Annotated in this window: 232 protein-coding genes and 1 tRNA gene (2 of these 233 only partly in view); 165 read left to right on the forward strand and 68 right to left on the reverse strand. The window is 34.9% G+C overall.

The features are described from left to right. From CVO_RS00595 to CVO_RS00655, 13 genes are all read left to right on the forward strand, one after another. Positions 1 to 329 carry the 3' portion of a FixH family protein gene (locus CVO_RS00595; RefSeq protein ID WP_159569401.1) on the forward strand. Its footprint begins 178 nt before the window's first position, so the window shows 329 of its 507 coding nt (coding positions 179-507); its start codon lies beyond the left edge, outside the window; the stop codon is at positions 327 to 329. Positions 330 to 365: 36 nt separating this feature from the next. Continuing rightward, complete coding sequence (locus tag CVO_RS00600) at positions 366 to 2,711, forward strand: PD-(D/E)XK nuclease family protein (RefSeq protein WP_159569403.1); 2,346 nt, start codon at positions 366 to 368, stop codon at positions 2,709 to 2,711. Beyond that, positions 2,711 to 5,458, forward strand: coding sequence for a RecB-like helicase (locus tag CVO_RS00605; protein ID WP_159569405.1), 2,748 nt, complete (start codon positions 2,711 to 2,713; stop codon positions 5,456 to 5,458). Before CVO_RS00600 ends, CVO_RS00605 begins: the two co-directional genes overlap by 1 nt. A 114-nt stretch (positions 5,459 to 5,572) precedes the next feature. Further along, the gene (rplM, locus tag CVO_RS00610; RefSeq protein WP_159569407.1) at positions 5,573 to 5,995 is read left to right on the forward strand and encodes a 50S ribosomal protein L13; all 423 of its coding nucleotides are present in this window, start codon (positions 5,573 to 5,575) and stop codon (positions 5,993 to 5,995) included. Positions 5,996 to 6,005: 10 nt separating this feature from the next. After that, positions 6,006 to 6,395 carry a 30S ribosomal protein S9 gene (gene rpsI / locus CVO_RS00615; RefSeq protein WP_152300094.1) on the forward strand — a complete coding sequence of 130 codons (390 nt, stop codon included), beginning with the start codon at positions 6,006 to 6,008 and terminating at the stop codon, positions 6,393 to 6,395. 118 nt (positions 6,396 to 6,513) lie between these two features. Continuing rightward, positions 6,514 to 8,010 carry a peptide-binding protein gene (locus CVO_RS00620; protein ID WP_159569409.1) on the forward strand — a complete coding sequence of 499 codons (1,497 nt, stop codon included), beginning with the start codon at positions 6,514 to 6,516 and terminating at the stop codon, positions 8,008 to 8,010. Between the two features lies 1 nt (position 8,011). Further along, on the forward strand, positions 8,012 to 8,650 hold the full coding sequence (locus tag CVO_RS00625) for an HAD family hydrolase (protein ID WP_152300092.1): 639 nt from the start codon (positions 8,012 to 8,014) through the stop codon (positions 8,648 to 8,650). A gap of 118 nt (positions 8,651 to 8,768) precedes the next feature. Continuing rightward, entirely contained in the window at positions 8,769 to 9,326 is a 558-nt protein-coding gene (locus CVO_RS00630; protein WP_152300091.1) for a pyruvate flavodoxin oxidoreductase subunit gamma, read from the forward strand. Positions 9,327 to 9,336: 10 nt separating this feature from the next. Continuing rightward, positions 9,337 to 9,732 (forward strand): 4Fe-4S dicluster-binding protein, encoded by a 396-nt coding sequence (locus CVO_RS00635; protein ID WP_152300090.1) that lies wholly within the window; start codon positions 9,337 to 9,339, stop codon positions 9,730 to 9,732. Then, entirely contained in the window at positions 9,732 to 10,955 is a 1,224-nt protein-coding gene (locus CVO_RS00640) for a 2-oxoacid:ferredoxin oxidoreductase subunit alpha (RefSeq protein WP_152300089.1), read from the forward strand. The genes CVO_RS00635 and CVO_RS00640 overlap by 1 nt, the downstream gene beginning before the upstream one ends. Before the next feature lie 10 nt (positions 10,956 to 10,965). Beyond that, positions 10,966 to 11,922: a thiamine pyrophosphate-dependent enzyme gene (locus tag CVO_RS00645; protein WP_159569411.1), complete on the forward strand. Its 957-nt coding sequence runs from the start codon at positions 10,966 to 10,968 to the stop codon at positions 11,920 to 11,922. Positions 11,923 to 12,083: 161 nt separating this feature from the next. Then, positions 12,084 to 12,587, forward strand: a complete 504-nt coding sequence (gene luxS, locus CVO_RS00650) for an S-ribosylhomocysteine lyase (protein ID WP_159569412.1) — start codon at positions 12,084 to 12,086, stop codon at positions 12,585 to 12,587. A gap of 3 nt (positions 12,588 to 12,590) precedes the next feature. Then, complete coding sequence (locus CVO_RS00655) at positions 12,591 to 12,893, forward strand: hypothetical protein (RefSeq protein ID WP_152300086.1); 303 nt, start codon at positions 12,591 to 12,593, stop codon at positions 12,891 to 12,893. A 104-nt stretch (positions 12,894 to 12,997) separates the two neighbouring features. Here CVO_RS00655 and CVO_RS00660 read toward each other — a convergent pair whose 3' ends face one another. Next, the gene (locus CVO_RS00660) at positions 12,998 to 13,255 is read right to left on the reverse strand and encodes a hypothetical protein (RefSeq protein WP_152300085.1); all 258 of its coding nucleotides are present in this window, start codon (positions 13,253 to 13,255) and stop codon (positions 12,998 to 13,000) included. Between the two features lie 110 nt (positions 13,256 to 13,365). Here CVO_RS00660 and CVO_RS00665 point away from each other — a divergent pair, with 110 nt between their 5' ends. After that, positions 13,366 to 14,121: a tRNA (5-methylaminomethyl-2-thiouridine)(34)-methyltransferase MnmD gene (locus tag CVO_RS00665; protein WP_159569414.1), complete on the forward strand. Its 756-nt coding sequence runs from the start codon at positions 13,366 to 13,368 to the stop codon at positions 14,119 to 14,121. Here CVO_RS00665 and recQ read toward each other — a convergent pair. Genes recQ through CVO_RS00680 form a run of 3 tightly spaced genes read right to left on the reverse strand, consistent with a single transcriptional unit; the run spans position 14,118 to position 17,220 of the window. Continuing rightward, positions 14,118 to 15,893: a DNA helicase RecQ gene (gene recQ / locus CVO_RS00670; RefSeq protein ID WP_159569416.1), complete on the reverse strand. Its 1,776-nt coding sequence runs from the start codon at positions 15,891 to 15,893 to the stop codon at positions 14,118 to 14,120. The two genes, CVO_RS00665 and recQ, sit on opposite strands and share 4 nt — an antisense overlap. Further along, on the reverse strand, positions 15,894 to 16,505 hold the full coding sequence (ribE, locus tag CVO_RS00675; protein ID WP_152300082.1) for a riboflavin synthase: 612 nt from the start codon (positions 16,503 to 16,505) through the stop codon (positions 15,894 to 15,896). A 28-nt stretch (positions 16,506 to 16,533) separates the two neighbouring features. Then, entirely contained in the window at positions 16,534 to 17,220 is a 687-nt protein-coding gene (locus CVO_RS00680; RefSeq protein ID WP_159569419.1) for a tetratricopeptide repeat protein, read from the reverse strand. Positions 17,221 to 17,316: 96 nt separating this feature from the next. Between CVO_RS00680 and mnmG the strand changes: the two genes are divergently transcribed. The 5 genes from mnmG (at position 17,317) to CVO_RS00705 (ending at position 22,848) form a co-directional block, all read left to right on the forward strand. Further along, positions 17,317 to 19,209: a tRNA uridine-5-carboxymethylaminomethyl(34) synthesis enzyme MnmG gene (gene mnmG, locus CVO_RS00685; protein ID WP_159569421.1), complete on the forward strand. Its 1,893-nt coding sequence runs from the start codon at positions 17,317 to 17,319 to the stop codon at positions 19,207 to 19,209. Next, positions 19,206 to 20,072: a hypothetical protein gene (locus CVO_RS00690; RefSeq protein WP_152300079.1), complete on the forward strand. Its 867-nt coding sequence runs from the start codon at positions 19,206 to 19,208 to the stop codon at positions 20,070 to 20,072. The genes mnmG and CVO_RS00690 overlap by 4 nt, the downstream gene beginning before the upstream one ends. Positions 20,073 to 20,134: 62 nt before the next feature. Beyond that, positions 20,135 to 20,659 carry a ubiquinol-cytochrome c reductase iron-sulfur subunit gene (petA, locus tag CVO_RS00695; protein ID WP_241690978.1) on the forward strand — a complete coding sequence of 175 codons (525 nt, stop codon included), beginning with the start codon at positions 20,135 to 20,137 and terminating at the stop codon, positions 20,657 to 20,659. Between the two features lie 16 nt (positions 20,660 to 20,675). Further along, on the forward strand, positions 20,676 to 21,890 hold the full coding sequence (locus CVO_RS00700; protein ID WP_152300078.1) for a cytochrome b: 1,215 nt from the start codon (positions 20,676 to 20,678) through the stop codon (positions 21,888 to 21,890). A gap of 10 nt (positions 21,891 to 21,900) precedes the next feature. Further along, entirely contained in the window at positions 21,901 to 22,848 is a 948-nt protein-coding gene (locus tag CVO_RS00705) for a c-type cytochrome (protein ID WP_152300077.1), read from the forward strand. A gap of 338 nt (positions 22,849 to 23,186) precedes the next feature. Here the strand turns inward: CVO_RS00705 and CVO_RS00710 are convergent, their stop codons facing one another. Continuing rightward, the gene (locus tag CVO_RS00710) at positions 23,187 to 23,651 is read right to left on the reverse strand and encodes an RDD family protein (RefSeq protein ID WP_159569423.1); all 465 of its coding nucleotides are present in this window, start codon (positions 23,649 to 23,651) and stop codon (positions 23,187 to 23,189) included. 260 nt (positions 23,652 to 23,911) lie between these two features. Between CVO_RS00710 and CVO_RS00715 the strand changes: the two genes are divergently transcribed. The 5 genes from CVO_RS00715 to CVO_RS00735 all read left to right on the forward strand — a co-directional run bounded on the left by CVO_RS00715 (position 23,912) and on the right by CVO_RS00735 (position 28,420). Then, complete coding sequence (locus CVO_RS00715; RefSeq protein WP_159569425.1) at positions 23,912 to 25,186, forward strand: hypothetical protein; 1,275 nt, start codon at positions 23,912 to 23,914, stop codon at positions 25,184 to 25,186. 137 nt (positions 25,187 to 25,323) lie between these two features. Next, positions 25,324 to 25,956, forward strand: a complete 633-nt coding sequence (locus CVO_RS00720) for a hypothetical protein (RefSeq protein WP_159569427.1) — start codon at positions 25,324 to 25,326, stop codon at positions 25,954 to 25,956. Positions 25,957 to 26,102: 146 nt separating this feature from the next. Then, positions 26,103 to 27,068: a GTP 3',8-cyclase MoaA gene (moaA, locus tag CVO_RS00725; RefSeq protein WP_152300073.1), complete on the forward strand. Its 966-nt coding sequence runs from the start codon at positions 26,103 to 26,105 to the stop codon at positions 27,066 to 27,068. Then, the gene (locus tag CVO_RS00730) at positions 27,068 to 27,826 is read left to right on the forward strand and encodes a 7-carboxy-7-deazaguanine synthase QueE (protein WP_152300072.1); all 759 of its coding nucleotides are present in this window, start codon (positions 27,068 to 27,070) and stop codon (positions 27,824 to 27,826) included. Before moaA ends, CVO_RS00730 begins: the two co-directional genes overlap by 1 nt. Positions 27,827 to 27,838: 12 nt before the next feature. After that, complete coding sequence (locus CVO_RS00735) at positions 27,839 to 28,420, forward strand: 6-pyruvoyl trahydropterin synthase family protein (RefSeq protein ID WP_152300071.1); 582 nt, start codon at positions 27,839 to 27,841, stop codon at positions 28,418 to 28,420. A 43-nt stretch (positions 28,421 to 28,463) separates the two neighbouring features. Here the strand turns inward: CVO_RS00735 and CVO_RS00740 are convergent, their stop codons facing one another. Next, positions 28,464 to 29,690: a molybdopterin molybdotransferase MoeA gene (locus CVO_RS00740; protein WP_159569429.1), complete on the reverse strand. Its 1,227-nt coding sequence runs from the start codon at positions 29,688 to 29,690 to the stop codon at positions 28,464 to 28,466. Positions 29,691 to 29,727: 37 nt separating this feature from the next. Between CVO_RS00740 and CVO_RS00745 the strand changes: the two genes are divergently transcribed. The 11 genes from CVO_RS00745 (at position 29,728) to CVO_RS00795 (ending at position 39,402) form a co-directional block, all read left to right on the forward strand. After that, positions 29,728 to 30,135: a hypothetical protein gene (locus CVO_RS00745; protein ID WP_159569431.1), complete on the forward strand. Its 408-nt coding sequence runs from the start codon at positions 29,728 to 29,730 to the stop codon at positions 30,133 to 30,135. Continuing rightward, positions 30,126 to 30,803 (forward strand): 16S rRNA (uracil(1498)-N(3))-methyltransferase, encoded by a 678-nt coding sequence (locus tag CVO_RS00750; RefSeq protein ID WP_241690979.1) that lies wholly within the window; start codon positions 30,126 to 30,128, stop codon positions 30,801 to 30,803. Before CVO_RS00745 ends, CVO_RS00750 begins: the two co-directional genes overlap by 10 nt. Before the next feature lie 100 nt (positions 30,804 to 30,903). Continuing rightward, positions 30,904 to 31,104, forward strand: a complete 201-nt coding sequence (rpmE, locus tag CVO_RS00755) for a 50S ribosomal protein L31 (protein WP_152300067.1) — start codon at positions 30,904 to 30,906, stop codon at positions 31,102 to 31,104. Between the two features lie 12 nt (positions 31,105 to 31,116). Beyond that, positions 31,117 to 31,932, forward strand: coding sequence for a 16S rRNA (cytidine(1402)-2'-O)-methyltransferase (gene rsmI / locus CVO_RS00760; RefSeq protein WP_159569434.1), 816 nt, complete (start codon positions 31,117 to 31,119; stop codon positions 31,930 to 31,932). Positions 31,933 to 31,990: 58 nt separating this feature from the next. Continuing rightward, complete coding sequence (gene rlmB / locus CVO_RS00765; RefSeq protein WP_159569435.1) at positions 31,991 to 32,671, forward strand: 23S rRNA (guanosine(2251)-2'-O)-methyltransferase RlmB; 681 nt, start codon at positions 31,991 to 31,993, stop codon at positions 32,669 to 32,671. Beyond that, on the forward strand, positions 32,668 to 33,561 hold the full coding sequence (locus tag CVO_RS00770) for a hypothetical protein (protein WP_159569436.1): 894 nt from the start codon (positions 32,668 to 32,670) through the stop codon (positions 33,559 to 33,561). The genes rlmB and CVO_RS00770 overlap by 4 nt, the downstream gene beginning before the upstream one ends. Beyond that, a complete protein-coding gene (locus tag CVO_RS00775; protein ID WP_159569437.1) occupies positions 33,555 to 34,418 on the forward strand; it encodes a hypothetical protein in 864 nt (287 codons plus the stop codon). Before CVO_RS00770 ends, CVO_RS00775 begins: the two co-directional genes overlap by 7 nt. Positions 34,419 to 34,474: 56 nt before the next feature. Beyond that, positions 34,475 to 35,695, forward strand: a complete 1,221-nt coding sequence (locus CVO_RS00780) for an LL-diaminopimelate aminotransferase (protein ID WP_159569438.1) — start codon at positions 34,475 to 34,477, stop codon at positions 35,693 to 35,695. Between the two features lies 1 nt (position 35,696). Beyond that, on the forward strand, positions 35,697 to 36,956 hold the full coding sequence (locus tag CVO_RS00785; protein ID WP_159569441.1) for a homoserine dehydrogenase: 1,260 nt from the start codon (positions 35,697 to 35,699) through the stop codon (positions 36,954 to 36,956). Positions 36,957 to 37,008: 52 nt separating this feature from the next. Next, positions 37,009 to 39,072, forward strand: coding sequence for a molybdopterin oxidoreductase family protein (locus tag CVO_RS00790; protein WP_159569443.1), 2,064 nt, complete (start codon positions 37,009 to 37,011; stop codon positions 39,070 to 39,072). Further along, complete coding sequence (locus CVO_RS00795; RefSeq protein WP_159569445.1) at positions 39,073 to 39,402, forward strand: YraN family protein; 330 nt, start codon at positions 39,073 to 39,075, stop codon at positions 39,400 to 39,402. Here CVO_RS00795 and CVO_RS00800 read toward each other — a convergent pair. After that, positions 39,399 to 39,806, reverse strand: coding sequence for a thioredoxin family protein (locus CVO_RS00800; RefSeq protein WP_159569447.1), 408 nt, complete (start codon positions 39,804 to 39,806; stop codon positions 39,399 to 39,401). The genes CVO_RS00795 and CVO_RS00800 overlap by 4 nt on opposite strands. A 76-nt stretch (positions 39,807 to 39,882) precedes the next feature. Between CVO_RS00800 and CVO_RS00805 the strand changes: the two genes are divergently transcribed. From CVO_RS00805 to CVO_RS00840, 8 genes are all read left to right on the forward strand, one after another. Further along, positions 39,883 to 41,298 carry an aldehyde dehydrogenase family protein gene (locus CVO_RS00805; protein ID WP_159569449.1) on the forward strand — a complete coding sequence of 472 codons (1,416 nt, stop codon included), beginning with the start codon at positions 39,883 to 39,885 and terminating at the stop codon, positions 41,296 to 41,298. After that, the gene (locus tag CVO_RS00810; protein WP_152300056.1) at positions 41,292 to 41,726 is read left to right on the forward strand and encodes a 2-thiouracil desulfurase family protein; all 435 of its coding nucleotides are present in this window, start codon (positions 41,292 to 41,294) and stop codon (positions 41,724 to 41,726) included. The genes CVO_RS00805 and CVO_RS00810 overlap by 7 nt, the downstream gene beginning before the upstream one ends. Positions 41,727 to 41,792: 66 nt before the next feature. Beyond that, positions 41,793 to 44,342: an alanine--tRNA ligase gene (alaS, locus tag CVO_RS00815; protein WP_159569451.1), complete on the forward strand. Its 2,550-nt coding sequence runs from the start codon at positions 41,793 to 41,795 to the stop codon at positions 44,340 to 44,342. Then, the gene (locus CVO_RS00820) at positions 44,342 to 44,824 is read left to right on the forward strand and encodes a hypothetical protein (protein ID WP_152300054.1); all 483 of its coding nucleotides are present in this window, start codon (positions 44,342 to 44,344) and stop codon (positions 44,822 to 44,824) included. The genes alaS and CVO_RS00820 overlap by 1 nt, the downstream gene beginning before the upstream one ends. Next, positions 44,824 to 45,372, forward strand: a complete 549-nt coding sequence (gene maf / locus CVO_RS00825) for a septum formation inhibitor Maf (RefSeq protein WP_152300053.1) — start codon at positions 44,824 to 44,826, stop codon at positions 45,370 to 45,372. The genes CVO_RS00820 and maf overlap by 1 nt, the downstream gene beginning before the upstream one ends. A gap of 2 nt (positions 45,373 to 45,374) precedes the next feature. Then, positions 45,375 to 46,466: an aminotransferase class I/II-fold pyridoxal phosphate-dependent enzyme gene (locus tag CVO_RS00830; RefSeq protein ID WP_159569453.1), complete on the forward strand. Its 1,092-nt coding sequence runs from the start codon at positions 45,375 to 45,377 to the stop codon at positions 46,464 to 46,466. Further along, entirely contained in the window at positions 46,466 to 47,155 is a 690-nt protein-coding gene (locus tag CVO_RS00835; protein ID WP_159569455.1) for an ATP-binding cassette domain-containing protein, read from the forward strand. The genes CVO_RS00830 and CVO_RS00835 overlap by 1 nt, the downstream gene beginning before the upstream one ends. Beyond that, positions 47,152 to 49,116, forward strand: coding sequence for a penicillin-binding protein 1A (locus CVO_RS00840; protein WP_152300050.1), 1,965 nt, complete (start codon positions 47,152 to 47,154; stop codon positions 49,114 to 49,116). Before CVO_RS00835 ends, CVO_RS00840 begins: the two co-directional genes overlap by 4 nt. A 90-nt stretch (positions 49,117 to 49,206) precedes the next feature. Here CVO_RS00840 and CVO_RS00845 read toward each other — a convergent pair whose 3' ends face one another. From CVO_RS00845 to pstC, 7 genes are all read right to left on the reverse strand, one after another. Next, entirely contained in the window at positions 49,207 to 50,184 is a 978-nt protein-coding gene (locus CVO_RS00845; protein ID WP_152300049.1) for a calcium/sodium antiporter, read from the reverse strand. A gap of 119 nt (positions 50,185 to 50,303) precedes the next feature. Continuing rightward, entirely contained in the window at positions 50,304 to 51,962 is a 1,659-nt protein-coding gene (gene leuA / locus CVO_RS00850) for a 2-isopropylmalate synthase (protein ID WP_159569457.1), read from the reverse strand. 142 nt (positions 51,963 to 52,104) lie between these two features. After that, on the reverse strand, positions 52,105 to 53,535 hold the full coding sequence (gene glnA / locus CVO_RS00855) for a type I glutamate--ammonia ligase (protein ID WP_159569459.1): 1,431 nt from the start codon (positions 53,533 to 53,535) through the stop codon (positions 52,105 to 52,107). Between the two features lie 108 nt (positions 53,536 to 53,643). Further along, entirely contained in the window at positions 53,644 to 54,315 is a 672-nt protein-coding gene (locus CVO_RS00860) for a phosphate signaling complex PhoU family protein (protein WP_152300046.1), read from the reverse strand. 16 nt (positions 54,316 to 54,331) lie between these two features. After that, positions 54,332 to 55,117, reverse strand: coding sequence for a phosphate ABC transporter ATP-binding protein PstB (gene pstB / locus CVO_RS00865; protein WP_159569461.1), 786 nt, complete (start codon positions 55,115 to 55,117; stop codon positions 54,332 to 54,334). Beyond that, entirely contained in the window at positions 55,117 to 55,959 is an 843-nt protein-coding gene (pstA, locus tag CVO_RS00870) for a phosphate ABC transporter permease PstA (RefSeq protein ID WP_152300044.1), read from the reverse strand. The genes pstB and pstA overlap by 1 nt, the downstream gene beginning before the upstream one ends. Further along, positions 55,956 to 56,816 carry a phosphate ABC transporter permease subunit PstC gene (gene pstC / locus CVO_RS00875; RefSeq protein ID WP_159569463.1) on the reverse strand — a complete coding sequence of 287 codons (861 nt, stop codon included), beginning with the start codon at positions 56,814 to 56,816 and terminating at the stop codon, positions 55,956 to 55,958. Before pstC ends, pstA begins: the two co-directional genes overlap by 4 nt. Before the next feature lie 106 nt (positions 56,817 to 56,922). Here pstC and ppk2 point away from each other — a divergent pair, with 106 nt between their 5' ends. From ppk2 to hisIE, 6 genes are all read left to right on the forward strand, one after another. Beyond that, complete coding sequence (gene ppk2 / locus CVO_RS00880; RefSeq protein ID WP_152300042.1) at positions 56,923 to 57,795, forward strand: polyphosphate kinase 2; 873 nt, start codon at positions 56,923 to 56,925, stop codon at positions 57,793 to 57,795. A 72-nt stretch (positions 57,796 to 57,867) separates the two neighbouring features. Continuing rightward, positions 57,868 to 58,872 carry a phosphate ABC transporter substrate-binding protein PstS gene (pstS, locus tag CVO_RS00885; RefSeq protein WP_159569465.1) on the forward strand — a complete coding sequence of 335 codons (1,005 nt, stop codon included), beginning with the start codon at positions 57,868 to 57,870 and terminating at the stop codon, positions 58,870 to 58,872. 173 nt (positions 58,873 to 59,045) lie between these two features. Then, on the forward strand, positions 59,046 to 60,227 hold the full coding sequence (locus tag CVO_RS00890; RefSeq protein ID WP_159569467.1) for a hypothetical protein: 1,182 nt from the start codon (positions 59,046 to 59,048) through the stop codon (positions 60,225 to 60,227). Between the two features lie 243 nt (positions 60,228 to 60,470). Further along, complete coding sequence (locus tag CVO_RS00895) at positions 60,471 to 61,388, forward strand: branched-chain amino acid transaminase (protein ID WP_159569469.1); 918 nt, start codon at positions 60,471 to 60,473, stop codon at positions 61,386 to 61,388. A gap of 148 nt (positions 61,389 to 61,536) precedes the next feature. Further along, positions 61,537 to 62,628 (forward strand): prohibitin family protein, encoded by a 1,092-nt coding sequence (locus tag CVO_RS00900; RefSeq protein WP_152300311.1) that lies wholly within the window; start codon positions 61,537 to 61,539, stop codon positions 62,626 to 62,628. A gap of 1 nt (position 62,629) precedes the next feature. Further along, positions 62,630 to 63,307 carry a bifunctional phosphoribosyl-AMP cyclohydrolase/phosphoribosyl-ATP diphosphatase HisIE gene (gene hisIE / locus CVO_RS00905; RefSeq protein ID WP_159569471.1) on the forward strand — a complete coding sequence of 226 codons (678 nt, stop codon included), beginning with the start codon at positions 62,630 to 62,632 and terminating at the stop codon, positions 63,305 to 63,307. On the opposite strand, the gene mnmL is transcribed toward hisIE, so the two are convergent. The 6 genes from mnmL to CVO_RS00935 all read right to left on the reverse strand — a co-directional run bounded on the left by mnmL (position 63,304) and on the right by CVO_RS00935 (position 68,850). Beyond that, a complete protein-coding gene (mnmL, locus tag CVO_RS00910) occupies positions 63,304 to 64,263 on the reverse strand; it encodes a tRNA modification radical SAM protein MnmL/YtqA (protein ID WP_159569473.1) in 960 nt (319 codons plus the stop codon). The genes hisIE and mnmL overlap by 4 nt on opposite strands. Then, a complete protein-coding gene (gene purF, locus CVO_RS00915; RefSeq protein ID WP_159569475.1) occupies positions 64,263 to 65,621 on the reverse strand; it encodes an amidophosphoribosyltransferase in 1,359 nt (452 codons plus the stop codon). Before purF ends, mnmL begins: the two co-directional genes overlap by 1 nt. 97 nt (positions 65,622 to 65,718) lie before the next feature. Beyond that, on the reverse strand, positions 65,719 to 66,486 hold the full coding sequence (dapB, locus tag CVO_RS00920) for a 4-hydroxy-tetrahydrodipicolinate reductase (protein ID WP_152300035.1): 768 nt from the start codon (positions 66,484 to 66,486) through the stop codon (positions 65,719 to 65,721). Between the two features lie 11 nt (positions 66,487 to 66,497). After that, positions 66,498 to 67,442, reverse strand: a complete 945-nt coding sequence (gene trxB / locus CVO_RS00925) for a thioredoxin-disulfide reductase (protein WP_152300034.1) — start codon at positions 67,440 to 67,442, stop codon at positions 66,498 to 66,500. A 231-nt stretch (positions 67,443 to 67,673) separates the two neighbouring features. Beyond that, positions 67,674 to 67,994: a thioredoxin gene (gene trxA, locus CVO_RS00930; protein ID WP_152300033.1), complete on the reverse strand. Its 321-nt coding sequence runs from the start codon at positions 67,992 to 67,994 to the stop codon at positions 67,674 to 67,676. A 76-nt stretch (positions 67,995 to 68,070) separates the two neighbouring features. Beyond that, complete coding sequence (locus tag CVO_RS00935; RefSeq protein ID WP_159572065.1) at positions 68,071 to 68,850, reverse strand: histidinol-phosphatase; 780 nt, start codon at positions 68,848 to 68,850, stop codon at positions 68,071 to 68,073. 104 nt (positions 68,851 to 68,954) lie between these two features. Between CVO_RS00935 and CVO_RS00940 the strand changes: the two genes are divergently transcribed. From CVO_RS00940 to CVO_RS00950, 3 genes are all read left to right on the forward strand, one after another. Beyond that, complete coding sequence (locus tag CVO_RS00940; RefSeq protein WP_152300031.1) at positions 68,955 to 70,247, forward strand: peptidase U32 family protein; 1,293 nt, start codon at positions 68,955 to 68,957, stop codon at positions 70,245 to 70,247. A gap of 88 nt (positions 70,248 to 70,335) precedes the next feature. After that, on the forward strand, positions 70,336 to 70,833 hold the full coding sequence (gene purE / locus CVO_RS00945) for a 5-(carboxyamino)imidazole ribonucleotide mutase (protein ID WP_152300030.1): 498 nt from the start codon (positions 70,336 to 70,338) through the stop codon (positions 70,831 to 70,833). Between the two features lie 57 nt (positions 70,834 to 70,890). After that, positions 70,891 to 71,748 carry a damage-control phosphatase ARMT1 family protein gene (locus CVO_RS00950; protein ID WP_159569477.1) on the forward strand — a complete coding sequence of 286 codons (858 nt, stop codon included), beginning with the start codon at positions 70,891 to 70,893 and terminating at the stop codon, positions 71,746 to 71,748. A 6-nt stretch (positions 71,749 to 71,754) separates the two neighbouring features. On the opposite strand, the gene CVO_RS00955 is transcribed toward CVO_RS00950, so the two are convergent. Beyond that, positions 71,755 to 72,285 carry a carboxymuconolactone decarboxylase family protein gene (locus tag CVO_RS00955; RefSeq protein ID WP_159569479.1) on the reverse strand — a complete coding sequence of 177 codons (531 nt, stop codon included), beginning with the start codon at positions 72,283 to 72,285 and terminating at the stop codon, positions 71,755 to 71,757. 99 nt (positions 72,286 to 72,384) lie between these two features. Between CVO_RS00955 and CVO_RS00960 the strand changes: the two genes are divergently transcribed. The 7 genes from CVO_RS00960 (at position 72,385) to CVO_RS00990 (ending at position 77,516) form a co-directional block, all read left to right on the forward strand. Continuing rightward, the gene (locus CVO_RS00960) at positions 72,385 to 73,065 is read left to right on the forward strand and encodes a MerR family transcriptional regulator (RefSeq protein ID WP_159569481.1); all 681 of its coding nucleotides are present in this window, start codon (positions 72,385 to 72,387) and stop codon (positions 73,063 to 73,065) included. Positions 73,066 to 73,141: 76 nt separating this feature from the next. Then, positions 73,142 to 74,023 (forward strand): glycine--tRNA ligase subunit alpha, encoded by an 882-nt coding sequence (glyQ, locus tag CVO_RS00965; protein ID WP_159569483.1) that lies wholly within the window; start codon positions 73,142 to 73,144, stop codon positions 74,021 to 74,023. An 81-nt stretch (positions 74,024 to 74,104) separates the two neighbouring features. After that, positions 74,105 to 74,980, forward strand: coding sequence for a DNA adenine methylase (locus CVO_RS00970; RefSeq protein WP_159569485.1), 876 nt, complete (start codon positions 74,105 to 74,107; stop codon positions 74,978 to 74,980). Further along, complete coding sequence (locus CVO_RS00975; protein WP_159569486.1) at positions 74,970 to 75,530, forward strand: hypothetical protein; 561 nt, start codon at positions 74,970 to 74,972, stop codon at positions 75,528 to 75,530. The genes CVO_RS00970 and CVO_RS00975 overlap by 11 nt, the downstream gene beginning before the upstream one ends. Further along, positions 75,523 to 76,404 (forward strand): type II restriction endonuclease, encoded by an 882-nt coding sequence (locus tag CVO_RS00980; RefSeq protein ID WP_159569488.1) that lies wholly within the window; start codon positions 75,523 to 75,525, stop codon positions 76,402 to 76,404. Before CVO_RS00975 ends, CVO_RS00980 begins: the two co-directional genes overlap by 8 nt. 85 nt (positions 76,405 to 76,489) lie before the next feature. Continuing rightward, a complete protein-coding gene (locus CVO_RS00985; RefSeq protein ID WP_159569490.1) occupies positions 76,490 to 76,780 on the forward strand; it encodes a hypothetical protein in 291 nt (96 codons plus the stop codon). After that, a complete protein-coding gene (locus CVO_RS00990) occupies positions 76,767 to 77,516 on the forward strand; it encodes a TRM11 family SAM-dependent methyltransferase (RefSeq protein ID WP_159569492.1) in 750 nt (249 codons plus the stop codon). Before CVO_RS00985 ends, CVO_RS00990 begins: the two co-directional genes overlap by 14 nt. Before the next feature lie 31 nt (positions 77,517 to 77,547). Here the strand turns inward: CVO_RS00990 and CVO_RS00995 are convergent, their stop codons facing one another. Continuing rightward, the gene (locus tag CVO_RS00995; protein ID WP_159569494.1) at positions 77,548 to 78,255 is read right to left on the reverse strand and encodes an SDR family NAD(P)-dependent oxidoreductase; all 708 of its coding nucleotides are present in this window, start codon (positions 78,253 to 78,255) and stop codon (positions 77,548 to 77,550) included. A 199-nt stretch (positions 78,256 to 78,454) separates the two neighbouring features. Here CVO_RS00995 and CVO_RS01000 point away from each other — a divergent pair, with 199 nt between their 5' ends. From CVO_RS01000 to CVO_RS01025, 6 genes are read left to right on the forward strand one after another with little or no spacing between them, the layout of a single operon-like run. Then, positions 78,455 to 80,692 carry an AAA family ATPase gene (locus CVO_RS01000; protein WP_159569496.1) on the forward strand — a complete coding sequence of 746 codons (2,238 nt, stop codon included), beginning with the start codon at positions 78,455 to 78,457 and terminating at the stop codon, positions 80,690 to 80,692. A gap of 59 nt (positions 80,693 to 80,751) precedes the next feature. Continuing rightward, positions 80,752 to 81,621 carry a TIGR01777 family oxidoreductase gene (locus tag CVO_RS01005; RefSeq protein ID WP_159569498.1) on the forward strand — a complete coding sequence of 290 codons (870 nt, stop codon included), beginning with the start codon at positions 80,752 to 80,754 and terminating at the stop codon, positions 81,619 to 81,621. Positions 81,622 to 81,627: 6 nt separating this feature from the next. Beyond that, positions 81,628 to 82,836 carry a cation:proton antiporter gene (locus CVO_RS01010; RefSeq protein WP_159569500.1) on the forward strand — a complete coding sequence of 403 codons (1,209 nt, stop codon included), beginning with the start codon at positions 81,628 to 81,630 and terminating at the stop codon, positions 82,834 to 82,836. Between the two features lie 55 nt (positions 82,837 to 82,891). Next, positions 82,892 to 83,464 (forward strand): AmmeMemoRadiSam system protein A, encoded by a 573-nt coding sequence (gene amrA / locus CVO_RS01015; RefSeq protein ID WP_159569502.1) that lies wholly within the window; start codon positions 82,892 to 82,894, stop codon positions 83,462 to 83,464. A 24-nt stretch (positions 83,465 to 83,488) separates the two neighbouring features. Continuing rightward, positions 83,489 to 84,280 carry an AmmeMemoRadiSam system protein B gene (gene amrB / locus CVO_RS01020; protein WP_159569504.1) on the forward strand — a complete coding sequence of 264 codons (792 nt, stop codon included), beginning with the start codon at positions 83,489 to 83,491 and terminating at the stop codon, positions 84,278 to 84,280. Continuing rightward, complete coding sequence (locus CVO_RS01025; RefSeq protein WP_152300017.1) at positions 84,273 to 84,587, forward strand: cupin domain-containing protein; 315 nt, start codon at positions 84,273 to 84,275, stop codon at positions 84,585 to 84,587. The genes amrB and CVO_RS01025 overlap by 8 nt, the downstream gene beginning before the upstream one ends. Positions 84,588 to 84,593: 6 nt before the next feature. Here CVO_RS01025 and CVO_RS01030 read toward each other — a convergent pair whose 3' ends face one another. The 3 genes from CVO_RS01030 to CVO_RS01040 are packed head-to-tail and all read right to left on the reverse strand — an operon-like array spanning position 84,594 to position 86,537. Beyond that, complete coding sequence (locus CVO_RS01030) at positions 84,594 to 85,451, reverse strand: ABC transporter ATP-binding protein (protein WP_152300016.1); 858 nt, start codon at positions 85,449 to 85,451, stop codon at positions 84,594 to 84,596. Next, positions 85,448 to 86,143 (reverse strand): molybdate ABC transporter permease subunit, encoded by a 696-nt coding sequence (modB, locus tag CVO_RS01035; protein ID WP_159569506.1) that lies wholly within the window; start codon positions 86,141 to 86,143, stop codon positions 85,448 to 85,450. The genes CVO_RS01030 and modB overlap by 4 nt, the downstream gene beginning before the upstream one ends. Continuing rightward, complete coding sequence (locus tag CVO_RS01040) at positions 86,136 to 86,537, reverse strand: TOBE domain-containing protein (RefSeq protein WP_152300014.1); 402 nt, start codon at positions 86,535 to 86,537, stop codon at positions 86,136 to 86,138. The genes modB and CVO_RS01040 overlap by 8 nt, the downstream gene beginning before the upstream one ends. Positions 86,538 to 86,746: 209 nt before the next feature. On the opposite strand from CVO_RS01040, the gene CVO_RS01045 reads away from it, so the two are divergent. From CVO_RS01045 to CVO_RS01055, 3 genes are read left to right on the forward strand one after another with little or no spacing between them, the layout of a single operon-like run. Beyond that, a complete protein-coding gene (locus CVO_RS01045) occupies positions 86,747 to 87,823 on the forward strand; it encodes a CNNM domain-containing protein (protein ID WP_152300013.1) in 1,077 nt (358 codons plus the stop codon). 11 nt (positions 87,824 to 87,834) lie between these two features. Then, positions 87,835 to 88,680, forward strand: a complete 846-nt coding sequence (aguB, locus tag CVO_RS01050) for an N-carbamoylputrescine amidase (protein ID WP_159569508.1) — start codon at positions 87,835 to 87,837, stop codon at positions 88,678 to 88,680. Positions 88,681 to 88,721: 41 nt separating this feature from the next. Beyond that, positions 88,722 to 89,195, forward strand: coding sequence for a DUF2780 domain-containing protein (locus CVO_RS01055; protein WP_159569510.1), 474 nt, complete (start codon positions 88,722 to 88,724; stop codon positions 89,193 to 89,195). A 55-nt stretch (positions 89,196 to 89,250) separates the two neighbouring features. On the opposite strand, the gene CVO_RS01060 is transcribed toward CVO_RS01055, so the two are convergent. The 3 genes from CVO_RS01060 to CVO_RS01070 form a co-directional block, all read right to left on the reverse strand. After that, on the reverse strand, positions 89,251 to 90,189 hold the full coding sequence (locus CVO_RS01060) for a DUF234 domain-containing protein (RefSeq protein WP_159569512.1): 939 nt from the start codon (positions 90,187 to 90,189) through the stop codon (positions 89,251 to 89,253). A gap of 12 nt (positions 90,190 to 90,201) precedes the next feature. After that, the gene (locus tag CVO_RS01065; RefSeq protein WP_159569514.1) at positions 90,202 to 91,473 is read right to left on the reverse strand and encodes a Y-family DNA polymerase; all 1,272 of its coding nucleotides are present in this window, start codon (positions 91,471 to 91,473) and stop codon (positions 90,202 to 90,204) included. 115 nt (positions 91,474 to 91,588) lie between these two features. Continuing rightward, positions 91,589 to 92,407: a restriction endonuclease gene (locus tag CVO_RS01070; RefSeq protein WP_159569516.1), complete on the reverse strand. Its 819-nt coding sequence runs from the start codon at positions 92,405 to 92,407 to the stop codon at positions 91,589 to 91,591. Positions 92,408 to 92,489: 82 nt separating this feature from the next. Between CVO_RS01070 and CVO_RS01075 the strand changes: the two genes are divergently transcribed. The 3 genes from CVO_RS01075 (at position 92,490) to CVO_RS01085 (ending at position 93,971) form a co-directional block, all read left to right on the forward strand. Next, complete coding sequence (locus CVO_RS01075; RefSeq protein WP_159569518.1) at positions 92,490 to 93,122, forward strand: transglutaminase-like domain-containing protein; 633 nt, start codon at positions 92,490 to 92,492, stop codon at positions 93,120 to 93,122. A 152-nt stretch (positions 93,123 to 93,274) separates the two neighbouring features. Next, positions 93,275 to 93,601 carry a type II toxin-antitoxin system HigB family toxin gene (locus CVO_RS01080; RefSeq protein WP_241690980.1) on the forward strand — a complete coding sequence of 109 codons (327 nt, stop codon included), beginning with the start codon at positions 93,275 to 93,277 and terminating at the stop codon, positions 93,599 to 93,601. A 1-nt stretch (position 93,602) separates the two neighbouring features. Next, positions 93,603 to 93,971, forward strand: a complete 369-nt coding sequence (locus CVO_RS01085) for a helix-turn-helix domain-containing protein (protein WP_159569520.1) — start codon at positions 93,603 to 93,605, stop codon at positions 93,969 to 93,971. A 49-nt stretch (positions 93,972 to 94,020) separates the two neighbouring features. On the opposite strand, the gene CVO_RS01090 is transcribed toward CVO_RS01085, so the two are convergent. Continuing rightward, positions 94,021 to 94,824: an ion transporter gene (locus CVO_RS01090; protein ID WP_159569522.1), complete on the reverse strand. Its 804-nt coding sequence runs from the start codon at positions 94,822 to 94,824 to the stop codon at positions 94,021 to 94,023. Positions 94,825 to 94,962: 138 nt separating this feature from the next. Between CVO_RS01090 and CVO_RS01095 the strand changes: the two genes are divergently transcribed. The 7 genes from CVO_RS01095 to CVO_RS01125 all read left to right on the forward strand — a co-directional run bounded on the left by CVO_RS01095 (position 94,963) and on the right by CVO_RS01125 (position 101,196). Continuing rightward, positions 94,963 to 95,436 carry a hypothetical protein gene (locus CVO_RS01095; RefSeq protein ID WP_159569524.1) on the forward strand — a complete coding sequence of 158 codons (474 nt, stop codon included), beginning with the start codon at positions 94,963 to 94,965 and terminating at the stop codon, positions 95,434 to 95,436. Continuing rightward, positions 95,426 to 96,274, forward strand: a complete 849-nt coding sequence (gene nfo, locus CVO_RS01100; protein WP_152300005.1) for a deoxyribonuclease IV — start codon at positions 95,426 to 95,428, stop codon at positions 96,272 to 96,274. The genes CVO_RS01095 and nfo overlap by 11 nt, the downstream gene beginning before the upstream one ends. Before the next feature lie 67 nt (positions 96,275 to 96,341). Then, on the forward strand, positions 96,342 to 98,078 hold the full coding sequence (locus CVO_RS01105; protein WP_152300004.1) for an ATP-binding protein: 1,737 nt from the start codon (positions 96,342 to 96,344) through the stop codon (positions 98,076 to 98,078). A 78-nt stretch (positions 98,079 to 98,156) separates the two neighbouring features. Next, on the forward strand, positions 98,157 to 98,510 hold the full coding sequence (locus CVO_RS01110; RefSeq protein ID WP_152300003.1) for a sirohydrochlorin chelatase: 354 nt from the start codon (positions 98,157 to 98,159) through the stop codon (positions 98,508 to 98,510). Between the two features lies 1 nt (position 98,511). Further along, a complete protein-coding gene (locus tag CVO_RS01115) occupies positions 98,512 to 98,955 on the forward strand; it encodes a nucleoside deaminase (protein WP_152300002.1) in 444 nt (147 codons plus the stop codon). A 124-nt stretch (positions 98,956 to 99,079) separates the two neighbouring features. Further along, a complete protein-coding gene (locus tag CVO_RS01120) occupies positions 99,080 to 100,342 on the forward strand; it encodes a serine hydroxymethyltransferase (protein ID WP_159569526.1) in 1,263 nt (420 codons plus the stop codon). 26 nt (positions 100,343 to 100,368) lie between these two features. Further along, on the forward strand, positions 100,369 to 101,196 hold the full coding sequence (locus CVO_RS01125; RefSeq protein ID WP_159569528.1) for a bifunctional helix-turn-helix domain-containing protein/methylated-DNA--[protein]-cysteine S-methyltransferase: 828 nt from the start codon (positions 100,369 to 100,371) through the stop codon (positions 101,194 to 101,196). Positions 101,197 to 101,225: 29 nt separating this feature from the next. On the opposite strand, the gene CVO_RS01130 is transcribed toward CVO_RS01125, so the two are convergent. Together CVO_RS01130 and CVO_RS01135 are read right to left on the reverse strand one after the other, a co-directional pair. Further along, the gene (locus CVO_RS01130) at positions 101,226 to 101,699 is read right to left on the reverse strand and encodes a pyridoxamine 5'-phosphate oxidase family protein (RefSeq protein WP_159569530.1); all 474 of its coding nucleotides are present in this window, start codon (positions 101,697 to 101,699) and stop codon (positions 101,226 to 101,228) included. Between the two features lie 183 nt (positions 101,700 to 101,882). After that, complete coding sequence (locus tag CVO_RS01135; protein WP_159569532.1) at positions 101,883 to 102,530, reverse strand: SIMPL domain-containing protein; 648 nt, start codon at positions 102,528 to 102,530, stop codon at positions 101,883 to 101,885. Between the two features lie 143 nt (positions 102,531 to 102,673). Here CVO_RS01135 and CVO_RS01140 point away from each other — a divergent pair, with 143 nt between their 5' ends. The 17 genes from CVO_RS01140 (at position 102,674) to nuoN (ending at position 122,275) form a co-directional block, all read left to right on the forward strand. Next, positions 102,674 to 102,853: a hypothetical protein gene (locus CVO_RS01140; protein ID WP_152299997.1), complete on the forward strand. Its 180-nt coding sequence runs from the start codon at positions 102,674 to 102,676 to the stop codon at positions 102,851 to 102,853. 2 nt (positions 102,854 to 102,855) lie between these two features. Beyond that, a complete protein-coding gene (olsF, locus tag CVO_RS01145) occupies positions 102,856 to 104,571 on the forward strand; it encodes a bifunctional ornithine lipid synthase OlsF (protein ID WP_152299996.1) in 1,716 nt (571 codons plus the stop codon). A 254-nt stretch (positions 104,572 to 104,825) separates the two neighbouring features. Beyond that, a complete protein-coding gene (locus CVO_RS01150) occupies positions 104,826 to 105,215 on the forward strand; it encodes an NAD(P)H-quinone oxidoreductase subunit 3 (RefSeq protein WP_152299995.1) in 390 nt (129 codons plus the stop codon). Further along, a complete protein-coding gene (locus CVO_RS01155; protein WP_152299994.1) occupies positions 105,197 to 105,706 on the forward strand; it encodes a NuoB/complex I 20 kDa subunit family protein in 510 nt (169 codons plus the stop codon). Before CVO_RS01150 ends, CVO_RS01155 begins: the two co-directional genes overlap by 19 nt. Then, entirely contained in the window at positions 105,706 to 106,512 is an 807-nt protein-coding gene (locus CVO_RS01160; RefSeq protein WP_152299993.1) for an NADH-quinone oxidoreductase subunit C, read from the forward strand. The genes CVO_RS01155 and CVO_RS01160 overlap by 1 nt, the downstream gene beginning before the upstream one ends. 8 nt (positions 106,513 to 106,520) lie before the next feature. After that, complete coding sequence (gene nuoD / locus CVO_RS01165; protein WP_152299992.1) at positions 106,521 to 107,759, forward strand: NADH dehydrogenase (quinone) subunit D; 1,239 nt, start codon at positions 106,521 to 106,523, stop codon at positions 107,757 to 107,759. Then, entirely contained in the window at positions 107,759 to 107,980 is a 222-nt protein-coding gene (locus tag CVO_RS01170; RefSeq protein WP_152299991.1) for an NADH-ubiquinone oxidoreductase subunit E family protein, read from the forward strand. Before nuoD ends, CVO_RS01170 begins: the two co-directional genes overlap by 1 nt. Positions 107,981 to 107,994: 14 nt before the next feature. Next, complete coding sequence (locus CVO_RS01175; RefSeq protein WP_159569534.1) at positions 107,995 to 110,028, forward strand: FAD-dependent oxidoreductase; 2,034 nt, start codon at positions 107,995 to 107,997, stop codon at positions 110,026 to 110,028. A gap of 12 nt (positions 110,029 to 110,040) precedes the next feature. Further along, positions 110,041 to 112,290, forward strand: coding sequence for a 2Fe-2S iron-sulfur cluster-binding protein (locus tag CVO_RS01180; RefSeq protein ID WP_159569536.1), 2,250 nt, complete (start codon positions 110,041 to 110,043; stop codon positions 112,288 to 112,290). Further along, complete coding sequence (locus CVO_RS01185) at positions 112,283 to 114,769, forward strand: NADH-quinone oxidoreductase subunit G (RefSeq protein ID WP_159569538.1); 2,487 nt, start codon at positions 112,283 to 112,285, stop codon at positions 114,767 to 114,769. Before CVO_RS01180 ends, CVO_RS01185 begins: the two co-directional genes overlap by 8 nt. Positions 114,770 to 114,772: 3 nt before the next feature. After that, complete coding sequence (gene nuoH / locus CVO_RS01190; protein WP_152299987.1) at positions 114,773 to 115,759, forward strand: NADH-quinone oxidoreductase subunit NuoH; 987 nt, start codon at positions 114,773 to 114,775, stop codon at positions 115,757 to 115,759. Positions 115,760 to 115,768: 9 nt separating this feature from the next. Beyond that, complete coding sequence (gene nuoI / locus CVO_RS01195) at positions 115,769 to 116,395, forward strand: NADH-quinone oxidoreductase subunit NuoI (RefSeq protein WP_159569540.1); 627 nt, start codon at positions 115,769 to 115,771, stop codon at positions 116,393 to 116,395. 11 nt (positions 116,396 to 116,406) lie between these two features. Continuing rightward, positions 116,407 to 116,985: an NADH-quinone oxidoreductase subunit J gene (locus CVO_RS01200; RefSeq protein WP_152299985.1), complete on the forward strand. Its 579-nt coding sequence runs from the start codon at positions 116,407 to 116,409 to the stop codon at positions 116,983 to 116,985. Next, positions 116,982 to 117,290 carry an NADH-quinone oxidoreductase subunit NuoK gene (nuoK, locus tag CVO_RS01205; protein ID WP_011373432.1) on the forward strand — a complete coding sequence of 103 codons (309 nt, stop codon included), beginning with the start codon at positions 116,982 to 116,984 and terminating at the stop codon, positions 117,288 to 117,290. The genes CVO_RS01200 and nuoK overlap by 4 nt, the downstream gene beginning before the upstream one ends. A gap of 3 nt (positions 117,291 to 117,293) precedes the next feature. Further along, positions 117,294 to 119,216, forward strand: coding sequence for an NADH-quinone oxidoreductase subunit L (gene nuoL / locus CVO_RS01210; RefSeq protein ID WP_159569542.1), 1,923 nt, complete (start codon positions 117,294 to 117,296; stop codon positions 119,214 to 119,216). Positions 119,217 to 119,219: 3 nt separating this feature from the next. Continuing rightward, a complete protein-coding gene (locus CVO_RS01215) occupies positions 119,220 to 120,767 on the forward strand; it encodes an NADH-quinone oxidoreductase subunit M (protein WP_152299983.1) in 1,548 nt (515 codons plus the stop codon). Further along, entirely contained in the window at positions 120,767 to 122,275 is a 1,509-nt protein-coding gene (gene nuoN, locus CVO_RS01220; protein ID WP_159569544.1) for an NADH-quinone oxidoreductase subunit NuoN, read from the forward strand. The genes CVO_RS01215 and nuoN overlap by 1 nt, the downstream gene beginning before the upstream one ends. A gap of 149 nt (positions 122,276 to 122,424) precedes the next feature. Here the strand turns inward: nuoN and CVO_RS01225 are convergent, their stop codons facing one another. Then, on the reverse strand, positions 122,425 to 122,691 hold the full coding sequence (locus CVO_RS01225; protein WP_152299981.1) for a helix-turn-helix domain-containing protein: 267 nt from the start codon (positions 122,689 to 122,691) through the stop codon (positions 122,425 to 122,427). Positions 122,692 to 122,821: 130 nt separating this feature from the next. On the opposite strand from CVO_RS01225, the gene CVO_RS01230 reads away from it, so the two are divergent. Continuing rightward, positions 122,822 to 123,754, forward strand: a complete 933-nt coding sequence (locus CVO_RS01230; RefSeq protein WP_159569546.1) for a diguanylate cyclase — start codon at positions 122,822 to 122,824, stop codon at positions 123,752 to 123,754. On the opposite strand, the gene miaA is transcribed toward CVO_RS01230, so the two are convergent. Beyond that, positions 123,751 to 124,641: a tRNA (adenosine(37)-N6)-dimethylallyltransferase MiaA gene (gene miaA, locus CVO_RS01235; RefSeq protein WP_159569548.1), complete on the reverse strand. Its 891-nt coding sequence runs from the start codon at positions 124,639 to 124,641 to the stop codon at positions 123,751 to 123,753. The genes CVO_RS01230 and miaA overlap by 4 nt on opposite strands. Before the next feature lie 124 nt (positions 124,642 to 124,765). On the opposite strand from miaA, the gene CVO_RS01240 reads away from it, so the two are divergent. From CVO_RS01240 to argS, 25 genes are all read left to right on the forward strand, one after another. After that, entirely contained in the window at positions 124,766 to 125,230 is a 465-nt protein-coding gene (locus tag CVO_RS01240; protein ID WP_152299978.1) for a Spy/CpxP family protein refolding chaperone, read from the forward strand. 34 nt (positions 125,231 to 125,264) lie between these two features. Further along, on the forward strand, positions 125,265 to 125,945 hold the full coding sequence (locus tag CVO_RS01245) for a response regulator transcription factor (protein WP_159569550.1): 681 nt from the start codon (positions 125,265 to 125,267) through the stop codon (positions 125,943 to 125,945). Then, positions 125,942 to 127,174 carry an ArsS family sensor histidine kinase gene (locus CVO_RS01250; protein ID WP_159569552.1) on the forward strand — a complete coding sequence of 411 codons (1,233 nt, stop codon included), beginning with the start codon at positions 125,942 to 125,944 and terminating at the stop codon, positions 127,172 to 127,174. The genes CVO_RS01245 and CVO_RS01250 overlap by 4 nt, the downstream gene beginning before the upstream one ends. Before the next feature lie 70 nt (positions 127,175 to 127,244). After that, complete coding sequence (mqnP, locus tag CVO_RS01255; protein WP_159569554.1) at positions 127,245 to 128,102, forward strand: menaquinone biosynthesis prenyltransferase MqnP; 858 nt, start codon at positions 127,245 to 127,247, stop codon at positions 128,100 to 128,102. 36 nt (positions 128,103 to 128,138) lie between these two features. After that, complete coding sequence (locus tag CVO_RS01260; protein WP_159569556.1) at positions 128,139 to 129,302, forward strand: FtsW/RodA/SpoVE family cell cycle protein; 1,164 nt, start codon at positions 128,139 to 128,141, stop codon at positions 129,300 to 129,302. 21 nt (positions 129,303 to 129,323) lie between these two features. Continuing rightward, entirely contained in the window at positions 129,324 to 130,346 is a 1,023-nt protein-coding gene (gene murG / locus CVO_RS01265; protein WP_159569558.1) for an undecaprenyldiphospho-muramoylpentapeptide beta-N-acetylglucosaminyltransferase, read from the forward strand. Next, positions 130,339 to 130,947 (forward strand): DedA family protein, encoded by a 609-nt coding sequence (locus CVO_RS01270; protein WP_159569560.1) that lies wholly within the window; start codon positions 130,339 to 130,341, stop codon positions 130,945 to 130,947. Before murG ends, CVO_RS01270 begins: the two co-directional genes overlap by 8 nt. Further along, the gene (locus tag CVO_RS01275; RefSeq protein ID WP_152299971.1) at positions 130,944 to 131,411 is read left to right on the forward strand and encodes a DUF420 domain-containing protein; all 468 of its coding nucleotides are present in this window, start codon (positions 130,944 to 130,946) and stop codon (positions 131,409 to 131,411) included. Before CVO_RS01270 ends, CVO_RS01275 begins: the two co-directional genes overlap by 4 nt. Before the next feature lie 17 nt (positions 131,412 to 131,428). Then, complete coding sequence (locus CVO_RS01280; protein ID WP_159569562.1) at positions 131,429 to 132,010, forward strand: cytochrome b/b6 domain-containing protein; 582 nt, start codon at positions 131,429 to 131,431, stop codon at positions 132,008 to 132,010. Between the two features lie 110 nt (positions 132,011 to 132,120). Beyond that, the gene (gene bcp / locus CVO_RS01285) at positions 132,121 to 132,594 is read left to right on the forward strand and encodes a thioredoxin-dependent thiol peroxidase (protein ID WP_159569564.1); all 474 of its coding nucleotides are present in this window, start codon (positions 132,121 to 132,123) and stop codon (positions 132,592 to 132,594) included. Between the two features lie 411 nt (positions 132,595 to 133,005). Further along, a complete protein-coding gene (locus CVO_RS01290; RefSeq protein ID WP_159569566.1) occupies positions 133,006 to 135,006 on the forward strand; it encodes a TonB-dependent receptor plug domain-containing protein in 2,001 nt (666 codons plus the stop codon). Between the two features lies 1 nt (position 135,007). Further along, complete coding sequence (locus CVO_RS01295; protein ID WP_159569568.1) at positions 135,008 to 135,946, forward strand: hypothetical protein; 939 nt, start codon at positions 135,008 to 135,010, stop codon at positions 135,944 to 135,946. Continuing rightward, a complete protein-coding gene (locus CVO_RS01300; RefSeq protein ID WP_159569570.1) occupies positions 135,936 to 136,952 on the forward strand; it encodes a 4Fe-4S binding protein in 1,017 nt (338 codons plus the stop codon). Before CVO_RS01295 ends, CVO_RS01300 begins: the two co-directional genes overlap by 11 nt. Next, entirely contained in the window at positions 136,942 to 138,228 is a 1,287-nt protein-coding gene (locus CVO_RS01305) for a 2-hydroxyacyl-CoA dehydratase subunit D (protein ID WP_159569572.1), read from the forward strand. The genes CVO_RS01300 and CVO_RS01305 overlap by 11 nt, the downstream gene beginning before the upstream one ends. Continuing rightward, positions 138,225 to 139,028, forward strand: a complete 804-nt coding sequence (locus tag CVO_RS01310) for an acyl-CoA dehydratase activase (protein ID WP_159569574.1) — start codon at positions 138,225 to 138,227, stop codon at positions 139,026 to 139,028. The genes CVO_RS01305 and CVO_RS01310 overlap by 4 nt, the downstream gene beginning before the upstream one ends. A 5-nt stretch (positions 139,029 to 139,033) precedes the next feature. Beyond that, a complete protein-coding gene (locus CVO_RS01315; protein WP_159569576.1) occupies positions 139,034 to 142,129 on the forward strand; it encodes an efflux RND transporter permease subunit in 3,096 nt (1,031 codons plus the stop codon). Beyond that, complete coding sequence (locus CVO_RS01320; RefSeq protein ID WP_159569578.1) at positions 142,126 to 142,764, forward strand: sulfite exporter TauE/SafE family protein; 639 nt, start codon at positions 142,126 to 142,128, stop codon at positions 142,762 to 142,764. The genes CVO_RS01315 and CVO_RS01320 overlap by 4 nt, the downstream gene beginning before the upstream one ends. A gap of 557 nt (positions 142,765 to 143,321) precedes the next feature. Beyond that, positions 143,322 to 144,098 carry a 30S ribosomal protein S2 gene (rpsB, locus tag CVO_RS01325; RefSeq protein ID WP_159569580.1) on the forward strand — a complete coding sequence of 259 codons (777 nt, stop codon included), beginning with the start codon at positions 143,322 to 143,324 and terminating at the stop codon, positions 144,096 to 144,098. A 2-nt stretch (positions 144,099 to 144,100) separates the two neighbouring features. Next, the gene (gene tsf, locus CVO_RS01330; RefSeq protein ID WP_188093944.1) at positions 144,101 to 145,153 is read left to right on the forward strand and encodes a translation elongation factor Ts; all 1,053 of its coding nucleotides are present in this window, start codon (positions 144,101 to 144,103) and stop codon (positions 145,151 to 145,153) included. 115 nt (positions 145,154 to 145,268) lie between these two features. Beyond that, entirely contained in the window at positions 145,269 to 146,465 is a 1,197-nt protein-coding gene (locus CVO_RS01335; protein ID WP_152299961.1) for an NAD(P)/FAD-dependent oxidoreductase, read from the forward strand. Between the two features lie 18 nt (positions 146,466 to 146,483). After that, positions 146,484 to 147,128 (forward strand): ABC transporter ATP-binding protein, encoded by a 645-nt coding sequence (locus tag CVO_RS01340; protein ID WP_152299960.1) that lies wholly within the window; start codon positions 146,484 to 146,486, stop codon positions 147,126 to 147,128. Positions 147,129 to 147,233: 105 nt separating this feature from the next. Next, complete coding sequence (locus CVO_RS01345) at positions 147,234 to 148,112, forward strand: hypothetical protein (protein ID WP_159569582.1); 879 nt, start codon at positions 147,234 to 147,236, stop codon at positions 148,110 to 148,112. After that, complete coding sequence (gene gmk, locus CVO_RS01350; RefSeq protein WP_152299958.1) at positions 148,109 to 148,729, forward strand: guanylate kinase; 621 nt, start codon at positions 148,109 to 148,111, stop codon at positions 148,727 to 148,729. Before CVO_RS01345 ends, gmk begins: the two co-directional genes overlap by 4 nt. Before the next feature lie 86 nt (positions 148,730 to 148,815). Beyond that, positions 148,816 to 149,058, forward strand: coding sequence for a Sec-independent protein translocase subunit TatA/TatB (locus CVO_RS01355; RefSeq protein WP_159569584.1), 243 nt, complete (start codon positions 148,816 to 148,818; stop codon positions 149,056 to 149,058). Between the two features lie 3 nt (positions 149,059 to 149,061). After that, positions 149,062 to 150,657 (forward strand): arginine--tRNA ligase, encoded by a 1,596-nt coding sequence (argS, locus tag CVO_RS01360; protein ID WP_159569586.1) that lies wholly within the window; start codon positions 149,062 to 149,064, stop codon positions 150,655 to 150,657. On the opposite strand, the gene CVO_RS01365 is transcribed toward argS, so the two are convergent. Beyond that, positions 150,654 to 151,298 carry a L,D-transpeptidase family protein gene (locus CVO_RS01365; protein ID WP_241690981.1) on the reverse strand — a complete coding sequence of 215 codons (645 nt, stop codon included), beginning with the start codon at positions 151,296 to 151,298 and terminating at the stop codon, positions 150,654 to 150,656. The genes argS and CVO_RS01365 overlap by 4 nt on opposite strands. A gap of 98 nt (positions 151,299 to 151,396) precedes the next feature. On the opposite strand from CVO_RS01365, the gene CVO_RS01370 reads away from it, so the two are divergent. Further along, complete coding sequence (locus tag CVO_RS01370; protein WP_152299954.1) at positions 151,397 to 152,020, forward strand: GNAT family N-acetyltransferase; 624 nt, start codon at positions 151,397 to 151,399, stop codon at positions 152,018 to 152,020. After that, positions 152,010 to 153,401 carry a Na+/H+ antiporter NhaC family protein gene (locus tag CVO_RS01375; RefSeq protein ID WP_241690982.1) on the forward strand — a complete coding sequence of 464 codons (1,392 nt, stop codon included), beginning with the start codon at positions 152,010 to 152,012 and terminating at the stop codon, positions 153,399 to 153,401. Before CVO_RS01370 ends, CVO_RS01375 begins: the two co-directional genes overlap by 11 nt. Here the strand turns inward: CVO_RS01375 and CVO_RS01380 are convergent. Then, positions 153,398 to 154,141 (reverse strand): exonuclease domain-containing protein, encoded by a 744-nt coding sequence (locus CVO_RS01380; RefSeq protein WP_152299953.1) that lies wholly within the window; start codon positions 154,139 to 154,141, stop codon positions 153,398 to 153,400. The two genes, CVO_RS01375 and CVO_RS01380, sit on opposite strands and share 4 nt — an antisense overlap. Positions 154,142 to 154,292: 151 nt before the next feature. Here CVO_RS01380 and CVO_RS01385 point away from each other — a divergent pair, with 151 nt between their 5' ends. The 3 genes from CVO_RS01385 to CVO_RS01395 are packed head-to-tail and all read left to right on the forward strand — an operon-like array spanning position 154,293 to position 157,109. Then, a complete protein-coding gene (locus CVO_RS01385) occupies positions 154,293 to 154,952 on the forward strand; it encodes an N-acetylmuramoyl-L-alanine amidase (protein ID WP_159569588.1) in 660 nt (219 codons plus the stop codon). Further along, the gene (locus CVO_RS01390; RefSeq protein WP_159569590.1) at positions 154,945 to 156,078 is read left to right on the forward strand and encodes a DUF819 family protein; all 1,134 of its coding nucleotides are present in this window, start codon (positions 154,945 to 154,947) and stop codon (positions 156,076 to 156,078) included. Before CVO_RS01385 ends, CVO_RS01390 begins: the two co-directional genes overlap by 8 nt. Then, on the forward strand, positions 156,075 to 157,109 hold the full coding sequence (locus CVO_RS01395) for a dipeptide epimerase (RefSeq protein WP_159569592.1): 1,035 nt from the start codon (positions 156,075 to 156,077) through the stop codon (positions 157,107 to 157,109). The genes CVO_RS01390 and CVO_RS01395 overlap by 4 nt, the downstream gene beginning before the upstream one ends. A gap of 14 nt (positions 157,110 to 157,123) precedes the next feature. On the opposite strand, the gene CVO_RS01400 is transcribed toward CVO_RS01395, so the two are convergent. Both CVO_RS01400 and nhaA read right to left on the reverse strand, forming a co-directional pair. Beyond that, positions 157,124 to 158,266 (reverse strand): multiheme c-type cytochrome, encoded by a 1,143-nt coding sequence (locus CVO_RS01400; protein WP_241690983.1) that lies wholly within the window; start codon positions 158,264 to 158,266, stop codon positions 157,124 to 157,126. A gap of 13 nt (positions 158,267 to 158,279) precedes the next feature. Next, the gene (gene nhaA / locus CVO_RS01405; RefSeq protein WP_152299949.1) at positions 158,280 to 159,629 is read right to left on the reverse strand and encodes a Na+/H+ antiporter NhaA; all 1,350 of its coding nucleotides are present in this window, start codon (positions 159,627 to 159,629) and stop codon (positions 158,280 to 158,282) included. A gap of 64 nt (positions 159,630 to 159,693) precedes the next feature. Here nhaA and CVO_RS01410 point away from each other — a divergent pair, with 64 nt between their 5' ends. The 6 genes from CVO_RS01410 (at position 159,694) to CVO_RS01435 (ending at position 167,628) form a co-directional block, all read left to right on the forward strand. Then, on the forward strand, positions 159,694 to 160,866 hold the full coding sequence (locus tag CVO_RS01410; RefSeq protein ID WP_159569594.1) for a hypothetical protein: 1,173 nt from the start codon (positions 159,694 to 159,696) through the stop codon (positions 160,864 to 160,866). Next, a complete protein-coding gene (locus CVO_RS01415; protein WP_159569596.1) occupies positions 160,863 to 161,858 on the forward strand; it encodes an AAA family ATPase in 996 nt (331 codons plus the stop codon). Before CVO_RS01410 ends, CVO_RS01415 begins: the two co-directional genes overlap by 4 nt. A 73-nt stretch (positions 161,859 to 161,931) precedes the next feature. After that, on the forward strand, positions 161,932 to 162,450 hold the full coding sequence (locus CVO_RS01420) for a ferritin-like domain-containing protein (protein WP_152299947.1): 519 nt from the start codon (positions 161,932 to 161,934) through the stop codon (positions 162,448 to 162,450). A 60-nt stretch (positions 162,451 to 162,510) separates the two neighbouring features. Beyond that, the gene (locus CVO_RS01425) at positions 162,511 to 163,620 is read left to right on the forward strand and encodes a vWA domain-containing protein (RefSeq protein ID WP_159569598.1); all 1,110 of its coding nucleotides are present in this window, start codon (positions 162,511 to 162,513) and stop codon (positions 163,618 to 163,620) included. A gap of 23 nt (positions 163,621 to 163,643) precedes the next feature. Further along, entirely contained in the window at positions 163,644 to 166,340 is a 2,697-nt protein-coding gene (locus CVO_RS01430; RefSeq protein ID WP_159569600.1) for a cation-translocating P-type ATPase, read from the forward strand. 28 nt (positions 166,341 to 166,368) lie between these two features. Next, positions 166,369 to 167,628 carry an ATP-dependent DNA helicase gene (locus tag CVO_RS01435; RefSeq protein WP_159569602.1) on the forward strand — a complete coding sequence of 420 codons (1,260 nt, stop codon included), beginning with the start codon at positions 166,369 to 166,371 and terminating at the stop codon, positions 167,626 to 167,628. Here CVO_RS01435 and CVO_RS01440 read toward each other — a convergent pair. Both CVO_RS01440 and CVO_RS01445 read right to left on the reverse strand, forming a co-directional pair. Next, positions 167,621 to 169,534 carry an HD domain-containing phosphohydrolase gene (locus CVO_RS01440; protein ID WP_159569604.1) on the reverse strand — a complete coding sequence of 638 codons (1,914 nt, stop codon included), beginning with the start codon at positions 169,532 to 169,534 and terminating at the stop codon, positions 167,621 to 167,623. The genes CVO_RS01435 and CVO_RS01440 overlap by 8 nt on opposite strands. A gap of 60 nt (positions 169,535 to 169,594) precedes the next feature. Beyond that, positions 169,595 to 170,191, reverse strand: a complete 597-nt coding sequence (locus CVO_RS01445) for a peroxiredoxin (protein ID WP_152299943.1) — start codon at positions 170,189 to 170,191, stop codon at positions 169,595 to 169,597. 162 nt (positions 170,192 to 170,353) lie between these two features. On the opposite strand from CVO_RS01445, the gene metK reads away from it, so the two are divergent. The 7 genes from metK (at position 170,354) to CVO_RS01480 (ending at position 175,229) form a co-directional block, all read left to right on the forward strand. Beyond that, positions 170,354 to 171,529, forward strand: coding sequence for a methionine adenosyltransferase (metK, locus tag CVO_RS01450; RefSeq protein WP_152299942.1), 1,176 nt, complete (start codon positions 170,354 to 170,356; stop codon positions 171,527 to 171,529). A gap of 153 nt (positions 171,530 to 171,682) precedes the next feature. Then, positions 171,683 to 171,967: a 4Fe-4S dicluster domain-containing protein gene (locus CVO_RS01455; RefSeq protein WP_152299941.1), complete on the forward strand. Its 285-nt coding sequence runs from the start codon at positions 171,683 to 171,685 to the stop codon at positions 171,965 to 171,967. A gap of 151 nt (positions 171,968 to 172,118) precedes the next feature. After that, complete coding sequence (ndk, locus tag CVO_RS01460; protein WP_152299940.1) at positions 172,119 to 172,532, forward strand: nucleoside-diphosphate kinase; 414 nt, start codon at positions 172,119 to 172,121, stop codon at positions 172,530 to 172,532. Between the two features lie 42 nt (positions 172,533 to 172,574). After that, positions 172,575 to 172,955, forward strand: coding sequence for a hypothetical protein (locus CVO_RS01465; RefSeq protein ID WP_159569606.1), 381 nt, complete (start codon positions 172,575 to 172,577; stop codon positions 172,953 to 172,955). Positions 172,956 to 173,073: 118 nt separating this feature from the next. Continuing rightward, positions 173,074 to 173,223, forward strand: a complete 150-nt coding sequence (rpmF, locus tag CVO_RS01470; protein WP_152299938.1) for a 50S ribosomal protein L32 — start codon at positions 173,074 to 173,076, stop codon at positions 173,221 to 173,223. 3 nt (positions 173,224 to 173,226) lie between these two features. Beyond that, positions 173,227 to 174,228, forward strand: coding sequence for a phosphate acyltransferase PlsX (gene plsX / locus CVO_RS01475; RefSeq protein ID WP_152299937.1), 1,002 nt, complete (start codon positions 173,227 to 173,229; stop codon positions 174,226 to 174,228). Next, positions 174,228 to 175,229 carry a beta-ketoacyl-ACP synthase III gene (locus CVO_RS01480; RefSeq protein WP_159569608.1) on the forward strand — a complete coding sequence of 334 codons (1,002 nt, stop codon included), beginning with the start codon at positions 174,228 to 174,230 and terminating at the stop codon, positions 175,227 to 175,229. The genes plsX and CVO_RS01480 overlap by 1 nt, the downstream gene beginning before the upstream one ends. Before the next feature lie 59 nt (positions 175,230 to 175,288). Here the strand turns inward: CVO_RS01480 and CVO_RS01485 are convergent, their stop codons facing one another. From CVO_RS01485 to CVO_RS01495, 3 genes are all read right to left on the reverse strand, one after another. After that, positions 175,289 to 175,798, reverse strand: coding sequence for a hypothetical protein (locus CVO_RS01485; RefSeq protein WP_152299935.1), 510 nt, complete (start codon positions 175,796 to 175,798; stop codon positions 175,289 to 175,291). A 30-nt stretch (positions 175,799 to 175,828) separates the two neighbouring features. After that, positions 175,829 to 176,212: an HIT family protein gene (locus CVO_RS01490; protein ID WP_152299934.1), complete on the reverse strand. Its 384-nt coding sequence runs from the start codon at positions 176,210 to 176,212 to the stop codon at positions 175,829 to 175,831. Between the two features lie 104 nt (positions 176,213 to 176,316). Next, positions 176,317 to 177,885 (reverse strand): DEAD/DEAH box helicase, encoded by a 1,569-nt coding sequence (locus CVO_RS01495; RefSeq protein ID WP_159569610.1) that lies wholly within the window; start codon positions 177,883 to 177,885, stop codon positions 176,317 to 176,319. A 275-nt stretch (positions 177,886 to 178,160) separates the two neighbouring features. Between CVO_RS01495 and CVO_RS01500 the strand changes: the two genes are divergently transcribed. After that, positions 178,161 to 178,352: a hypothetical protein gene (locus CVO_RS01500; protein ID WP_152299932.1), complete on the forward strand. Its 192-nt coding sequence runs from the start codon at positions 178,161 to 178,163 to the stop codon at positions 178,350 to 178,352. Further along, positions 178,349 to 178,732: a DoxX family protein gene (locus tag CVO_RS01505; protein WP_159569612.1), complete on the forward strand. Its 384-nt coding sequence runs from the start codon at positions 178,349 to 178,351 to the stop codon at positions 178,730 to 178,732. The genes CVO_RS01500 and CVO_RS01505 overlap by 4 nt, the downstream gene beginning before the upstream one ends. 3 nt (positions 178,733 to 178,735) lie before the next feature. On the opposite strand, the gene CVO_RS01510 is transcribed toward CVO_RS01505, so the two are convergent. Beyond that, entirely contained in the window at positions 178,736 to 179,293 is a 558-nt protein-coding gene (locus tag CVO_RS01510) for a CDP-alcohol phosphatidyltransferase family protein (RefSeq protein WP_159569614.1), read from the reverse strand. A gap of 150 nt (positions 179,294 to 179,443) precedes the next feature. Between CVO_RS01510 and CVO_RS01515 the strand changes: the two genes are divergently transcribed. The 8 genes from CVO_RS01515 (at position 179,444) to CVO_RS01550 (ending at position 187,973) form a co-directional block, all read left to right on the forward strand. Beyond that, positions 179,444 to 180,649: a hypothetical protein gene (locus tag CVO_RS01515; RefSeq protein WP_159569616.1), complete on the forward strand. Its 1,206-nt coding sequence runs from the start codon at positions 179,444 to 179,446 to the stop codon at positions 180,647 to 180,649. Positions 180,650 to 180,706: 57 nt separating this feature from the next. Then, positions 180,707 to 180,949 carry a FeoA family protein gene (locus CVO_RS01520; RefSeq protein ID WP_159569618.1) on the forward strand — a complete coding sequence of 81 codons (243 nt, stop codon included), beginning with the start codon at positions 180,707 to 180,709 and terminating at the stop codon, positions 180,947 to 180,949. Then, a complete protein-coding gene (gene feoB / locus CVO_RS01525) occupies positions 180,942 to 183,080 on the forward strand; it encodes a ferrous iron transport protein B (protein WP_159569620.1) in 2,139 nt (712 codons plus the stop codon). The genes CVO_RS01520 and feoB overlap by 8 nt, the downstream gene beginning before the upstream one ends. A 64-nt stretch (positions 183,081 to 183,144) precedes the next feature. After that, positions 183,145 to 183,807 carry a response regulator transcription factor gene (locus CVO_RS01530; protein WP_152299926.1) on the forward strand — a complete coding sequence of 221 codons (663 nt, stop codon included), beginning with the start codon at positions 183,145 to 183,147 and terminating at the stop codon, positions 183,805 to 183,807. An 18-nt stretch (positions 183,808 to 183,825) separates the two neighbouring features. Further along, positions 183,826 to 185,103, forward strand: a complete 1,278-nt coding sequence (locus CVO_RS01535) for an ArsS family sensor histidine kinase (RefSeq protein ID WP_152299925.1) — start codon at positions 183,826 to 183,828, stop codon at positions 185,101 to 185,103. Between the two features lie 215 nt (positions 185,104 to 185,318). Beyond that, positions 185,319 to 185,600 (forward strand): HvfA family oxazolone/thioamide-modified RiPP metallophore, encoded by a 282-nt coding sequence (locus CVO_RS01540; RefSeq protein ID WP_159569622.1) that lies wholly within the window; start codon positions 185,319 to 185,321, stop codon positions 185,598 to 185,600. A gap of 226 nt (positions 185,601 to 185,826) precedes the next feature. Next, positions 185,827 to 186,318 (forward strand): gluconate 2-dehydrogenase subunit 3 family protein, encoded by a 492-nt coding sequence (locus tag CVO_RS01545; RefSeq protein WP_159569624.1) that lies wholly within the window; start codon positions 185,827 to 185,829, stop codon positions 186,316 to 186,318. Continuing rightward, positions 186,315 to 187,973, forward strand: coding sequence for a GMC family oxidoreductase (locus CVO_RS01550; RefSeq protein WP_159569626.1), 1,659 nt, complete (start codon positions 186,315 to 186,317; stop codon positions 187,971 to 187,973). Before CVO_RS01545 ends, CVO_RS01550 begins: the two co-directional genes overlap by 4 nt. Before the next feature lie 31 nt (positions 187,974 to 188,004). Here the strand turns inward: CVO_RS01550 and rsfS are convergent, their stop codons facing one another. Both rsfS and nadD read right to left on the reverse strand, forming a co-directional pair. Further along, positions 188,005 to 188,340: a ribosome silencing factor gene (gene rsfS / locus CVO_RS01555; protein ID WP_152299921.1), complete on the reverse strand. Its 336-nt coding sequence runs from the start codon at positions 188,338 to 188,340 to the stop codon at positions 188,005 to 188,007. Continuing rightward, positions 188,325 to 188,873, reverse strand: a complete 549-nt coding sequence (gene nadD, locus CVO_RS01560; protein WP_159569628.1) for a nicotinate (nicotinamide) nucleotide adenylyltransferase — start codon at positions 188,871 to 188,873, stop codon at positions 188,325 to 188,327. Before nadD ends, rsfS begins: the two co-directional genes overlap by 16 nt. Before the next feature lie 66 nt (positions 188,874 to 188,939). On the opposite strand from nadD, the gene gap reads away from it, so the two are divergent. The 6 genes from gap (at position 188,940) to CVO_RS01590 (ending at position 194,501) form a co-directional block, all read left to right on the forward strand. Next, entirely contained in the window at positions 188,940 to 189,941 is a 1,002-nt protein-coding gene (gene gap, locus CVO_RS01565; protein ID WP_152299919.1) for a type I glyceraldehyde-3-phosphate dehydrogenase, read from the forward strand. Between the two features lie 8 nt (positions 189,942 to 189,949). After that, positions 189,950 to 191,149 carry a phosphoglycerate kinase gene (locus tag CVO_RS01570; RefSeq protein ID WP_152299918.1) on the forward strand — a complete coding sequence of 400 codons (1,200 nt, stop codon included), beginning with the start codon at positions 189,950 to 189,952 and terminating at the stop codon, positions 191,147 to 191,149. A gap of 3 nt (positions 191,150 to 191,152) precedes the next feature. Next, a complete protein-coding gene (locus tag CVO_RS01575) occupies positions 191,153 to 191,860 on the forward strand; it encodes a triose-phosphate isomerase (RefSeq protein WP_152299917.1) in 708 nt (235 codons plus the stop codon). Between the two features lie 25 nt (positions 191,861 to 191,885). Then, positions 191,886 to 192,707, forward strand: a complete 822-nt coding sequence (gene fabI, locus CVO_RS01580) for an enoyl-ACP reductase FabI (protein ID WP_152299916.1) — start codon at positions 191,886 to 191,888, stop codon at positions 192,705 to 192,707. 87 nt (positions 192,708 to 192,794) lie between these two features. Continuing rightward, the gene (locus CVO_RS01585; RefSeq protein WP_152299915.1) at positions 192,795 to 193,457 is read left to right on the forward strand and encodes a TorF family putative porin; all 663 of its coding nucleotides are present in this window, start codon (positions 192,795 to 192,797) and stop codon (positions 193,455 to 193,457) included. Between the two features lie 84 nt (positions 193,458 to 193,541). Next, positions 193,542 to 194,501 (forward strand): ABC transporter permease, encoded by a 960-nt coding sequence (locus tag CVO_RS01590; protein ID WP_152299914.1) that lies wholly within the window; start codon positions 193,542 to 193,544, stop codon positions 194,499 to 194,501. Between the two features lie 277 nt (positions 194,502 to 194,778). On the opposite strand, the gene nusA is transcribed toward CVO_RS01590, so the two are convergent. Further along, complete coding sequence (nusA, locus tag CVO_RS01595; protein ID WP_152299913.1) at positions 194,779 to 195,912, reverse strand: transcription termination factor NusA; 1,134 nt, start codon at positions 195,910 to 195,912, stop codon at positions 194,779 to 194,781. A gap of 176 nt (positions 195,913 to 196,088) precedes the next feature. Between nusA and CVO_RS01600 the strand changes: the two genes are divergently transcribed. The 7 genes from CVO_RS01600 to CVO_RS01630 are packed head-to-tail and all read left to right on the forward strand — an operon-like array spanning position 196,089 to position 201,105. Then, complete coding sequence (locus CVO_RS01600; RefSeq protein WP_152300306.1) at positions 196,089 to 196,334, forward strand: HP0268 family nuclease; 246 nt, start codon at positions 196,089 to 196,091, stop codon at positions 196,332 to 196,334. A gap of 6 nt (positions 196,335 to 196,340) precedes the next feature. Then, on the forward strand, positions 196,341 to 197,645 hold the full coding sequence (miaB, locus tag CVO_RS01605) for a tRNA (N6-isopentenyl adenosine(37)-C2)-methylthiotransferase MiaB (RefSeq protein ID WP_241691021.1): 1,305 nt from the start codon (positions 196,341 to 196,343) through the stop codon (positions 197,643 to 197,645). Next, positions 197,638 to 198,261 (forward strand): lysophospholipid acyltransferase family protein, encoded by a 624-nt coding sequence (locus CVO_RS01610; RefSeq protein WP_241690984.1) that lies wholly within the window; start codon positions 197,638 to 197,640, stop codon positions 198,259 to 198,261. Before miaB ends, CVO_RS01610 begins: the two co-directional genes overlap by 8 nt. 5 nt (positions 198,262 to 198,266) lie before the next feature. Continuing rightward, on the forward strand, positions 198,267 to 199,106 hold the full coding sequence (locus tag CVO_RS01615) for a tyrosine-type recombinase/integrase (protein ID WP_159569630.1): 840 nt from the start codon (positions 198,267 to 198,269) through the stop codon (positions 199,104 to 199,106). Next, entirely contained in the window at positions 199,103 to 200,065 is a 963-nt protein-coding gene (locus tag CVO_RS01620) for a DUF8569 domain-containing protein (protein WP_152299910.1), read from the forward strand. Before CVO_RS01615 ends, CVO_RS01620 begins: the two co-directional genes overlap by 4 nt. Then, positions 200,055 to 200,579 carry a hypothetical protein gene (locus tag CVO_RS01625; RefSeq protein WP_152299909.1) on the forward strand — a complete coding sequence of 175 codons (525 nt, stop codon included), beginning with the start codon at positions 200,055 to 200,057 and terminating at the stop codon, positions 200,577 to 200,579. Before CVO_RS01620 ends, CVO_RS01625 begins: the two co-directional genes overlap by 11 nt. After that, positions 200,569 to 201,105 carry a hypothetical protein gene (locus tag CVO_RS01630; RefSeq protein ID WP_152299908.1) on the forward strand — a complete coding sequence of 179 codons (537 nt, stop codon included), beginning with the start codon at positions 200,569 to 200,571 and terminating at the stop codon, positions 201,103 to 201,105. The genes CVO_RS01625 and CVO_RS01630 overlap by 11 nt, the downstream gene beginning before the upstream one ends. Before the next feature lie 8 nt (positions 201,106 to 201,113). Here the strand turns inward: CVO_RS01630 and CVO_RS01635 are convergent, their stop codons facing one another. From CVO_RS01635 to rimO, 12 genes are all read right to left on the reverse strand, one after another. Next, the gene (locus tag CVO_RS01635; RefSeq protein ID WP_159569631.1) at positions 201,114 to 201,887 is read right to left on the reverse strand and encodes an energy transducer TonB; all 774 of its coding nucleotides are present in this window, start codon (positions 201,885 to 201,887) and stop codon (positions 201,114 to 201,116) included. Further along, a complete protein-coding gene (locus CVO_RS01640; protein ID WP_159569632.1) occupies positions 201,880 to 204,966 on the reverse strand; it encodes an efflux RND transporter permease subunit in 3,087 nt (1,028 codons plus the stop codon). The genes CVO_RS01635 and CVO_RS01640 overlap by 8 nt, the downstream gene beginning before the upstream one ends. Before the next feature lie 33 nt (positions 204,967 to 204,999). After that, positions 205,000 to 205,803, reverse strand: coding sequence for an acyl-CoA dehydratase activase (locus tag CVO_RS01645; protein ID WP_159569634.1), 804 nt, complete (start codon positions 205,801 to 205,803; stop codon positions 205,000 to 205,002). Further along, entirely contained in the window at positions 205,803 to 207,068 is a 1,266-nt protein-coding gene (locus tag CVO_RS01650; protein ID WP_152299904.1) for a 2-hydroxyacyl-CoA dehydratase family protein, read from the reverse strand. Before CVO_RS01650 ends, CVO_RS01645 begins: the two co-directional genes overlap by 1 nt. Further along, positions 207,061 to 208,041 (reverse strand): 4Fe-4S binding protein, encoded by a 981-nt coding sequence (locus CVO_RS01655; protein ID WP_152299903.1) that lies wholly within the window; start codon positions 208,039 to 208,041, stop codon positions 207,061 to 207,063. Before CVO_RS01655 ends, CVO_RS01650 begins: the two co-directional genes overlap by 8 nt. Continuing rightward, entirely contained in the window at positions 208,028 to 210,394 is a 2,367-nt protein-coding gene (locus tag CVO_RS01660; protein WP_159569635.1) for a 4Fe-4S binding protein, read from the reverse strand. Before CVO_RS01660 ends, CVO_RS01655 begins: the two co-directional genes overlap by 14 nt. A gap of 16 nt (positions 210,395 to 210,410) precedes the next feature. Then, positions 210,411 to 211,070 carry a sulfite exporter TauE/SafE family protein gene (locus tag CVO_RS01665; protein ID WP_159569637.1) on the reverse strand — a complete coding sequence of 220 codons (660 nt, stop codon included), beginning with the start codon at positions 211,068 to 211,070 and terminating at the stop codon, positions 210,411 to 210,413. 18 nt (positions 211,071 to 211,088) lie between these two features. Then, complete coding sequence (locus CVO_RS01670) at positions 211,089 to 211,469, reverse strand: ExbD/TolR family protein (RefSeq protein ID WP_159569639.1); 381 nt, start codon at positions 211,467 to 211,469, stop codon at positions 211,089 to 211,091. Beyond that, entirely contained in the window at positions 211,459 to 211,902 is a 444-nt protein-coding gene (gene exbB / locus CVO_RS01675) for a TonB-system energizer ExbB (protein ID WP_159569641.1), read from the reverse strand. Before exbB ends, CVO_RS01670 begins: the two co-directional genes overlap by 11 nt. Before the next feature lie 21 nt (positions 211,903 to 211,923). Next, positions 211,924 to 214,107, reverse strand: coding sequence for a TonB-dependent receptor (locus CVO_RS01680; RefSeq protein ID WP_159569642.1), 2,184 nt, complete (start codon positions 214,105 to 214,107; stop codon positions 211,924 to 211,926). A gap of 95 nt (positions 214,108 to 214,202) precedes the next feature. Further along, positions 214,203 to 215,207 (reverse strand): tRNA lysidine(34) synthetase TilS, encoded by a 1,005-nt coding sequence (tilS, locus tag CVO_RS01685; RefSeq protein ID WP_159569644.1) that lies wholly within the window; start codon positions 215,205 to 215,207, stop codon positions 214,203 to 214,205. Next, positions 215,200 to 216,513: a 30S ribosomal protein S12 methylthiotransferase RimO gene (gene rimO, locus CVO_RS01690; RefSeq protein WP_159569646.1), complete on the reverse strand. Its 1,314-nt coding sequence runs from the start codon at positions 216,511 to 216,513 to the stop codon at positions 215,200 to 215,202. The genes tilS and rimO overlap by 8 nt, the downstream gene beginning before the upstream one ends. 72 nt (positions 216,514 to 216,585) lie before the next feature. Here rimO and CVO_RS01695 point away from each other — a divergent pair, with 72 nt between their 5' ends. Continuing rightward, a complete protein-coding gene (locus tag CVO_RS01695) occupies positions 216,586 to 217,734 on the forward strand; it encodes a BaiN/RdsA family NAD(P)/FAD-dependent oxidoreductase (RefSeq protein WP_159569648.1) in 1,149 nt (382 codons plus the stop codon). 127 nt (positions 217,735 to 217,861) lie between these two features. Then, positions 217,862 to 218,293, forward strand: coding sequence for a DsrE family protein (locus CVO_RS01700; RefSeq protein WP_152299894.1), 432 nt, complete (start codon positions 217,862 to 217,864; stop codon positions 218,291 to 218,293). 152 nt (positions 218,294 to 218,445) lie between these two features. Here CVO_RS01700 and CVO_RS01705 read toward each other — a convergent pair. After that, positions 218,446 to 218,521 (reverse strand) — tRNA-Val (locus tag CVO_RS01705). Positions 218,522 to 218,681: 160 nt separating this feature from the next. Between CVO_RS01705 and pckA the strand changes: the two genes are divergently transcribed. Beyond that, positions 218,682 to 220,268: a phosphoenolpyruvate carboxykinase (ATP) gene (pckA, locus tag CVO_RS01710; protein ID WP_152299893.1), complete on the forward strand. Its 1,587-nt coding sequence runs from the start codon at positions 218,682 to 218,684 to the stop codon at positions 220,266 to 220,268. Between the two features lie 142 nt (positions 220,269 to 220,410). Here the strand turns inward: pckA and CVO_RS01715 are convergent, their stop codons facing one another. The 9 genes from CVO_RS01715 to rimK form a co-directional block, all read right to left on the reverse strand. Next, complete coding sequence (locus tag CVO_RS01715; protein ID WP_159569650.1) at positions 220,411 to 220,974, reverse strand: DedA family protein; 564 nt, start codon at positions 220,972 to 220,974, stop codon at positions 220,411 to 220,413. 16 nt (positions 220,975 to 220,990) lie between these two features. Further along, entirely contained in the window at positions 220,991 to 222,964 is a 1,974-nt protein-coding gene (gene uvrB, locus CVO_RS01720; protein ID WP_159569652.1) for an excinuclease ABC subunit UvrB, read from the reverse strand. A gap of 231 nt (positions 222,965 to 223,195) precedes the next feature. After that, complete coding sequence (locus tag CVO_RS01725) at positions 223,196 to 223,981, reverse strand: CorA family divalent cation transporter (protein ID WP_152299890.1); 786 nt, start codon at positions 223,979 to 223,981, stop codon at positions 223,196 to 223,198. A gap of 384 nt (positions 223,982 to 224,365) precedes the next feature. Continuing rightward, positions 224,366 to 225,502, reverse strand: a complete 1,137-nt coding sequence (gene cydB, locus CVO_RS01730) for a cytochrome d ubiquinol oxidase subunit II (protein ID WP_159569654.1) — start codon at positions 225,500 to 225,502, stop codon at positions 224,366 to 224,368. 1 nt (position 225,503) lies between these two features. Then, on the reverse strand, positions 225,504 to 227,030 hold the full coding sequence (locus tag CVO_RS01735) for a cytochrome ubiquinol oxidase subunit I (protein WP_152299888.1): 1,527 nt from the start codon (positions 227,028 to 227,030) through the stop codon (positions 225,504 to 225,506). A 9-nt stretch (positions 227,031 to 227,039) separates the two neighbouring features. Then, positions 227,040 to 227,246: a DUF4492 domain-containing protein gene (locus CVO_RS01740; RefSeq protein WP_152299887.1), complete on the reverse strand. Its 207-nt coding sequence runs from the start codon at positions 227,244 to 227,246 to the stop codon at positions 227,040 to 227,042. A 453-nt stretch (positions 227,247 to 227,699) separates the two neighbouring features. Beyond that, complete coding sequence (locus tag CVO_RS01745) at positions 227,700 to 228,731, reverse strand: zinc-binding metallopeptidase family protein (protein ID WP_152299886.1); 1,032 nt, start codon at positions 228,729 to 228,731, stop codon at positions 227,700 to 227,702. A 2-nt stretch (positions 228,732 to 228,733) separates the two neighbouring features. After that, a complete protein-coding gene (locus CVO_RS01750) occupies positions 228,734 to 229,783 on the reverse strand; it encodes a succinylglutamate desuccinylase/aspartoacylase family protein (protein WP_159569656.1) in 1,050 nt (349 codons plus the stop codon). Between the two features lie 3 nt (positions 229,784 to 229,786). Then, a protein-coding gene (gene rimK, locus CVO_RS01755; RefSeq protein WP_159569658.1) for a 30S ribosomal protein S6--L-glutamate ligase crosses the window boundary here: on the reverse strand, positions 229,787 to 230,686 show its 3' portion. Its footprint extends 33 nt past the window's final position; only the last 900 of its 933 coding nucleotides appear in the window; its start codon lies beyond the right edge, outside the window; the stop codon is at positions 229,787 to 229,789.

Genomic DNA, 230,686 nt, shown 5'->3' on the forward strand with positions numbered 1-230,686 from the left:
CAATAGAGTTTAATAAAAGGTATAAAATAGAGTATATCTCTGATGAGTTAAGCTCGAAAAATTGTATTGTAAAATACAGAGTTATGGATAGTGCTTCCAATCCTGTCAATAATGCAGATATTAAAATCGTTATCACAAGACCAAATAACCACAAGTATGACCAAGAGTTAAGTAATCCTGTTATAGAAAATGGAATCTATACCTTTCGTGCAACAAAACTTCCTCAAGAGGGAAGATGGGATATTATGGCAAAAGTAAAAGTGGAAGATATCCAAAGATTTTATAATATTAAAGCAGATACAAGATCAAAAGAGGTTATAGAGTATTAAGCGCTTTTAGAGGTAGCCATTGGTTATAATAAAATTATGAATAAATCTATTATAGTCTTACCATCTGCTCGCGCAATTAGACAGAAGCAGTTAGCTGTGGAGGGTTCAACTCTTTTTTTGCCAAATTACATCACTATGAGTGATTTTATAGCAAATCTATGTATAGTAAAAGATTTTAAAACTCTTGATGCGGATAGCAGAGTTTTGCTTCTTTTAGAAGCAGCTGATTTTAAAAGTTTTTCAAATCTACAAATTAAAAGAAATTTTTTTACCTTCACAAAAAATGCATCCTATATATTTAAATTTTTTCAAGAGTTAAGTGCCGAGAAGTATGATATAGCTAATCTTGGTATCTCTGATATCTATGGCGAGTATGAGGAGCATATTGCCATACTTCAGGAACTTTATAGAAGATATGATACTTTATGTAGTCAAAGAAAAGTTCTCGATAAGATATTTCTTCCAAAACTTTATATTTTTAATGAGAGTTATATAAAAAATTATAAAAGTGTAGAGCTGTATGTAGATGGGCATCTGACAAACTTTGAGCTCGAACTTTTAGAGAAGTGCTGTGTGTTTAGCAGTGTTAGTATTATCTTTAGCGCTACAAGATTCAATACAAAAATGCAGAGCAAATTTTTAGATATGGGTATAGAGCTGGAGCAAGGGTATAGATATACACTATCTCTTAATAAAAAAAAGATATGCTCAAAAGAGAAAATAGAGTTTAATAAAAAGATAACATCTCAATCTTTCAGTGAGCCGGTTTTGCAAGTTGCTTATGTGAAAACAAAGATATATGAGTTTGTAAAAAAAGGGTATAAACCTGAAAATATCGCAGTTATTTTACCTGATGAGAATTTTGCGCAGACACTTAAGGTTTTTGATAAAAGTGCTAATTTTAATTTTGCTATGGGTGAGCCTTTTGCCAAAACAAAGATCTATGAGAAACTAAATGCTACATGCAAGTATATAGAACAGGATTCTAAAGAGAATGAAGCAAGGCTTGAGCGCGTAGGTGATGAGTTTTATTTAAATTTATACTCGATTTATAATAAAAAGAGCTCAGATGTGGATATTTTAGCTTTTTTAAAGAGCTACAAAGAGAGTTTTACAAACAAAAAAGAGATTAAAATTTTTGAAGAGGAGCTTTATAGCTTTAAAAATATTTTACCTTTTATGAAAGAGATGCATATTAAATCTGTAATCAATCTATTTTTGCAAAGATTGGCAAATAGAACGATTGATGATGTGCGAGGCGGAAAAATAACGGTTATGGGGGTTTTAGAGACTCGCTCTGTGGAGTTTGATGCGGTTGTTATAGTTGATTTTAGCGACAAACATGTTCCAAAAAAAAGTGATAAGGATATGTTTTTAAATACAAATATCAGAGAGATGGCAAACCTTCCGACTATGAGAGACAGAGAAAATCTGCAAAAACATTATTATGAGATGTTGATAAACAGAAGTAAAGAGGCAGCAATCTCTTTTGTAAAATCAGATGAGAGTAGCGGTTCTAGATTTTTAAAACAGCTCGGTATTGAAGAGAAAAACAGCTATTTAGAGCTTGATTATGCAGGCGTGCTTTTTCAAAGAGCAACTTTTGACATAAAAAAAGATGAAGATATTGTTTTGGAGTACAGTTTTAAAGATAAAAAACTCTCTGCTACAAAGCTGAAAACTTTTCTTACTTGCAGAAGAAAGTATTACTATAAATATATAAAACAGATAGCAAATCATGAGATTCCAAAAGATATGCCACAGGAGTATGAGATTGGTCAGGATGTCCATGAAGCACTTAAAAATCTTTACGAAAAAAAGAGTTTTTATACAGATAAGCATGCGCTTCAAAAAGACCTTTATAAAGAGCTTGACAATGCATGCGGAGATAGTGAGTTTGAGAAGTATCTTATTGCACTGCAAAAAAGAAGAATGGAGAGCTTTTGCGAGAATGAGGTAGTAAGATTTAAGCAGGGTTGGAGAGTCGAAGCGTGTGAAGAGAGCCTTCAGTGTGAGTTTGCAGGTATAACACTTGTCGGACAAATAGACAGAGTTGATAAAAAAGGAAGCGATATTTATGTTATTGACTATAAAACAGGTTCTTATCCTCTTTATACAGAAAAAAATCTGCATGAAGCAACCGATTTTCAGCTGGAATTTTACTATCTGCTCGCGCAAAAATTTGGTAATGTTACTGGGTGCGGATACTATGATCTCAAAGAGTCAAAAATTGTAAATGAGCCATTTTTGAAAGAGAAACTTGCAGTTTTGGAATCAAATATAAAAGATCTTTTAAATATTCAAGAGCTTAATTTCAGCAGATGCGAAGATCTTAAAAGTTGTCTCTACTGCGAATATAAAATCATGTGTGGTAGAGAATAATGTTTATAAATAACCTAGCTTATGAAGCAAGTGCCGGAAGCGGAAAGACTTTTATGCTGGTCGTGCGTTATTTGAGTCTGCTTTTTAAGGGCGCCGAACCATCAAAGATACTTGCTCTTACCTTTACAAATAAAGCTGCAAATGAGATGCAAGAGAGGATAGTTCAAACTTTAGAGGAGCTTGAACACAGAGGCGAGCTTGATGAGATTGTAAAAGTTACCGAACTCTCTCGTGATTATTTGCTTCAAAACCGCCAAAGAGTTTTGAATGAGTTTTTAAACTCGCATACAAAAATTATGACTATAGATAGTTTTTTTACACAGATTTTGCGTAAATTTTCTCTTTATGCCTCATTAATGCCTGATTTTTCAACCTCTTCCTCGCAGCATGAGCTTAAGCTTCTCTCTCGCTTTTTAAAAGAGGTAAGCGTAGCTGGAAAAAAAGAGACACTTATTTTGCTCTCGCTTGCTTTTAACAAAAGATTTACAGATATATTTTCTCTCTTAGATGAGTTTTACATAAAATTTAAAGAGATAAAGCATATAAAGTTTAAAAAACATAACTACAGAGTATTTGAAGAAGAAGCTCTCTCTTCTATGGCAGAACTAAAAAAAATTATCTCTTCATGTAAAGCTGCATCTAAAACAGCGCTTAAATCAGTTGAAGTCCAAAATTATGAAGAGCTTTGTGCAAAAGCATGGATAGGAAGAGAAACACTTAATTATAATACATTTTCGAAATGTTTTACTTCTGAAATAGATCATCTGCTTACTAAAATACAAGAGGCGATAAGAGAGCATAGTCGTGCAAAAGAGCAGAACTTCTTTTATGCCATCAAAGAACTTGTGGACATATATATAAAATCAAAAAAAGCACTTTATATGGATGACAGCGAACTTAGTTTTAGCGATGTAACTTATCTTGTTTATGAGATTTTAAATCTTATTGAGGATAGTCACTTTTTATATTTCAGACTTGATGCGCAGATAGAGCATATGCTCCTTGATGAGTTTCAAGATACCAGTATATTGCAGTATGAGGTACTAAAACCGCTTATAAATGAGATAACTTCGGGCAAAGGTATTTTTGATAATGGAAGTTTCTTTTTTGTTGGAGATGTAAAGCAGTCCATTTATAGATTTCGCGGTGGAGTGAGTGCACTTTTTGATGCTGTTAGAAGAGAAAACGATACGCATGTGGAGAAACTTTTAACAAATTACCGTTCACAAAAAGAGGTGGTTGCATTTGTAAATGAGTTGTTTGAAAAAAGAATAAAAAACTATACTCCTCAATTGGTAAGAGAGGGTGCAGAGGGAGGATATGTTGAGGTTGTGCAAAATGATGACCCGCTTGAAGAGGTTGTCATCAGAGTGCAAAAACTTTTATCTATTGGAGCCAATAGCAGCGAGATAGCCGTTCTTTGTGCTACAAATAGCGATGGACAGACTCTCAAAGAAGCTTTGCTCGCTAAAAACATAGAGGTTATTACAGAGACTACAACAAAATTGATAAATCAAAAGAGCATAAAAGCCGTTTTAGAGTATTTGAAGTATCTATATTTTGACGAAGATATCTATTTACATAACTTTTTTGCTCTTGTCTCACAAAAAGTCCGCCCTCTTAAAAAGGTTGATTTTAACGAAGTGAAACTCTTAGATGTTGTTAAAAATATTATAGATGAGTTTAAACTATTTGGTGATGATTTTAATTATGTTAGATTTTTGGATGCGCTCTCAAAATATAGTGATATTGAATCACTTCTTTTTGAGTATGAGAGACTTGATTTAAGTGCGGCGGCAAGTCAGTTAAGCGGTGTAAGAGTTCTTACGGTTCATAAATCGAAGGGACTCGAATTTACACATGTTATAGTGATGGACAGGCTTAAAAAAGCACCGCCTGCAAGAGATGCTATCATTTATGAGTATGAGGGCATCTCTTTAAAAAATATCTATCTTCGCATAAAAGGACGGGAGAGTATTGATAAAAACTATGAAAATGCTTTAAAAAAAGAGAAGCTTTTGGTACATGAAGATAGCCTCAATGCGCTTTATGTCGCTTTTACAAGAGCAAGAGAAAATCTTTTTATAGTTACTAAATCAAAAGATTCAATGTTTGCCATACTGGACTTGAAAATTGGATGCAGCGGCAGTTTGGATATACAAAAAAGCCATATAAGAGAGCATGATTTTGCAAAGTTGCAAGCAGAAACAGGGGCTCTTGAGTATAAAGAGCTGTACTATGGAACGCAAAATGATATTTTAGCACTCGAGAAGGCTCAAGATGAGGATATAAAATCTATAAATTTTGGAATCGCAATGCATTACATGTTGGAGATGCTTGGTTCTTTTGATGCACAGAGTATCTCTCTTGCAAAAGAGATGATGCTTAATAAATATGGCGCTTTTTTAGAAGATGAAGAGATAGAGGATATAGAAAATAGAGTAAGCATGCTTTTAAAAAATAAGACATTTCTCTCTTTGGTAAAAGGAGAATGTTATAAAGAAAAAGCCATTAGATATAAAAACAATCTTCGATATATAGATCTTTTGGTAAAAAGCAATTCTGTAAAAGAGTCTCTTTTTGAGAGATGGAATATCATTGATTATAAAAGTGCACTCTCTTATGTAGATGAGCATAAAAAACAGGTAAATTATTATGTTAATGCAATAAAAGAGATAACCGGCGATGAGGTGGATGGATATATTTGTTATCTGCTTCAAAGCAGTATAAAAATAGTAAAAATATAAAACTTAAAAAAACCATAAATTCAGTTGTTTGTAAGTTTAAAAAGATATACTTTCGCCAATTAAACGGGCATTTTATTATGTTGATGTTAAGAAAATTACTTGAAAGGTTCAAGAATGAAATTTACGAAAATTGCAACTCCTGAACAAATCGATCAAAAATGGGTTTTGATTGATGCTGAAGGTAAAACTTTTGGTCGTATAATCACTGAAGTTGCAACAATACTTCGTGGTAAAAACAAACCATGTTTTACTCCAAATATTGATTGTGGAGACTATGTTGTAATTGTTAACGCTTCAAAAGCAAAATTCAACGGTCTTGGCAAAATCGCTAACAAAGAGTACTTCTCTCATTCAGGGTACTTTGGTAGCACAAAGAGCGTAAAGATGACTGAGCTTTTAGAGAAAAATCCTGAGAAGCTTTACAAATTAGCTACTCGCGGTATGCTTCCTAAAACTAAGCTTGGCGCTAAAATGCTTAAAAAATTAAAAATATATGCAGGTGCTGAGCATCCTCACACTGCACAATTAGCTAAGTAAGGATAACTATATGGCAAAAATATATGCAACAGGCCGTCGTAAGGCGTCAATAGCAAAAGTATGGTTAACTCCAGGTAGTGGAAATATGACTATAAACGGTCTTTCGTTAGATGCGTGGTTAGGTGGACTAGAGGCGAAAAAACTTCGTGTTAAGCAACCTCTTGCTCTAACAAAACAAGATACTTCGGTTGATATCGTAGCTACTACTTTAGGCGGTGGTTTCGGTGGTCAAGCAGATGCACTTCGTCACGGTATCTCTCGCGCGTTAGTGAAATTTAACCCAGAGTTAAAAGCTATACTAAAACCTGAAGGTATGATGACTCGTGATTCGCGTGTTGTTGAGCGTAAGAAGCCAGGTAAGCGTAAAGCTCGTCGTTCTCGTCAGTTTTCTAAGCGTTAATCGCTGCGAAAACTTTTTTTCAGTGCATTTTGCACTGTTAAAAAAAACTACTTTCAATATCTTCATTAACAATCTACTTTATTTAAATTTGGTATAATCGCTAAAAAAAAGAGTCTTTTTGCGCTGTTTACTGTTTCTGTTTTTATCATTAAATCTTTTCGCATCAACGCTTCATTTAGCTACATCTGCCAATCCATCACGACTAAACCCCATACTAGCAACCGATTCAAGCTCTTCTGAAATTACTGGGTTTTTGTTTAATGGGCTTGTAAAGTATGATAAAGATTTATCAACAATCATAGGAGACTTGGCTGAGGAGTTCTATTTTGAAGATGAAAAAACGCTCTTTTTTAAACTCCGTAAAGGTGTAAAGTGGCATGATGGGGAGAGTTTTAGCGCAAAAGATGTTCTTTTTACATATAAAGTGCTTATCTCGCCAAAAATAAGCTCTCCCTACAGTTCAAACTTTAGGTTTGTAGAGAGTGTTGAAGCGGTAGATGAATTTACCATAAAGGTAAAATATAAAGAGCCCTACTTTAAAGCTTTAGAGACTTGGATGATGGGAATACTGCCCGAGCATAGTTTAAAAAACGAAGAGAATCTTATGAGCTCCTCTTTTAACACAAATCCCATAGGCACGGGGGCATATAAGCTTTATCAGTTAGAGCACTCTAAAAATATTATTCTTAGCGCATTTGATGATTATTTTGAGGGCAGGGCAAAGATTGATACAATCTCTTTTCATGTTATAGCCGACCCCATGACGCGTTTTTTGATGCTCAAATCATCAGCTCTTGATGTAGGAAGTATTGAACCTATGCAGTATGAAAGACAGCTGAATGATGATTTTTTTCAAAAGTTCAATATTTATGAAAACATCTCTCAATCCTACACTTATCTTGGTTTTAATCTTCGTTTAGAGAAGTTTCAAAACCCAAAGGTCAGAGAAGCGCTCTCTTTAGCCATAGACAGAGAGGAACTTGTCGATATTCTCTTTTTTGGTCATGCAAAGGTTTGCACAGGACCATTTTTGCCCGGTACTAAAGCGTTTAATAAGAGCGTTAAAGCACCAAAGCAAGATATACAGAGAGCAAAAGAACTTTTAAAAGAGGCAGGATATGATGAAAAAAATCCCTTTACTTTTGAGATAGCAACCTCAAACTCTAGTGAAATAAGACCTTACGCTGCGCAGATACTGCAACATCAGCTTAAAAAAGCGGGAGTCATTGTAACACTTCGAGTCATGGAGTGGCAGGCTTTTTTAAACATGGTGGTTTTTCCTCATAAGTTTGACAGCGTGTTGCTTGGATGGGGACTCTCCCCGACACCTGACCCTTACATGTTTTGGCATAGCGATAACGACAAGCAAGGCGGATTTAATTTAGTGGGCTACCATAATTCTAAAATGGACAAGATGATAGAGGAGTCTCAAAGCATGATTGAGAGTGAGCCTCTTTCGCAAACATGGCAGGAGATGTTTAAAATAATAACTGATGAAAATCCATACCTCTTTTTATACATTCCAAACTCAATCACGACGGTTAGCAAAGAGATTAAAAATATAGAGCCGGCTCCTAGCGGAATATGGCATAATTATATAAAATGGGAGAAATAGTTTGATAATATTATTTGATTTAGACGGCACTTTGATTGATTCAACGGATGCAATTTTAGAGTCGTTTCACCACTCTTTTGACTTTCATAAACTCTCAAGAAAAGAGGATGAAGAGATAAAAGCTCTTATAGGCTATCCGCTTGACATCATGTATGAGAATCTAGGAGTTCAAAAGAGTGTGATTGCTGAAATTATAACAACATACAAAGAGCGCTACAGAGATATTTCAACACAAAAAACAACTCTGCTGCAAAATGCCAAAGAGGCTGTAGAGTTGGCAAGCCAATTTGCTACACTGGGTATTGTAACAACAAAAACAGGACGCTATTCTCAAGTATTGATGGAACATTTTGAAATTATGCATCATTTTGATGTTCTTATCGGCAGAGAACATGTTCAAAATCCAAAACCTAATGCAGAGCCGATTATAAAAGCTTTGGAGAAATTAGATACAAAAAATAGAGAGGTATGGATGATTGGCGATACTAAACTGGATCTTTTAGCTGCAAAGAGTGCAAATGTAAATTCTATTGGTGTTTTAAGTGGTTACGATAGTAATGAAACATTAAAAAAGTTTACAAATGTTATATTTAATGATGCCTTAGAAGCTGCGCTCTATCTTCAAAAGAGGAAAAAATAACACATTTCAACCATTTCTTAAAAAAGAATAAAACATCAAGCTTTCTTTAAGAGCAACTTGTCTAAAATTAAGGAGTAAAATAGAATTATTGGTTCTTATATAAATAGAAGGAGAGTTTATGCTAGAGATTAGATGGCATAGTCGCGCTGGACAGGGTGCTGTTACAGGTGCTAAAGGTTTGGCAGATGTTATTTCTACAACGGGTAAACAAGTGCAAGCATTTGCATTTTACGGATCTGCAAAACGCGGAGCTGCAATGACAGCTTATAACCGTGTAGATGATAAGGTGATTATGAATCATGAAAAATATATGAGACCCGATTATGTTTTTGTAATTGATCCTGCATTGGCAATAACAACAGATGTTACTATTAACCACAAAGAGGGTACAAAGTACATCATTACAACACATATGAGCACGGATGAATTAAAACAAGCTCAGCCTAAGCTTCAAGATAAAGAAGTTTATACAGTTGATTGTATTACGATTGCAAACGAAACTATTGGCCGTCCAATTCCAAATACTCCAATGCTTGGAGCATTTATGAAAATCTCTGGAATGTATGATATAGAGTTCTTTAAAGAGAGTATGCAAAGAGTTCTTGGAAAACTACCGCAAAAAATAATTGATGCAAATATGCTCGCAATTCAGCGTGCGTTTGATGAAGTAAAGTAAGGGACTGGTTATGGCACAAAAAGGATGGGATGAATTTGAAATCGGGGCTATGCTCCGTACTTTTGATGGAAAAATAGATGATATTGCAGGAACGCGACAAGAAGATCGTGAATATTCACAAAGTAGTTCTTATACTGCAAGTGTTGCTGACTGGAGATTGATTAAACCGGTATTCAATAAAGATTATTGTATTGATTGTCAATTTTGTTGGATTTATTGTCCGGATGTTTCAATAATTTCTAGAGATAAAAAATTGGTTGGTGTAGATATGGATCACTGTAAAGGGTGTGGTATCTGTGTTGAGGTTTGTCCTACAAATCCAAAATCACTGTTAATGTTCCCAGAGCAGGCAGATGAAGAGTCAGAGATTGCAAACTGGCCAAAAAAAGATGAGAAGGAAGCATAATGGCATTTGATAAAATGGAATTAAGAGAAGTAGAAGTATGGGATGGTAATCATGCTGCTGCTCAAGCAATGAGACAAGCTCAAATTGATGTTGTTGCAGCTTATCCAATTACACCATCAACTCCAATTGTTGAGGGGTATGCAAAGTTTTTAGCTGATGGCTATATCGAAGGTGAATTTGTAATGGTAGAATCTGAGCATGCAGCAATGTCTGGATGTATCGGAGCTGCTGCTGCAGGCGGGCGTGTTGCTACTGCAACATCATCTCAAGGTTTTGCCTTAATGGTAGAAACTCTTTATCAGGCATCAGGGATGAGACTACCAATCGTCTTAAATGTTGTTAACCGTGCACTTGCATCTCCTCTTAATGTTAATGGTGATCACTCAGATATGTACCTTGGTCGTGACAGCGGTTGGATTCAATTTGATGCATACTCTCCTCAAGAAGCGTATGATTTAAATCTTATTGCTTTTAAAGTAGCAGAAGATCACGATATTAGACTTCCTGCAATGGTAAATCAAGATGGATTTTTAACATCGCATACTGCGCAAGGCTTAAAGCCATTGTCAGATGATGATGCTTATGCCTTTGTAGGTGAGTTTAAACCTATGAACGATATGCTTGATTTTGAACATCCTGTTACTCACGGTGTACAAACAGAAGAAGATTGGCATTTTGAGCATAAAGCGCGTCAACATAATGATTTAATGACAAAAGTTTTGCCAAAAATAAAAGAAGTTTTTGTAGATTTTGAAAAGTTAAGCGGACGCAAATATAATCTTGTTGAAAAATACAATATGGATGATGCTGATGTCTGTGTTGTTTGTATGGGTAGTTCAGTTGAAACAGCTCGTGAAGTTGCATCTGAAATGAGAGAAAATGGTATTAAAGCCGGTGTAGTAGGAATTAGAGTATTAAGACCATTCCCGTTTTTTGAAATTATTGAAGCATTAAAAGATGTAAAAGCAGTAGCTGCACTTGATCGTTCATCACCAAATGGTGCGGCGGGAACGCTTTTCAATGAAATAGCAGGAGCACTCTTTAATACAGATTCAAAAACACTTCTTTCAGGCTATATTTATGGTTTAGGTGGTCGTGACTTAACTAAAAAACATTTAGTAGATCTTTTCAATGAGCTTCAAGCTAATGTTGATGCTGGTAAAGTAACTACAAAATTACAACAATTTATCGGTGTTCGCGGACCGAAATTAGCGTACTTATAAGGAGAAAACTGTGAGTGAAATAAAAAAAATAAAAAACTTAAAAGAGTTTTCAACATCGGCTGACCGCTTTGAAGGTGCAAATCTTTTGTGTCCTGGTTGTGCACACTCGATTATTGTTCGTGAAGTATTAAATGCAACAAATGACGATTTAGTTCTCTCAGCATCTACAGGGTGTTTAGAAGTTTGTACGGCAGTTTATCCATACACTTCGTGGGATGCATCTTGGATTCATATAGGATTTGAAAACAGCTCTACTGCAGTAGCGGGTGCTGAAACTATGTATAAGGTACTTAAGAAAAAAGGTCGTTTAAAACAGCCGGAACGCAATCCTAAATTTGTCTCTTTTGCAGGGGATGGTGCATCTTATGATATTGGTTTTCAGTGGATATCAGGATGTATGGAGCGTGGTCATAATATGATGCATATCGTTTTAGATAATGAAGTATATGCAAATACAGGTGGTCAAAGATCATCATCTACTCCAATAGGCTCTTCCGCTACAACATCACCAGCTGGTCGTATTAGTTATGGAGAAAAAAGAAATAAAAAAGATATTGTTTCAATTATGGCTGCACACGGTATTCCATATGCAGCTCAAGTTGCTCCAAATAAATGGAAAGATATGGTGAAAAAAATTCAACATGGCTTTGCAGTAGAAGGACCTGTATTTATTAATGCAGTTTCACCATGTACAACAGAGTGGAAGTTTGATCCAAAAGACACTATGCATTTAGCTGATTTAGCAACTGACTCTTTAGTATTTCCACTATATGAAATAATTGACGGACATGAGTTAAATATTACTTATAGACCAAAAAATATTATTCCTGTCGAGGAGTATTTGGCTGCTCAGGGTCGTTTTAAACATCTTTTTAAAGATGAGTATAAATATTTGATCAAAGAGTGGCAAGATAGAGTAGATGAAAAATGGGCATACCTACAACGCCGCGAAGAAGCTCGCGTTTAAAAAAACATTCTAGTTTCAGTGCGCTTTGCACTAAACTCAGACATGGCATACCTGAGGGTACAGCTTTTGTCTGGGTTAATCACAAAATCTCCAAAAAAATTCTTTAAACTTCTTGCATAAAATGATAAAATATTAGTAACTAAAAAAAATAGGAATTTTATATGCCGTTATTAGACAGTTTTACAGTTGATCACACAATAATGCCTGCACCGGCAGTTCGTCGTGCCAAAAGTATGAAAACTCCAAAAGGTGATGCTATAACAGTATTTGATTTAAGATTTGTTAAACCAAATAAAGAGATTTTGTCACCTGAGGGTATCCATACGCTAGAGCATCTTTTTGCCGGATTTATGAGAGAGCATCTGAACTCTGAAAAGATAGAGATAATTGATATCTCTCCTATGGGCTGCAGAACAGGCTTTTATATGAGTGTTATAGGTACACCGAAAGAAACAGAGGTAGCAGAGGCATGGAAAGCTTCTATGGAGGATATATTAGAGGTGAAAGAACAAAAAGATATTCCGGAGTTAAATAAATATCAGTGCGGGACATATAAAATGCATTCGCTAGAAGATGCTAAAAATATAGCTTCAACAGTTTTAAAGCGTGGAATAGGCGTAATGAACAATGATGAGCTAGCACTTGATTTGTCGAAAGTTAATTAAAAAATGTATATTTTAATCCCAGTGGAGAGCGAAAATATACAAGAAGCATCCTTAACTAAGATAAATGAGGTAAAAGTTTGGGTACAGGTTCTTTTGGATGAGGGAAAAATTCAAGAGATAAATTTTAATGAAAACAGAGATGAATTTGAAAAATTTAGCGAAGTTTTAATTATAATGGATGAAAATGAGTATGTTTGGCCATTTATAGAGCTTGGTATGATGGTTTTGGTTGCTCATACGCAAAGAAGCATTGATGATATTGTAGAAGCTTTTTTATTCAGAGAGCTTAACGAGCTTGCCTATTAGAGAACTTTTTGATTATTAGATATAAAAGGGATTGAAATATTTGTTTTTTTGTACTCATAAACAAGATCTATGCGACCTTGTTATGTTGTACATGCAAATAAAGTTTATTGATAAGCTTTATCCATATCAAAATCTATAGGTTCAGGAACAGTTATATTTTCAAGCGAAGAGGAGTCAACTTTGTGACTATCTAAGTCATACTCATCACCTTGATAAAACTTTTGCTCTTTTGCGAACTTTTTTTCTTGTTCTAAAGCTTCTTCTAAAGCTTTATCCATTTTTTGTTCACTTTGTGTATCAATCTTTTCTTCTGCTATAAGTGAAACTGATAAAATCATAAATAAAATCAAAATATATTTCATATTAGTGTTCCTTTTCAATTTTTGTGTTTGGGTATAATAACGCAAAGAAACTTTTTTAAAAATAAACTGATATAATAATATTTATAAGTTTATATAAAATAAAGGGATTTATGAACACTTTTAATGATGAACTCCATATCATGACTAAAAGCGCCGATGGAAGCTATACAGCTTATTCTAAAGAGTATAATGAACATTATCACTCTACAAAAGACGGTGCGCTAAACGAGTCACTTTTTAAGCATGTAGAACCTGCTTTTAAATTAAAAAAAATGTTAAAGGAAGTAAACATTTTAGATATATGCTTTGGTTTGGGATTTAATACTTTGGCAACTATCTATTATTGCAAAAAAAATGCTCTTAACTTAAAACTAAATATTTTTTCACCAGAATTAGACACCTCTTTAAGAAAAGCACTTACAGATTTTACTTATCCAAAAGAGTTTAAAGTCTTCAAACATATAATCTTAGAACTGGCAAATAAGGGCTTTTATTATGATGCAGATTTGTATATAGAGGTTTTTTCAGGAGATGCAAGAGAGTATATACGAAAATTTAAACCTGAGTTTTTTGATATTGTTTATCAAGATGCATTTTCTCCAAGTTCAAATCCGCTTTTATGGACAAAAGAGTATTTTTCTGATATTACAAATATTATAAAAAAAGATGCTGTTTTAACAACTTACTCAACAGCGCTTGCAACAAGAATAGCGCTTTATGAAAATGGTTTTAATCTTTATATAAATAAAGGTGAAAATTTTAGAGATGCAACGGTTGCATCTTTAAGGGAACTCCACGATTTTATAGCTGTTGATATGAAACATAAAATTTCATGCAATCCGCATGTAAAACCTTTAAGAGATTAAGAGTTAATAATCTCTAAAAAGGCTTCTCCAAACTGCTCAAATTTTTTTTCACCGATACCGTTTACATCTAACATGCTTGATTTATTATAAGGTTTGTCAGCTGCTAAATGTTTAAGAACCTTATCTGAAAAGATGATGTAGGCGGGAACTTTGTGTTCGCTTGCCAATTCACTTCTCTTCTCTTTTAATTTTTCGAAAAGTTTTTCATCAAAATCTATTGTATCTTCTCTTTTAATCTTTTTTTCTTTAGTGCTTATAACAAGCCTTGAAGATCGTATAAATAGCTCTTTTTTGCCTTTTAAAATATCTACTGCCTCACGGGTTAGTTTTAGAGTGCTAAATTCGCCTACTGTTAAAATCTTTAATTCTAAAAGCCTCTCCAAAATAATATACCACTCTTTTTTGCTTAAATTTGTTCCGATACCGTAAACCGAGAGCTTATCTGCTTTGTTTGACAAAAGTTTTTGCTCTTTTGAACCTCTTAGTATGTCGATGATATAGTTTTTTCCAAAATTTTGCTCTGTTTTGTAAACAGCGCTAAGAATCATTTGTGCCTCTTTAGTGATATTTTTTCTCTTTTGAGTACTGTTTAGACAGTTATCGCATCTGTTAATGCACTCATCAAGAGTGTCATCAAAATACTCAGCCAGCTGCTTATGAAAACAGATTTCGCTTGTGGCATATTTATAGATAGTATCTATCTTCTGGTTTAGATGTTCTTTGTACTCACTATTTTGTATATCGCCTAAAAACCTTTTGTGCTGGGCAATATCTCCCGCGTTAAATAGCAGAAAAACTTCACAATCTTCTCCGTCTCTCCCCGCTCTGCCGATTTCTTGATAGTAATTTTCAAGTGATTTTGGAAGCGACATATGAACTACAAAACCAATATCACTCTTATCTATACCCATTCCAAAAGCAATAGTAGCAACCATAATATTTATTTTGTCATTTACAAAAATTTTAAAGTTCTGTTCTCTTACATGTGCAGGAAGCCCGGCATGATAGGGCAAAGATTTGTAGCCGCTTTTGTTAAGATATGCACTTAACTCTTCAGCTTTTTTTCTTGAGCTTACATATATAATGCCGCTCTCATCTTTGTGACGATGTAAAAAAGTTTTAAGCTGATCATACCCGTTTCCAACCCTTCTCTCTGCCGATATAAAGATATTTTTGCGAAAGATTTTACCTTTTAGATAGAGTGGATTTTCAAGTCTTAACTCTTTTAATATATCTTGTGTTACATGTTTGGTCGAGGTTGCAGTAAAAGCACAAATTGGGGTGTTTGGAAAATTGGATTTTAGATTTCCCAGCGCTCTGTAGTCATCACGAAATTCATGCCCCCATTGGGATATGCAGTGTGCCTCATCAATTACGAAGAAGTTTATATTTAAACCTTTGAGCATGGTAATGGTTGAGGGATTGTTTAATCTCTCAGGAGAGAGATATAAAAACTTTAACTCGCCTCTGTAAGCTCTTTGTATAATCTCCTCTACTGCGTCGCGGCTTTGTGCCGAGCTTATCATTTCAGCACTTATATATTGGGCTTTTAAAGCAGCTATTTGATCCTGCATTAATGCGATAAGAGGAGAGATAACGATGCTGATCCCATCTTTTAAGATTGTCGGAAGCTGGTAAACCAAAGATTTTCCGCCGCCTGTGGGAAGAATCATCAACAGATCTTGAGAGTTTAAAATAGCATCGACTCCCTCTTCTTGAAGCTCTCTAAAGCTGTTGTGCCCAAAATGGTTTTTAAGTGCCCTGTATTTCATCTAGTATAAGGCCGCTATGGAGTCAACTTCATCCCATGTAAGATTGTTTTTTTTATGAGAGACGATATGCGCAACATATCTGGCAAACATATCCGTCTCTATATTTACATGCGAGCCTTTTTTGTAATTTTTAAAGAGAGTCTCTTTCATGGTGTGCGGAATAATCGTAAGTCTAAAGCTCTCATCAAAAACATCATTTACAGTCAAGCTGACACCGTCGATAGTTATAGAGCCTTTTGGAATAATATAGGGTATAAATTTTTTATCAATCTTTATAAAAACATCAAAGGAATTACCGCTGTTTTTTATCTCTTTTATCTCACCTATTGCGTCTACATGTCCCTGAACAATATGCCCCTCAAATCTATCACCCATCATCATGGCAGGCTCTATATGAACCTCGTTTTTGTAGTTTTCCATCGCCAAAAGTTTTTGGCTCTCAGGTGAGAGTTCAACACTAAAACCATCATGCTCTACCTTTACAACAGTAAGACATGCACCATTTATGGCTATAGAGTCGCCGATCTTTGCTTTATGCTTTGCGCGAACGCTAAGCGTACTGCCGACTAGACTCTTTACATGTGCTATTTCTCGTATCAATCCTGTGAACAATATATTTTCCTTTTTATATTAAAAATACTCAAAAAACAATTTTCTCTTTTTCTTGAAGAGTTGTTATAATCTCTTTTGCTTTAATATGCCCTTTATAGGCAGCTTGACGGCAGTAATCAAGTGCTATTTCATGATTTTGTTCGCATCCAAATCCTTGATCATAAAGCATACCAAGATTGTATAGCCCCTCAGCCAAACCGCCCTCAGCCGCTTTTTTAAAGCAGATAAAACTTCTTGTTTCATTCATTGTAACACCATGTCCCTCTTTGTATAAAACGCCGAGGTTGTTAAAGGATTCGATATGTCCGCGCTTTGCACCCTCTTCATACCAAAAAGCTGCTTCTGAGTAGTTTTGTAAACATCCAAGCCCGCGCTCAAGCATAAGTGCAACCTCATACATTGCTTGAGGAACTTCTCTAACGGCTGCCTCCATATAGAGTTCATGCGCTTTAAATTGGTCATGCGCAACGCCGCCAAGACCGTTCATATATAAAAGTGCCAAATTAAAAAGTGCATAAGGCTGTTTGTTCTCAGCTGCTTTTTTATAGAGCTGCAGTGCTTTTGCATCATCTTTTTCACACCCCTGTGCATTTTGATACATGTAACCCAAAGAGGTCATTGCATCAACATCACCCTCATTTGCCAATTCCGTATAGAGTTTAAATGCGGTTTTAAAATCTTGTTCATTATACAATCTATGTGCTTTTTTTATCATCTGTTTAAACTATCTCTTATTTTTTGCTCAAATGATACTCAAAAATGATAAAATTCGCTTTAATAAATTAATTAAGTAAGAAGTGGAATTTTGTATATGAATTATGATGTAATAGTAGTCGGTGGAGGACATGCCGGAATTGAAGCTGCACTCGCATGTGCAAGAATGGGCAGTAAAACTCTGCTTATCTCCATGCTTGCCGAGAATGTCGGTGCAACAAGTTGTAATCCGGCAATAGGAGGTTTGGCAAAAGGGCACTTGGTTCGTGAGATAGATGCTCTCGGCGGTGAAATGGCTCTTATTACAGATGAAGCAGGGATACAGTTTCGCATACTAAACCAGACAAAGGGTCCTGCTGTTCGCGGAAGTCGTGCGCAGATTGATATGGACAGATACCGCGTTATTGCCAGAAATAAAATTTTAACTACTTCAAATCTTGACTTAGTTCAAGAGATGGCAGAAGAGCTTATCGTTGAAAACGAAACTGTATGCGGTGTTAAAACAAACCTGTTAAATGAGTATACTGCCAAAAAAGTTATAGTTACTAGCGGAACTTTTTTGCGAGGCATTATACATGTAGGAGAGATAAAGCAAGAGGGAGGACGATTTGGCGAGCAGAGCAGCGTCTCTCTTAGCCATTCTTTAAAAGCGTGTGGACTTGAGATGGGGAGGCTTAAAACGGGTACATGCGCAAGAGTTGACGCTTCTTCTATAGATTTTTCTGTAATGGAAAAACAAGACGGCGATGAAAATCCAAGTCCATTTAGTTTTAGAACAAATCGAGATAAGTTTAGAAAAACTAAAAAACAGATTCCATGCTATATCGCTTATACCAATGAAGATACACACAATATTATAGAGAGCAATTTTTACCGTGCACCTCTTTTTACAGGACAAATTGAGGGAACTGGACCGCGTTACTGCCCGAGCATTGAAGATAAAATCAACCGTTTTCGAGACAAAGAGAGGCATCATCTTTTTATTGAGCCACAAACCATGGAAAATACTGAATGTTATATAAACGGTATGAGTACATCTCTTCCGCCGGAAGTGCAACAGCAGATGATTCACTCTGTTCATGGAATGGAGAATGCAAAGATTGTTCGTTATGGATATGCAATTGAGTATGATTTTGTAGATCCTAGAGAACTTAAACATTCGCTAGAGACTAAAAAAATCAAAGGATTATATCTTGCAGGACAGATAAACGGAACTACAGGGTATGAAGAAGCAGCAGCTCAGGGGCTTATGGCAGGAATAAATGCAACGCTTAGCCTGCAAGACAAAGAGCCTTTGATTTTGCGCCGCGATGAAGCTTATATAGGTGTTTTAATAGATGATTTGGTTACAAAAGGAACAAAAGAGCCATATAGAATGTTTACTTCACGCGCAGAGTACAGACTGCTTCTGCGTGAAGAGTCCGCCGATACCAGACTTAGCCGTTATGGGCATGCTCTTGGACTCATTGATGATAAAATTTATGCTAGAGTAAAAGTAAAAGAAGAGCAGATACAAGAGGGCTTAAGGCTTTTGAATGAGACCGTTTTTACTCCAAACAAAGAGTTTATAAAATTTTTGGAATCAATGGGTGAAGAGAAGATAAAAGACAGCATAACAGCGCAGCAACTGGTTGCAAGAAAAAGCTTTGATGTTGCAAAGATGGTAAAAATAGTTCCTGAACTCGATAAGTATGACCCTTATATAAAAGAGGAGATTTTTGTTGAGGGAAAATATTCCAGATATGTAGAAAAGCAGAGCCAAGAGATAGAAAAGATGAAAAAATATCTAAAAGTTGAAATTCCGCAAGATTTTGATTTTAAATCAATCAGCGGTTTAAGCAGAGAGATAGTTGAAAAGTTAGAATCTTTTAATCCACCTACTCTTCAGGCAGCGTCACAAATCAGCGGTATAACCCCCGCTGCAATAGAGATTTTGCATATATTTATAAAAATTGAGCAAAAAAAGATAAATTATAAAGAGATATTATGAAAATATACTATTATGTACATACAGGACATCGAACAGGTTTAGATAGATTTAGGAGAGCATGTACGATAATTCGTTCGCTAAAAGATGTTGATATTATACTTCTTTGCTCTGATTTTCGTATTGCAAATGAGGCAAAACATTTCGGAATCGACAACAGTGTGGGGATCGATGTTATTAGAAATATTCCGCAAATTGCCAAACATGGTGATAAAATGATTTTTGATTCTGATGAAGCAAATCCGATTATGTTGGATGATATGAGAAAATTCTTTTCAACTTTTATCCGCATTAGTGATGATATAAATGATCAAAAAGAGGAGGGAGAATTTTTAATCTCTCCCTATTTAAATGGAAGCGGTATCTGTAATGCGGTTGCAGTAGATGATAAATATTTTCAACAAGTGAAAAAAAGTATTAAATTGTCCTATTTTTTTGGTGATGATGATTATGAGAAGGATTTGGAAAAAAATTTATCATTTGTCAAAGATTTAAATCCGAATTTATTGCTAGGTTTTTACTATTTCTTAGATTATGAAGATTTTTTAAAGGATACATTTAAAAATCATTATGAGTTTGAAGAGTATGACGATGTTATTCAAAAATCAGAAATTCTTATCACCGCATCTCCTCAGGCTGCTTTAGAGAGCCTTGCATCCGGCTCAAAGCCTATATATGTGCAAAGAGAGGACTATAATAGCAATTTTTTAGAACTCTTTAAAAGACTGAATATACCAATTATAAAAAATTATGATAAAACTAAACTTATAAAAATAATCAATTCGATAGAAGAGAACAACTATTTCAAAATGGAACAAAATTGCGAAAAAATAGCAATTTTTATAAAAGAAAACTTAAATTTATGATTAATTAAAACTAATTTAGTATATAATCAGCATTTTAAATTACTACAGGAAAGAGAGCAAACATGCATAACAGTAGCCGTAGAGGTTTTATGGGTAAAGCATTTGGCGCCGTTGCAGGCGTTGGTGCCGTGGGTTCGTTAGTTGCGATGAAAAAATCTTGGGATCCGCTTCCAAGTGTCAAAGCTGCTGGATTCACTACTCTTGATATGTCAATATATAAAGAGGGTGAACTAGTAACAGAAAAATGGAGAGGAAAACCAATTTTTGTTTTGAAAAAAACAGCAGAAATGGTTGCTAAACAAACAGAAAATCAAAAAGCTAGAGATATCGTTGTAAACGGTGAACATTATATGGTAGCTATTGGTTTATGTACTCACTTAGGTTGTATACCGGGCTATAATCCGGATGAGCAATCATTTTTATGTGCATGCCATGGTGGTATGTTTGATTTTGCTGGTGATGTTACTAAAGCACCGCCACCGCGTGGTTTTGACATTCCTCCATTTAAAATTGAAGGAAGCAAGATGATTCTTGGTGAAGTTGGTCCTGAGTACGAAGCTATGAAAAATAGCGGCGTAACTTTATAAGGAAAGGGGAGAAAATATGGCACATTTTACAAAAGCGACAAGTGTTAAGGATTGGTTGAACCAACGCCTAGCAATTGAAAAAGTCGAAAAAGTTATGGCATCCGAGTATTGGATTCCAAAAAATATTAACTTTTTATGGGCAATGGGTATGGTTCTTGCAATAACTTTTGCACTACTACTAGTTTCAGGAATTTTCCTTTTAATGTACTATCAACCACATGTTGATTTAGCGTTTGACAGCGTTAACTACACTATCATGAGAGAAGTTGATTTTGGATGGTTATGGAGACATATTCACGGTGTTGCTGCATCGGTTGTTTTCTTGATTATCTACATCCACATGTTTACGGGTATCTACTACGGCTCGTATAAAAAAGGTCGTGAGATGATCTGGATCTCTGGTATGCTTCTATTTGTCACATTTTCTGCTGAAGCGTTTAGCGGATATATGCTTCCATGGGGACAAATGAGTTACTGGGCTGGTATGGTTATTACAAATATTTTTAGTCTTGGTGATTTACATTTAGATGGTTTAGTTGAGTGGATTCGTGGGGATTATGTTCCTGCTCAAGCATTCTTGACTCGTTTCTTTATGCTTCATGTACTACTTCTTCCATTGGCAATTATAGGACTTATCGGTCTTCACTTTGCTGCTCTTCGTATTCCGCATGTTAATAATCAAGACGGTGAAGAGATTGATTTTGATGCAGAATCTAAAAAATATTTAGATGGTGACAAAGCTGGTTCAAAAGTTATTCGTTTTGCTAATGACTTTATGAGTAAAGATTTAATGGTTGTAGGTATATTTTTAATATTCTTCTTCTATCTTGTATTTTACAACTACAGTTTCGCACTTGATCCTGTAAACTTTGACCCTGCAGATATGTTAAAAACTCCTGCGCACATTTATCCAGAGTGGTATTTCTTATGGTCTTATGAGATTTTACGCCCATTCTCTGTAAATATCGGTCTAGTAGCTTTTGGTTTTGCACAGGTTATTTTTGTACTATTGCCATTCTTAGATAGAAGTCCAAATGCTGTTCCAGCAAGTCGTCGTGGAGCATTTAATATTTGGTTCTGGGTACTATTAATTGATATGATTGTATTGACAGCTATGGGTAAATTGCCTCCTGAAGGTATATTTAGCACAATTGGTTTAGTTGCTGCACTACTGTTTATTGCATTGTGGTTAGTATTACCAGTTATAACTAAATTTGAAAAAAAAGTATAAGGAGAATAGGATGAAAAATAAAGAACCTTTAATATTGGTTGTTGTTGTTGCTTTTACTCTCCTAACTTACTGGTTAGTTGAGCCATATGCACACTCTCAAATGCATAAACATGTAGAGAGTGAAAATTTTGCGTATGCAGATTTACCGGCTCTTTCAAAGAGTGGTGATGTTGCAAACGGTAAAGATTTAGTTACTGGAGCCGGTGGTTGTACTGGTTGTCACTCTATAGAAAAAGAGGGTCTGCCTGCTGCTATGGATGCACTTACTGCTGCACAAAGTTATGGTGTTAATCCACCGGATTTAGGCGAAGCAGGTGTTGTTTATAATGAAAAATTCTTAGCAGATTTAATCAAAAATCCTGCTCATGCTTTAAAAGTTGAGCATAAATTTGATGCTTCTAAAGGTCAAATGCATCCAATGGTTCCTTTTTATGGTGCTGGTGGAGATATTGATCAAGAAGTTGCAGATATGGTTGCATATTTAAAATCTATTGCTGTAAGCCAAGATGAGTTAACTCCTAAAATGGCATATGACAATGCTTGTGGTAGATGTCATGCTATGAGATATGAGAATTGGACACAACTTGGAAACAAGCCTGAATTTAAATTTGAGAAAGAGTCTTTAGCGTACGATATTCAAGTATTAGAGTACCAAGAAGCATTGACAAAATATATGGGTAAACTGCCTCCTGATTTATCAATGTACTTTCGTTCTCGTAGTGAGCACTTCTTGAGTACTTTTATCGAAAATCCTCAAGCGCACCTAAAAGGTACTGCAATGCCTAGAGTTGGTGTAACTGAAGAAGCAGCTCATAAAGTTCTTGAGCATCTTGCAGATTCTGCTGATACAAAAAGACATGAAAGAGAATCAGTTGGAGCAAATGTAATGATTTATATCGTTATTTTCGCTATCTTCGCTCTTTTATGGAAAAAACAAGTTTGGAAAGATTTACACTAAATCTTCCATCCCCTCTTAGCCTTTTTGGCTAAGAGTACATTTCAAAAACAACTTCACATAATTTTCATTTTATATATCTTTTACAAAAATATAAATTTTCTTATAATTAATTACTACTATATGTTTTAAATGCAAAGTAGATTTTACAATATTTCAAGCTGTTTATAAAAACTATGTTTACATATATCTATGTTAGTATAATAGATAAAAAAAGGATTGTTTTAAGATTTTATAGGTAAGTTAGCAGGAGAATTTATATTTAGTATTGAAAAAAATATTGTGGTTTATCTATTATAGAGTTACTGCTAAGCAATACAGATAAATTTTTTTATGGAACTTTAAGATTTTACAGCGACAACGATAGTTCCGCAAATCAAATCATGCAGCGCTTTTTTGTCTTTTCTGTAAAACGGTAAAAAAAGTCCTAAAACTGTCGTTGCTGTGAATAAAAAAGCGACAAATCTAAATAGTGCTTTTATAAAAGTTATATTTTCTCCGTTTGTACTGTTTAGAACTTTTATCTCATAAGCTTTTTTTCCGGGTGTTTGAGCAAATTTACTTAGTAAAAATGCGTAGATAACTCCATAAAGAGCTACACCGATAAAAGGTGCCATTTGAGAAGACTGAAAATTATCTTTGCCATCCATAAAAACATAAGTAATTATATAGAGTATAGGGGCATATATCATAAACATATCTGTAATAAATGCTTTTACTCTATAGCTGTAAGGCGCATAAACAAACTTTTTCGACTCTTTGATTTGTACAGGTTTTTTGTTTTTTTTAAGTTCTCTAAATCTCATAATGAAATTATAACAGATTAAAAGAGTAATTTAAATTTTAATTGTTATAAAAAAGTTCTTAAATTGTATAATTAAATGCAATAAGTAAACAAATTGATAATAAAGTCACTAATTTAAACTTAATTTAAAAATCACCGCTGTAGAATATGCAAAGTTCTATAATATATCACATTATAAGAAGTGATAATAAAGTACCTTCGATATTGGTATTTTGTTATCACTTCTATATGGGTGGTAGATAGAAAAAAACAGGAGAAAAAATGAAAAAAATGGTAAAAATGTCATTAGTGGCAGCGTCACTAGTAGCAACAGCAGCAATGGCTGCAGATAGTGGGATAGATATTCAAACATCAGGTCAAGCGGTAGTTTATTATAATACTGCAGCGACTAATGGTACTGCTGATCAGGATCTTTTTGGTGCAAATGCAGGGGACAACACTAGAGCAAACTTCGGTATTCAGTTAAACTTAAATGCTGATCTTAAAAATGATTTTACATTTGGTTCAACTATTAACTACTTAGGAACTTTGGGACTAGAAAAAAATCTTGTAACAAATACAATGCAAGATACTGGAACTGAATTAGATGATAATAATATAGCTGATGATATCTATCTAAGTCAGTTATATATCGCTAAAAAAGTTGGCAATACGACTGTAAAACTTGGTCGTCAAGAGCTTCCTCAATCACTCTCTCCATTAGCATATTCAGAGGGTTGGAATGTATTTAAAAACACATTTGATGCTGCTTTAGTGGTAAACACTGATATTCCGGATACTACTTTGGTTGGTGCTTATGTTTCAGCAACAAACGGCAATGGTTTTGGAAATGATATGGCATCTTTTGATGATTTAAGAGTAAATAGAAGTTCAGTTTATACTGGCACTGAAACTGGTGTCGCTGTAGCAGGCGAAGCATATATGCTAACTGCGCAAAACAAATCGATTCCTATGGCTACAGTTACAGCTACATACTATACTCTGAATGATATAATGGTAGCTACAAACGAGGGTGCCGACGCTCTTTGGGGTGATATAGCTATAGCTGATAAGGAGTTGCCAGTAACAATCGGCTTGCAAGGTGGATCTATTATGCCAGAAGCTAGTGCTTTAGAAGATACAACTGCATTTGGTGCAAAAGTTGGTATGAAGCCTGTTGATGCGCTTTCTGTTTGTTTGGCATTTTCAACAGTTGATGATGGAACAGCACAAATTAGAAATCTTGGCGGTGTAAAATCTCCACTTTATACACAAATGATCGGAAACCAAGATGCGATTGTATGGGACAACAGCACATATATGTTAAAAGCTGCATACAATACTGGCGCATATGGTACAGTAATAGCGCAAGGTACATTCTCTGATGACGGTAGTGCCGCTAAAAGAGACTTAACAGATATGGAACTTGTATATAAAGCTAAAGTTAGCGGATTTGATCTAATGGCTGCATATATCTATCAGTCATGGAGCGAAAAAGATGCAAATGAAGTTGATCAACAAGATGTAGTTCGTGTAGTTGCTCGCTACAACTTCTAAAAGATATTTTTAAATATCTTCTTCCTTCCCAAGCATCTGCTTGGGAATTTATAAATCTTCAAAATTATAAAAAATCCGCTAAAATAAAAACACTTTATGCTATAATCAATCCTTAAATTTTATAAAAAAGAGTATTGATGAAAAAGATTAAAACACTGTTTATCGTAACGCTGTTGCTCTTTATCTCCGGGTGTGCAGATAAAGTTCCTTTTAAAGCACAAGAGCCGCTTGAAAATGCGTCACTGGTTTATATCTATATGCCAAACCAAAGTGAAGCTGTTGAGAGCTACTCATATCAGGACTACGATATAAGAATAAATGACAAAAGAGTTGAACAAAAGATTAAAAGCGGTGAGTATGTTGCATTTCACTTAAAACCAAATCCTATTACTCTCTCTGTTGTAAGAGCCCAAATAGAGGAGCAGATAGTAGAACTTAACCTAAAAGCCGGAGAAGTTCACTACCTTAGAGTAAGAGACAATCTAGAAAACGGGAGATTTGCATTTGAGAAGGTAGCAAATGAAATTGGCATAAAAGAGATAGCAAAAACAGGTCTTGCTGGCTCTGTAATGGAAGATGTTGACAGTGCTATAAACGATCTTATAGAAGTTGTCGGATCTGAAAAAGAAAAAGCACAAACACTCCAGGCTCCATCTCAAGTATCTGTTTCCAAAACAGATGAGCTGGAAAAAGCATATAAGCTAAAAGAGCAGGGAATTATTACAGAAGAAGAGTTTAAAACACTAAAAACTCAAATTATTACAAAGTAGTTTTAAGGCGTATATGAGAATATTTATCAGTTAAGTAAAATTTTTTTAACTTTTCTGATGAGTGTCAAACCTTATTTTAGCTCGAAAAGATATAATACAGCTATATTTTAAATTCCCAGTTTGCCTGAGAAAAATGAGGATAAATAATGCTAATAGATAGCTATGATAGAGTAGTTGACTATCTTCGCATCTCTGTAACAGAGAGATGTAACTTTAGATGTCAGTACTGTATGCCCGAAAAGCCTTTTTCATGGGTTCCAAAAGAGAATCTTCTCTCATTTGAAGAGCTCTTTTTATTTGTAAAAGTTGCAATTGACGAAGGTATTAAAAAGATTCGCATTACTGGCGGAGAGCCGCTTTTACGAGAAGATTTGGATAAATTTATAAAGATGATTTATGATTATGATCCTACTATAGATTTGGCAATGACATCAAATGCTTATTTGCTTAAATCAACGGCCCAGAGATTAAGAGATGCCGGTTTAAAACGAATTAATGTCAGTATAGACAGCTTAAAACCTGAAGTTGCGCAAAAAATTGCGCAAAAAGATGTTTTAGCGGATGTTTTGGCAGGAGTGGAAGAGGCCAGAGCGGTTGGACTTAAAGTAAAAGTAAATATGGTTCCTATGAAAAATATGAATGCAGATGAGATTGTAGATGTGCTAGAGTACTGTAAAGAGCGCGATATGACGATAAGGTTTATAGAGTATATGGAGAACCAATATGCTTCTAAAGAGATAAGCGGACTTAAATCAGATGAACTTTTAGCAATTTTAAGAGAGCACTATGAGTTCGAAGATGAAGGTTTTGATGGTGCATCTCCTTCACGCTATTACCGCATGAAAGATGGATATCGATTTGGAATCATTGAGCCTTATGGGGATGATTTTTGTAAGCAGTGCAATCGTATTCGCCTAACCGCAGAGGGCAATCTTATACCATGTCTCTATTTCGATGAAGCCATGAGTATATCAAAGTCCATAAAAGAGGGTGATATTGCAGCAGCAGCAGAAGTTTTAAGAGATGTTGTGAAAAACAAACCGGAGAAAAATCGTTGGGGCGGTGAAGATAGCGAATCTTCATCCCGTGCTTTTTATGAAACGGGTGGTTGATGATATATCTAGTCGAACATTTTTACAGTATCCAGGGCGAGGGTAGATACAGCGGTTCTCCGTCAATCTTTTTTCGCTTTGGCGGATGTAATATGAAATGCGAAGGTTTTAACTGTCAAGAGATAGCTCCTGATGGTACAAAGGTTTTAGGATGTGATACGGTTTATGCCGTAAATAAAGAGCATTTTTCTCAAAATTGGGTAGAAATAAAAAGTTCAAAAGAGCTTCTTAATATTTTAAATATTTATGATTTGCCTAGAAGTGTAGATATTGTTTTAACAGGCGGAGAACCGCTTATATATGCAAATGAAAAGGTTTTTGTAGAGTTTTTGGAAGCTTTGCATAAAAAAGGTCATAGAATCACTTTTGAGACAAATGCTTCTTTGCGCGTAGATTTTGAAAAATTTCCCATATATAAAAAGTGTATATTCGCTTTATCTGTAAAGTTGTCAAATTCAAATGAATCTTTTAGCAAAAGAGTTCGAGGAGATATTATAAACTCTATTGCCTCAAATGCCAAAGAGGCTTTTTTTAAGTTTTCCATAGATGCGGAATCTATAACTCTAGGCTTGGAAGAGGAGATATCAGAGATAATTCTGCACTCTCCGGCGACTCAGGTTTATTGTATGCCTCTTGGAGGGAACAAAGAGGAAGTGGAGACCAATACAGAGCCTCTTATAGAGTTTTGCAAATCAAAAGGGTACAATTTTAGCGACAGACTTCATATAAGAATATGGGATCAGAACAAAGGGGTTTAGGAGTGCTAAAAAATGATAATTAGAAAGCTTTTTAAATTTGAGAATGCTCATATTGTTAGAGGCTGTTCCAGTTCGAAGTGTAGAAGCTCTCTGCATGGCCACTCTTATAAAGTTGAGCTTTTGTTTGCATCCAATTTTTTAGATAATGGTCAAATGGTTTATGATTTTGGTTTGATGAAGCAAAACATGAAAGATCTTATTGAGAGTTTTGACCATAGTATAGCAATCTGGAGAGATGACAACAAAGAGTACATAGATGCTATGAAAAAAAACTCTGCAAGATGGGTTCTTCTTCCTGTTTCTCCATCTGCTGAACAGTTCAGCCGTGTTATTTTTGTAATGATAGATAAGCTCTTAGAGTTAACTACAACCATAAACGGGGAGAGAGAAGTAAAGCTTCACAGTGTTATTGTTCATGAAACAGATACGGGATATGCACAAGCTTTTAGAGAGGATGCTTACTCTCTAAATATGGGTTTAATAAATCTCGAAGAGTTTGCTTTTAGTGAAGAAGTCCAAAAAAATTGGAGAGATTCAAACCTTTTAGATAAGATAAAAAAGAGAGAAAGGTTTATAAATCCCAAGAGTGTTTAAAATACCAAAAAAGTACCTTAAACAGGGATGGTTTTCAAAAGATTTACTCTTTTGTAGTATTTATTAAATCGTTTATTTCTTTAGAGTTAAAACTAAATCTTGTAGGAATTATTTTAACTTTAGCATCTTTTTTTAAAATTTCACAATCATTCTCTACAATTATATATGCGTTTGAAGCTGCCAGCGGGGATATCATACCGGGAGCAAATTTTTTATGCGGTATAAATTTTATGCCATCAAAATATCCGGGAATAAGAGATCTTCTTCCTGGTTTTAAAGTGTAGTCATCTGCCATTTTTGTTTCTATTGTATTTATATACTTTGCTTTATCGCCGCTTAATGCCAAAATAATGCTTTGCCCAAAAAGTTCAAAATTGAGTGCGGCTGCCAGAGGATTTCCCGGAAGATTTAAAATTAAAGTATCTTTTATGCGTCCAAAAGTTGTTGGTTTGCCTGGTTTAATGTCAATTTTATCAAAAAATATTTCATAACCGAATGCACCAAAAGCCTCTTTTGTAAAGTCTGCATCACCTACGCTAACACCTCCTGAAGTGATGATAAGGTCGCTCTCAAGAGCACTTTTTATATGTTCTTGTATATCTTTTAAAGAGTCTTGAGATGTTCCGATAAAGTCAACTTCACATCCGAGTTCTTTGACTCTTGAAAAAAATGTTGGAGTATTTGTGTTGTAGAGCTGATAGGATGTAACATTCTCAAAATGCATTTTAAGCTCATTCCCCGAAGCAAATATAGCTACTTTTGGTTTTTTGTAAACTTTAGTGTGACTTATGCCCTGTGAAGCTAAGAGTGTAATATGATGCGCTTGAAGTCTTTGTCCTCTCTTTAACAGAGTAGTTGCGCTTTTGATATCTTCACCACATAAACGGATATGTCTAAATGGTTTTAATTTTTTGGGAAGTTTTATTTTATCCTGTGAAATTACTGCATCTTCAATTGGAACAATTGTTTCACACCCTTTTGGAACCCTTGCCCCCGTCATTATTTTGATAGCAAATCCGCTTTTTAACTCCTCTTTTGAATCATCACCCGCAAAAATTGTATGATTTACTTTTACCTCTTTGCCTGCATCTTCAACTTTAACAGCATAACCGTCCATAGCTGAATTATCATAAGGCGGAAGATTGTGCGATGCAATAATATCTTCTGCCAAAACATATCCTAAAACTTGCTCAATTGGTAATATCTTGATTGATTTTGCCGTAGTATTTTTATAAATATATTCAAATGCTTCTTCTATTGTAACTGCCATGTCTCTTCTTTTATTAAATTTATTGTAAAATTTCATCATGAATGAAATGTATGATATGAGTATTGTAACACATAACTACAGTGTTATTGCAGTTTTAGGGGTGATTTTTATAAATATTTTTATACTTTTAAGTATGAAAAATTTAACAAAATACACAAGGACAATGTCGCTTTTTACACCAATTGTTGGAACAGTTATAGTTGCAATTATTTTTACGGGTGTAGTTATGATGGCGGCTAAACATTTAGATTTTACGGCAGAAAATATTATTATGATTCTTCTTGCCGTAATTTTAATTTATCTTGAATTTAAACGCTCTATAAAGTTGAAATATCTCAAGAAAAAAGAGAACAATGCGTTTGAAAACTATAAATCATATGCACTGAAAATTTTCTCTCTTGAAATATTTTTAGTATTAAGTATCTCTGTTTGGATGTGGAATTGATATATATATTTGATGATGAGGCTGGTCGTGATACTCTTTGTATAAGAGGTGACTTATACAAATATTTAATCAAAGTTCGTCGTCACAAAAAGGGTGATGAATTATATTTTAGAGCAAAACAGAATTTAGAGATTTTACATAGATACAAAATAGAGAGTATTGAGTCTAGAAGTGCAGAGTTATCGCTGCTTTTTTCAAAAAAAGAGGAAATTAAAAGCACAAAGTCTCTTCATCTTGGTTGGTGCGTAATAGACTCAAATTCTATAGAAAAAGTGCTTCCTTCTCTTTGTGAGACAGGAGTTGAGAGAATATCATTTATATTTTGTGATAGAAGTCAGAAAAATTTTAAACTTGATTTTAAAAGATTTGAGAGAATTTTAGAAGCTTCTATGCAGCAGTGCGGCAGAAGTACATATATAGAGTTTGACACCTATAAAAACATAGAAGAGTTTATAACCAAGTTTCCTGATGTAAATGTATTTGATTTTTGTCAAAATGCATTGCAGGACTACAGTGGTATAAAAAGAGTTTTAATAGGGTGTGAAGGTGGATTTTCTGATAAAGAGAGAGAGCTTCTTTCATCTTTAAAAACATTTAGATTAGATACGCCGATGGTATTAAGATCAGAGAGCGCTGTAGCGGCAATAGCAGCTAAAATACTTCTTTAAGATAAATTCAGCTATAATTGCAATCTTAAAAATCCGCACCCATACGGATTTAAAAAATATATAGATATTCGCACGCAAACGAGTATCAAAAGGTAAAAAAATGAAAAAAGATATCCACCCGAAATTAGTAACATGTACTGTAACTTGTGCATGTGGAAACACTTTTGAGACATTAAGTCAAAAAGATGAGATGAGAATTGACATCTGTAATGAGTGTCACCCTTTCTTTACAGGTTCTGAGAGAATGGTAGATACTGCAGGAAGAATTGAGAAATTCAACCAGCGTTACGCAAAAAAATAATTAAGATTTTTCTTGCTTACACTTGTTCCAACTCCGATTGGAAATATAGGCGATATATCGCTTAGAGCCATAGAGGCTCTAAGTAGTGCCGACACCCTTTTATGCGAAGATACTCGCGTTACAAAAAAACTTATCCATATTTTAAAAGAGCGGTATAGCACTGACTTTAAATCTGATCAAAATTTTATTTCACTCCACTCTCATAATGAAAAAGAGTTTATAACAAAACTAGAACCCTCTTTTTTTGATCAAAATGTTATTTATGTAAGTGATGCCGGCATGCCCGGTATCAGTGACCCTGGACAAGCTTTAGTAAAATATTGTCAAGAGATGGGTGTTGTTTATGATGTTCTGCCCGGTGCAAATGCACTTTTAACTGCTTTTGTGGCAAGCGGATTTGTAGATACAAAGATGCTTTTTTGGGGATTTTTGCCTCACAAAGGTAAAGAGAGAGCAGTCTCGCTTCAAGGTGCTCTTGGAAGCGGATTTACCACAATTCTCTATGAATCTCCGCATAGGCTTGCCAAACTTTTGGACGAACTCTCTTACGAAGAGCCTAAAAGAGAAATATTCTTAGCAAAAGAGCTTACAAAAAAGTACCAAAATTACTATTTTGGAACGGCAGATGAGATAAAACACAAACTTGATGCAAATCTTCGAGGGGAGTGGGTTGTCGTTATTAGTGCATCAAAGGCACAAAACAGCAGCGCAATAACTCAAAATGATATTTTAGAGCTTGATTTGCCGAAAAAAGTTCAAGCAAAACTTATTGGCAAAATAACTGGTGAAAATACAAAAGCATGTTATGAAAGATTATTAAAACTTTAAATAGAGGGAGTTTTTATATACGCACTCTATATTTAACTTTTTTGGATAAAATGTCTTTATGTTAATTTATGCAAAACAACCAATCAATTATATCATTGCCAATCATCCACAAAAGATAAAAACACTTTATTTAGCAAAAGAGATAGATAAAAAAGAGTATTCGCGTCTTATGAAGATGGATTTTGAAATCAAAAGAATCCCATCTGATGCAGCGGGAAAAATGTGTAAAAATGCATCTCATCAAGGGATACTCGCAGAAATCGATCCTTATAAACTCTATGACTATAAAACATTTTTAAATTATGAATTTGTACTTGTTTTATCAGGTTTGACTGATGTTGGAAATATCGGCGCAATAATCAGGAGTGCTTATGCTTTGGGTGTTGAAGCAGTTATAGCATGCGGAGTAAAAACACTGCCTCTTGAAGCTATTGTCAGAACCAGTACAGGGGCACTTTTGGATATGCCTTTTGCAATAGAAACAAATGTTCATAATGTAATGAATGATCTTAAAATGTCTGGTTTTTACACTTATGGGGCAGATATGGATGGCAAAGACATTCGTGAGGTTAAAGTAAAACAAAAAAGAGCTTTGTTTTTAGGCAGTGAAGGTGAAGGGTTGAGTGCCAGAGTAACTTCAAAACTAGATGAGATAGTAAGTATAAAAATGTCACATAAGTTTGATTCTTTAAATGTAGGTGCAGCTGGAGCTATATTGATGGATAGGATGAGAATATGAGTGAAGATGTTGAAAAATTAAAAAAATTTAGCGCTCAAAAAATTCATGAAGAAACACATATTTCTTTAATCCATGTTCAGGCACTTTTAGATGAAAATTTTGAAGGTATGAACAGTGTTCAGCTTAAGGGTTTTTTATCTATACTCGAGAGAGAATATTCTCTTGATTTAAGTGAATTAAGAGATAAAGCCAACGAATATTTTCAAAGCAATGCACCTGTTGAAGAGAGTGTTAATTTATCTCGTTATCTTATTAAAGAAAAAAGAAATTTCACACTTTTGTATATAATTTTTGGAATAGTTGTTATTGCTGCATTGACATATTTTATTATAAAGTCTTCGGAAGATGTACTTTATACAATTGACAATAGTGTAATAGAGAGTGCTAAAAGCAATATTTTAGAGATTCAAAATGATAAAAACAGTTCTCTGCCTGATGAAAACAGAAGTTTAAACACGCAAGAGGTACAAGAACTTCCAGAAGCAGCAGAAGCTGTAGAGTCAGCCGAGTTATTGGAATCAACCAAAGAGTCTGAATTAGCAGAAGAACTTAAATCAGTAAATGAAGTAGAATCAGTAGAACCTCAAAATGGGGATGTAGAAGTTCAGCAAGTTTCATTTAAAATTATTCCAAAAAGTAAAGTATGGCTTGGTTATATTGACTTAAAAAATTATAAAAGATATCAAGAAACGCTTTCTGGGGAGTTTTCTTTGGACCCAAAAAAAGAGTGGTTGCTGTTGTTTGGGCATGGATATATAGATATAGAGATAAACGGAGAGATTATAAAATTTTCAAATCCTAAAAATATAATATTTTCATATATAAATTCAGAATTAAAAGAGATAGATATGGAAGAGTTTAAGAGATTAAACAAAGGCAAAGGATGGTAAAAGTATTTTTTATTTTTACTTTGCTTTTCTCATTCTCCTATGCAGATATATTAGAAACAGAAAAATTTGAAAGTGAAAAAAGTGAAGATTTTTTGATTAAAAAGATTAGAAATTTAATTAATCCAGTTACATTTGAGAAAGATAGAGCTTATATAGATATTATTTTCACTCCAAAAGAGGAGTATTATAACAGTGATGGAAGAGTAAACTCTATTAAAGTTATTCAAACACTTAAAGAGAATGGTATTTTAAATCTGTTTTTTAAAAAGCCTCAAGAGACAAATATAAGCTTTAAAACTAAAGGCGCTCCTCTGTTTTTTGTAAAAATAATGAGTGACTCACTAAGAAATATAGGGTATTATAGATATGTCACAAAAGAATCAAGTTTTAATGACTCAGAATTTATTTGGAAAATAGGTTTGATTTCCGAATATGCTGCTGATCCTTTAGTTATTAGTCAAGAACTGAAAAAAAATGGTTGTGAAATTGTTGATGTTATAAAAGAGTCACAAACAGACTGGTCTTATGTGATAGATATGAAAAATGCCAAACTTGATGTTACTACTCTTGAAGATTCTGAAGAGATAAGATTAAAAAGATCTCTTTACTCTTACTGGTTAAATGTCTCAAAAATAGATAAAATAGATATAGTAAGTTCTTCTAGAAATAACTGGTATCCGCATATTGCATTTTATGATAAATTTTTAAATTTGCTAAGAGTTATTAAGATAGATACAAAAAAAACATATCTAACTTTAAATATGCATGAAAACACACATTATGTAAAAATTTCCGATATATACACGCTTAAAAATATCAAAGATGATTTAGTTTTAAAACCGGTAATTAAAAAATAAACTAATTATCAAATTTTTTTGATAGAATGTCATTAATTATTTAAGCAGGAATGTTCATGTTTGACGAGATACAATTTGAGAGAATAAAAAGGTTGCCGAAGTATGTGTTTGCTGAGGTAAATGACCTTAAAATGGCAGAACGCAGGGCAGGCGCTGATGTTATAGATTTTTCTATGGGAAATCCTGATGGAGATACTCCTAAGCATATAAGAGAGAAGCTTATTGAGTCTGCGCAAAAAACAAAAACACATGGTTACTCAACTTCAAAAGGCATTCCTAAACTTTTGGCCGCAATCGCTGACTGGTACAAAAGAAGATATGACTGTGATTTGGATCCTGAAACAGAGTGTGTCGCTACAATGGGATCTAAAGAGGGCTACGCGCATTTGGCATATGCTATCACAAATCCGGGGGATGTTGCTGTTGTTCCTGATCCTACTTATCCAATTCATGAGTACTCCTTTATATTGGCAGGCGGGAATGTTGTTAAATTTGGAATAGAGTTTGATGATGATTACAGACTTGATGAGGATAAATTTTTTGAAGATCTTGATAGAGTCTTAAAAGAGAGTTCGCCAAAACCTAAATATGTTTTGGTTAACTTTCCTCACAATCCTACAACAGCAACTGTTACTCAGGAATTTTATGTTCGTCTTGTTGCCATGGCAAAAGAGAGAAGATTTTATATTATCAGTGATATAGCATATGGTGATATAACTTTTGACGGCTATGTAACGCCTTCTATAATGAGCGTACCTGGAGCAAAAGATGTGGCAGTTGAGAGTTTTACTCTTTCAAAAAGCTACAATATGGCAGGGTGGCGCGTTGGCTTTTTTGTTGGAAACAAAAAACTAATCGGAGCACTTCAAAAGATTAAATCTTGGTTGGATTATGGAATGTTTACGCCGATTCAAGTTGCAGCTACAGTTGCATTAAACGGAGATCAGCAGTGCGTTAAAGATATAACGGACAAATATAATCACCGTCAAGAAGTTTTGTTAAAAGCATTTGACAGAGCAGGCTGGCATATAAGAAAAAATCATGCCAGTATGTTTGTTTGGGCAAAACTGCCTGAATGTGCTCAGCATTTAGGATCTTTAGAGTTTTCAAAAAGACTTTTAAAAGAGGCAGGTGTTGCCGTGGCTCCTGGCATCGGATTTGGTTCATATGGTGAAGGTTATGTTCGTATAGCTTTGATAGAAAATGACAACCGTATTCGCCAAGCAGCTAGAAATATAAAAGAATTTTTAAAACAATTTCAAGAAGAAAAAAAGTAATATGGTAAAAATTGGAATAATCGGTGTAGGAACAGTAGGGGCAAGCGTTGTCAATATTTTAAAAGATAATGCAGATGTTATATCTGCCCGTGCAGGTGTTGATATAGTCGTAAAGAGCGGTGTAGTAAAAAATCTAAACAAGGATAGAGGTTTAGATATAAAACTGACAGATAATGTTGATGATATTTTAAACGACGACGAAATTGATATCGTAGTTGAGCTTATGGGCGGTGTTGAAGAGCCGTTTGAAATAGTTAAAAAGGCGCTTAAAAATGGTAAAGCGGTAGTAACTGCAAATAAAGCTCTTTTGGCGTATCACCGTTATGAACTTCAAGAGATAGCACAAGATATTGCTTTTGAATATGAAGCGAGTGTTGCAGGTGGTATCCCTATTATCAATGCTCTTCGTGACGGACTCTCTGCAAACCATATAGAATCTATTATGGGGATTATGAACGGCACAAGTAACTATATGCTCACTGAGATGATTCAAAACGGCGTCAATTATGATGATATTCTTAAAAAAGCGCAAGAGTTAGGATATGCTGAAGCAGATCCTACTTTTGATGTCGGTGGATATGACGCAGCACATAAACTTCTTATTCTCGCCTCTATAGCATACGGTATCGATGCAAAACCTGAAGATATTTTAATAGAGGGTATTGAAAATATTTCTAAAGAGGATGTTGATTTTGCAAGTGAGTTTGGATATGCTATAAAACTTTTGGGAATTGCCAAAAAAGATAAAAATATGGTCGAACTTCGCGTACATGCAAGTATGATAAGCAAAAATGAGATGATATCAAAAATAGACGGTGTTATGAATGGCATCAGTGTTGTTGGAGATAAAGTGGGTGAGACGCTCTACTATGGACCGGGAGCCGGTGGTGATGCAACTGCAAGCGCAGTTATAGCAAATATCATAGACATAGCAAGAAGCGGAAAAAGCAGACCGATGCTTGGCTTTGACAGACCTATGGAAGCAGGGCTTAAACTTAAGCCTATAGAAGATATAAAATCAAAATATTATCTTCGCATAAATGTATCGGATAAAAAAGGCGTTTTGGCAAAAGTAACTAAAATTTTTGAAGAGAATGATATATCAGTTGAAACAATGCTTCAAAGACCAACTTCAAAAGAGAGCGCAAATCTTCTGATTTCAACTCATACTGCTTATGAAAGAGATATTCAAAAACTTATAAATTCACTCGAGGCTTTGGAGTTTGTAAACTTTAAGCCTGTAATGATTAGGATAGTGTAAGAAAGATTAAAAATCTTAATAACAGCTGCAAACAGCAAAAAATGGGATATTTATGGAAAACTTTGAAACAATAGATAGTGTTTGTACCTACTGTGGTGTCGGTTGTGATATAGCTGTACATGTAAAAGAGAATAAGATTCAAAAAATCTTTGCACATAAAGACGGTGTAGTCTCACAAGGAAAGCTCTGTATAAAAGGCAAATACGGTTTTGATTTTGTTGACTCAAAAGAGCGCCTTAGAACTCCAAGAATCAAGAAGAGTTTTTTAGATAAAAATCCAGCTATAAAAGATGCAGTAGCATATTCATTAAAAGATTTTGATGATACTTGGTATGAGAGTGATTTAGATGGTGCCACAACTGCCGCAGCTATGAAGCTAAAAGAGATTCAAGAGAAGTATGGGCAAAAAAGCGTAGCTTCCATTGGCGGCGCAAGAACTTCATGCGAGAGTACCTACCTTTTTCAAAAATTTACTCGTCACACTCTAAACTCCCCTCATGTTGACAACTGTGCGAGAGTTTGTCACTCACCAAGCCTAAAGGGTATGAAAGCTACCATCGGAGAGGGTGCAGCTACAAATCCGTATAATGATGTTTACAACTGTGAATTTATGATTGTGATTGGTTCAAATACAACAGAAGCACACCCCATAATAGCGAATCGTATTGTCGAAATGGCGCAAAAAAATGATAATTTGGCTGTATTTGATGTTAGAGAGATAAAGCTTCACCGCTTTGCAAAATATAAGGCGATTATGCCGCATGAAGCAAACCTGCTTGTTTTAAATATGATTGCATATGTAATTATAAATGAAGAGCTTTATGATGAGAATTTTATAGAAGAGAGAACAAAAGGTTTTGCAGAGTTTAAGGATAAAATTTTAAATGACCCTTATGCAAATCCAAAATATTTTGAGAATATTGAGGGGTATGAATATCTTAGCAAAATGATTCCAAAGATAGCAAGAGAGTATGCTCTCAAAAAATCTATGATTTTTTGGGGACTTGGTATTACTGAACATATTGATGGCTCTTATGCCGTAATGGCAATTACTCATCTCTCCCTAATGACTGGAAATATCGGAAAAGCCGGTACCGGGCTTATGCCTCTTCGAGGTCAAAACAATGTTCAAGGTGCTTGTGATATGGGGATGCTTCCCTATTATGACCCAGATTATCAAACGCCAAAAGAGATTGGCTTAATGACGCCTCAGCTTGTTGATGAGATGCTCGAGGGACGCATAAAAGCAGTTTTAAATATAGGAGAGGATTTAACTCATATTCATCCAAATATAAATAAAGTAGACAGAGCAATAAGCAATCTTGAACTTATAATGGTGCAAGAGCTGTTTATGACAGATATAACCTCTAAAGCTGATATAGTTATAGGGGTAAAATCAGCGTATGAAAAAACGGGTGTTTATGTTAATGCCATGAGAAGATTGCATCTATCTCAACCGCTTGTAGAGTCAGACCTTCCTGATGATTGGGAGGTTATCAAACTTCTTGATAATAAGATGGGCGGTAACTATGCCTATAAAAATTCAAATGAGATTTGGGATGAGGTTAGAGAAGTTGCATATAGGCGCTTTAGCGGAGCATCTTATGTAAGATTGCAAAGACATAGAAAAAGAGGGCTTCAGTGGCCGGTTCATACGGAAGATACTCCGATTTTACATCAATTGGATTTTAGAACGGATGACGGGCTCGGCGAATTTCATTATCATCAATACAAGCTTCGCGGCATGGTAGAAGAGATTATTGATAAAAATTTAACTGGATATTATTTGACAACGGGCAGAACAATTGCAATGTACAATAATGCTGCTCAGACAAAACAGACACAAAGTTTGCTTGATAAATATGATGAAGATTTGCTTTTAGTCAATGATGAAGATGCCGATGATTTTAAAAGCGAGCGAGTTATTTTGAAAACCGAGTATGGGGAAACAAAACCGCTAAAAGTAAAGTTTACCAAAAAGATAGAGCCCAAAACTCTCTTTGTAACATTTCATTATGCGGATTCTAAAGTGAATGCACTTTTTGGTGACAGAAGCGATGAGTTGATTTTAACTGCTGCTTTTAAATCTGTAAAAGTGGAAGTGATTAACTGCTAAATGAGCAGAGCCAAAGGAAACTTAGCAGAAGATAAAGCGTATGAGTTTCTTTTAAAACATGGTTTTGATGTTATAGAAAGAAATTTTTATTCCCGCTTTGGAGAGATAGATATAATCGCGCTAAAAGATGGAGTTTTGCATTTTATTGAGGTAAAAAGCGCTCTTGAATATGAAACTGCTGTTGAAAATATTACAAAAAGCAAGCTCTCAAAACTTATTAAAACTGCTTATGTCTATATGAAAAAAAACTCTCTTGATACAGATTTTGTTTTTGACGCTTTAATTGTTGTAGATGAAAATATAGAGTTTATAGAGAATATAACACTCTAATTACTTTTTCTCAAGCTTACTTCATCAAGCAAATTTAAAAATCCTTCAACCTCTCTGCTTCCTCTGTCTTCATAAAAAATTTTGCCATCACTTCTTAAAAAATAGTGTCTTGGCACCCCTTTTGTTTCAAAATGTTTTGGTATTTTATGTTTGTCTCTAGAGAGATATAAAAGAACATACTCCTCTTTTAGTTTTTCTATGACATGCTTTTGCGAGAGTGTTATATCCTGAAATCTATCACACCATCTGCAATTATCAGAACCGATATAAAGATATATATTTTTACTCTTTTTTTGCGCCTCTTTTAAAGCTGCATTATAGTCATTTGACCAGTCCAGTTCAGCACTTTGCAGAGTTGAAAATAGTAGAAATAAAAAGATGAAAACAGCTCTTGTTTTATGCATAAATATCCAAAAATTAGTTTTTACACTATAATAACATAAAAACAAAAAGTAAAATATAAAATTGAGAGGTTTTTTTATGATAGCAAAAATATATTTTGGTTCACAAGAAGTAGAGAAAGAAAAAGTAACTCAAAGAGTAAGTCCTTATAGTTGGGAGATTGTTTCAAAAGCTCCTGTTTGCGATAGAGATGATGTGAAAAGAGCGTTAGAGATTGCAAAAGAGGCTTTAAAGCAAACGCGAAAAACAACTATTGCCCAAAGATGCAGTTGGCTTTTGGATGTTGCACAAAAGTTAAAACAAAATAAAGAAGATATAGCAAAAACTATTACAGATGAGGTGGGAAAACCCATAACATTTGCCAGAGTTGAGGTAGAGAGATGTATAGAGACGATAACTCTTTCGGCTGAGACAATGCGTACTATGCACGGTGAGACAATCAATACCGATGCAATGGCGAGCGGGAAAAAAACAACGGCATTTTTTATAAGAGAGCCTGCGGGAGTCGTTGCGGCAATCACACCTTTTAATTTTCCTCTTAATTTGATAGCACATAAACTGGCGCCGGCTCTTGCAGCCGGTAATACGGTTGTGCTTAAGCCAACTCCCGAAGCACCGCTCACCGCGTATAAATTTGCAAAATTATTTATCCAGAGCAAATATGCTGTAAAAGATGCCCTAAGTGTTGTTTACGGTGATGCTGAAGTTGGAGATGCATTGGTTAGAAGTGATATACCCCGTGTTATAAGTTTTACGGGAAGTGTTCCTGTTGGTAATATTATTACAAAAAGTGCCGGGATTAAAAAGGTCTCACTGGAACTTGGCGGGAATGCAGCTACTTATATAGACAAAAGCGCTGATTTGGATTTGGCAGCTGCAAGATGCGCTTTAGGAGCCTTTGTAAATTCCGGACAGGTTTGTATTTCTCTGCAGCGCATCTATGTTAATGCTGAAATATATGATGAGTTTGCTTCTAAAATGGCGCAGGAGAGTAAAAAACTTATTGTAGGTTCACCATACGATGATGACACCTTTATGGGTCCGCTTATTGACGATGATGCGTGCCAAAGAGCTATGGGCTGGGTAGAGAGCGCCATAAAAGAGGGTGCGGTTGCTATGCTTCCTCCCCGCGTTGAAGGCAGACTTTTTTACCCTTGTGTAATGGCTGATGTTCGTGACGATATGGCAATTGTTTGTGAAGAGGTTTTCGCTCCGATTGTATCTTTGGTAAAGGTAGAGAGTTTTGATGATGCTCTTCCTCGCATGAACAACTCTCCTTACGGGCTTCAGTTTTCGATTTTTACAAATGATTTAAAATTGACTCAACGGGCAATTTATGAGCTTGATGCAGGGGGAGTGGTTATTAATGATATGCCGACACTTAGATTTGATATTCAACCTTATGGCGGAGTGAAACTCAGCGGTATAGGCAGAGAGGGCCCGCGGTTTGCTATCGAAGAGATGAGCGAAATAAAAAGTGTAGTGATATGTTAAAGGCAATTATTAGTGCATGTCTGCTTGGAGAGTGCTGCCGCTATGACGGCAAAACAAAAGCTGTAGATGCGGTTGTAGAGAAGTATAAAGATTTTAAGATCATCCCTTTTTGTCCGGAAGCACCTCTTTTTGGTACTCCAAGAGAGAGAATCAATGTTGTTGAAATTGATGGAGAAAATAGGATTATTACAGATAAGAGCAATATAGATGTAACAAAATTATTGAGAGATGAGATAAACTCTTTTATAAAAGAGAATCCGCAAGCCGATGCAATAGTGCTTAAATCCAAGTCGCCTAGCTGCGGGCTGGGAACTACACCTATTTTAAATGAAAAAAAAGAGGTGTTAAAATTTGGAAACGGCATAGCAGCTGAAATTTTTTTAAGAGAGTATAAGGGTATAAATATAGCAGATGAGTTATTAATATAGGTATTTAAATAGTTACAATGTTATTTTTAGATATAATCGCGAAATTTTACACCAAGAGATATGTTTATGGATATTAGAGAAGAATTTTTAAGATTTTTTGAATCAAAAAAACACGATAGAGTAGCGAGTTCACCGCTTGTCCCTGATGATGCTTCGCTGCTGTTTAATAATGCAGGAATGGTGCCTTTTAAGTCTATTTTTACAGGCGAGGTACCGGCTCCGCAAAATCCTAGAGCAGTTTCATGCCAAACATGTATCCGTGCAGGCGGAAAGCATAATGATTTGGAAAATGTAGGGTATACGGCAAGACATCATACTTTTTTTGAGATGCTTGGCAACTTTAGTTTCGGAGATTATTTCAAAGAAGAAGCTATTGAGTATGCATGGGAGTTTATAACCGAGGTCTTGAAATTTCCTAAAGAGAAGTTATGGGTAACTGTGCATGAGAGCGATGATGAAGCAGAACTTCTTTGGCAAAAACATGTAAGCAAAGATAGAATTATGAGACTTGGAGATAAAGATAACTTCTGGCAGATGGGAGATACAGGGCCATGCGGACCATGCAGTGAAATCTTTTATGATCAGGGCGCAGAGAATTTTTACTCATCAGAAGATTATATGGGCGGAGAAGGCGATAGATTTTTAGAGATATGGAATCTTGTCTTTATGCAGTATGAAAGAAGCGCTGATGGTCAGTTGACTCCGCTTCCAAAGCCTTCAATTGATACGGGAATGGGTCTAGAGCGTGTTGTTGCTATTAGCGAAGGGGCTACCAGCAACTACTCATCATCACTATTTATGCCAATAATCAATGAGATTGAAAAGCTTATAGGCAAAGAGTATATTTACGCAACAGGAGCATCATATCGCGTAATAGCTGATCATATACGAACAGTGCTTTTTCTTCTTGCGCAGGGTGTAAATTTCTCAAACGAGGGGCGCGGTTATGTACTTCGCCGTATTCTTCGCCGTGGCGTTAGACATGGATATCTTCTTGGTTTTACTGAGCCATTTATGTATAAACTTATCGATACTGTTGTCTCTATTATGGGGAAAGAGTATGATTACTTAGCTCAAAAAGCGGCTGTGGTAAAAGAGCAGACAGAACTTGAAGAGGCAAGATTTTTTAAAACAATCGCTTCAGGAATTGAACTTTTTAATGAAGAGTTGAAAAATACCGGGAATGTTTTTAGCGGTGAGGTTGCGTTTAAACTCTATGATACATTTGGTTTTCCGCTTGATTTAACTGAAGATATGTTGAGAGAGAAAAACTTAACACTTGATTTGGATACATTCGAAGAGTTGATGCAAGAGCAGAGAAGTCGTGCAAAAGCTGCTTGGAAGGGCAGTGGAGATGATGTGGTTCATGGAGATTTTAAAGAGCTTTTAGAGAAGTTTGGCGAAAACAGTTTTGTTGGATATGAGAGTATAAGCCACGCAGGCAGGGTTTTAGCGCTTTTAGATGAGAACTACCATCATGCAGATAAACTTATTGCAGGCTCAAAAGGGTGGGTTTTTTTAGATATTACTCCATTTTACGCTGAAAGCGGCGGACAGTGCGGAGATATCGGAGAACTTAAAGGTTTTGCAAAAGTAGAAGATACAAAGAAATTTTTTGGGCTGAATCTTTCAAAAATTTCAGTAGAAAAAGAGCTCAAAGTTGGAGATATTGTTGAATCACATGTAGATATTTCAAGAAATGAGATAACAAAACATCACTCTGCTACACATCTGCTTCATGCGGTGCTTTTTGATGTTTTGGGAGATCATATTTCTCAAGCAGGCTCATTGGTGGAAGCAGACAGACTTCGATTTGATTTTTCACATCCAAAGGCGCTTACACATGCAGAGTTGGTTGAAATAGAAACAAGAGTAAATAACCAAATAATGCGCGCACTGCCTAGAAAAACAGAAATTATGAATATAGAAGATGCTAAAAAATCAGGTGCAAAAGCGCAGTTTGGCGAAAAATACGGTGATGAGGTAAGAGTTGTAAGTTTTGATGATGCAAGCATTGAATTTTGCGGCGGTGTACATGTAGACAACACGGCAGTTATCGGTTCGTTTATCATCACTAAAGAGAGTGGTGTAAGCGCCGGCGTAAGACGCATAGAAGCAGTTTGCGGACATGCAGCGTATAAGCATTTTGCTCAGCAAAGAACTCTGATTAAAGAGATTCAATCTGAGGTAAAAAATCTTGATGTTATTGCAGGTATTGCAAGATTAAAATCAAATATTTCTGAGTTAAAAGAGGAGCTTAATGAAGCCCTTCACAGCATAAAAGTTGAGATAAAAGCAAATGAAATCAACGGTGTGAGCGTTGTTGTTGATGAGCTCTCAAGCGGTGATATCAAAGAGAAGATTGATGAACTTAAAAACCAGAATGAAAAACTTTGTGCAATGCTTTTTCAGGTAAAAGGGGATAAAGTTTTAATAGCTGCAGGTGTAAAAGGTTCAAACGCCAAGGCGGGTGAGTGGATTAAAAAAATTGCTCCGATTTTAGGAGGAGGCGGCGGCGGTCGTCCCGATTTTGCACAAGCAGGCGGAAAAGATATCTCAAAAATAGCTGAAGCAAAAGAAGAGGCTATGAAATTTATAACTGAGGTTTTATCATAATGCAAGATATATTTGCAGAGTACAGAACACTTATAATTTTTTTACATGTAATAAGCGGTGTTGTTTGGGTTGGCGGAATGATTGCTATGCGTTATGCAGCACATCAATCTTTTTTAAATATAGAATCCCCGCAAAAAAGATTAGAACATATTGCATATGCACTTAAACGCCTTTTTAATATAGTGCTTCCATTTGTAATCACTCTTTTAATAACCGCGGTTTTTATGATAAAAGGGTATAGTCTAAATGGTAGTGATTTGGCGCCGCTTTCGCATGCCAAAGAGGCTATTTGGACTCTAATGTTTCTTAATTTAATGGTTATGATTTTTAGAAGAGCCAGAGGTGAAAAACTGCTAAACAAAGGCGATATGGTCGGTGCAAAAAATCAGATAGAATTTATTGGAAAATTTATGGTACCTATAAATATTGCTCTTGGAATCATAGCTATATTTATAGGAACATACCTCTCAAATAGTCTCTAATGATACGGCTTGCTTCATCCTCATCAACTCGTGCGAAACTGCTTTTAGAAGCGGGAATAGAGTTTGTTCAGCAGAGCGTGGATTTTGATGAAGAGAGCATAATTGCCTCATCTCCTAAAAATTTTGTATATCAGGCAACTCTTGGAAAATTTGAAGCAAATTTAAAAGAGTTTGGTTTTAAAGAGTATCCTCTTTTGGTCGCCGATACCGTAGTTACCTCTCAAGGTCATATTCTTAGAAAAGCAAAATGTATTGAAGATGCGCGAAATATTTTACTAACGCAAAGTGGAAATAGTACAAGCATTATTACATGCATGATTTATCTCTCAAAAAGAGAAAAAATCATTGATATTTCAACAACAGAGTATCTTTTTAAGAGATTTGATTTGGATGATATAGAGAGATATCTTTTAAGTGGAGATTGGCGTCAAAAAGCGGGTGCATGTATGGTTGAGGGTTTTTGCAAGCCCTATATTAAAAGTGTAAAGGGTCATGAGAGCACAGCTATGGGCCTTAATGTTGAAATATTAAAAAGATTTGCTTTATAACAATGTATTACGATAAAGAGCTGCAGGCACTAAAAAAATCAAAAAGATATAGAACAAGAGAGATTGTTGATACAAATATCTTAGATTTTGCATCCAATGATTATCTTGGTTTATCGCATAAAAGGGAACTTCATGAATCTACATGCAAAGCCCTTTCAGCACTACCGTTTCACAGCTCAAAAGCCTCCCTTTTAGTCAATGGATATCATCAGATTCACAAAGATTTTGAAACGGCTTTATGTGAAGCAAACGGTTTTGAAGAGGGTGTGATTTTAGGAAGTGGATTTAATGCAAATATTGCTTTAATTGAGTCATTGGTTCGAAGAGATGATGCTCTTTTTATGGATGAGAAGTATCACGCTTCGGGAGTATTGGCAACTCAAATAAAGAGTATAAATGTTATATTTTTTCCTCATAATGATATGAGTGAACTAGAGAAGCTGCTAGAGTCATCAGATGCAAAGAGAAAAATTGTTGCAGTAGAGGGAATCTACTCTATGGATGGTGATTTGGTTCATCAGGATGTCTTTGCTATCTGTGACAGATATGATGCGTTATTGATAGTAGATGAGGCTCATAGCAGCGGAGTTGTGGGAGATAAACTTATGGGAGTTTTTGATTATTATGGTGTTGTCATAAAACCAAACTATATAAAAATGGGAACTCTTGGAAAAGCGTATGGAAGTTTTGGGGCTTTTATATTGGCATCTTCACATATTATAGAGTATCTGATAAACCGTGCAAAACCTATTATTTATGCAACTTCGCTTTCACTCTACGATACACTTTTAGCGCATAATGCATTGAAGTATATACTGAAAAATAGAGAGTCGCTTAAAAAAGAGATAAGTTTAAGAAAACAGATAATTTATAAGGAGCTGGGTATTAAAACCGATAGTTTGATTGTTCCTATAGTTATAAATGATAATAAAAAAGTTATAGAAATCCGTGATAAACTTAAAAATCTTGGATATGCGGTCGGAGGCATTAGACAACCGACTGTAGAATCTGCAATTGTACGGCTTATAGCTAGATTGGGTCATAGTTGCGAAGAGTTAAGAGAGCTATGTATAAATTTAGCTAAAATTAAATAATGAATATCTCAAAATTGCAAATAACAATTAATAAAAAAAAATTAGTAGATATATCGTTTAATATTACCTCTTCACTGGCTCTTGTAGGTCAGAGCGGAAGTGGTAAAAGTTTGACGATCAAAGCACTGCTTGGAATGCTTCCTGAGAGTATGGAGGTGGAGTTGGAGTATGAAAACAGCTTTAAGCTCATTGCCGGAGAGACTTTGACTTTTGTGCCACAAAACCCATTTACAGCACTCTCTCCTCTTACAAAAATAAAGAGACAGTTTTTTATTCCTATGCCAAAAATTAAAAAACTTTTTGCTCAAGTTGGATTGGATATTGAACTATTAGAGAGGTTTCCTCCGGAGCTTTCAGGAGGGCAGCTTCAAAGAGTTGTCATTGCCATGGCACTAAGCAGTGAGCCGGAACTTATTTTACTTGATGAACCGACAACTGCACTCGATCCTAAAACAAGAACTGTTATTTTAAACCTTTTAAAAGCTCTTCAAAATGAGTTTGGTTTTAAAATGCTTTTTGTAACACATGATATGAATTCTGCTAAAATAGTGTGTGAAGATATATGTATTATAAAAGAGGGCAGAGTTGTAGAGAGTGGAAAAATGGAAGATATATTGCAAAATCCGGTTGCTGAATATACAAAAATTTTAATGGATGCAAATTTTGCAAATAGGGAATTTAGAATATGAGAATAATTAAAAATATATTTTTTACACTTTTTTTGATTGGTTTTTTAACTCCATTTGCAGTGCTTGCATATTTCTTAGTCGGAAAAGATTATGACATATCATCGCTGGTTAATTACAATCCGCCTGTTACAACAAGATTTTATGATAAAAATGATGAAAAAATCGCAAATATTTTTGAAAAAGAGCACAGATACTATGCATATTTCGATGAGATTCCGCCTAGAGCAATAGAGGCACTCTTAGCGATAGAAGACACCACCTTTTTTGAACATCCCGGTATAAATATAGATGCTATTTTTAGAGCAATTATAAAAGATATAAAAGCAGGTAAGCTGGTTGAAGGGGCAAGCACTATTACACAGCAATTGGTAAAAAATAAACTTTTGACAAGAGAGAAAAAATTATCAAGAAAAGTAAAAGAGCTTATCTATTCACTTAAGTTAGAGAGAGTTTTAACAAAAGAGCAGATACTTGAAAGATATTTAAATGAGATCTATTTCGGTCATGGATATTACGGCATTAAAACAGCAGCTGATGGATATTTTCACAAAAAATTAGGTGATCTTACTTTAAAAGAGATAGCAATGCTAGTAGGTTTGCCAAAAGCTCCAAGCACTTATGCCCCAACCAAAAATTATGAAATATCTATGGGCAGGGCAAATCGTGTAATAGCGAGAATGTATGATCTTGGTTGGATAGATAAAGATACATATAGCAATGCGTTGTTAGAGAAACCGGAAGTTTATGATGATACATTAACACAAAACAGTGCTCCATTTATAGTAGACGAGGTGCTAAGAAGAGCTCCGGAGTTAGGCATAGATGATATAAAAACAGGCGGTTATGAGATATATACAACCATAGATATGAGACTTCAAGAAGCTGCAAAGGATTCTCTGAAAAAAGCTTATGAGATGTCATTGGAGAGAATTGAGGGTTATAAAGCTTATGATAATTCACAAAGCAATACTACTCTTTTAAACGGTGCGCTTGTCTCTTTGGATTCAAAAACTGGGGATATTTTAGCGCTAGTCGGCAGTGTTGATTATAAAAAAAGCTCCTATAATAGAGCTACACAGGGCCGCCGTCAGCCGGGCTCTGCTTTTAAGCCGTTTATATATCAAGTTGCTATAGATTTGGGTTATTCTGGGGCAACGGAACTAATTGATATCGCCAGAACATACACATATGAAAAAGATGGGGAAGAGTTAAAGTGGCAGCCAAAAAATTATGAAAAAAACTATAAAGGTCTTTTAACACTTAGAGAGGCGCTTGTTCACTCAAGAAATCTTGCTACAGTAAATCTTGTAAATGATATAGGTTTGTCACAGCTGCTTAGAGAGTTTAAAAAGTTTGGTATTTCAAATCTTCCTCGTAATATGTCTATTGCACTCGGGAGTATAACGCTTTCACCTCTACAGTTGGCAAAGTACTATACATCATTTGCAAACTCTGGTATTCAAGTTGAACCGCATTTGATACGGTATATAAATAAAGGTGCAACTACAATTTATGAAAAAAGAGAAAAGGCCCGTTTTATTACAGAGGAGACTCAGGCTTATATAATGACAACAATACTTCAAGATGTTGTAAGAAGAGGTACAGGAAGACGAGCAGATGTTAAAGGTATAGAACTTGCAGGAAAAACAGGAACAACAAACAACAATATAGACGGCTGGTTCGCAGGTTATTCGCCCACTATAGAGACCGTTGTGTGGTTTGGAAATGATGATAATACGCCGATGCATAAAAGAGAAACAGGCGGTATGATAGCCGGACCGGCTTTTTCGATGTACTATGAAAATGTGTTAAAACTTTACCCGCAGATTCAAAGAAAGTTTGAGCCCCCAGAGGGAATTATTGAGGTAGATATAAATGGAAGAAAAGAGTATTTTAGTGATATATCAAAGCCGCCTCGTGCAGAGAGCGATGTAAATGCTGATGAGATGCTTCTATTTTGATTTTTGCGCTTAAAGATTTATTGATTTGATATTAGTGAAATTGTATTTTACAAAAAGTGAATATTAAAGCAGTTTTTGAAATAGTTGTCTCTAAAAACTGCTTAAACTTGTGCCAAGATAGGCATTGTAGGCTACATAACAAAGTAGAAGTATAGCCCCTTCAACTCTATTTATTTTTCCATCTTTTCCTTTAAAACCATAAGCCATAATCAAAAGAGTTATAGTAAGAGCTAGCATAACTATCCAGTCTCTTTGTAACACTTCAGGTGCAATATTATTCATAGGATTTATAACAGTTGCTATGCCGATAACAGCCAGTAAGTTAAACATATTTGAACCTACAACATTTCCTATCGCTATATCATGTTCACCTTTTTTTGCAGCGACAACCGAAGCAGCAAGTTCAGGTAGAGAAGTTCCAAGAGCTACAATCGTCAAACCGATTATTAAATCGCTTACTCCGAACTCATGAGCAATACCTACCGCACCCCAAACAAGAATTCTAGAACTTATAATCAATAAAACAATGCCGATTGTAAGCCAGATAATTCCCTGCTTTAAACTCATGCTATGCTCTTGCAGTTCATTCTCAAATTCATCTTCTAAAGTATCCCCTCTGCCTTTAATTGCAGCAAAAATAGACCATCCGATAAGAGCAAAAAAAGCACTTAAGAGAATTATGCCTTCTGTTAGTGTGAGTGCATCGTCAAAAAGCAGATATCCTGTTACCAAAACAATTAAGATCAAAAGCGGCAGCTCTTTTTTTACTATTTTTGAATGAACTGCTATGGGCGTTACAATAGCTGTTATTCCTAAAATAAGTGCAATATTTACTATATTGGAGCCTAGAGCGTTTCCAAGTGCAAGAGCAGGATTGCCCTCCATTGCCGCTATTGCAGAGACAACCATTTCAGGTGCACTTGTTCCAAAACCGACTATCAAAATACCGATTAAAAGTGTCGGCATTCCAAGATGTTTGGCAGTTGATGCTGCGCCTTCTACAAATCTATCCGCACTCCAAACTAAAAGTACAAAACCGATAATAATCGCTAAAGAAAAAAGAATCATATATTTCCTAATTTTTTTGGAATTTTATCTAAATAAAGATGCTAAAGAGTTTAGATATGATAAAAAGTAAAATTTATCGTTTTAGCGCCAAAAGAATTAAATTCTTTTGGCAAACAAACTTAATGAAAGGTTCTATTTAAAGCACAAAAGAGAGCTTTAACAGATGCCGTCGCTATATCATTATCTGCTCCTACGCCAAAACATGAGAGAGTATCTTTGGTTTGTATTTCAATATATGCTATGGCCTTTGCAGAACTTTGATTCCCATAAGAGTGCTCGTAGTATGAGTTTATAATAAAATCATTTTTATAGTTTTTCATTAAAGCATCTTTACATGCATCTACAGGGCCATTTCCTTCACCTTCAACTGTAATCTCTTTGCCGTTGTAGATATAGGTTAAAGTGCATTTAGAAATGCCTTTTACGGATGAAACGGTAAAATCGGTTAAAGAGATATGCTCTTTTACATGAAAATAGTTATCTTCAAAAATTTTAAGAATCTCTTCACTGCTTAGTTCCTGACCTTTTTTATCGCTAACATTTTGAACAAGTTTTCCAATTTCAGGATGCATCGCTTTTGGAAGCTGGTATCCAAAGTTTTTCTCTAATATATAGGCTACTCCGCCTTTTCCCGATTGAGAATTAATACGAATAATACTCTCATAGCTTCTTCCCACATCTTCAGGATCTATCGGCAGATACGGAACTTCCCAAAAAACTTCTTTACTAGCTTTTCTATGCGCCAAGCCCTTATTAATTGCATCTTGATGTGAACCTGAAAATGCAGTATAGACCAACTCTCCAACATATGGATGACGAACATGGGTTTTTATTTCCGTGCATCTTTCAACTACATCTATGACTTCATTTACATTGCTAAAATCAAGATTTGATTCAACACCCTGTGTTGTCATATTAAGTGCAAGTGTTATGATATCGACATTTCCAGTTCTCTCACCGTTGCTTAAAAGTGTTCCTTCTACTCTGTCAGCTCCTGCTAAAAGTGCCAACTCTGTAGCAGCTACGCTTGTTCCTCTGTCGTTGTGTGTATGAGTTGAGATAATGACATTTTCTCTGTTGTCTAAATGCTCGCTCATCCATTCAACTTGATCGGCATACACATTTGGGGTTGACATCTCTACGGTTGCCGGCAAGTTGATAATGACTTTTCGTTTATCGCTTATGCCCCATCTTGCAGTTACCGCATTTGATATCTTTGCTGCAAACTCAAGCTCGGTTCCGGTAAAACTCTCAGGCGAGTACTCTAAAAATATCTCTCCATCATGTTTTTTCTCATACTTTTTAACCAAATCAACACCTTCAAGTGCAAGAGCGATTATCTCCTCTTTTGATTTTTTAAAAACCATTTTGCGTTGTGCTGTTGATGTTGAGTTGTAAAGATGAATAGTTGCTTTTTTTACACCTTTTAATGCTTCAAAAGTTTTAGCGATAAGATGTTCTCTTGCCTGAACCAAAACTTGTATCGTTACATCATCAGGAATAAGTTTATCATCAACTAAGCGTCTCAAAAAATCAAATTCAATTTTTGATGCGGATGGAAAGCCAACTTCTATCTCTTTAAATCCGATTTTGAGTAAGAGTGAAAAAAGTTCAAGTTTTTTATCCATGTTCATTGGATTTATAAGTGCTTGATTACCATCGCGTAAATCAACACTGCACCATTTCGGAGCTTTTGTTATTGTATTGTTTGGCCATTTTCTATTTGGCAAATCTATTTTTGGATAGGGACGATATTTCCCCGCTGGAATATTTTTCATAATAAACCTTTAAACTTGAATTTAATAACGCACTCTTACATACTGTTATTATTTTGAAATTATAGCAAATTAGTGATTAGTTGATTGTTTTAAAAAGTGAAGTTGTCCCGCAAAAAAGCGGGAATTAAGATTTAAAATATGTTTAACACTGGAATGTTGTTTTAAATTCGTAAGCAGTAGGGCGACCTTCATCCGGCCAAACATCACGCTCAAATCTGTAATTTTTATATGCATTTACAAATTCCTGTGTAAATACCGGCTTTAAGAAATCATTGTCACGGATAAGAGATTCCAGTGATCCACGAAGTGTGTGCGGCATTTGAGGGATACCTTTTTCGCGAATTTCATCTAGGGTTAATTCAAATAGATCTATATCCATAGGACCAATTGGAATATCTTTGTTTTTAATACCATCAAGACCTGCCATCATTAATGCCGAAAATGCCAAGTATGGACAAGCTGTAGAGTCAGGGAATCTCATCTCAACACGAGTTGACTTTTCACCTGCACCGTAAGGTATACGACAAGACGCTGAACGGTTTTGAGAAGAGTAAGTCAAAATCGAAGGTGCTTCAAACCCAGGGATAAGTCTTTTGTATGAGTTTGTTGTAGGGTTTGTAAATGCAGCAATAGAACGAGCATGTTTAAATATACCACCAATATAGTGAAGACCCATTTCGCTTATATTTGCATAGTTTCCTTTTTCATAGAAAAGATTTTTGCCCTCTTTCCAAAGAGATTGATGTACATGCATACCGTTTCCGTTGTCGCCAAAAATAGGTTTTGGCATAAATGTAGCAGTTTTCCCGTTTAGGTGAGCTACCATTTTAATCACATATTTTAGCTTTTGAACATTATCTGCAGCAGTAATCATATCTGAAAATACGATACCGATTTCACCCTGACCTTGTGCCACTTCGTGATGACCCAAAATAACTTCTAAACCAACTTGCTCTAAAACCATCATCATTTCAGCTCTTAAATCAACCATGCTGTCAGTAGGTGCTACTGGGAAATACCCACCTTTATTTCCTGGTCTATGACCTGTATTGTACATATCTGCATAGTTTGTATTTGAGTTCCACTCTCCCTCTTCAGTATCAATTTTATATCCAGCTTCATTAGGATTGTCTACAAATTGAACATTGTCAAATACAAAGAACTCATTTTCAGGTCCAAAATATGCAGCATCAGCTATTCCTAGAGATTCAGCATGTTTGAGTGTAGCTTTTGCAATTGAACGAGGACATCTCTCATACATACGCTCTTTATATATGTCATACACATCACAAAAAACAATAATAGTAGGATCTGCAGTAAAAGGATCTAAAAATGCTGTAGGAACATCTGGTTTTAAAATCATATCAGATCTATTAATCGGCTGCCATGCGTCAATTGATGAGCCGTCAAAAGGGAGACCGCTTTCTAATAGCTCACTATTTATCGCACTCATACGGTAACTGACATGATGCCATGTACCTTTAATATCTGTAAATCTTAAATCTACAAATTGAACATCATTTTCTTCACAAAAAGCAAAAAACTCATCTATATTATTAACAAATTTTCCCATAATATATATCTCCATCAAATTTTATTAATAATAGTATACCCTATTAATTTATGAAAAAAAAAGAGTCAATTGCTTAAAATTTAATCAGTTTTGATAATTTTAAATAAATTAATTAAAAAGTTTAATCTCTCCACCTTGTTCTGCATACATCATTAGATTTGCAATATTTACACTTCTGTCACAAGATCTCTCTAATTTTCTCAAACTTCCAAGAATTTTCACATAATCAATGGAGAGTTCTTTTTCATCGATTATTTTATTAAGTATCTCTTTTTCCAGAACTGCAAAAAGATCATCATTCATGCTCTCTTCAACAAGCACTTTTCTATAAGTGTCTTCATAGTTGCAATTTTCATACTGATTAAAACACTCTAAAATATATTTAAGAGCATTGACGCTGCTTTTGTGAAGAAGCAAGATGCTTGGTTTAAATTGTTCAATATTACATCCATTACTCGTATGTTCATTCATTCTGCGAGCATATTTTTTTACTCCTTCCCCAGTACGGACTATTTCGTTAGTCATCTTTAGATATGCCACTAAAAATCTAAGCTCTTTTGCTTCCGGACCAAAAAGTGCAAAAGTTTTTATAATCTCATTATCAATGGCATCACCTTGTAAAGCAATTTTTTCAAGTTTTGTTTCTACCTCTTTAAATTTAGTTGCATCTGATTGTTTAAATGCTTCTAAGGAGAGTTCATCAGCCATTGCAATATTTTCTAAGAGATGAGATATCTTTTTTCTTATATTGTCTATTTTTTTATCATACTTTGTTAACATGTTATTCCTTTTTTTATCAACCGAATTTACCAGTTATATACTCTTCGGTTAGTCTCTCTTTTGGTGTTACAAATAACTCCTCTGTATGACCGAGCTCTACAAGTTCACCCAAATACATAAATCCAGTATAGTCACTTACACGGGCGGCTTGCTGCATGTTGTGGGTAACTATAATAATGGAAACTTTTTCTTTAAGCTGAACAACTAGTTCCTCAATTCCCGCGGTAGAAATCGGATCAAGTGCGGAAGTCGGTTCATCAAAAAGAAGCACTTCCGGCTCAACTGCAATTGCTCTTGCGATGCAGAGTCTCTGCTGCTGACCGCCTGAAAGGCCATTTGCATCATGCTTTAACCTATCTTTTACCTCTTGCCAGATTGCAGCATCTTGAAGTGCTTTTTCAACTCTGTCTTGAAGTTCCATTTTGTTTTTTAAGCCTTGAAGTTTAAGTCCGTAAGCAACATTGTCAAATACGCTCATAGGAAATGCCGTAGGTTTTTGAAAAATCATTCCTATTTGGCTTCTAAGTTGTATAAGATCCTCTTTTGGAGCTAAAATATTTCTCTCTTCAAAAAGTATTTCCCCGTCGTATTTATTGCCCGGATAGAGATCATGCATACGGTTAAAACTTCTAAGCAGTGTTGTTTTGCCGCATCCTGATGGTCCTATAAGTGCAGTTATGCTCTGTTTTGCGATAGGCATACTCAATTTTTTTATATTTGGCTCATCTGCACCTGCATATGTAAATTCAAAATTATTTACTTCTAAAGCTTTTTCTTCTATTATATCAACAATAGTAGCCATTATCTACCTTTCTTTTTTAATAAAAATAGTCGTCCAAGTATATTAAGCGTCAAAATAAACATACTTAATATAAATGCGGCTGCCCAGCCAAGACGCTGCCAATCTTCATATGGGCTTGTCGCATAGTTGTACATTGTAACTGTAAGAGAAGCCATTGGTTGGCTCATATCGGTGTTTAAAAAGTTGTCGTTGAACGAAGTAAAAAGAAGCGGTGCAGTCTCTCCAGCAACACGCGCAACTCCTAACAATACGCCGGTTAAAACACCTGCTTTGGCACCGCGGTAAACAACTTGAATAATAACTTTGTATTTTGGCGCACCTAGAGCAAAAGCTGCTTCCCGCAGAGTTGATGGAACTAAATGCAGCATATCATCAGTTGTTCTTAAGATTATAGGCAGCATTATAATCATAAGTGCAATAGAACCTGCCCAGCCGCTAAATTGTCCTGTTGGAGCAACAACGATTGCGTAAACAAAAGCACCTATTACAATACTTGGAGCCGACATCATAATGTCTGAAATATCGCGTATGGTTTCTGCCAGTTTAGATTTTAGACCATATTCGCTTAAATATGTTCCGGCTAATATTCCAAGAGGAACGCCAAAAATTGATGCATAAAATACAATAAGAAGTTGACCAATAAGTGCATGCTTTAGACCGCCGCTATCATTTCCTGGAGGAGCTCCTTCGTTAAGAAAAATAGTCATATTTAGTGCTTCTATGCCGTTGATAACTAAAACACCAAGTATCCAAAACAAAAAACTTATTCCGATAGTGGCAGAGACGGTAGATAGAAACATGACTATCTTATTTGCTATAACTCTTTTTTGCGTATGTGTCATTGTCCAATCCTTCTTCTGCGTAAAAAGTAAAATTTAGCAATTGATATAATTGTAAAACTTATAACAAGCAATAAAAGTGAGAGTTCAAATAGAGATGAATAGTAAAGTCCGCTGTCTGCTTCTGCAAACTCATTTGCAAGTGTTACAGGGATTGATGTTGCGGGCTGTGTTAAGTCTGTTGATATATTATGAACATTCCCCATAACAAAAGTAACAGCCATGGTTTCACCGATTGCACGACCGAGTGCTAAGATAAAAGAACCGATAATTCCAGCTTTTGCATAAGGAATAATGATGTCTTTTACAACATCCCACTTTGTTCCTCCAAGCGCATAAGCTGATTCTTTTAAGATATCTGGAGTTGTATTCATTGCATCTCGTGTTACAGCTGCCATAAATGGAAGTATCATTATGGATAGAACTATACCTGCTGTTAGCATGCTGATGCCGATACCGCCAAATATATCACGGATAATAGGAACAAAGTAAAAAAGCCCCCACATACCGTATATTACTGATGGAATAGCGGCTAGAAGCTCTATCGAGACACCTACCGGTGTTTTTATTTTTGCATGGGCGATTTCGCTTAAAAAGATTGCAACACCGATAGCAACTGGAACTGCTAAGATCATTGCTAAAAAAGTTGAAACAACAGAACCGTAAATTGCGGGGAGTGCTCCAAATTTTTCTAAATTTGGTGCCCATTTGTCTTCACTGATAAAGTTAAATCCAAAAGCTTTAATAGACTCTAGCGAGTGTTCAAAAAGTACGGCAAATATCCAAGCAACAAGCAATAGTATGCCAATAGCTATAAATTTTGTTGCATTAGCAAAAACTTTATCTATTATATTGCTCAAGTATTCTTTCCTTTTAATTTAATTAGGTATTGAATTTTATGTTGTTTTGATTACAAAAAGGTTACTAAAAATGTAAGTTTTTAATATAATAATGTAAAGGATTTTTATGAAAGAAAGAAGAGAAATAGATATAGACAGAAGAAAAGCTGATAGAGACAGACGAAGAAATAAAGACGCAAAAGTAAAAATATGGGTTAAAGAGGAGACTTTGATTTATCAAGAGGAGCTGAAAAAATTACAAGTTGAACTTTTAAAATTTCAAAACTATGTAAAAGAAAAAGGGTTTAAAGTCATTATGATTTTTGAGGGGCGTGACGCAGCCGGAAAAGGTGGAACCATAAAAAGAATAATCGAGCATCTTAATCCAAGGGGAGCAAGGGTTGTTGCACTTGGTAAACCTAGTGATCAGGAGAGAACCCAATGGTATTTTCAAAGGTATGTGGCTCATTTGCCAAGTGCCGGAGAGATAGTCTTTTTTGATAGAAGCTGGTATAACAGAGCGATGGTCGAGCCTGTTATGGGATTTTGCAGCGAGAGAGAGCATCATAAGTTTTTAAAAGATGCGCCGCAATTTGAGAAAATGATAGCAGATGAGGATATAAAGATTTTTAAATTTTACTTCTCGGTTACAAAAGAGGAGCAGGCAAAAAGATTTGCCAAAAGAGAGCAGGATCCTCTAAAGCAGTATAAGTTTTCTGAAGTAGATGCCAAGGCTCAAGAGCTTTGGGATGCTTATGCTCTTGCGAAATATATGATGCTTAGTGCAACACATACGGATGTAGCTCCGTGGACGATAGTAAAAAGCGACAATAAAAAAAAGGCGAGGATCAATACAATAAAACATATTTTAAATTTTGTAGAGTATCCGGATAAAATAGATGAGAGCGAGATTGTAGTAGATAAAGATGTGGTGATATTTGGAAGAGACGAGACGATTGCTATGGAGAGTCAATTTAAATTTGCATCGGAGGGTGAGTAATATTGTATTTTTTGTAATCATCTTGTAATAAGGAGCAATTATAATTTCGCAAACATTCAAAAAGGAAAACAAATGTTAAAGAAATTAGCTCTAGCTGCTTTAGTAACTGCAGCGTCAATTAGTTCTTCGTTCGCGGCTGACAAAATAAACGGTGCCGGCGCGTCGTTTCCCGCTCCAGTCTATTATGATTGGGCATTTAACTACAAAAAAGATACAAAAAATCTTGTAAACTACCAATCTATCGGTTCAGGCGGAGGAATCAAGCAGATCTCAAAAAGAGTAGTTGATTTTGGAGCGTCTGATAAACCTCTTGATTCTAAAAAACTTGCAAAAGATAAGCTTTTACAGTTTCCGGCAGTTATCGGTTCAATCGTAGTTGCGTTTAATGTAGAGGGAATTGCAGATGCAACTCTAAAACTTAGCAACGAGGTAGTTGCAGATATTTTTGCAGGAAAGATCACGAAATGGAATGATGCGGCAATTGCGGCTGATAACAAAAGTCTTAATCTTCCAAATCAAAAAATCATAGTTGTTCACCGTTCAGACGGTTCAGGAACTACTTATAACTTTACATACTACCTGACAAAAAGTTCTAAGAACTGGAAAGAGAATTTTGGAACAGGTAAAGCAGTTGACTGGGCTGTTGGTATCGGCGGAAAAGGGAACGAGGGTGTTGCTAGTTTAGTAAAACAGACACCTTACTCTATAGGTTATATTGAAAATGCATATAAAGAGAAGAACAACTTAAGCGCAGCGGTTCTTAAGACTGCAAGCGGTAAGTGGGTTGTGGCAAATGAAGAGAACTTCAAAGCTGCTGCAAAATATGCAAGCTGGACAAAAGAGGATAACTTTTATGCAATGCTTGCTCTGCAGCCTGGTGATACTTCTTATCCTATAGTAGCGGCGACATTTATTCTTCTTCCAAAAGAGAAGCCTCAAACAAATAAAAAAGTAATCGAATTTTATGATTATGCTTTTAAAAATGGCGACGAAAGTGCTAAAAGATTAGGTTATATTCCTCTTCCACAAGAGACTAAAAATATGATTAGAGAGTATTGGGCAGCCAATATAAAATAGTCATCTGTTTTCATTTACCTTTCTTCTAAAAAATCTCCTGAAAAAGCCTTTGTTTCTTAATTGATGCAAGGGCTTTTTACATTTTAAAATATTACACTCGTACTTAATAATTGTAATCAATATGTAACCTAATAGTTCTATAATTTTACCACAACAAAACAAGGGATTTAAAAATGAAAAAAATCGTTTTATCGGCTATAGCTGCTTTGGCAGTAGGTGCGACAAGCTTAAGCGCTACACAGTTTTATGTAGATGATCAAGGGCAAGTTTTTACAACTTCAGGTGAAGGCCGTAAAGCTTTAGAGAACAAAGAGAGTTCAGTGTTTTCAAAAACATCAAAACTAGAGTTTAGCGGTACTCACTATTTAGGTTTTGTAAATAAAGATATGAAAGAGGGAGACTCTACAAATAACTTTGAAGTTAGAAGAAATTATGTTCAAGTAAAAGCTTATGTTTTAGATGATCCTAAAAGTTATCTTCGTGTTACTTTGGATGCTACGTACTCAAACAAAACTGCTGACGATGGCGGGCATGCAGATGTTTACGTTAAGTATGCGTATCTTTATTTAAACAATGTTTTACCATACACGGGTATGGAGTTTGGTATGGCTCACCGTCCATGGATCGATTATGAAGAGCACCAAGGATGGTGGATGCGCTCTGTTTCTAAAGTTTTTGTAGAGACAAGTGAGGCTGGACATCTTACTAACTCTGCGGACTTAGGTGTTAACTTTAAAACAAAAACTCCATACTTTACATCTGAACTAGGTGTTTTTAACGGTGAAGGTTATCATGGTGAAAACGATGGTAATGATGATGAAGAGATTGGTGACGGTGTTTCTGCTGAGTGGAGATTAACTGCTGCACTTCTTGGTAATGGCGAGAAGAAAAGAAAACCTCTTAAAGATGACTATTTTGATTTATCTTTCTTTGGCCAGTACAATATGGATAACTCTGCAAACGCTGATGCTTTAGGTAATGTAGAAGATTATAACTTTTATGGTTTTCATACAGTTTATAATACACCTTCATTCTTAATTTCTGCTCAATATGTTACATCAGAGAATGACCAAGTTAATACTACTGACTGGAACGGTCAAGGGTACTCTGTAAACGGAACTTTCCGTTTTGGTGAGAAAAAACAGTTCTCTGCATTTGCTCGTTATGATGAATGGGAAAATGAAAACTCAACAACAGGAGTAGTATCTTATACTGAAGAAAATGCTATTTACGGTGTTGCATGGCAGCAAAACAAAAACTTTAAATGGTTGCTATCAGGTCAAACATATAACAGAGATAACGGTAACAGCAGTGATTATACTTCTGCAATGCTGACTGCTGAAGTTCACTGGTAGGCCTTTTATCAAATTATAAAATTTATTGCGGACTTTGCCCGCAATAATAAAGTGTTATATTATCCCCTTTTTTTTCTCTCCTGAGTATAAAGCCTTTTGTGGCTTTGTACTATTTTTATCACTAATTTTTTTTGTGAAATTTTACGCTTCCAATATTTTTTAAACACGTAATGATTAATACAATATAAACATCATTTTAGATAAAATAACAAAATTTTTATATAGTAACTACTGGAGAATTAAATGAATGCTGCCAAATATATTTGGATGAATGGTAAGTTTGTTGCATGGGATGATGCGAAAGTTCATGTTTTATCACACACTCTGCATTATGGAAATGGCGTAATAGAGGGAACAAAAACATATAAAACCGACAAAGGATATGCGATTTTTCGTCTAAAAGATCATACAGCAAGATTAAAAGAGTCTGCAAAGATGGTTCTTATAGATATTCCTTACTCTATTGAGGAGTTAAATAAAGCTCAAATAGAGTTAATTCGAAAAAATGAATTTACCGGCGATAATGTTTATATTCGTCCATTTGCATTTTTAGGATACGGTGTTATGGGAGTTTACCACAAAAATGCTCCGGTTGAGACTGTTTTAGCTGCATGGGAATGGGGTGCTTATCTCGGTGAAGAGGGAATGCAAAAAGGTATAAAACTTAAAATTGTTTCTATGACAAGACCTGCGAACACTTCAAATATGGGTAAAGCAAAAGCAGTTGCAAATTATTTAAACTCTCAGATGGCAAAGTATGAAGCGATAGACTGCGGCTATGAAGAAGCACTTTTGCTTGATGATCAAGGTTATGTGGCAGAAGCAAGCGGTGCGAGTTTTTTTATGGTAAAAAATGGTGTGTTAATAACGCCTCCAAATGACAACTCACTTGAGTCAATTACACAAAAAACGGTTATTGAAATAGCTGTTGATATGGGTATAAAAGTTGAGCGTCGCCGTCTTTCAAGAGAGGATGTTTATACAGCTGATGAAGCATTTTTAACGGGAACTGCTGCGGAAATAACTCCCGTACGCATAGTTGATGCAAGAGAGATAGGATGTGGCGCTCGCGGTGATATGACTGAAAAATTGCAGAGTGCATATTTTGATATAGTATTTGGACGCAATAAAAAGTATGAACATTACCTAACATACATATAAATAGCATAACCCTGTAGTTCTCGAAAAACAAAGTTTTTCGTAGCTTTAGGGGGTTGTAGGGACATTTGTCCCTGCCACTCAAACGGACGCGTTCGTTTAAGTGTGTAACATCAGATAAAAGGAATAAAAAATGAAGGACAATATAACAATGGCATCAGATATGAATGATTATTTTAACAAAAAAAAGAGCGAAGGCGGAGGATTTGATAAAAAATCTTCTGGCACAAGCGGCGGTGGTGGCGGTCCACAAATGCCAAAATTAGATTTTAACTTTGGTGGTGGAAAAGCTGGTATAGCTTATTTTTTGATTGCTGTTGTGGTAATGTTAGTATTAGCAAAACCTTTTACAATTATTGAAGAGGGTCAAAGAGGAATTTTAAGCACTAACGGTAAATATTCAGATCAAGCGCTTCTTCCGGGACTTCACTTTATTATTCCGGTTATTCAAAAAGTTTATAAAGTTGATACAAAAGTTCGTATTGTTAATTATGCTTCAAGCATTGAATCAGGCGCGAGTGACGCTCTTGGTGTAAATGTAAGACCTGCTATTACAGTTCTTGACAAACGCGGATTACCGGTTTCTATTGAGCTTACTGTTCAGTACAGACTTGACTCACAATTCGCAGCTCAAACAATTTCAAACTGGGGTTTTGCATGGGAGGATAAAATTATTCACCCTGTTGCAAGAGATATTGTAAGAAATGTTGTCGGTAAGTATGATGCGGAGATGCTTCCTCAAATGAGAAATTCTATCGCTACAGAGATTGATACGCAGATCAGAGAAAAAATAGAGAAGCTGGAGAACACACCGGCTGATCTTCAGTCTATACAGCTTCGTGCAATTATTTTGCCTCCAAAAGTAAAAGAGCAGATAGAGAATGTCCAAATTGCAAAACAGCAGGTTCAAAAAGCTGAGCAAGAAGTTCAAAGAGCTGAGCAAGAGGCACTTAGAAGGGCTGCAGAGTCAAGAGGTATTGCTGAAAAAGCAAGGATTGAAGCGCAAGGTCTAGCTGATGCGGTTACAATCGAAGCTGAAGCAAAAGCAAAAGCAAACTATCTCATCTCTAAATCATTGACTCCGGATCTTTTAAAACTTGAGCAGATTCAAATACAAGGTAAGTTTAATGAAGCACTTAGAGAAAACAAAGATGCAAAAATATTCTTAACACCTGGCGGGTCAACTCCAAATATCTGGGTTGATATGAAAGATCCACAAAAAAAAGCATCATTGACTAACTAATATGCAAGAAATTATAAATAGAGTAGACTGGCAAAAGATCAATCTTTTGCCGGTTATTGTTCAGGATATAAACAGCAACGAAGTTCTTATGATGGCGTATATGAATAAAGAGGCTCTCGAACTCTCTCTTTCAACAAGAATTGCGCACTATTTTTCGCGTTCAAAACAGAGAATTTGGAAAAAGGGTGAAAGCAGCGGCCATATTCAAGAAATTTACTCTTTTAATATTGATTGTGATAATGATACGCTTTTAATAAAAGTGACACAGCACGGTGTTGCATGTCATACAGGGAGACGCTCCTGTTTTTTTACAGAGCTTGAATCAGGAAAAATTGAGAGTGAGGTTGAGGTAAGCAGTGAAGCACTCTATGGTGTAATTGATACGCTTTATCACACTATACAAGAGAGAAAAAATGCAGATCCTGAATCTTCATGGACTGCAAAACTTCTCAGTAAAGGCGATAATACAATTTTGAAAAAAGTTGTAGAAGAGGCTGGAGAGTTTTGTTTTGCCTATAAAGATAACGATGAGAAAGAGATGATATATGAGGCAGCGGATCTGACTTATCACATGTTAGTAGCGCTTGCTGCAAAAAACATATCCCCTGATAGAATTAAGCAGGAGTTAGCCCGCAGATTTAATATGAGCGGCATAGCCGAAAAAAATTCAAGAAATTAATACTTAAGATTAAAAGGTTTTAGCGCCATATTTATTTTTTTAATTTGTCTATTTTTATCCCTGCACCAATCTGGTGCAAGCAGGGAATCATCATCAATTCCCGCAGTAACTCTTTGAACCGATATATTATCCGGCTTTATTTTTATGGCTTTAACAAGCACATCTAAATAATCCTCTTCACTGATTGGTGCAAACTTTCCTTTGATAAAATCATTTGCAAGAGCTGTTTTTTTGACTACATATAATGGATGATATTTAACAGAATCAATTCCCCATTCATAGGCTTGTTTAGCAGTTTCGAGCATCATCTCTTTGCTCTCATCCGGCAAACCAAAAATCAAATGACCGCAGACATGCAGCCCTTTTTCTTTAGACTTTAAAATCCACTCTTTTACATTTTGGCTGTCATGTCCGCGGTTGATTTTTTCCAAAGTTTTATCATAAACAGATTGGATTCCAAATTCAACCCATATCTCTTTTTCTTTATTTAGATGGGCTAAATACTCCAGAGTCTCTTCCGTTATACTGTCTGAGCGGGTGCCTACACTAAGACCGACTACATCATTAAATGATAGTGCTTTGTCATAAAGTGCTTTGAGTGTTTCAAACGGCGCATAAGTATTTGTAAAAGATTGAAAATAGACTAAAAACTTTTGTGCACCGTACTCTTGGCGCTGTCTTTTGCTTATAGCATTAAATTGTGTCTCTAGCTGTTGAAGCTGTTTGTCTAGATTTGGATTTGTTTTTGAATTAAGATTTAGATGAAACCCTTTTAATTCCCTGGTTTCACCCGTACTTGCACTAAAAGAGTCGTTTTCACAAAATGTGCATCCGCCTTTGGCTACTGTACCGTCTATATTCGGACATGTAAATCCGGATATATTAATGCCAACTTTGTAAACTTTGCATCCAAACTTATTTTTTAAGTAGTTGCCAAAGGTATAAACTTGTTTCATTAAACTATATAATTTCCTGTAAAACAAGCTGTACAGTAATTGTCTTTCTCAGCACCGTTAACGCTTCTTAGCAGTGATGCTTTATCTAGGTATGCTAATGAATCTGCTTCTATGAATTTACATATAGCATCCTCACTCATATTTGCAGCTATGAGTTTGTCTTTGTTTGGTGTATCAACGCCGTAATAGCATGGGTCGGTGGTAGGAGGAGAAGAGACTCTCATGTGAACTTCGCTTGCACCCGCCTCTTTGAGCATTCTTACGATTCTTTTTGAGGTTGTTCCGCGAACGATTGAGTCATCTACTACAATAACTCTTTTTCCTTTTATAATATCTGTCATCGGCGAGAGCTTCATTTTAACCTTTAGGTCTCTCATCTCTTGTGTAGGTTCAATAAAAGTTCTTCCTATATAATGATTTCTCATAATTCCCATTTCATAAGGGATACCGCTCTCTTGGGCATAGCCGATAGCTGCCGGTACACCTCCGTCGGGAACGGGTATAACCATATCTGCTTCAACAGGTTTTATGCGTGCTAACTCTTTTCCCATATTTTTTCTTGTTTGGTAGACTGACTGACCAAAAACTTTTGAGTCGGGTCTTGCAAAATAGACATATTCAAAGATACAGTGTTTTGGGGTAGGTTCAAAAACTTTTATGCTTTTTGGCTCTCTGCCTTCATTGAAGATAAGAAGTTCGCCTGGTTCCACATCTCTTATAAATTCCGCACCGACAAGATCAAAAGCGCATGTTTCGCTAGCAACAATATAGCCTCCGCTTGGAAGTTTCCCAAGGCTTAATGGACGAAAACCATGACGGTCACGCATAGCAAACATCTTTGTTCTGCTTAAAAATACAAGTGAAAAAGCGCCTTCTATTCTTTGGACTGCATCTATAATTCTGTCAAGTAGTTTTCTTTTTTCACTTTTAGCGATAAGATGAATAAGATTTTCAGTGTCCATAAAAGTTTGAAAAATGGCACCTTTGTCGATAAGTTTGTTGCGGATTTCTTCTGCATTTGTCAGGTTTCCATTATGAACGATTGCCATCTCACCCAAATCATATCTAGCAAAAACCGGTTGAGCATCCAAAATAGAATCATCTCCGGCAGTAGAGTAGCGGGTATGACCGATAGCGCTTGAACCTCTTAGAGTTTCAAGTTTTTTTTCATCAAATACACGCATGACCAAACCGCGTTTCTTGATTGTTTGGAGTTTTGTTCCGTTTGAAGAACTTATCCCGGCTGCTTCTTGACCGCGATGTTGAAGTGCATGAAGTGAAAAATAAGCCAGCTTAGAAGCCTCTTTATTACCGTAAATTCCTACAACTGCACATTTTTCATTCATATCTTCTAGCACATTTCTCTCCTCGAGCATACATAATAATTATGGAATTATACTCAAACCAAAGTAAAATATAGTTAAGGCGACTTCTAATTTTAAAAGTGTTTTTAATTTATATTTCTAAACAATCGCTTATTGAGTAAAGCCCGACTTCTTTGTCAACCAGCCACGATGCAGCTCTTATGGCGCCTTTGCTAAATGTATTTCTGGAAGTTGCTGTATGGTTTAACTCTATAAACTCTCCATCATTATAAAAACCGACCGTATGGCGACCTACAATATCTCCGCCTCTAAGTGCCATAACTGCAATTTCATCTTTGCTTCTCTCACCAATATTGCCGTCTCTGCCGCTTACTCGTACTTTATCCAAGTCTACACCTCGGCCAAGTGCCGCTGATTCGCCTAGCGTAAGTGCCGTTCCGCTTGGAGCATCTTTTTTATGTTTATGATGCATCTCTACTATTTCTATATCAAAATCTTCAAGTGCTGCGGCTGCCTGATATACGAGTTTGTTTAAGAGAGCTACTCCTAAAGACATATTTGTGGCATAAAGAATAGGCATATTTTCACTTGCTTGTTTTAATAGATTAAGCTGATGAGCACTTAATCCTGTTGTTCCGATAACAAGCGGTTTCGGAGTTTTAAGAGATGCTTCAAGTAGAGTTTCACAAGCTTCAGGAAGAGAAAAATCTATAACAATATCACAACTGTTTAAAAACAGTTCTATGTCTGTGCTTACTATCACAGATGAATCTACTGAATAGTTAAGCGTATTTCTAACAAATACTGAACTTAAACTTACCCCTTCGCTCTCTTTTAAATCATCAATAATTAATTTTCCAACTCTGCCGTTTGCACCGAAAACACCAACTTTAATCATATAACTATCCTTTAAGAATTTAATTTTTCATCAACATATGAGATTGCTTGAAGAGCGGCAACTGCGCCATCCCCCGCAGCACTTATAACCTGCTTTGGAGCTTCAATCCTCATATCACCAGCTGCAAAAAGGCCTTTTACAGATGTTCTCATGCTTATATCAACGACTACTTCTCCCTGCTTGTTGGTATCGCATAAAAAGCTTCCGTCTTCTTGAATAAGAGTTTGATTATTTACATCATATCCTACAAAAATAAAAACACCCGGTACTTTTATATCACGAATTTCACCCTCTTTATTTTTGACACGAATTCCGGTAACTCCCATATTGTCTCCGTAAACTTCTTCAGGAGTTGTGTTTAGTACAAGTTCAATATTTTGAGTTTTTTTAACTCTTTCAATAGTATTAGGAGCAGAACGGAAAGCATCCCGTCTATGGATAAGATATACTTTAGAGCATATTTTAGCAAGGTAGAGAGCCTCTTCAAGTGCGGTGTCACCTCCGCCGATGACTGCCACCTCTTTGCCTTTATAGAAAAATCCGTCACATGTAGCGCATGTACTTACGCCTTTTCCAAATAACTCATCCTCACCGGCAAATCCTGCGCGTCTTGGAGAAGAACCTGTACAAACAATAACGCTGTGAGCTTCTGTAGTAGAGCCGTCTTCTTTATGGATTTTAAATATATCGCCATCTTTGCTTACGCGTTTTACTTCAACCATCTCATGTTTTAAACCAAATTTTTGACACTGTTCAGGCCATGGCATCATTAAATCCATGCCGCTTATCTCGCCTGTAACACCTGGATAGTTCTCTATCTCTGAACTTTGGGTTATTTGACCGCCAGGCATACCTTTTTCAAACATGGTCACATTTTCTAATCCCCCGCGTGTTGCATATAATCCAGCTGTTAATCCAGCCGGGCCACCACCGATAATAGCACAATCTAAAACCATGAAAATATCCTTTTTCTTTAAATTTTTATCAATAACTTTTTGGTCAGTTATTTAGTTGCAATATCATACTATCTTGTTTATAAAGAGAGACTTTGATTTTTTATATAAAAAAAATAGATAAAATTTTACAGATGCTTAGAATGTTTTTGTAAGTTTGAAAATTTATATATTGAAAGAGTATAGAAGCACAGCTTTATGGGCTGTTGCTTCTAGAAGAGATTTATGTAGATATTATGCTAATAAAGCGTCAATTTTTTCTGCTAATGCAGCTTTTGATTGTGCTCCAACAACTTGATCTACCATTTTACCGTCTTTAAAGAACATGATTGTCGGGATAGAGCGAATACCGAATTTAACAGCAATATCTTGCTCCTCATCAGTATTTACTTTACATATTTTAGCTTTACCGTCATAATCCTCAGCCAACTCTTCTATTACTGGAGCGATCATACGACATGGCCCACACCAAGGTGCCCAGAAATCTACTAAAGAGACACCTTCATTTAAAGTTGCTTCAAAATCTGAACTTGTTAATTCTATATATTTACCCATTGTTATTTCCTTCTTCAATTTTAAGTTGGACCATTATACAAGTCTAACTCTTTAAAATTGCTTTATATTATATGTACTAAAATTTTATAAACTCTTTTTTTCTCTTTCGATAGATAACGCACTCGTTATATCCTGCATTTTTTGCCATATCAATTACTTTATCACTAAACAATCCGACTTGTTCGGGTTTATGTGCATCAGAAGCAAAAGTTATGGCAATATCTAATTTTTTAGCCTCTTTTAAAAGAGATAAAGAGGGATATGCTTCACCTACAGGTTTTCTGAATCCCGCAACATTTATCTCTATTGACATATCAGCTTCTTTGATAGCAAGAAGTGCATTTTTTGCTATTTGATTTATATCTTTTTTCGGCATGTATTTAAATATTTTTATAAGATCTAAGTGACCGACTATATCAAAGAGTCTGCTTTTTGCCATCTCCTCTATAGCATTAAAATATTTTTCCCATATCTCATCTATATCTTGATTTTCATAATTGCCGATAAATTCAGGATTGTCAAATCCCCACTCTTCTATAAAGTGAACGGAACCAATAAGATAGTCAACATCGGCATTTAAAACTCTTTTATCCAGATAACTTTTTAGGTAATCAACTTCATATCCCAAAAAGATCTCTATTTTTTCTTTATATTTTTCTTTCGCTTTTAAAACAGACTCTTCATACTCTTTCATCTGCTCAAAACCAATACGATATTTTTGGTCAAAGTTCATTGGTGCATGCTCGGAAAAACCAAAATATTTAATACCGCATTCAATAGCTTTTTCTATATACTCGTCTATCTCTCCTTCTGCATGGTTGCAGAGTTTTGTATGGTTGTGCAGGTCGACTATCATTGGATTAATTCCCATATTTATGTATTTTTATGTTATTATAATGTTAAAAAATTAAATTTAGCAAATAATTATATAGATAATTTTTAAACTCAATTTGGAGACAGATGCAAAAAGTAGAACTTTTATCACCGGCGGGGACACTGGAAAAATTAAAAATAGCGATTGATTTTGGTGCTGATGCCGTATATGGCGGAGTCAGTCACTTCTCTCTTCGTATTCGTTCTGGAAAAGAGTTTAGTATGGATGAGTTTGCAGAGGGTATCGAGTATGCTCACTCCCGCGGCAAAAAAGTATACGCAACGCTAAACGGTTTTCCTTTTAATTCTCAATTAAATCTTCTAAAAAAACATATTTTAGCAATGGCAGATCTTGGACCTGACGCTTTTATCGTTGCGACTCCGGGTGTGCTTAAGCTTTGTCATGAATTGGTGCCTCATATGCCGCTTCATCTCTCAACCCAGGCAAATGTTATGAATGTGCTTGATGCAAAAATTTATTATGATATGGGAGCAACTCGCATTATTACAGCGAGAGAGATCTCTCTTAGAGATTTGGTGGAGATCAAAAAAGAGCTTCCGGATTTGGAATTGGAGGTTTTTGTTCATGGTTCGATGTGTTTTGCATACAGCGGAAGATGTCTTATTTCAACTTTGCAAAGCGGGCGTGTTCCAAATCGAGGAAGCTGTGCAAATGATTGCAGATTTCCATATGAGATATATGCGGCAAATCCAGAAACAGGGACACTTTTTAAGCTTCAAGAGGATGAGGGTGTTGGAACCTATATCATGAACTCAAAAGATCTTAATCTTGCTTCGCATGTTAAAGAGATTTTGGACAGCGGAGCTGTTGATTCTTTGAAGATTGAAGGGCGTACAAAAACAGCTTATTACGCGGCAGTTACTGCAAAAGCCTACAGAATGGCGATTGATGATTACTATAGAGGCGAAAATGATGTTCAAAAGTATCAGTATGAACTTAATTCTCTCCAAAATCGCGGATATACGGATGCTTATCTAATCTCAAGACCGTTTGAGAAACATGATACGCAGAGTCTGGATTTTACTATGCAGTTAGGTACGCATCAGGTAACAGGACAAGTAAATGAAGAGGGAACACACTTTTTGTGTAAATATAAAACTTTGCCCGGCGATGAGCTTGAGATAGTAGCTCCACTGCACTCATCTATAGAGATTGTAAATAATGAAATAGGCATGACTTATGAGAGAGAGGGAAGAGTTTATATGAAGTTAAAAAAACTTGTAGCCGAAAATAATAAAATTTGGGAAGAAGTTCATAGTGGAAACACAAATCCTATTACACTTCCAACAAAACTTCCGCCATATACTTTTTTGAGAATTCCTTCTCATCCGGATATGGGAACTTATCCGAAAAACTAAAATTTATGTATAAAATTTTTGAATTTTAATTATTTAAAAATAGTAACTGAGATATAATTTTATTATCAAAAATAAAGGGAATGCTAAAATGAAGTTTGTTTCAATTGTGATAGGAAGTAAGAGTGATTATGAGGTAATGAAGTCTTGTTCAGATACATTAGAGGCTTTTGGCGTTAGTTACGAGATGATTATCTCTTCAGCACATCGTTCACCCGAAAGAACAAAAGAGTATATTGAAAAAGCAGAAAAAAAAGGCGCTCAAGTTTTTATCGCTGCTGCTGGAATGGCTGCACATTTAGCGGGTGTTTTATCTTCAAAAACTGTAAAACCTATCATCGGTGTTCCTATGAGCGGATCTGCGCTTAGCGGAATTGATGCACTTCTCTCTACTGTTCAGATGCCTGCTGGAATGCCTGTTGCTACCGTGGCAATAGGAAAAGCAGGAGCGATAAACTCAGCTTATTTGGCTATGCAGATTTTAGCTCTTGACAATGAAGAGCTTGCAATCAAACTTAAAGAAGACCGCATCGCAAAAGCTAAAAAAGTTGAAATGGATTCTATGGAGATAGAGACTATTCTTTCTTAGGGTGCAGTTAGTACTTTTTAAAGAAAAATTGTGGATAAATAGGAACTGTTTTATAATATGAAAATTGAAGAAGCTTGTATTGAGTGTATTATAAATCAAAGTGTTAGAGTTGCAGATGCGATACATGCTTCTGCATCTCTTTCAAATGAATTAACTTCTACAGTAAAAGAGATGAGTAAATCCTTCTCTTCTGATGAAACCCCTCCGGAAGTGGCATCTGTCGTTTATGAGAAAATGGCAAAAATTGCACATAAAACAGATTTGTATGATGAGGTCAAAGAGTTATCAACAAAAAAAGCGCTCTCTTTTGTGCCGTTTTTAAAAGAGAAGCTTCAAAATTCCAAAGATAAATTTTTAATAGCTACAAAGATGGCAGTAGCCGGAAATGTTATAGATTTGGCAGCAGCTGTAAGATTTGATCTGGAAGAGGAGTTAGATAAAGTATTTGATACTCACTTTGCTGATAATGATATCGATCTGCTTCAAGAGAAGCTGCAAAATGCTAAAAAAGTTCTTATTATAGGAGATAATGTTGGTGAACATATATTTGATTATCTCTTTATTGAAACATTGAAAGAGCTTTATCCGGATATAAAATACTCTTATATGGTAAGGGGAAATCCTATTATAAATGATGTTACTCTCAAAGAAGCAAAAGAAGCCGGATTTGAAAAAATCTGTGAAGTGGTAGACAGCGGCGTAAATACACCAGGTTTCGTTTACAATAGAGCAAATGCTTATTCACAAAAACTTTTTGACAATGCTGATTTAGTTATAAGTAAAGGCATGGGAAATTATGAGTGTATGTACCCGTCCCACAGAAAAGATATCTGTTTTTTACTGAAAGTAAAGTGTGGTGTTGTCGCCTCCTCTTTAAATAAAGAAGTGGGCGATATTATCTGTAAAATTATATAAAAATTTTTACTGACTTAATCCAAAAACATTTGAAAGAGTGTTGATATAGTTAAAGTAGCCTGTAATAGCGACTGCTTCTAATATTTGTACATCGCTGTAGCCTAAATCTTTTAACGCGTCAATCTCCTCTTTTAATATTTTGTAGCTGTCTTTTTGAGAGGCTCTGATACAAAATCTTAGAAGAGATTTTCCTTTCTCATCCGTATCAACATAATCAACACCATGTAATATTTTCTCGATTTTTTCTTCAGAAAGTCCCAGCATCTTTGCTATGTTTTTATGTACATCAACGCACATTTTACATCCATTTTCTATTGAAATTAAAAGCGCTATTGCTTCTTTGATATCATATGGAAGTGTTGTTTCATTGAGTAGATAGTTTTGAACCATCATATCGGTAGCAAAATATACCTTTTCATCCACAGCCATTAGCTTAAATATTTCACCAAGTTCCCCTGTTTTTTCTAAAATTGGACGCGCTCTTTCTTGAATATTTGGAGCCATCTCTTCAAATTCCGGCAATTTAATATGCGCCATTTTCCCCTCTTTTTATTTAATGTATTTAAAATGTTAAGTACTACTTAACATTTAGAATTATAGAGTACAATTCTTAGATAAAAATAAACAGGCAAAAAAATGGAATATAAAATATCAGAAGTTGTAAAGCGCACCCAAATTCCAAAATCAACAATTTTATACTATATAAGGGAAGGTTTGCTGCCAGAAGCAAAAAAGCTAAAATCAAATGTTCACAGATATAGCAATGAACATATTGAGCTTCTAGAATATATAAAGTATATGAAACAGGAGATGGGAAGCTCAAATGAACAGATAAAAACAATACTGCAAAATAAAAACCAGTCACTCTCAAGTTCTTTTTCGAGGATAGCACCTCTGATGCAGACTCTTGGCAATATTTCAAAAGATACAAAGCATTACACAAAAAAAGCATTTATAAAAGAGTATAAAATTGATGCTCTATTTTTAGATGAGTTGCTAAATGATGATATTTTGATGCCTCTTGGCGATGATGATTTTACGCAAAAAGAAGCTTTTGTTGTAAATCTTGTAAAAAAATTTCAAGAGATAGGAGTTGATTATACTATTTTAAAAAAGTATGTGCACCATGCAAAAATTTTAGCAGAGCTTGAATATAAGATGCAAAAAGAGCTTTGCGCTATGCGGGATGATCAAAATTTTTCCACACTATGGAAAATTATGTTTGAAACTCTATTTAATGCTAAGGAGTATATTTTTAATCGTGCGACGCATAAAGTTATGCATAGTGCGCTTAAGGAGGAGATTTTAAAAAAGTAAAGTATTGCTTTGCTATAATTGCGCAACTATTTGACTTGAGAAGTCTTGGCAAACTTATAAAATTAAGGTAAAAAATATGATAACTTTTAGTGAGATGTTACTAAAACTACAAGAATTCTGGATGAAGCAGGGGTGCAATATTGTTCAGCCTTACGACATTCCTGCGGGTGCGGGAACATTTCATCCGGCTACATTTTTGCGTTCACTGGACTCTACTCCATGGTCAGTTGCTTATGTGGCACCCTCTCGCCGTCCGACAGATGGAAGATACGGTGAAAATCCAAACCGTTTAGGGAGCTACTACCAGTTTCAAGCGCTTATAAAACCATCTCCCGACAATATTCAAGAGCTTTACCTAAAGTCGTTAGAGTATCTCGGACTTGATGTAAAAAATCATGATATCCGCTTCGTTGAAGATAACTGGGAATCTCCTACACTCGGTGCTTGGGGACTTGGCTGGGAAGTTTGGCTTAACGGCATGGAAGTGACACAATTTACATATTTTCAACAGGTAGGCGGCATAGAGTGCAGCCCCGTAGCGGTTGAGATAACCTACGGAACAGAGAGACTTGCCATGTATCTGCAAGGCGTGGATACTGTTTTTGACATAGTTTGGGGCGAAAATGAGCACGGAAAAACACTCTATCGCGATGTTCACAAAGAGGCAGAGATAGAGTTTAGCAAGTACAACTTTGAAGTAGCAGATACGGCGATGTTATTTGCAGAGTTTAACGCAAAAAGTGAGGAGTGTTTAAAAGCACTAGAAGCAGGACTTCCTCTTCCTGCATACGACCTATGTATGATGGCAGCAAACACTTTTAATATCCTTGATGCCAGAAAAGCAATCAGCCAAACAGAGCGCCAAAACTACATCCTAAAAATCCGTGAACTATCCAAAGGATGCGCAGAGCTATATAAAGCGCAGGAAGAGGACAGAAACAAGAGAATAAAAGCATAGAAATATGACAATTTGTCATATTTTGTAGATATTTAAAAATAATTTATTAGACTTTCGTTTATATAAACTATGGGAGAGAAGATGACCGCACCTATAAATCAGTCCAACTTTACAAAATATCAGCCGTTTATAAAATGGGTTGGCGGTAAAAGAAGTTTGCTTTCTCAGATTATTCCCCTGATTCCAAAAGAGTTCAATAACTATTTTGAGCCTTTTGTCGGAGGTGGAGCACTCTTTTTTGAACTCTACTCACAAGATATTTTAAAAGATAAGCAAGTTTATCTTTTTGATATTAACTCAGAACTTATCAATGCTTACAATGTTGTAAAAAACAATCCATTTGAACTTATAAAAAATCTACAAGAATTTAAAGAAAAACACTCTAAAGAGTTTTACTATGATATAAGAGCTTGGGATCGTAAAGAAGATTTTTTAGGAAAAGGCGATGTTTTAAGAGCAACAAGATTTATATATCTTAACAAAACTTGCTTCAACGGGCTTTATAGGGTAAATAGTAAAGGCTACCACAATGTACCGATAGGGAGCTATAAAAACCCAAATATTTGTGATGAACTCGTAATTTATAGCGCAAGTGAAGCTCTGCAAAAAGCTATTATTTTAAATACTTCCTACAAAGATGTTATGAAGCATACTTCAAAAAATGATTTTGTCTATTTTGATCCTCCATATTACCCATTAACACAAACATCAAGTTTTACATCATATAGTGAGTTCTCATTTTTAGATAAAGAACAGATTGAACTTTTTGAAGTTTTTAAAAAATTGAATAAAAAAGATGTTTTTGTGGCACACTCAAATTCTGATACAGATTTTATAAAAAAACTATATGATGAATTTCATATTGAAGAAATCCAAGCAAATAGGTTTATAAATAGTAAGAGTAGTGGGCGTGGAAAAATTAGTGAAGTTTTAGCGAGAAATTTTAATGGCATGTAATCAAATAAGAGATAATTTTGTACACATTAATCAAGTAGGTTGCTTAAATCATAATCATACAAATAATTTTAATAAAGACAGAAAAGAATTAAGAGACAAAGTAGTAGATTTATTTAAATCAGAAAATGCAGGCAAAGGTAAAGGCAATTTATCTACAAGAGTTGTTTATTGTGTAGAAGATGTGAATGGGGAAATTATTTATTTAAAAAGACCTGCTCCCTTGAATAAGGGTTTTGATTTTGAAGTACATACAAAAAGTAAATTATTTTTTGGAAGAATTAAAACTAGACCAAGCCATGAATGTATTAAAAGAATTATAAAAGATTTAAAATCTCAAAATGTGCCTATATATAATGAAGTGCAAACTGTTATTGATGAACTATATAATTGTGATGAATCAAGTTTATCTTCTATAAATTTTGTAATCAATAACAATATTCCTGTTGAAGTATTATTAAGATGTATTAAATGGTTATTTGTAGAACAAGATATTACATATTGGAGTTATTCAGGGAGAGAGATGCTATATAAAGGATTAAAAAGTGTTTAATTTTGAAGCTTTAAAAAACACACTCCAAGACTCAATATTTACATGGGATTATTTTACAGACTTTGAGAAAGTAAAAAAGAATGTCAAAAAAATAGAAAAAGAGTTAAATCTTCTTAATTATCTAATCGGAAAAGAAAACCTTGAAGAGGAATTTTTATCTTTGGTTGAAGAGTATCCAAAAGTTAGAAAAATTCTTCCAATATTGATTGCGATTAGAGATGATAAGTTGTCTTGTACTCCCGTTATAACCGATATAGAAACCTTAGTGCCTGAAAATAAAAAATACATTTTTTATGATCCGATTGATGAAAACATAAAAAAAGAGCTGCTTATATTTTTTAAAGAGAGTGGATTAAAAGATATTTTTGAAAGTAAAGCGATTAAAAATTTAGTTGATTACTGTTTTGGTGTTGAGGTCGGTTTTGATACAAATGCAAGAAAAAACAGAACTGGCGACATTATGGAAAAACTTGTCTATAAATTTTTAGAAGAGTTTTGTGAGGAAAACAAAAACCTACGATTTATGGAACAAGCAACACAAAAAAGAATAAAAGAATTTTTCAATTACGATATAAAAATTGATAAAAATAGCAGAAGATTTGACTTTGCTTTGTTCAATAAGACAAAAAACAGACTTTTTTTAATTGAGGTAAACTACTATAGCGGCGGCGGTTCAAAGCTCAAAGCAACAGCTGGCGAATATCAATACTTAAATGATTTTGTAAAATCTCAAAACATTGATTTTATCTGGATAACAGACGGCAAAGGTTGGCTTACTGCTCTCAAACCACTTGAAGAAACTTTTATTCATAATGATTATGTCATTAATTTAGACATGTTAAAAAATGGAGCTTTAAAACAAATCTGTTTATAACTAATTTTATGACAAATTGCAATATTTTTTAATTTTTATTACTTATTTTGATATTATATATTTAATATTATTTGAGGGTAAAGCTATGAAAAAAACATACTATGAATCACTTCATGTTGTAGATGCTGATGTTTTGGAAGAAGAAGAGTTGGCGGAGAATTTTCTTTTTCAAGGGAGTAAAAATTGGGATCTGTATTTTTTAGAAGCTATCCCAAATTTAGAATCTGAGTTGCTTGAGAATGTTTCACTTTTGGAGTTTGAGGAAAAATCAGAGTTTGAAAACTATTTGCAGAATAATCAAATATTGGATTATTCGCTTGAACATATAGAAGAGCTAAGCAAATATTTAATATTGGCTGATAATGGTAAAGATTAAAAAACTCAATCCCGAAGAATTTGAACAAGAGTGCACGACGGTTTGGAGCTTTAGGCGTCGTGGCAATTGGGCTACGCATAATTCAAAGTATAGAGGAAATTGGGCGCCAGAAGTTGTAAGAAACCTTATTTTGAGATATTCAAAAGAGAAAGATTGTTTACTAGACCCGATGATTGGCGGTGGAACAACTGCCATAGAGTGCAAACTTTTAAATCGCCATCTTTTAGCCTTAGATATAAATCCACATGCCATAGAGTTAACGCAAAAAGCACTTGAATTTGAATGCGAATACAATCCTAAAATAAGAGTCAAGCTTAACGACGCAAGAGATTTGTCAATGCTAAAAGATGAAAGTATTGATTTTATTTTAAATCATCCACCTTATGCGGATATTATAAAATATAGTGAAAAACAGATTGAGCAAGATCTCTCAAATATACATGACTTAGAAAAATTTTGCGACGAGATGGAAAAGGTCGCACATGAGCTTTATAGAGTTTTGAAAAAAGATAAATATTGTGCCATTTTAATAGGAGATACGAGAAGAAATAAAATGTATCAACCTATGGCGTTTATGGTAATGCAACGATTTTTAAAAGCAGGATTTGAACTTAAAGAGGACATCATTAAACATCAGCATAATTGCAAGGCTACTGGGTTTTGGGTAAAAAAAAGCAAAGAAGCAAATTTTTTACTTATAATGCATGAACACTTGTTCATATTTAAAAAAGGCTGATATATAAACAAGAGAGTTAAGGTGTAAAACCTTAACCCGCCACTGACATAGCGAAATCAGCTTCTACGCCTTTTGGGTCGGTTGATAGTCTCTCTTTTATCATCTTTGCAAATCCATCTGGATATATCTCAAGCTCTTGAGTGGCAACACTTTTTATAACCTCTTTTGCTACATCCATCGGGTCTGCTTTTGGCATGTCGGCGCCTTCTGTCAACCTTGTATCAATTGGTCCGGGGAAAACCTCATATACTTCGCTGCCATAAGCTTTTAGCTCTGCTCGCAAAGCCTGAGTAAAGGAGTGAAGAGCACTTTTTGAGATGGAGTATTCTGCCATAATCGGGAGATTGCAAAGAGCTGCAATGGAGGAGATATTGATAATCTGCATTTTATGCTCTTTTGCGTACTCAAAGTAGCTTTTGCAGAGATTTGCCGTACCTTTGTAATTTACTTCCAGATCATGATAGTTAGCGCCAAAAACTCTTGCGTTGGAGTTGACGCCTGCATTGTTGATAAGTACATCGATATCATTTGCTCTCTCTTTTGCAGCCTGCACTGAAGCAGCATCAGTGATATCAAGCTCTAAAAGTTCAATATTGTTTCTGTTTTTTAAATGCTCAAGAGTCTTTATATCTCTTGCTGCCGCATAGATCTTTTTTGGGTTTTGTTCCAAAAGAGCCTCTATAAAAGCATTTCCCAGTCCGCCGTTTGCACCTGTAATTAAAATTGTTTTATTTTGCATAGTATTTCCCTTTAAATAAATGAATTGTGATGGTAACACAAAAAGATGTCTGGATATTTAAGATCATTATAGATAATCCGATAAAATCATATTAAGCATACAAAACAGAGGTGTATCTTTAACTTTTTAGCTATATAAAGGCATAATATATTCGTAAAAATATCCACAGTTTATATACAAAAATAGATAGGTTTAAATATTGAGCGAAACTCTAATAGGTCAGATTGACAAAATACTCTTTGAAGAAGATGGTTTTTTTATAGCTATTTTAAAAACAGGTGAGAAGATCAGCGGTTCTTATTATGAGAGCGATATAAAGCATATAAAAGGTTCTGCCGTAACATTAAGAGGTGTTTGGCATGAGCATAAAAAGTATGGTAAAACCTTTAAGTTTGAATATATAAAAGTAAATCAAAATGAGCTTTTTTTCTTTTTAAATAAAATTGTAAAAGGTTTTACAAAAAAGCTCTCTGCTGAATTGATTGAGCATTTTGGTCCGGAAAAACTGGTTGATATTTTAGATAACGATATAGAAAAATTATTAGAATTTAATGGTATAAAAGAGAAGCGGCTTAAAAAAATTCAAACATCATGGAAAAAGTTTCGTTCTATGCGAAAAATAGGGGAGTTTTTAGCTCCATATGATGTCTCCTCTACGCTTTTGACCACTATTGCAACATCTATGAGAGATGTTGATGAACCATGTGCAAAAATAAAAAACAATCCATATATTCTTACTTCTATAAATCAAATCGGCTTTAAAAGAGCAGATGAGCTGGCTCTAAAGATGGGTGTGAAAAAAGATGATGAAAACCGTATAAGCTCGGCTATGGATTATGTGCTTTTAAATTATTGTGAGCAGCAGGGCAACTCATGTGTTTCAAAAGAGATACTTTTTGGCGAGCTTAATGAACTTCTTACTTTTAGCGACAAAAACTATCTTTATGAAGCCACTCTTATTGAAAGAGTGAGCGAGGGAAGTATTGTTTTGATGAAAAATGATAGAGTGTCTCCAGCGCGTCTTTATGATGCGGAGAAGTTTTTATATGATGAGTTTAAAAGAAGAACAAATCAGGACAGCGGCGGATTTGTAAAAGATTTGGATATGTTTTTAAAAGAGCATGAGCTTGAGCTCGGCGAACAGCAAAGAGAGGCTGTGCAAAAGATAAACGAGGGTGCTTCATTGCTTTTTTTGGTCGGATATGCGGGAACTGGAAAGAGTACGACTTCTAAAACAATCCTTGATCTGTTAAATACAAAATATGATTCAAAAGAGATAATAACATGTGCTCTTAGCGGTATAGCATCGCAGCGCATTGCTGATACAACCGGTTATGAAAGTGCAACCATCCAATCGTTGTTGATGAAGTTTGAAGAGAGAGATAATTTTCCATACTCAGTAGTATTGATAGATGAAGCTTCTATGATAAACTCTTCTCTTTTTGCAAGACTTGTCTCAAAAATCAATAAAAATGCAATCATTATAATTGTAGGAGATGATGCGCAGCTCCCTCCCATTGGTGCGGGAAATATTTTGAGTGATGTTTTAACTCTCGAGCTCGCACCTATTGTAAAGCTTACAAAAATATATAGACAGAGTGAAGAGCAGGCAATTACGCTTATAGCAAATGATATACGAAAAGGTATAGTGCCGGAGTATAAAAAGAGGTATGAAGATTTTGAATTTATAGATGTAAGCATCAGCAACTATTATGCGCTTAAAAATCAGCTCTCACAAAATGAACTCCAAGAGATAAGGGAAAATAACTCGGCACAAATTATTGCAGAAATTGTTCATAAAGTTATAGATTCTATTGAGAAAGCAAGATATAGACTTAACAACAAACAGATAAAAGAGTATTTAAACTATTTTCAAGTAATAACTCCCATGAAGGGCGGAACACTGGGTGTAAATAATCTTAACAAAATTTTGCAGGAGTACTTTAATCCAAATCCAAAAAAGTGTGTAAAAAAAGGCGCTTTAGAACTTAGACTTATGGATAAAGTAGTCCATATTAAAAATGAAAATATGACATCATGGAGCAGTGAAGAGTTTAAAAACGGTGAAGATTCCGCTCAAAGGCGTATCTATAACGGCATGAGCGGACTTCTTTTTAGGATAGATGAGGAAGATGAACAAGCGTTCGTTTTTTATCCGAATGAAGATGTGGTGGTTGTATATGAGCATGAAGAGTTAAAATCATATCTAATGCTCTCTTATGCTTTAACTATTCACAAAGTTCAAGGCATGGAGTATGATATCGTTGTGATTCCCATGACATTTTCCCACTATATTATGCATAATACAAAACTACTTTACACCGCTATTACAAGGGCAAAGCATAAATGTATTTTAATAGGTGAAAGCATGGCTTTTGAGAGTGCATGTAAAAAGTTTGAAGTGACAAGAAGAGATACTGTCTTTTTAGAACTATAAGCACTTTTTTATAAACATAAACTTATAATCAAAACTATATCTGTTTTGAGGAGTTTTGAATGTCGATAGGTAATAAGCTGAAAATTGTTATATGCGGTAAAAGCGGTTTAGTCGGCTCAAAATTGGAAGAGTTGTTTAATGCAAACCATAATGAATTGATTGGCTTAAAAGTACGAGAAAATACAAGTGTGGAGAGTATAGCACAGCAGTTGGAGAGTAGTGATATTATTATCAACTTAAGCGGAACAACCATTCTTGCAAGATGGAGTGATAATTATAAAAAAAAGCTCTATAGCAGCCGAATTGATACTACGAAAAAACTTGTTGATGCCATGGAGATTTGTAAAGAGAAGCCGAAACTTTTTTTAAGCGCTTCGGCAGTTGGAATATATACATCAAATATTTCTCACGATGATAACTCTAAAAATTTTGCAGATGATTTTTTATCTTTGCTTTGCCAAGATTGGGAAGCTGAAGCTTTAAGAGCTGAAGATTTTGGTGTAAGAGTGGCTATTATGCGATTTGGAGTTATTTATGCCAAAGAGGGCGGAGCAATGCAAAAAATGCTGCCACCTTTTAAGATGGGAGTAGGGGGAAGATTAGGAAGCGGAGAGCAGATGGTTTCATGGATACATATCGATGATTTGCTAAGAGCTATTGAGTTTATTATGAAAACACCTGAGATAAGAGGTTCTTTGAATTTTACAACGCCTTATCCTCTCTCAAACAATGAGCAGACAAAAATTTTAGGCAAAGTTTTAAATCGCCCTTCATTCTTTTGTGTTCCTGCTTTTTTAGTTAAATTGATTTTTGGAGAGGGTGCGCATGTTGTTCTTGATTCAAAAGAAGCTTACCCTACAAAATTGCTTGAACATGGGTTTAAGTTTCATTATGAAAAATTTGAAGATGCGCTTAAGAGCATTGTATAATAATTTATGGAAACACTTCTATATATAGGTTTTCTTTTTGTACTTGGCGCTCTTGTTGAGCGCTTTAGTTCAACATTGTATGTTCCAAAAGTAGTAGGTTATTTGATAGCCGGTTTAGTTGTCGGTCCTGAAATTTTGGGAATTATACCTTATTATTTTGTGGAAAATTCTCATATTATTACAAATTTGGCACTTTCTATTATTGCTGTTTTAGCGGGTGCAACGCTTAAAATATCAAATCTTAACGGACATGCAAAAGAGATTGTTTCTATAACTCTTTTTCAATCTATGACTACATTTGTTGTTGTAACCTTAGGCTTTATTTTTATAGGTGATTTTTTTGGTTTTTCCATTACTCAAACGATAGTAACAGCTTTAATTTTAGGAGGCATTGCAACTGCAACAGCTCCTGCTACGCCTCTTGCAGTTGTACATGAATTTCGTGCTAAAGGCATTTTTACTTCAACGCTTCTTGCCGTTGTAGCTGCGGATGATGCCATCTCTTTGATTATATTCTCTTTAGCACTTACTGTAAGTCTTACGCTTATAGGAAGTGATGTTTATGGTTGGGAAAATATTGCCAATGCACTTTTTCTTATAACTTTTAGTGCTTTTTTAGGAGTAGTAGCTGCTTTTATAAATAAAAGTTTTGAAAAACTTTTTGCGCATCGTAAAGGGATGGAGACCATCTCTACATTAGGATTGATATTTATTGTTTACAGTCTTAGCGAATTTTGGGGGCTGGAGCCGCTTTTAAGCGCTATGGTTATGGGAATAGTAATGACAAATATTTCCAAAGATTTTGATATAGTCGAAGAGGAGATTGACAACCATTTGGCTGAGATTATTTTTATGCTTTTTTTTATTATCTCTGCCATGCATCTAAAATTAGAAGCACTTTTCTCTCTCCCTTTGGCTATAGGAGCATATGTTTTATTAAGATTTTTTGGAAAAGTCGGGGGAAGTTATGTTGGAGCTCTTGTTTCTAAAAGCAGCCAAGAAATAAAAAAATATTTGGGATTGGCTCTTATGCCGCAAGCAGGAATAGCTATAGGTTTAGTACTCTCATTGCAAAATCAAAGTGGGTTTGAGTCATTAGCCCCCACGCTTTTAAATATTGTTATTGCGGCGACACTTATCCATGAAATTGTCGGTCCGTTTATGACAAAGTTTGCACTCAAAAAAAGCGGAGAAATGTATAAAAATGTAATTTAGTTATTTATAAAGTTTATAATTGTAAAATAATTAAAAGGCTAAAAAGGGAGTTAAGATGCTAGACTCTATATTACTGCAAATCGCCAAAACTGCAATCCTCCACGAATTTAATAACTCTTATACACTTGATAAAGAGTCTCTTTTTAGAGACTACCCGTTTTTAAAAAAGGAGGGGGCGACATTTGTAACAATAGAACATAGTCATCATCTTCGCGGGTGTATAGGTTCAATAATTGCGCATCGTTCACTTTATGATGATCTTGTTCAAAATGCAGTTTCTGCAGCATTTCATGATCCAAGATTTCATCCTCTTAATGAAAGGGAATTTCCAAATATATCCTTGGAGGTTTCAGTTCTCAGCAAACCTGAAATTTTAGAGTATGATGATTTTGATGATCTGCTTACAAAAGTGAGTCCTGATATAGACGGACTTATTTTAAATCACAATGGTCACCAAGGAACTTTTTTGCCTCAGGTTTGGGAGCAGATAAAATCTCCAAAAGAGTTTTTAGAGCATTTAAGCATAAAAGCAGGCCTGACTCCATTGGTGTATCAAGAGCATCCAACTATATATAGATATCATGTTGATGCCATAGAGAAAAAATTTGATGATATTTTATCGCTTTAACAGTGAAAATCGAGGGAGTTTAAAATGAAACGAAAAATGAGTGTAGAGGGCTCTTTTTATCCGGCAAGAGCTGTTGAAATAGAGAGATATTTTGAACATTTTAGTGCAGTTTATGATGAAGAAAAAACTTTACCGGCTGTTAAAAAAATAAAAGCTTTGATAGTTCCGCATGCAGGGTATATTTATTCTGGATATACTGCAAATATAGCGTATAGAATTTTGCAAAAAAGTAAAATAAAAAAGCTTGTTGTAATGGGACCATCTCATAAAATGGCATTTGAGGGAGTCTCTTTATGTGGTTTCAGCTCTTATGAAACACCTTTTGGAGATATAGGGAGTTCAAATTTTTTGCTGCAGAAAATAAAAGAGCAGTTTTCTCTTTCATGCACTTCTCAGGCACACATGGAACACAGCACGGAAGTCCAATTCCCTTTTATAAAACACTATATTGAAGATGCAGAGATAATAGAGTTGGTTTATTCATATGCAGATGCTGAGAGTTTATCTAAAATCATAGATTTTGTTTTAAAAGAAGAGGATTGCGGAGTTATAATAAGCACTGATTTAAGTCATTTTCATACCCTTAGTAATGCTGTAAGATTGGACAATATTTGTCTTGAAGCAATTGAAAATATTGAAATAAAAAAACTTCAAAAAGGTTGTGAAGCATGTGGTATATTGGGTGTAGAGGCTTTATTGCTGAGCGTTAAAAGACTTGGACTAAACTCTCTTTTGCTTGATTATAGAACTAGTGCAGATGCCAGTGGAGATACAGAGAGTGTCGTCGGATATGTGAGCGCATGTTTTTATGAGTAAAAATATATTTAAAAATATTCCTAAACCATCAGAAAATGAATTTTTTGAAGAGCTTATCTCAAAAAATGGGATTAAAATAGAAAGAATTATTTCACATGGACATAAAAGCAGTCAATTTGAGTGGTATAATCAAACCAATGATGAGTGGGTTATTCTGCTTCAGGGGGAAGCTGTTATATCATTTGAAGATGAAGCAAGCGTTAAACTTTTTGCTGGAGATTTTATCAATATACCTGCGCATAAAAAACATAGAGTCTCATGGACAAAGCCAGATGAAGACACTATTTGGCTTGCAGTTCATTACTAAAAAAAATTACTTTATTGATGTAATTGTAGGGCTAAATGCCTTTGTGCCAATGTTGACGATATTTCCAACTTTTAGGTTTTTAGCTTCATCTTGACTTACCACCACTTCAACAAGTTGATTTGCTATCGCGATAACAGCTATAAAAATAACATCAACCTTTATTATGTCGAGTATTTCTCCCTCAAAAGAGAATTTTTGACTTCCGTGAGTTCGCAGTAAAACATCTTTTGGTGTTCCATCATTTATGATTTTTCCATTTTGCAAAACTACAACACGCGAAGCGAGTTTATATATTTCGCTTGGGTCATGACTTACCATAATGGTGGTTGTTTTAAATTCATGATGGAGTGAAAGAATCTCATTTTGAAGTTTCGTTCTCATATAAGGATCAAGCGCGGAGAGCGGTTCATCCATTAAAAGCAGTTTTGGCCTGTTCATCAAAGCACGGCAAAGAGCAACTCTTTGTTTCTGTCCGCCGCTTAAGGTGTTTGGATATCTATCTTTTAGTTTGCTAAGTTCTGTTATCTCTAAAAGATGCTGGGCTAACTCTCTGTTTTTGGATACAAAAAGAAGGTTTTCAATAACGCTCATATTTGCAAAAAGTGCATAATCCTGAAAAACAAAACCGATTCCTCTTTTTTGTGCGCTGAGAGCAAATTTATCTTTTAGCCAAAAATCATTACCTATTTTTAATTCGCCGTTAGCATCTTCTAATCCGGCAAGTATTCTTAAAAGTGTTGTTTTTCCGCTTCCGCTTTGTCCTGCAAGCGCCACAAAATCACCGGTTTTTATGTCGAGTTTTATCTCTAGGAGCATATTTGTTTGGATGCCGTGAAGTCTTTTGTTTATATCTATATTTATCATTTTATAAATCCGGAAAATTTTTGTTTTCGGTTAAAAGCATAGACTCCAAGAAGTACAAAAAAGCTTATTATCAACATAATGGCACTATAGATATGAGCAGATGTGTAGTCCATAATCTCAACCATTTCATATATTGCTACAGATGCTACTTTTGTCTCTCCTGATATGCTTCCCCCAACCATTAGCACAACTCCAAATTCTCCAACCGTATGGGCAAAAGTCACAATAATAGCTGTTATAAGCGAAGGTTTCATATTTGGAAGAGCTACTTTTAGAATAGTCTCAAATTTATTTTTTCCGCTTATATATGATGCTTCAAGAATATTTTTATTGATAGATTCGAAACCGCTTTGAAGCGGTTGAACCATAAAAGGCAAAGAGTAGAAACAGCTTGCAATTACAAGACCTGTAAAGTTAAATACAAGTTTTATGCCAAAGGTATCTTCAAAAAAAGCTCCAAGCGGAGAGTTATGAGAGAGTGAGAAAAGTATATAAAAACCTAAAACTGATGGTGGTAAAACAATGGGCAGAGCAGTTGTAGCTTCAATAAAAGGTTTTATTTTTGATTTAGTCTGCGATAAGTACCAAGCAAGAGGCAAGGATAAAATAAAAAGTATAATTGTTGTTATGCCGGCTAATTTAAAAGAGAGTAAAAATGGTTCAAATTCTATATTTTGAAAAGATTCAATCATTTAAAATCTCCAGTATAGAAAGCTCATTTGCTTCTATAAAAACTGTTATAGTTTCTCCTACTTGTAAATTCATTTTTTGACACGACTCTTTTGTGATTATGGACTCAAGCAAACTGTCATAAACTTTGACAGTTACACTGCTTAGCAGTTTTCCGCTGTCGATATTTATAATTTTCGCTTTAAGTTGATTTGAGTAGCTTATATCGCCGTTAAAAGATTTGGCGATGCCAATATGCGTTGATTTTGTAGAAAGTTTTATTTTTGATTCAATTTTAACATCTTTATTAAGTTCTAAGCTCATCATAATAAGTGTTGTTTTGTGAAAATCAAATTTTACAATATTTAAATTTTCAACACTCTGTATCTCTTTAACTTTGGCTTCTATAGTGTTCATTATCTTTTATCTTTTTTATATTCTATTTGAATAATAACATAAAAAACCAACTAAAATACAAAACGATAAAGATATGTTTATTGAGATTTTGAAATCAAGAAATAACTTAAATGTGTTATAATGTCTATAAAAAATCAAAGGAAATTTTAAATGACCCAAAGCGACCCGGCCTCGCGTAGTTTCACCCATGTTTGCATAGGAGCAGTTCTATGACTCTTCTCATTGTTTATCTCTCTCTTGCCATTTTAGTATCATTTTTGTGTTCAATCTTAGAAGCAGTTTTACTCTCAAGCACAAACTCATATATAGAAAGTTTATCAAAAAACTATAATGACAGCCTAGTCAATAAGCTAAAAGGCTTAAAATCAAATATTGATAAACCAATTTCATCAATTTTGACAGTTAATACTTTTGCTCACACAATGGGTGCCGCAGGTGTCGGTGCTCAAGCTCAGATTCTCTTTGGAGAGGAGTGGCAGGCGCTTGTAGCTTTTGTTATAACGCTTCTTATCTTGTACTTATCGGAGATTATCCCAAAAACCATAGGCGCACTTTACTGGAAAAAACTTTTAGTTCCCTCTGCATACATCATCTCGTTTATGATGACTATCAGCGCGCCTTTTACATGGTTTTCATCATTCTTGACTAGCTATATTTCAAGAAATAAAAAGCATCAAAGCAATTTTTCGCGTGATGAAATTATGGCTGTTGTTGCTATGGGTGAGAGAGAAGGGGCAATCCTTAGCAAAGAGAGTGATTTGATAGAAAATCTTTTGAAACTTAAAAATATCAAAGCAAAAGATATTATGACGCCTAGAAGCGTTGTTTTCGCTCTTTCTGCATCAACAACTATTGAAGAAGCAGTAGAAGAGGATCGTATGTATATTCACTCTCGTATTCCTGTTTTTAGAGAAACGCTTGATGATGTTGTCGGTATTGTTTTTAGTCAAAGAATTCTTGAAGAGAGCAATGAAGACAATGATAATATAACACTGGAGAGCATTTCTCATGAAGTGCACATGGTTTCTGAAAATATTCCTGTTCCAAACTTAATTGATCAGTTTGTAAAGCGTAAAACTCATCTTTTTATAGTTTATGACAGTTATGGGCAGACAGTCGGTGTAGTTACTCTTGAAGATGCTATTGAGACGCTTTTGGGTGTTGAGATTGTAGATGAGATGGATGAGATTGAAGATATGCAGCTTTTTGCAAAGGATAGAAGCAAACAGTTTCAAGATAGAATGAAGTTTGAAAGAAAAAAAATAGAAAAAGCTAAAAATACTTAACGAGGATAAAGATGGTTAAAGTTAGCGCTATTCAGATGCAAATGAGCGAAGATAAAGTTGCAAATGTCGATAAAGCTGAACAATTAACGAGAGAGGCTGCCGCAAATGGTGCGCAGATTATACTTCTTCCTGAGCTTTTTGAGGGTTTGTACTTTTGTAAAGATATGGATGAGAAGTACTTCTCATGGGCAGCGCCAAGAGAAGAAAATAAGCTTATAGAGCGCTTTTCTGCTTTGGCAAAAGAGCTCCAAGCAGTTATTTTGATTAGCTATTTTGAAAAGAGCGATGAGGGTTATTTTAACTCTTTGGTTGTTGCGGATGCAGATGGCAGGGTTATGGACAACTACCGCAAAACACACATTCCAGACGGTCCTGGATATGAGGAGAAGTTTTACTTCAAACCTGGTAATACAGGTTTTAAAGTTTATGATACAAAGTACGCAAAAATAGGTGTCGGCATCTGCTGGGACCAGTGGTTTTGTGAAACGGCAAGAGCTTTAACACTTATGGGAGCGGAGATAATTTTTTATCCGACGGCTATTGGAAGCGAACCTGAAATCGGACTTGATTCAAAAGAGCATTGGCAAAGAGTTCAGATGGGACATGCCGCGACAAACACCGTTCCTGTGGTTGTTGCAAATAGAATCGGCGAAGAAGCAGGCGAGAGTTGCAGCTTAACCTTTTACGGTTCATCATTTATAACCGATTACACAGGTGCAAAAATCGCTGAAGCTTCAAGAGATAAAGAAGAGATAATATATGCTGAATTTGATATAGAAGAGAACCAAAAGCAGCGTTATTATTGGGGACTTATAAGAGACAGACAGCCAAATGCTTATGATGTTATTTGTCATTAGCAATTTGTTATAATTAATAAATTATTGAAAAAGAGGAAAAGATGAAAAAAATAAATATAGTAGTTTTAGTTTTAGGAGTTCTTATAACACAATCATTTGCGTTTGATATGGGTTCAATGTTAAAGTCTGCTGCTCCGGCAGTTGCACAAAGCGTAGCGCCGGAAACTACATCAACACTGCAAAACAATACTCTTATAAACTCTCTTAGCTCATCACTTGGAGTTACTTCGACTCAAGCAATAGGCGGGAGTGCTGTTCTTTTAAACAGTGCAAAAAGTAAAATGGATTCAAATCAATTTTCACAGCTTACAGAACAAACTCCTGGTTTTGGTGATATACTAAATAGCAGTGCAGCAACTTCACTTTTAGGAAGCAGTACGCCACAAAGTCAATTTGAAGCACTTGGAATGGATAGTTCCATGATAAAACAGTTTGCACCGATTATACTTGATTATGCAAAAGGTTATGTATCGCCAGAGATAGCAAGCGCACTTTTAAGCGCATTGTCTTTTTAAATATACCTCGTTTAACTTAAAACTAATTTGATAGAGTCAGTGCTAAAAGATTAAGTTAGAAAAAATTATTTACTATTTCTTCTTTTTTTGCACTTTTTATAAGCACTTCAAAATCATTTGCGCTGTAGAGGGAGAGTTCTCTTCCTTGATGGCTTAGAAGCTCTTTTGAGAAGCCTCTTTTAGAGAAAAGAACAGCTTGAGTCGGCTCAATGCCAAGTTTTTTACACTTGTCTAAAAGCTTATGCCACTCGCTTTTATTGACTTTGTGATTTGACCATTTGCACTCTGCTACATAAACTTTTTCATCTTTTGTTATGGTAAGAATATCTATCTCAACATTTGCATCCCAGTAACTTCCTGAACTTAAAATCTGAGAATCTCTTAGGTTGTAATTGAGCAAAACTTCAGACAGCTCTTCAAAAACCAGACTGGTATAGCTGTGTCTTCTTTTGTGAAAATCTTTAAAAAAAGTCTCATATCTGCTCGCTTCGATCTCTCTTGCATGCGGTGCGATAAAATAGAACCAAAATCTTATAAACGGGTGAGTAAAGAGAACTTTGTGAGAGATTCTGTATCTTGCCACTTCTCTTTTTAATTTGCCTTTTGGATTTAAAGAGCGGGCAGGTTCTTCTCTTGAGAACTCTATTTTAATCAACCCTTTTTGCTCTAAAAAGTTAAGCGCACTCCCACCGTTTGCATTGTTAAGTCCTGCTCTGTTAAACGCAGAAAATATTTTTCTATCACCCACAGCCAAGGCTTTGAGCAGACGAAGACACCCCTTGTCTGCTAATGTCAAATCTTCTACTTTTTTTCTAAGCAGCACAAAATTATTTAGAATCAACTCTTCTATTAAAAAATCTATATCTTTAGTTGTATCTATTTCCCATCCGAGTCCGCCGAATATTGAAAAATATTCAATTAGCGTCTCCATATCATCAGGTGTGTTTCTTGAGTAAAATGAACGAAATTGTTCTAAGAGTCTATTTTTTATCATCGATTTATTCTATCATAATTCACTTCCCCATTTCAACATATCTATGCCGTATTTTTCTCGTATGTTTTGTGAATATTCTGTTAGTTTTTGCATTTTTTCTTCATCTGCAAAATTTAGAAGCGATAACTCCTTTTTTGACTCTCTTGTAAAGCTTGAACAGTTGATGCTTATACGAATCACATGCAGTCTTTTGTAGATATCGGCTTCATTAAAAAGAGTTAAACATAAAGAGTCAAATTTTTTTTCTGTAAATATTTCACACAAAGTGATATTTTTATGTGATTTTTGACTCATTTCATAGTTGATGGATAAATGAAAAACCGTGGGAATAACTTTTAGTTTTAAGATGGCAAAACTAAGATGGCGGGCTAGAACATGTACTCTTCTTCTAAGTTCTTCTCTATCAAAGAGCGGGTCAAATGTTCGTGAAATTCCGATGGATTTGCGTATATGTTTTGTATGGATTTTATCATCACTCAGTCCGCAAACTCTGGCGTAAAGCTCTTTTGCGTAAGGAGTCCATGACTCAAGCGTTCCTCTTCTTCTGCTCAACTCCCCAAGCGTGTGAATCTGCGCACTTTGGAGTTTTGCCTTCATACTTTTGCCGATGCCTGCAAATGCACCGACCGGAATCTCTTCTATAAAACCTCGCATCTCATAATGGCGGACGACTTTGCAGCCAAAAGGTTTTGCGTGAGAAGTGGCAAGCTTGGCGATGTAGCGTGTTGGAGCCGCTCCTATGGATACGGGAAGTTTTATAACCTCTTTTATTTCATGTCGTAATTCATCGATAAATTTAGGTATATCCTCATCATCTATCCATCCGCTAAGATCGCCGTAAAACTCATCTATGCTTGCCTGCTCGACAAGCGGAATTTTGGACGACAAAAAGTCGTGAAGCTCATGTGAGAGTTTTTGATAAAGCGACATGTCGGGAGCCTTTATAATGAGATGAGAACAAAGAGTGAGCGCTTCTCTTATACTCATGGCAGTCTTAATGCCGTAGGCTCTTGCTTCGTAACTTGAAGTGGTTAGTATGCCGCGAACTCTTCCATCTGCATCTTTAAAAGCGTTTATATCATCATCACTTTTTTCATAAGCTTTGTAGAAAGTAGGAACAAACGAGCCTGAGTTTTCAAAGTTTACACTCTGTTCTTTTGCATCTTTGTTAAATATTTTCGTATCACTCCGCCCGCCGATGGCAACAGGTTTGCCATTTAAAAAAGGTTCCTTAATGCGTGCGGCACTTACAAAAAAGCAGTCTATATCTATGTGTATTTTCATAGGTTAATTATAGATAAATTTGAGAGTGGAGGTTAAAAATATGTCAAATTGCAAAAAAATATTCTCTAAAAGTGGAGGTTCATTCACATTGTAGTTTGTTAAAAATTTACTTAACTCAATTTATTATCTCAAAAGGAACACACTTATGATGGATGTATTTATTATTTTGTAAATACGCTAATGCACTCTCACTAATTGTTTCTTTATGAGCAAATATGTAATGAAACCCAAGTTTTTTATCTATTAAACCATTATCCAAAACAAATTTAAAACAATTGCCAAAAAAAGCTTTTATATCTTTTGCATTTATTTCTTGATAACCAGTCTCTTTCCAGTTTTTACATTGTATTAAAAGAGTTGTATTGTCTTTGTAAGCTATTAAATCTATACCTTCATCTTTTACACCATTTTCGATGCCGTTATATTTTATTTCATAACCATTTTGGATATATTTTTGAGCTACATATTTTTCATACTCTCTTCCTGCATTTATTTTTCTTTGGTTTTCAAATTCAAAATTGCTAGTTATATAATCCCACTGGAATAAGTAGTGTAAACTTTTTTGTCTAAATACGATACCGTGATATTTAAGAGTTTTTGGCAAATCATTTTCTGAATAAATAAATAGATTCTTTAAATCCGTTTCCCATCCTGCTGGATTATTTTCAATTGATTTAATGCTTCTGTAAATTACCCTTGACACTCGATATAATTTGTCAAAATTTATATTTGTATCATGTTTACCTAATGTATCTGTGAAATCTATGTAGCTATTATCTTCTTTGTATAAATAAACAGAGATATTACCAACCAAGCAAGCAACTAGTTTTTTAATATCTTTTATACTTGTAGGTTCTACAATCATATTAGTATATGTAAAATTTTTAACTTTTTGAACTATGTAATAGTATGAAAATTTATTCTCATTATCCACCTATAAACTCCTTTTTCAAAATGTTATTTAACAACATCTATGATATTATAATGTTCCTTTAATTTATAAAAAAGTTGATTTTATGAAAAATTATATTAAAAAAAATATTCATATATTTCCAATTGTGATATTAAGTATTATATTTGGTTTGATTGTTTATAAAAATTTAGCTGTAGCGAATAAAAAAACAAGAATAGATAGAGAAAATTTGACAAATATCTATTATCAAAACAATGTTTGCTTAGACGATAATGTTAAAAAAATTGGATTGGTTTTTGTTGATGAGTGCGGTAATAGAGATGATGAAGTATGTATAGTTCAAGCTACTTTAGATTTTGTTACAAGGATAGAGTATAAAGTTAACAATGGAACAGCAAAAAAACCTATAGACACCATCACAAAAAACTATGGTGATTGTGATGATAAATCCAATTTATTATCATCAATTTTGAAGTCATTGGATATAGAAAATTATATTGTTATTGTTCCAAATCATGCATTTGTAATAGTACAAATTCAAAATGATTTGCATAAAAAACTTACTCGACAAAAAGGATTATATATCAATGGACAAAAATTTTATATTTTAGAAACAACTGCAAAAAATTCAAAAATTGGATTTGAAAATATAAAAAACATATCTGATATAAAAGCTATTATTGAGCCTTTTGAAAATAAAAAGATTGATATTTTGGATATGGAATATAAAATTTAAGCAAGTATCATATAATTTTTTCTCTTCATCGTCCTCCGATGGGAATGTGCCCTGAAAAAAATGCCCTTGGGTGCATACAAGAACTACAACTTACGATAAAAGTTCCTAAGCTAGAAACCAAAAATCTGCATTGACATATAATACTTGACATATTGTCAAGAACAGAGTACAATAAACCCATGAGAATTATTTCCAATAAAACATTGAAGCAATTTTATGAAAATCCTTTGTATAGCGATAGTAAGTCTTCGCTACAGAGTTGGTACCATGAGGCTGTAAAAGCTTCTTGGCAAACTCCAAATGAGGTAAAGACTCAATATAAAAATGCAAGTATTATTAGAGATAGTAGAGTTGTGTTTAATATACATGGAAACAAATATAGATTGATAGTTAAGATAAATTATTATGCTTCAATCATATTTATAAGATTTGTCGGTACACATAAAGAGTATGACAAAATCAATGCAGCGGAGATATAAAATGAATATAAAACCTATTAAAAACGAGCAAGATTATGAGGGTGCGCTTCAGAGAGTCGAGGTTCTTATGGATGCCATGCCGGAGAGTGAAGAGTTTGATGAGCTTGAAGTGCTCACAACACTTATTGAATCTTATGAGACAAAGCATTACAAGATAGACGCTCCAGATCCGATTTCAGCCATCAAGTTTAGAATGGAGCAAGAAAATCTCAAGCAAAAAGATTTAGCTGCCGCACTCGGAGATGAAACGAGAGTCTCTAAGATTTTAAGCGGGCAAAGAGAGCTAACAGTGACAATGATAAGAAATCTGCACGAGCAGTTTAAAATCCCTTTTGAGAGTCTGTTCGGGAGAGAAAAGCTCGCTCACTAAGCAATTTAATAGCATAAATTTTTAAATCTTAACTAGAGAAAACAACTCTCTAGCTCTTCAAACTCGCTTTTAGCAGACTCTTTAGCTCCGCTATCTCTTCTCTAAGCATCGCTAGCTCGCTGTTTGTGTGGTTTTCGGCAACATGTACCTCTTCTACAATGTGCTCCTCCTCCTCTTTGTTTATGATTGCCATGGCGTCAACTACGATAGCGACTATAAGGTTTATCATGACGAAGGTTACGACGAAGATAAACGGGACAAAGAATGTCCATGCCAGCGGGTAAACTTCCATGATTGGGCGTACGATTCCCATGGACCATGACTCTAGCGTCATAATTTGAAAAAGGGTGTAGAAAGATTCGCCGAGCGTTCCAAACCACTGGGGAAACTTCTCGGAGTAGAGCTGCGTTGCCATAATGGCAAAGATGTAGAAAAAGAGGCTCATTAGCGCGGCGATGGAGAGCATGCCGGGGATAACGCTTATAAGAGCCGAGACTATTTTTCTCATCTGCGGTACGACTGTGACCAGCCTAAAGAGTCTAAGTACTCTTAAAACCCTTAAGATTTCAAATCCTGTACTCAGCGGAACAAGTGAAATAGCAACTATTGTAAAATCAAAAAGACTCCACGGGTCTTTAAAAAACGATATTCTGTTAACATAGATTCTTAAAACTATTTCTATAGTAAATATAGAGATAACAAATGTGTTAAACAGTGAAGCAAATAAACCAAAACTTGCTACAAACTCTTTTGAAGTTTCCAATCCCATCGTTATGCCATTTAAAATAATGAGATAGGTTATAAAATTTACAAAGCTTTTGCTCTCAACTACTGATTTGATTTTGCTGTACATAAAAGTCCTCTGATTTTTTTGCAATTTTATCAAATTTAGTGTTTTATTATCTCTTTAAATAATGATTTTTTCAAAAAAAGCAGTTAAATTTAAGCAGAAGTTTTGTGATTTGTAATCTTAAGTTGATACAATTCATTTATGAAATACATACTATTGATTTTTATTCTTTTTTTTAGCGCGTGCAGCATAAAAAATTATAAACATACGCAAACAAAAATTATTACCATAAAATCGCCAAAGATTAAGTTTTCAGATGTCGGTTATGTAAGAAACAGTGATCAATCAATAGAGCTAGAACTTTTTATGGCGGGTAAGAGCATAGAGAAAATTACCATAAATCATCTGATTTGTACGAGTGAAGGGTGTATGGGCAAAAGCGGATTTAACAAAGAGTATTTAGATGAAGCCTATCCTGAGGATATTATGCAAAATATGCTCCTCTCTTATGCAATTTATGATGGAAAAAATCTAATAAAAACAGAGAGCGGCTTTGAGCAGCACATTGTAGATGAAGATGTAGATATAGTTTACAAAGTAGATTTATATTCAGTTTACTTTAAAGATAAAAAAAACAGTATAATTTTTAAAATGAGGAGCATAGATGAGCAATAAGTTTGTAGGAGCACATGTAAGTGCAAGCGGCGGAGTTTTTAATGCAGTTGAAAATGCCGTTGAAATAGGGGCAAAAGCTTTTGCACTATTTACTAAAAACCAGAGACAATGGAGTGCAAAACCTCTTGATAATGAGACTATAGATAAGTTTAAAAAGGCTCTGCAAGAGAGCGGTATTTTGCCCCGTCATGTACTTCCGCACGACTCATATCTTATAAACATCGGCCATCCCGAAGCAGATAAAAGAGAAAAATCAATGGATGCTTTTTTGGATGAGGTACAAAGATGTGAGCAGCTTGGACTTGACAGGCTTAATTTTCATCCGGGAAGTCATCTAAAAAAGATAAGCGAAGATGAGTGTATGAGTAAAATTTCTGAGGCTATGAATATCACTCTTGAAAAAACAAAAGGTGTTAGTTTAGTGCTTGAAAACACTGCAGGACAAGGTAGTAATCTTGGTTGGAGATTTGAGCATTTGGCACAAATAATTGATAAAATAGAAGACAAAAGCCGTGTCGGAGTCTGTATAGATACTTGCCATATGTTTAGTGCAGGTTATGATATAAGAACAAGAGAAGCTTATGATAAAACATGGAGTGAATTTGATAAAATCATAGGATTTAAGTATTTGATGGGGATGCATATCAATGATTCAAAAGCAAAATTTGATTCGCATGTTGACAGACATCACTCTCTAGGCAAAGGTGAAATTGGACTTGATGCTTTTAAATTTATTATGAATGATGATAGAATGAACGATATTCCTCTTATACTTGAAACTATAGACAGTACTATTTGGAAAGATGAAATAAAATTGCTTTACTCTTTTGAAAATTGAGTTTGCTTTTGGCGGCTATAAAATCTTGACGCACTAATGCTCTAGAATATAAATTTTAAGGAAATACTTGGAAACATTAATCGACTTTTTAGAAACAAAAAATATAGAAAACTCTATGATTTTTGCACAATTAAAATGCAGTAAAGAAGAGGCAGTACTGCTGCAAACACTGGCAAAAAGATATATAAGCGGGGAGGAAGATGTTTTAACCCTTGATCTTTTACGAGAAATTTACGGGGATGAAAAGTATGAGAGAATAAAACATTTACAAGAGGTAAAACTTCTTTTAGAACTTGGCTGGCTGCATCAGCAGAGTTTTACACCCATAAAAATCTCCGAAGTCACACCCCTTGAGCTTTTAAATAGCTCAATAGGGCTCTCACCCTCGTTTTTGAAGCTGCTTCAAGATGGCGCATTAGAGAGTGAACTGCCGGATATTAAGCCCTATTCTGATCATCTTGAATATTTGCAGGATCAGTTTTTACGCATAGACCTTTATCAAAAAATGAGTGCAATCCGTCAAAATGTGCATGAACACTCTTTGGGAATAGACAGAACACAGGCAAAATTAAAGCTTTTGGAAAAACGCATAGATGACAGGGTCGCGCAGACTCCTGGAAAACTTGTGCTTGATAAATTTTTCAAACAAAAAAAGATGGACGCAAAAGAGCAGGTGATTTTTCTTGCACTTCTTCGTGAAGAGTACAGTGCCACGGATGCATCTTTGCGTGAGATGAACACGCTAATAGAGCTAATATCGCTTGATGAGTACGAGCGTATAAAAAACCGTTCGCTTTTAGAGGATGGCTCAAAGCTGATAAATGAGGGGATAATCGATTATGAAGAGATGCTAAATCCCTTTGGAGGAATCTCCAGAGCCTTTTATATTGTCGATGATGTTCTTCAAAGCATTATTCATCCTCAAAAGAGCAAAAAAGTACGCCGTATAAAATTAAATACTCTTGTAGATGAGCAGGATATCTTTGAGTTGGTTGATCCTGAAACTTCACTAGAAGATGTAGTGCTTGCAAATGATACACAAGAGACTCTTAAAAATCTTATGAGACAGCTTGACAAAGAGGTTGTTCTAAGACTTATAGAGTGGGGAGTCAAAGATAAAAAAAGTGGTATTGACGCAAGAATCATTTTTTACGGTGCGGCAGGAACTGGTAAAACCATGACGGCATATTCTCTCGCAAAGTCGCTCAAACGCCAGGTTTTGGCATTTGACTGTTCAAAGATTCTCTCTATGTATGTTGGCGAGAGTGAGAAAAATGTCCGCAAAATATTTGATACTTTTTATGATTTATGTGAAAAAACAAAAACAGAACCAATACTTTTGTTAAACGAGGCAGATCAGTTTTTAGGTGCGCGCTCAAGCGGTGCAAACAGCGGGGCTGACCAGATGCACAATCAAATGCAAAATATCTTTTTGGAGCAGATTGAGAAGTTTAAGGGCGTGCTTATTGCTACTACAAATCTTCTTGAAAACATTGATAAAGCATTCTCAAGACGCTTTAACTACAAGATAGAGTTTAAAAAACCAAACAAAGAACAGCGGCTCTCTCTTTGGAAAAAGATGCTTCCTTTGCATGCGCCATATGAAGAGGGTTTTGACCTAAACGAGCTTGCTGAATACTCTTTAACAGGCGGACAAATAAGCTTGATTATAAAAAATACCGCATATAAAGTAGCCGTAAGAGAGGAACCTGTTTTTTCTTTAAAAGATTTTGAACATGAGATAAAAAAAGAGAAGAGTGCAAGTTTTGACAGTGAAAAATTGATGGGATTTATAAATAAATAAGATTTTTATAAAATTATATTGATGAGTTGTAAATAAAAAATTATCTCAGTTATATATAGCAGCAGAGGAGAAGAGAAGATGGATGGATATATACTTCTTTCACATGGAAGTAAAGTAAAAGCTTCAAATGAGGCAAGTTTTAAGGTTTTAGAAGAGCTTAGAAAAAATATTCAAAACATAGAGTTGGCTTTTTTGGAATTAGCTGAGCCTGATTTTGAAAATGCCGTAAAACTTCTCATAAAAGCCGGTGCAACCTCCATAAAAGTTTTACCTCTTTTTTTGGCTCCGGGAAAGCATGTAAAAGAAGATATTCCCTCTCTTCGTGAAGTATGCAGTAAAAAATATAAGATTGAGATTACTGTTTTAGAGCATATTGGGGCAAACAGCGGATATGTAAAGTTGATTGAAGATATCTTGTTATTTGGTAGATAGTATGAACAAATTTATGCGTGAAGCTGTAAAAGAGGCATTTAAAGGCGTAGAACAAAATCACGGCGGCCCTTTTGGAGCCGTGATAGTAAAAGAGGGCAAAATTATTTCAAAAGCTCATAATGAAGTTATAAAACAAAATGACCCGACTTTACATGCCGAGATAAATGCAATTAAAAAAGCTTCCAAAAAACTCCAAACTTTTGATTTAAGCGGATGCGAAATTTATATTACATGCATGCCGTGCCCTATGTGCATGGGAGCGATAAGATGGGCAAATATTAAAACAGTTTATTACGGAGCAACAAGTAAAGATGCAGATAAAATAGGTTTTAGAGACAAAGAGTTTTATGAAAAAGAGTTTTTAGAGTTAAAAAATATCGACAGAGAAGAGTGTCTAAAACCATTTAAAGCGTGGAGTGCAAAGGAAGATAAGATTCTCTACTAAGAGTGCAATACATAGTTTTTCAATACTCATAATCAACATCTCCATTTTCAAGATAGCAACTTTTGGATTGTTAAATCTTTTTGATTCGGTTATTCTTTTAAAAATAAAAGATTGGAGAAAAAGGATGAGCTTTATATCAAACGCAAGCTTGGAAGTTGCAGACAGTGAAGTTTTTTCAATTATTGAAAAAGAGTTAAAGAGACAAACCAATCACTTAGAGATGATTGCTAGTGAAAATTTTACAAGCCCGGCCGTTATGCAGGCTATGGGAAGTGTTTTTACTAACAAATATGCGGAAGGGTATCCATATAAAAGATACTATAGCGGTTGTGAGGAAGCTGACGCTGTTGAGCAGTTGGCGATTGAGAGGGTTTGTAAAATCTTTGGCTGTGCTTATGCCAATGTTCAGCCTCACTCAGGAAGTCAAGCAAATGCTGCTGTTTACGCGGCACTCCTTCAAGCAGGAGATAGAATTTTAGGTATGAATCTCTCTGATGGCGGACATTTAACTCATGGAAGCAAACCATCTTTTTCAGGTAAAAATTACTCTGCATTTTATTATGGCGTAGAGCTTGATGGAAGAATCAATTATGATAAAGTTTTAGAAATTGCAAAAATAACTCAACCAAAAATCATAGTTTGCGGTGCCAGCGCATACGCAAGAGAGATAGATTTTAAGAAATTTAAAGAGATAGCCGACGAGGTCGGTGCTATTTTATTTGCCGATATTGCGCATGTTGCAGGTCTTGTTGCCGCGAACGAGCATATGAGTCCATTTCCTTATGCAGATGTTGTAACAACTACCACACATAAAACTCTAAGAGGTCCAAGAGGCGGTGTGATTATGACAAATGATGAGGAGATTGCTAAAAAAATCAACTCAGCCATTTTCCCAGGAATTCAAGGTGGACCGCTTGTCCACATTATAGCTGCGAAGGCAGTTGCATTTAAAGAGGTGCTAGATTCATCATGGAGAGAGTACGCAAAACAGGTAAAGGCAAATGCTAAAGTGCTTGAGAGAGTACTGCTTGAGAGAGGATTTGAACTTGTTTCGGGTGGAACGGATAATCATCTTGTTTTGGTCTCATTTTTAGACAAACCTTTCTCTGGTAAAGATGCAGATACAGCTTTAGCAGATGCGGGAATAACTGTAAATAAAAACACAGTTCCGGGAGAGAAGAGAACACCGTTTGTAACCTCGGGTATCAGAATAGGAAGCCCTGCATTAACGGCAAGAGGTATGAGGGAAAAAGAGTTTGAGTTTATCGCAAATAAAATCTGCGATGTTTTAGATAATATTGAAGATAAAGTTCTCCATGCTAAAATAAACAAAGAGTTAGAAGAGTTAGCCGGGAATTTTGTGATTTATAATCAATCGACTTACTAAGGGTTTTTTGAGAGTTTGGAGAGGCGATGCATACTTTTAACAGCAACTATATACAGATAGAAAAAGCAATCAAATATATTGATGAAAATTTCAAAAAGCACCCTTCAATTGATGAAGTCGCTAAAAATATCGGCATGAGCAAATACCACTTCATAAGAGTATTTAAAGAGTATGTAGGCGTTACTCCTATGCAGTTTTTACACAGCGTGACACTAAACTATGCGAAAGAGCATATAAAAGAGTCTAAATCCATACTTGAGAGCAGTTTAGATATGGGGCTCTCAAGCTCAAGCCGACTGCATGAACTTTTTGTAAACCTAATCGGGGTAACTCCAAAAGAGTGGAGAGAAAAGGGCAGAGATGTTTTAATAACCTACGGATTTGGAGAAACTCCTTTTGGAGAGGCTTTGATAGGATTTACGGACAAAGGCATCTGTTATTTGGGTTTTATTGATAATAATAAAAATGAGATTTTCAACAGATTTAAAGAACTTTGGGAAAATGCAAATCTCTGTTTCGATGAAAAAGCCGCAAATGAGTACTTAGAAAATATCTTCATAAAAAATAAAAAATACTCCCTATTTGTAAAGGGAACAAATCTTCAGATAAATGTCTGGAAAGCTCTTTTAAATCTGCCAAACGGGATAGTCGTAACCTACCAAGATATAGCAAACTTCCTAGATAAACCAAAAGCAACCAGAGCAGTAGCAAGTGCCATCGGAAGAAACCACATAGGATACTTAATTCCATGTCACAGAGTTATAGCTAAAAGCGGAGCCATGAGCGGTTATAGATGGGGGATTGAGCGTAAAAAAATACTGATTGCCTATGAGTCTTTAAGCAAAGAAAAATAGATTATTTTTGAGGGGAGAAGCTTCCCTCTTTATTTATAATACCTTCCGGCACATGTTAAAATATCTACTCTTATAACAGCGGTTGTATTTATCATCTTAAGAGGCATCTCTCTATCTGCCAAATGAGGTGTAAATTTTTCTACGATTTTAGATAAAGCGATTTTTTTCTCATCAAAATCAGTAACAATTGAAGCCGTCCCATTAGCGATAATGCTATTGAATGCCGTGTTTACATCACAAGGATTTTCAACACCTTCATGCAACAAAGAGAACATTTCATCTATTTCAAAACAGACATTTGGGTTAAACGCAATATTGTCGATTTTTTTACCCTTTGGCAAGCCATGCATATATATTTTATCTTCAAAATATACAAAATGCATAGGCAATATATATGGAAAAGCGTCTTGAGAAAAAGTCCCAAGTCGTCCAACTTCAGCTCTTAAAAACAGCTCTTCTATTTGCTCTTTGCTTAAGAGGTGTGTTTTAGTTCTATGTCTCATATTCGCCCTTTTTAAATATATAAATCTAGCACTATTATAGACTAGCTATAGAACTTGAGTCAATCCAAAAATTGCTAACTCTCTTTTGATATTTTTCTTAACTACAGCTATAATGTTTTCTAATTTTATTAATATGAAACTGCTTTTTTCTACAGAAGATTTTGAAAAAGAGGATAAAATTCTTTACTGACACTCAAAAGTATAAGTTGCATTAACACTCATGAGTGTCGGTTCTTTTGTAGGTGTTTCGATGGAGTTTTTTGACATAAACATCGTCTGAGATGTGCGATAGATAAATGAGTTTGTGTGGATTTCTACTTTTTTTTCACTGCACTGCGCAACACTCTCTTTTTTCAAAATTTCTGCGTACTCTTTTGCGTAACGGATAGCCTTGAACTCCAAACTCATTTTTGCGGTATTCACACTCTCTTTGTCAACCACCCATTTTATGGGCGCTTGTTGTAGTTCCAACTCTTTTTGTTTATCAAAAAATGTGACAATCTCCTCTATCTCCTCTATATTTTTAAAGCTGCACTCAAAATTTGCCCTTGCAACAAAACCCAAAAGTTCTCTTTCATTCGATTTGTAGTTGTACTCAGGATTAAGTGTGTAGGCTCCGCCTTTGCATTGCGAGTGTTTTTTGATAGTTGCGATTGCGGGATGAAGAAGCGCTTTTGTCTCTTTGGCGCTCTTTTTCTTTGCGATAAACGAGAAGTGAAGTTCCATTCTATCACTCTCTAAGTTCTCCTCAAATATTTTATTGACTTTTAGTTCATATCCAAAACTTACCGTAGTAAAGAGACCTAAAAGAAGAAGTTTTAAAAAATGCATAATGATCCTTTGTTTTTTACAATAATTGTATTCTTTTTTTAAACATATCAAAATTTGTAATACTTCCGTAACCTTTTGGTAATTAGCTTGTAACAAATTTCATGCAAAATTCTACTATAAAACTAGTTATATGGAGACATGAAATGTTAACTTTTACTGCCGAGATAATCAACTGCATACATAAATATTACAATATAAATAAAGAAGACGCACAAGAGATAGTTAATGATGAGTGGGACTATATAGAAGAAGAGTTTGTTAAAGAGCAAAGCAGTGCTAAAGAGATAGCTAAAAATCTTATTTCATTATATATGGTGGCATAGTTATGCCTGTGAGTGTAGAAAACTATTTTGCGCATAATTATCCATCTTTTTCAAAATGGCCACATCTTTTTCGCAGCGGAGTTGTTGTTTTTTTTAAAAAACTTCTTCATGAGAATGAGATAAATGATGTTTTACTAAAGAATAAAAATCTTGATGCATTTGATTTTATTGAGTTTGTGTTGGAGTATTTTAATATAGATATCACCATAAATAAAAATCAAATTTCAAGAATTCCATCATATGGCAGGGTTGTTATTATTGCAAATCATCCTTTAGGCGCACTTGATTCGCTTGCTCTTTTAAATGTTATAAAAGAGGTTAGAAAAGATGTGAAAATTGTTGCATCTAATTTTCTGTCGGAGTTTAAAAATTTGGATGAGGTGCTTATACCCATAGAAAATATAAAAGGCAAAATGCAGAGAAACTCTGTAGAGGCTATTTATGAAGCACTAAATAAAGAGCAGGTTGTTATTATATTTCCTTCCGGTGAAGTGAGCCGTGCAGGCTTTGGCGGCATAAAAGATACAAAATGGAAAAAAGGATTTTTAAAGATAGCCCAAAATACCAAGTCACCTATTTTACCTATTTTTATAGATGCAAAAAATTCAAAAACTTTTTATTTTCTCTCTATGATAAACAAATCTTTTGCTACTGCCACTATACCGTATGAGATGTTTAAGCATTATAATAAAAACATAGCTTTTACCATAGGCAAAACAATTCCTTTTGAGAGCTATTACGCCCCGAGCATTGAAATCTCAAACAGAGTTAAACTGCTTCGCAAACACTTTTATAAAGTTGCTAAAAAACAAAAAGAGATATTTAAAACATATAACGGCATTGCGCTTGCAGAAAATAGGCAGGAGCTAAAAAAAGAGCTTCAAAATGCCAAACTCATAGGCGAAACAACTGATGGCAAAAAAATATATCTTTATATAAATGCAGAAAATAATGTTTTAATCAAAGAGATAGGAAGATTGCGAGAGATTAGTTTTCGTCAGGTAAAAGAGGGGAGTTTAAAGCAAAGAGATATTGATGATTTTGACTATTGCTATGAGCATATTATTCTTTGGGATGAGAAAGATTTGGAGATTGTCGGATCATATCGCATTGTAAAAGCGAATGAAATGATTGACGCATTCGGTGTTGAGGGACTCTACTCCTCAACACTTTTTGAATTTAAAGATGAATTTGACAAATATTTAACAAATTCAATTGAATTAGGACGCAGTTTTGTACAGCCTAAATATTGGAATTCAAGAGCACTTGATTATCTATGGCAGGGAATCGGAGCGTATCTGCAAAAAAATCCGGATATAAGATATATGTTTGGCTGTGTTAGTATATCTAATCAATATAATGAAGATGCAATTGCGCTTTTAATCTACTTTTACAGTAACTATTTTGGTTCAAAGATAAAAATTGTAAAGCATAAAGAGAGTTATATGATGCCTGAATCAAAAAAAGCTATGTTTGATACACTGTTTTTTAAAAATGATTATGCAAAAGATATTGTTATTTTAAAACAGGAACTTCAAAAAATTGGGTATTCGATACCGACACTTTACAAACAGTATAGTGAGCTTTGTGATGAGGGCGGCGTTGAATTTTTGGATTTTGGCAGAGATAAAGAGTTTGAAAATTGTGTAGATGGTTTTTTAGTTGTGGATACATATAAAATTAAAGAACAAAAACAAAGACGCTACCTTGGCAGGTAGTGTTACAAATCAGGACTTTGCAAATTTAAGTCTTTGTGATGTGTTTCAATAATTCACACTTGTGATAATAATATAAAAAATATGTAGTATTTAGTAACAGCAGCCATCTCAAATATCCTCTTAATCTTTTATTTAATACTCTTTTTGCTACAATCCTTTTAACTGTTTTTTCTAAAAAAATATGAAAATATTTAAGTCAAACGGCTTATGTTTTTATATGTTTTAAAACAATTATAATTACAAAGGTGGGTTATATGGAGCATATTAGTACCGCAAATCCCTATTTTGGGGTATTTGTACTTTTTCTTCTAACATTTGGTGCATTTACAATGACTACGATTATTGCTCGTTTGGCAAGTCGTGCATTGGCAGCTAAAAACAGTGAAAAAATAAAATTGTCGGTTTATGAGTGTGGACCTGAAGTAACAAAACAGCCAAACAGAATCTCTCCGCAGTTTTATCTTTTTGCACTGCTTTTTTTACTTTTTGATGTAGAGATAGTCTTTATGTTCCCTTGGGCGGTTGATTTTAAACTGCTTGGATGGTTTGGTTTTGCCGAAATGTTAATGTTTATACTGCTTTTGACAATCGGTTTTATTTATGCATGGAAAAAAGGAGCGCTTGAATGGCACAACATAAAATAAATTATACGCAAAACGGCGGTTTGCCGGTTGCCCTTACAAGTATTGATAAAATTGTAAACTGGGGGCGTTCAAACTCTTTGTGGGCGCTTACTTACGGTCTTGCTTGTTGCGGTATTGAGATGATGGCATCAGGTGCTTCAAGATATGACTTTGATCGTTTTGGAACCATCTTTAGAGCTTCTCCTCGTCAGTCAGATGTTATGATAGTCGCAGGAACGCTTACAAAAAAACATGCAGAGTTTATTAAAAGACTTTATGATCAAATGACAGAACCAAAATGGGTTATATCTATGGGTTCATGCGCAAATACAGGCGGTATGTTTAACACTTATGCAACCGTTCAAGGAGTCGATAGAATTATTCCTGTTGATTTATATCTTCCGGGATGTGCTCCTCGTCCAGAAACACTTCAATACGGCGTGATGCTGCTTCAGAAAAAGATTCGTGCAAATCAAGCATCAAGAGCACAAAAAGCTAAAAGGTTGATGTAATGAGAGCTTATAAACCAAAAGACGATGTTCAGAAAAAAGCCTATTACACTGACAGATTTTATGTTGCACCGCAGGTACCAAAGTCACCTGTAGAGAGTGATGAGGTTTTCGCAAAAGATCTTGAAGCGATAAAAGCAAAATTTAAAGTTATCGATGCATATATACAAGTCGGTCAAATGGTTGTTTTCATTAATCCTGAAGATAACTATCAGGTTTTAGAGCTCTTAAGAGACGAGTGTGATTATACACAGCTTACAGAGATGAGTGCAATTGACTGGCTTGCAAAAAGAGGCGGTTTTGAAGTTTTTTATCAGATGCTAAGCATGAATAAGCGCAAACGCATTCGCATCAAAATGTTTATCAACAAAGGCGAGGCGGTAAATTCGGTTGAAAAACTCTTCCGCTCTGCTGACTGGTCAGAGAGAGAAATGTTTGATATGTTCGGTATCGAAGCAAACGGACATCCGTTTATGAAAAGAATTCTTATGCCTTACGATTGGCAGGGGCATCCGCTTTTAAAAACTTATCCATTGCAAGGTGATGAATTTGCAGCGTGGTATGAAGTTGACAAGATTTACGGCAAAGAAGCAAGAGATGCAATCGGGCCTGAACTTCGTGATACTGCAAAAGTAGACAGATATGACTCTGAGAGATTTTCGCGTTTAGGTTTTGAAGTTCCTAAAGGAACAAAAATTACGGGCAATGAAGCAAGAAACGAAGAAAATTACCAAGAAGAAGGTGGTGTTTTCATGATTACAAAATTTGATAAAAAAGATTCGGTCGTTATAGACGATCCTCAAAGATAGGTAGTAATATGCAAGTAAAAAATAGATTAAACCCGTTTTTTGAAAATATCACTTTTGACAGGGAAGATAATGAGCTGATTTTAAACTTTGGTCCACAGCACCCTTCAGCTCACGGACAGCTTCGTTTAATGCTTCATTTGCAGCAAGAGATGATTGTAAAAGCACATCCAGATATCGGGTATCTTCACCGCGGTATGGAGAAGATGGCTGAGAATATGATTTACAATGAGTTTATGCCGACAACCGACCGTATGGATTACATCGCGTCATCTTCTAATAATTATGGTTTTGCTTTGGCAGTTGAGAGGCTTATAGGTCTTGAGGTGCCTCGTCGTGCAAAAGTTATCCGTATGATGCTTTTAGAGATCAACCGTCTTATGAGCCACCTTTTCTGGCTGGCAACGACTGCTCTTGACATCGGTGCTATGACGGTTTTCCTTTTTGCTTTTCGCGAGAGAGAGTATCTTATGGATATTATCGAAGGGTATTGTGGAGCAAGACTTACGCATGCAGCTATCCGCATCGGCGGAGTTCCTTTAGATATTCAAGATAGTTTTATCGCTCAATTAAGAACATTTTTGGATAAACTTCCTCAAAACATAAAAGATTATGAAGATCTTCTTGATACGAACCGTATTTGGTTAATGAGAATGGAAGAGGTGGGAACTATCTCAAAAGAGATGGCGCTTTCATGGGGATGTACAGGTCCTATGTTAAGAGCTAGCGGTGTTGCATGGGATATTCGCAAAGAGGAGCCGTACGAGCTTTACGATGAAGTAGAGTTCAGAGTGCCTTACTCTGACAAGGGTGATAACTTTGCAAGATACCGTATTTATATGGAAGAGATGAGAGAGTCTGCAAAGATTCTTTATCAAACAATTGATATGTATGAAGAGACGGTAAAAAATAATCAAACAGAACTTATGGCTCATGCGCCTAAATATGTCTCTGCTCCAAAGCTTGACATTATGACGCAAAACTACTCTTTAATGCAGCACTTTGTTCTTGTAACACAAGGTATGAGACCTCCTGTCGGAGAAGTTTATGTAGCAACTGAGTCTCCAAAAGGCGAACTTGGTTTTTATATCAACTCTCAAGGCGGACCATACCCATACAGACTAAAACTTCGTGCACCGTCATTCTGGCATACGGGTATTTTAACAGACCTTCTTCCTGGTCACTATATTCCGGATGTTGTTTCAATTATCGGTACGACTAATATCGTATTTGGAGAGGTTGACAGATAATGAAAAGATATGATTTAAGACATTTAAAAGATGGTTTTGAGCCTCGCATGAGAGAGATTTTAGTATCTCATAAAGCAGGAGAAGTTGCAATTTTTTTATTTGAGATTGGTGATTTTTCACCTATTCAAAGATCTGCGGATTTGGTAAAAGAGTGCGGATATGAGTTATTGAACTCTTTAAAGTTTAACGAAGTCGACTGGACTATCGTAACGAAAAAATAGATAGGATCTGAATTTTGAGTAAAGTATATTTTTCTACTTGGAACGGCGAGTTAATAAACAATATTAACAAACCTGAGCAAGAGTGGGAAGAATCAGCTTATAACTTACCTGCACAATATGATAATCATCGAGAATCTAAAGCTTTTATAGGTTGGGATGGTGTCGCTCTTTTTGATAAAGATGTTGATGTGATTCGTTTGGCTATGGAGTATGCTGCGCAGTATCAAGAGTACTCTGAAGCGTGTGGACGATGCGCACCCGGAAGATGGGGTGGCAGAATTTTGTATGATCAGCTTGATAAAATTGCTCGCGGTGAGGGAAGTGTAGCTGATTTGGATCATCTAAAAGAGATCGGTAAAAGTATGCAGATTACTTCAAAATGTGAAATTGGAAAAACTGTTCCAAATCCTATTATTGATTTAATGACACATTTTGAAGATACATTTTTAGAGTGTATAAATGAGCAGAAACCATCTAGGCATTATTATGATGAGATTGGTTACATCGCAAAAATTACTGCACCGTGTACTGATGCCTGTCCTTCGCATGTAGATATTCCGGGTTATATTGAGGGAGTTAGAGACCTTAGAATGGATGATTCCCTTATGGCAACGCGTCAAACTATGCCGCTTGCACATGTTTGTGGCCGCGTTTGTCCACACCCATGTGAAGATGCATGTCGTCGTACGAATCTTGATGAACCTATCTCTATTATGTCTCTAAAGCGTTTGGGCGCTGATTGGGAGACTGATCACGGATATGATTTTTTTCATCCGATGGAGAAAAAAGAGAGCATAGGCAAAAGAGTTTCAGTTATCGGAGCGGGTCCTGCAGGACTTACGACTGCTTACTATCTGGCTGCTGAGGGTGTTGAGGTAGATGTTTATGAAGAACTTCCTGTTTTAGGAGGTGAAGTAGCCGTCGGTGTTCCTGAATACAGAATGCCTATAGCTAAGTACAATCAAGATATCGAGTGTGTAAGAGATATGGGCGTTAACTTTATAACAAACTCTAAAATCAATGCTGATGATATGAGAAGATTTGAAAAAGAGTATGATGCTGTAATGGTTGCTACAGGTACTAGAATCTCTAAAAAAGTTTATGCTGAAAATGAAAGACCACAAATCAAAGGATATTGGGGTGCAATTGACTTTTTGGATAAAGTAAATCTTTATGAAAAGTATGGATATACCATCTCAAAAGAGGAGCAAGAGCAGAATCTTTTAACGACTGACTATGTTGATTTGACAGGTAAAACCGTTGTATGTGTCGGTGGTGGATTTACCTCAATGGATGTTGTAAGATGTGCAATTAGAGCTAATGCAAAAAAAGTTTATATGATTTATCGTAGAGATGAGAAAACTATTATTAAAAACACGACTTATGAGGAGTATCATGAAGCTGTAGAAGAAGGAGTGGAATTTCTGTTTCACTCTGCAGTTGCTGAGATAAGAGATGAGAATGATATTCTCAAATCACTGCTTATAGATAAGTTTGAACTTGTTCCTGATCCAGAGGGCGGTCGTGCTCAACTTGTGAAAATTGAGGGAGAGTCGTATGAGATTAAAGCGGATTATCTTATTCCTGCAGTTTCACAATCAGCCGATTTAAAACTTCTTCCGCAAGAGTGGGAGATAGAGATGACTTCATGGGGAACAATAAAAACAAATGGTAAAGATTATATGACATCGCGCAGAGGTATTTTTGCTTCAGGAGATTGTGAATATGGTCCGATGACAATTGTTAATGCAGTAGGACAGGCAAAAAGAGCGGCTTCTGTAATGAGCAGATATGTTCATACTGGTGAAATAACCTTAAGTGATGATGAGATAATGGAAGATCACTTAAGAAAGCTTCGTGTATATGATAAAAAAGAGAAAATAACCGGATGGTTGCCGGGAGTGCCTCGTCAACACTCTACGGTTCTTGATGTTGAGGATAGAAAATATAACAACAAAGAGGTAAATTTAGGTTTTACACAAGAAGAGGCGATAAGTGAAGCAGAACGCTGTATGCGTTGTTACTATATTGCTATGGTGCAGGCTTAGAGGATGGGAGATATGAATAAATTGATAAATTTTAAAATTGACGGCATCCAAGTAGAGGCACAAAAAGGCGAGACTATTTTAACCGTAGCTCGCAAAAACGGCATATATATTCCGACAATGTGTTATATCTCTAAAACGACTCCTTGTGCATCATGTCGTATGTGTGTGGTCGAAGCCAAAGGTGTTGAAGGCTTTATTTTAAGCTGTAATACGCCTCCAACTGAGGGAATAGAGATTACTACACATAATGATGCTCTTGAAAATGAGAGAACAAACATTATGAAACTATATGATGTAAATCATCCTCTAGAGTGTGGTGTTTGTGATAAATCAGGCGAATGTGATCTTCAAAATAAAACATTAGAATTTAATGTAGAACGACAAGATTTTTCAGCTCGTGATCAGCTTCGTCCTTTACAGCATTGGGGACTTATTGATTATGAACCTTCACTTTGTATATTATGCGAAAAGTGTGTGCATGTATGTAATGAAGTAATTGGAGATGATGCCATAGAGGTAAAATTCGGCGGGTACAGCTCAACTATTATCCCAAAAAACAGTGATACTTTGGATTGTACATTCTGCGGTGAGTGTATTGCAGTTTGTCCTGTAGGCGCTCTTACAAGCAGCAACTTTAAATATAGAGCAAATGCGTGGGAGCTAAATCGTGTTCCTGCCACATGTGCTCACTGCTCTGCCGGATGCCCGCTTGAGTATGAGACAAGACACAGCGGAGTTAATGGTTCAGATGAAATCTACAGAGTGAAAAACAACTTTGAATTTGCCTCTTTGTGCGGTGCGGGACGATTTGGTTTTGATTTTGACAACAAAGCAAAAAGAGATGAAACCGCATTTAACAGAGCAATAGAAGCTTTGAAAAATGCAAAAGCGATTCGCTTCTCTTCTATGATTACAAATGAAGAAGCGCATATTCTGGAACTTTTAAGAGAGAAGCTGGGAATCAAGCTATTCAATGAAGATGCAAGAAAATTTGCAGAGTTTATGAGAGCTTACAGTACTATAAGCGGAAAACTTCACCACAGCGCTACACTTGATGCAATAAAGCAATCAGATGCCGCAATAATTATCGGGAGCAGAATAGCAACGGATAATCCAGGTGTAAGATATGCACTAACTACAGCTTCAAAACATAATGGTGCAAAAATTCTTTATGCGCACCCTATGGAAGATGTTTTAATGCAAAATGTAACTACTCAGTTTATGAAGTATGAAGTAGGAACAGAAGAGGGCGTTATGGCGCTTTTGGCGTATGCAATTTTAAAAGATGCCGATTTGGATAATGATGAAAGAGCGTTTTTTGATGATTTGGATTTGGGTTATCTGTATGCTGAGACAAATATCGGCGAAGAAGAGCTCTCTTTTATGATGCAATCTTTCGCAAGAGCAAAAAAAAGAACTCTTATATTAGGCAATGATCTAATAGCACATGAGCGTTCTAAAAACATAGCAAAATTGGCGGCACTTATAGAAAAATATAGCGATTTCTCTTTGATTGTTATACCTCGCGAAGTTAATACTCTAGGAGTTTCGCTTATTAATTCGCTTGATGTTGATGAAAATATTTCAAATGTAGTCGGGTATAATGCCAAAGGTGATTTTATTATCTCTTCATTAGGTGATGGAGATCTGGATATTCCAGCGCTCAATCAGCAAGAAGGAACTGTTGTAAATATTGATAATAGAGTACTTCCAACCAATGTGGCACTTAATTTTGAAGGATATTCTTTAAATGATATTGCACAGGTTTTTGAAATTTATAAAAACAATACAGTTGATTATACAAAAGAGCTAAATAAAAATTCCGGATTCAAAGAGATAGACTTTGATGATTTAGAGAATTTTTTATCGCCTATGGGTGAAGACAGCCGGGGCTATCTGCTTGATGAAGTTATCTGTGAAGTAAATGGTCGTATTGAAGAACCTGATGATCTGCCTGAGTTTAACGGAACTATTGTTTATCACTGTGATCCTGTACTTCAGTTTAACAACTATACAAACAGAACCAAACAGCTTCCTAAAGAGAATTTTTTAAGAGGTTCTGCTCAATTTAGTGTAGCCGCAAAAATTTCAGACGGTGATCTGGTTGAGATTAGTTTTGGGTCAACCAAAATCCAAAGAGAGTTTAAGTTAGATAATGAACTTAAAGGAACTATAGCGCTTAATCCTGCATTTGATATAGATGTAGATGCCAGCAGATATAGATTTGAAAAATCCAAAATAGTGAGAGTAAGTAATGAGTAAAATTACTATAAATATTGATGGAAAAGAGATTCAGACGCAAGAGGGCGAGTACATACTTAATGCTGCCCGTGCAAATGATATCTTTATACCGGCAATTTGTTATTTAACAAGATGCAGTCCGACACTGGCGTGTCGTTTATGTCTGGTTGAAGCCGACGGCAAGCAGGTATATGCATGTAACGCAAAATCCAAAGAAGGCATGAATATTGCCACAATGACTGAAAATATTGTAAAAGAGCGCCGTGCGATTATGGAGGTTTATGATGTAAACCATCCGCTTCAATGTGGTGTTTGTGACCAGTCAGGCGAATGTGAGCTTCAAAACTATACATTGGAAATGGGTGTAGACTCACAGCACTACGCGGTTAAAGATGTCAATAGAAAAGATAAAGACTGGGGGCATATTCACTACAACCCGGGTCTATGTATCGTTTGTGAGAGATGTGTTACTGCATGTAAAGATATGATTGGCGACAATGCGCTTAAAACAGTTCCGCGTGGTGCTGATGCACTTGAAGCAGAGTATAAAGAGAGTATGCCAAAAGACGCATATGCTATGTGGAACAAACTCAACAAATCTCTTATCGGTTTAACAAGTGGTGAAGAGATGCTTGATTGTACAAGTTGTGGCGAGTGTGCTGCTGTTTGTCCTGTTGGAGCACTTGTTGATACACACTTTATCTATACTTCAAATGCATGGGAACTTAAGCAAATTCCTGCTACATGCGGACACTGCTCTGCAGGATGTCAAATAAGCTATGATGTAAAACATACAAGCATTGACAATACAGATGAAAAAATTTACCGTGTTATGAATGAGTGGAACTATGTTTCACTTTGCGGTGCGGGAAGATACGGATTTGATTATCAAAACAGAGTTGAAGCAAAAGATGAGAAAGCATTTGCCAATGCGATAGAAGCGTTTAAAAAAGCCGATACTATTAAATTTACATCTACTATAACAAATGAAGAGGCATATCTTTTACAAAAACTAAAAGAGAAGTTCGGTTACAAGCTTGTAAACAGTGAAGCAAAAGCGTTCCAAACATTTTTAAACAACTATAGCGAAATCAGCGGAACAAAATTATATGGTTATGACCTTGAAGCTACTCACAACGCTAACTTTGTTATCTCTGTAGGGGCTGCATTAAAAAGTGATAATCCAAACGCAAGATATGCGCTTAACAACTCCATGACAGTAAACAAAGGTGCAGGTCTTTATTTTCATCCTCTAAAAGATCCTGTAATAGAGGGGCTTGGAAAAAGCATCATGACTATGTATCATGCACCGCTGCAAGAAGAAGCTGTTCTTTATCTGATTCTTGATCTGTTTGCAGATAAAGAGAAACTGCCTTCTGATATTGTTTCGTATCTAGCTTCATTTCACTCAACTAAAACTATAACTGTTGAAGAGATAATCAAAGAAGAGATTAGCGAAATTGTTAAAGTTATGAAAAAGAATGAAGAGACAGGCGAAGAGGAAGAGGTAGAAGAAGAGAAGAAAAAGATGGTTCCTAAAAAGGTTTCTAAAGAGGTGGAAATTGATGATAATCGCCTTTTAGAGATTTTAGGTGCGGACGATAAATTTATGGAGACTTTAGAGAAAAATCTTGCTAAAAAAGATAGTTTTGTTTTAATTGCAGGACCGGATCTCTATACTCATCCAAACTCAAAAAATCTTGCCCGTCTTTTAGCTCTTATTGAAAAGTACAGTGCATTTGAGCTTGTGATGATACCGAATTTGACAAATACGCTTGGTGTCTCTTTAATCTGTGAGCTTGATGATGAAGTCGGTTCATACGCAATTGGTTACAATACTAAGGGAGATTTTACGCTATCTGCTCTTGGTGATGGTGATCTTGATATGCCGGCAATAAATCAGCAGGAGGGAACGCTTACAAGCATCAATAAAAGAGTCAACCCTACAAATGCAGCAATCGGTTATAACGGTTATGAGTTAAATGACATTGCGAATGAACTCGGGCTTAATGCAGAGCATGTGATTGAATATACTAAGATGCTTCCTGAAGACAAAGGATTTAAAGCACAAGAGTTTGATAATCTTCCAAATCACTATGATAATGACGGTACTGAGCATCGCGGATATTTGTTAGAAAATATTTCAACTGTTACAAGCGGTGATGAGGCAGTTGCTGCATTTGGTGATGAAAAACTAGAGGGCAGTTTAATCTATATAGCAAATCCAGTAAGACAATTCACACCGTTTACATATAAAACCGCAAACCTTGATGAGGTAAGCGGTGTTTATATGAGTGAAGAGTTTTTAAGCAAATCTGATTTCAATGAAGGGGAGAGCGTAAGAGTGAAGAGTCAAAACGGTGAACTTGTAGCTAATATCGTAAGTGACAATAAGATCAGCGGAGATATAGTAATTCTGCCGACATTTGATCCTAAATTAAATTCAGAGGCATTGTTTAGCTCATACCGCTTTGCAACAGCTTCGATAGAAAGGGTGTAATATATGGAAACAGCATATTTTATTGAATCGATTATTAAAATCGTTGTAATTTTACTTGTATTTTCTGCTTTAGCGGGGATTGGAACCTATTTTGAAAGAAAGGTTCTTGCATTTATGCAGCGTCGTCTTGGACCTGTGAATGTTGGTCCTTTTGGACTTTTACAAGTTGCGGCAGATGGGATTAAACTCTTTACAAAAGAGGATATTGTTCCTACAAATGTAGTTGGCAGAATATTTAAAATTGCACCTGTAATTACGGCAGCAACTGCGTTTATGGCAGCAGCAGCAATTCCGTTTTTACCATCTTTTACTATTTTTGGATATGAAGTTCATCCGATAGTAGCTGATATCAATATCGGTATTTTATATATTCTTGGGATTATGGGAGTTGGTCTATATGGTCCTCTTCTTGGGGGTATGGCTTCTGCGAATAAGTTTTCGCTTATATCCGCTGCAAGGGGTGCTGCTATATTTATCTCTTACGAGGTTATTACCGGCTTATCGATTTTAGCTCCTATTATGATGGTCGGTTCTTTATCGTTGATTGATTTCAATGAGTATCAAGCAGGAGGTATTACAGATTGGATTGTATGGTCTCAACCCGTTGCTTTTATACTCTTTTGGATAGCTGCTTTTGCTGAGACGGGAAGAACGCCGTTTCACTTAATAGCAAACGACCATGAGATTATTGATGGATTTGGAACGGAGTACTCAGGTATGAGATGGGGACTTTTCTTTATCGGTGAGTATGCAAATATGTTCTTTATCTCTTTTGTTATGGCTCTTATCTTCTTGGGCGGATATGGAGACGGAAGCTTTTTAGGCGCAATAGGTTTACTTCTTAAAGTTGCATTCTTCTTCTTCTTTTTCTTGTGGACAAGAGCAGCTTGGCCAGATATAAGACCGGATCAGCTTATGTGGCTGTGCTGGAAAGTTTTAATGCCGATAGCAGTGATTAATATTGTAATCACTGGTATAGTTATGATGTAAGGGGTGGGTATGAATAACGAACATTTTAATGAACAGTTTAACGATAGAAATGTTACAGGTGACTACTATCTAGTAGATATTGAGGATTATCCGACTGATAGTTGGGGCAAATTTAAAAGAGTAGTAAAAAGAACTTTAAGAGGTGAGTTGTTTGTCGGTCTTGGCGTTGTATTGCGTGAAATGATTAAATTTAATACTCACACTGTAAAGTATCCTTTAGAAAAGATGCCTATTGGTCCACGGTATCGTGCCGTGCATCAGATGAAGAGACTTTGGGAATCAGATACTGAGAGATGTATAGGATGTGGTCTTTGTGAAAAGATTTGTATCTCTAATTGCATCAGAATCGACACAAAACTTGATGAAAATTCCCGTAAAGAGGTGACTGAATACAGCATTAATCTAGGCCGTTGTATTTTTTGCGGTTACTGTGCAGAAGTTTGCCCGGAGCTTGCGATTACACATGGCGGCGAGTATGAAAATGCAAGTGATCAAAGAGAGCATTTTACAATGTATCAAGATATGTTGACGCCGCTTGATCAAATGAAAGCCGGAAAACAGGTTGAATTTGAAGGCTTTGGCTCAATTACACCACATGAAGATGAGCGTGTTAAAAAAACACCTCTAGCATATTAAGGAGTTTGGTTATGTTTGAAGCGATAGCTTTTTATTTGTTTGCTTTTTTGACAATAGCAATGTTTTATATAGCAGTAACGACATCACAAGCGTTGTATGCTCTTAGCGCATTAGCAGCAGGAATGATTTTCATATCAGCATTTTTCTTTATTCTCGGTGCTGAGTTTTTAGGCGCGGTTCAAATCGTCGTTTATTCCGGTGCTGTAATGGCTCTTTACGCTTTTGGTATGATGTTTTTTGATACAACAAGAGAGGTAAAAGAGAAACAGGGGAATAAAGCGATTATTTTTGGATTAAGTATTATAAGTGCTGTTTTAGTTGTTATTATTGTTGCTGCTCCTATTGTCGGTAATAATATAGAGGCACTATATCCTGTAACAGAAGGTGCAGGAAATGTTCAAGAAGTCGGTATGGTGCTTTTTACAAAGTATCTTGTTCCATTTGAAGTTGCAGCTGTAATGCTTCTTGTTGCTATGGTTGCAGGAATAGTACTTGCAGGAAAGAAAATGGATCTATCTCTTACTCTTATGAATGAACAAGAAATTTTAATGATGAGAGAAGAAGATAAAAATAAAAAGGTGATCTCATGATGGAAATTGGATTAAATCACTATCTTGTGCTCTCAACCATCCTTTTTGCTATAGGTTTGGTGGGTGTTATGAGAAGAAAAAATTTATTAATGCTCTTTTTTGCAACAGAGATACTATTAAATTCGGTTAATATCTCTTTTGCAGCCATTTCACACTATTACGGTGATTTAACAGGGCAGATGTTTGCATTTTTTGTTATAGCGATTGCTGCATCGGAAGTTGCCGTAGGACTTGGTCTTTTGATTGTTTGGCATAAAAAACATAACAATATAGATCTTGACAACATGTCAACGATGAGAGGATAAAAGATGGAACTGTTTTTATATACTGCACTTTTTTCACCTTTAGTTGGTTCTTTGTTTGCAGCACTTTTTGGTGCATCGCCAAAAACAAAAATAGCGGGCATTGTTCCAAGTATTTTGCTGGGCGTTTCGCTTTTAAGTAGTCTTATCCTTCTCTTTTTCGTACTTGGTACGGGATTGACTCTTCATGTAGAGATGATGACATGGATGGCGACAGGGGATCTTTATATACCATTTGGTTTTGTTGTAGATCAGGTAAGTGTTACTATGATGATAGTTGTAACTTTAGTTTCAACTGTTGTTCATGTTTATGCTATCGGTTATATGGATCACGATAAAGGGTTTAATAGATTTTTCTCTTATCTCTCAGCTTTTGTTTTTTCTATGTTGATTTTAGTAATGAGTGATAACTTTGCAGGTCTATTTATCGGATGGGAAGGCGTTGGTCTTTGTTCATGGTTGTTAATCGGTTTTTGGTATCAAAAAGAGAGTGCTTCATGGGCAGCTAATGAAGCTTTTATTATGAACCGTATTGCAGACCTTGGAATGCTTATCGGTATCTTTTTGATTTACTGGAATACTGGCACACTTCAGTATGAAGGTGCTTTTGCAACAATGCAAGGGTTGGAAACAGAAATATTGACATGGATGGGTATATTCTTATTTATTGGTGCTATGGGTAAATCGGCTCAGTTCCCGCTTCATACTTGGCTTGCTGATGCGATGGAGGGACCAACTCCGGTTTCTGCTCTTATCCACGCGGCAACAATGGTTACAGCAGGTGTATACTTGGTTATTCGTGCAAATCCGCTTTATGATTTGATTCCAAATGTTGGATTGTTTATCGCATCTTTAGGGGCATTTGTTGCGCTTTTTGCCGCATCAATGGCTCTTGTAAACCGTGATATGAAAAGAATTATCGCTTACTCAACACTTTCACAACTCGGCTACATGTTTGCAGCTGCAGGTTTGGGAGCTTACTGGGTCGCACTTTTTCATCTTATGGCTCACGCATTTTTTAAAGCACTTTTATTCTTGGGTGCAGGAAATGTTATGCATGCGATGCATGATGAACTTGACCCTTTTAAAATGGGGGGACTTGGCAAGGTAATGAAAGGTACATTTGTTATGATGACAATTGCTTCAGTTGCACTTGCGGGAATTTTTCCATTTGCAGGATTTTTCTCTAAAGATCTTATCTTAGAGGTTGCATTTGTTGATCATCACTATATTATCTATACTGTATTGCTGTTTACGGCAGGTTTAACGGCATTTTACTCATTTAGACTTGTTGCGCTTATCTTTCACGGCGAAGAGAGATACAAACTCTTTGGCATCCATCCGCATGAAGCATATAAATTTATGCTTGTTGCTATGAGTCCACTTTTACTTTTAGCAATGATAGCAGGTGCTTTTAAAATGACTTATTTTGAGATGGTTACACAGCTTTTACCTGCGACAGAGTACCATGTTCACTCAGCAGCGACATATTGGATTATGACAATAGGAACTCAACTTTTAGTTATTGTGGCGATTCTTTATGCATATAATAAATATACAAACAGAGATATCAAAGTGCCTGATGGAACATCTAGAATGGAGAATAGTTTTATCTATAAACTGCTTATAAATCAGTACTATATTCCATACTTTTATGAAAACTATATAATTAAAGCATATAGAGAACTTTCAGATGTATTTTGGACAAAAGTTGATCAAAAAATTGTTGATGCAAGTGTTGATGGAATTGCAAATGTATTTTATCAAACAGGTGAGAAAACAAGAGTTATGCAAAGTGGTAATCTATCAACGATGCTTAAGTGGATGGTAGCAGGAACTGTTGCCCTGTTGTCACTAGCTGTAGTTTTTGGACTTGCGGCTAAATATTCTGAAGAGATCAAAGTATTTCTTTCAGGTTTAGGAGTTTAATAGATGTTGGATCATATCTTATCGATTTTAATTTTCTTCCCGGCACTAGCAGCCATGTTTGGATTTGCAGTTAACAAAGAGAGTATGCGTGCATATGGTACTGCAGTTGCTACAATTGAATTTGCATTGGCTTTATTGCTTTGGTTTGCATTTGACTCAAACATATCGGGAATGCAGTTTATGGAGCATATTGCTCTTGTTCCGACATTTGGTATCAACTATATCGTTGGTGTTGATGGAATTTCACTCTTTATTATAATTTTAGCGGCATTTTTTACAATGATCGGGATTGCTTCGCTTACTGATACTAAAGATGTAAAAAATATGATTATTACCCTTTTGTTCTTGCAAATGACAATGGTTGGTGTATTTGCAGCTTTAGATGCAATTGTGTTTTATCTTTTTTGGGAACTTTCTCTTGTACCTATGCTTTATATTATCGGAGCATGGGGCGGGCCGCTTAGAATTTACGCATCAGTAAAATTCTTTTTGTACACATTTACAGGTTCACTTGTTATGCTTGTGGGTATGCTCTTTATGGCGTACTTTTACTATCAGGCGACAGGTCAGTGGAGTTTTGCGATTCTTGATTGGTATCGTCTGATTCTTCCTGAATCATTTCAAATCTGGTTATTTGTGGCATTCTTTTTTGGTTTTGCTATCAAGGTTCCTATGTTTCCATTTCATACTTGGCTGCCTTATGCGCACGGTCAAGCACCGACTATCGGTTCTGTGATACTAGCGGCAATACTTTTAAAAATGGGTACATATGCATTTATCCGCTTTTCTCTTCCATTATTTCCGGATGCTTCGGTTTACTTTATGTTCCCAATAGCTGTTTTAGCAATTATTATGATTGTTTATACTGCTATGGTGGCGTATGCGCAAAAAGATATTAAACAGGTTGTTGCTTACTCTTCTGTTTCACATATGGGTGTTATTATTTTAGGAACATTTGCTCTTAATGTTGAGGGTATTTCAGGTTCAATCTTTTTAATGATAGCTCACGGTGTTGTTTCAGGTGCACTATTCTTCTTGGTTGGTGTTATTTATGATAGAAGACATACAAAACTTATGAGTGAATTTGGCGGATTGGCAAATGTTATGCCTAGATATGCGACAATATTCGGTCTTATGCTGATGGCTTCTGTCGGACTTCCTTTAACTATAAACTTTGTAGGTGAATTTTTAAGTCTTCTTGGTTTTTACAAACAGTCTCATATTTTAACTCTTCTTGCAGGAACAGCTATTATTGTCGGTGCTATCTATATGTTGGCAGCGTATAAAAAGATGTTTTTTGGTGAAGTTACAAAAGATGAAAATAAAAATTTACCAGATATAAACAAAAGAGAACTTATTGCTTTGATTCCTTTGGCAATTATAACTGTTTGGCTGGGAGTTTATCCTAAGCCGGTTTTAGGGCCAATCAATACAAGTGTAGAGTCTGTTGTTGAATTAATGCATGAAAAAGCGTTAACGCAAGAGGCAAAAAATAGAATTCCTAATATTGTTAAAGATACAAAAATCAGTTCAGAAGAGGAGGCACACTAATGTTATCACCTATAGATGTTTCAATTGAGTCGTTAAACTTAACGACTCTCGTGCCAATGTTAATTCCAATTATTGGAGCTTTATTAGTTTTAGTTATTGATCTGTTTAAAAGTGATCAACATAAGTCTCTGTATGTTATGATAAGTCTTCTTATTTTAGGGGTGGACTTTGTAGCGTTAATCGATTCTGCGGGTATTTTTGAAGAAAACGGAACGGTTATGGGTGTTTTTGATGTAATGCTTATAGACGGTTTGGCTATCTTATCTCAATTTATAATTGTCGGTGCATCTATACTTTTTATTCCGCTTGCACTTACACATAAAAGATTCCATGAATTCTCATACCCTGAATTTTTTGCACTTTTCTTATTTATGATTGCAGGCTTTCAGTTTATGGTTGCAACGGACAATCTTATCCTTATCTTTGTAGGGCTTGAGACCGCTTCGCTGGCGCTATATACGCTTATTGCTATGCATAACCGTGACAAGTCGTTTGAAGCTGCTGTAAAATACTTTACAATGGGTGCATTGGCTGCAGGTTTTTACAGCTTCGGCTCCATGATATTTTATGCGCTTACTGGTTCGGTTGAGATTAACCAAATCGCGGCTGTACTTACAGCCAATAACTATGCAGACATAGGTTTTGTGCTTGTCGGTGTTGTATTTTTTCTAGCTTCATTTGGTTTTAAACTCTCTATGGTTCCATTTCATACTTGGACACCGGATGTTTATGAGGGTTCATCGGCGGCATTAGCAGGTTATATGTCTATTATTCCAAAAATTGCCGCATTTGTAGTTGCAATGAGAATTTTCGAGTTCTTAATTCATAGCGGTGTTATCTGGTTGGAAATGATTTTGTATATCGGTGTAATTGTTACTATGACTATGGCAAATGTTTGGGCTTTAGTACAAACAGATGTAAAAAGAATGCTGGCATACAGCTCAATCTCGCATGCAGGTTTTGTAATGGCTGCAATTTTGATAGGTACAACACAGTCAAACAGCGCACTCTTTTTATACTGGATACTTTTTAGTTTTACCAATCTAGGGTCATTCTCTATGCTTTGGATAAGCAGACAGAAAAATCTTCCTGCACATCAGCAATCAGATCATAGTTATGATAAATTTGCAGGAATGATAAAAACTTCTCCTGTTGCAGCTTCAATTATGGCTCTGTTTATGTTAAGTTTGGCAGGTATTCCTCCGTTTGCTCTTTTTTGGGGTAAAATGTACCTGATAAGTTCTGCAGTTACTGGCGGATATACTGTTTTAGCTCTTATTATGGCTTTAAACTCCGCAATAGCTGGATATTACTATCTGAAACTTATAGTTTATATGTTTATGAAAGAGCCTGTAGTCGGAAGCAACGGCCATGTTTATAGCGCAAATGCTACACTTCCTCTAAAAACAATTATCGGCATTGCTGCAATAGGAACAATTTTTGCTTTTTTAGCAATTAATCAATTGTTAGACTTTATTACAGTTTTTGTATATAATAGCGGATACTAAATATATCCGTATTTTTATTTTAATATATATTTGCCCTTGAGAATCTTTTCTCTTCAAGGTGCAAATCAAAATCTTCTAACAATACGAAGTTAATAACATGAAAATCATAAGTTTTAATTGTTTATAAAGGAGAAGAGATAGCTAAAGTATCATGTAGTTGTATGCACTCCTTTAAAAAATTCTAAAATATCAACATTTAGTGCAACCGCTATTTTATATATATGCTCCAAATTAAAATGATGATTGTCTTTTGCATTTTCGCATTTACTATAAAATGAAGTTGATTTTAAACCCATTTCTAGTACCAAATCTAACTGAGGTTTATTTTTTTCCTGCCTTATTCTTTGAACATTATTAGATATAGTTTGGTAAAATTTATTTAAATCTTCTTCACTTACTACAGATAAACTTTTCATTTAATATCACTTTTAAAATTATTTATTTTCATTTTAAGTTTAGCAATATATAATGATATATAACAATACTGTATAAGGCATTACTATATATAGCAAATATATAAATTCCTATTTGATTAAAGGTGAAAGGATGAAGCAAGTCAAAATAAATGAAATATTAGTTCGAAATACTTTAATGTTAGAGGCTATTGGTGAGGGTGTATATGGGGTTGATAAAAACGGGGTATGTTTTTTTATCAATCAAAGTGCTTTAGAGATGCTAGAGTTCAATAAAGAAGAAATTTTATATAAACAACAACATGATATTTTTCACTATAGCAAATTTGACAAAAGTAGATATTTAGAAGGTGAGTGTCCCATTTATAGTACTCTTAAAGATGGGAAAAAAAGAGTTTCTCAAGAGTGTTTTATAACAAAGAGCGGTAAGTTGTTTCCAGTTAGCCTTAATGTGGCGCCATTTAATGACAATGGTGTTGTAGTTGTCTTTAAGGATATTACGAAAGAGGTAGAGATTTTAGATAAATTGAATAAAAGAAATAGAGAACTTGACAAGCGAGCAATAACTGACGGACTTACAGGGCTTTATAATAGAAGATACTTTGATGAAAATTATGAAAAGGAGTTTAGCAGAGCTGTAAGAGGTCATCTTGATTTTGCTATCGGGATTTGCGATATAGACTATTTTAAAGCATATAACGACACTTACGGGCACCAAAGGGGGGATGAAGTTATTCGTGCCGTTGCAGATATTTTGAAACAGAATTTTAGTAGGCAGATAGATATAGTAGCTAGATATGGAGGAGAAGAATTTGTCTTTGTTTTAAGTTTAATATCCAAAAATGACATGCTAAGATTGACGCAAAAGGTAAAAGAAAATATTGAATGTTTGCGTTTAGTACATGAAAAATCTGAAATATCGAAGTATGTAACAGTGAGTTTTGGTTTGGTTTGCGTAAGCGTAGGTGGAATATACTCTTCTGAAGAGCTTCTAAAAATGGCTGATAAGGCACTCTATGAAAGTAAAAATATGGGAAGAAACAGAATAACGCTTAAAGAAGTTTAAATCTTAGATAAGATAATCTCTTCTAGCTTTTCAAGCGGCGCGTTTGTGACATTTTCAAACTGGGTGCGGTTGAATGTCTGCTGTCTTTTTGCAAGCTGGGCTGTATGCATTGAGATGTTTTGGAGCATCTCATCTTTCGTTACTTTGCCATCAAGATACTCTAAAACTTCGACTATGCCTATGGAGCCCATGGAGTGCGGAAGTCTTGTGTATTTTTGCTCTAAGCGGCACACTTCATCGATAAGCCCGCTCTCATACATCTTCTTGGTGCGTTTTGTGATTCTCTCTCGCAGAATATCTCTTGAAACATCAATATTGTAAATAGGGAGATTCTCTATTATCGGTTTTGGAGGATTTTGTCTGAACCATTCGCTTGGAGTGAGTTTTGAAGCCTCGTAAATAAGGAGTGCTTTTTCAATTCTGTATCTGTCGTTTGATGCTATCTTACTCATGTACTCTTTGTCGATTTTATATAAAAAATCATAACAATCTTCAAGATTATTTAGCCTTTGTTCTACATGTAGAACTGTTTTTTTTGTTGTTTTAGGAATCTCTGAGAGACCGCTCATAAGAGACTTTAGGTAAAAAGATGTTCCGCCGACTATGATGAGATTTTTTGCATCACTTTTACATGCTTCAAGCACCTCTTTGTAGAGATTGATGAAAATTTCCACGCTGAAATATTCATCGGGGTTAAGAAGATTTATGCCAAAGTGTTTTACCTCTTGAAGCTCTTTGGGTGATGGTTTTGCCGAAACGATGTCAATCTCTTTATAGATGCTGAGCGAATCTATGGAGAGGATACAGGCGTTGATTTTTTTTGCGATTTTTATCGCCAAATCACTTTTTCCCGATGCTGTCGGTCCGATAATGGCTAGTTGAGTCATTCTTTTTTTGCCTTGTTTTAAAATAAAATTATAGCCTATCGTTAATAAATCGTTAATATGAAATTAAAATACCGTTAATAACACTACCCTATACTTTTACTACAAAAAACAAAAGGAGTTCACAATGAACAAAAAAATTATAATGAGTTTAGGTTTGGCAGTGTTGCTGACATCTTCTTTGGCAGCCGCTCAGATGAATTATGATAAAAGCAAAGGCAGTTACGCAAAATCACAACAATCCAACATGAAACAAAATAGCCATAAAAATCCTCTTATAGCGCAGATAATGTCTCTTGATTTAAGTGATGAACAAAGAGATAAGATAAGAGCGATAATGATAGAAAATATGCAAAGCATGCCGAAAATCTCAAATGCTTTTAGTGACACAAATTTTGACAAAGAACTTTTTATTAAACTCTCAAAAGAGAAACAAGAGGGAAAAATTGAGAGAAAAGCTCAAATGATTGCTAGCGTGTATGCGGTTTTAACACCTGCTCAAAAAGCTGAGTTAAGAAAAATGATTGATCAGAAAATGGCGATGAGAATGGAATCATCTATGGGCGGTAAATCTAAAAATTCATGTAAATAGTGTAAAATTACCCACTACTACATGGATATGGATTATGATAAAAATTGCAATGATTGAAGATGATGCTGAGTTGGCGAATGTCCTAACTCAGTATCTCGCAAAATATAATATAGAAATTACAAACTACGAAGACCCTTTTTTGGCTTTGAGCGCTATAGCGTTGAATCCGTATGATTTGATTATTTTAGACTTGACTCTTCCTGGCATGGACGGGCTTGAAGTATGTAAAAAACTGCTTTTAAAACATAATATTCCCATCATCATATCAAGCGCAAGAAGCGATATAACCGACAAAGTAATAGCCCTAGAGCTTGGAGCAGACGACTATCTTCCAAAGCCTTACGATCCAAGGGAGCTTGAAGTAAGAATAAAAACGATTTTGCGCAGATGTTCAAAAGAGCTCGAACTCTTAAAGCCTGAAGCAAAAAAAGAGGTGTTTGTTTTGGATGAGAAAAAACAGGAGATCTCCAAAGATGCAAAATTTATAAAGTTTACTCCCGCGGAGTATGAGATAATGTCTTTGATGTGCAAACGAAAAGGTTTTGTCGTTTCAAGGTACGATATTTTGCAAAACTGCTCTTTTGTAAATACCAATGGAGAGAGTGGCACTTTGGCGGTAATCATCAACAGAATCAGAGCTAAAATAGAACAAGACCCTAAAAATCCAAAATATCTTCTTACTATAAGAGGCTCCGGCTATAAGTTGGCAGAATGAAAAAATACTCTATTTTTTTTACAATCAATATCATCTTTTTAATCTCTTTGCTTCTTATAAGTGTGAGTTTTGCACTGCTTTATGGTGTCAATAAGCAAAAAGAAAAACATTTTAACTATAAAAGAGATATAGAAATTACAAAGATTTTTATGCATCAGTATAGAGAAAGCAGTGTTTCAGACGAACTCTTAGAGTACATGAAAAATTTGGGTTTTTCGGTTATTTTGGATGCCGGTGAGATAGAAAATATACTCACTTCAAAAAAGTTGAAAAGCAGGGAGTTTAAATCAAACAGAGCGTTTAAAATCAGATACTTAGAACTGGGAGAGAACCGCTATATCTTTGTGCAAACACCAAGAGAAAAAATTATATTGACAAGCCATAGCATCTCATCGGATGGTAAAAATATTATTTTAATTGCTTATGCGGTAATTTTTTTAATATTTATTTTGTTGTATCTCTCTATTATAAATAAGCTAAAACCTTTAAAAATTTTACAAGAGAGTGTGAAAAAATTTGGCAATGAAAATTTTGATTTAGAGTGCATGACATCAAACAAGGATGAGATATCTCAGCTTGCCAACGAGTTTCATAAAGCAGCGCAAAAATTAAAAAAACTACAAGAGTCAAGGAATGTTTTTATCAGAAATATAATGCATGAACTAAAAACACCTATAACAAAAGGAAATTTTTTAACCCGCCTTCCTCAAACAGAAGAGAATGTTGAGAGCATGCAAAAAGTTTTTTACAGATTAGAGTCTTTGATAAAAGAGTTTGCGTCCATAGAAGAGCTGATATCAACAAAAAAAGAGTTAGAAAAAAAGAGCTATTTTTTAGAAGATATCATTGACAACGCCATGGATATTTTAATGTGTGAAGAAGATAGTGTAGCAAAAGAGTTTGAGAACATTAAGATAGATGTTGATTTTACTCTCTTCTCTATAGCCGTTAAAAACCTGCTTGACAACGGGATAAAGTACTCAAAAGATAAAAAGGTTGTCGTTAAAGCAGATAAGAACATGTTAGTATTTGAGAGCATAGGGCAAAAGCTCTCTTATGAGCTGCAAAACTATTTTGAACCGTTTTTCAAAGGAGATAATTCAACATCAGCTCAGAGTTTCGGGCTTGGACTCTATATTGTAAAACATGTACTTGATGCACATTCATTGCATTTAAAATATGAATATAAAAACGGTGTAAATAAATTTATAATAGAATTAGACTTTTAGTTAAATTGTTATTGCGAAAGTTTAAATCAACTTTGGGTAAAATCAAACAAAAATAATTTTAAGGTTCAATTTGCAAAGATATATAAGTAAACTTAAAGATTTCAACGAACTCGTCATGTTTGAACACTCTATCTTTTCGCTCCCTTTTATCTTTATTGCCATGATAGTAGCAGCAGATGGCTGGTTTGGTTTTTGGCTGCTTGTTTTGGGCGTATTTGCTGCAGTAAGTGCAAGAAATTTTGCGATGGGGCTTAATAGATTTGCAGATAGAGATATAGATGCTCTCAATCCCAGAACTGCATCACGGCCGAATGTTGATGGAAGGCTTGATCCTTTAAGTATTATAATTTTTACAGTTGTTAATGCTTTTGTTTTTATTGGTGTTGCATATATGATAAATTCGCTTGCATTTGCTCTAAGCTTCCCCATTTTATTTATTTTAGGAAGTTACTCTTACTTTAAAAGATTCTCATCTTTGGCTCATGTAGTGCTTGGTATATCGCTTGGACTTGCCCCAATTGCCGGTGTTGTGGCTGTAAGTGCCGAGATAACGCCTTGGTCCGTAATCCTTAGCTTAGGGGTTATATTTTGGGTTGCCGGCTTTGATCTGCTCTACTCTTTACAGGATATAGATTTTGACAAAGAGAAAGGATTGCACTCGATTCCCTCAAAATATGGTGCAGAAGCGACACTTTTTCTCTCCTCTATTTTTCATATGTTAACAGTGATTTTTTGGGCACTGTTTGTTTGGGTTGCGGGACTCGGCGTATTTGCATGTACAGCGGTGCTTTTAAGTGCCGTAATGCTTGGATATGAACACTTTTTGGTTCGAAAAGATTTTACAAAGATAGATCGTGCTTTTTTTACTGTAAACGGTTATCTTGGCATTGTTTTTTTTATTTTAATTGTTTTAGACAAGGCAGTATAATGAGCTTTAGATTAATAAGCTCGCTAAAGTGATTTCATGGCAGATAGAAGACTTTTTACTTTAGTATCAATACTTATTGGCATAAGTATTGTTTTAACATATACTTTATCTGTATATACAACTATACTTTTTGGGGTAAATGAGTTTCATTTTGCGTTTCGTCAGGCGATTTTTGGAATTTTCAGCATATTTGTCATTTGGCTTTTGGCTCAGGGAAATCCAGATAAACTATTAACACCTATCGGCTTTACACTTTTTATAGGTTCAACTGTCTTAATGATAGCCATGCCTTTTTTACCGGAGTATTTTGTATCTGCAGTTGGAGGAGCAAAAAGATGGATAAAAGTTTTTGGATTTTCGCTCGCTCCTGTTGAATTTTTTAAGATAGGGTTTGTCTATTTTTTGGCATGGAGTTTTTCAAGAAAATATAGAGATCATGATGGAATGGGAGTAAAAGATGAGTATATTCGATTTGCTCCATATGGGATTGTATTCATAGGAGCAATGTTTATTATAGCTTTTGTTCAAAATGATTTAGGGCAGGTTGTTGTACTTGGACTTACACTTCTTTTTATGCTTATGTTTGCCGGAAGCAGTTTTCGCTTTTTTTTGACACTTTTGATCGGCGCACTTATGTTTTTTATCTTTTTTATCTTTACCGCAGAGCATAGGATAATGCGTATAAAATCATGGTGGGCTTTTGCACAAAATACTGTTTTGGAAATTTTTCCCGAATCTATAGCGGCACAGCTTAGGGTGCCTACAGAGGTAGAACCGTATCAGATAGGGCACTCTCTTAATGCTATTCATAACGGAGGACTTTTTGGCACTGGAATAGCAAACGGAACATTTAAATTGGGTTTTTTAAGCGAAGTTCATACCGATTTTGTTTTAGCGGGACTTGCCGAAGAGTTTGGATTTGTAGGTGTTTTGATTGTTACGATAATATTTTTATTGATGCTTCAGAGAATTTTTAAGATTGCAAACAGAACAAAAGATTCAAGAATTTATCTCTTTAGTCTGGGGGTTGGTCTTCTGCTCTCTTTTGCCTTTTTGGTGAATGCGTACGGAATCAGCGGAATTACTCCTATTAAGGGAATCTCAGTTCCGTTTTTAAGCTATGGAGGATCTTCTATTTTGGCAGCCTCTATAGGGATTGGTATGGTTCTTATGGCATCTAAAAAAGCGAAGATGGACTAAAATATGCAAATGGAGAGATAGATGAAGTTTTGTATAACGGGTGGTGGAACAGGCGGACATCTTGTGATAGCTGAAGCATTGGTTCAAGCGGCTGCAGAAGAGGGGCATGAAGCTATCTTCATAGGTTCAACAAGCGGACAGGATAGAAAGTATTTTGAATCGCACAGTACATTTAGCCATGTCTATTTTTTAGAGACAACAGGCGTAGTCAATAAAAAAGGTTTTGCCAAATTAAAAGCTCTTTGGCTTGTTATGCGTGCTTTTTTTGATTCAAGAAAAATCTTAAAAAAACATAATATTCAAGCAACATATAGTGTAGGAGGCTTTTCTGCCGCTCCTGCATCTTTTGCATCATTAAGCAGATTAATCCCCCTTTTTATCCATGAACAAAATGCTGTTGAAGGACGCCTGAACTCTCTTTTAAAGCCATTTTGCAAAAGATTTATATCAGCGTATGATGTAAACTCGCCTATTAAAGGGTATCCCGTAAAAGAGGAGTTTTTTCAAAACCAAAGAGTAAGAGATACTATCAAAACAGTTATCTTTTTGGGAGGTTCACAAGGAGCAAAAGCCATTAATGATTTAGCTCTAAGTTCAGCAAAAGAGCTTCAAAGCAGGGGGATAAAAATCATCCATCAAGCCGGCGAAAGAGATTACGAGAGAGTCAAAAATGCATATAAGGATTTGGGTATCGAGGTTGAATTTTATGCATTTACAAAAGAGATGCCGCTGCTTATGTCAAAAGCAGATTTGGCTGTAAGCCGCTCAGGTGCAAGCACACTTTGGGAGCTTTGTGCAAACGGCTTACCTGCGCTTTTTGTCCCTTTTCCATATGCAGCTTCTGATCATCAATACTATAATGCTAAATTTATAGTCGATAATAGTATGGGCTGGTGCGAGAGAGAGGAACAACATCTAAAAGAGAAGCTATTAGCTCTTTTAGATGAAGATCTGCAGAGTAAAAGCAGAGCACTTTTAGAGCATTCTAGCAGAAGTGTGGCGAAAAAGATGATATTGGATGCGTATGAGGCAGTAAATGATTAGAGAACTTGCACAGAATTTGGTAGATTTGATTTTTGAGTGGGGATATTTGGGTATCTTTCTGCTTATGAGTATAGAGAGCTCTTTTATACCCTTTCCCAGTGAAATAGTTCTTATTCCTGCCGGTTATTTGGCATCAAAGGGTGACATGAGTGTGGGTATGATTATGACAAGTGCTCTTGGCGGCTCGATGATGGGGGCATTTGTTAACTACTACTTGGCACTACTACTTGGCAGAAAGATTCTTAAAAAATATGGAAAATACTTTTTTATACAAGAAGATGCTCTTCAGAAGATGGATACCTATTTTGCCAAACATGGGCATATTTCTACTTTTATAGGAAGATTGGTTCCTGGGATTCGTCAGCTTATATCCATCCCTGCAGGTCTTGCTCATATGAATTTAGCCGTTTTTTCTATATATACGGCACTAGGTGCTGGTATTTGGGCGTTAATCCTTGTAATGCTTGGATACTTTATCGGTGAGAATCAAGAGTTGATTGATAGCTACTTAAAGCAGATAACTCTAATTGTTTTGATTGTTTTAGTTCTATTGGTATCATGGTATATTTATTATCAAAAAGGAAAGAAGGCTAAAAAATGAGTGTAAATTTAGGGTATATGTTTGAAGCAGGCTTTTTTGGAACGCGGGCTCCTTTTTTTATGGATCTTGTGACATTGATTGTTTCACTTCTTCCTTTTCTTGTAGTTGCTACAATCTCTTTTGCAAGAAATAGACATTATAAAACGCATGCATATCTTCAAATTTTTATATTTGCTTTTTCTGTAATAGTTCTTTCATATTTTGAATATGGAGTAAGAGCCGGTGGAGGTTTTGATGCATTTATGAAAGATAGTAGGGTGTCTTATGATTATGCTTTTATAGTATTGGTTTTTCATATTATTATTTCTATAATTACAATTATCTTTTGGGGGACAACTATCTTTAGATCCAAAAAGCTGTTACAATTAGGTAAGCATAGAAAAATGGGCTTGATAACATTTGTAGGGGTACTTCTTACTTCATTAACGGGGATTTGGGTCTATTTTTTAATGTTTGTATATTAAAAACACAGGAGTTGAAGATGAAATATACACTTAATTTTAGAATTTGGCATTGGTTAAATGCGGCAGTTATTCTTGGTTTACTTGGAACTGTTTTTTTAAGAAAAACATTTCTTAGCTACAAAACAAATGCTGAAATATTAGTTTCAAAACTTTCTGATATCGGAGTTGATATAACCATTGAGCAAGCAAAAACAATAGCAAAAGCGATTCGTGCCGGAATGTGGGAGTGGCATATCATATTGGGGTATGCGTTAGCATTTTTGATACTCTATAGAATCTATCTGTTTTTTAAAGATACAAGTAAAGTTGAGAGTTTCAGCTCTTTAACTCTTCATAAAAAAGCTGTAAAAATATCATACTATGTGGTATATGCAACACTTTTGTTTATGGCTCTAAGCGGTTTTGCTATCTACTTCTATGAAGCTTTGGGAATGAGTAAAGAATTTGCCGGCAGCATAAAAGATATACATGAACTAGTTTTTAACATTATTATGATTTTTGTTCCGCTTCATATAGCAGGTGTTGTAGTTGCAGATGTAAAAGAGGAACACGGCATAATCTCCACTATGATAAATGGAAAAATAAAAGATAATTTTTAAAGACAGGAGAGTGAATTAGATATGATTAAATCGGATAAAAAAGCACCGGAGTTTTCTAAAGAAACTCTATATCTACGGGTTGCAAGTAAAGAGAGCAAGGGAGAAGTGATATGTTAGAGGTTGGGATTGTTGCGCCGGAGTTTTGTCTGCCAAACCAAGATGATGTAGAGATATGTCTAAGAGATTTAAAAGGGAAGTGGATAGTTCTTTACTTCTATCCAAAAGACAACACTCCCGGATGTACGACCGAAGCATGTGACTTTAGTGACGCAGCGCCGGATTTTAGCAACCTAAATGCGATTATAATCGGTGTAAGTGCAGATAGTACGGCAAAACATCGAAACTTTATAGAGAAAAAAGATTTGAGTATTACTCTCTTAAGCGATGAAAGTACTACAATGCTTCAAGATTACGGTGTTTGGCAGTTAAAGAAAAATTACGGCAAAGAGTACATGGGAATTGTCCGCTCAACATTCATAATAGATCCAAAAGGGGTTATAAAAGCTATCTGGGAAAAAGTAAAAGTTAAAGATCATGCAAAAGAGGTTAAGGAAAAATTAGAAGAACTTCAAAAATCTGATTAAATTTCAAAATTTATATAAAAATAAGTATATATTTCATATAAAAATATATACTTATTATACACTTCAAATATCATCTAAAATATTTTAAAATTATTTGTTTATTTCATCTAGTTTTTTGTATTTGCAATTATTTGTATTTTTTATATTTATATAAAATTAATTTATATGCAAAAATTAAACATTTTAATAAAAATTAATAAATATATTTAGTTAAAAAGATTAAACTTAACACAAAATTAACACTCTACTGCTACACTTGACACTTCAAAGTTCCTTGCCATGATCTTAGTTTGGCGACTACAAGGCAAGGAATAGCGGCAAGCACCAATATTGTTTTATCATTACTTTCGTTAATTTAATCATAATATATATTTTGGTGTTGTTTTATCAAAACATAAATTAGGAGAAAAAATGATAAAAGTAAATGGTATAACCCTATCCTTGGTTGCTGCGGCAACATTTTTAAATGTAGCAAATGCAGATTCAATAGATTTGGGTGACGTTTCTGTGACTGCCACAAAAACAGAGAGAAAAGTTGCTGATGTTCCAGCGAGTATTAGCATCGTTACACAAAAAGATATTGAAAATTCTGTTGCTTCAAATGCAAATGAAATTTTAAAAAATGTTGCCGGTGTAAATATACGAAATAGCATGGGATTAATGTCTACTAGTACTACTAACAAAATATATATGAGAGGGTTTGGTGGTACAGATGCCCGTTCTTTAGTGCTTTTGGATGGTGTTCCTTTAAATGATGCCTACGGAGGTGCTGTTGAATGGACCCAAGTTCCTATGGATTCAATAAAAAGGATAGAGGTAGTTAAAGGTTCAGGTTCTTCACTATACGGTTCAAATGCCATGGGCGGAGTCATTAATATTATTACCAAAAAACCTCAAAAGCAACAAACCAATGTAAATCTCAGTTACGGAAGTATGAATACAAAAATAGGCTCAATATCTACTACTGGCAAAATTGACAAATTTGGTTATTTTTTGTCTGGACAAATGGCAAAAAGTGATGGATATATAGCCGATCTAGAAAGTAATCAAAAAGACAATACAATTAAAAGAGGTGTAGAAAAAGCAAATGCAAATTTAAAGCTCACATATGACATTGATGATAGCTCTGATGTCGGTGTTTCATACAATTATATGGATAGAAAAACCACTGGTGTTTTGGATATCCCTGGAGGATATAATCCTTACAAAAATTCTATGAGTACCACTCAGATAAACTACAGTAAATTTTTTGAAAACTCATCTGACATGAAAGTTACTATTTATAACAAAATGGGCGAAAATTCCTACGATTCTTTGGTGTATCATGCAACGAATCCAACACAGATAAAGTACAAAGATGAGGGAGAAACAAGTGATTATGGGGCTACTCTTCAATATACTTTACCTTTAGGAAATCATATTATTACGACAGGACTTGAAGGTAAAAAAAGTTCTGCAGAAAAGATTGATACTTATCTTTCAAACTCAGCTACTATTACAACTGAAGGAAAGCAAGATTATTATGCATTTTTTGGACAAGACGAGTGGTTTATAAATGAAAAATTTATCGTAAATATCGGTGCCAGACTCGATTATTATAAAAATCACGGTGGTAAAATGTATGATGAAGTCAACAATGTTTATACCGATCATGCAACTAAATCGTTTAATGCTTTTAGCCCAAAAATAGGTTTAGTTTATCATCTAACTGAAAATACTTCTATAAGAACATCTATAGGGAAAGCCTTTAGAGCACCGACAGTAAGTGATTTATATAGAGATTGGATTTCTTATGAAAAAGTATATGCCGGAAATGCTAATTTAGATCCGGAAACTGTGATCTCTTATGAGATTGGAGTAGATCAAAAAATTGGGAATGGAAATATTCATATTACAGCATATCGAAGTGATGCGGAAGATTTTATATATTCTATCGATCCGCTTGATCCTTCAAGTACAAATTATAAAGAAAAAACCAATGTAGGTGAAGTTGAGATTCAAGGAATAGAGTTTGAAGCTGATTATGCTTTTACGGATGCTTGGAAGCTCTTAGCTAACTACACATATAATGAGTCAAAAATCAAAAAATTTGAAGCTAACAGTGCGCTTGAAGGGAAATATTTAACATATGTTCCAAAAAATAAAGCTTCAGTTTCTATTGAATATATGAATCCAAATTTTATTAATATAGTTGCCAGTGGAAGATATGTAGGAAAGCGTTACAGTGATGATATGAATAGTGAATCTAGCGCCTATGAGAGTTACACTCTGTATGATTTAAAATTATCAAGAAAAATAACTAAAAATAGTCAATTTGAAGTAAGTGTAGATGACCTATTTGATAAAGGCTATATAGAATACTATAATTCTCCGGGAAGAGTTGTAATGGCAACTCTTAAAATGAGTTTTTAATATGAACACTCTTCTCAATTTTAAAAAAAGTATTGCTAAAGCAATACTTTTTTTCTTATCACTCAATCTAGGTGCCGCAACATGGGTAGAACAAAAATATATAGATATTGCTGGCGGGCATTCTAAAAAAGAGCTTACTTTATTGAATGGAAGCTTTCCTCATGGTATCAAGGTAAATCAACTACAGAGCCCAACACTGTTATTAAGACATAGTGAAGGGGAAATTTTCCAAAGAGAGTTTAAAGATGGTGAAATCCCTTTTGATATGCCTTACAAAGGAAGCTATCATCTGTTTTTACAAGACAAATATGTAGAAGATGGCACTTTATATATAAACCTCTATAAAACACGAGTTTATAATAAAGATGCAGATATACAAGATGCTGTATTAAAGGAGATACGAGGTAAAACAGTTGGATCGCATTTTGGAAAAGAGCCATTTGAAAAAGTTCCTTTTGAGATAATTTTGCAAAAACCTATAAAAAAACATCATATAAACTGTTGTCTCTACTCTGGGGATATTTTGCCTATTAAAATTTATTATAATCAGCAACAAAAAAAAGATATTTCACTCACAGTTACAACTCAAAAAGGATGGCTAAACAGAATAGACCCTGATAAAGATGGGCTTATATCGTTTGAAATTCCACGCAATACCTATGCTGATATCTCAAAAAATAAAAGGCTAAAAGAATCGATGCTTTTAGAAGCTTCTTTTAGTGAAGATAAAAATGGAAGTTTTGAAGGAAAAGAGTATTCAAAAATAGTATATTACAGTTCAATTCCTTTGAATTTTAACACTTCACCTTTAGAGTATAGTTCGCAAACGGCTGGGTTTTATGTTGCAATTGGAGTGATGCTAATTTTTTCTTTGGGTTTGTACTATAACAGAAGAAAAAAGAAAAAAGCACCAAAGGAGATCTGGTTTGATGAAAACTAGTATCAAAAAGAAAATTAATAATATGAACTTAAAGAAAGTTCGTTTTTGGATACAGGTGTTCACATTTTTTATTATCGTTTATGGTGGATATTTTGCTATAGATATAGGTGATAAACTACCTACATTTGCCTGTGTATTTAATCCTGATGGGACTGGCGGAAAATGTTATTTAGGGATGATTCAACATGATTTGAAACATCCTTGGGAGTCATTTTTGGGATTTGCCGGAGTTACTTTTTTGATTTCATTATCGATTTTTATACTCTGGGTATGGCTACTCAATAAATCTTGGTGTGGCTATGTGTGTCCACTTGGTACAATGCAAGACTGGCTGACATTATTAAGAGAGAAATTAAAAATCAGATTTTCAGAGTATGACTGGGCAAATAGAAAAATGATAAAAAGTATCAAATGGATATTGCTCATACTATTACTTATTATTCCAGTAATGATAAGTAATTCGCTCCTTGGCTTGCCAACACTTCCAAATGGTCTCTCTATGCCATTTTGTGATATTTGTCCAGGTCGCATGATGATACCTGCATTTACAGGTGATTTTAGTCAATTTTATATCGATTTTTCAAATCCAGCAGATCTTATAATGACAACACTTGGAATGATTATGGTTGGACTTTTTTTAATTGGTTCATTTATAAAAAAAAGATTTTTTTGCTACTTTTGCCCAATGGCTGCTCTTCAATATACCTTTTCAAAACCAGCTCTTTTAAAGCTCTATAAAGATGGGAGTAAATGTACTAAATGTGGTGATTGTTATAGAGCATGCGATATGGATATTTTAGAAATTGCAGATGATGTTACAAGCAAAAACCTTGTTACTCAAGATTGTACCTTATGTTTAAAATGTGTTGCTGCTTGTCCTGAAGAGGGTTGTTTGGAAGCAAATTTTGCAGGAAAAACAATATTTGAATCTACAAAAGAGGGATTTATATTAAGAATGGCGATGGATAAAAAAGAGCAAACAGGGAATGATAAAAATGAGAACTAATGAGCAACATAAGATAGAAACACCGCATGAAAAGCAAAATCGCCATAAAGCGATGGAGGCTATCAAAGTTATCAATATATTAAAAGATGAGTTTAAAAACCCTATGGAGTCTATGGAATATTTTTACACACTTTTTGACGATGTGTACTGTCGTCAAAAATCTTTACACGAGGGCAAAACAAAAATAGGAACGATGTGTATCCAAATACCAAGTGAGATTATCTACGCTCTTGATGGGGTGCCTATACGACTTTGTAATGGTTTTTATACCGATGATGAGATAGGAAGTGATTTGATGCCTCAAAAAGCCTGTCCTTTGGTAAAGGCAACTGTTGGACACTTTGCAAGTGATAATTTTAGTGATAAACCTGATATTATCTTTTCTCCTACGACTTGTGATCAAAAAACAAAAGCAGGTGCTGTTATTGAGGGGTTTGGCTATAAAGTTGTTGATGTTGATTATCCAAGAGTTAAAGAGAGTGAAGCTAGTCGTGAATACTGGAGAAGAAGTGTTAAACAGTTTGCAGTGGACTTATCCAAATTTCAAAATAAAAAACTCTCACGAAGCAGTTTAAAAAGTGCTGTGCAAAAAATTGGATATGCACAAAGTCTCTATCATAAACTGTGTGAATATAGAAAACTAGAGCATGTACCCATAAACGGCACGCATATGTTTATGGTTACAGGTGCTTTTTTCTTTGATAGAATTGATAGCTGGACAGAGGCTGTGGAGAAACTTCTTGATGAATGTGAACAAAGAAAAAAGCAAAATATAGGTGTCGTTGCAAAAGTATCTCCTCGAATCGTCTACACAGGCTCCCCTCCTATTTTTCCAAACTATAAAATACCTACGCTTATAGAACAATCAGATGCGGTAATCGTGGCAGATGAGACATGCAGTTCAAATAGAATGTTTAATGATATGGTAGCTGTTGATGAGTGGAATTTATACGATATGATAGATTCCATTTCAGATAAGTATCTAAAGGCCTGCACCTGTCCTATTTTTACAAAAAATGATGACCGCATAAGAAGAATTATCGATCTTGTAAAGAACTATAAAGCTGATGCTGTTGTATACCAAGCATTTGCAGGGTGTACAGTGTATGAGCTAGAACAAAGAAGTGTACTGGAGGCTATGGAAAAAGAGGGCATTCCTATTTTATACCTTGAAAGTGATTATAGTCCGTCTCAAGGTGGACAGCTCAGCACAAGGGTTGAAGCATTTATGGAATCAATTAAAATGAAAAAAAAGAAAAAAGAGAAAATAGTATGAAATATTTTGCAGGTATCGATATAGGTTCAACAGCTATAAAAATCTCAATAGCAGATGAAAACAAAAACCTAATGGGACACAAAATCACTGCAAGTGGAAGTATGTTTTATAAATATGCTCATGAAACACTGGATGCACTTGTATACGAATTAGGAATAAACAGAGGGGATATCATCTACACTGTAGCAACTGGTTATGGTAGAAAGATATTTAAAGAAGCAGATGAAAACATCAGTGAAATCACTGCAAATGCCATAGGTGCTAGAGCTGCCGCAAAAGATTATGCAGAGATTAAAACTATCATAAATATCGGCGGCCAAGATAGCAAAGCAATCTCACTGGATGAAGAGGGAAATGTAACAAACTTCGCTATGAATGATAGATGTGCAGCAGGAACAGGAAAGTTTCTCGATGCCTGTGCTATGAATCTTGAGATTACAGTTGAGGAGTTAGGTGAGAGACATTTTGCATCAAAAGGAACCCCTCTTTCTATAAATAGTACTTGTGCCGTATTTGCAGAGAGTGAGATTATAGGACTTTTAGGCAATGGACATAGTGTTGAAGATATCGTTTGCGGTATGCATTATTCTATAGCTAAAAGAGTTGTAAAGCTTGTAAAGAGAGTTGGTGTAAAAGAAGGTATTTACTTTGATGGAGGTCCAGCACTAAATAGTGGGCTTGTTAATGCCATAGAAAATGAACTCGGCAAAAAGATATTTATCCCAGAGTATCCGCAAATTACTACTTCATATGGAGCAGCGATTTTAGGGATAGATTCATATAACTACGAAAATAATTAACATAGATGTTTGAGAAAACTATAAAGTTCTTTATAGAAAACTATAAAATAAACTACGCTTTATTTTTCTTTTTATTTATTATCGGAATATTTGCTTATACAAAAATTCCAAAAGAGGTACAGCCCACCATAGAGCCAAGCACCATACAAATAAGTGGTAGTTATAGTGGAGCTTCTGTTGATATTTTAAATAAAATGGCAGTCACTCCTTTGGAAAATAAAATAAAAAATATTATTGGTATCACAGATATTATAACAACCATAAGACCTGGCCGGTTTAGAATAGTTCTTGAGCTTGATAAAAAAGAAGATAAAAATACAATTAAAGAAAATGTACAAGAAGCGATAGATAGTATTGCCTCTGATTTACCCTCCGACATGGACATGCCATCTACTCATGTATCAAGCCATGCTAGATCACTTATGTATGTATCGGTGCTCTCATCAAAATTACCAAAACATGAGATTATAAAAGTAGCAAAAGATTTAAAAGAGAAGCTCTTAAAAGTTCAATATGTAGAAGATATTATAGTATATGGAGAGTCTGATTTATATTACGAAATACTTTTTGATGAAAAAAAAATAGAAGCCTATGGATTAGATAAGGAACAAGTTTTGTCTGTGTTACCTGAACTATCTTATACTTTTCCTGTAGGAAAAATGGAAGGAAAAAATAATCAGTTTTATCTATCAACAAGTAATGGCAAAAAAGATATAACAAATTTAGAAGCAACCCTACTGAAAATTGGAGAAAAATTAATTTCTTTTAAAGATATAGCCACCATCAAAACAAGATATGCTGATTCATCGACAATGGCTAGTATGAATGGTCATAGTGCTATTACACTCTCTATTTCTCAGTTTTCTAGTGGAGATGCCTTAGTCTTGTCACAAGAGATAAGAAAAAGACTCAAAGAATTAAAAACAGAAGATGTGAGTTATGATGTAAAAATGGATTATTCACTGATGGTGAGAGAGAGTTTAAATATTGTATTTTCAAATATTTTATTTGGAATATTGCTTATAGCACTTTTTTCAATTATTTTAATTAACTCTCGCATGGCCTTAGTGATTGTACTAGGAATACCTACTTCATTTGTACTTGGCGCAATTTACTTTTATTTTACAGGCTATAGCATTAATGTGCAATCCCTCATTGGTGTATTACTTGCCATTGGTATTATTGTTGATGATGCAATCGTTATAAGTGAAAATATACAGCAGTATATAGAAAAAGGATATTCCCCCAAAGAAGCAGCATATCTAGGAACTAAAGAGATGGCGAAACCTGTATTTTGGGCTTCTGTTACAACTCTGTTTTCTTTTATACCGCTTTTAATGATAAGTGGACGAATGGGAGAAATTATACAACTTATCCCCATAGCATTTTCTGCTCTTATATTGGCCTCTTTGATTGAGTCCTTTGTATTTTTACCTATCCATTGTTCCCATATATTAAAAAATAGTACAAAAACTTTATCTTGGGATAGAAGTAGAAATATATATCAACAAATATTAAAAATTTTTATGAAATATCAAAAAAGTTTTTTACTCTTATTTGTCATAGTAGTACCATTGCTTATTTTTATAAGTGCAAAAAATTCAAAGTTTCATATGTTTCAAAAGTTCGATTCAACAAGTGTAAAGCTCACTATTGCAGGAGGCGAAAACTTGAGGCTTGAAGAGACATCTATAATAATTAAACAAATAGAGCAAGAACTTCTAAAACATAAAGAGAAATTTTTTATAGATTATATCAGTTCAACAGCAGGTGCTAGAACAACAGCGATAGGAGAAAGTGAAGTAAATCCCAATGTTGGTAATTTAAATATTGAGTTAAATAAAAAAATGCCTGAGAATTTTTTTGAAAAATATATCACACCCATCTTGAGTCCCTATTATGAAGAAGATGGAAGAATAAGAACACTCTCCTCAAAAGAGATTGCCAAAATATTAAGAGAATGGATTAAAAAACAAGAGTATAAAGATAGATTCAATTTAGAAGAGATATTAATCGTTGAAAAAAGAATGGGTGCAACCAAAGCAGATATTAAAATAGGGATAGTAAGCGATGATTATCAAAAAGCTATTCAAAGTGTAAATCAACTTCAAAAAGAAGTCGAAGCTATCAAAGGTGTAAAATTTAGTGGCAATAATATAAAGTTTGGAATTGACGAATTAAAGTTTCACATCAATAGCTATGGAGAATCATTAGGGATTACTGAAAAATATTTAGGCAATTTTTTATCAAATGTATATATGGACAAAACAATTGGCACGATATATGGCAAGACAGAATCCTATGAAGTGAAATCAAAATCTTTTTATTGTGATGATTATGAGTATTTTAAAAATATACAAATACCATTACAAAATGGAACCATTGTGGCTATTGAAGATATTTGCACCATAGAAACTATTCAATCTTTAGAACAACTTGTAAAAGATAATGGTACTACCACTTTTTATATGTTTGCAAATGTTGATAACGACATCATCACCTCTTCTGAAGTTTTGCAAAAAATAAAACCAACAATAGAACAAATGAAAAAAGATGGGATAAAATTTATTTTTAAAGGGGAACAAAAACAAAAAGAAACCTTAGAAGTTGAGATGGTTTTATCTATAGCCTTGGCTTTGAGTTTAATTTTTTTAGCACTTCTTTATCTGTTCAATTCAATGAGAGAAACTCTGTTGGTGATGTCAGTGATTCCTTTTTCAATGCTTGGACTCTATGCGGGACATTTTCTTTTAGGATTGCAAATAACTGTTCCCTCGCTCGTTGGGGCTATTGGGCTTGCTGGTGTTATTGTAAATGATGGCATTATTATGATGGATGCGATTAAAAAATCAACTTCAATAGAGGAATTCTACAAAAATGCTACTAAAAGATTTAGACCAATTATTTTGACTTCTATTACGACTATTGTTGGATTATTTACTCTTATCTTTTTTGCAACTGGAATAGCAGTGAGTTTTCAACCAATTGCTGTAACAATAGGATTTGGATTATTATGGGGAACTATTTTAAATTTATTATATTTACCTGTAATGTACGGGTATTTTAATAAAAATAAATTATATATGGCTACAAGTAGATGATTTATTTGACAATATTTTTAGTAGGCTTACAACTAGGAGCAACAGCGTGTGCTATAAGTTGTCTGCCTATAATGACTCCGATTCTTTTAGCCAATAACTCTTTAGAAAAAAAATACTCTTTAAAAATACTTTTTGAGTATTTTATAGGAAAAGTATTTGCCTATATTGCCATTGCGATTACTGCATTTTTTGGAGCAAATATTTTTAAAAATTTCATTATTCCAACTGTGCCATTCGAAAAAATAGGTGCAGTGTTTATAATCTTTGTGGGACTTTTTTTACTCTATAGATCAATATTTTTAAAAAAGAGCTGTAGCACTAGTTGCTCTAGCTCTTTAAGGTATGGATATTTCGGCATAGGTTTTTTTAGCTCTTTTAGTTTTTGTTTACCCGTAATGAGCTTGATAGCTACGAGTGCCTTAAGCTCATCGATATTGACATCTGCTTTATATGGTCTTTTTTTTGCATTTGGGGTAATATTAGTTCCTTTTTTACTATTGTATTTTTTTATTTTTAAAATTACAAATGAGATTACAAAAGAGCTTCACAGATACAAAAAACATATAGAGGTTTTTGCTTCTATATTAATTTTACTTGTTGGTGTTTTAATATTTTTCGGGCTTATGAAAGTTTAGTACAAACAAATAATTAACATTAAAGGGTATCGCTATATTTTAGGGATTGATGAAATAATAAATTAATATTTGTTTCTTAAATTATTCTAAAAAAGCAGGTCTAATATAGAGCGTATCTTATTTTATTGTGCCCTAAAGATTGAAGAGTATAGAACAAAAGAGGCATTAGATTTTAACCTTTCGCTATTGTATGGAATTTCTTTTGGTTTAGGTGTAGTTTTGATACCATTTCTGTTTTTTTATCTATTTGTTTTCAAAATCAGTTCAAGTATCGCTATGCAATTAGCAAAAAACAAAAAACATATAGAAATTTTTGCTTCATTATTGTTGGTTATTATAGGATTTTTAGGTTACTATCAATATCTAAAACTATAAAAAGCTTAACTTAAATATTTTTTGGGTAAAATTCGCGGATTTTCTTTTCTTAAAGAAATATTCAGCAGGTATGTATCATAAGTCAGTGCAACTCCCTTTTTAGGTGTAGAATTGTTCGATATTACCAAAGTTAACTGACAGAAGAAAAATTCTGGCTGAAAAATGCCCTTAAAGGACCTTAAATGGTAACTATGAAAGACTTACTGGAGTGTGGTGTACACTTCGGACACCAAACGCGTCGTTGGAACCCGAAAATGAAAAAATATATCTTCGGTGTTCGTAAAAACATCTATATTATAGATTTACAAAAAACTCTTCGTTACTTCCGTAACACATATCAAATCGTTGTTGATGCAGCAGCTGAAGGTAAAACTGTTCTTTTCGTTGGAACTAAAAAACAGGCTCGTCAGTCTGTAAGAGATGCAGCAATCGCTTGTGGTATGCCATATGTTGATAACAGATGGTTAGGCGGTATGCTTACAAACTTCCCTACTATTCAAAAATCTATCCGTAAACTTGACATTATTACAGAGATGCAAGAAAACGGTCAAATAAATCTTCTAACTAAAAAAGAAGCGTTAATGCTTACGCGTCAAAAAGAGAAATTAGAAGTCTATTTCGGTGGTATCCGTGATATGAAAAAACTTCCTGATATGCTTTTTGTTGTAGATGCTGTAAAAGAGCATATTGCTGTTTTAGAAGCTAGATGTTTAGGTATCCCTGTAGTTGCTCCACTTGATACTAACTGTGATCCGGATCTAATCACTTACCCAATTCCTGGTAATGATGATGCTATCCGTTCTATTCAACTTTTCTGTCGTGAAATGACTGAAGCTATTAATGAAGGTAAAGCATTAAGAGACGGCGGCAGTGATGAAGCTGAGCAAGAAGTACAAGAAGCTGATTCTAAAGCTAAAGAAACTGCAGAAGCAGCAGAAACTACAACAGAGGAAGCATAATTATGGAAGTTACAGCAGCAATGGTAAAAGAGTTGCGTCAAGCAACTGATGCGCCAATGATGGATTGTAAAAAGGTTTTAGTTGAAGCAAATGGTGATATGGCTAAAGCAACTGAATTATTAAAAGAGAGAGGAATTGCAAAAGCAGCTAAAAAAGCAGATAGAGTTGCTGCTGAAGGTCTTGTAGGTTTTAAACTTGCTGATGATTTCTCTCAAGCTACTATCGTTGAGATTAACTCTGAGACGGACTTCGTTGCTCAAAACGAAGGTTTTAAGAATTTAGTTCTTAAAACAACTGAAGAGATCTACTCTACATCTCCTGCTGATGTAGAGAACTTAAAAGAAACATCTTTTGGTTCATACTTCTCTGAGAGTGTTGCAAAAATTGGTGAGAAGATAGATATCCGCCGTTTTGCTACTCTTAAAGCTGATGATGAGACTGTTGCTTTAAATGGCTATATCCACTCAAACAACCGTATTGCAGTTATTGTTTTAGCAAAATGTGATAGTAAAAAAACAGCTGAAGGCATTAGACCTCTGCTTAAAAATATTGCTATGCACGCATCTGCAATGAAACCTAAAACTCTTTCATATAAAGATTTTGATTCTGAATATGTTGAGAGTGAAACAAAGGGCAGAATTGAGGCTCTTAAAAAAGAGAATGAAGAGTTGGCTCGTTTGAAAAAACCTCTAAAAAATATTCCTCAGTTTATCTCTATGATGCAGCTTACTGATGATGTTTTGGCAAAGGCTGAAGCTGACATTAAAGCTGCTCTAAAAGAGCAAGGAAAACCTGAAGCTATCTGGGACAAAATTGTTCCTGGACAACTTGCTCGTTTTATAGATGACAATACAACTCTAGATAAAGAGTTGGCACTTCTTGACCAAACATATGTTCTAGACGATAAAAAAACTGTTGCACAGGCTGTTGAAGATGCTGCAAAAGAGCTTGGCGGGACTGCTGAGATCGTAGATTTTGTTCGTTTTGAAGTTGGTGAAGGTATTGAGAAAAAAGTTGACGACTTCGCTGCAGAAGTTGCTGCTCAAATGGGTTAAGGAATCTCTCCTTACCCATCTACACCACATAATCTTTCTTATAAAAAATAATCAAATATAATAATTAATAAATTAAAATGATATAATTTTTTCAGATAAACCTTAAAGGTGAAATTTGAGTAAAAATAGAATCATTGTGATAGGTGGCGGATATGCCGGACTACGCATAGTCGAAAAATTAGCGAAAAATTCTCAAAACAAGATAATTCTTTTTGATAAAAATCCATATCATTTTATGCAGACTGATGTCTATGACTTAATCGCAAATGAGGAAGATTTTGCACAGGTTACAGTTGATCTTTTTACCTTTTGCAGTGGTTTTGACGATAATGTAACCTTCTTAAAACAAGAGGTTGGCAGTGTAGATTTTAAAAATAAAAAAGTAATAACCTCTTTACAAAGACATGAATATGATTATCTTGTTATTGCAGTGGGCTCGCGCACAAAGTTTATATCTAGTGTTAAAGGCTTGGATACATATGCTCATGGAGTAAAAGCACTTCATAAAGCTATGTTTTTTAAACAAAAGTTTGAGATGTCTCTCTTTACAAAAGTTCAAGAGAGCGGAACCAGTTGTACTCCGATAAATATCGTTGTAGCAGGTGCAGGACTTAGCGGCGTAGAGATTGCAGCGCAGATGGCATCATTCTCTAGAGATTTTTATAGAAAAAATAATTTTATATGCAGAAAACTAAATATAGTTCTTATAAATTCAAGAGAGCATGTACTGCCTGGACTTCATAAAAAACTTTTTGATAAGACAGAAAAAAGATTAAAAAAGTTGGGAGTGATTATAAAAAATCAGACAAAGGTGTCAGAGGTAAAACAGGAGAGTGTAACTCTAAGTTCCACAGAGGTACTTTCTATGGATTTTATAATATTTGCAGGCGGTATCGAACCAAACGCTTTGGTATACAAACTTCATTTAGATAAAAATGAGACGGGGTATATATCTACTAACAGATATCTCCAAACACAAAATTATGCTAATGTTTTTGCTATCGGCGATTGCACCACAATTTATAACAAAGATAAAATTGTAGCGCCTACGGCAGATACAGCAGAACAAATGGCAGAGTTGTGCGCAAAAAATATAGATAATTTAATAAACAGCAAGCCACTCATAGAGCATAATATAAAATCGCGTGGTATTTTAGTCGCACTTGGAAGAGGGTATGCGGTAGCCAAACTTTTTGGATTTTATTTTAGCGGATATCCAGCTTATATTATAAAAAAATTGGTTGAGAAAATTTATGCAAAAAGATTAGACACACGCTCAAAAAAAGGGTGCAAAAAGATATTTTGTGATTAAATTGGCTATAATCGCTTTATGAATTTACTATCTGCAAAAAATTTATCACACAGTTTTGATTATGAACTTTTCTCACACATATCACTTGATCTGCAAGAGAGAGAATCTATCGCTATTATAGGCATAAGCGGTAGCGGAAAATCAACTCTGCTCAATATTCTCTCAACACTTTTAAAGCCTGAGCAAGGAAGTGTTTCTTTATTTGGTGAAGAAATCTCTGAAATGAGTAAAAAAAGATTATCACAGATAAAAAGAGATGACCTTGGACTTGTTTTTCAGTCCCACTATCTTTTTAAAGGTTTTACCTCTTTGGAAAATTTAGAAGTTGCTGCAATTTTATCAAATCAGAGTGTAGATGAAGAGCTTTTAAAAAGATTACAAATAGATAAAACGCTAGAACAAAAGGTGACTGAGTTATCAGGCGGTCAACAGCAAAGAGTTTCAATTGCAAGAGTTTTGACAAAGCAGCCTCGCATACTTTTTGTTGATGAGCCGACTGGCAATTTAGATAAAATAACAGCAAATGAAGTAATGGAAATATTTTTTGAATATATAAAAAAACATGATGCAGGCATGATTCTTGTTACTCATGATGAAGATATTGCCCATAGATGTGATAAAGTTTATAAACTTATCAATAAAGAATTAGTCCAACTCAGTTGATTTTTAAATAAAATTTTCAAGGCAAAATGGCTGGGAATCTTTAGAGAAGTTTTTTAGTTTATTTTTGATACAATAATATTAAGAGAGCTTTCAAAGGGAATGTTAATGAAAATATTACTGTTAAACAATAATTCTGTTGTTGATAAGCTAGTGACTTTGGGAGTTCAAAAAACTTTAGATGAATTAAAAAAAACAGATAATATAGAAGAAGTAGAGTTTGAAAGCTGCGATCTTTTGATAGTTGATGATACTTTATGCAGTAAAGAAAACATTGAAAAAATTAACAATAAAATAGAATTTACAAAATCATTATATATGTACTCAAAAGAGGCAAAAGCAGTAGAAGGATTTGATAAGACTTTAAAAAAACCATTTTTGCCAATTGATCTAATAGATACATTAAAGTCTATAGCCAAAGAGATAGAGAGTGAAAAGCATCATCAAATTGATGATGCTGAAGAGATAGAGGATTTAAAAAATTTAAATGAATATTTAGATTTTGAATATGATGAGGAAGAATCTGATTTAGAAAATTTTGATGATGAATTTAATGATGAAGTTTATCAATTTGAAAATTTAGAGCTTTCTGAGGAGATCTCGGGGGGTATTTTTGATAAAAATGAGGTTCAAAAGATACAAAATCTTCTAAATGAAACTGAAACAGAATATAATGAAGAAAATTTAGAAGCTCAAATACAGAGTGCAGTGCAAGAGTTAAGCCAGAAAGAGTTAGATAGCGAGGTAGATGACTACCTGTTACTGGATTTTGATTCTTTAGCAGAGAAAGATTTAAAATTTATTTCAGGCAATAATAAAAAAAATGCAAAATTTAATAAAAATATTTCAGAATTTTCAGAAGATATGAATAATAGCGGGGTTAAGGCTCTTAAAAAATTACTAAAGGCTCTTTCAAATGAAGATGTAGCAGCTTCACTAAAAGGGATGAAAATAAATATAAATATAACATTAGGTGACAAGTCGTGAATCATAAAACAGGTGCAATTTTGGTTTTATCAGGACCAAGCGGAGCTGGAAAGAGCTCTTTGCTTAATGAGATAATAGATGATATAGGTGAGTGTTATTTTTCTATATCTACAACAACGCGCCCCATAAGAGAGGGTGAGATCGATGGCATTCATTACCATTTTGTAGATGAAGAAGAGTTTACAAAAGATATAGAAGAGGAGCTTTTTTTAGAGTATGCTTTTGTGCATGGCAACTATTACGGAACATCTATTAAGCCTGTAAAAGAGGCTTTAAAAAAGGGAAAGCTGGTAATATTTGACATAGATGTACAGGGCAATGCAACTATTATAAATAGACTTGGCGATATAACAACTTCGGTATTTATTTCTCCTCCGACGCTTTCTGAGTTAAAAAAGCGTCTTGAAGCGCGTTCAACAGATTCGCAGGATGTAATTGAGCGTCGTATAGATATGGCAAAAAGAGAAATACAAAGAATAAGCGAGTATGACTTTTTGATTGTAAATGACAATTTTAAAGAAGCTGCCGATACATTAAGAGTTATTGCAAATGCAGCAAGAGTAAAAATTCCTGGCAATGAGATAAATGATTTTGTTAGAGAGTGGGAAGATATATAACAATAATAAAATAATATAGCGATGATAAGAGAAGTTACAGCAAATTTGGTTATAATTTTGGACTTAATTTTATAAAAGGAATAGATATGGGAATGCCTGGTGGACAAGAACTGTTAATAATCTTAGCAATTGTGGTTTTACTCTTTGGAGCAAAAAAGATACCTGAATTAGCAAAAGGTCTTGGTAAAGGGATTAAAAATTTTAAAGCTGAGATGAAGAATGATGATGAAGAAGAGATAAAAACGGCATCAGCTGAGAGTCCTAAAAAAGTAGAATCTGAAAAAGAGACTACTTCAAAAGAAGCTCCAAAAACTACAGAACAAGCGTAACTTTTGAAACAACGAGTGTCGGCGCTTTTGCGCGAAAAGTTTGGTCGTGAAGTTGTTTTGGAGAAGCCTCGTGACCGCTCTTTTGGTCATTTTGCTACACCTATAGCTTTTTCTATGGCAAAAGAGCTTCGAGAATCTCCTATGAAAATTGCTGAAGAGTTAGCTGCCTCATTTGATGCATCTGATATATTCAGCAATGTTGCCTCCATAAAGGGGTACCTCAATTTTCATCTTAGTGAAAATTTTTTAAACGAGTATGCTTCATGGGCGCTCGTAAACCCATCAGAATTTGCAAAGCAGGATAAAAAAGAAAAAATTCTTTTAGAATTTGTAAGCGCAAATCCAACAGGACCATTGCATATCGGGCATGCAAGAGGTGCAGTGTATGGGGACACTCTTTATAGATTGGCTAAACATCTGGGATATGATATAACGGCTGAATATTATGTAAATGATGCCGGAAATCAGATAGATTTGCTAGGTCTTTCTATTCAGCTTTATGGGCGTGAAAATATACTTAAAGAGAGTGTAGAGTATCCAGAGAGCTATTATAGGGGTGATTATTTAGCTCCTTTGGCGCGTGATGCAATGAAAGTATTTGGCAATGAGATTTTTCATGATGAATCCCGCCAAAAAGAGCTTGCACTTTGGGCAAAAGACGGTGTTATGGAGTTGATAAAAAATGATTTGGCTGATGCTAATATCTTTTTTGATACTTTTGTTTATGAATCAACTCTTTATGATGATTGGGACAGAGTCATGGCAAAAATGGGCGAAGGCATCTATAAAAAAGATGATAAAGTTTTTATAGCCTCTTCTCAAAAAGATGATGATGCTGACAGAGTAGTTGTTCGCGAAGATGGTCGTCCTACTTATTTGGCAGGCGATATTGTTTATCATAATCAGAAGTTTGAACGCGGATATGATCACTATATAAATATTTGGGGTGCTGATCATCACGGATATATCGCAAGAGTAAAAGCTGCTGTTGAATTTTTAGGCTACGACAGCTCTAAACTTGAAGTGCAGCTTTCTCAGATGGTAAGTCTGCTAAAAGACGGTGAGCCGTACAAAATGAGCAAGCGTGCGGGTAATGTTATACTTATGAGTGATATCGTGGAAGAGATAGGTGCGGATGCACTTAGATTTATCTTTGCTTCTAAAAGAAGTGATACTGCTTTAGAGTTTGATTTATCTGAGTTTAAAAAACAAGACAGTTCAAATCCGATTTTTTATATTCAGTATGCGCATGCAAGAATAAAAACTATTATTTCAAAAAGCAATTTTAGCGAAGATGAAATTATGTCAGCAAGTCTGAAAGATTTAGACGAAGCTGCTGATATTTTAATGTTTGACGCGCTGCTTTTACCGGAAATTATTGATGACGCGTTTAGTTCGAGACAGGTTCAAAAACTTCCTGAGTATCTAAAAGCTCTTGCTGCATCATTGCATAAGTTTTATTATGATTGCAGAATTATTGGAACGGAAAATGAAGCAAAACTTCTTAAACTTTTAATGCTGGTTGGCTTGTCACTAAGAACAGGTCTCTCTTTGATGGGTATAAAAGCGAAAGATTATATGACAAAAGAAGAGGATTAAAATCTAATATTTGGATAGAGTTTTAATACTTGATTTAATTGCGACTTTGTAATTTGTATTAAAATAGGATTTTTATCTTTATCTAGCCAGGATACTATTTTTTCAATATTCTCTAAAGTCATAGATGTGCATCCAGCAGTGGGTGCATCTTTTGATTTTTCAATATGTAAAAATATACAAGAACCTCTATTTTTAATATGCTTCTTATTGTATCCTACAACTACCCCTAATTTATATTGAGTGTCATCTCTTCTCATCTCCTCATAACTTTTTGGTTTAGTTTTTGGTTTTTGAATGATTTGATTGTAAAATTCTGAATCGGAATCATCAACGCAGATTAAATCTTTGGTCGCATGCAAATAAGGCATTTTCGTTTTTAAATCTTTTTGATAGCCAAATACTGAATCAAGAGTAAATATTCCGATAGGTGCTTTTTTATCGCCTTCATATTTTAGAGGCTCTTTTTCATCCTGAGTCAATCCTTTTTTCTCAACTCCCCACCCTAAACCATTCTTGCCAATATTAACTTCAAAAGAGTCAAAAACCACTACGCCGTCTTCAAAACAGGTTAGTGTAGCTTTTTTGGAATGATGGTTATCACCGACAACCAAAATTATCTGTTCACCGGCATAAACAAACATTTGACAAATTATAATAATTAAGAAACTTTTTACCATAAAGTATGTTACTATTACTAAAATATGAAGCAGATTAATTTTTTAGAGATGGAAAAAAGTTTATGAGTATTAATATAAGAAAAGCTACTAATGATGATGCACCTTTTTTAGCACAGATGATTTTGCAGAGTACTAGAGCTGATAAAAAAATCGGAATTTATGATCTGATTTTTAAAACTACAAAAGATGAAGAAGTTTTAAATTATTTAGAAAAATTAGTAAATACTACAGCAAAAAGTGGTTGTCATTTTACTAATTTTTTAATTGCAGAGATTGATGGCAAAAGTGTAGGTTCTCTCTGTACTTATGAGCCAAGAATCGCAACAAGAGAGGTTTTTTTAGAAGCTCTTAGTGAAATTGGTATTGATGGTGAAGATAGTGAATATCTAGGTTTGATGGATATTTGCGGATTTGCTCTAAACACTAGAACATTGATTTTTGACTATATGGAAGAGCTGGAAGGTTTTATGGATGTTGGTATTTTAAAAGCACTTATGCATAAAAGTTTACTTGCTGCAAGGTTAAAAGGGTATCGCATCGCACAAACAATAGTTGAAATAGGTTCATTAGAAACTCTTCTGTACTACAAAAAACTTGGTTTTAAAGAGGTCAAAGAGAGAAAATGCGAATTATACAAAGAAATTTTTGGTAGACCGGGTCTGATTTTATTGTCTATTGAATTTTGATTGGGCTAACATAGAAATATTATCACTCTCTCTTCTTCCTTCTCTATTTGCTATCGCTTTAGCGCTCTATACTAGAAATGTTATGTTATCGCTTTTTGGCGGAATAGTATTGGGTACTTTTATATTACATGATTTTTCTTTTATTTTATCAATAGAATCTATTTTTTTACTATTTACATCTTTATTATCACAAGACTGGATATTGAAAACCTTAGCTTTTGCAATTTTGGTGGGAAGCATAATGGCATTGATTGAAAAATCCGGAGGAGTTAACGGCTTTGTAGATTTTATGCTGCATAAAATTGTATTAATAAATTCACCGCGTTCAGCTTTACTTTTAAGTTATGTGGTTGGTATTATTATTTTTGTCGAGTCATCCATAACAGCTCTTATTTCAGGAGCTGTTGGTAAACCACTTTGCCATAAATACAAGATACCGAGTGCAAAATTGGCTTTTGTGTGTGATTCAACATCCGCTCCTGTTTGTTCTTTGATTGTTTTAAACGGTTGGGGCGCGCTTTTGCTTGGACTTATTGCTACACAGATATCGCTTGGTATTATAAACGGTGAAGCGGTGGATGTTTTGATAAACTCCATTTTATACAATTTTTACTCTATGACAGCGCTTGTTGTCACATTTTTAGCTATATGGTTCAATATAGATATAGGCGCTATGAAAAATGCAAAGTATACTCCTAAAAAAACAGAAGTACTAAGTAGCAACAGCGCAAGTATGTCTTATATGCTTTTACCGCTTGTATTGATGATATTTTTTCTTTTTATCTTTTTGTATATAACAGGCAAAGGCGATATTTTAAAAGGGAGCGGCTCATCTTCTATATTTTACACTATGGCTGCTACTCTTGCTTTTACCTTTTTTTATTATGTCGGCACAAAAAATATGAATATAAAAATATGGGGTACAACAGCTTTAAAAGGGGCGATAAAATTAATGCCCATCGCTTTGATTCTTCTGTTTGCTTTTGGAATAGGTGAAATTACTGTAGAGTTGAAAACAGGGCACTATTTGGCTTCATTGGCTAGTGAAAATTTGAGTATTTATCTTTTGGCAGGAGTGATATTTTTAATAAGTTCTCTTATCTCTTTTGCAACCGGAACAAGCTGGGGAACATTCAGCATTATGATTCCGGTAGCAGTTCCTATGGCAGCGGCAATGGATGCAAATATTGCACTTTGTATCGGAGCCGTAATATCAGGTGGAATTTTTGGTGATCACTGTTCGCCGATTTCAGATACTACAATCATATCTTCAATGGCAAGTGATTGTGAAGTTATAGAACATGTGCGTACGCAGATGCCCTATGCATTAATCAGCGGAGCAATCTCTTTTGTTCTCTTTATAGTTTTTAGCCTTATTTAAATGCCCAAAATTGTGTTGATTGAATAACGCATATCATCATCGAGATTTTCCATATTTGTAAGCATCCATCTTAGATATCCCGCATCGCTTAATGCTACTTCTTGAAGAGTTTTGCCTTTATATTTTCCAAAATTAAATGATTTTATTAAAATAGGAGTTGCAGTTAAATCAACCATTTTCTCAACCGGATTTTCACCTGGAAATTGATTTAAAATAATTTCTTTTAATTTACTTAAAAACAGTTTTAAAACTAAAACATCGCCGATAGCATCGTGAGCTTTTATCTTTATGCCCAAAGTGTCTGCTTCTTTTTGTTCCTCTTTATACAGTTCCATTTTATAACGAAAATATTGAAGTCTATGGGCTTCTTCATCTGGAAAAATGTGTTTTGCGACTCTTAGCGTGTCTATAACTTTCATTTGAGTTTTAAAACCCTCTTTTTCAAGCATCCCTATATCAAAAGGAGCATTGTGAATAATTAAATAATTTTCTGGGGTGTTGAGCTCTAAAAGTCTTTTGTATGAAATACTCTCTTTACATGCAGTTTTGCCTTCAATCATCTCAGGAGTGATTCCGTGAACTTCCATAGCGGCGAAATTAATCGGAACATTAGAGCTGAAAAATTCATTATGAATTTCAATTTCTTTTGAACCTAAAACCATATATCCCAATTGTATAATTCTGTCGAAATCTCCAGTTCCCGTTGTTTCTGTATCTAAAATAATATATTTTTTTATCAAATTTTTTCTCTTGTTTTTATTTTTTTAAAAAAAGAGTTTAACATATATTCACTTTGAAGATAAAGATATTTTAGATTTGATTCTGCTTTTATTATTTTTTTCTTATTAATTATAATATACTACTTTTTAATTTTTTTTCAAGGCATTTTTTATGTATAAAATTTTATTGATTATAATGATTCCTATATTTTTAATGGCACTTGAAATAAAACAGACACCGATAAAGTTTACAGAAGAAAGAGTCGAACTTACAAAAAAATACATCAAATTTCACTACAATTTAGATGTAAAAGATATTAAAATTATTCCAAAAATTGTAGTAATTCATCATACGGCAATAGATGACTTTGCAGATTCACTCTTCCGTTTTACATCTGAGACGCTTCCAACTAACAGACCAGATATAACAAGCGGCGGAGCGCTTAATGTCTCCGCTCACTTTATGGTAGAGCGTGATGGAACCATTCATCAGCTTATGCCGCTTGATTATATGGCGCGTCATGTTATAGGGCTGAACTACAACTCCATCGGCATAGAGAATGTCGGCGGAGCAAACTCTGCGGACAACCTCACAAAAGAACAGCTTTGGGCAAATATCTTCCTTGTAAAAGAGCTCAAAAAACGCTTTGAAACCATAGAGTATGTAATAGGGCACTATGAGTATAGATGCTTTGAAGGCACACCACTTTGGCTTGAGGTAGATGACGGCTACAGAACATTTAAGGATGACCCGTCCGTGCGATTTATGGAGGCTATTAGAACAAATATAAGTGGTTTTAAAGGCGTGCCTTGCAAGGGCATAGATGATTAGTTCGTCTCTTCTCTACCTCTTTTCTTTGGCGCTTCTTGCCGCAGTTATTGCGTTTGTTGAGCAAAAGAGCGCTTCAAAATTTTTTAGGTTTGTTCCCTCTTTTGTTCTGATATATATCTTTAGCATGTCGTTTGCATCGTTTGGAGTGTTTGATAAAAATGAAGCGATAGATGCGGTATATAGTAATACAAAACAGAATCTTCTCCCCGCTATGCTCTTTTTGATGCTTCTGCAGGTGGATATAAGAGACTTTTTTAAACTAGGAAAACCGCTTCTTGTGGCGTATATATTGGCGCTCTTTTCGCTCTCTTTTGGGTTTATACTTATCTCTTTTGTTTTTGATTTTAACGCAGAGACGGCGTCGGCTTTTGGAGCACTGAGTGGGAGCTGGATGGGCGGAGTGGCAAATATGGTAGCCGTCGGCTCGGCTCTTGGCGTAAGCCAAGAGGCATTTGGTTACGCACTTATAGTAGATAGCGTGAACTATACCGTTTGGATAATGTTTCTGCTATTTTTGACCCCTTTTGCCCACATGTTCAACACTTTTACCTCTTCTCATGAACAGATGGCAAAACTGAGTGAAATAGGGTGCGCATGCACCATCGGAGCAAAGAGATACTGGTTTTTGATACTTTTGTCTATTGTCGTCGCATTTGCGGTGAATCTTATCGCCTCAAGCGGATTTGTGCTTTTGAACTATACTACAACTACTGTTGTGATTGCAACTCTGCTTGGCGTTCTAGGTTCGTTTACAAAGTTAAAAGAGCTAAACGGCTCAAGCGAAGTTGCAACCTCGATGCTCTATATGCTAATAGCGCTTATAGGCTCAAAAGCGGTGTTTGAGAACTTTAGCGGCGTGGGCGCTCTGGTCATTGCAGGGTTTTGTATATTGCTCATTCATGCCATCATCATGGTAGTGGGAGCAAAAATATTCAAGCTTGATCTCTTTAGCATTGCCATAGCCTCACTATCAAACATAGGCGGCGTAGCTTCGGCTTCCATACTTGCGGCGACCTACAATAAAGCGCTTGTGGGCGTAGGCGTGCTTATGGCGGTAATGGGGTATCTTGTCGGAACTTTCGGCGGATTGTTGATTGGAAAAATTTTAATGGAGCTTGCAAAATGAAAATAACAAAAATAAGTGCAGAAGTAAAAAAGATTGCGCTAAAAACTCCATTCAAAACAGCTCTGCGGGAGACTTCAGATGTAGAGTTTGTAAGAGTCTATGTAGAAGATGAAAACGGGTATGTCGGCATAGGTGAAGCTCCTGCTACAAAGGCGATAACGGGCGAAGACATAGAGACTATTTTAGGTTCCATCGGCAGTGTTAAAGAGCTGTTTTTGCATCTTACATGCAGTGAAGCTTTAGATAAGCTTCATACGATATCTGAAATTGGTTCAAGCGCAAAGGCTTCTCTTGATATTGCATTTGTGCATCTTTTGGCACAGGAGCAGAAAAAAGCACTGTATGAGTACTTTGCTGCAAAAGATTTAACTTTTTTAAAAACAGATGTAACCGTGAGTCTCAATAGTGCAGAAGAGATGCTTTGTGATGCAAAAAAGGCGTATAGCAATAAGATGGAGATGCTTAAAGTAAAGGTTGGAAGTGATGTTTTGCATGCTATAGATATCGTAAGAAAAATAGCAAAAGAACTTCCATCTGTCGAGATTTTAGTCGATGCAAATCAAGCTTGGAATCTTGAAAAGGCAACATTGTTTATAAACAATATGCTTGATTTAAAAATAGAGCTTATAGAACAGCCTGTTATTGCAAGTGATTTAGAGAGTTTAAAAAAAATTACGGAGCTTTCACATATTCCTATACTTGCAGATGAAGCGGTTTTTACTTTAGAAGATGCAAAAAAAGTTTTAGAGTCAAAGAGTGCCGATATGATAAACATAAAGTTTATGAAGTGCGGCGGGGTTACAAAAGCTATAGAGATTTTGGAGTATGCAAGGCAGAGCGGTGTTAAATGTATGCTCGGTTCAATGCTTGAGGGACCATACTCTATAAATATGGCGCTGCATTTAGCTCTTGCCTATAGAGATGTTATAAAATATATAGATTTAGACAGCCCTTTGCTTTACAAAGAGCCCTCTAATGAACTTGATTTTGAATTTAACGGATGTAAGATAACTATTATAAAAAAATATTAAAATTTTTTATGGTTTTAAAAGTTAAAACTCTCTTTTTTAAAGAGGTGAAACTCTTTTGCAACCTCTTGGTTTTCAAGACCAAGGGATTTAAGAGATTCTGGATGTACTAAAAACCAGCCTAATGTCACATCAACTCTATCACCTTTTTGAAGTTTAAAATCTCTTTTAACTGCTCTTTTTTCATTTGCCTGAATCATGGTGTCTACTAATGTGGTATCTGCTAGCCACGGCATTGCAGGTTTGCCGTCTTTGCCTATAACTCTTACAAAAGTCTCTTCTTCAAGTTCTACTGTTTTGCCGTCTCTAATAACAGCTATTTTTAAAACTGCTAAGCGCATAGGATGAAGAAGAAGTGCATGAGAAGAGCGATTGTCAATATTTACTATAAAATGGTCAATGTTTTTAAGAATAGAGATATCAACATATTTGCTAAGCATTTCTGATTTATAGTGAGCTCCTGCAAAACCGTGAAAAGAGTGCATTTTTGTCTCATTGATGGATGAAACGCTGCCATTTACTTTTGGCATATGACAACTTACACAGTTTGCCTGACTCATCTCATCATTAATATTTGTGGAGCAGAGATTTAAGCCATGTTTGTTAAGGTTGTGAGAATGGCATCCTACGCAGACATTTCCGTCAGCAAAATGTTGATTGTTTTGTGTTATTGTTTTGTGATATGGTGACTCAAGAGAACTTTTTTGGGAGCTGTAATATTTTTTTGAAGTTTTACTTATTATATTTGTATTGTTTAGTTTATGCTTCTCTATGCTTTGAATACGATGACAATATGCACAGCTAATAGCTTCTTGATGTGTTTCATTCTGAGTATCGGGCAGAGCTTTTTGCCCTTTTGTTATCATCTTGTCTAGATTGTTAGCAGCCGGAGAGTGGCATTTCCCGCAAGAGTATTGTTCAAGTTTATTCTTATGTGGATGTTTATCCCACACAGCTTTATGAATCGGGTCTTTATCCGGCGTTGCATTTGCATGCATAGAACCGTAATATTCATTATAAATTTTAGGGTGACACTCTTTGCACTCTTTGCTTGAAGCAAACTTATGCACGCCGTCATTTGCAAATAGAGACAAAGATAAAAATAAAAGTAGAGATATCTTTTTTATAGATACATCTTTATATATACTAAGCAGGCTCATATTGTAATGTCTATTAAACAAGATGAGGCTCTGGTTTTTTTGCTATAAATCTAAGCCAGACAAATCCTAATATTCCGGCAGTTAATGAAGCTGCTAATATTCCGATTTTTGCTTGAAAGATAAGCTCGCTATTTCCGACAAATGCCAATTCAGCTATAAATATAGACATAGTAAAACCGATACCTCCAAGAAGTGAAACTCCAAAAAGCTGACTTATATTGCTGTTGTGAGGAAGTTTTGCAATGCCCATTTTTATGCTCAGTAATGCGAAACCGGCTATTCCTAAAACTTTTCCTATAACAAGACCTGCAATTATTCCAAAAGATACAGGATTTGCAATTTCAGTGGCAGCTGAAGAAAAATCGATTGAAACACCGGCATTTGCAAGTGCAAAAAGCGGAATAACAATCAAACTTACAGGAAGATGCATTGACTCTTCAAGTCTTGAAGCCGGTGAACTTAATGCGGTTATTCTCTTTTTTATGTTGTCAAGGATTGCTTTTTGATTTTCATGTAGTCTATAATCTTCTTGAAGAGGATAGCTGTTATACTCATCAACTTGATTTTTGATGTGGGTTGCAAAATTAACTGGAGCATATTTTGGTCTTGAAGGAATTGCCATAGCAGCAATAACACCAGCTATCGTTGCATGTACTCCAGACTCAAGCATAAAAAACCACATTATAAGACCGACTGTAAAATATGGAATTACCGCATGAATACCAAAACGGTTAAACATTATCATAACAAAAAGCGATGCGAAAGCAAGTCCAAGATAAACCATATGAATTTGTTCTGTGTAAAAGAGTGCAATAACAACAACTGCACCAAGGTCATCAACAATTGCAAGAGCTACCAAAAAGGTTACAAGAGCTGTAGAAACTCTGTTTTTTAGAAGAACCAAGGCACTAATAGCAAAAGCGATATCTGTTGCCATGGGTATTCCCCACCCATGAGCTCCTGCACTATCAAAATTGAGGCTATAATATATAAGAGCAGGCATAATCATACCGCCAAGGGCTGAAATAATCGGCAGCATAGCAACTTTTATATCTGAGAGTTCTCCCACTAAAATATTTCTTTTTATCTCTAAACCTATTACAAAGAAAAACATTGCCATAAGTCCATCATTTATCCAGTGATGTATACTCATGGAGATGCCCAGTTTGTTTATATAAATATCTATATTTGAATGAAAAATATGTAAATATTGTTCTGCCAGCGGTGAATTGGCAAGGACAAGAGCAATAATTGTAGTAAAGACAAGTATCAAACCTGTTGTGGTTTGAGCATGTAAAAATCTCTCAAAAGGGGTGGCTACTTTTTCAAATGCTTTTTCCCATGGTGCATATAATTTCTTCATAAAAATCCTTTAATTTGACGCGGTATTATACCAAATGAGTACAACCAATGCTATAATCTTTTTTATGAATTTAAAAAAATTACAAAATAAATCAATACTGCTTTTTGGCAAAAGCCGCGCTTTTAGCATGGATGAGTTTGAGTCGCAGTTAAAATTTCATAAAATTAAATTGGTAACAGAGTTTGATGAAAATGTTGCTTTGGTCGTTGATGGTAAAATGATGACGCCATATGAGCAAAATAGAAGCGATATACTTTATGAAGCAAAATCAAAAGAACTTGAATTTGTTTCTATTGATGTTTTAGAAAAAGAGCTTGCAAAACACATAGATGCTAATACTCTTTTAATGAGTCTTAAATTAAGCCGCAATAAAGAGAGACTTAAAAGTTTTATACAAAATCCTATGATAGACGATGAGCTGTTTTTTAAACTTTTAAAGATGTACTCATGGGGTGGTGAAGATTTTTTTGAAAATGATGATAACCGGGATGTGAGTGCGGCAATTATTTTGCGCTTTTACAAAAACATAGAGCGAAACCACAATGTTCAGTATGCGACAACGGGCTTTATGCATCTTGTTTCTCAGACAACAGACACGCAGCTTTTAAGAGCTATTTCGCTGCTTGAACCAATAAAACATAATTCTAAAATTCAGTTTGAGATTGCCAAGAATATTGGTTGTGATGAAGAGATGCAGGAGTTTTTTTTCAAGAGCGGCAATCCTGAAGTATTTCAAGCGCTCTCTTTAAATAAAAATTTAAAACAAAGCATAATCGAAGAGTTTTCAAAAAATGAAAAACTAGGGACAAATGTGGCGAAAAACATAAAACTAACAGATGAGCTTTTTGAACTCCTTAAAGAGCATAGAGCCGGATTAGCACTCAATGAGAGTTTAACTCTGCAGATGCAAGAGAAGTTACTGGGATACGGTGATGAAGAGATATTATATGCTTTGGCACTCAATGACAATATAGATGAAAAGATTTTAGAACAACTTTTAAAGATTGAAAATAAGAGTATAAAATCAGCTCTGTATCAAAATAGATCAACTCCGGTACATATACTAAAAGAGGCATATAAAAATGCCCAGTATTGCCAAGAGATAGCAAAAAATGAAAATACTCCTGTAGAGATTTTATATCAGCTGCATTTAGATTCAAGATATACTCGTTTTGTGATGCAGAACCCCTCATTTGGTAGACATATACAACAAGAAAACATAGGATGGGAAGTATGAAAGCAACAAGTTTGACAACCGCAATAAACTCTTTGGTAGAGCAGAAAGTACCGACATTTTTATGGGGTGCGCCGGGAATAGGAAAGTCATCCATAGTCAAACAGATAGCTCAAAGCAGAGGAATAGGTTTTATTGATCTAAGACTTGCTCTTATGGACCCTACAGATCTTAAGGGTATTCCCTTTTACGATAAAGAGTCTCATACCGCACTTTGGGCGCCTCCCGCTTTTCTGCCAAAAGAGGGAGAGGGAATTTTATTTTTAGATGAACTAAACTCTGCTGCTCCCAGTGTTCAGGCTTCCGCATATCAGCTTATACTAGATAGAAAAGTAGGTGAGTATGAACTCCCTGACGGCTGGGCAATAGTAGCTGCAGGCAATCGAGAAGGGGATAGAGGTGTAACATATCGTATGCCAAGTCCGCTTGCAAACAGATTTGTCCATTTTGAGATGAGTGTAGATGTTGAAGACTGGCGGTTATGGGCCTATAAAAGAGGCGTAGATGAAAGGGTGATATCTTACATCTCTTATAAAAATGAACATTTGTTCACATTTGATGCAAAAAGCGATATGAAAAGTTTTGCAACGCCTAGAAGCTGGGAGTATGTAAATAGCATACTTGAAAGTAAAATATCTTCTGAATTACTTTTAGATGTTATTAGCGGCGCAGTCGGCAGAGATGTAGCCGTCTCTTTTTTAGCATTTATAAAAGTTATGAAGAGATTGCCTGATATAGAGACTATTTTAAAAACAGGAAGCGGTGAATACAGTGATGAGGTTGATGTTTTATATGCATTAAGTACCGGTTTGGTAAGTGCATATCTTAGAGAGAGCCGTGATGAGAGACTGGATAATTTACTTAAGTATACTCTTGGATTAAAAAGTGAGTTTGCCGTTATAATAGTTCAAGATTTGCAAAGAAACGGCATTACAATGGAGCATTCAGAAGTTTTTAAAGAGTGGGTTGAGAAGTTTGCATATCTTTTAGCTTAGATTTTTAAAACAAAATTAATAAATTTAACTGTAACATAGGCGAGTAATAAATAAATTTTTTAAGGAGTTAGTAATGGCTAGAGTAGGTAATTCAATTATAAAAGGTATTGAGGTTTCTGAAATAATAAAACTGTTAAATAAGGCGTATGCAGATGAGTGGTTGGCATATTATCAATACTTTATCGAGAGTAAAGTCGTAAAAGGAATTATGAAAGATGCAGCCATAGCTGAGCTTGACCAACACGCAGCAGATGAGTTAAGACATGCAAATATGGTAGCAGATAGAATCCTTCAGCTTGGAGGAACACCGCTTCTTAATCCAAAAGAGTGGATGAAAAAGACAAACTGCGGTTATGAAGAGCCAAAAGATTTTGATGTTGTGGCTATTTTACAAGATGCTATTAAAGGTGAGCAGTGTGCAATTAACACATATTCGAGCATTGTTGATTTAACAAGAGATAAGGATATTGTAACTTATGATATTGTTTCTCAAATCTTAGCTGATGAGGTTGAACATGAAGAAGATCTTCAAGCACTTCATGATGATATTACAGAGTTTGTAGGGGATCTTAAAAAGAGCCTTAAAAAGTAATCTTTATATCAAAGGGATTCTCTCTTTGATGTAAAAAATAGAAAAAGAGACCTCCCTATTATGTCAAACATTCAAGACAAAATTTCTCAAGCAAAATCTAAACTTTTAGTAAATTATCCTTTTTTCGGTTCACTTGCTGCAAAACTCGAGTTAGTTCAAAATGATGATATACAGAGCTTTAAAAGCAACGGCATAAAGCTTGAGTATAACAGCGATTTTTTAGAAAGGTTAGAAAGCAGCCAGATGGAATTTGTTTTTGCAAATGGAGCAATGCATGCTTCACTTGCCTATGAATCCAGAAAAAACGGCAGAAGTGGTTGGTTATGGCAGTTGGCAACAGATTATGCTATTAATGATATGTTGGTCGAAAACGGCTTAGAGCGTCCCGATGAAGCTCACTACTCAAAAAGATTTAGCGGTATGTATGCCGAGGAGATTTATGCAGAACTAAAAGAGGATATCCTTCGAGATGAGTTAGAGTATGAAGCAGATGATACAGATGAGAAGAAAAATAATCAGAGGGAACAAAACACTCCGCAAAAGACGGATACTTTGAGTGAACAGCTCTTCGAAGAGTTTGCAAAAGCAAAACTTGAAGATGAGGCAAAAAGCGGGGAGATACCTGTTGGAATAAGAAGATTTTTTACCATTGCCTCTGAGGGTAAAATAGATTGGCGTAATGAATTAAGAGTTGCTCTTGAGAGATTTCATAAAGATGACTATACTCTTCTGCCTCCAAGCAAAAAATTTCTTCATCTTGGTATCTACTTGCCCTCATGCATTAGTCAGAGATTTAAGCTCGTTGTAGCGGTTGACAGTTCAGGATCGGTTGATGAGAAGCTTTTAAATGAGTTTTTAAATGAGTTAAACTTTTTGATGAATATAATTCCAAATTATCAGATAGATTTGTTGGTTTGTGATAATAAGATTCACTCACATACTACTTTTTACAGTGGCGATAATTTGGAATTGAATTTAAAAGGCGGAGGCGGCACAGATTTTAGGCCGGTTTTTGAATTTATAGAGAATGAACTAGAAGATGTAAAACTACTTTTGTATTTTACGGATTTGGATGGAATTTTTCCAAATAATGAACCAAACTATGAGATAAAGTGGATAGTGCCAAAAGAGGTGTATACTCCTTTTGGTACAGCGATTATATTAGAATAGCTTATAAAAATTTGGAGTTTATAATGCAAAATATCAATAACTGGCATAGTTTAGATCAAAATGATGTCTTAAATAAACTTAACAGTTCAGAAGATGGCTTGAGCAGTGAAGAGGCTGAGGCAAGACTCAAAAAATATGGACCAAATAAGCTTCAAGAAGAGAAAAAAAAGAGTCTTATCGTTCGTTTTTTAATGCAGTTTAACAATCTTTTGATCTATGTACTGCTCGCTGCTGCAGTTGTTACGGCTCTGCTTGATCATACAATAGATACAGTTGTTATTTTGAGTGTAGTTGTCATCAATGCCATTATCGGTTTTATTCAAGAAAACAGAGCCCAAAATGCGATGGATGCTATAAAAAAGATGTTGGCATTTCAAGCAACAGTTCTTCGAGATGGGAGTAAACAAAAGATAGACAGTCAATCTTTAGTTATTGGCGATATAGTATTTATGAAGCCAGGCGATAGAGTTTTAGCAGATATAAGATTGCTTGAAGCACACGGATTTAGTGCACAAGAAGCGCCTTTGACTGGAGAGTCTGTTGCAGTTGAGAAGAGTTCAAAAAAAGTTGCTTCTGATGCAATAATAGCAGACAGATCTTCGATGGTGTTTGCCGGAACTACGATAGCTGGCGGACAGGCTAAAGGTGTTGTTATAGCTACGGCAAACAACACGGAACTCGGTCGTATAAGCAAAATGCTTAGCAGTGTTGAAGTTTTAACTACCCCTTTAGTCGAACAGATGGATAAATTTGCCAAATATTTGACTTTTTTTATATTGTCATTTTCTCTGCTTATTTTTTTAATAGGGCATTTTGTAAAGGGGTTGCCTTTTAATGAAGCTTTTATGGCAGTTATTGGTCTTTTTGTTGCCGCAATTCCGGAGGGGCTGCCTGCTGTTTTAACTATAACGCTTGCAGTAGGCATACAGGCTATGGCGAAGCGAAATGCAATTGTAAGACAGCTGCCCGCTATAGAGACCATAGGATCTGTTTCGATTATATGTTCAGATAAAACAGGGACACTTACTCAAAATGAGATGATGGTAAGCAGCGTTGTTACATATAAGGAAGATTTTAAAATAGACGGTGCAGGATATGAGCCGACTGGAAATTTTTATATAAAAAATGACAAGGTTGATATAAATAAACACGAAACATTAAAATTTTTAGCAAAAGCATCGCTTTTGTGCAGCGATACTTTGTTAAAAAAAGAGGAAGAGTCTTGGAAGATAGAGGGAAGTCCTACAGAGGGAGCCTTGATCACATTTGCCCATAAAATAGGTTTTGATGCAGATGAAGTTAGAAGAGCTTTTAAACGAGATGATATGATCCCTTTTGATTCAAAACATAAATTTATGGCAACGCTAAATCATAGCCATGAGGGCGAGTCGCTAATTGTTATCAAAGGGGCGGCTGAAATCATTATAAAAATGTGTCATTATGAGTATATAGATAAAAACAGCAAAAAAGAGATAAACACCGCTTACTGGGAAGATAAAGCAAAGGAGTTGGCTTCTGAGGGGCAGAGAGTTTTAGCGCTTGCTTATAAAAAAGTGTCACATGATAAATCAGCACTTGATTTTGCTGATTTAAAAGATGAGCTAATTTTAGTTTCACTTTTTGGACTTATAGATCCCCCGCGTCCAGAAGCAATAGAGGCACTAAAAGAGTGTTACAGTGCAGATATAGATGTAAAAATGATAACGGGAGATCATCTTTTAACTGCAACTGCAATAGGAAGAACTATAGGACTTAAAAATTGTGAAAATGTTTTAAGCGGGGCAGATATAGAAAAGATGAGTGACAAGGAGTTACAGAGCGCAGTTTTACAAACTGATATATTTGCCAGAACTACGCCTGAGCATAAGTTACGACTTGTCAAAGCTTTTCAGGCGCATTCAAAGATTGTAGCCATGACGGGTGATGGTGTAAATGATGCTCCCGCGCTAAAGAGAGCAAATGTTGGTATAGCTATGGGTAAAAGCGGTACGGAGGCTGCAAAAGAATCAAGTGAATTTGTTTTGACGGATGATAATTTTGCTTCAATTGTAAGTGCAATCAAAGAAGGAAGAAAAGTTTATGACAATATAAAAAAGGTTATAAGCTGGACACTGCCTACAAACGCTGCTGAAGCTTCGGTTATCATAGTTGCTATATTTTTTGGAATGGTTATGCCAATCACTCCCATCCAAATACTTTGGGCAAATATGATAACAGCGATTACTTTAGGAATAGCACTGGCGTTTGAAGATGAAGATAAAAATATCATGAAAAGAAGTCCAAGAGCTATTGATGAACCACTTCTTAGCAGAGATCTTATCTGGCATATTATTTATGTTACATTTTTGTTTTTAATAGGTGTCTTTGGTGCTTACTATTATGCAGTGCAGAGCGGAGCAACTATAGAGTATGCAAGAACTTTGGCGTTAAATGTTTTGGTTTTTTTAGAGATTTTTCATCTTTTATATATTAGAAATTTAAATATCATTGATTTAAAATTAAAAGATATATTGGCAAACAGAGTTGTTTGGAGCGCAATATCTATAATAGTTGTTGCACAAATAGCTATAACATATGTTGGATTTTTACAAAAAGTTTTTGCAACTAACTCTTTAGAACTCTTTGATTTAATTCTTATATTTGTAATATGTATTTCTGTTTTTGTACTTTTAGAGAGTGAAAAACAGATAAGATTAAGAGTATTTTCAAAGTCATTATAAACTTTTTTATATTATTGTATAATTTTTTATGAATTATTTAAAAGATATTATTGAAAAATTAGAATCAAAACAGAATGTGTTTTTAACAGGTGGGGCAGGAGTCGGAAAGACTACTATTACAAAAAATATTATAAACTATTATGAAAATGAAGCAAAAAAAGTTGCAAAACTTGCTTCGACCGGAATGGCTGCAACGCTAATAAACGGTCAGACACTGCATAGTTTTTTCGATCTGGCAATAGCAGGCAATTTAAAAGAGTTAGAGCGCAACGGTAAGCTGGAACTTAGTAAAAAAGTCAAGAAGCTAATCTCCAGTATGGATTTGATAGTAATAGATGAGATCTCTATGGTTAGTGATGCTCTTTTAGATATGATACACCTTAGACTGCAGCAAAGTGAGTTTAAAGGTTCACTTTTGGTTGTTGGCGATTTTTTGCAACTTCCTCCTGTTGTAAGAGGTTTTGAAGAGGTTAAATTTGCATTTGAATCTCTCTTGTGGGAAACATTTAAGTTTAAAACAGTTGAATTAAGACATATTTACAGAACAGATGATAAAGATTTTATAGAACTTTTGGCAAAAGTGAGGAGCGGTTTTGTAGATGAGAGAGTGCATAATTCACTTAATGAGTTTATAAAACCTTTGCCTGAAGATTTGAGTGAGTTTACCTTTTTATTTGGTAAAAATATTTCTGCATCGATTCATAATAGAAACCAGTTAGAGTTTGTAGATGGTGAGTTGCATAAAAAAGATGCTCAAATAATTAAGCATGTAAAAAGTACAAAAGATGCAGAGATAGAGCGTTTTATAAATGATGCTAGAATAGAAAAAGAGTTGGAGTTAAAGGTAGGTGTTCCTGTGCTCTTTACAAGAAATGCCTGGAACTATTTTAACGGTGAACGCGCAATTGTGATAAAGATAGAGAGTGATTTTGTATATGTTCAAAAAAGTAATGCCGTTGTTGTAAAACTTGAAGCGATTGCTCAAAGTAAAAGTGTATGGAAGGAGAAAAATATTGAAGGAAAAAAAGAGATAGTTGAAGAGAATATCTTTAGTATTTACCAATATCCCATAAAACTCGCTTACGCTATTACTATACACAAATCACAGGGAATGAGCATAGAAGATTTGATTATAGAAACAAATGAAATCTTTGCGCCTTCGCAGTTTTATGTAGCAATTTCAAGAAGTTCAAACCCAAAAAGATTAAATCTTATCGCTCCAAAAAGGCAGTGGAGAGATATAGTTTTTGTAAACAAAAAGGCTTTAGAGTTTAGTAAAACTATATAAATTTTTTTAGATCACTATATGAATGAATTTTATCGGCTTTTAAATCGTAAATATTAAAATCAAACTCAATCTCTGCTTTTTCTGTGAAATTTTTAATTTCTTCTTGAATTAGAGAGCTTTTGTTAAGCTCATTTTGAAGCAGAATAATAAAATCATTTGCTCTTATCCTAAATATTAGACTCTCTGTAAAAAGAGTGTAAAGAAGTTTTGCAAAATTTTTAAGTGTTTCATCTCCTTTGTCCCAGCCATGTTTTTTGTTATATATATCAAATTTATGTAAGGATATAACTATTGATTTTTTATATTTTAAAGTATCATTGTTATTTATCAGGGTTGTTTCTAAATATTTTACATTATACAACTCGGTAACGGCATCTTTATAGAAGTAGGCAAACCGCTGCTGCTCAATTTCCGTTATGGGAGTTTGGTTGAAATCATCGGTTATTTTTGTGCATGAAAGAGCCTTGATTGCAGCATCTACAACTTCGGGATGATAATGAATTTTACTTAGAGATTTAAGTTCTGCTAGAGCGTCGTTTACACTCTTTTTATGTTTGTATATTCTGTTTGTTGTCATGGCATCAAATGCATCGGCAACCATCATGATTCTTGAGAGTTCGGGTATATCGTTGCCTGAAAGACCGTCAGGATAGCCGCTTCCGTTATACTTCTCATGATGGTACTTAATAATGTGCGATATACCTTTAAACATAGGAATATTTTTAAGCATTTTTACGCCGACATTTACATGCTCTTTAATAAGGTTATATTCCAGTTTGGATAGTTTATCCGGCTTTAGCAAAATAGAATCCGGTGTCGCAATTTTCCCGATGTCATGCAGAGTTGCCGCTTTAAAAAGAAGTTCGCACTCTTGCATGCTATATCCCATCTCTTTTGCTATAAGAAGTGAATATTTTGCAACTCTTTGGGAGTGCCCTGCCGTATATGAGTCTCTCTGTTCAATCATGGAGACCAGTGCATAAACAAAATTTTCATAATCTTTTATTTTTTGTTCTTCTTGTTTATGTAATTTTTCAGATTTTTCAATAACTTCTTTAGTTTTTAAATTTAGCATATATCTAAAAAAAGCAACTGCCCCAGTCAAAATTATTAGGAACGCTATTGCTATTACAAAAACAACTTTTAACCAAGTCGGAATATTGAAAACCTCTTTTGTGCTTAACCACTTTTGAATGGATTTGTAATAAAGAGACTCCCTGTTCTCTTTAAGCTCTTTAATGTGTAAATCTATTTTGTCCGCAATTTGGCGAGTATCAATTGCATTCGTAAGAGCAAATTTTATAGCCGCAGGGTTTAAGAGTATGGGCGTCTCTTTGAGGTTATATCTATCTTTTTGAAGTTCTCCAAAATGTTTGTTGACAACGGCAGCATCAACCGCACCGCTTTGAACCAAAGAGAAAGCCTCTTCATAATTTTTAGTTAAAATAAAGATCGGTTTTAGTCCAAAGAGTTTAAATGTTTCTTGAATCTGTTCTTGTTGAATACTGTGTTCAAGCAGGGCTGTTTTTTTGCTATTAAGATCAAGTATGGAGGAGATTTCATTTTTTTTATTTGTGAAAACAACTGACCAGTTAGAGAGAATAATCTCTTTGTTAAATTTAAAGTGTTTTTCTCTCTCTTTTGTGTAGGCGACATCGGGCATTATATCGATCTTACCCTCTTCAAGCATCAAAAGGCACTCCCGCCATTCACACTTTACATATTTAAGATGCCACTTCTCTTTGCTTGCAATCTCATCTAAAATATCAACAAAAAATCCCGAAGGTTTATCGTTTACATCTAAAAATATTTTTGGAGGGTTGTTATAGATACCGACTCGAAACTCTTTCGTCTCACTGGCTATGATTGTCGTAAGAAAAAACAGTATTGTAAAAAATAGTTTCATAAAACTATTTTACAATAAAAAAAACAGTATGTATATTTTTTACATACTGTCTAAAAAAACTTATAATTTTTCGCTGTTTTTCGCTAAATACTCTGCAACGCCTTCAGTTGAAGCTTTCATACCTTCATCGCCTTTTTGCCATCCTGCTGGACAAACTTCGCCATGCTCGTCAGTAAACTGCATAGTATCAACCATACGAATCATCTCATCTATGTTTCTTCCAAGAGGGAGATCATTGATTACAGCATGACGAACTATACCTTTACCGTCAATCAAAAATGATCCGCGAAGTGCTACAGAATCGCCAAAAAGTACATCATAATCTTTAGAAATTTGCTTTGTCAAGTCTGCAACAAGCGGGTACTTGATTCTGCCTATGCCACCTTTTTCAACAGGAGTCTCTCTCCATGCAAAGTGTGAAAATTGGCTGTCTACGGAAACGCCGATAACATTTACGCCACGACTTTTAAATTCATCAATTCTGTGTGAAAATGCAATAATTTCAGATGGACAGACAAAAGTAAAATCTAACGGGTAAAAGAAAAGTACTGTACCTTTTTCACCAAAATTTTCAGATAATTTGAAATTTTCAACTATTGAGCCATCAGCTAAAACTGCTGTTGCTGTAAAGTCTGGAGCCGGGTTTGTTACTAACATATTAAATCCTTAATTTTTATTAATTTGACAATATTGTAACAGAAAGTTTGTTAATAAAAATTCAATAATTTTAAATTGTCATATAACTTAAGATTGAATCAAATTTCGATATACTTTCGATGATTTATAGAGCTTGACTCTATATTTCAATAAGGAAAATCGATGACAAAAGAAGCAAATGCTCTTAAAGAGTATATTTTCACTTCAGAGTCTGTAACAGAAGGGCACCCTGATAAGATGGCAGATCAAATCAGCGATGCAATTCTGGATTATATTATTGAGAGAGATACTTCCGCACATGTTGCGTGTGAGACATTGGTATCAAATGGATTTTGTATAATAGCAGGCGAACTGAAGACAACGACATATGCACCGATGCAAGATATTGCCCGTAAGGTTGTCCAAGAGATTGGTTATACGGATGCAACATATGGTTTTGATTATCGCTCCGCAGCTGTTTTAAATGCTGTCGGAGAGCAGTCGCCTGATATTAGTCAAGGTGTTGACCAAGAAGGGGGTGAGATAGGAGCTGGTGATCAAGGTCTTATGTTTGGATATGCTTGCCGTGAAACCGATGTGCTTATGCCTCTTCCTATATATTTAGCGCACCGATTGACTCAAAGATTGGCTGAGGTTCGCAAAGAGGGAATTATCCCATATCTTCGTCCTGACGGTAAAGCACAAATCAGTATTAAATATATAGGAGATAAACCTGTTTTTGTTGATACGGTAGTAGTTTCCACTCAACATGCTCCTGATATCTCCCAAGAGAAGATACATGAAGATGTGATAAATGAAGTAATAAAATATGTCATTCCTGCAAAGCTTATGAGTGATAAAACTATATTTCATATTAATCCAACCGGAAAATTTGTTATTGGCGGTCCTCAAGGCGATGCAGGGCTAACCGGCAGAAAAATCATAGTTGACACATACGGTGGAAGCTGCCCTCATGGCGGAGGCGCATTTAGCGGAAAAGATCCGACCAAAGTAGATAGGAGTGCTGCTTATGCGTGCCGCCATGTAGCTAAAAACCTGGTTGCAGCGGGTGCCTGTGATAAAGTGACTCTGCAAATCGCTTATGCGATAGGTGTTGTTCAACCGGTTTCTATTATGGTAGATACTCATAATACAGCAAAGGTTCAAGAGAAAAAAATTGAAGCATGCGTTAAAGAACTTTTTGATCTCTCTCCTAAAGGAATTATAAAATCACTAAATCTTTTACGACCGATTTTTAGAAAAACAGCTACATATGGTCATTTTGGAAGAGAAGATGAAGATTTTACTTGGGAAAAAACAGATAGAGTTGAAGATATAAAAAATTATTTAAAAATTTGATAATAATTATTATCAAAAATATAATTTTATAAAAATATTTTAATGCAAAAAGTGTAACAAAAACGAATTATTACACCTTTAAAGAAGATTTTTTAGCTATCTTTAAAAATCTTCTGTTAAACTTACTTCGAAATTAAAACTAGGAGAATCCTAATGGCAGTAATTATTGGTGATACATGTATTAACTGTGGTGCTTGTATAGATGAGTGCCCGGTAGAAGCAATTGTAGATGAAGATGATAATCCAACGGGTGAAGAAACATACTATGTATACGGAAATAAATGTGTAGAGTGTGTTGGTTATCATGACGAACCGGCATGTGCTACTGCGTGTCCAACTGAAGGATGTATTACTTGGGATGCTGTTGGTGAGAGTCCAGCACACCGTGAAGATATTACAGATGATATGCGTGGAATCGGCAAAGCTGTAGTAGAATAATCTTTTTCTAAATAGCGCAAAGTGTTATAACACTTTGCGCTATTTTCTCTTCTTTTATCCAAACTTTTCAATAAATTTTTTATTTTAATTAAAAATAGATACTTTTTAGGTATAATTCCATCTTAATTTTATATATTTAACAGGAGATTTGATGGAACGCACACTATCAATAATAAAACCAGATGCCGTTGCTAAAGGTGTTATCGGTAAGATTTTAGATCGTTTTGAGAGCAATGGTCTAAAAATAGCAGCAACAAGAAAAATACAACTTTCTCGTGCAGATGCGGAAGCTTTTTACGCAGTTCACTCTGAGAGACCTTTTTTTGGTGATCTAGTTGATTTTATGATTAGCGGTCCAGTAGTTGTTTCAGTTCTTGAGGGTGAAAATGCAGTAATAAAAAACCGTAATCTTATGGGTGCAACAAACCCTAAAGAGGCTGAAGCTGGAACAATTCGCGCAGATTTTGCTGAAAATATAGATGCTAATGCTGTTCATGGAAGTGACTCTGCTGAAAATGCAGCTATTGAAATAGCTTTCTTTTTCTCTGAGAGAGAAATTTCTTAATTGATAAAAAAACATTTAAATAAAGAGAGTTAAATTCCCTTTATGAAAATAGTATTACGAAAAGTAAGCAATACACCGCTGCACTTTGAAGTTAAATCTGATAAAATAACTTTTAAAGGTTATTTACAGTATCATGCCAATAAATTAATTTTGTTAAAAGCAAAATTAAGTGGTAATATTGACACAGATTGTGATGTTTGTGCTGATAAGTTTAATTTAAATGTGAATGAAGATATAGAATTTTTTATTTCAGACGGCATTTATAAAAACAGTGAAGATACCCTTTTATTAGATATTGTAGAATCATTAAATTCTACTGTAGATTTAGAAGAGCTTATGAACTCAGAAATTGAGCTTATCAAAAGTGATTATCATAGATGTGAAAAGTGTGAAAATATTATTTCTGAACAAGAAATATTTTAGACAATGCGTGTTTTCTCTGCTAAAAGAGTAAACATTAGTGCCACAGAGGCAAAAGTAGTAAAATGAGCTTTTTGCTTATATTGCTTTTTAAATAAACAAAAAATGAAAGGAAAATAATATGGCAGTACCAAAAAGAAGAGTTTCTCATTCACGCTCAGCGAAAAGAAGAACTCACTATAAAATATCTTTAGCTCGTCCAATTAAGGATAAAGATGGAACATACAAGCTTCCACACCACATTAACCCAACGACTGGTGAGTATAAATAGCAAATGATAAAGATTGCTGTTGATGCAATGGGCGGGGACTTCGGTCCTAAGCCAATTGTAGAAGGTTGTTTACAAGCTCTTAAAAAGAAACAGTTTGTTCCTATTTTTGTAGGTAAAAAATCAGAAATTTTACCTCTGTTACCAAAGCGTTATAGAGATAAGATTTCTATAGTAGAAGCTGATGATGTCATATCTATGGACGATGCTGCAACTGATGCAGTAAAAAGAAAAGAGAGCACAATTTATAAAGCTATTGAATTAGTAAAAAATGGTGAAGCTCAGGGAGTCGTCTCTGCCGGACACAGTGGGGCTACAATGACTTTGGCAACTCTTAGACTGGGACGATTAAAAGGTGTTTTAAGACCTGCATTAGTAACATTTATGCCGACAAAAAATTCTCGTAAATCATCAGTTTTACTGGATGTTGGAGCTAATGTAGATTCAAAAGCTGAACATCTGTTGCAATTTGCCGTAATGGGCGGCTGTTATGCTGAGGATATGTTTGGTATTGAAGTTCCATCAATTGGGCTTTTGGCAAATGGAGAAGAGAAGAGCAAAGGAAATGATGTTACAAAAGCAGCATTTAAACTGCTTGAAGGTTATAAAGGCTTTAAAGGCAATGTAGAAGGAAATGATATTTTCAACGCAAGCTGTGATGTTATAGTATGTGACGGTTTTGTGGGGAATTTGGTTTTAAAAGCATCAGAAGGTGTGGCTTCAACTATAAGCGGTTTAATCAAAGAGTATATTAGAAAATCTCCAATAGCTATTACAGGAGCACTTTTAATGAGAAAAGTCTTTAAATTGCTTAAAAAACAGATGGATTATGCAGAGGTAGGCGGCGCTCCGCTTATAGGAATCCAGGGCTGTGTAATTGTGGGACATGGCAAGAGTAATCCAAAAGCTATTAAAAATGCAATTTTTCAAGCAATTAATTATGTTGATACAGGTGTAAATGAACATATTGTTCAACGCTTAGAAGCACTAAAAAACAAGGAAATTTAATGGCATATGCTGCATTTCGTTCTATAGGAGGTTACGCTCCTAGTAAGATACTCTCAAATGAAGATTTGTCGAAGATGGTCGATACATCAGATGAGTGGATAACAAAAAGAACAGGCATAAAAGAGAGGCGTATCGCTGCAAATGATGAATTTACAAGTGATATGGGTGTTAAAGCTGCACAAAAAGCAATTGAGAGAAGCGGCATAGATAAGAGTGAAATTGATATGATTGTATGTGCAACAATTTCACCTGACTATTTTTGTATGCCTTCTACTGCTACAATAATTTCCACAAAATTGGGTCTTGAAAATGTTACTGCATTTGATATTTCTGCGGCATGTACAGGGTTTGTATATATTTTGTCAATAGCAAAAGCTTTTATAGAGTCGGGCATGAAAAAAAATATTCTTATAGTCGGTGCTGAAAAACTCTCTGCAATAACTGATTATAAAGATAGAGGTACATGTATCCTTTTTGGTGATGGTGCAGGTGCAGCAATAATAAGCGCAACAGACAATAAAGAAGAGGCGATTATAGATATTCATACCGGAGCTGATGGTAGATTTGCAGATTTGCTTATGACTCCAAATGGCGGGAGCGGTTCTGCTCATGACTCATTAGAGCAAGAAGCATCAAGCTGCTTTATGCAAATGAAAGGAAATGAAACTTTCAAAGTTGCCGTTAAAACTTTAACAAAAGATGTTGTTGATATATTAAATGAAAATAATATCCAAGGTTCTGATATTAAACATTTTGTACCCCATCAAGCAAATTATAGAATTATAAAAGCTGTCGGCGATGCTTTAAAGTTAAAAGATGAACAGATAGTTATTACAGTTGAAAAGTATGGAAATACATCAGGCGCTTCCATACCTATGGCAATAAATGAAATTTATGAAAACGGAACACTTAAAGCAGGCGAGTTAATGCTCTTAGATGCTTTTGGCGGTGGGCTTACTTGGGGATCAGCTCTTGTACCATTTTCGCCATTGAGAAAATAAAAGCTGTTTTAAATATTTTGCTTGATTTTAAATAAAATCAAGCAAAGAAGAAAGATTTGCTAGAAGAGTATATTTATCCCTGCATACCATGTTTTACTATATTCAGCGTCTATGCCATGATTATTTCCTCTTTCCATTAAAAAACGATAACCTGCTTCTACCTCAATGTTTTCAACTACTCCAACTATTGCACCTGCTTGACCGCCATAATGAAAACCGCTTAGATTGATTCCATCACCTTTAATACGAGAATATCCAGCTACCGGTCCTGCATAAAGAGAAAATGTATCCTCAATTATCGGTAATATAAAATCATAAGCAAGAGAAAGTTGATGATTAGAATCAAAATTGTCATCACCGCTGTCAACATAAGTATATCTTGCAGATACACGAGAATTATCATAATAATGACCCAGTGTAAAAGAGTATTGTGTGTCATCAACCCTTGTTTTTTCTGTTGATGATTCCATTCTAAGTTCTGTATTTCCAGCATTAAAACTGAAATAATCTTTATTTTCAGCACTTGCAAGTGCCGTTACTATCAGTAAACAAAAAGCCACTCTTTTCATTTTATTCCTCCATTAATTATTACTATTACTTTACGATAACTTCTCTTGTTTATTTATTAAAGCATTTATAACTTTTTTATAAAATTCTTCTATGTCAGGAAGATTTAAATCAGCTTCTCTTAGTTTTTCTCCCCACATTGGATTTGGAAAATAACTGTCATTTTCAAATCTTGCCATTACATGTATGTGAACACGAGGAAGCATATTCGCAAAAGATGCCATATTGATTTTTGTTGGATTGTAATATTTTCTCATCTCAAACTCTATTATGTCATAAACTTCCCATAGTCTGCTTCTTAAATCTTTTGGAAGGTCCCCTAACTCTATATAGGGCTCCTTTGTAAAGATTTTAAGCCATGGAATTTCGCTTTTTTCTGTTTCAATAAAAAAATCATTATCTTCGTAAATAGTCATATTTTTTCTTTTTGAGTAATTATATCGTTTTTGTGAAAGTTGAAGAGTATAGGGTGAAAAAACCCGAAATTAGTTTCGGGTTTGAGGTTTTTAAAAAAAGATTCTTAATCTCTGTTTCTATTGCGGTTTCTGTTATCGCTGCCTGAACGGCTTCTCTCTGCGCTAGAATTACTGCCTCTGTATCCACCACCTGAACGGCTTTTTTCTCCTGAACGACTTCTCTCACTACTGCCGCCTGAACGACTTCTGTTTCCACGAAAGCCTCCACGACTGCCGCTTTTGCCTCTTGTATCTTTTCTGTTGCCTGCTCTCTCTAGTATTGCAGCTAATTTATCAGCTGGAATACCGATAGTGTTTGGACCGGCTATTGTTTGTTTGTCTAAAATCATAGATACAAGTTTAAACATAATAGTCTCTTCATCTATATCTTGTTTTAACAGATCAAGAACCTGATGTGCTTCATCATAAATTTTTTGATCTTCTATATTTGTAACAATAGATTTTAGATTATTTGCTCTTAAATCATTTTTGCTTGGAACAAATGCGTGAGTCATAGTGGTTCCGATTTTTGTCTTAATACGCTGAAGCTCTTTAAATTCTAGCGGAGTCAAAAGTGTGATCGCTTTACCTTTTGTTCCTGCACGCCCTGTTCGCCCGATTCTATGAACATAAGATTCAGGGTCAAATGGAATATGGTAGTTAAATACATGCGAGATGTTATCTACATGGATACCGCGAGCGGCAACATCAGTAGCAACCAAAACATTGACATTATTGTTTTTAAAACCTTTTATTACAGTTTCACGCTGACGCTGCTCCATATCTCCATGTAAGCCGTTTGCCAAATATCCCGCATTTGAGAGAACATTTGAGAGTCTGTCAACTTCGCTTTTTGTTCTACAAAAAACAACCGCTTTTTTACAATCTTCAGAATCCATAAGGCGAATAATTGCATCATCTCTCTCAGACTCTTCAATTACATAGTACTCTTGGTTGATGTCTGTATTTGTTGTTTCACCCTGTGTGATACTAATAAACTCAGGATTATCCAAGATTCTCTCAGCAAGAAGTTTGATAGGTTTTGGCATAGTAGCTGAGAAGAGAAGTGTTTGACGATTTGAAGGAAGATAAGAGAATATTTCGTTAATATCATCTAAAAATCCCATATCAAGCATCTCATCTGCTTCATCAAGAACGACGATGCTAGGAGCAAAATCTTTTAACAGGTTCTTCTTAAGAATGTCAAGAAGTCTTCCCGGAGTAGCAACAACAACGCTCGCACCTCTTTGGATAAGGTCGATTTGTCTGTTGTATGAGCTGCCGCCGTAAACTGTTACTGTTCTGGCACCTATATTTCTTCCGTATTTAAAGAGCTCGTCACTGACTTGGGTTGCAAGTTCACGAGTCGGAGTGATAACAAGTATGCCTACGCCGTCTTTTGTGTCTATGTTGTTTAGTGCAGGAAGACCGAAAGCCGCTGTTTTACCTGTTCCTGTGTGTGCTTGACCTACTATATCGCGACCTGCTAGTACGAACGGTATTGCAGCTGCTTGAATAGGACTTGGAATCGTAAATCCAGCATCCTTGATACTGCGAAGTATCTCTTTTTTTAATCCTAGATCATCAAATGTGATCGCTTTTTCTTCTGTTTTTGTTTGTGCATTTTCTTGCATCGTTTTCCTTTAGATAGGAGCTGATACAAGCATGTCATTAATGACAAGGCACCTTCCCCTAAAATATTTAGCGAATTATACCCAAATATATTTTGTTTTTAATTTAAATAAATTATATTTGAAATTAGTTAAGTTTATATTGTGTAGAAAAATACAATAAAATAAATTTATATTTAATCATTATTTTAAGTAATTAAGGAGAAGTTACATAGTTTTTAATTTTTAGATATTATTATAAAAATATAAATATGACAAACAAAGGAGATAATTTATAAATGCAAATACAAACTCAATACAATTATGAAAAAACATGGAGAACAACAAATGAAGATGATCTTTTAAAGATAATAGAAGAGGAGGTTGGAAATGCTGATCCAAAAGGTACTCTTGATTATGTAAAAGAAGTTATAAAAAAAGGCAAAACTATAATGGTTGGCAACTGTAAATTTAGAGAGGAAAAAAAATGACAAATGATATTGCAAAATTAATTTTAAGACTGACTGTTAGTATTATGATGCTTTTTCACGGACTTGAGAAGATTATTAACGGCATAAGCGGGGTAAAACATTTAACAACAAGCGCGGGATTTCCAGAATTTTTTGCTTACGGTGTATATGTAGGTGAGATAATAGTACCTATTTTTATACTGCTTGGAGCCTATGTTCGAGCAGCATCTTTGGTTTTGGCGCTGAATATGATGTTTGCTATCTTTTTAGCATATGGAAATTCACTATTTTCATTAGGCAAGCATGGCGCACCGGTTTTTGAACTTCCTTTTTTATATCTTATTATGTCAATTTTGATATTTACGCTTGGAAGCGGAAAGTATGCGTTAAATAGTAAATAGTCATTAGGGGTGCGGTACTTTGATTTTGGAATTAAGACTCCATCCGATAAGTACCATAGCTATAAGTACAATGTAAGGCGATATAAATCCATACGCTGCTCCTAAATAGACAAACCAAAGTAAAATTGCACCAAGGGGAGTAGGAACGCCTGTAAAAAATTTCTCAACTTCCCCTGCATCTGCATTTATGTTAAATTGTATAAGTCTTCTAAGTCCTGATATTACATAGTATATGCTTACTGCTCCGGCAATGGCAACCCATAAACCAGAAAAACTGCTGTTATAAACAGCTTGAAAAATTAAAAATACCGGAACAAGAACAAAACTTAAAAAATCTGCAAAACTATCTAGCTGTACTCCAAACTCATTTGAGAGATGATACTTTCTGGCAATTTTGCCGTCAAATATATCAAAAGCTCCACCCACCCATGCCAAAATAACAGCTGCAAAAAAATTGTTTTGAGTAATAAAATAAGTAGCTAAAAGTCCTGCTGTAATATTTACAAAAGTAAACAAATTTGCCAGGTTAAAATGAGATGTGTCTGTAAATAAAAATTTCATAATATAGCCTAATTAAAATATATAAAATTATACCAAAATTTACGAAAGCGCATTATTTATAAAATTTAAGAAAAATAAAAATATTAATAATTCTATAAGTTGATATTGATTATCATTTCTAAGTTAAATATAAATTAGAAAAGAGTCTTTATGAATAATTTAAGAAAAAATATTTTTACGGCTTGTGCTTTGACATCATGTGCTATAGCTGTAGCTAATGAAAATGTAAATATTGCACAAAACGAGATTTCAAATATAGGTGAAATGTTTGAAAATGGCAGAATGTCGGGTGAAATAAGATCTATGTACGCAGGATACAATAAAAAACAAGCAGGTGAAAATGATATATATGCTACTGCGCTTGGCGGTTATTTAAAATATGAATTAGCAACTTTAAAAGGTTTGAGTGCTGCTGCAGCTTTTTCAATATCTCATGATATAAATTTTGCAACAGGGGGGGAGGGTGTAAAACAAAATCCTGAACTCTCCTCATCAGAAGGCAAATATACAATTCTTAGTGAAGCGTATCTCAATTATAGTTATGATAGTTTTAATTTTCGTGCAGGCCGTCAATTGATTGACACTCCTTTAGCTGACAGTGATGATATTAGAATGATAGCAAATACTTTTGAGGCTTACATTGCAACCTATCAGGTTTCCAATTTTAATTTTATAGCAGGAAATCTTCAAAAATGGCAGGGTGTTGACAAAGGTCTAGATGATGAATGGATAAAAACAGGAGAAGATGGAACATGGTTTGGCGGTATAATGTACAGTGATGGGATTATAGAAGCGAATGCATGGTATTATAATATAACAAAACTTACAAATGCTGCTTATTTTGATATAGCTTTAAATTATGAAATAGATAGTGACATCTTTATTTCAGGAGCTTTTCAATATCTAAATGAAAAAGAGATAAGCAGCAGTGGCACAAAAGCTGATATTTATGGCGCGTCTGCAGAATTTTCGGCACATGGTTTGATTTTAGGGGCAGCTTATAATAAAGCTGAAAAAAAAGCGAATAAAGAGAGTTTTAGCGGATTTGGAGGCGGAACACTTTTCACAAATATGGATACGATGATTTTGGATGAAATAACATATAATGATAAAGCAGAAGCATTAGTGGGAAGCATAGGTTATGAGATAAATAATTTGATGTTTATGTATGCTTATGGCGATTTTGATAGCAATAAGGCTCATATCGTAGAACAAAATATAGGTATTGAATATAGCTTGATTAAAGACAGATGCTCGCTCCGCGCTATTTTTGTAAATCAAAAAGATAAAGAAAATGTGCTAAAAACAGAAAATGATTGGGATAGGTTTGAGTTGATGGCTGCATATCGTTTTTAATTTAACCGATATTTAACATGATATTTATTATCATTAATAAAAAGATAAGAAGAAAATATGTCTAATAAAACAAAAAAATTAAGTGATTGCAAAAAAGCTTGTATTGTAAAAGTTGTTAAGCTCAATGGTGTTTCAGAGTTGAAACAGAGGCTGATATCTTTTGGAATCATGAAAAATGCTGTTATTGAAGTTTTAGGCTATGCTCCGGCAAAAAGTACTATGGAGATAAAAGTAGGCAAAATGAGCATAGCTCTTCGTGCTAAAGAAGCAGATTTAATAGAGGTGCAAAAATATGAGTAAAGATATAAAGGTTTGTCCTTTAACGGCAAAACATATAAGGGTTGCATTGGTCGGTCAGCCAAATGTCGGTAAAAGTATGCTTATCAATTCTATATCAAATGCAAAGCTGCATGTGGGGAATTTTACTGGTGTGACAGTTGAAAAATCAGAAGTTCTTTTTGATTATAAGGATTATCACTTTACTATTGTAGACCTTCCAGGAACATATGCATTTACAGATTATACAATAGAAGAGCGTGTTACTCATGACTATCTTTGTGCAGAGAGTTATGATTTAATAATAAATGTAGTAGATTCTACAAATCTGGAAAAAAATCTTCAATTGACATCTGAACTTATGAGCATGAATAAAAATATAGTTATTGCGCTTAATATGAGTGATGAAGCTCTAAAAGAGGGGATTGAAATAGATAATGAATTTATGTCTCAGCTTTTAGGCATACCATGTGTAAAAGTTTCAGCTGTAACAAAAGAGGGAATCGCTGATCTTCTCGAAGCTCTTATTGTACAGCATGAAGCACCAAAACATGATACAAAACTTGTTTTTAGCGAAGCAGTTGAGGAGGAGATATCTGTTATAGTTGAGTATTTAAAAAAACATAAGTACGATGCCGCGAATTCTTATAGAAATGTTGCAATTAATCTTTTAAAAAACAATAAAAAAACATATATAAAAATTCATGACAACCCAATTTGGACAGAACTTCAGCCTATTTTGATAGAAGCATCCAAGCATATAGAGCTGCATCATAACAGCGATGATATAAGAGAAGCTTTTGCCGAGGAGTATGCTTCGTTTAACAAAGGGGTAGTTGCTGAGGTTTTAAAACAAGAAAAAGAGCCTTATAAAAAAACTGTTACTGATAAAATCGACTCTTTGTTAATACATCAATTTTTTGGAATTCCAATATTTTTATTTTTTATGTGGGCTCTTTTTCAGCTTACATTTGAAATCGGCTCTATTCCTATGGAGTGGATTGACGGCTTTTTTGGATGGTTTGGAGATGCAGTAGGTGCTACAATAGCCAATGATGCTGTTCGATCTCTTGTCGTTGATGGTATTATTGCGGGTGTAGGTGCCGTTGTGCTGTTTGTTCCAAATATTGCTATTCTTTTTATGGGAATTGCACTTTTAGAGAGTACAGGTTATATGTCAAGAGTTGCGTTTTTGCTTGATGGATTTTTCCATAAATTCGGCCTTCACGGGCAGTCATTTATACCGCTTGTAACTGGTTTTGGCTGTTCCATACCTGCTTATATGAGTGCAAGAATTTTAAAAAATGACCGAGACAGACTTTTAACGCTCTTTATCATTGGATTTATGAGCTGCGGTGCCAGACTTCCTGTGTATGTGCTTTTTGCAGGTGCATTTTTTTCCGAATCAATGGCTGGAAATGTTCTTTTTGGAATTTATATTACTGGAGCTATGCTAGGGCTTTTTGCTGCAAAAATATTAAAAATGACAGCATTTAAAGGTGTAGATGAACCTTTTGTTATGGAGATGCCAAAATACAGATTGCCTTCGCTTAAGCTGATTTGGCATACAGTTGTCACAAAAACATTGATGTACTTGAAAAAAGCAGGTACTTTTATTGCTGCAGCTTCTATCCTTATATGGTTTTTAAGTAATTATCCTCACAATGCAGAGCTTGAAGAGAGATATGCTTTAAAAATTGAAAATGCTATCAATAAAGAAGAAAAACAGCATTTTAGTAATAAATTTTTAGAAGAAAATTTAGAACAGAGTTATTTAGGACAAATCGGTAAATTTTCAGAGCCTGTTTTTGCTCCACTTGGATTTGACTGGAAGTTGAGTGTAGCGCTTCAAACAGGGCTTGCTGCAAAAGAGGTTGTTGTTTCAACTCTTGGAGTTTTGTATGCTTTAGGCGCTGATGTGGATGAAGAGAGCAGATCGTTAAAAGATATCATTTCTAAAAATATCTCTTTTCCATCTGCGGTCGCATTTATTGTTGTGGTTATGATATATTTGCCGTGTTTAGCAGCTTCAGTTGTATTTACTCGTGAAGCTGGAGGAATAAAATACTTTTTTTACCTTTTGGCTTTTACATCTTTAGTAGCTTATTCACTCGCTTTTATCGCATTTAATGTCACTTCCATGATACAAGGATAAGAGAATAAAAAATATTTCATAAATATTAACTACTTATTAGTTCATATCTGTTAAAATTTAATTTATGAAAAAAATATTAATGATTGAAGATGATTTAGAATTAGCGGAGATACTTACTGAGTATCTGCAGCAGTTTAAGTTTGAAGTCGTCACTGAAGACGATCCTTTTAAAGCAGTAAGTATACTTAAGTTAGAACCTTTTGATTTGGTTATTTTAGATTTAACTCTTCCGGGTATGGACGGCTTAGAGGTTTGCGAAGCGATTCGTGAAAGACAGGATATTCCTATTATTATCTCATCTGCCAGAAGTGATGTTACAGACAAGGTAAAAGCGCTTGAGCTTGGGGCAGATGACTATCTTCCAAAACCGTATGATCCGAGAGAACTTGAGGCTAGAATATATTCGGTTCTAAGACGCTATGAAGCAAAATCACAGCAAAAAGAGGAATCAAAAAGTGACTTTAAGTGTGATCCATCATCAATGATGATCTCATATAAAGGTAGAAATATTGACCTTACTAAAGCAGAATTTGGCATTTTGTCTTATATGATTTCAAAGCAGGGTTTGGTTGTTTCAAGAGAAGATTTGATACATAATGTAAATGCTATAAATGAGGATTCATCCAATAAAAGCATTGATGTAATGGTTGGAAGAATTAGAAATAAACTTGGAGACAAATCTCTTATAGAATCGGTAAGAGGCGTTGGTTATAAGCTTCTTAAGTAATTTTTAGGAGCTGAGGCTATGCGTCAACATGCTGTTTTAATAACTATTTTATTTACATTTACAGTTACATTAGTGAGTGTAAGTGTGGTTTTTTGGGAATTTTTTCAACAAAACAAACAGCGTTATATAAACAATATTTTTACAAAACATACAGCTATCATTCAGATATATCAAGAACATCAACAAAAACAAAATCCGCAGATTATGCTTGAAGCAAATTTGGCAATATACGGCTTTGTTTTGAAAAAAGACAAAGAGATAGTAGAAATTATTTTAAAAAATGCAAAAATTTTAAAGAAAAAAAATTTTCAAAGTGTCGATGCTTCTTTAATGTTTTCACAACAAGGTTTTTATACTAAAAAAGTTATAACTGACTTAACAACTAGTATGTTGGAGTTTAATAAAAAAATATATTTTTATATCCAAAATCCGTCATCTTCAATACTAATTCTTGATGAAGAGTTAAAACCCTACAAATATTGGCCCGTTGCATATTCTTATATGATAATTATTTTAATAATCACATCATCATTTGTTTTGATACTTCAAAGATTGCGTCCGCTTATTAGACTTAGAAAAAAAATTGCGCTTTATGGAAATGGAGATATGAATATATCTTTTAAAACAAGAGGACATGATGAAATTTCATTAATTTCAAATGAACTAGAAGCAGCAAGAGAAAAAATAAATATTATTTTAGAATCAAGAACACTCTTCTTGCGAAATATAATGCATGAGTTAAAAACACCTATTGCAAAAGGCACAATTGCAACACAAATGCTTGAATCTCAAAAACAAAGAGATAGATTTAGTTCTATTTTTGGTCGTTTAGAGTCTTTGGTAAATGAATTTGCTCTTATAGAAGAGGTAACAAGTCTCGGAGATAAAACAGATTTTGCAGAGTATCGTTTGATAGATATAATTGATGGTGCTATTGATATGGCTATGGTTGATGAAAAAAATGTTACTGTAAATAATGTTGAAGCAACCCATAAAATCAGTGCAAATTATAGACTATACACTACAGCTATTAAAAATATGATTGACAATGGGATAAAATACTCAACAGACAACCATGTAAAGATTTTGATAAAAAACGGTGAGCTCTGTTTTGAGAGCAAAGGAGAGTGTATCGCACACCCTTTACAATACTATATAGAACCTTTTACTAAAGACAATCCGGCGAAAAATAGTTTTGGGCTCGGTTTGTATCTGGTCGATTCTATTTTAAAAGTTCATAATCAGGTGCTTGCGCATGAATATGAAAATGGTATAAATCGTTTTATTTTTGCATAAATTTTAAAGCGTAAAATAATGCAATGCATAGATGTTTTAAAATAAACATTTTTTGTATTATTATGAAAACATTTGAAAAAAATCAAATCATTAAATTCTCAAGAAAAAAGATACAGATTTTATAATATGTGACTGTATCTAATCGTTATCACATAATAAATTATTATAGTTGTGATACAATAGTTTTTGATTTTACAATACAAAAAGGATAATATATGAGAAAGTTGAATTTTTTATCATTAGTTGCAGCGGTTGCAATGGTTTTAAGCATTAGTACTACGACGGTTAATGCCGAAGGAATGAAGTGCGGCAGCGGCAAGTGCGGTAATGCAAAAAAAGAGATGAATCAAAATGGCAAATGCGGTGATTCAAAAAAAGAGATGAACCAAAATGGCAAGTGCGGTGATTCAAAAAAAGAGATGAAGTGTGGCAGCGGCAAGTGTGGTAATGCAAAAAAAGAGATGAATCAAAACGGCAAGTGCGGTAAAGGAAAATAAGGCTCTGATTAATACCGCCTTTTAAGCAGAGTTATTCTGCTTAAAAATATTTGTCTTTCTCCTTTTCAAAAAGATTTAAAATATCTTTCATCTCTCATGCTTTTTTGCTTATTTTTGTATCTTATGGAGCAGGTAAGTTTAGTCTTGATAGATTTCTTTTTAATGAAAGAATAGATAAATTTCCAAACTTGTAAAGTGTTTTGAAAGAATATAGGTACAATAAAATATGATTTTAAATACGCGAAGAAATTTTTTCAAACAAAGCTTTTTAGGTGGAGCTGTTTTGCTTTTTTGCAACTCCTCTTTATATGGAGCGGCAGAGCCTTTAAAAACTCTCACACTTGTTCAAGAAGATCTTTTTCCAAAAGCAAAGGAGCTCTATGTCGATACAGCTTCTTATTTGCTGCTTATTTTAGACCATTCAAGAATCACTGCTTCATACAAAGAGTTTCTTCGCAACGGTGTACAATGGCTTCATGAAGAGTCTCTAAAACTTCACGGCAAACTTTACTATAATCTTTTAGAACAGGAGCGGCAAGAGGTTTTACAAGAGATTTCAGAGTACGGATGGGGCGAGTCATGGGTAGATGCTCTTTTGACTTACACTATGGAAGCACTTCGGAGTGACGCAGTTTACGGTGTAAACAAAAGAGATGCGGCGCAAAGATGGCTTGGGTTTCGCGCGGGTTTACCGCGTCCAAAAAGAGCGTATCTATGATGTACGATATTTGTATCATCGGAAGTGGCGCTGGTGGCTCGCCTGTCGCTTATGAGCTGAGTCGTGCAGGCTTTAGTGTAGTTGTGCTTGAAAAAGGAAAAGAGTACAAAGAAGAAGATTTTAACAAAGATGAGCTGGCAGTTTCGCGGCGTGAGCTTTTTACGCCCGACCTTAAAGATGAGCAACATGTTATCTATGAACTAGATGAGAGTAAAGAGCGCAGAAAATATTTAGGAAGTGAGTACCAATGGAGTTTTTGGAACGGCTCTATGGTGGGAGGTTCCTCAAATCTTATGAGCGGTTATTTCCACCGTATGAAGCCAAATGACTTTAAGATTCTCTCGGCTTATGGAGAGATAGATGGCGCAAATATAGTGGATTGGCCTCTCTCTTATGAAGAGCTGGAACCATACTATGAAAAAGTTGAGCGCATAGTCGGTGTTAGCGGGGAAGTGATTTTGCACTCTTTTTTAGAGCCAAGAAGCACCTCTTGTTTTCCTTATACAAAACTTGAAGAAAACGGAGTTGCAAAGTGGTTTGATGCTGCATGTAAATCTCTTAACTTTGAGAGCATTCCGACTCCGCGGGCAATAATTCCACATGCGGCACTAAAGCGAAACGGATGCTCTTACTCAAACTTTTGCGGGAGTTACGGATGTGCTACGGGCGCGAAAGGGAGTGCCAGAGCCGCACTTCTTCAAAAGTGTAATGCGAGAGTTATTGCCGAAGCGTTTGTCTATAAGCTTGAGAGTGATGCAACAAAGGTTACAAAAGCACATTACTATGATAACGACATGAAGACGCATGAAATTAGTGCAAAAATCTTTGTTTTAGCCGCACAAGCAATAGAGAGCTCACGATTGCTCTTAAACTCAAAAAATCGCTTTTTTCCTTACGGTTTGGCAAATAACAATCATCAAGTAGGAAAAAATCTTATTTTCTCAGGCGGAGGAGCAGGGGAAGGGCGATTTCGTTTTGAAACGCTTACGAACGAACAGCAAAAAGAGCTTATGGAGGTCGGTCTTTTCTTTAACCGCTCCCTGCAGCAGTGGTATGAGTATAAAAAGAGCAGTAAAAAGATTAAGGGCGGAACTATAGACTTTTTGTTTGAGCATCAAAATTTAGTTACCCGCATAAAAAGAGCTTTTTATGATGAAGTGGGAAAAATTCTTTGGGGTAAGGCTCTTGAACAAAAAATTTATAAAGAGCTTACGACTTCAAGAGTTTTGAATTTTGAAGTTTTTAATGATTGGCTTCCTACGGATGAGTGTTTTGTGGGCATCGAAGAAGATGTAAAAGATAAGTATGGCATCCCCGTGGGCGCAATACATCTCTACAGCCATCCTCATGATAGAGAAGTCGGTAATGACTTGGCAAAAAAAGCTGTGCAGGTGTTGGAAAAAATGGGAGCCTCTGAGATAAGCTACTCCATCTCCTCTGCGCCTCCGCCAAATCTTGTGGCAGGAGGCTGCAGATTTGGAGAGAATCCTCAAATATCCGTACTTGATAAAAGCTGCAAAGCGCATGCACTAGAGAACCTTTATGTAACAGATGCGAGTTTTATGCCCACGGGAGGAAGCGTGCCTTATACATGGACTATCTATGCGAACGCTTTTCGTGTAGCAGATATTTTACGCAAAAGATTGGAGTCTTAAGTTTCTCTTCTTTTGAATTGATAACTGTTTTTTAAAGCGGCATGCCTTCTTTGCCCTCGGCAAGAGAACTTAAAAAACTCTCCATATCGTATTTTACTCTGTACTCAGGTGTCATAATATGGATTAGAATATCTCCCAAATCAACAACAATCCAGTCACTGCTCTCATCTACATTGATAAATTTTTCTGCAGGTTTGAGCTCATTTTTTAGGTGGTCTAAAAGAGCCATCGTATGTCTTGAACCGAGTGATGATGCGATAATCGCATAATCTACAAAATAGTTTTTCTCTCTAAGGTCAAAAACCTCTATATTTTCTGCTTTGTTTTTGTCTAAAACTTCGGTTATTTTTTCTATTCTGTTTTGCAATAGTTTTCCTTGTAAAAATTATATATCTCTTTTGCGCATTTTTTTGGCAGTTTTGAGATTTCAACACACTCTCTAAGTTTTGTTGATGATATTTTCTTATCAACATCCAGTCTTAAAAACTGATCTGAAATCTTAATATTGTCTCTTGGAACCACTATGAAAGTTACTAACTCTTTGAGTTCATCATATCTATTCCACTTTTCAAGTGAAGCAAGATTGTCAGCACCTATTACAAGGTATATTTTTTTATAACTCTTTAATAGATATTTTACACTCTCGATTGTTGGTACCGGTCTCTTTTGTAACACCTCATACTCTGAAATTTCTACATTTTTATACTCGCCAAAAATCTCTTTTAGCCATGTAAGCCGTAAAGCTGAAGGAGCATAAAATTTTGACTTAAACGGATTTAGATATGTAGGCATTATGACAACTTTGTCAATATCTTTGAAGTTTATCAAAGCCTTAACTATTGCCTCATGACCGATATGCGGCGGGTCAAAAGAGCCGCCAAAAAGTGCGATTGTTTCCATATTTAAAGCGAATTGTAACTAAATTTAGGTAAAATTGCTCAATTTTTATTTTAAATAGGAAATAGTATGGCACTAAAGATAGCAATTAACGGATTTGGTAGAATCGGTCGTTGTGTGGCTCGAATTGCTGCAACAAGGGATGATGTAGAGATAGTGGCTATAAATGATATGGCAAGTATAGATATGATGCTCTATCTTCTTAAAAATGATTCTGTACATGGAACATTTGGCAGTGAAGTAGTGCAGCTTGATGCTGAAAACATCACGATAGACGGTAAAAAGATAAGAGTATTTAGCGATCGTGATCCAAAAAATCTTAAATTTGCAGACTGCGGTGCAGATATGGTTTTAGAGTGTACCGGTGTCTTTTTAACACAGGAATCTGCTCAAGTGCACATAAATAACGGTGTAGAAAAAGTTCTTTTTTCAGCTCCGGCAAAAGATAAAGATACGCCTACATTTGTTCTTGGTGTAAATGAACATCTTTATGAGGGACAAAAAATAGTCTCTAATGCTTCATGTACGACAAACTGTTTGGGGCCTATTGCAAAAGTACTTGATGATGCTTTTGGAATTGAGAAAGGTCTTATGACAACAATTCACTCATACACAAATGACCAAAACATACTCGATGTAAAGCACTCAAAAGACAAACGCCGAGCGCGTGCAGGAGCTATCAATATGATTCCTACTACAACGGGTGCTGCAAAAGCTATAGGTCTTGTTCTTCCTCAACTTCAGGGTAAACTTCATGGACAGAGTGTTCGTGTTCCTACTCCTGATGTTTCTATGGTAGATTTAAATGTAATCGTAAAAAGAAAAACTACAAAAGAAGAAGTTGCTGCCGTATTTAATGAAGCTGCTCAAACAAGCCTAAAAGGAATTCTTTTAATCGACAAAGAGATGCGCGTCTCTCAGGATTTTGTAGGGTGTGAGTACAGCTCAATCGTTGCAGAGGATTTAACACAGGTTATTGATGATGATATGGTTAAAATCATGGCATGGTATGATAACGAATGGGGATATTCGACAAGACTTTTAGATATGGCTCTTCATATAAGCAAATAGGATAGAATTTGGAACTTTTAAATATTAAAAATTTAGATTTAGCCGGAAAAAAAGTTTTTATCAGATGTGATTTTAATGTACCGATGGATGAGTTTGGAAATATATCAGACGACCGCCGCATCCGTTCTGCTCTTGCTACTATAAACTACTGTCTTGATCAAAAATGTGCGGTTGTACTCGGCTCTCATCTTGGGCGTCCTGATGGTCAGGTAGTTGCAAAATATTCGCTTGTTCCTGTTGCTAGAAGAGTGCATCATCTTTTAAAGAGAGAAGTTCTTTTAGCAAAAGATGTGGTTGGTGAAGATGCGCTTTCAAAGGCATCTAAGCTGCAATCGGGAGAAGTTTTGCTTTTAGAGAACCTTCGTTATGAAGCGGGTGAAACAAAAAATGATATAGAATTTTCTAAAAAATTGGCTTCAATGGCAGATTTTTATGTTAATGATGCTTTTGGAGTAAGTCATCGTGCGCATGCTTCAGTTGAGGGAATTACACACTTTTTTGATTCTAAACATAAAGCAGCAGGATTTTTACTTCAAAAAGAGATAGAGTTCTTTGGCAAGCTTATTCAAAATCCTGTTCGTCCTTTTGCTGCTATTGTCGGAGGTTCAAAGGTTTCAGGTAAACTTGAAGCATTAGTAAATCTTCTGCCAAGAGTAGACAAGATGCTTATCGGCGGCGGTATGGCTTTTACATTTTTAAAAAAACTGGGATATGATATAGGGGCTTCGCTTGTTGAGGATGATCTGCTTGAAGATGCGGGACACATCATGGAAGAGGCGAAAAAACTCGGTGTTAAATTTTATATTCCTGTTGATGTTGTTGCAGCGGAAAAGTTTGCTGAGGACTCAATCATCAAGATAACATCATCTCAGGAGATTCCAAAAGGTTGGATGGGGCTTGATATTGGACCTGCAACCGTAAAGCTTTACAAAGAGGTTCTAGGTGATGTCCAAACTGTTTTATGGAATGGACCAATGGGCGTTTATGAGATGGATAAATTTTCAAGAGGCTCAAATGAGATAGCTCATTTTGTAGCAGACAGTTATGCAACAACTGTTGTAGGCGGCGGCGATACGGCTGATTTGGTTCAAAGAATCGGCGTAGATGATGAGATGACTTTTATATCTACAGGCGGCGGCGCATCATTGGAGTTGTTAGAAGGCAAAGTTTTACCGGGTGTAAAATCTTTATTTACTCAAGAGGATTAATATATGATAATTGCAGCAAATTTAAAAACAAATCTTACGAGAATAAAAACTACCAAATACATAAATGAAGTAGAGAGTTTTTTGAAAAAAAACAATATATCGCAAGAAGTTTTAGTTTTTCCTGCAACTTCTAGTTTAAATTTGCATTCAGGCAGTGTAGTTGTTGGTGCTCAAAATGCATATCCTACAATAAATGGGGCATTTACAGGTGAAATCGGATATGAACAATTAGAAGAGTTTAATATAAAGACTATTTTAATTGGTCATAGTGAAAGAAGACATCTTTTAGGTGAGGCGCAAGAGAAGCTTGTTGAAAAATTTAACTTTTATAAAAATCTTGGTTTTAAGATTATTTTTTGTGTAGGAGAGCCGATTGAAGTAAGAGAAGAAGGATTTGAGAGCATGATGGAGTACATCTCAAAGCAATATGAAGGCATAGATACTTTATATGAAAATTTGGTTATAGCTTATGAGCCTGTTTGGGCAATTGGAACCGGACTTACTCCAACATCTGAAGATATAGTGGCTATACATCAAGAATTAAAGAAAAAATCTCAAGCGCCTCTTCTTTATGGAGGAAGCGTTAAGGTTACAAATGCTGCAGAAGTTTTAGCTCTTGAAGGTGTTGATGGAATTTTAGTAGGCAGTGCTGCGCTTTATGCGGAGCATTTTTGTACAATGTGCCAGTATGCACAGGAATTAAACAAATAAAAAAACAGAGGAGAAAAAAAGAAAGATGATAATGAAGGGTAAAAAAGGTTTAATAGTAGGTTTGGCAAATAACAAATCTATCGCATACGGTATAGCTAAAGCTTGTCATGAGCAGGGTGCTGAGATGGCATTTACATATTTAAATGATGCTCTTAAAAAAAGAGTTGAGCCGATTGCTGCTGAGTTTGGAAGTGACAAAGTATATGAACTAGATGTTTCAAATGAAGAGCATATGGCTAATATTGCCTCATTAATAGAGAGGGATTTTGGAAAGATTGATTTTTTGGTTCACTCTGTTGCGTTTGCTCCAAAAGAGGCTCTTAGTGAGCCATTTATGAAAACTACAAAGCAGGCATTTCAAATAGCTATGGATATCTCTGTATACTCTTTGATTGATTTGACAAATCGTTTAGAGCCTGTTTTAAGTGACGATGCTTCAATACTAACACTCTCATATTTAGGCGGACCAAAATATATTGTAAATTACAATGTTATGGGCGTGGCAAAGGCAGCTTTAGAGTCAACTGTAAGATATATGGCTGTTGATCTTGGAAGAAAAGGTCAAAGAGTAAATGCAATTTCTGCCGGGCCTATCAGAACATTGGCGGCTGCAGGGATAGGCGACTTTAAACAAATCCTTACTTGGAATGAAGTAAATGCACCGCTAAAGAGAAATGTTACAACTGATCAGGTTGGCAACTCTGCTATGTATCTTTTAAGTGATTTGGCATCCGGTGTAACGGGTGAGATTCATTATGTAGATGCCGGATACAATATTATGGGAATGGCTGCTGCTGAAGAGACTGAAGATGGCAAAACTGTTTTTTCTTGGGATATTGCTAAATAAAAAGTGATTAATAATTAATCAATTAATTGTATAAGTTAGTGTATGAATGTGTTAAAATTTCTCTAACTTTAAAACTAGGATACAAAAATGAAATTGATTAAAGTTAGTTTAGTAACATCTTTGCTTATTAGCATAGTACTTGGTGCAGAGAAAAATTCAGATATAGATGTGAATGCTAATATGGCAATCGCAAGTAACTATATATGGAGAGGAATGACGCAAAGTGATGACTCTCCTGCAATTCAAGGCGGTATAGATTTAGGTTATAAAAATTTTTATGCCGGAGTATGGGGTTCCAATGTTGAGTATGGGAACAGCAGCGAAGCATCAATGGAGCTGGACATATATGCAGGTTATGCTGACAAATTTTATGGATTAGATTACGATATAGGAGCAATTAGCTATATATATCCAAATGAATCCAAAGAGCTTAATTTTGCGGAAATCTATTTTGGCTTAAGTAAAAATTTTGAAACTTTTGAGATTGGTGCAAAATATTATCGAGGAATTGAAACAAATGATTTTGATCCTACTGATGCATGGGAAGCTGATGTATCAGTTCCTCTTCCGATGAGCATTACTTTTAGTGCTCTCTATGGGGATTATGATAATGTTGGAAATTATTACTCATTTGGAATAACTAAGGCGATGGATAAGTTTGAAATAGGTCTTGTTTATACCGGAATTGAAGCTGATGCAGATAGTTCTGATGAAGATAATGTAGTTGCTGTTATAAGCGCTAGTTTTTAACCATATTTATCATTTAATATTCTCATTTTCCATTTCGTTTTGGGAAAGTGAGAAGTTCAATAAAGTTTTTGATATAATTTTTCTATGATAAAATTATTTAAAAAAATTTCCTACATATTTTTTATGCTTTTTTTAATCTCAATAATTTCATTTTTGGCAATTCATGCAGCACCGAATAGTTTTTTTGCAGCAGGAGAGTTAAATCCAAATATGACAGAAGAGGCAATGGCTGCTTTAAAAGCGGTTTATGGACTTGATAAGCCGCTTTTTGAGCAATATATTGACTGGGTGATTAATATTTTTAGCCTTAACTTTGGCATCTCTTTTGTAACAGGTCAGGATGTTAGCTCAGAGATACTAAAACGGCTGCCTATAACTTTAACTATGAATTTAATTTCACTTATTGCAGTTTTTGTTATATCACTATATTTAGGGATAAAATCTGCACTTAACTATCGAAAAAAAACTGATTATATTATTCGTCAAATCTCTTTAGTCTCTTTCTCTATGCCATCTTTTTATCTTGCTTTGCTTTTTATAATTTTTTTCTCTTTAACCTTAAATCTATTTCCAATAGCAGGACTTCATTCGGTAGAGCCTAAAAATGGTTTTTTATACTATATTGATATGGCATGGCACTTAGTTTTGCCAATCGGAGTGATGATCTTTGTTGGTCTTGGAAGCATGATAATTTATATTCGTTCTTTAACACTTGAAATTCTAAAGAGTGATTACTACTATTTTGCACTCTCTCGTGGTTTAAAGAGAAGAGAGTTGTTTCGTTATTATATATTGCCAAATTTATTTCCTCCGATTATTACGCTTTTAGGCCTCTCTTTACCAGGTTTAATTGGTGGCAGTGTGATTTTAGAATCTATTTTTGCAATAGAAGGAATGGGGCAGCTCTTTTTTATGAGTGCTTTAAGTCGGGATTATCCGGTAATTATGGGTATTTTGATGATAACAGCATTTTTAACACTGCTTGGAAATATGACAGCGGATTTAATTCTCTTAAGATTAAATCCATATATGAGAAGAGAGTGAATTTGAGTAATCGGACTAATTTTTCTTAGCTTTTTAAAGCTAAAGCTTTAGTAGCCTCAGCGGCTTTAGCGAAGTAAAAGGGACTTTGTTCCTTTTATGGACTAATTTTTCTTAGCTTTTTAAAGCTAAAGCTTTAGTAGCCTCAGCGGCTTTAGCGAAGTAAAAGGGACTTTGTTCCTTTTACAGACTAATTTTTCTTAGCTTTTTAAAGCTAAAGCTTTAGTAGCCTCAGCGGCTTTAGCGAAGTAAAAGGGACTTTGTTCCTTTTACGGACTAATTAATTAAAAAGAGCCTCTAGAGCGTCAACACCTTCTTTTTCCTCTTTTGTTTCACTTTTTTCAGCCGTGCTGCCGTCAATTTCAACCAGTTCAATATTTAGTCCGCTTAACATTGAGGCTAAACGAATATTTATACCGTTTTTACCGATAGCTTTTGATTTTTGATCAGATGAAAGAGTAACAATCGCTTTTTCGGCTTCTGCGTTTTCATTTTTAATAATTTCAACGCTAGATATAATAGCGGGACTCATAATTCTTGATAAAAAAAGCTCAGGAATAGATGTATATTCGATACAGTCTATATTTTCTCCAATAAGCTCTTGACTTACTGCATTAATACGAACACCTTTTACACCAACAGTAGCACCGACGGCATCAACTTGTGGGTGTGTGCTTATTAGTGCTACTTTTGCTCTTTCGCCCGGAATTCGAGCACATTTTTCTACAATTACAGTTCCATCTGAAATTTCTGGAACTTCAAGTGCTAAAAGTTCTTCTAAAAATTTTGGAGAAGTGCGTGAGAGTTCGATTTGAATACCATTTTCTTTATCCATATTTACGCGGCGCACTACAGCTTTTAAATGATCTCCAACTTTAAAAACTTCACCTTTAATACGGCTTTTCATAGGAAGTACAGCGCGAACTTCATCAACATCTATATAGGTTGCATTATTGTTGTCAACTCTTGTTACTCTACCTGTAACCAGTGTTCCGATTTTAGCTTTGTATTTGTTAAAAATTTCATCCTCTACCAGTCTTTGAATATGGTATTCTATTTCTCGATGAAGCGTTGAAGCAGCTGTTCTGCCATACTCTTCTAGGTTGTGAGGAATCTGAAGCTGATCGTCTATATCTACTTGATCATCATACTCTCTTGCCTCTGCTATAGATATATACGCCGGAGCAATATCTTCATCTTTGAGTCTTTCATCATCATCAGCTACAACTGTAATTGTTTGAATAACATCGATAGTTTTTGTTTGATTATTTATAACTGCTTCAAAAGCAAATTTTGGATTAATTATTTTTTGAGCAGTTTTTACAAATGCTGTTTTTAGAGCTTCTTTTACTTTTTCAGGTTTAAGGCCTTTTTCATGCGCAATTGCTTCAACTATATTTAGTATTTTTTCCATTATTATATCCTGGTACAAGGTTGTCTCATAAAAAAACAGTGTTAAAAGTATTTTAGGGATTTCTTATGAAGTTACGACATTATACCAAAAATGTATAAAAACATCTTTAATACGATTTTTAGTAGAGTTTTAATATAATGCAAAAAAATATAAGATGTAAAAAAGAGGAAGAGATTATGGATTTAAAATTTGCAAGAACAGATATAAATACAAAACCAAAAAAAGCCGAACTTGAAAAAATCGAAGCTGCTGTTGAAAAAGAAGAGAGCGTGATTTTTTATTTCGATAGAGAAAATTCACATAAAGATTTGCTTGAACTTCAAGACTATTTTGAAGGAAAAGGCAAAAGTTTTTATATGAATGAAGTGAAGTACGGGCTCTCAGACAATGAGTATATGTATCAAGTTCACATCATAAACTAAGATTAAATAATGGCAAAAAAATTATTTATTGAAACATTAGGCTGTGCTATGAATTCTCGTGACAGTGAGCATATAATTGCTGCACTTAGAGAAAAAGAGGAGTATGAGACTACTGATGATTTAAAGAGTGCCGACCTTATTTTAATAAATACATGTTCAGTGAGGGAAAAGCCTGTAGCTAAACTATTTTCAGAACTCGGTGTTTTTAACAAAAAGAAAAAAGATGGAGCTAAGATAGGAGTTTGCGGTTGTACTGCTTCTCATCTTGGTGAGGAGATAATTAAAAGAGCTCCTTATGTCAATTTTGTTTTAGGCGCTAGAAATGTATCTAAAATTACAGAGGTACTGCATAAAGACAAAGCAGTAGAAGTAGATATAAACTACGATGAGAGCGAATTTGCCTTTGATGATTTTAGAACATCTCCATATAAAGCATATGTAAATATATCTATTGGTTGTGATAAATCTTGTACTTACTGTATCGTTCCTAAAACTCGTGGGGATGAGATATCTATTCCAACGAATCTTATTCTGCGTGAAGCCAAAAGAGCGGTGGATAATGGAGCAAAAGAGATTTTTCTTTTAGGGCAGAATGTAAATAATTATGGACGCCGTTTTTCAGGTGAACATGAAAAAGTAAATTTTACAGAACTGCTTCGCCGTCTTAGCAAAATAGAAGATTTAAAGAGAATTCGTTTTACTTCACCTCACCCATTTCATATGGATGATGAATTTATTGAAGAGTTTGCAAAAAATCCTAAAATCTGTAAATCTATGCATATGCCGCTTCAAAGCGGCTCAACAAAAGTTTTAAAAGATATGAAGCGCGGTTACACAAAAGAGTGGTTTTTAAATAGAGTTGAAAAACTTAGAAAAATGTGTCCCGAAGCAAGTATATCTACGGATATTATTGTTGCATTTCCAGGTGAAAGTGATGAAGATTTTGAAGATACTTTAGATGTTATGAGAAGAGTAAAATTTGATCAAATATTTTCATTTAAGTACTCTCCTAGACCACAAACAGAAGCTGAACATTTTACAAATGTTGTTGATGATGATGTTGCATCCAACAGACTTACTACCCTTCAAAATCTTCATACAGAAATTTTAGATGAAAAAAATAAAATACATTTAGGTAAAATTTACAGTGTATATTTTGAAGATTTAAATCAAGATTATTTCGTAAGCGGCAGAAGTGATAACAATATAGTTATAAAAGTTAAAGGTTCAGATGAACTTTTAGGCGAGTTTAAAGATGTTAAAATTACAGAGATCGGAAGAACTATTTTAACCGGAGAAGTTGTTGGCTAAAAAGTTTTTTCGTGCAGCAGCACTAATGATCGTGCCTTTTATAGCATCAATTTTTATTAGACTGCTATATGCAACAAACAAAAAGAAATTTCACTCTCCAGATAGTGTAGGCAATAAACCCATTATATTTGCATGTTGGCACGGTGAACTTTTAATGCTTCCTTATCTCTACTTAAAATATAGAAAAATTCCACATGCAAAAGTTTTAATTTCAAGTCATTTTGATGGAATGTTAATCTCTAAAACCATAAAATATTTTGGACTAGAAACAATTTCGGGATCAACAAACAGAAATGCCACAAGAGTTTTAATGCAAGGAATTAAGGCTTTAAAAGATGGGTATGATATAGGGATTACACCAGATGGGCCAAAAGGTCCGCGGCATGAAGTTGCAGATGGTATAATCGCTATGGCTAAAAAAACAGATGCCGAGATAGTTTTGGTTGAAATGAAACCTACAAAATTTTGGCAGCTTAAAAGTTGGGATAGATTCGTTATCCCAAAACCATTCGGTACTTTGAATTACTACTCGACATCTCCCATTAATATCAGTTCTTTAGAAATAGAAGATGCGAGAAATTTAATCAAAGAGAATTTGCTAAAACATGAAAGTTAAGTTTCTTGGAAAAGTTAATAAAATTTAAAAGTAGAGAATTTTTGGCTTATCTTGAAGATGTAAGAGGTTACTCTGATTTAACGATTAAGAGCTATGATGAAACTTTAAGAGAAGCTTTTTTGTATATAGAGATTATTCAAGAAAAAAAACATCTGCTTTTTAATCTTATGCCTTACCGTATAAAGATATCTTCGCTTAATCCAAAAACAATTAGTAAAAAACTTAGTGCAATACGCTCTTTTGTAGAGTATCTCAATAGCAGTGATATGACAGTTGTCTTAAAAGCGGATGACAGTGTTAAAGTTGCCAAAACATTGCCAAAACCAATTTCTCATGAGCATATAATGGAAGCTTTATTGTATAGTGAAATGAAAGAGAAGCTTGTTGTGACTCTTCTTTATACTCTTGGTCTTAGAATATCAGAATTAGCTTCATTGGAGATAAACAATATCTCAGAGGAGTGGGTAAGAGTTACAGGAAAAGGGAACAAGCAGAGAGATATTCCACTTTTGGCAAGTACAAAAAAATTATTGGATGAGTATCTAAGCAGATCAAGACAAAAAAAATTTGTTTTTGAAAAAAATGGTGAAAAATTAAGCGAAAACACCCTAAGATATACTGTTATAAAAGTTTTTAAAAGAGTTGGATTGAAAGTCAATCCTCATCAACTCCGTCACTCTTATGCGTCTGAATTGTTAAACGGTATGGCACCGATTGCTGATGTAAGTGAGTTGTTGGGGCACTCTTCTATGGTTACTACACAAATTTATACAAAATTGGGAAGTGCATTGAAACAACAAAATTACAAAACTGCTCATCCTCTTTGTAAGACAGAGAAGTTATGATAACTAGATTTTTAGAAGGTTTATACAAAAAAATCATTATAAATATTATTGTTAAAGATTCGCAAACAGTTGTGTCTATCGCGGTTTTTTCTAAAAAAGATATTCTTCACAATACTCATAAAACTTTTGATACAACAACAATAAATGCCCAAATGTATGAATTTATAACAGAGTATGCAAAAAAATCTCCGTTTTGTTATATCTCAGTTTTAGATAAATCTTCTCTGCAGGGTGCAGTACCTGCATGCAAAAGCAGTGAAATAGATAAATATTATGATGTTAATTTAATTGAATATAGATGTTTCTCAAAAGATTGGGCATTTTATACATCAAAGCAAGAGATAGAAGCTATTAAGCAAAGATATAAAAATATTGGTGTTGATTTTATTTTTTCATCTTTTGCAATCATAGCTAATTTTTTTAAAGATAAAATAGACACTTCATCGGCAATGTTTGTTTTAATTGAAGAGAATTTTATATCTTTTAGTATTTTTAATAATTCAAAACTTCTTTATGCAGAATATTTGAAGATGCCACAAAAAGAAAATTTCATAAATTCATCAGATGAGGATAGATTACTAAACAGTCTGCTGGGTATAAATGAAATTAATATGCAAAAGATAAATAAAGAAAATAGTTCTACAATATCTGATGATTTAGATGAGATTGATTTTATAAATGAAGTTTCCAAAGTGTTGGAAAATGACACTATTGTTAATAGATCCAGCGAAGAGTACCAAAGATTTTTATTGATACAGAATTCACTTAATACTTTTTATAAAGATCCAAAATATAAAAGTCAATTTATTGAAACTATATACATAGCTGATAGTGTAGGTCTTGGTGATGAATTTAAAAGATATCTCGAAGATGAGATGTTTTTAAATACTACTATAACAAAAATTGATTTGTCTGCAGCACTGCTGGATATGGCAAAGGCAGAGATAAATGAAATATAGCTATATAAAACCTAGAAAAAAAACAATTTTTACTAAAGATGTACAGATTATCTCTATTTTTTTCGGGGTCACTCTTTTTATGCTTTTTGCTACATATGCTTTTTTACTTTTTCATGATTATAGATATGAAAAAGAAAAGGTTGAAATAAAAAAAGAAAAAGATGCATATCATGCATATATTTTAAAAATGGATAAAAAGATTGAAGCTGTAGAAAAACAGAATTTATTAGCAGAAAAAATAGCTACAAAAAATAGTGTTTTAAAAGAGAGTATCCATAATTTATTTGATTTGGTTCCAGATAGAATAACTCTATCAGAAGCAAAAATAATGGAAAAAGGGCTTATTCTTTATGGAGTTACGCCAAATAAGGATGTATATAACTTTATGCTTCAAGCGCCTCTTAGTTCTATATTTCATAGAACGCACAGCACTTTTTATCCTGCAGATAACGGATGGTTGAGGTTTGTATCCAAAAATTATATAGATGAAGAGGAGTTAGGCAGTGAAAATTAATTTTTCGAAACAAAATATGTATTTGCTGGCAATTTGCACTCTTTTGTTAATAATTATTTTGTTTTTTTCTTTTGCTGTTTTAATTCCAAAGGGTAAAGAGTACAGAGTTAAAAGAGATGAATTAAAAAAAGATAATCTTGAATTAAAACATTTAGCAAATATTTTAATTGAAAAAGAAGAAAGAGTTCAAAAACTTCAAAGTGATAATCTTCGTGTAATAAAAGCATTAGATAAAGAGTTTGATATAGATGAATTTATACAACAGTATGGAAGTTTCTTTAGTTCTCTGCACATTACTCAAAAAAGCAATCTTGAAAATGAAAATGGTTTTAGCGTTTATGAAGTAAATGCAACATCTGAAATAAGTTCTCCTAAGAGTTTTTATAATTTTTTAGATGCCCTTAATAAAAGTGATTGGATTGTAGAGGTTAATTTTCCTATAGATTTTAAAAAAGACAGTGAGATGATTAACTCAAATTTTAGTATGAAAGTGTATAAGAAAAGCAAAGATTTAAATGGTAATTAATATCTTTTTTACTTTAAGATATAAGAGATATTAATTTTAAATTTTTTTGGAAAATGAAATAGTGACTCTTCTATTTCAATAGGAAAACTATTTTCTATTGCTTTAATGGCTGACTTTTTAAAAATAGTATTACCAGAAACAATATTTATATCTTTTACATTTCCATCTTCTAGAATTAAAAATTCAATTGCAACAACTCCCTCTATGGCTCGTCTTCTAGCTGAGCGAGGGTATGATTTATTGCTATTAATCCGTTTTATCAAATTGGCGATAAACATCTCTCTTTTTGCTTTAGTCATATCATTTTTTACGACTTTATTGGCATTTGAGATATTTTTTTTCTCTTTTATTTGTTGCGTTTTAGAAACAGGCTCTTCTTGAACAAATTTTTCAACAGGCTCTGACTCTGGTTTCGGCTCTGGTTTCGGCTCTGGTTTTGGTTCAGGCTTTGGTTCAGGCTTTGGCTCAGGCTTTGGCTCAGGCTTTGGCTCAGGCTTTGGTTCAGGTTTCGGTTCAGGTTTCGGTTCAGGTTTTGGTTCAGGTTTTGGCTCAGGTTTTGGTTTTGGTTCAGGTTTTGGTTCAGGTTTCGGTTCAGGCTTTGGTTCTTCTTGTACCTTAGGGCTACTTTTTGTAGCAACTGTTGATAAACTAACTTTTTGTATATCAATAACTTTAACATCTTTATCACTAAATGTATTGACGGAGATAAAGTAAATAATTAATATCGCAGCCGTTATATAAACGGCAGAGCTGAGTAAAAATGAAGAAAAGTATCTATGCATGTTTTTTATAACCTAATAAGAAATTGTAGAGTATAGGAAGATAAAAAAGATTTAGTATCGTTCCCCATAAAAGTCCAAAACCGATAGCAATAGCTAGGGGTTGAAATGTTACAGCCTGCGCTGTTGCAAAAAACATTAATGATGAAAGCCCTATAATTGTAGTGATAGAGGTAAGTATGATTGGTCTAAATCTTTTTGCTGCAAGTGTGAAAATATCATCTTTATGTGTTGCAACTTTTATCGTTGCCATCATTATGATACCGTCATTTACAATGACGCCTGCGAGCCCCAACGCACCGATTAAAGAGGGAAGGGAGATATTTAGACCCATTATAAAGTGACCTATATAAACTCCAAGAAGCGAAAAAGGAATCACTGACATTACTATGAGCGTCTCTCTTATGGAGTTGAAAAGGTATAAAATGGAGATAAATATTAGAACCATAGCTACTATTGATGCCAGTATCATCTCAGACTGCATGCTCTTTTTTTGTTCTGCTTCGCCTTTAAACTTTAACATCAATCCCTCTTTTTTTAACTTTTGTATCGTTGGTTCTATTTTTTCCAATACTTCAGTTGCCGTTATTTTAGAAGAATCAACATTTGCAAAAACATAAAAGTTTGTATGACCGTCATCTTTTACTAACATCTCTAAGGCGGTTATTTTTTCAAATTCACATATATCTTCAAGTTTTACAAATGTATTGTTTGGCAGAGGTATTTCAAGTCTTTTAAAACTCTCTAAATCATCCTCAAAATTAAGTGATTTTACTTTTACATCTAGCAGCTCTTTTCCATCATAGATTGTGGCAATTTTGAGAGATAGATAGAGCTTTGAGATATAGTTACCCAGAAGTTTTTCAGTAATTCCGAGTTCTTCACCGTAGCTGTTGAGTTTGAGTTTAATCTCATCAGTTCCGACTTTGATATTGTCACCAAAATATTCTATACCTTCAATCTTGCTAAAACTGTCTTCAATGGTTCTGACGGCTTTTATAGCTTTTTGATAATCATCACTTACAACCCCGATACGAATATCTGCTTTTGTATTTCCCATCTTGTTCTCTACGACCATAAGATTATTTAAATGAAATCTCTCTTTATAGTTCTGTTCTTTCAGCCAGGCTCTTAAATCTTTTGAGATTTTCTGTGAAGAGATATTTCTGATTCTTTCTTTAGGATCATAATAAAAACTAAGATAAGGTGTGATGTATTTATCTACAAAATTTTCAGGTTTCATTTTATGCAGCTCTAAACTTATATAGCCGACATACGGATATATTTCGGTAGTGCCGGTAGCGCTTCTTCTGTATCCCGCGGTAGAGCTTACATGTTTTACAAAAAATCTATCTTCATTTTTTAAGATATCTTTTTCTAAAGTTTGTACAATATTTAAAGAATCTTCAAGCGTTGTTGCAGGGTCTGCTTTAAATGTAATATTTATGGATGAATTGTCAAAAGGTTGAAACATTTGAAATTTTGATTTTTTTACACCGTAAAAAATAAGAAGAGGTACAATGATAAGAAAAATCAATAAAAAACTTTTTTGATATTGGACAAGAAAAGTCAAAGCTTTTTGATAAAGCAGATTGACTTTTTTCCATGAAAGTGTTTTTGAGTTTGGACTTAGAACATGTGTAGCATGGATGGGCAAAAAAATAAACGATTCTAGCAAAGATGCAATTACAAGTGCGCTAAAGGCAATTGGTATAAGCTGCACTATTTCCCCAAGTTTTCCGCTTATCATTAAAAGAGGTATAAAAGAAAATATAGTAGTTAAAGAGGCTATGACTACCGGTTTTGCAACCTCTTTTACTCCTAAAAAGGCTGCCTCTTTTGCCTTGTATCCCTTCTCAATATATTGCTGAATATTTTCACTTACTACAATGGCATCATCGACAATAATTCCTATGGCTATTAAAACCCCTATAAGTGAATTTATATTGATGCTGTGACCTGTAAGATAAAAGTAGATAGCACCCATAACAAAAGAGGTGGGAATTCCTAGCGCAATCACAAGAGCCATGCGGATATTGATTAAAACAGCTGTTAATAGTGTAATAAGAAGAACGCCGAATAAAATATTTGATATAACAATATTGAGTCTGTCTTTTATGATGGTTGAAGAGTCCATCCTTACACTAAACTCAACATCTTTGACTTTCATTTTAGATAGAAGATTATTTATATCCTCTGCTATGGTAATGGCATCGCCTTTTGGATTTTGTGATATAGCAAGTGTGATTGAATTTTTTCCATCCATGCTTGCAAGCGTGGAAGCATCTTCATATCTCTTCTTTATAGTTGCTATATCTTTTAATACAATTTGCTGATTGTTTATATTGAGTATTGTATTTTCAAGTTCCCTAGAGAATCTTTTATCACTTTGTGTCGATATATAATATTGCTTTTTAGGATTGTCTATCTTTCCAAGGGGAAATATGTATGAGACCTCTGAGAAGAGGCGTAAAATTTCATTTACTGAAAGATTGTAGGCATTAACCTTTTTTTCATCAATCAAAACTTCGTAAAAAAGCTCAGAATCTCCAAATATAGTTACATCCGATACATCTTTAATGGAGAGCAGTTTGGTTTTAAACTTTTTGGATAACTCCTTTAGCTCATCTCTGGGAACATTTGAAGAGAGTATAGATACATGCATTATACTTCTTGAATGTGCAACACCTCTTATGACCGGTTCATCCATATCACTGGGAAGATTTTCTTTTATAAGTGAGAGTGCATCTTCGGCATCACGCGTAACAGTTGCTTTATCCGCTCTTTTGTCAAGTTCGAGAATTATGCTGAATTTCCCCGGCGTTATTACCGATGAAACAGCATCGACACCAATGATGTTTTTAACCTCATCTTCAATCTCCTGAACGGCCATTGTATTTAAGGTGTCAACAGAAGCGCCTTGATAGGAGCCTCTAATTGTTATGGAATCAGGTTCGATTGTGGGTGATATCTCTTTTGGTATCTTTGTATAGGAGTAGATACCCACTGCAAAAATTAAAAAAAAGAGCATGTAATTTACTTTATAGTTCTCAATAAAAAACTTTATTATTCTTTCAAACATTTATTACGCTTCTTCCTTTATTTTAATTACGCTTTATTTATTTTCATATCCATAAGATTCATGTGCCAGTATTGCAGCACCCAAGGAGGTGGTTATCTGCGGAAATTCAGGGATAAATATCTCTTTGCCCAACTCATTTTCAATTGCACTTACCAAACCGCTATTTAGTGCAGGACCGCCGTCAAAGTAGATTCCCTCTTTTATGCCGACTCTTTTAACAAGTTTTATAATTCTTTTTGCGATGGAGTAGTGAACACCTGCAACAATATCTTCAACGCTGTTGTTGTTGCCCAAGAGTCCTATTATCTCTGATTCTGCAAAGACTGCACATGTGTTGTTGATTGATAGCGGCGTGCCTTTTGATCTGAAATGATATTCTCCGAGTTCATCAACTTCTATCTCTAGATTCATAGCTACAACATCCAGAAATTTTCCAGTTCCTGCCGCACATCTGTCATTCATTGCAAAATTTACCACATTGCCTTGGTCATCCAAAGAGATAGCTTTGGAATCCTGACCGCCTATGTTTATAATGGTTTTGATATCGCACTTTCCCTCTGCTGCTGCCATTGCACCCATTGCATTTGCAGTAATTTCGCTTATGTTTTCATCAGCCTCTTTAAAGAGTTTTCTTCCATAACCGGTTGCAACGGTATATACCAGATCTTTTTCATCAATTCCAAGCTCGTTTAGCAGCTCTTTAAGTGCTTGTTTCGCATATTTGTAAAACATACTTCCGCTTGCGCTTATTTTGTGTCCTGCAAGTTTTTTATTCTCATCCACAATCGCAATTTTAATCGCTGTTGAGCCTATGTCGATTCCAGCAAAATAGTGCACTATTGTCTCCTTTTTCTATTTTTAAGTGATTCTACAAACGCTTCAATTCTAGTTGTTAACTGCCCTAATTGACTTGGAGAGTAGTCGCTCTCAAGGTAAAGTATAGGCACCCCGGCTTTCTCCATTGCTTCTAAAACGGATCTCTGCTCCATCTCATATACCTGACATCCCGCAAATGCTTGATAAACTACACCGTCTGCTTTATAATCTCTCACAAGGTCTAAGATTCTTCTTTTCCTGTCATCATTTTTGGTAAAAATCGGGCAGGTGCACCCTTTGAGATATTTATCTGCAATTGAGTCAACCATATCGTACATAAACCACTCATCCACACTTACCATATCATTGAACATTCTGTTTGACGAGCAAGTTTCATCCGCAACTATAATAGCATCGGATAGCTCTATCAAAAGAGGGATTTTAAGGTTTGGAAATATCGGAGGCGAACCCGTATAGACTATGCGAGGACTTCTTTTTGAAGCTACGGCTATTTCATCTTTGACTCTTCGCTCACACTCATTTGCAAGATCTTCCACCGCTTCTATCCAGTTATCTATCTTGTCAAAGAAAAAAGCGTTTGTCACTAAAAACATATCTTTGCCCAAAATAGGGGAGGTTGCATTTTTTCTTAGTATATTTAGTTTATGGTATAGATGTTGAGCATATCCCACTTTTTTAATGGCATCCTTTAGTTTTTGTTTTGAGAGTTTTGTGTTGAGATTTTCTGAAAGATCTTTTGTAAACTTTCTTACACTTCGTCGCCAGTACTCTCTGCTCTCATGGCTCTCTTTAGTTCTTGGAAACTCCATATCATAAACTTCAAATCCCATGTTCTCTATAATCGCGCCTGATTTTGCTTTTTGATCACATGTAGTAGGAGAGATAACGATATCTGGCTTGTCTGAGAAGTTATCTGATGCGAACTGTCCGACTGTAGCTTTTACCAAAGGACATGATTTAGACGGTAGCAGGTCGCTTCCTATCTCATCATCCGTGTAAAAACCGTTGCAAAGCCTTAGCGGAACGGCGTCAAGCGCATGGATTATCTCAGAAGGAACCTGAATACACATGGTTCCTACTTTGGCTTTATCGCTGTGAAGAGGCTCATGTTTGCAATGTACTCTCTCATAGAGGTCATAAAAATAATCCATTGCCTTTGGCGGCTCTTTAAAATCATGTTTTATTTTCTCTAGCAGTATTGCAGCTTCCATCGCTTTATGGCGGTTTTGTCTCTCTTTTGGCGTTTCAATCGTATGTTTAGTCATCTTTTTTCTCCAACTTATCCATCTCCATTCTTTTTGCAAAACCGCCTTTTGTGGATGTAAATAGTTTCATATTTAAAATATCAACATGAAGGGCGTCATCCTCTGGACATGCAGCTACACACTTCATGCAAAGGATGCAGTCATCTCTGAGTATATTTGTGCTTGTGACATCATCGGCTATATCTTTTATCTGCATATCACAGACATTGTAGCAGTCACCGCATTTTGTACATTTTTCACCATCTTTTTTCAGTTTTAAAAGCGCGGCATCGCTAAATATATAGTGCATTGCACTCATAGGACAGAAAAAACAGAAAAATCTTTTTTTAAAAAATGAGCCGATAAAAAACAGACCTGTAATGATTAGACCCAAAGAGGTTAAAATCATTGCTGATTTTGTTGAAAAGTCCAAACTCCATTGAGAAAAATCTCCCACAAAAAGCGGCGTAATCATTCTGCCCGGGCAAATTTCACAAAAGGCGGTTCTCCACTCGCCCCCAAGAAGACCCATGCCAACACCCATCGGTGCTAAAATCACCAAAGCGAGCATAAAATACTTTATTTTTTTTAGTTTGTCAAATTGAGGTTGCGTATATGTACTGTATCTAATACCCATCTTTTTTCTCAAAGCGGTAATCCAGTCCTGCATAGTCCCAAGAGGACATGCATAGCCGCACCATGCCTTGTTAAAGACGATAAACCAGAGTAAAAAGGTTACAAAACCAATCAAAACCGAAATGCTTGCCACACTAAAGAGCACATCTAAAGGACGGGCAAGCTGATGCTGAAGCGGCAGAAAATAGCACATTCCGCCTACTTCTTTGTCATATCCGCATGAAAATACAGGAATGCTGTTTCCAAGATTTATAGCAAAATAGCCACCGTATATAAAGATGATAAAAAAGAATAGCTGCAGCCAAAAACGAAATTTTCTAATATCTGCCTTATTGATAAACTCTCTAATTTTCTTCATTAAAGCGTACCTCTTTAAATGGTTTCTCTCTTGTAGATCTATACCAAAAAATAGCAAATCCTGAAGCTATCATGGCTATAATTGCTGCCGCCAGACCGTATGAGTAAGAGCTGTACTGACTGCTGTTTGGATAGTAGAAAGAGGGATATGTTGCAGTATATCTTATCTTCTTGTAATCTTTACTCCCTTCATTTTCACTTACATTTTTTGTATAAGAAGCGGTTAACAAAAATTCATTTTTATGTCTCTTGTCAAATTCGCTCCACTTGGGAAAATAATCATTTATAAGCATAAAAGATGCGACTCCATCTTTGTCTGTTTTAAGACTCTTTAGCCACCCTGTTTTTGTGCTTAGTGCTATATCTGCACCTTCAACAGCTTTACCGTCAAGCAAAACCTGAACTCTTATATTTTCACCAGAGTAGAGATTGTGATAAAAGGTTTCATCATCATCTCTAAGCCTTACAATATCAAAAGAAGCTTCTTTTATAGAGTGTGCAGCCATCTTCTCTTTGTCATAAACGGCGTCGTTGCTATGGTTAAATCTCATAATCTCATATTTTGCAGTTTTTACAAATAGCGTATCATCCTGAACTTTTTTGTCTATATAAAAAAGATTGTAGTATCCATTATCGGGCATTTTAAAGCTTATGGATTTGCATCCCGGTTCTTTAGAGTGTGCAATTTTTGTTGTATTGAGATTTGCATCAAGCAGATAAAGCTCTGCATCTATAGTTCCCAAACAGTTTTCTTTGCCTTTTGCGTCTTTAAAAACAGGCCACACCTTTTTTACAGGAATTCTGCTGTAATGCCCCCCGCCGTAAGTTTTTTTCTTTATGGCGGGATTGGTTTGTGAAAAGTAGAGAGTATCTTTGATATCAGGCTTTTTTAAAGCGGTAGTATCTGAGGATTTTAAATTTTCAGCAGTGCCCTGAAAGCGTTTTTGTGCACTTGAATGATTTGCATGTCCGCTTGATGCTTTGCCGTAAGTTTTAAAGATATAGCCCGTGTACATATTGACGCCGATAAAAAAGATGATTAAAGAGGCGGCAAAAGGAAAAGCGGCTATTTTTCTTAGTTTTGGTACATTTAAAAGTTTTACTCTTTTGTATAGAATTATAAATGCCCAGATAACAGCAACCCATTTTAGCAGACCAAATATATGCAGCCAGCTATCTCCTCTGCTTGCCAATGGTGCAACATCTAACGAAAATCCAAATCCATAAGCAAATCCTTCTGTGATATGTTCATATCCTTTTGTAAAAAACACTTCAAGAGAATGGGCAATGGAGCCGAGTATAAAGAGAGGCGCGTAGGAGTATCCCAAATCATAAAATGTAGCGTTAAAATCTTTTTTAAGAATTTTTGATGCTATAAACATGCCTATAATCGCAGCTGAAATAGTAAAAATAAGAGCATAAACAAATGCAAATAATCCGATAGTATCAATAGAACCAAAATCTATATAATTTTTAAAAAACTCAGCCGTTTTTGACCATATCATTATATCCGCAGCATTGCTTCTTCCTATGCCGTGATGAAACGACATGCTGATGGATATGGAAGCGAGGATAAGTATATATGCCCAAACTTCGGCTTTAAGTGGTTGGAGTTTTGAAAAAAGAGAAAATGACGGTTTTTTAAATTTAAAACTCACAGCCTCACATGCACTGCTGCAATCCATGCAGAGTGTACAGTCCGTCATAGAGTTTCTGTTGTCAAATGTAAATGGTTTTAGGTTGTAGGGACATGCCGTCGCACACTCAAAAGTTCTGCATTCATTACATGCACTTTTGTAGGTTCCAAGCCATGTAAATGAGAGTTTTGCATAAGCTCTTGTGAGTGTTCCGATAGGGCAGACATATTTACAGTAGCTCATATCTTTGTATAAAAAGTAGATTACAAAAGCGATAAGCGTCATCACCGTAAATAAAATTGCAGTGCCTTGAGGAGTTCTAAAGAGACCCGGAAACATATAGTAAATGCCCCACCAGCCAAACACAAGCAGCAGCACACCTATAAATCTGTTTTGCATCCATTTTGGCATGGTTTTTTTAAGTCCATATTTTGTGATGTATTTTCCCATAAATCCGTGAGGGCAGATACCGCAAAAGATTCGTCCGAATGTCGGAAGAGTCAGAACCATAAACAAAGACCAGAAAATTCCCCAAAAAACAGCGGTAGTAAATGTGTTATCTTTGCCTGTATGTGCAAATCCAAAGTAAAGAGCATATACAAACAGCACCGAAACAGCTATCTTTAACGATAATAAAAACTTTTGATTTTTAAATAAAAAACCAAGCACAGGCTTTGCATAAATATCATCTTTATCGCGTTTTATAAAATTTACCATTTTTTTCCTTTTTCTATCAAAGTATTAAAACACCATTTAGCACAAGCACTCCTACTATCATAAGTAAAAGTGCCGCCGCTCGTTCTATTAAAAGTCTGTAAGAGGAGAATTGAATCATAAATCCCTTAATAACTTTTGATACTATAAATCCGTAAAATAAAATCGAGAACAAAACGGCTCCAAGTCCGAAAAAGAGTCCCAATCCTATCGTGTTGTAAATATTGCTGCTGTTTGCCGCAACTGCCAAAAGTGCCATTATCGGGGCACATGGATTTACCGACATCGTTGCACCGATAGCAAAAAAACCAAATTTGTTCAATTTAGGTTTCTTTATTAGCGGTGTTGTATGTCCGCATGAAGAGGGAGGTTTGAAGCTTTTGTATAGTAAAAATGTTCCCATCCCGATAGTGCTAAAGCCTAAAATAAATCCAAATAAAGAGTTGTCGTTAAGCAGCTGTTTTACCCAAGCAGAACTTAGATATGCAACAACAGCTATAAGCGTATAACTAAATATCCTGCCTAGACTAAATGGCAGGATAATTCCCATTGCCTGCTTTGTACCGCTTGAATTACTAACAAGCAGAGGCGTTAAAAACGGCATACATGAAAACATGCATGCGGTTGCTCCGTAAGAAAGACCTATGATAAAGATCGAAAATAAAGCTGCATATTCCATAGATAGTCTCTTTTGCGGTTAATCTTTTTCTGTAACTATTCCGAGGTTCTTAAAGTTTTTTTGTTTTAAAGTGTCTAAAAGAATTACAAAATGATCGAACTTTGCATTTTTGTCGCAATTTATATGAATAGGCGTATCGTCTTTGTAGTTACATAATTTATGTTCAACATCATCCAAGAGAACAACCGTTTTGTCAAAGAGTATTTTACCGTCTTGCTTAATTGTAATAGTTAAGTTTTTTTTATCATCCTGTTTTGCTGCTACTTTTGACTCCGGAAGATCAACAGGAATAACTCCCTTCGCAACAAAAGTAGCAGTGGTTAGAACTATTACAAGAAGAACAAGCATAATGTCTATAAAAGGCACTACATTTATTGAGTCAAATTTTTTAATTTGCATGTTTTTTCTTTTGATGAATATCCCAAAGAGCTAAAACAACTTCGATTTTTCTAGCCAAATGGTTATAAAACACCGTAGCAGGAATAGCTACCAAAAGACCCATCGCCGTAGCTTTAAGGGCAAGCGCCAAAGATGTCATAATTATCTTGACATCCAAATCGTTGCTTTGCCCCATCGCATAAAAAGTGATAATTATCCCAAATACGGTACCAAGAAGACCAATGTATGGAGCATTTGAACCAAATGTTGAGATGATGTTGATATTGTTTGTAAGAGCAATTTCAAGCTCCTCTTTTGTTTCAAAATTGCTTACATCTATCCCTTTGTAAAAGAGAAGCCTCTCAATCCAAAACCAAAAAGCGATAAAACTCATCACTCCAAGAAGCCCGATAATGCCATAATCAACAGCATCTTTAATTAGTTCTATGTTCATATATTTGCCTACTTTCTACTTTTAAAATTTTACAGATAATCCTGCTGTATATACTCTGCCTTGATTTACCGTAATTGATAAATCTTCCGCATCAAACACACCGTCTTCATTTCTGTCACCGCTTGATCTTGCCGTGTTGTAATAAAATTTATCAAAAACATTATCTACTCTTGCAAAAAGGTTGTATTGATAATCACCTATTTTGTTTGTATAGCTTGCAAGCAGGTTTACTGTAGCGTGCCCAGGTATTTTGATTTGGTTTAAATCATCCGCATAATAGTCAGACTTTGCATTTACTTCTGTTGTTAGTTTTAGCTCATTTATCGGCATATAGTCTAAGATAAGATTTAATTGATGTCTTGGAGTTCTAGGGATTTGGTTGTCAGTTGCATCAAAAAATGTAACAACAGATGTATAAGAACTACCGTCTAAATCAATACCGAAATTGTCATAGTCTGTATAGTATGCATCAAGATAAGTATATGCAAGATTAAATGACAGCTCATCAACCATTTTCCCTGTTGCAGAGAGTTCTAAACCTCTATGTCTAGCACCACCGACATTATCCCACATATCTGTAGTATCTGTATCTCCATAGTTACCAGATGTTTTCATAATAAAATCTTCTCTGTCAATCCAAAATAGTGCCGCTTCATAAGTGATCCCTTTTGCCATAGCTCTAAGTCCAATTTCATAGTTATATGATTTTTCAGGATCCAGGTCTGGATTATTTTGGGTACTTCCCCATGCACTAACATCTCCGGCGTAAAGCTGACTAACCGTTGGTGCTCTAAAGCCTGTGGAGTAGTTTGCATAAACATTGAAGTTGTCGTTTATCTTATAGTTCATTCCCAGTCTATATGAGTAGACTTTGAAATCCTCTTTAAAATTGTTATCTTTATAATCTTCGTAGTCTAGTTTAATTAAATCATAACGAAGGTTTGCAGTCGCACTTAAATCTTTTGTGATCTCCTGTTTGTACTCACCATAAATAGCGTATACATTTTCATCCGTTGTATCATCACTCTTTGCATCGCCTGCTAAGTAGTAATCAGGAGTTACAGAGTAAGATGGGTAGTATCTTATTAAAGCTTGATTGACTCTGTAAGTAGATTTATTTTCATACTCGTTAAATCTCAAATCAAGACCTAAGAGAGTAGCAAATGTATCAAACGAACTTCTGTATTCACTCTTTATACCTCTTTGTATCTGTGCATAATCATTATCATAAGTATAATCCTCATCATCAAGAGAAGGATCTGAAGCTCCGCTTCCATCTTTTGTTTGAGGCGCTGATATATATGAAGTATCATCTGTATAAACATATCCGTTTACAAGCAGGTTTGAGTTGTTGCTGAAGTCTTTAGAGTAGGTAAGAAAGAGTTTTAAGAGTTCAACATCATAATCTCTTGTATAGTCTCTGTTATCCTGATCTCCATCATAGATAGATTCTGGATTTGTTCTTGCTGCTGTTTCGCCGCCTACTGTTCCGTGTGTGTCTTTAACTCTGTCTGCATACTCAAATCCAAAAGAGAGATCGGATGTATCATCGATATAGTATTGCAGTTTACCATTTAGATATTTTGAATCATATTCAGAATCTTCCCAGAAGCCGTCAGATTTTTTTTGACTTGCCTGAATATGAAAACTCAAGTTATCATTTGCATAGCCGCTTCTTGCTAAATATTTTCTATAACCATAGCTTCCAAATTCAACCGCTCCATAATTATTGTTGTATTTTGCACCTTTTTTTGTTGTGATAATAACGGCACCAGAGAGTGCATCATCTCCAAATAGATAAGAAGCACCGCCTTTGATAACTTTGATACTCTCTACATTATCAAGGTCTATATTTACCTTTCCTGTTCTCTCAAATACCGGAACACCATCGATAACAACGGCAACACCAGGTTTTTCACCCATATACATTTGATTCTCTACACCTCTTAGGTGAATTTTTAGCGAATCACCTGAAGTATACTCTGTTGTTACACCCGGAATTGATTGTAAAAGCTGCTGCACGCTCTCTGCATGCGCTTCATCAACCTCTTCACCGCTGATGGTAGTTGTAGTGGAAACCTCTGTTTTTTTTGTGGCAAACTTGTCCTCAATAGTAGAAGATTCAACCTGAATCGTTCCTATATCTAATGCGCTGGCATTGATAGCAAGCGCACAGATTGCTGAAAGATATACCCTTTTTTTCATCTATTTACTCCATTTAAGAAAAATTTTATTTTATTGCAATGGAAGTATAATAAACAAGTGTTAATTTTGTGTTAATTTTAAGTTATAAACAAGATTTAAGAATTTAAATTTAAAAGATTTGTAACTATAAGAAAAGCTTCTTTGTCTTTGTAGAGATATGGGCGAAGTTTTGGTTCTATCTTCAAAGCTCTGCATTTCTCTTTAAATTCGCTGTTCATGCGTGATTCATTTGTAATATAAGGAGCGATAAATATAAAATTATTATCTTGGTTGACAACAAATTTTCTTCCCACTACCAAAGTTTTTTGGTTTTTTAGTAGCTCTCTCTCGTTTGCGCTTAACATATAAAGTTGTGATTTTAGGTATTTATCGATTATAAAAATATCAGCTCTTTGGTTTTTAGAACTTTTAAAGTAAGCAAACTCATTTATGCTTTTTAGCTCTACCTCTTCAATCAGTTCAGCTCTGTCTTCATCTATATAATCAAAACTTTTTTTGATTCCGCTGAGGTACTTTTCCAAAAGAGGAAGAGAGTAGTTATGTCTAAACTCATTTCTTTTTATCTCTTCATCAAAGTTGCTTGCATCTTCAAAATAGATTTTGTTATTTGCATGAAGATAAGCCAGCAGTTCTTTTTTGTCAAGATGCAGTAAAGGGCGCACAAGTGTGTAAAAATCTCTTCTTTGCTCTTTTTGCATTCCCGCTATCTCCGCACATCCCGCACCTTTGCAAAACTGCATAAGCATCCACTCAAACCTGTCTCCGAGGTGATGCGCGGTAAGAAGATTGTCGTAGTTGTGTTTTTTGATAAGATCTTCAAAAAAGTTGTATCGTATTTCGCGTGCTTTGGCTTCAAAGTTTTGCTTGATTTTTGGAGCAGTAAAAGTATGGCATATAAGATGATGCGTTTTTGCCAACTCTTTTGCATATGCAACTTCATCTTTGCTCTGCTCTCTTTTGCCGTAGTCAACAATGGCAATATCAAAAGGAATATGCTCTTTTAAAAGAAGAAAAAAAAGAGCAGTGGAGTCTGCTCCGCCGGAAAAGGCAAGGAGATTTTTTTTATCTTTTAGTTGAGATAGTGTTCTTTTTTCAAGCATTGTTCACAGTCGCTGTTAAGATACTTCCAACTTTGTCAGTGATTGTTGCTTTGTAAATTTTGCCAAATTCCAGCTCTTCATCACCGGTTTTGTCGTTTACATAAATCTCACCGTCAATCTCAGGCGCCCAGATAAGTTTTCTTGCACTAAGCAGATACTCATGTTCTTCGCTTTGAGCATCAATAACAACAAGAGTCTCTTTTCCAATCTCGTTTTTTAAAGATTTTTCTAAAGATTCAGAGGCTATTTTACCGAGTTTTTGTGCTCTTTTGTTGATAATTTTTGCCGGAATTTTTTCGCTCATCTCATGTGATGATGTTGTCTCTTCATCAGAATATGCAAAGACATTTATGCGGTCAAAGCCGAAGCTAGCGGCAAACTCACACATCTCATCAAACATCTCCTCTGTTTCCTTAGGGTGTCCTACAATAAAGCTTGTGCGCAAAAATGAATCAGGAAGCGATTTCATGTATTCAAGCAGCTCAAGCGTCTGTTTTTTGCCAAAACCTCGTTTCATTATTTTAAGCATGGTGTCGTTTATATGCTGAATAGGCATATCAAAATAGTTGTGAAATATTTTGCTCTTAGCAATGTTTTTCAAGAGTGTCAGCGTTGTTGTTGAGGGGTAGAGATAAAGAATTCTTGCACTCTTTACTCCCTCAATAAGCTCAATTCTATCGATAAGCAGACTAAGCCCGTCTTTTACATTTTGATCCCGCAAAAACGAACTGGAGTCTTGCGATACAAAGGAGAAATCCCAGTAACCTTTTGCCACTAAACCCTCAACCTCTTTAGCAATAGAATCTAAATTTCTTGAGTGTAACTTTCCTTTGAATGAAGGAATGGCGCAGAAGCTGCATGTTTGGTTGCACCCTTCTGAGAGTTTGATGTAGGCGTGGTATGATGAACCTGTCACCACACGCTCGGCACCGTCTATTAAAAATACTTCATCTGAAAAACGGCTCTTTTTTTCCTGTAAAAGTTCATCGATTTTGTCATAGTCGCCTACTCCGGTAAAGATATCAACCTCAGGCATCTCTTTTGCAAGCTCCTCTTTGTATCTCTCACTCAAACAGCCTGCCATAACCAAAACAGAGTCCTCTTTTCTGCTTTCATGAAGATTTAAAACAGTATTTATTGACTCCTCTTTTGCAGCATCTATAAAGCCGCATGTATTGACGATAATTACATCCGCTTCTTCTTGTTTGTCTGTTAGGATAAAATTTTGAAGTTTCCCTATCATTACTTCTGTGTCGACAAGATTTTTTGTGCATCCTAAAGATACTATATGAAGTTTATTGCCCATTAATTCTACTTTTTTTCAATAAATTTATTTTTTTGCATTATATCTAAAGGTGCCATAAAGTATAATTTTATTATGAAAATATATGATGTATTAATACTTGGAGCTGGTGCAAGCGGACTTATGTGCGCTTCACATCTGGATAAAAAACTTAGTGTCGGTATTGTGGATAGCAATAGTAAAATAGCCCAAAAATTAAAAATATCCGGGGGCGGAAAATGCAATATCACAAATGTGCAGCTAAGCAGAGACAATTATGACGGGGACAAAGAGTTTATATTTAATGTATTTGAGAGCTTCTCAAAAGAGGATCTGCTCAATTATCTGCATTTAAGTGGTGTTGAACCTGTAATTCGCAAAAAACGCTACTATTTTTGTAAAGAGTCTTCAGATGAGATTATTAAAATTTTTAAAAAAGCAACGAATCATGCGGATATCTTTTTAAACAGTGATATTTTATGGGTGAAAAAAGAGGGTGATATTTTTGAGATACAAACACTCAAAGAGCTTTTAAGAGCTAAAAAGGTAGTTGTTGCAACCGGCGGCAAAAGCTATAAAAGTCTAGGAGCCAGCGATATCGGTCTTGAGATTGCAAAGAGTTTTGGCATAAAAGTAAAGGAGTTTACTCCCGCACTTGTCGGCCTGACTGTTCAAAAAGAGCAGTTTTGGATGAAAGAACTTAGCGGGCTTAGCTGTGAGGTAAATATAAAGATCGCAGAGAAGAGTATAAAAGATGAGCTTTTGTTTGCACACAAAGGCATAAGCGGACCTGCTGTTTTATCAGCATCTCTTTATTGGCAAAAAGGGAGTATAACGATAGATTTTTTGCCAGAGTCCAATATTTTAGAGCTTATCAAAGGAAGCAAAAAACAGCTTAGCTCTGTAATCCCATTGCCAAAAAGACTCTCAAAAGCACTTTTAGAAGCACTGGATATAGAAGATGTAGAGTGTAAAAGAGTTACAGCTGATATAAAAGAGAAATTAAAACAGATACACAGTTATGAGTTTGCCCCGGCAGGAAACTTCGGTTTTTCCAAAGCGGAAGTTTGCAGAGGCGGAGTTTTGACAGATGAGCTAAATCCATATACCTTAGAATCATTAGATGTAAAAAATCTCTATTTTATAGGTGAAGTAGTTGATGTGACGGGTGAGCTTGGAGGATACAATTTTCAGTGGGCATTTAGCAGCGGTTATGTGTGTGCAAATGGGATTAATAATTTTTAAAAATATGTAAAATTTGAGTTATATTAGTAGAGTACATTAATATTTAATCTATAAGAAATTATTAATATAATTATAAGTTCTTTAGTATACAATTTTCGTAAAATATCTATATTTAAAGGAAAAATCAATGAAAAAAGTATTAATGAAAATCGCGTTAGCAGCGATTCTGTTAAGTCCGCTGAGTGCAGCTGCGTCACAGAGTGCAGAGAAACTTCTTTTGGTAATAACAACAGAAGATAGTCTTACACAGTTTATGGCAATGGTTTTAGGAAATCAAGTGCAAGCAAAAGGTGCAGATGTAGAAATATTGCTATGTGGAAAAGCAGGCGATTTAGCTGTCAAAGGTTCGAAAGAGATTTTACTCAAACCTAAAGATGTGTCTGCGCAGATGTTAATGAAAAAGATGATGAAAGGTGGAGCAAAGGTTGAAATATGTCCTCCATATCTTCCAAACGCAGGTAAAACAAAAGCAGATTTGATTGATGGTGTTTCTGTAGCACAACCGGCAAAAGTAGCAGACACAATTCTTGAAAAAGATACAAAAATTCTCAGCTATTAAAATAAAACTACAAGATGAGCATACCTGCTCATCAAACTCTTTTACATATTATAAAAATTCTTAGATATTTTTTCATTTTAAATTGGTGTTTATTACAAAAAAAACTAAAAGATTGAAAATAGTTAAAATAAGTGGTTGGAAGTAGTAAGTGATGGTGCTCACAACTGGACTCGAACCAGTGACTTTTACCTTGTCGAGGTAACACTCTACCAACTGAGTTATGCGAGCAAGAGCGAAATTTTACCAAAAAATACTTAAAGTAAATTTTCTATTTTAAGTTCTTCGAAAAGTTATTTAAAAATTTTATTGATATAGTATATTTACTTTTAATTTATGTTTATTAAGTGTATAATTTCATTCATAATTAAAAAGTAGCATAAGGTAAGTTATGAACTTAAAAGAGTTAGAAGAGATAGGTTTAAAAAATGTTGGTAAAGTTTATCATAACCTTAGTTATGATGAATTAATTCACCATGAGATGGAAAATAAAGAGTGTACTTTTACAAAAAAAGGTGCAAGTGCCGTTGATACGGGTATCTTTACCGGTCGTAGCCCAAAAGACAAATATTTTGTAGATCGTTACCCATCAAATCAATACATAGCATGGGGCGATGTTAACCAAAAAATAAGCGAAGAGATTTTTAATGAACTTTTGGAACTTTCAAGAGAGCAGCTCTCAGGTAAAGATTTGTATGTAACCGATGTGTATAGCGGTGCAAGTGAAGCTTCTAAAAAATCAATCCGTTTTATAACTGAAATAGCATGGCAGTCTCATTTTGTTAAAAATATGTTTATTCGTCCCACTGAAACTGAGTTGGAGAGTTTTAAACCGCAGTTTACAGTATTAAGCGCTTGCAAGGCTGTTAATGAAAGATGGAAAGAGCATGGATTGAACTCTGAAGTGTTTGTACTTTTTGACATTGAAAATAATATGGCAATTATTGGTGGTACATGGTATGGCGGTGAGTTGAAAAAAGGAATTTTTTCAATGATGAATTATTGGCTGCCGCTTGAAGGCAAACTCTCTATGCACTGTTCTGCAAATGTTGGAGAGCGTGGCGATACTGCACTTTTCTTCGGTCTTAGCGGAACAGGGAAAACTACTCTCTCTACCGATCCGCATAGAAGACTTATCGGTGATGATGAGCATGGTTGGGATAATGACGGTGTGTTCAATTTTGAAGGCGGATGTTACGCCAAGGTTATTAACCTTGATGGAAAAAGTGAGCCTGAAATTTATAATGCTATAAAACCCGGTGCGCTTCTTGAAAATATCGTAATGGATGAGGAGGGTGAAGTAGATTATGAAGATTCAAGTAAAACTGAAAATACCCGCGTCTCTTACCCGATAGAACATATTCCAAATCATGAATCTTCTTTATGTGCCGGGCATCCGGAAAATATAATTTTTTTAACTGCTGACGCTTTTGGCGTTCTTCCTCCGGTCTCAAAACTTACTCGTGAACAAGCAATGTACTACTTCTTAAGCGGATATACTGCAAAAGTTGCAGGAACTGAGCGCGGTATTACAGAGCCTGTTGCAACATTTAGTGCTTGTTTTGGAGAGGCTTTTTTACCACTTCATCCAACGGTTTATGCGAAGCTTTTAGGTGAAAAGATTGATAAGCATGGTGTAAATGTATATCTTGTAAACACTGGCTGGACTGGTGGAAAGTATGGCGTGGGACATAGAATGAGCATCAAAGACACTCGCGCGTGTATCAATGCAATTTTAGACGGAAGCATTAAAAACAGTGAATTTGACACTACAAAAACATTTAGACTTCATGTTCCTACAACTCTAGGTGATATAAATCCAGAGATATTAAATCCTCGCAATGCGTGGAAAAATAAAGATGAATTTGATACAACAAGAGATACTTTAGCTAAAATGTTTATTGAAAATTTTAAAAAGTATCAGACTGAAGATAGCGAGTTTGATTATTCTACTGCAGGACCTAAAATAGAAAATTAGTCATTGATTCAAAAGTGAAGAGGTTCACTTTTGAATTTTATTTAACTTTTTTCTTTCTAAAGAAACTCAGTTCCTTCGTTTTCTAAAGAAGCTAATTCTTACGCTTTCTAAAGAAGCTAATTCTTACGCTTTCTGAAGAAACTCAGTTCCTTCGTTTTGTGGCATGTGTCATGTACAACCATAAAGACCCACCAAGAACCACGAGTATAAGAGGCGCTATCCAAGGTTTGTCTCCGACTAACTCTGCCATCTTTACTAAAAAACCTCCTGAATAGTAACTTCCAATACCAAATATTAAAGCCCATGCTGCAGCGCTCAATATATTTAAAATTGCAAATTTTTTAAAGTCATATTTTGTTAAGCCGATGGCAATCGGTATAAGTGTTTTTATGCCATAGACAAATTTTTGAATTAAGATTATCCATGAGCCGTTTTTTTTCATCATAATATGTGCTAGAGCTAGTTTTCTTCTATGTTTGCGCAAACCATCCATCATCATTGTTTTTTGGTATCTTGCCATGTAAAAAAGTAAAAAATCTCCGAGCGCATTTGCTGTAAATGCTATAAAAATGGATAAGCTTAAATCCATTTTACCCATAAATGACAAAACTCCTGCTCCGATAAGGGCTATAAAACCACCGCCTAGCGAGTAAAGAAAAAGTCCAATGTATCCATATGTTGCTAAATTGCTAAATGTATCTTCCATTTTAAATATTGCTTTCCTAAAGTTTTTTTATTTTTGTTATTTCATCACGAAGTCTTGCTGCTTCTTCAAAATTTAACTCACGAGCAGCTTCTTTCATTTTAATAGAGAGCTCTTTAATCATTGCTTTTCTCTCTGACGGCGGTATTTTATCCATTTTTTTATGTTTTTGGTAAATATTTCCGTAATCTTCTACTTTTAGATTTTCATCAAGTTTGCGAATAGTCGTTGTAGGAGTTATACCGTTTTTTTTGTTAAATGCTTTTTGTATTTCTCTTCTGGCATTTGTTGTATCTATAGCTTTTTGCATTGAACGGGTTATTTTATTTGCGTATAAAATAACTCTTCCGTTTGAGTTTCTTGCTCCACGGCCGATTGTTTGAATAAGAGCAGTTTCGCTTCTTAAAAATCCCTCTTTGTCTGCATCTAATATTGCTACCAAACTGACTTCAGGCAGGTCTAGACCTTCACGAAGAAGATTGATTCCGATAAGTACATCAAACTCTCCCTGGCGAAGTGAACGAATAATCTGATTTCTTTCAATCGTATCTATATCTGAGTGCATATACTGTACTTTTATGCCTAAGTCAGCTAAGTATTTTGTAAGTGCTTCTGCCATTTTTTTCGTTAGAACTGTTATAAGAACGCGCTCATTTTTTATGATTATTTTTTTTATCTCATCGTGGATATCTTCTACTTGATTGGTAGATGGTTTTATTTCTAGCACCGGGTCTAAAAGACCGGTTGGACGGATAATCTGCTTTGCACAAACACTTGAGAGCTTTATTTCATACTCCGAAGGTGTTGCAGAAACAAAAAGATAGTGAGGTGCTTTATTAATATACTCATCAAGCATTAAAGGACGGTTGTCAAGCGCACTTGGCAGACGAAATCCATACTCTACCAAAACTTCTTTTCTGGCTCTGTCTCCTGCATACATGCCGCGGTATTGCGGAAGTGAAACATGTGATTCATCAACAATTACGAGATACTCTTTATGGTGCAGAGCAAAGTAATCAAGCAGAGTGTATGGAGCTTCACCCGGTTTTTTGTTTGTAAGCAGTCTTGAGTAGTTCTCAACCCCTTTGCACATTCCAGTCGTTTGAAGCATCTCAAGGTCAAACTCTACTCTCTGTTTTAGACGCTGATATTCAACAAGTTTGCCCTCTTTTTGAAAGTAAGCAAGCCTCTCGTCGAGCTCCTCTTCTATGCGTTTTATTGCCACAGCCATTTTCTCTTGACTTACGCTAAACTGTGAGGTTGCATAGATGGTAAAACTTTTGTGCTCTTCAAGCTTTTTGTTGTCTATTACATCAAAGGTGTAGATAGCTTCTATCTCGTCGCCGAAAAACTCTATGCGGATGGCTTCTTGCTCAAAGTAGGGCGGAAATACATCCAAGCTCTCTCCGTTTACGCGTATATGCCCGCTGTCGAAGTAGGTGTCGTTTCGGCTGTAACCCATCTCGACAAGACGAAGCAGAAGTTTTTTTTGTGCTATTTCATCACCGACAGCGATGGATTGCACCATGCTTTCATACTCCTCGGGGTCTCCCAGCCCGTAATTTGCTGAAACTGAAGCTACGACAATAACATCATCGTAAGAGAGAAGATTCGCGGTTGAAGAGAGGCGAAGACGCTCAAGTTCATCATTAATGGCACTATCTTTTTCTATAAACAGATCTTGACGAGGAATGTACGCCTCTGGCTGATAATAATCATAATATGATACAAAGTACTCTACATGATTTTTTGGAAAGAATTGACGAAACTCACTGTAAAGCTGAGCAGCAAGAGTTTTGTTATGCGTCATAATAATGGTCGGCATCTGCACTTTTTCTATAACACTTGCCATAGTATAGGTTTTACCGCTTCCTGTAACACCTTCTAAGGTTTGGTAACGATTACCCTTAAGAATGGAATCACTTATGGTTTTAATGGCTGTAGGCTGGTCGCCTGCTGGCGAATAATCTGAATAAATTTTAAATTTTGACATATGAAATTATATCTGAATAGCTTAATGTTATGGATAATGATAGTTGCTTTCTCTTGCCCTTCTTTTTTGTGTTGAGCTGTTTTTTATATAAAATTAGATTAGACTTAAAAATATTAGATAACTATAAAGTAATTAGAAATATAAAAGTTAAATAAGATAAAATTACTCTGATTTATTTCTCCTTCTAAAATAGGTTTTTTCAACCTATTTTAGTAATAATCTTTTTTATCCTCAAACTTTCTTTTTTAAAAAACTTATAGCTCCTGCAGTTATTGCTAATAAGAAGAGTATTAGAATCATAACATTTGTTGTTCCGTCTGTTGTATCTGTAAATGGTAAGCCGCTTGTATTCATACCAAAAAATCCTACAACCAGATTTAAGGGTAAAAATATAGCCGATATCATTGTTAGGTTGTAGACGAGAGAGTTCATTTTTTCATTTGTTCGTGCACTGTAAAAACTATAAAGATAATCAAGTTTAGAGAGTTGCAGCGTAGCAGATCTTAATGTGCGCTCCATATGTTCATGTAAATCTATATAATGATTTATAGGAAAATCATCACTCTTTTCATAATGCTGAATTGCTTTATTCATAGTAAAAGATGCATGGAATAATGTTCTTTCAACTCTTACTATATTGCGCTTAAGTTTTAGCCAGTTGTTCATAAAAGAAGTTGTTGTTTTGTTTAAATATAGAGACTCTTCCATATCTGCAATCAAATCACGATAATTTTCAAATGATTCTAAGAGTTCATCTACCATCTTGTCTAATATTTTATATGGAGCTTCAAAACGACTCTCTAATGTTTTAAAGACTCTATTATCTCTGTCGTAGAGATAACTGTTCTCATTTGTAATTATAAATCCTGTGGAAATTACCTGTAGCTCTTTATAAATAACAGGAAGTCTGACAATTAACATGTCATATCCTTCATTTTCGTCAAATATTGACGGATGTGTTTCGTTTTGTAAATCTTCTAAATGAAGATTGTCTATTAGATTGTAAATATTGCTCATTGTATTTTTTTAGTCGGATTTCGCATAAAATTCAACTCCCTCTTCTTAAAGCCTTTTAAGGCTTAAAAACTGTTTCGCAACTACTTCTATATATTTTTCTCTCTTTTAAAATATATAAATTCTTAAGCATAATAGAAGAGATGCAATAAAATCAAGCTTATTATAAAAGTATATAATTTTTTTACTATCTCTTCTTATAAACGATAACATAATTTTGTCATTTTTTTATTTCATTTTATAAAAATTTTAAAGAGGGGCGTTTTTACCCCTCATTTTCTTCAAATTTCATTACATTTTTAATTGAAAATTTGTATCCCAAATAGATTATTATAGGCCAAAGGCTAAACCATGTTAGTCCGTATGTATATTCCATTGTCTTGTCTCCTAGTAGTTGTGTGCATTTGGAGATTCAATCTCCTCTTTGGTTATCTTTACTCTGTCCATTAAGTACCATGCATAAGCGATATATGCTAATACAAATGGCACCATTAAAGAAACATAACTCATTGCCATAAGTGTATAATGACTTCCCGAACTATTCATAATTGTTAAAGAACTTTGCAAATCATAAGTTGATGGATAGTAAGCTGTATTATTAAAACCTAAGCTTGTTAAAAGTGCTGTTACGGTTAAAACAACGCCTATACCACCTGTTTTGATACAAGATGTTTTTTTGAATGCAATAGTATTAAACACAGATATAATAACCATAATTATTCCTATAATAAATAGAGTTAAAAGAATCGGCATATCTAAGAAATTATAAAAATATTTATATTGCTGCATAAAAACAATACCACTTTCATTTATTGCAAATCCATCTTTGGTAAAAATCCATCCTATAAATCCTAAAAAGAAAAGCAAAAATAAAAGCATATTGATTTTTATTGATGAAAGTGCTTTTTCTCGGATCTCCTTATGATTAATTATATTGATAAAATACATTGCACCGGTAATTTTAGTAAGAAATACCAGTGCAAACCCTAAAAGATAGTTCATTGGATTAAAAAGTGCTTCTAAACCACGAAGTGGATTTTGCCAATGAGAAAAGAAGTTTGAATCAATTTTAAATTCACTGCCGCTAAAAAAGGTAGCAATTGCCACACCCAGTAAAAATACTCCTAAAGTTCCATTTATATATAAAAATACTTCATAGGTTTTTTGTCCTAAGAAATTATCCGGTTTGCTTCTATACTCATAACTTACTGCTTGAATAATAAAGCAAAAGAGTATTGCGAGCCACACCCAGTAAGCTCCGCCGAAACTCGTTGCGTAAAAGAGAGGAAATGCTGCAAAAAGTGCCCCGCCAAAAAGAACAAGAGTAGTAAATCCCAATTCCCATTTACGCCCAATAGCGTTGATTAACATTGTTTTTTCTGTCTCATTTGTAGATAGTTTGTAAATTAGAGTTTGTCCACCCTGAACAAACATCATAAAAACAAAAAGACCACCTAAAAGCGAGATCACAAACCACCAGTATTGTTGAAGTGTAAGTAAATCTAAATCACCGAATCCTACCATTTTAGTGTCCTCCATCCGGACCAATTTTTATTTGTTTGGTCATAATTTTTATTTCTGCAATAAGCAGTGTTGTGAAAAGTGTTGCAAATAAAAAGAAACTTATCATTACATTTGTTGTAGATATATGTGTTGCTGCAATGCCGACTGGCATTAAATCCTGAATTGCCCATGGTTGACGACCAACTTCAGCAACAACCCATCCAGCCTCACCGGCTATATATCCAAGTGGAATTGACCAAAAAGCCGCTTTAAGCAAAAGAGGATATTTTTGAATCTCTTTTTTTGTAAGGAAAAAAAGTACAAAAGCAAAAAGTATAATAAACCAACCGCCAAGCCATACCATGATATGAAATGCGTAAAAAGTTGTAGCAACCGGTGCTACTATATCTTCAGGTTTTTTTAAATATCCATATCCAAAGTACGGCATATACTCTTCAAGCGTTGTCTGTGCAGCTTTGGAAGCTTCTTCATTTGCATCTTTTTTTGCCTCTTTATAGCTTTGTAGTGCTTCAAGAGCAATTTTGCCTTTTTCTATTTTTTCTGCCGCTCCCATTATGTTATATTTTTCATTTCCATATACTAAATCTTCTAAGCCCGGTACAAAAGCATTCGTTTTATGGTAGCTTAAGATTGAAAGAATATAAGGTATCTCTATATCAAAAAGGAATGGATTTTCGTCATTGTTAAGAGCTTTATTTGGATTAAGCAGACCAACTGCAACAAGTCCAGCTCCCTCTTTTCCTTTATATAGTCCCTCCATCGCTGCGAGTTTTACGGGTTGTTTATGCGCTACTTGATGTGCTGATTCATCTCCGCTTAAAGCTAAAAACAAAGAGGTAATTAGTCCAAATGTGGCACCTACAAGCATCGATTTTTTTGCAAATACTACATCGCGATTTTTGAGAAGATACCAAGAACTGACTCCTACTACAAAAAGGGCAGCCATAACATAACCACTTCCAAGAGTATGGAGAAATTTACTAACTGCAACGGGAGAAAAAAGTATATCCCAAAAGTTCATCATCTCATTTCTTACAGTATTTGGATTGAAGTGCATTCCAACAGGATATTGCATCCAACCGTTTGCCACTAAAATCCAAAGTGCTGAAAGATTTGAACCAATCGCAACAAGCCAAGTGGACAAAAGATGAAATTTTTTATCTACTTTATCCCATCCAAAAAACATAACGGCAAAAAAAGTCGATTCCATAAAAAACGCTAAAATTCCCTCTACAGCCAGCGGCGCACCAAATATATCACCTACAAACCAGCTATAATTTGCCCAGTTTGTACCAAATTCAAATTCCATAATTATTCCGGTTGCTACACCAATTGCAAAATTAATAGCAAAAAGTGTCATCCAATATTTGGTTGTTTTTTTCCAAAAATCACTTCCGGTTTTGACATACATTGTTTCCATTATTGCTACTATAAATCCAAGTCCCAAAGTCAGGGGCACAAAAATCCAGTGATACATAGCCGTAAGTGCAAATTGTGCACGACTCCAGTCAATTAAAGATTCTTCCATCTTTTTCTCCTATTTTAATCTCAAGTTTTCATAAACGAAATTTATTTTTTCGTCATATGTTTTATACTCTGTTTTAAAATTCTTGTTATGAATAAAGTAGTTTAAAAAGAGCAAAATTACCACCAGTTTTATAAAGATAATTTTCCATAAAGTTTTTCCTATTGTCATGCTTTTGAAGCCATTGATATAAAAACTAAAAATCTTCTTGATACTCATGGTTTAACCTCATATTTTTTAACTTTTTGAGTCAATATACTTAGAGAGCTTAATAATTTTGATACAACACTTTCTAAGATATTTTTTATTTAGTCTCCAGCTGCTTAAATAAGATCATAATCTTAGAAGTTCTATAAATCTTCAAGTTATGATTTTTTTGACATTCTAGTTGACAACAAAGTTTTATAAATTAATAAATCGAATAAAAAGGAGAGTAAATCCTTTTTTTTTAATTTATTGCATCAATAATAACGCACATATGTTCAAAAGTCAATAAAATGTCAAAAAATTGTCAAACAAGATTTGAAAGGAGCTAAAAAGTTACTTTCTAAAAATTTATTTTATTTATCAATTTTTATTATTAAAAGTGTTATTTGTGATTGATTTGAAGTTTATTTTAGAAATATTGTAATAATAATTTGCATAATATTTAAAGGTCTCAATATTTATATATCATTTTATGTATATTTTTTTTAAAATAGTAATTATGCTCTCAACTGATTTTTTTGTTGTTGTTTCATGTACTGTATGGTAACCTATTGTCGGTATTTGTAGAGTTGTTCCTTGAATCTCTCCCTTGGTTGCATAAATCAATCTTCCAAGTTCTGTTGTTCCGAGAGAGCTGATTGTGCCATTTTTAGCCATTTTAGCTTTTAAATAGTTATCTTTAAAATTGTATTTTATCTTCTCTTTTATAGCAATTTTCTTGATTTTATTTTTTAGAGGTGATCTAAATACGGCATTTGAATCTCTGTTTCTCATAACTATATCTATATTTTTAATCTCCTCCAAAGTAGGGTAGGGACTTGTGTCAAGCACAAGCAGCTCATCTGTTTTTATATCAAAACGCTTAAACCACTCCATCAAAAATCTCCAGCTTCTGCCTGCCTCTTCAGAAGCAGTAAAAAAAGCGGTGCCTTGATAGCCAGCAGTGTACATATAGATAATAACAGCAATGCTTATGACATTATCTAACTGCGCAGATATTAAATCGCCATTAATTTCAAGTTTGTCTGTAAAGGCTATAGGCGTTCCTGGAAAAAGATAATCAAAACCATCTATTTTAAAAAGAATATTATTTCTTCTTTGACAAAGATACGCATCTTTTATAGAGCCAAGCCCTAAATAGTTTCCCGACCAAGGCTCATATGCCTGAACTTTTTCATCAACAAATCTTGCCGTAAAATTGTGCAACAATTGCTCTGAGTTCGAATCACCGGTTAGATCTGCTTTATTTTTTGCAATAAATGCAGCATACTGAAACTCATTATGGCCGGTGCAAATAAGTCCATGTCTATCTGCGTGAGCGGAGATATAACCACTATTAGGCTCTTTCCCTTTTGCTACAAGTACACCGTCATAGTATTCAACTGTTACACCAATTTCTTCAAGTTCTCTTTTTATAAACATAAAAAAAGGATGCTCTTCTCCTACAACACTAGGTATGCGAATAAGTTGTTTTAATATATCATAAAACAGTTCCATCTTTATTCTATTATCTCCTCATCATTAAGCTCGAAGAATTCGCTTGATTCAATAACATTTTCATTAAAGTACTCAATTTTGTTTTCTGCAACTTCAAGATTTCTAAATTTTGCTATATGAAAAATAGCATCTCCCTCCTGCACTAAAGGGATTTCTGATTTTCCGATTATAACTCCGTCAAAAGGCGCTTTTAACTCAAAACTTTTATCTCCCAGGGGTTCATCAATGAATGCAACTATCTCATCTTTGCGCACCACATCTCCAAGTGCTCTTATTGTTCTTAGCATGCCGCTTTCTATTGAGCGTATCCATTGAGTATTTCTTGTGATTATTGGAGTTTTTTGACCTCTTTTTTTTACTACTTTGGGAAGCATACCGTTTTCTCTAAGCACATTTATTATACCATGCACTCCAATTCTAATAGATTTTTCATCAAATCGTAAAGCTTCGCCTGCCTCATATAGAAGTATAGGTATACCTTCTTCTTGAGCCACAGCTCTAAGTGAGCCGTCTCTTAATTCAGAGTGCAGTACAACAGGAGCTTCAAAAGCTTTTGCAAGTTTGAATGTATACTCATTTTCGATATTTGTTCTAACTTGAGGCAGATTTGATTTATGAATCGAAGCAGTATGCAGGTCTATTCCCAAATCACACTTTTTTACTATTTCATCAAAAAAAATTTTTGCAACTCTGCTTGCAAGGGAACCTTTTATGCTTCCGGGAAAACTTCGGTTTAGATCTCTTCTGTCGGGTAGATATCTTGAGAGTGTCATAATTCCATAAACATTGACGATAGGAACCAATAAGAGAGTTCCTCTGATTTTTTTTAAAATGTCTAATTTTCTCAGTCGTCTTATTATCTCTATACCATTTAGCTCATCGCCATGTATTGCAGCACTTATAAATACAACAGGTCCCTCTTTTCTCCCTCTTATAACATGAACAGGAAGCTGTGTAGGAGTATTGTATAATTTTGGCAATTCAAGATTTATGGTTAAATTAGCACCTTTAGGTATCTCTTGATTACCTAAAATCAACCTTGTATCGGGCATTTTTTAAGCTCCAATGCTATCTTTTTTTAATTTTCTTTTTTTTGCATTCATTTCATTTTTAGGAGCTACATTTTTTTCAATATAGCTCATGATTTTTCCGGCTATATCAATTTTTGTAGATTTTTCAATTCCCTCTAGGCCGGGAGAGGAGTTTACCTCCATTACTAACGGGCCTCTTGATGAAGGTATCATATCGACTCCGCAGACTCCAAGTCCCATCGCTTTTGCAGCGGCTAATGCCATCGCTTTTTCTTTTCTTGAGAGCTTATGTGCAGTTGCACTTCCCCCTTGATGCAGATTTGATCTAAAATCACCCTCTGCTCCCTGTCTTTTCATTGCACCTACTACTTCACCGCCTACAATCAAGACTCTTATATCAGCTCCGCCTGCTTCTTCTATATACTCTTGAACAAGCAGGTTTACATCCATCCCGTAAAATGCGTCAAGTACAGATTTTGCAGCTTTTTCACTGTCAACCAAAACTACACCAACACCTTGTGTACCCTCAAGTATTTTAAGAACTAAAGGTGCGCCACCGCTAAGTTTTATAACATCTTTGGCGCTTGATTTATTAGATGCAAAAACAGTTTTTGGCATGTCGACACCATTTTTAGATAAGATTTGAAGACTTCTTAGTTTGTCCCTGCTTCTTTTAATTGCCAAAGAGCCTGTAACGGAAAAAACATCCATCATTTCAAAGTGTCTAACCATTGCAGCACCATAAAATGTTCTGCTTGCTCCAATTCTTGGGATAATAGCATCAGGAGTCGGCAGCTCTTTACCTAAATAGTTGATTTTAAGTTCATCTTTCATAATTTCAATACTACATTTCAGGTAGTCAATCACTCTTACTTCCCATCCTCTTTCCTCGGCAGCTTCAACTAATCTTTTAGTAGAGTATAA

Source organism: Sulfurimonas sp. CVO, assembly GCF_009883775.1.
GTDB classification, from domain to species: Bacteria; Campylobacterota; Campylobacteria; order Campylobacterales; family Sulfurimonadaceae; genus Sulfurimonas; species Sulfurimonas xiamenensis.

What these genes read in the sequence shown, in the direction of transcription:
- CVO_RS00600 (WP_159569403.1), top strand. Translation starts at nt 366, where the DNA reads ATGAATAAATCTATTATAGTCTTACCATCTGCTCGCGCAATTAGACAG.
- CVO_RS00605 (WP_159569405.1), top strand. Translation starts at nt 2,711, where the DNA reads ATGTTTATAAATAACCTAGCTTATGAAGCAAGTGCCGGAAGCGGAAAG.
- rplM (WP_159569407.1), top strand. Translation starts at nt 5,573, where the DNA reads ATGAAATTTACGAAAATTGCAACTCCTGAACAAATCGATCAAAAATGG.
- rpsI (WP_152300094.1), top strand. Translation starts at nt 6,006, where the DNA reads ATGGCAAAAATATATGCAACAGGCCGTCGTAAGGCGTCAATAGCAAAA.
- CVO_RS00630 (WP_152300091.1), top strand. Translation starts at nt 8,769, where the DNA reads ATGCTAGAGATTAGATGGCATAGTCGCGCTGGACAGGGTGCTGTTACA.
- CVO_RS00635 (WP_152300090.1), top strand. Translation starts at nt 9,337, where the DNA reads ATGGCACAAAAAGGATGGGATGAATTTGAAATCGGGGCTATGCTCCGT.
- CVO_RS00640 (WP_152300089.1), top strand. Translation starts at nt 9,732, where the DNA reads ATGGCATTTGATAAAATGGAATTAAGAGAAGTAGAAGTATGGGATGGT.
- luxS (WP_159569412.1), top strand. Translation starts at nt 12,084, where the DNA reads ATGCCGTTATTAGACAGTTTTACAGTTGATCACACAATAATGCCTGCA.
- CVO_RS00655 (WP_152300086.1), top strand. Translation starts at nt 12,591, where the DNA reads ATGTATATTTTAATCCCAGTGGAGAGCGAAAATATACAAGAAGCATCC.
- CVO_RS00660 (WP_152300085.1), bottom strand. Translation starts at nt 13,255, where the DNA reads ATGAAATATATTTTGATTTTATTTATGATTTTATCAGTTTCACTTATA.
- CVO_RS00665 (WP_159569414.1), top strand. Translation starts at nt 13,366, where the DNA reads ATGAACACTTTTAATGATGAACTCCATATCATGACTAAAAGCGCCGAT.
- recQ (WP_159569416.1), bottom strand. Translation starts at nt 15,893, where the DNA reads ATGAAATACAGGGCACTTAAAAACCATTTTGGGCACAACAGCTTTAGA.
- CVO_RS00680 (WP_159569419.1), bottom strand. Translation starts at nt 17,220, where the DNA reads ATGATAAAAAAAGCACATAGATTGTATAATGAACAAGATTTTAAAACC.
- mnmG (WP_159569421.1), top strand. Translation starts at nt 17,317, where the DNA reads ATGAATTATGATGTAATAGTAGTCGGTGGAGGACATGCCGGAATTGAA.
- CVO_RS00690 (WP_152300079.1), top strand. Translation starts at nt 19,206, where the DNA reads ATGAAAATATACTATTATGTACATACAGGACATCGAACAGGTTTAGAT.
- petA (WP_241690978.1), top strand. Translation starts at nt 20,135, where the DNA reads ATGCATAACAGTAGCCGTAGAGGTTTTATGGGTAAAGCATTTGGCGCC.
- CVO_RS00700 (WP_152300078.1), top strand. Translation starts at nt 20,676, where the DNA reads ATGGCACATTTTACAAAAGCGACAAGTGTTAAGGATTGGTTGAACCAA.
- CVO_RS00705 (WP_152300077.1), top strand. Translation starts at nt 21,901, where the DNA reads ATGAAAAATAAAGAACCTTTAATATTGGTTGTTGTTGTTGCTTTTACT.
- CVO_RS00710 (WP_159569423.1), bottom strand. Translation starts at nt 23,651, where the DNA reads ATGAGATTTAGAGAACTTAAAAAAAACAAAAAACCTGTACAAATCAAA.
- CVO_RS00715 (WP_159569425.1), top strand. Translation starts at nt 23,912, where the DNA reads ATGAAAAAAATGGTAAAAATGTCATTAGTGGCAGCGTCACTAGTAGCA.
- CVO_RS00720 (WP_159569427.1), top strand. Translation starts at nt 25,324, where the DNA reads ATGAAAAAGATTAAAACACTGTTTATCGTAACGCTGTTGCTCTTTATC.
- moaA (WP_152300073.1), top strand. Translation starts at nt 26,103, where the DNA reads ATGCTAATAGATAGCTATGATAGAGTAGTTGACTATCTTCGCATCTCT.
- CVO_RS00730 (WP_152300072.1), top strand. Translation starts at nt 27,068, where the DNA reads ATGATATATCTAGTCGAACATTTTTACAGTATCCAGGGCGAGGGTAGA.
- CVO_RS00735 (WP_152300071.1), top strand. Translation starts at nt 27,839, where the DNA reads ATGATAATTAGAAAGCTTTTTAAATTTGAGAATGCTCATATTGTTAGA.
- CVO_RS00740 (WP_159569429.1), bottom strand. Translation starts at nt 29,690, where the DNA reads ATGGCAGTTACAATAGAAGAAGCATTTGAATATATTTATAAAAATACT.
- CVO_RS00745 (WP_159569431.1), top strand. Translation starts at nt 29,728, where the DNA reads ATGAATGAAATGTATGATATGAGTATTGTAACACATAACTACAGTGTT.
- rpmE (WP_152300067.1), top strand. Translation starts at nt 30,904, where the DNA reads ATGAAAAAAGATATCCACCCGAAATTAGTAACATGTACTGTAACTTGT.
- rlmB (WP_159569435.1), top strand. Translation starts at nt 31,991, where the DNA reads ATGTTAATTTATGCAAAACAACCAATCAATTATATCATTGCCAATCAT.
- CVO_RS00770 (WP_159569436.1), top strand. Translation starts at nt 32,668, where the DNA reads ATGAGTGAAGATGTTGAAAAATTAAAAAAATTTAGCGCTCAAAAAATT.
- CVO_RS00775 (WP_159569437.1), top strand. Translation starts at nt 33,555, where the DNA reads ATGGTAAAAGTATTTTTTATTTTTACTTTGCTTTTCTCATTCTCCTAT.
- CVO_RS00780 (WP_159569438.1), top strand. Translation starts at nt 34,475, where the DNA reads ATGTTTGACGAGATACAATTTGAGAGAATAAAAAGGTTGCCGAAGTAT.
- CVO_RS00785 (WP_159569441.1), top strand. Translation starts at nt 35,697, where the DNA reads ATGGTAAAAATTGGAATAATCGGTGTAGGAACAGTAGGGGCAAGCGTT.
- CVO_RS00790 (WP_159569443.1), top strand. Translation starts at nt 37,009, where the DNA reads ATGGAAAACTTTGAAACAATAGATAGTGTTTGTACCTACTGTGGTGTC.
- CVO_RS00795 (WP_159569445.1), top strand. Translation starts at nt 39,073, where the DNA reads ATGAGCAGAGCCAAAGGAAACTTAGCAGAAGATAAAGCGTATGAGTTT.
- CVO_RS00800 (WP_159569447.1), bottom strand. Translation starts at nt 39,806, where the DNA reads ATGCATAAAACAAGAGCTGTTTTCATCTTTTTATTTCTACTATTTTCA.
- CVO_RS00805 (WP_159569449.1), top strand. Translation starts at nt 39,883, where the DNA reads ATGATAGCAAAAATATATTTTGGTTCACAAGAAGTAGAGAAAGAAAAA.
- CVO_RS00810 (WP_152300056.1), top strand. Translation starts at nt 41,292, where the DNA reads ATGTTAAAGGCAATTATTAGTGCATGTCTGCTTGGAGAGTGCTGCCGC.
- alaS (WP_159569451.1), top strand. Translation starts at nt 41,793, where the DNA reads ATGGATATTAGAGAAGAATTTTTAAGATTTTTTGAATCAAAAAAACAC.
- CVO_RS00820 (WP_152300054.1), top strand. Translation starts at nt 44,342, where the DNA reads ATGCAAGATATATTTGCAGAGTACAGAACACTTATAATTTTTTTACAT.
- maf (WP_152300053.1), top strand. Translation starts at nt 44,824, where the DNA reads ATGATACGGCTTGCTTCATCCTCATCAACTCGTGCGAAACTGCTTTTA.
- CVO_RS00830 (WP_159569453.1), top strand. Translation starts at nt 45,375, where the DNA reads ATGTATTACGATAAAGAGCTGCAGGCACTAAAAAAATCAAAAAGATAT.
- CVO_RS00835 (WP_159569455.1), top strand. Translation starts at nt 46,466, where the DNA reads ATGAATATCTCAAAATTGCAAATAACAATTAATAAAAAAAAATTAGTA.
- CVO_RS00840 (WP_152300050.1), top strand. Translation starts at nt 47,152, where the DNA reads ATGAGAATAATTAAAAATATATTTTTTACACTTTTTTTGATTGGTTTT.
- CVO_RS00845 (WP_152300049.1), bottom strand. Translation starts at nt 50,184, where the DNA reads ATGATTCTTTTTTCTTTAGCGATTATTATCGGTTTTGTACTTTTAGTT.
- leuA (WP_159569457.1), bottom strand. Translation starts at nt 51,962, where the DNA reads ATGAAAAATATTCCAGCGGGGAAATATCGTCCCTATCCAAAAATAGAT.
- glnA (WP_159569459.1), bottom strand. Translation starts at nt 53,535, where the DNA reads ATGGGAAAATTTGTTAATAATATAGATGAGTTTTTTGCTTTTTGTGAA.
- CVO_RS00860 (WP_152300046.1), bottom strand. Translation starts at nt 54,315, where the DNA reads ATGTTAACAAAGTATGATAAAAAAATAGACAATATAAGAAAAAAGATA.
- pstB (WP_159569461.1), bottom strand. Translation starts at nt 55,117, where the DNA reads ATGGCTACTATTGTTGATATAATAGAAGAAAAAGCTTTAGAAGTAAAT.
- pstA (WP_152300044.1), bottom strand. Translation starts at nt 55,959, where the DNA reads ATGACACATACGCAAAAAAGAGTTATAGCAAATAAGATAGTCATGTTT.
- ppk2 (WP_152300042.1), top strand. Translation starts at nt 56,923, where the DNA reads ATGAAAGAAAGAAGAGAAATAGATATAGACAGAAGAAAAGCTGATAGA.
- pstS (WP_159569465.1), top strand. Translation starts at nt 57,868, where the DNA reads ATGTTAAAGAAATTAGCTCTAGCTGCTTTAGTAACTGCAGCGTCAATT.
- CVO_RS00890 (WP_159569467.1), top strand. Translation starts at nt 59,046, where the DNA reads ATGAAAAAAATCGTTTTATCGGCTATAGCTGCTTTGGCAGTAGGTGCG.
- CVO_RS00895 (WP_159569469.1), top strand. Translation starts at nt 60,471, where the DNA reads ATGAATGCTGCCAAATATATTTGGATGAATGGTAAGTTTGTTGCATGG.
- CVO_RS00900 (WP_152300311.1), top strand. Translation starts at nt 61,537, where the DNA reads ATGGCATCAGATATGAATGATTATTTTAACAAAAAAAAGAGCGAAGGC.
- hisIE (WP_159569471.1), top strand. Translation starts at nt 62,630, where the DNA reads ATGCAAGAAATTATAAATAGAGTAGACTGGCAAAAGATCAATCTTTTG.
- mnmL (WP_159569473.1), bottom strand. Translation starts at nt 64,263, where the DNA reads ATGAAACAAGTTTATACCTTTGGCAACTACTTAAAAAATAAGTTTGGA.
- dapB (WP_152300035.1), bottom strand. Translation starts at nt 66,486, where the DNA reads ATGATTAAAGTTGGTGTTTTCGGTGCAAACGGCAGAGTTGGAAAATTA.
- trxB (WP_152300034.1), bottom strand. Translation starts at nt 67,442, where the DNA reads ATGGTTTTAGATTGTGCTATTATCGGTGGTGGCCCGGCTGGATTAACA.
- trxA (WP_152300033.1), bottom strand. Translation starts at nt 67,994, where the DNA reads ATGGGTAAATATATAGAATTAACAAGTTCAGATTTTGAAGCAACTTTA.
- CVO_RS00935 (WP_159572065.1), bottom strand. Translation starts at nt 68,850, where the DNA reads ATGATAGTCGACCTGCACAACCATACAAAACTCTGCAACCATGCAGAA.
- CVO_RS00940 (WP_152300031.1), top strand. Translation starts at nt 68,955, where the DNA reads ATGCAAAAAGTAGAACTTTTATCACCGGCGGGGACACTGGAAAAATTA.
- purE (WP_152300030.1), top strand. Translation starts at nt 70,336, where the DNA reads ATGAAGTTTGTTTCAATTGTGATAGGAAGTAAGAGTGATTATGAGGTA.
- CVO_RS00950 (WP_159569477.1), top strand. Translation starts at nt 70,891, where the DNA reads ATGAAAATTGAAGAAGCTTGTATTGAGTGTATTATAAATCAAAGTGTT.
- CVO_RS00955 (WP_159569479.1), bottom strand. Translation starts at nt 72,285, where the DNA reads ATGGCGCATATTAAATTGCCGGAATTTGAAGAGATGGCTCCAAATATT.
- CVO_RS00960 (WP_159569481.1), top strand. Translation starts at nt 72,385, where the DNA reads ATGGAATATAAAATATCAGAAGTTGTAAAGCGCACCCAAATTCCAAAA.
- glyQ (WP_159569483.1), top strand. Translation starts at nt 73,142, where the DNA reads ATGATAACTTTTAGTGAGATGTTACTAAAACTACAAGAATTCTGGATG.
- CVO_RS00970 (WP_159569485.1), top strand. Translation starts at nt 74,105, where the DNA reads ATGACCGCACCTATAAATCAGTCCAACTTTACAAAATATCAGCCGTTT.
- CVO_RS00975 (WP_159569486.1), top strand. Translation starts at nt 74,970, where the DNA reads ATGGCATGTAATCAAATAAGAGATAATTTTGTACACATTAATCAAGTA.
- CVO_RS00985 (WP_159569490.1), top strand. Translation starts at nt 76,490, where the DNA reads ATGAAAAAAACATACTATGAATCACTTCATGTTGTAGATGCTGATGTT.
- CVO_RS00990 (WP_159569492.1), top strand. Translation starts at nt 76,767, where the DNA reads ATGGTAAAGATTAAAAAACTCAATCCCGAAGAATTTGAACAAGAGTGC.
- CVO_RS00995 (WP_159569494.1), bottom strand. Translation starts at nt 78,255, where the DNA reads ATGCAAAATAAAACAATTTTAATTACAGGTGCAAACGGCGGACTGGGA.
- CVO_RS01005 (WP_159569498.1), top strand. Translation starts at nt 80,752, where the DNA reads ATGTCGATAGGTAATAAGCTGAAAATTGTTATATGCGGTAAAAGCGGT.
- CVO_RS01010 (WP_159569500.1), top strand. Translation starts at nt 81,628, where the DNA reads ATGGAAACACTTCTATATATAGGTTTTCTTTTTGTACTTGGCGCTCTT.
- amrA (WP_159569502.1), top strand. Translation starts at nt 82,892, where the DNA reads ATGCTAGACTCTATATTACTGCAAATCGCCAAAACTGCAATCCTCCAC.
- amrB (WP_159569504.1), top strand. Translation starts at nt 83,489, where the DNA reads ATGAAACGAAAAATGAGTGTAGAGGGCTCTTTTTATCCGGCAAGAGCT.
- CVO_RS01025 (WP_152300017.1), top strand. Translation starts at nt 84,273, where the DNA reads ATGAGTAAAAATATATTTAAAAATATTCCTAAACCATCAGAAAATGAA.
- CVO_RS01030 (WP_152300016.1), bottom strand. Translation starts at nt 85,451, where the DNA reads ATGATAAATATAGATATAAACAAAAGACTTCACGGCATCCAAACAAAT.
- modB (WP_159569506.1), bottom strand. Translation starts at nt 86,143, where the DNA reads ATGATTGAATCTTTTCAAAATATAGAATTTGAACCATTTTTACTCTCT.
- CVO_RS01040 (WP_152300014.1), bottom strand. Translation starts at nt 86,537, where the DNA reads ATGAACACTATAGAAGCCAAAGTTAAAGAGATACAGAGTGTTGAAAAT.
- CVO_RS01045 (WP_152300013.1), top strand. Translation starts at nt 86,747, where the DNA reads ATGACTCTTCTCATTGTTTATCTCTCTCTTGCCATTTTAGTATCATTT.
- aguB (WP_159569508.1), top strand. Translation starts at nt 87,835, where the DNA reads ATGGTTAAAGTTAGCGCTATTCAGATGCAAATGAGCGAAGATAAAGTT.
- CVO_RS01055 (WP_159569510.1), top strand. Translation starts at nt 88,722, where the DNA reads ATGAAAAAAATAAATATAGTAGTTTTAGTTTTAGGAGTTCTTATAACA.
- CVO_RS01060 (WP_159569512.1), bottom strand. Translation starts at nt 90,189, where the DNA reads ATGATAAAAAATAGACTCTTAGAACAATTTCGTTCATTTTACTCAAGA.
- CVO_RS01065 (WP_159569514.1), bottom strand. Translation starts at nt 91,473, where the DNA reads ATGAAAATACACATAGATATAGACTGCTTTTTTGTAAGTGCCGCACGC.
- CVO_RS01075 (WP_159569518.1), top strand. Translation starts at nt 92,490, where the DNA reads ATGAAAAATTATATTAAAAAAAATATTCATATATTTCCAATTGTGATA.
- CVO_RS01085 (WP_159569520.1), top strand. Translation starts at nt 93,603, where the DNA reads ATGAATATAAAACCTATTAAAAACGAGCAAGATTATGAGGGTGCGCTT.
- CVO_RS01090 (WP_159569522.1), bottom strand. Translation starts at nt 94,824, where the DNA reads ATGTACAGCAAAATCAAATCAGTAGTTGAGAGCAAAAGCTTTGTAAAT.
- CVO_RS01095 (WP_159569524.1), top strand. Translation starts at nt 94,963, where the DNA reads ATGAAATACATACTATTGATTTTTATTCTTTTTTTTAGCGCGTGCAGC.
- nfo (WP_152300005.1), top strand. Translation starts at nt 95,426, where the DNA reads ATGAGCAATAAGTTTGTAGGAGCACATGTAAGTGCAAGCGGCGGAGTT.
- CVO_RS01110 (WP_152300003.1), top strand. Translation starts at nt 98,157, where the DNA reads ATGGATGGATATATACTTCTTTCACATGGAAGTAAAGTAAAAGCTTCA.
- CVO_RS01115 (WP_152300002.1), top strand. Translation starts at nt 98,512, where the DNA reads ATGAACAAATTTATGCGTGAAGCTGTAAAAGAGGCATTTAAAGGCGTA.
- CVO_RS01120 (WP_159569526.1), top strand. Translation starts at nt 99,080, where the DNA reads ATGAGCTTTATATCAAACGCAAGCTTGGAAGTTGCAGACAGTGAAGTT.
- CVO_RS01125 (WP_159569528.1), top strand. Translation starts at nt 100,369, where the DNA reads ATGCATACTTTTAACAGCAACTATATACAGATAGAAAAAGCAATCAAA.
- CVO_RS01130 (WP_159569530.1), bottom strand. Translation starts at nt 101,699, where the DNA reads ATGAGACATAGAACTAAAACACACCTCTTAAGCAAAGAGCAAATAGAA.
- CVO_RS01135 (WP_159569532.1), bottom strand. Translation starts at nt 102,530, where the DNA reads ATGCATTTTTTAAAACTTCTTCTTTTAGGTCTCTTTACTACGGTAAGT.
- CVO_RS01140 (WP_152299997.1), top strand. Translation starts at nt 102,674, where the DNA reads ATGTTAACTTTTACTGCCGAGATAATCAACTGCATACATAAATATTAC.
- olsF (WP_152299996.1), top strand. Translation starts at nt 102,856, where the DNA reads ATGCCTGTGAGTGTAGAAAACTATTTTGCGCATAATTATCCATCTTTT.
- CVO_RS01150 (WP_152299995.1), top strand. Translation starts at nt 104,826, where the DNA reads ATGGAGCATATTAGTACCGCAAATCCCTATTTTGGGGTATTTGTACTT.
- CVO_RS01155 (WP_152299994.1), top strand. Translation starts at nt 105,197, where the DNA reads ATGGCACAACATAAAATAAATTATACGCAAAACGGCGGTTTGCCGGTT.
- CVO_RS01160 (WP_152299993.1), top strand. Translation starts at nt 105,706, where the DNA reads ATGAGAGCTTATAAACCAAAAGACGATGTTCAGAAAAAAGCCTATTAC.
- nuoD (WP_152299992.1), top strand. Translation starts at nt 106,521, where the DNA reads ATGCAAGTAAAAAATAGATTAAACCCGTTTTTTGAAAATATCACTTTT.
- CVO_RS01170 (WP_152299991.1), top strand. Translation starts at nt 107,759, where the DNA reads ATGAAAAGATATGATTTAAGACATTTAAAAGATGGTTTTGAGCCTCGC.
- CVO_RS01180 (WP_159569536.1), top strand. Translation starts at nt 110,041, where the DNA reads ATGAATAAATTGATAAATTTTAAAATTGACGGCATCCAAGTAGAGGCA.
- CVO_RS01185 (WP_159569538.1), top strand. Translation starts at nt 112,283, where the DNA reads ATGAGTAAAATTACTATAAATATTGATGGAAAAGAGATTCAGACGCAA.
- nuoH (WP_152299987.1), top strand. Translation starts at nt 114,773, where the DNA reads ATGGAAACAGCATATTTTATTGAATCGATTATTAAAATCGTTGTAATT.
- nuoI (WP_159569540.1), top strand. Translation starts at nt 115,769, where the DNA reads ATGAATAACGAACATTTTAATGAACAGTTTAACGATAGAAATGTTACA.
- CVO_RS01200 (WP_152299985.1), top strand. Translation starts at nt 116,407, where the DNA reads ATGTTTGAAGCGATAGCTTTTTATTTGTTTGCTTTTTTGACAATAGCA.
- nuoK (WP_011373432.1), top strand. Translation starts at nt 116,982, where the DNA reads ATGATGGAAATTGGATTAAATCACTATCTTGTGCTCTCAACCATCCTT.
- nuoL (WP_159569542.1), top strand. Translation starts at nt 117,294, where the DNA reads ATGGAACTGTTTTTATATACTGCACTTTTTTCACCTTTAGTTGGTTCT.
- CVO_RS01215 (WP_152299983.1), top strand. Translation starts at nt 119,220, where the DNA reads ATGTTGGATCATATCTTATCGATTTTAATTTTCTTCCCGGCACTAGCA.
- nuoN (WP_159569544.1), top strand. Translation starts at nt 120,767, where the DNA reads ATGTTATCACCTATAGATGTTTCAATTGAGTCGTTAAACTTAACGACT.
- CVO_RS01225 (WP_152299981.1), bottom strand. Translation starts at nt 122,691, where the DNA reads ATGAAAAGTTTATCTGTAGTAAGTGAAGAAGATTTAAATAAATTTTAC.
- CVO_RS01230 (WP_159569546.1), top strand. Translation starts at nt 122,822, where the DNA reads ATGAAGCAAGTCAAAATAAATGAAATATTAGTTCGAAATACTTTAATG.
- miaA (WP_159569548.1), bottom strand. Translation starts at nt 124,641, where the DNA reads ATGACTCAACTAGCCATTATCGGACCGACAGCATCGGGAAAAAGTGAT.
- CVO_RS01240 (WP_152299978.1), top strand. Translation starts at nt 124,766, where the DNA reads ATGAACAAAAAAATTATAATGAGTTTAGGTTTGGCAGTGTTGCTGACA.
- CVO_RS01245 (WP_159569550.1), top strand. Translation starts at nt 125,265, where the DNA reads ATGATAAAAATTGCAATGATTGAAGATGATGCTGAGTTGGCGAATGTC.
- CVO_RS01250 (WP_159569552.1), top strand. Translation starts at nt 125,942, where the DNA reads ATGAAAAAATACTCTATTTTTTTTACAATCAATATCATCTTTTTAATC.
- CVO_RS01260 (WP_159569556.1), top strand. Translation starts at nt 128,139, where the DNA reads ATGGCAGATAGAAGACTTTTTACTTTAGTATCAATACTTATTGGCATA.
- murG (WP_159569558.1), top strand. Translation starts at nt 129,324, where the DNA reads ATGAAGTTTTGTATAACGGGTGGTGGAACAGGCGGACATCTTGTGATA.
- CVO_RS01270 (WP_159569560.1), top strand. Translation starts at nt 130,339, where the DNA reads ATGATTAGAGAACTTGCACAGAATTTGGTAGATTTGATTTTTGAGTGG.
- CVO_RS01275 (WP_152299971.1), top strand. Translation starts at nt 130,944, where the DNA reads ATGAGTGTAAATTTAGGGTATATGTTTGAAGCAGGCTTTTTTGGAACG.
- CVO_RS01280 (WP_159569562.1), top strand. Translation starts at nt 131,429, where the DNA reads ATGAAATATACACTTAATTTTAGAATTTGGCATTGGTTAAATGCGGCA.
- bcp (WP_159569564.1), top strand. Translation starts at nt 132,121, where the DNA reads ATGTTAGAGGTTGGGATTGTTGCGCCGGAGTTTTGTCTGCCAAACCAA.
- CVO_RS01290 (WP_159569566.1), top strand. Translation starts at nt 133,006, where the DNA reads ATGATAAAAGTAAATGGTATAACCCTATCCTTGGTTGCTGCGGCAACA.
- CVO_RS01295 (WP_159569568.1), top strand. Translation starts at nt 135,008, where the DNA reads ATGAACACTCTTCTCAATTTTAAAAAAAGTATTGCTAAAGCAATACTT.
- CVO_RS01300 (WP_159569570.1), top strand. Translation starts at nt 135,936, where the DNA reads ATGAAAACTAGTATCAAAAAGAAAATTAATAATATGAACTTAAAGAAA.
- CVO_RS01305 (WP_159569572.1), top strand. Translation starts at nt 136,942, where the DNA reads ATGAGAACTAATGAGCAACATAAGATAGAAACACCGCATGAAAAGCAA.
- CVO_RS01310 (WP_159569574.1), top strand. Translation starts at nt 138,225, where the DNA reads ATGAAATATTTTGCAGGTATCGATATAGGTTCAACAGCTATAAAAATC.
- CVO_RS01315 (WP_159569576.1), top strand. Translation starts at nt 139,034, where the DNA reads ATGTTTGAGAAAACTATAAAGTTCTTTATAGAAAACTATAAAATAAAC.
- CVO_RS01320 (WP_159569578.1), top strand. Translation starts at nt 142,126, where the DNA reads ATGATTTATTTGACAATATTTTTAGTAGGCTTACAACTAGGAGCAACA.
- rpsB (WP_159569580.1), top strand. Translation starts at nt 143,322, where the DNA reads ATGGTAACTATGAAAGACTTACTGGAGTGTGGTGTACACTTCGGACAC.
- tsf (WP_188093944.1), top strand. Translation starts at nt 144,101, where the DNA reads ATGGAAGTTACAGCAGCAATGGTAAAAGAGTTGCGTCAAGCAACTGAT.
- CVO_RS01340 (WP_152299960.1), top strand. Translation starts at nt 146,484, where the DNA reads ATGAATTTACTATCTGCAAAAAATTTATCACACAGTTTTGATTATGAA.
- CVO_RS01345 (WP_159569582.1), top strand. Translation starts at nt 147,234, where the DNA reads ATGAAAATATTACTGTTAAACAATAATTCTGTTGTTGATAAGCTAGTG.
- CVO_RS01355 (WP_159569584.1), top strand. Translation starts at nt 148,816, where the DNA reads ATGGGAATGCCTGGTGGACAAGAACTGTTAATAATCTTAGCAATTGTG.
- CVO_RS01365 (WP_241690981.1), bottom strand. Translation starts at nt 151,298, where the DNA reads ATGTTTGTTTATGCCGGTGAACAGATAATTTTGGTTGTCGGTGATAAC.
- CVO_RS01370 (WP_152299954.1), top strand. Translation starts at nt 151,397, where the DNA reads ATGAGTATTAATATAAGAAAAGCTACTAATGATGATGCACCTTTTTTA.
- CVO_RS01385 (WP_159569588.1), top strand. Translation starts at nt 154,293, where the DNA reads ATGTATAAAATTTTATTGATTATAATGATTCCTATATTTTTAATGGCA.
- CVO_RS01390 (WP_159569590.1), top strand. Translation starts at nt 154,945, where the DNA reads ATGATTAGTTCGTCTCTTCTCTACCTCTTTTCTTTGGCGCTTCTTGCC.
- CVO_RS01395 (WP_159569592.1), top strand. Translation starts at nt 156,075, where the DNA reads ATGAAAATAACAAAAATAAGTGCAGAAGTAAAAAAGATTGCGCTAAAA.
- CVO_RS01400 (WP_241690983.1), bottom strand. Translation starts at nt 158,266, where the DNA reads ATGAGCCTGCTTAGTATATATAAAGATGTATCTATAAAAAAGATATCT.
- nhaA (WP_152299949.1), bottom strand. Translation starts at nt 159,629, where the DNA reads ATGAAGAAATTATATGCACCATGGGAAAAAGCATTTGAAAAAGTAGCC.
- CVO_RS01410 (WP_159569594.1), top strand. Translation starts at nt 159,694, where the DNA reads ATGAATTTAAAAAAATTACAAAATAAATCAATACTGCTTTTTGGCAAA.
- CVO_RS01415 (WP_159569596.1), top strand. Translation starts at nt 160,863, where the DNA reads ATGAAAGCAACAAGTTTGACAACCGCAATAAACTCTTTGGTAGAGCAG.
- CVO_RS01420 (WP_152299947.1), top strand. Translation starts at nt 161,932, where the DNA reads ATGGCTAGAGTAGGTAATTCAATTATAAAAGGTATTGAGGTTTCTGAA.
- CVO_RS01425 (WP_159569598.1), top strand. Translation starts at nt 162,511, where the DNA reads ATGTCAAACATTCAAGACAAAATTTCTCAAGCAAAATCTAAACTTTTA.
- CVO_RS01430 (WP_159569600.1), top strand. Translation starts at nt 163,644, where the DNA reads ATGCAAAATATCAATAACTGGCATAGTTTAGATCAAAATGATGTCTTA.
- CVO_RS01435 (WP_159569602.1), top strand. Translation starts at nt 166,369, where the DNA reads ATGAATTATTTAAAAGATATTATTGAAAAATTAGAATCAAAACAGAAT.
- CVO_RS01440 (WP_159569604.1), bottom strand. Translation starts at nt 169,534, where the DNA reads ATGAAACTATTTTTTACAATACTGTTTTTTCTTACGACAATCATAGCC.
- CVO_RS01445 (WP_152299943.1), bottom strand. Translation starts at nt 170,191, where the DNA reads ATGTTAGTAACAAACCCGGCTCCAGACTTTACAGCAACAGCAGTTTTA.
- metK (WP_152299942.1), top strand. Translation starts at nt 170,354, where the DNA reads ATGACAAAAGAAGCAAATGCTCTTAAAGAGTATATTTTCACTTCAGAG.
- CVO_RS01455 (WP_152299941.1), top strand. Translation starts at nt 171,683, where the DNA reads ATGGCAGTAATTATTGGTGATACATGTATTAACTGTGGTGCTTGTATA.
- ndk (WP_152299940.1), top strand. Translation starts at nt 172,119, where the DNA reads ATGGAACGCACACTATCAATAATAAAACCAGATGCCGTTGCTAAAGGT.
- CVO_RS01465 (WP_159569606.1), top strand. Translation starts at nt 172,575, where the DNA reads ATGAAAATAGTATTACGAAAAGTAAGCAATACACCGCTGCACTTTGAA.
- rpmF (WP_152299938.1), top strand. Translation starts at nt 173,074, where the DNA reads ATGGCAGTACCAAAAAGAAGAGTTTCTCATTCACGCTCAGCGAAAAGA.
- plsX (WP_152299937.1), top strand. Translation starts at nt 173,227, where the DNA reads ATGATAAAGATTGCTGTTGATGCAATGGGCGGGGACTTCGGTCCTAAG.
- CVO_RS01480 (WP_159569608.1), top strand. Translation starts at nt 174,228, where the DNA reads ATGGCATATGCTGCATTTCGTTCTATAGGAGGTTACGCTCCTAGTAAG.
- CVO_RS01485 (WP_152299935.1), bottom strand. Translation starts at nt 175,798, where the DNA reads ATGAAAAGAGTGGCTTTTTGTTTACTGATAGTAACGGCACTTGCAAGT.
- CVO_RS01490 (WP_152299934.1), bottom strand. Translation starts at nt 176,212, where the DNA reads ATGACTATTTACGAAGATAATGATTTTTTTATTGAAACAGAAAAAAGC.
- CVO_RS01495 (WP_159569610.1), bottom strand. Translation starts at nt 177,885, where the DNA reads ATGCAAGAAAATGCACAAACAAAAACAGAAGAAAAAGCGATCACATTT.
- CVO_RS01500 (WP_152299932.1), top strand. Translation starts at nt 178,161, where the DNA reads ATGCAAATACAAACTCAATACAATTATGAAAAAACATGGAGAACAACA.
- CVO_RS01505 (WP_159569612.1), top strand. Translation starts at nt 178,349, where the DNA reads ATGACAAATGATATTGCAAAATTAATTTTAAGACTGACTGTTAGTATT.
- CVO_RS01510 (WP_159569614.1), bottom strand. Translation starts at nt 179,293, where the DNA reads ATGAAATTTTTATTTACAGACACATCTCATTTTAACCTGGCAAATTTG.
- CVO_RS01515 (WP_159569616.1), top strand. Translation starts at nt 179,444, where the DNA reads ATGAATAATTTAAGAAAAAATATTTTTACGGCTTGTGCTTTGACATCA.
- CVO_RS01520 (WP_159569618.1), top strand. Translation starts at nt 180,707, where the DNA reads ATGTCTAATAAAACAAAAAAATTAAGTGATTGCAAAAAAGCTTGTATT.
- feoB (WP_159569620.1), top strand. Translation starts at nt 180,942, where the DNA reads ATGAGTAAAGATATAAAGGTTTGTCCTTTAACGGCAAAACATATAAGG.
- CVO_RS01530 (WP_152299926.1), top strand. Translation starts at nt 183,145, where the DNA reads ATGAAAAAAATATTAATGATTGAAGATGATTTAGAATTAGCGGAGATA.
- CVO_RS01535 (WP_152299925.1), top strand. Translation starts at nt 183,826, where the DNA reads ATGCGTCAACATGCTGTTTTAATAACTATTTTATTTACATTTACAGTT.
- CVO_RS01540 (WP_159569622.1), top strand. Translation starts at nt 185,319, where the DNA reads ATGAGAAAGTTGAATTTTTTATCATTAGTTGCAGCGGTTGCAATGGTT.
- CVO_RS01545 (WP_159569624.1), top strand. Translation starts at nt 185,827, where the DNA reads ATGATTTTAAATACGCGAAGAAATTTTTTCAAACAAAGCTTTTTAGGT.
- CVO_RS01550 (WP_159569626.1), top strand. Translation starts at nt 186,315, where the DNA reads ATGATGTACGATATTTGTATCATCGGAAGTGGCGCTGGTGGCTCGCCT.
- nadD (WP_159569628.1), bottom strand. Translation starts at nt 188,873, where the DNA reads ATGGAAACAATCGCACTTTTTGGCGGCTCTTTTGACCCGCCGCATATC.
- gap (WP_152299919.1), top strand. Translation starts at nt 188,940, where the DNA reads ATGGCACTAAAGATAGCAATTAACGGATTTGGTAGAATCGGTCGTTGT.
- CVO_RS01575 (WP_152299917.1), top strand. Translation starts at nt 191,153, where the DNA reads ATGATAATTGCAGCAAATTTAAAAACAAATCTTACGAGAATAAAAACT.
- fabI (WP_152299916.1), top strand. Translation starts at nt 191,886, where the DNA reads ATGATAATGAAGGGTAAAAAAGGTTTAATAGTAGGTTTGGCAAATAAC.
- CVO_RS01585 (WP_152299915.1), top strand. Translation starts at nt 192,795, where the DNA reads ATGAAATTGATTAAAGTTAGTTTAGTAACATCTTTGCTTATTAGCATA.
- CVO_RS01590 (WP_152299914.1), top strand. Translation starts at nt 193,542, where the DNA reads ATGATAAAATTATTTAAAAAAATTTCCTACATATTTTTTATGCTTTTT.
- nusA (WP_152299913.1), bottom strand. Translation starts at nt 195,912, where the DNA reads ATGGAAAAAATACTAAATATAGTTGAAGCAATTGCGCATGAAAAAGGC.
- CVO_RS01600 (WP_152300306.1), top strand. Translation starts at nt 196,089, where the DNA reads ATGGATTTAAAATTTGCAAGAACAGATATAAATACAAAACCAAAAAAA.
- CVO_RS01620 (WP_152299910.1), top strand. Translation starts at nt 199,103, where the DNA reads ATGATAACTAGATTTTTAGAAGGTTTATACAAAAAAATCATTATAAAT.
- CVO_RS01625 (WP_152299909.1), top strand. Translation starts at nt 200,055, where the DNA reads ATGAAATATAGCTATATAAAACCTAGAAAAAAAACAATTTTTACTAAA.
- CVO_RS01635 (WP_159569631.1), bottom strand. Translation starts at nt 201,887, where the DNA reads ATGCATAGATACTTTTCTTCATTTTTACTCAGCTCTGCCGTTTATATA.
- CVO_RS01640 (WP_159569632.1), bottom strand. Translation starts at nt 204,966, where the DNA reads ATGTTTGAAAGAATAATAAAGTTTTTTATTGAGAACTATAAAGTAAAT.
- CVO_RS01650 (WP_152299904.1), bottom strand. Translation starts at nt 207,068, where the DNA reads ATGACTAAACATACGATTGAAACGCCAAAAGAGAGACAAAACCGCCAT.
- CVO_RS01655 (WP_152299903.1), bottom strand. Translation starts at nt 208,041, where the DNA reads ATGAAGAAAATTAGAGAGTTTATCAATAAGGCAGATATTAGAAAATTT.
- CVO_RS01660 (WP_159569635.1), bottom strand. Translation starts at nt 210,394, where the DNA reads ATGGTAAATTTTATAAAACGCGATAAAGATGATATTTATGCAAAGCCT.
- CVO_RS01665 (WP_159569637.1), bottom strand. Translation starts at nt 211,070, where the DNA reads ATGGAATATGCAGCTTTATTTTCGATCTTTATCATAGGTCTTTCTTAC.
- CVO_RS01670 (WP_159569639.1), bottom strand. Translation starts at nt 211,469, where the DNA reads ATGCAAATTAAAAAATTTGACTCAATAAATGTAGTGCCTTTTATAGAC.
- exbB (WP_159569641.1), bottom strand. Translation starts at nt 211,902, where the DNA reads ATGAACATAGAACTAATTAAAGATGCTGTTGATTATGGCATTATCGGG.
- CVO_RS01680 (WP_159569642.1), bottom strand. Translation starts at nt 214,107, where the DNA reads ATGAAAAAAAGGGTATATCTTTCAGCAATCTGTGCGCTTGCTATCAAT.
- tilS (WP_159569644.1), bottom strand. Translation starts at nt 215,207, where the DNA reads ATGCTTGAAAAAAGAACACTATCTCAACTAAAAGATAAAAAAAATCTC.
- rimO (WP_159569646.1), bottom strand. Translation starts at nt 216,513, where the DNA reads ATGGGCAATAAACTTCATATAGTATCTTTAGGATGCACAAAAAATCTT.
- CVO_RS01695 (WP_159569648.1), top strand. Translation starts at nt 216,586, where the DNA reads ATGAAAATATATGATGTATTAATACTTGGAGCTGGTGCAAGCGGACTT.
- CVO_RS01700 (WP_152299894.1), top strand. Translation starts at nt 217,862, where the DNA reads ATGAAAAAAGTATTAATGAAAATCGCGTTAGCAGCGATTCTGTTAAGT.
- pckA (WP_152299893.1), top strand. Translation starts at nt 218,682, where the DNA reads ATGAACTTAAAAGAGTTAGAAGAGATAGGTTTAAAAAATGTTGGTAAA.
- CVO_RS01715 (WP_159569650.1), bottom strand. Translation starts at nt 220,974, where the DNA reads ATGGAAGATACATTTAGCAATTTAGCAACATATGGATACATTGGACTT.
- uvrB (WP_159569652.1), bottom strand. Translation starts at nt 222,964, where the DNA reads ATGTCAAAATTTAAAATTTATTCAGATTATTCGCCAGCAGGCGACCAG.
- CVO_RS01725 (WP_152299890.1), bottom strand. Translation starts at nt 223,981, where the DNA reads ATGAGCAATATTTACAATCTAATAGACAATCTTCATTTAGAAGATTTA.
- cydB (WP_159569654.1), bottom strand. Translation starts at nt 225,502, where the DNA reads ATGGTAGGATTCGGTGATTTAGATTTACTTACACTTCAACAATACTGG.
- CVO_RS01735 (WP_152299888.1), bottom strand. Translation starts at nt 227,030, where the DNA reads ATGGAAGAATCTTTAATTGACTGGAGTCGTGCACAATTTGCACTTACG.
- CVO_RS01740 (WP_152299887.1), bottom strand. Translation starts at nt 227,246, where the DNA reads ATGAGTATCAAGAAGATTTTTAGTTTTTATATCAATGGCTTCAAAAGC.
- CVO_RS01745 (WP_152299886.1), bottom strand. Translation starts at nt 228,731, where the DNA reads ATGGAACTGTTTTATGATATATTAAAACAACTTATTCGCATACCTAGT.
- CVO_RS01750 (WP_159569656.1), bottom strand. Translation starts at nt 229,783, where the DNA reads ATGCCCGATACAAGGTTGATTTTAGGTAATCAAGAGATACCTAAAGGT.